Consider the following 168,766-nt stretch of genomic DNA (forward strand, 5'->3'; position numbering starts at 1 on the left):
CACAACCGACGAGCTCGCCGGAACCAGAAGACGGACGCCTTCCATGCCGATCGGTCACGTCCGCCTCCCCCCAAGAGTCCCGGATCGAAACTGTGTCTGAATAATCTCACACAGCGTGACCGCTTGACTACAGGAAGTCGAACATAATCTCGATCCATTCGCCGCCGGGAATATCCCGAAAAATCGCTGCCGACGGCGCACCTCTCACGAGCGCATCCACGTATCGGACAGAGTGAGGCCTACTCGTCGTCGTCCGGCGGCGGGTCGGGCTGCCGCCAGCCCGCAATGAGGAGCGGGATCGTGCAATGGGTCGCCACCAACGTCAGTGCCAGCGGCGCGAGCAGCGCGAGCGGGATCTCGATCGTCAGCGCACCTTCCTGGTAGCTCACCACGTTGGCCAGCACGAACAGCAGGCAGAGCACCAGCGTGGTCGCCCGGTGCGCCGATGAGTAGGCCTGACGCCGATAGGTCAGCTGGCGTTCGTCGAGGAAGCCCTCGGGCAGATACAACGCGCCCCGGGTCGCCGCGTGCAGCCACCGGGTGACCGGCAGCCCGATCAGTACGCCGACGAGGAACATCGACAGGTAGACGTTGCGTGCCAGGTCGCTCGGCGCATACTGGGCGATCACCACGAGCCCGGCCCAGAGCAGCACCAGCGCTCCCACGCCGACCAGCACCAGGCGGCGGCGCGCCGGCCGGGTCGCCCAGATCCGGCTCTCCGGCATGCTTTCCAGCCGGTCACGCCGCTCTTCCCACGTACTCATCACGACCCCAGCCTGGCGAACGGGTGGAGCGAGAAGACGACCTCCACCGGCACCTCGAAATATTCGGCGATCTTCAGCGCGAGGAAGAGCGACGGGCTGTACTCGCCGCGTTCCAGATAGCCCACCGTCTGGTAGTGCACGCCCAGCGCCGCGGCCAGGTCCTTGCGGGAGATCCCGCGCTCGGCCCTGAGCATCGGAATCCTGTTGTAGACGATTTCGTTCGACACCGGGAGTCCTCACGTCCGGATGGCCCTGCGCAGCAGCCGGGGTGCCAGCACCATACCGGCGACCGCCCAGGCGCCCATCACCGCAGCGGCAGTGCCCAGCTGCCACACCCCGCCCGGCTCGGCCGCCGCGGAGGGGAGGAACGCCGCCCGCAGCCCGTGGCCCTGCCAGTAGAGGGGGAAGACCTGGGCGAACCACCGCACCGGCTCCGGCATCATCGTCATCGGCACCATCACCCCCGAGGCGATCATCAGCAGCATCGTTGGCAGGCTCACCACCGCCGCCGCGGTCTTCGCGCTGGGCAGCAGCGCTCCGATCATCGCGCCCACCGGTACGACCGCGAGCGTGCCGAGGAGCAGCACCCAGGTCAGCGTGGCCCAGCCGTACAGGCTGGAGGGCAGGGCGAGGCCGCCGGCCAGGTTTCCGATCGCCAGGATGAGCACCGAATTGAGGGCGATGTGCGCGACCAGTGACGTCGCCCTTCCCGTGAGGTAGACCGGCAGGCCGCGCGGGAGCGTGCGCAGCCGCCGCAGCGCGCCCTCCTCCTGGTCGGCCGCGATGAGCATGGGCAGCGTCGTGATGCCCGCGGAGAACACGGTGAAGGCGATGAACCCCACCGTGATGAATGCGGTCATCCCGATGCCGCCGCCCGCCGGGTTGCCCCCGATCCACAGGATGAGCATCAGGTAGATGACCAGGCCGGCGACGTTGGCGCCGAGCTCCTTGCCGTCGCGCAGGATGGACCCCTGTTCGATCAGGCCCCGCCTGATCCCCAACGCCAACGTGTTCACGCCGCACTCCTTTCGACCAGGTTGAGGTAGCTCTCCTCGAGGGTCGGCCGCCGGATCTCGAGGTCCGGGACCGGCCCGTCGTACTTCTGGTGCAGCTTCCAGGCCAGCTCCGACGGGTCGTCGGTCTGCTCGGCCCCGTCGCGCCAGCGCACCAGGCACGGCGCCTGTACGGCTGCCGCCAGCTCACGCGACGTGCCGAACACCTCGATCCGGCCCCGCACGAGCACGGCGACCCGGTCGGCCAGCCGTTCCGCCTCGGCCAGGTCGTGCGTGGTGAGCAGGATCGTCATGTCCAGCGTTTCGACGAGCTCGTGGAACTCCTTGCGTGCCTCGGGGTCGAAGCCGGTGGTGGGCTCGTCGAGGAACAGCACCTCCGGACGGCCGACCATGCCGAGTGCGACGTCGAGCCTGCGCCGCTGCCCACCCGACAGGTCGCGCACCCGCGAGTTCGCACGGCCGCCCAGGCCCAGCGCCTCCAGGAGTTCGCCGGTTTCCCAGGGGTCGGGGTAGTGGGCGGCGACGTGGGCGAGCAGCGTGCCGACCTGCCAGCGCGGGTGGTCGTGGCAGTTCTGCAGCACCGTGCCGAGCCTGGCCCGCCATGCGTCGCCGCCGCGCGCGGGGTCTTCGTCCAGCACCCGCACCTCGCCGGCGGTGCGCCGCCGCAGGCCCTGAAGGATCTCGATCGTGGTCGTCTTCCCTGCGCCGTTCGGTCCGAGCAGCGCGACGGTCTCGCCGCGCCGCATGTCGAGGTCGACCCCGCGGAGCACCTGGCGCTCGCCGTACGACATCCGCAGGCCGCTGACGCTCATCACCGTATCCATGTGATGGAATGTAGTACACCTACTACATTCGAAACAAGGTGTATGACGAGGGCTGTGCGCGGTAATCCGGGCTCAAGAAGTCGCCAGGGAAATCGGCCTGTGGTCCGGCGGCCTGCTGTGGATGTCCGACCCCGACGACCTGTGCATGATCTCCGGGTACGCGTACTCGGAGGCGTATCCCCCGTCGACAATGTGGCCGTAGCACAACCAGCTCTGTTCGTACGGGGGACAGCAGGTGGACCTCGTGCCCGGGTTCGTCAATCCCGTCCTGTATCTCGCCATCGCGCTGGCGCTGGCCGGCGTGGCCGGCCTGATCGTCACCCAGCGCAGGAAGAGCTGGGGCATGCCGTTCCGCGCCGGCACGTGACGGCCCGGTCCCGCGGGGTTCGCGCGGGACCGTGAGGTTCGCTCAGACCGTCGAGCCGCCGTCGACCACCAGGTCGTGGCCGACGGTGAAGCCCGCCTCGTCCGACGCCAGCCACAGGACGGTGGCGGTGATCTCGTCGAGCGTGCCGACCCGCCCGATCGGAAGCTGCTCCTTCATGCGCGCGGCCCGGTCGGCTTCGGTCTCACCCGGCCGCATCGACATCGGCGTGTCATGCGGGCCGGGGCTGACCACGTTGATGCGGATGCCCTCGCGGATGTACTCCAGCGCCGCCGTACGGCTGAGCGCCGTGACCGCCGCCTTGGCCGCGCCGTACGCGCCAAGGCCGGGCACGCGCTTGTGCGCGCCGACCTGGGAGGCGAAGTTGACGATCACGCCCGCCCCGGTACGGCGCATCGCCGCGATCTCGTTCTTCATGGACAGGAAGACGCCGGTGACGTTGCCGTCGATCGTGCGCGCCCAGTCGTCGTCGGAGATGTCGGCGACCTTCGCCATGGTGAACACGCCGGCGTTGTTGACGGCGACGTCGAGCCTGCCGTGCCGTTCGAGGATCTCGGCGACCATCCGGGCGGCGTCGTCGGGCCGGGTGAGGTCGGCCGTGACGACGGTCGCCTGACCGCCTTCGGCCTCGACCAGCTTCACGGTCTCCTCCAGCGGTTCACGGCGCCGGCCCGCCACCGCGACGACGGCTCCCTCCCGGGCGAAACCCTGGGAGAGCGCCCGGCCGATGCCCGAGCCGCCGCCCGTGACCAAGACGACCTTGCCGGCGAATCGCATCATGTTATTTGACCGTCCATTCTAGATAGAGCCCAAAAAAACACGGTTCAGCCGAGGAGGGACAACGCCTGGGAGGCCGCGTCGCGCAGCCGGGCGGCGTCGGCGGAGCCCTTGCTCACCAGCCGGAGCCCCTGGAGGAACACGAGCAGGAAACGGGCCAGCGCGCGCGGATCCCGGTCGGCGGGCAGGTCGCCCTCGCCCGCCGCCCGGATGAGCGCCGAGGTCAGCGCCCCTTCCAGGGCGGCCCAGTTGGTGTCGATCAGGCGCGAGACCGCGGCGTCGGCCGGAAGCATCTCGGCCGCCGCGTTGACGATCATGCAGCCGCGCCGCCGGGAGTCGGCGATCGCGTCGGCCGCATAGAACTCGACCAGCGCCCGCACCGAGGTCAGCGCCGGCCCCGGTCGCGAGAGGATGTCGATCGGCGCCGGATTCCTGTTCTCCCGGTAACGCTCCAGCGCCTTCATGTAGAGGTCGTGCTTGTTGCCGAAGGTCGCGTACAGGCTGGCCCGGCCGATGTTCAGCCGTTCCACCAGGTCGGCCATCGAGGTCGCCTCATAGCCGCGCTCCCAGAACAGCTCCAGCGCGGCCTGCAGCGCGGCGTCCGGGTCGAACTCCTTCGTCCTCACGCGGACACCATATCAAGAACGATCGGTCTGGAAAGTTACTCCTTCACGCGGCCGGCCAGCCGTTCGTAGCGTTGCCGGGCGGCCTGGGCCGTGCCCAGCCCCAGGCCGAAGGCGATCTCCTGCCAGGTGAGGCCGCGCCCCCGTGCCATCAGCAGCAGAGAGTTCTCCAGCTGGTCCATCTCCGCGCGCGCCAGTGGAATGAGGGTCAGTGCGGCGGTGAGGTCGGCCCGGTCCACCTCCGGTTCGCCGTCGTCGTGCTGTGCCGAACCGGCGGCAAGGAAGGAGACGAGCCGGACGGCCTCGTGCGCGCCCAGCACGTGGGGGTGGACCTGGCGGTCGCGCTGGTCCCGCGTGGCCGCGTGCCGCTCGGCGATGCGGGCGAGTGAGGCGTACACGCGGTGCGCCCGCACCTCATCCGGATTCGGCGGAATGAAGGGATCTTCTGGCATGCCTCCAGAATGCGCGGTCCCACAGCCTGTTGTCAACGAAGTGTTTAAAACGTAGCGTTGAAAAATGCCCCCGATCATGTGCGGGCGTCGCGCATGATCGGGGGCGAAGGTGTCAGAAGAGGATTTCCCTGTCGTCGATGCCGAGGTCGGTGAACCCCCAGGAGGAGCTCTTCGTGAGCCTGCCCTTGGTGGTGCCCAGGTACAACATCAGGGCGTTGCGGTTGACGACGTAGAGGTCGCTCCGGCGGTCACCGTTGAGGTCGCCGATCGCGAAGTATTTCCAGTACTTGGAGAAGTTGTGGCCGAGCAGGGCACGCTTGGCGAAGCGGCCCTTGCCCAGGCCGGGGTACAGCCACAGGTCGCCCTTGGTGTCGCGGGCGATCAGGTCGTCCCTGCCGTCGAGGGTGAGGTCACCCGGGTCGAGGACGGCCGTCACGGAGGTCCACCCGTGGGCGATCCGCTGCCGCTTGCCGAAACTGCCCTTGCCGTTGCCCGGGTAGAGCCACAGGTTGCCGGACTTGTCCCGCCCGACGAGGTCGTTCTTCTTGTCGCCGGTCAGGTCGCCGACGGCGGCCACGGTGGCCATGCCGTTCCAGCCGTGGCCGAGCAGTTTGCGGCTTCCCAGGCGGCCGGCGCTGGTCTGGGGGTAGAGCCACAGGTCGCCCTTGGTGTCGCGGGCGATGATGTCCTCGCGCTTGTCGCCGGTGTAGTCCCCATGCCTGACCACAGCCGTCATGTGGCTGAGCGCGGTGCCGAGATCGGTCGGCTTGGTGCCGTCGCCGGGAAGCACCCACAGGCGCCCCCGGACCGAGCGCGCCAGCACCTGGCTCTGACCGTTCCCGAAGAACGAGCCGAACGGCTTCGGCGTTCCGGCCGGGTCATCCTCCGGCCGGATCCACTCGAGGTACTCCTTGCCGGATTGGCACTCGTGAAAAGTGGGGGCGAGGCGCAGAGAGCCGAAGTGGTGCCGCCATATGGAGGCACCACCCGTGGCGCTGTCACGCGCGAAGCCTGCCGCCCCCTCCGGATCGAGTCCCCACCTCGTGCGCTCGCCGTCAGTTGTGTAGTCCTTGCCGCCGAACAGGCAGGAATACGATTTCGTGCGGTTGGCGAAGGAGGACGCCTGCTTTCCGGCCGAGCCCAGGTCACGCTGGGACGTGCGGTACTTCCAGATCGTTCCCGCGCCGGAAAGGCCGCTGAATAGGCAGAAGTAGCCACGCGGGCATCTGTCGAATCCCGTGGGTGCCGCGCTGGCTGAACCCGTCATAGTCGCGCTCGCCGCGGTGACCAGGGCCGCGACGACGGAAGCGGCGCGGACGAGTCGTCCGCGCTTTGGAGAGTGAGACACGATCGTCCGTTCATCCCGTGCTCCGGCGACCTCGTGTCCACCGGAAAGGTCAATCTATGCCGGGATTTATGGAGAGATCATCCTGTTTATCGTCCCGACGAAAGATCGTCACCTTAATGACGATCTTCATCGGGCGAGCAGCGTGCCGAATGTCAGCTCGAAGAACGTGTCGAACGCGTCACGCGAGCGCTCGGCGCGGGCCATGACGATCGTGCCTTCCCAGGTGCTGAGGATGTAGCGCGCCGTTTGCTCTGGGTCGAGGCCGGCCCGTACGGCTCCCGCCCCCTGGGCCTCGGCGATCGTCGCCGCGATGGTCGCCGCCCACGTTGCGAAGGCTTCCTGTACGGCGTCGCGGATCGCGTCGCTGTGGTCGGCGATCTCGGCGGTGAAGTTGCCGATGAGGCACCCATGGGTGAACCCCTGCTCCACGACCTCGTCCCGGAGGAACTCGAAGTGGCTGCGCAGCCGGGTCAGGGGGTCGGTGCCGGGATCGGTGACCTCCTCCAGGCGACGGCCTTCGCCGTACATCTGCAGGGCCACGATGGCCAGGGCTTCCTTGCTTGCGAAGTGGTTGTAGAACGACCCCTTCGGCACGCCCGCGCGGTCGGTGATGTCCTTGACGCCGGCCGCGTTGTAGCCCCGCTCGTGGAACTGCGCTAATGCCGCGTCGACGATCTCCTTGCGCATGCTCGGTCTGGCCATGCCGCCTCCTTCCGGGTAAATATGTCCGGTCGTCTCACGTCCGTCAAGTTGATCAGTGCCACTTGACGGCGACTGAGACGACCGGTCATATTGAGTGACGTCAACGATGTACAGGAGATGACGATGTCCACCTACCGTGCTTTCCAGGTCACCGGCTCCCGCGGGTTCGTGCTTGTGGAGCGCGAGCTCCAGCCGCCATCCCCCGGCCATGTGCGCATCCGCGTCGAGGCGTGCGGCGTCTGCCACTCGGACACGCTCGCGGTCGAAGGGCTCCGCGCCGACCCGAGCCGGCCGGCCGTACCCGGCCACGAGATCGTCGGCGTGATCGACGCCGTCGGCGCGGGCGTCCGGAGCTGGCAGGTCGGCGAGCGGGTGGGCGTCGGCTTCCTCGGCGGCCACTGCGGAGAGTGCGAGCACTGCCGCCGGGGCGACTTCGTCAACTGCACCGACCAGCCGTACGTCGGCACAGACGTCGAAGGCGGTTACGCGGAGGTGGTGCACGCCAGAACCAGCGGGCTCGTCCGCATCCCCGAGAACCTCAGCTCCGTCGACGCGGCGCCGTTGTTGTGCGCCGGGCTCACGACGTTCATGGCGTTGCGCCAGGCCGACGCGCGCCCCGGAGCACTCGTCGCCGTCCAGGGCATCGGCGGTCTCGGCCACCTCGGGCTGCAGCACGCCGCGAAGCTCGGTTACCGCGTCGCCGCGATCGCCCGGGGAACGGAGAAGGCCGAGCTCGCCCGGAAGCTGGGCGCCGACCACTACATCGACAGCTCCAGCGAGGACCCGGCCGCGGCTCTCCGGGAGCTCGGCGGGGCCGCGGGCATCATCGCGACGGCGGCCAGCGGGGCCTCCATGAGCGGGCTGGTCGCCGGGCTCGCGCCCCGCGGGCGCATGGTGATCGTCGGAGTTGCCTCCGACCCCGTGTCCGTGAGCACCGTCGACATGACCTTCGGAACGCGCACGATCACCGGAAGCCTGACCGGCACGTCCATCGACAACGAGGACAACCTCGCCTTCAGCGAACGCCACGGCATCCGGCCGATGATCGAGACCATGCCGCTGGCCGACGCCCCCAAGGCGTACGAGCGCATGATCTCCGGTGACGCCAGGTTCCGGGTCGTCCTGACCGTCTGACCGGACAGGCGCGTTGCCGCAGGAAAAACGATCTGTTCCGCGGCGGGCGGCGCACGTATAGTCCAAAGCGAAGATCGCAGAACGCGACAGGTCCCCTCGCCCTGGAGGCGCCCAGTGGACGGCTTCTTCACCACCGCCTGGGCGGTGTGGGCTGGACTGTTCGCCGTCTCCTTCGCCGTACTCGAAGGGTGGGCGCTGCTCAACAAGCGCGACGGCGACACCTTGTCGGATCAGATCCGCGCGTGGCTCGGCATCTATCCCGTGAAGCACTGGCGCCTGGCCGGCGCGGGCGCCCTGCTCGGATTCCTGCTTTGGTTCGGATGGCACATCGTCTTCGAGTCACCCTGAACCAGGCGAAATGCCGTGTCTGATTGCCGCCAGCGTTGATTCGGCTGTCGAGATGACACTGGTCGGCATGTCCACAACACTTCCCGCGCACACGTCGATCGAGCCCGGCATCCTCTATTTCGGCACCCCCGTCGTGTTGATCTCCACGCTCAACGAGGACGGGACGCCCAACCTGGCGCCGATGTCGTCGGCCTTCTGGCTCGGCTGGCGGGCCATGCTCGGCCTCGGCGCCCGGTCGAAGACCGCCCAGAACATGCTCAGGACCGGCCAGTGCGTGCTGAACCTGCCGTCGGACGACCTCGCTCCGGCCGTCGACAGGCTGGCGCTGACAACCGGCGCCGATCCCGTGCCGCCGCGCAAGGTGGAACGCGGTTACCGGTTCGTCGGCGACAAGTTCGGCAGGGCCGGTCTCACCCCCGTCGCGTCGGAGACGGTGGACCCGCCACGGGTGGCGGAGTGCCCGGTCGTCATGGAGACGGTCGTCGAGGGAACGCATCCGCTGGCCGACGACGACCCGGCGCAACGTGGCGGGATCGTGGTCTTCGAGGTGCGGGTCCAGCGCGTCCACGTCCACGAGCAGGTCAGGATGGCAGGGACGAGCGACCGCATCGACCCCGACGCATGGCGGCCGCTGATCATGAGCTTTCAGAAGCTGTACGGCCTGGGCCCGCAGGTGCATCCCTCGACGCTCGCGCAGATCCCCGAGCGTCTCTACCGCGGACCCGACATCGAGCGCGCACGGCAGGTGAGCTGAGCCGGCCGCACAGTGCAGGTTGATCAGTGCAGGTTGATCAAGACGATGCCGAGCACGACGACGGCGCTCGCGGCGGCCCGGCTGGAGCCGAAACGTTCGCCCAGGAAGACGGCCCCGATCACGGCGCCGAAGACGATGCTCGTCTCCCTCAAAGCGGCGATCGGCGCGAGCGCGCCACGCGTCTGCGCCCACAACACGAGGCCGTAGGCCGCGAGAGAGGCCACACCGCCGGCGAGCCCGGTCACGAGCGACGGGCGCAGCTGCCCGGGCAGGGCGCGCCCCTTTTTGGCCAGGGCGATCAGAGGCAGCACCGGGCCTTGTAGCAGAAACAGCCAGGCCGCGTAGGTCAGGACAGGGGCGTGATGGACGCCGACCCCGTCGACGAGGGTGTAGCCCGCGATCGCGAGCCCGGTGCCGAACGCGGGCAGCAAGGCGATCGCCTGCGCGCGGCCGGGCCGGCCGCCGATGAAGACCAGGCCCATCAGCCCGAGGGAGATGACCACGACGCCGGCCAACTGGGTCAGGGGGAGTCTCTGGTCGAGCAGCGTGGCGCTCACCAGGGCCACGACCCAGGGGGAGGTGCCGCGCGCCAGCGGGTAGGCCTGGCTGAACTGCCCGAGCTGATAGCTGGCGAGCAAAAGGAGCTGGTAGGCCACTTCGAGGATCGCCGAGACGACGATGTACGGCCAGGCACTCCCAGGAGGAGGGCCGAAGGCCACGACTCCGACGGTGCCGACCGCGGTGTAGGCGATTCCGATGAGGGCGAAACCGTTCAGCCGGTCGGCGGACCCGTGCGCGATCGCGTTCCAGGCGGCGTGAAGCAGGGCGGAGCACAACACGACGACGACCACGGTGGTGCCGGCGCCCTGTGTGGACTGCGCCCCGTCGGCGAGCGGCGGGAAGAGGGCGTGCTGCAGGGCGGGGGCGGCCACCGGTGGGCTCCTCGGAGCTGTTGAGATGCGGGTCTTACGGACGCGGCGGCACACCGGCGTGGCGAGAGCCGTACACCGTGGTCGTGCCGGGAGGCGGGGAGCTCAGGCCGCGTGCCGGTGCCGGGCGAGCGCGGCGTGATGGTCGGTTCCCTCCGGTCCGTCCGGATCGGCGTGCACGGTCGCTCCGCGCAGCCGGGACAGCCGGTGAATGAGCCGGTGCTCCGTCTCCACGGCCACGGCGTGCGCGTCGACCAGGGAAAGTTCGTGGCCGACCATGATCTCCACCTCGGCGTGGAGGGCGTGCCCGATCCAGCGCAACCGTATCGAACCCACCCCAAGAACCCCGGGGGTGCTCGCGACGATGTGCTCCGCCTCGTCGATCAGGTCGGGGTCGACCGCGTCCATCAGCCTCCGGCCGATCTCGCGGGCGGCGTCGCGCAGCACGTACAGGATTGCGACGGTGATGAGCAGGCCGACGATCGGGTCCGCGATGGGGAAGCCGAGCGCGGAGCCCGCCGCGCCGAGCAACACGGCGAGAGACGTGAAGCCGTCGGCCCGGGCGTGCAGTCCGTCGGCCACGAGCGCGGCCGATCCGATCTCGCGGCCCACCTTGATGCGGTAGCGGGCGACCCACTCGTTGGCCAGGAAACCGACCATGGCCGCCACGGCCACCCAGCCCAGCGCCCGCACATCCTGGGGGTGAACCAGCCGGGTGATCGCCGCATATCCAGCCAGAGCCGCTGATATCGCGATGATGGCCACAATGAGGATTCCGGCGAGGTCCTCGGCCCTGCCGTACCCGTAGGTGAAGCGGCGGGTCGCGCGGCGGCGGCCCACGGAGAAGGCGATGGCCAGCGGGACGGCCGTCAGCGCGTCGGCGACGTTGTGCAGCGAGTCGCCGAGCAGGGCCACCGATCCCGACATCGCGACGATGACCGCCTGCACGGCGGCGGCCGCGACGAGCACGCCGAACGAGACGCCGAGCACACGCAGGCCACGGGAGCTCGACTCGAACGCCGAGTCGGTCCTGTCCGCGCTGTCGTGGCTGTGGGGCGTGAACGCGTGCCGGACGGCCGAGACCACCCGATTGCCATGCCCGTGTCCATGCCCGTCCCCGGGGGTGTGGAAGTGATCGGACATGGTTCCTCGCTTGCGTACGGCGGACCTGTCCGGCGAGTATATGTAGTCATGTACGCACGCGACAACGAATCAGGTGCCAATGCATCGCAGGAGCAACCGACCGCCGATCAGGTGAACGCGGCCGTGGACGCGTTTCGCATGCTCAGTGACGCGACCCGGCTGCGCTTGATGTGGTTGTTGTCGCACGGCGAATACGACGTGGGCTCGCTCGCCGAGACCATCGCCGTGGCCCGGCCGCTGGTCTCCCAGCACTTGGCCAAGCTCCGCCTCGCCGGGCTGGTCGACACCCGCAGGGACGGCCGCCGCGTCGTCTACCGGGCACGGGACGCCCACGTCAGAGCCCTCATCGGTGAGGCGCTCTTCCATGCCGACCACGAGGTCTCAGGAATCCCCCGCCACGACTGACCCCAACCCCCCTTGCCGTGATCATGCAGAAGTTCGGCCGTACCGCGTCCTACCTGCCCCAACCCGCGCCGTGATCATGCAGAAGTTCGCGCCAACGCCGTCCTACCTGCCCCTTCCCTGTGCGTGATCATGCAGAAGTTCGGCCGAACCCTGCCTGACCTGCGGTGACGAGGATCGTGATCATGCAGAAGTTCGGGCGAACCCTTCCTGGCCTGTGGCGCCATGGTTCGTGATCATGCACCGCGCCGTACGGCACCGAGTTTCTGCATGATCACGCAACATGTTGGCGCAGCTCAGGACGCATCTCGGCGAACTTCTGCATGATCACGACTTGCGTTTCGGCAGGTCAGCGACCTCTTTACCGAACTTCTGCATGATCACGCGCGAGGGGTGCATTGGGGATGGGTAGCCCCTTCGGGGGACTTACCCGGCCAAAGGGGGCTGACTATGAAACGGGTCGTCATCGGCGCGGTGAGCCTGGCGGGTACGGCGGCGGCGATCGCCCGCTGGCTGGCCACACGCCATCGTGGGACGGCGCCGATGAAGGACCCGAAGGCACAACGCCGCTGGCTGGCCGTCACGATCAACTGCCTGCCGGAGGACGTGGCGCCCGAGGGCCGGCTGCCCGAGCCTCTCGCCGGCCTCGACGCCGAGGTGCGGATCGCGAAGGCGCCCGGCGACCGCGGCACCGAGCTCTACGCGCGTCCCCGTACCCCTCTGCCGATCGGCCCGTCCGCCATCATGGCCAAGCTTCGCGGCGACGATCCACGTGACATGGTCATGTCGGCCCTGCGGCAGGTGAAGTCCCTCATCGAGACAGGTGAGGTGCTGCAGCCCGACATGCCGTCCGGCGCCATGCGTCCCGCAGTGCCCGGGAGCACGCGGGGCAAGGTCGTCGACATGGCGGCGGTGCGCGCCGCAGGGGAGAGGCGGCTGTGAAGGCGGTCTGCTGGCAGGGCGTCAACGAGCTGACGGTCGAGCGCGTGCCCGACCCCGAGATCCAGAACGACCAGGACGCGATCGTCAAGGTGGTGGCCACCACCACCTGCGGGTCCGACCTGCACCTGCTGAGCGGCCACATCCCCGAGATGCACGCGGGCGACGTCATCGGCCACGAGTTCCTCGGCGAGATCGTCGAGGTCGGGTCCGGTGTGCGGCGGCACAGGCCGGGAGACCGTGTCGTCGTCTGCTCGGTCATCGGGTGCGGGCGCTGCTGGTCCTGCAGGCATGACCTGTGGTCCCTGTGTGAGAACAGCAATCCCAAGCCCGGCTTCACCGACATGGCGTGGGGCGGCTCCACCGCGGGCATCTTCGGCTACTCCCACGCGATGGGCGGCTTCCGGGGAAGCCACGCGGAGTTCGTCCGGGTGCCCTTCGCCGACCAGGGCACGTTCACGGTGCCCGACGGCGTCGAGGACACCAGTGCGCTGTTCACCTCCGACGCCGCCCCCACCGGGTGGATGGGCGCCGACCTCGGTGGAGTGAAGCCCGGAGACGTGGTCGCCGTCTGGGGGTGCGGCGCGGTCGGCCAGATGGCGGCGCGCGCCGCGATGCTGCTCGGCGCGGAACAGGTGATCTCGATCGACAGGTTTCCCGAACGCCTGGCGATGACGGCACGGCACGTCGGCTCCGAGGTCATCGACTACACCACCACCGACGTGCCCGCCGAGCTGCGGGAGCGAACCGGCGGCAGGGGGCCGGACGTCTGCATCGAGGCCGTCGGCATGGAGGCCCACAGCGTGGGTCCCGAGCAGGTGTACGAGCAGGCCAAACATCAGCTGGGCATCGGGCTCGACCGCCCCTTCGCCGTGCGCGAGGCCGTCCACGCCTGCCGTACGGGAGGGTCGGTCTTCATCCTGGGCGTCTTCGCCGGAATGGTGGACCGCTTCCCCCTCGGGGCCATGATGAACAAGGGTCTGACGGTTCGCGGGGCACAGCAGAACGGGCATCGGTACATCCCGATGTTGCTGGACCGGGTCGCCAAGGGAGAGCTGGTGACCTCACACCTGGCCACGCACATGATGTCGCTCGACGACGCACCGAGGGGCTACGACATGTTCAAGACCAAGAAGGACGGCTGCGTGCGCGCGGTCTTCCGCCCCGACATCTAGCCGAGCGCGCGCAGCATGATCAGCGCAGGTCTTCTGCGGTTGATTGTTATCGTGGCGTTATACCGGCCCCGCAGGTGAGGGAGCGGTGGGATGTCAGTTGCCTGGGAGATCAAGAAGCGGCTCTACGCCGCGTTCAACGACCATGACATGCCTCGAGTCGTCGAGTGCTACAGCCCCGATGGCATCCTCGTCTCGCCCGAAGGCATCGCGGAGGGGCGTGAGCAGATCGCGACCTTCTACGAACACCTGATCGTCGGCTTCTCCGACGTGAAGATCACGCCGTGGTACGAGGTCGACTGCGACGATCCAGCGGTCAGCGAATGGATGCTCACCGGCACCCATACCGGGCCGTTTCTTCTCCCGTGCGGCCGCTATGCGGAAGGGAGCGGCAATCACATCGCCGTTCGCGGCTGCTGTGCGGCGCGTGTCGACAACGGGAAGATCACGTCCCACCAGCATTATTACGATCAGTTGGAGCTGTACAGCCAGCTCGGCTTCGCCTTGGCCTGCGCGCCGGCCACCTGACTCTTCCCCGTACGGCGGACGTCTCCACGGCCGTCCCCGCCGGGCGATCCGCCGTACGGCAGGCCTCCGTGCCACCCGCCGTACGGCCGGGCCGCCTGAGAGCGCCTCGGTCGACGCGTGAATGAGTCGATCTTGCCGGTGGTCAGAGGGAGTACGGGCCGAAACGCCCCCAGGCCACCAGGACGACCAGCACCAGCAGCACGAGGTTGACCACGACCAATTGAGACTCTTTGCGGCGGCCGTGGGTGATGGCGGCACCCACCATGACCAGGGCCAGCCCGAGCGCGGCCAGCGGAACCAGCACCGGCGCGATGCCGGTGACGCCCGGCAGGATCAGGCCGAGCGCGCCCAGGATCTCCACGGCGCCGATGCCCTTGATCGCGCCGGCGGAGAAGTCGTCCGTCCATCCCATGCCGGACGCGGCGAGCTTGTCCTTGGGCTTGATGAGCTTCATCAGCCCGCTGCCCAGGAAGGCGAGGGCGAGCAGGCCGGCGAGGGCCCAAAGTGCGACGTTCATCGACTATCCGTTCTGTAAATGACTTGAAGCTTCAACCGCAATCTAGGCAGTGACGACTTGAAGCGTCAAGTCATACAGAAGCCGTGATCACTTGATGGATCAAGTTAGGGTGAGACCATGGACGCACCGCGATGGCTGACCGAAGAGGAGCAGGAGGCCTGGATGGCGCTGGTCAGCGTGCTGGTCAGGCTGCCGGCGGCCCTGGACCGGCAGCTGCAACGCGATGCCGGCATCAGCCACTTCGAGTATCAGGTGCTGGCGATGCTGTCCACGAGCCCCGAGCGCACCATGCGCATGAGTGATCTGGCGGAGACCGCCGACGGGTCGCTGTCGCGCCTGTCGCACGTGGTGAGCCGACTGGAGAAGCGGGGCTGGATCCGCCGCAGCCCCGACCCGGCCGACGGCCGCTACACCCTGGCGACCCTCACCGAGGGCGGCTGGGACAAGGTCGTCGCCAGTGCCCCCGGCCACGTGGAAGCGGTTCGCGACTTCGTGATCGACCCGCTCACCAAACCGCAGGTGCGTCAGCTGCGCGACATCGGGCGCCGCATTCTGAACACCGTGGATCCCGACGGTTCCTGTCCCGGCTCGCCGGCGGGACGATGATCTGGGCGCGCCCACGCGCGTTACGTGGGAATGCCCACAGGCCGTCGCCGGAGTGTTCGGGGAAGTGAGGCCGCAGGGTTCGCCCGCCGCCTTCGCGGAGGAAGACGGCGGGCTTGCGGGGTTCAGCGAACGGCTGGGGCGGCCAGTCGCTCTGCCTCTTCATGAAGGGCTTCGACGAGGAGCAGTTCAAGCCGGAGCTCCTGGTCGACGAGCCCGTCGAGGACGTCCATATCCGGGCCTCCTTGACTAAATAGACGCCTCGGAAGTCACAGCGGTTCACCGGATAAAGGGTTGGATTTCAGTTATCGCGGTAATTTGTGATCTTTGAGTGCCGGGAATCGATCGCATCAAAGCAGTTCAACGGCCTCGCTCGCCGTCGAAAATGGCGCACACGGCATTCCGTCTCCGCCGCGCGCGACGCATTCACTTTGTGTTCAATTCACAACACTCACGGTCAAGCCGGAATGAGCTGAACCTGTGAGACTTCACGTGGACTGCTGTCGCCGGGGAAACAGGGCTATGCTGGAGGACTCGTGTCTATTTTGCAGCTCACTCAACAGATAACCCGTAGGGAGAATATCAAAGAGATGGAGCTTCGTCAATCTATGGCGCGCGCCGAGGCGCTCATCGAAGAGCAGGCGTACATATCCCTGCTGTACGAACGGCTGGACATCGCCCGCACTCGCACGGAGGAGGCACTGCGCGTCGTCCTCGCCCGGGGCGGAACGGGCACCCGGCAGGCCGTCGTCGAGCGTGAGGTGTCGGCCTACGAGCACACGCGACGCCTGACGCAGCTCTCCGCGGTCGAACGCGGGTTGTGCTTCGGCCGAATCGACGACACCGGCGGCGACACGCTCTACATCGGCAGGATCGGCCTGCGCGACGACGACCACGAGTCGCAGCTCGTCGACTGGCGCGCTCCCGCCGCCCGTTCCTTCTACGTCGCAACGCCCGCCGACCCTGGCACGCTCGTACGGCGACGCCACCTCCATCTGCGTGGCCGTACGGTCGTCGACCTCGACGACGAGGTCTTCGACCTGGACGGGCTGAGTGAGCCCGACCGCAGGACCCTCGTCGGCGAGGCGGCCCTCATGGCGGCGCTGCGGCGCGGGCGCACCGGCCGGATGGGCGAGGTCGTGGCCACGATCCAGACCGAGCAGGACCGGGTCATCAGGTCGGGCCTGGCCGGCGTCCTGGTCGTGCAGGGCGGCCCCGGAACGGGCAAGACGGTGGCCGCGCTGCATCGTGCGGCCTACCTGCTCTACGCCCACCGCTCCACGCTCGAGCGGCGCGGCGTCCTCGTCATCGGACCCAACGCCGTCTTCTCCCGTTACATCAGCCAGGTCCTGCCGTCCCTCGGGGAGACCGAGGTGGTGCTGTCCAGCGTCGGCGAGCTGCATCGAGGGGTGCACGCCGTGGCCGAGGACGAGCCGCGGGCCGCGGTCGTGAAGGGCGATCTGCGGATGGCGGACGTCGTCGGAAAGGCCGTGCGCGACCGTCAGCGTGTGCCGTCCGGGGACCTCGAGGTCGCCGTTCCGGTGCGCACGTCGCTGCGTGACGGCGTGGAGGTCGTGGTCGACGAGATGATCGTGCGTATGCCCCACGCTGAGGTGGTGCGCGCCCGCGACCACGCGCGGTCGCTGCTCAAACCGCACAACCTCGCCCGAGCCGCCTTCGTCAACCGGGTGCTCGCCGCGCTCGCCCGCGACGAGGCCGCGCAGCTCGACCGGCCGTCGGACGGCGACGACCTGCGTCACGCGGCGGCCAACCTGTGGCACCACCGCACCGTGCGGAACGCGCTCGACCGGTTGTGGCCCGAACTCACGCCCGAACGGCTGGTCGGGGAGCTCCTCTCCGACGAGGAGCGGCTGCGATCGGCGGCCGGGCCGTACCTCTCGGAGATCGAGCGCGCCGCGCTGCTGCGCGCCCCGGACGCGCCGTGGACGGTCGGGGACGTGCCGTTGCTCGACGAGGCCGCCGAACTGCTCGGCGAGGTCGACAAGGGGGCCGCGGCCAGGCGGAGGCGCGCCGAGGAGGACCGGATGGAAGAGGAGATCTACGCCAGGGAGGTCCTCACGGTCAACGAGCTGACCGAGGTGATGGAGGCATCGGACGTGGCCGATCGCAACCGTGACAGCGGTCAGGAGACGACGACGGCCGACCGGGCCGCCCGCGACCGGAACTGGGCGTACGGCCACGTCATCGTGGACGAGGCGCAGGAGCTGTCGGCGATGGCCTGGCGGACCGTAATGCGCCGGGTGCCGACCCGCTCGCTGACCCTCGTGGGAGACATCGCCCAGACGGGGTCGCCCGCAGGCGCCCGGTCGTGGGGCGAGATGCTCGACCGCTACGTGGAAGGCCGCTGGCGCGAGGAGCGGTTGCTCGTCAACTACCGCACCCCTGCGGAGATCATGGACGTGGCCTCCGACGTGCTGAAGGAGGTCGCCCCGGGCCAGGAGCCGCCCGAGTCCGTCCGGTACGGCGAGGCCCCGCCGCGCGCCTTCTCTGCGCAGAGCATCGATCTGCGCCACCTGGTCGACTCCGAGCTCGGTCACATCGGGGAGGGCCGCCTCGGGGTCGTGACGCCCGACGCCCGCCACGCGGAGATCGCCGCGCTCTTTCCCCCTGCCGACGACCCGCTTGACGCCACGGTGGCCGTGCTCACCGTCTCTCGCTGCAAGGGCCTGGAGTTCGACGCGGTCGTGGTCGTCGACCCCGGGGGCATCATGGCCCAGTCGCCCAACGGGGGCCAGGACCTCTACGTCGCCATCACCCGGGCCACCCGGCGACTCAGCGTGGTCTACGAGGGGAGTCTGCCGCAGGAGCTCAGGAGGCTCGAGCCCGGGCTCGGCTGAGGGCCGGGTCGCGCGCGACGGCCGAAACCAGCGCCGGGCCGTACCTGGCTGCCGGGCTGTGAACGAGGGTACGGCCGGCACCCGGTGCCGGCCGTACCCTCGTCGGACGCGCTCAGGACGTCTTGCCGGAGATGTCGTCGCTCTTCTTGCTCGCCTTGCCGGCGGTCTCCTCGGCCCTGTCCTCGGCCCACCTGGTGGCGTCGGAGACGCCTTCGCCCATGGTGTCCTTCATGGTGTCCGACCAGCGCCGCGAGTTGCTGCGGTACATCATGACGCCGACCGCGCCGATCGCGACACCCGTGAGCAGCGCGAGCACCGGCCAGCGCCGGGCTCGTCTCCTGGGCGTCACGTCGACCCGCCGGGACATTTCGGCGAGGAACGCGCTCACCATCGGCGCGATCTGGTCCTCAACCGAGTGCGCGGCCGAGTCGAGCTTGGGCGCCGCCCATATCCGAGCATCCTCGAACCGATGCGAGGCGACGTCACGGGCCGTCTCCGCCATGGGGCTCATTCTGCGGCCGGCCCTCCTGGCCTGCCCCTTCATCAGCCCGATCCACGCCTGCGGCACCATCACCTCGGCGGGGTTCCTTCTCTTCATTGTCAGGGACACAATCAACCTCCCCTGTCGACGGGGCCCTGTGACGACCCCCTTCCCGGGGGATTGCGGCTCAATCCTGGGCAGGCGCAGCGGGCACCCTGGATACCCTGTTCAACGGACAACTAACACCTGCACATAAAGGGGGCGGCCTTCATGGCTGAAAACCTCATCGCAAATCTGCGCACCAACCGCGGCACCATCCGGGTCAAGCTGTTCCCGAACCAGGCGCCCAAGACCGTGCGCAACTTCGTCGAACTCGCCGAGGGAACCCGCGAGTGGACCCACCCGGAGACGGGCGCCAAGACCACCGACAAGCTGTACGACGGGACGATCTTCCACCGGGTCATTAGCGGCTTCATGATCCAGGGCGGCGACCCGCTCGGCCAGGGCATCGGCGGCCCCGGCTACAGCTTCGACGACGAGATCCACGTCGACAACCAGTTCAACCGGCCCTACCTCCTGGCCATGGCCAACGCCGGCAAGCGGTTCGGCAAGGGCACCAACGGCTCCCAGTTCTTCATCACGGTGGGCCCAACCCCGCACCTCAACCAGGGTCACACGATCTTCGGCGAGGTCGTCGAGGGCTCCGAGGTCGTGGACGCGATCGCCAAGACCGAGACCGACGGCCGTGACCGGCCGCTCGACGACGTGGTGCTCGAAGAGGTCACCATCGAGCGCTCCTGAGCTCGCGCGGCGCCGTAACGGCGCCAGGAGCGTTTCGTGCGCATAGGCTGGGAGTCTGTGGACCTGCGCTTTTCCGGAAGGACTCCATGACCTCCCAGCCCCCGCCGCCCACACCTCAACCTCCGATCCAGCCGGGGCCTGAAGCCGTGCCCACCTGCTTCCGCCACCCCGACCGCGAGACGTACGTGCGCTGCCAGCGCTGCGACCGTTCGATCTGCCCGGACTGCATGCACGTGGCGTCCGTGGGCCATCAGTGCGTCGAGTGCGTCCGCGAGGGCAGCCGGTCCGTACGGCAGGCCAAGGCCCCGTTCGGGGGCGGCGCAGTGATCCAGCCGAGGGTCACCTGGGCGCTGCTCATCATCAACGTCCTGGTCTTCGGCCTGCAGTATCTGATGCCCGGCCGGTTCGAGAACGAGTTCGCGGTATCAGCCCCGTACATCTACTTCGGCGAGTGGTGGCGCCTGATCACCGGGGCGTTTCTCCACTCGGGCACGTTCCACATCCTGTTCAACATGTGGGCGTTGTACGCGGTCGGTCCGGAGATCGAGCGGCGGCTCGGGTCTCTGCGGTTCGGCGCCCTCTACCTGCTGTCGGCGCTCGGCGGCTCGGTGGCGATCTACCTGTTCGGGACGGCGGCGGTGGGCGCGTCGGGGGCGATCTACGGCCTTTTCGGCGCCCTGTTCGTGCTCGCCAAGCGGCTGGGATACGACGTGCGAGGCGTGCTCTGGCTGATCGGCATCAACGTCTTCATCACGTTCGTACTGCCGGGCATCAGCTGGCAGGGACACCTGGGTGGTCTGGTGACCGGGACGCTGGTCGCCGCGGCTTTCGCGTACGCCCCGGCCAAGAACCGGACGGCCATCCAGTTCGCGGCGGCGGCCGCCGTCCTCGTCGTGCTCGTCCTGCTGGTGATGCAGTTGCCGCCGCTCGCGATCTCCGGTGCCTGACGTCCGTGCTGCCCACAGGCTGTGGATAAAGGCTGTGGAAAGAATTCGCCCCTGGTAGGGCAGGGTCAGGCTGGGGTCAGCGCCACCTCGTCGACAGGACCACGCCGAAGATGATGAACCCGAAGCCGATCAGCAGGTTCCAGTTGGAGAGCGCGGAGATGCCCGGTGTGTCGGGGGCGACGTAGAACACCGCGATCCAGATGATGCCGATGAGCCAGCTGGCGACCATGACAGGAGCGAGCCAGCGAGGGCTGACCCTGACCACCTGGGTCTTCTGCGGCGGCGTGTAGACGGCCTTCTTGCGGGTCTTGGGCTTAGGCACGGAAGTCTCTCCTGGTGGGCACCCGCGCTGGCGTGCGGGGTTTTGTCAGTAGCGTAACCGCTGCTCGGGCGGAGTACCGAGCAAGGATAGTCGGCGTGGTCCGCTCAGGGCGATCCCCCAGGCGTATGACCTTGTTGCGCGGGTCCAGCCGCCTCCGCGCTGATTGCCGCCTGAAATATATCTATTGCGCAGTTCGTAGGTATTCAGGCGGCCGAACGGCCAACCAGTCATGTCAAAGTTGTAAATACTCCTCCTTTACGGGATGCGATGCCGGTCTCTAAGCTGAACCGGAAGCGCGATCTTGACCTCGTTCGGAACTTCGCCGGGGCCGGAGGCGCTGGAGCGTTCCCCGGGCGGCCGTCTCCTTGCCAACCGGTCGCCGTGCACGGGGCATTCGGGTGGACGCGTAAAACGTAGGGGGAGTGACAGGCCTGATCGGCGATTCTGCGGTGGCTTCACGCCTGCGTCCGGGGATTTCATCCGTAATGCGATTAGTCCGGCGGCACTGGTTATTCGCCGGTGTCCTGACCCTCGCTGTGGCCGTCCGTGCCGTCACGATGATCGGGTACCCGCAGCCCGTGTGGTTCGAGGACTCCTTCGACTACGTCGGCGTGGCCGAGCGGATGCAGCCGTACCCCATCCGGCCCAGCGGCTACTCCTTCGTGCTCTGGCTGACCCGGCCGCTGCACAGCTTCGCCGCCGTCACGGCCCTGCAGCATCTGATGGGGCTGGCGATGGGGGTGATGCTCTACCTCCTCATCCGCCGCCGTGCGCCCCGGCTGGCGAAGCCGTGGGCGGTTCTGGTGGTCTGTCCTGTGCTCCTCGACGGCTACCAGATCTTCTTCGAGCACACGATCTTGAGTGACGTGCTCTTCTCGTTCCTGGTGACGACCGCGACGACGATCACGCTGTGGACGCCGCGGATCTCGCTCGTGCGTGCCGCGCTGGCGGCACTTTTCATCGCGGCCGCGGTGCTCACGCGCTCCACAGGGCTCGTGCTGCTGCCTCTCCTGGCCGGGTATCTGCTGATCAACCGCGCGGGATGGCGGGCCCTCGGCGCGGCCTCCGCGGTCGCGGCGTTGTGCCTTGGCGGCTATGCCCTCTGGTACGACGCCTGGCACGGCTCCCCCGCGCTCAACGGCGGAAGCGGAGTGTGGCTCTGGGCTCGCACCATGCCGATCGCCGACTGCACGAGAACCGTGCCCCGCGCCGACGAGGCGATCCTGTGCCCGTCGGGACCCCGTGAGGGGCGGCCGAGCTCGCCGGCGTTCATCTGGTCGCCCTGGTCGCCGCTGCGGAAGATCCCCGGGCATGCGATCACCATGCGGCCCGACCTGTTCCACCCGCAGATCGACGATCTCGCCGGCCGCTTCGCCCGCAGGGTCATCCTCAGCCAGCCCCTCGACTATCTGGGCCTGGTCGCCAAAGACGCCGCCCGGACGCTGGCGTGGGGCAGGGGACCGGACCCCGGGCCGATCTTCTACAACCGGTACGCCTTCCCCAACGCCGCCGGCCCGCTGCCCGACGGCGTACGGATCGCCGGGGGAACCATCCAGCACGACCTGCGGGCCTACGAGCAGGGCGCCGTGGCCATCCGGTTCGACGAGCCGATGGCTGGGATCATGCGCGGGTACCTGTCGTACGTCTACCTGCCCGGCACGGTGTTCGGGCTCCTGCTGGGCTACACCGCCGTCCGTGCTGTACGCCGCCGCGGGGAGACCGGAAAGGCGGTGGCGCTGCCGCTGGCCTTCGCAGTCGCGCTCGTGATCGCGCCGGTGGTGGTCGCCGCCTACGACAGCAGGTACTGGCTGCCCGCCGTCCCGCTGCTCGGCATGGCCGCCGCCATCTCGTTCGCCGATCGCCTCCCTGTGAGACCCCTGGTACGGCCGGCAGTGCGTGTGGACGCGTCTATGTCCTAGTCTGATGCTGAATCACGCGTTCTCGTCCCCGGTGGGTGCATGACCGCTTCTCGTGTCCTCGTGGTGGACAACCACGACAGCTTCGTCCACACGATCGTGCAGTATCTCCGTGAGCTGGGCGCCGACTGCGACGTCCGGCCGCGCGACCATGTCACGGTGGACGACGCCGACGGCTTCGACGGTGTGCTGGTCTCCCCCGGGCCGGGCACTCCCGAGGCGGCCGGGGTGAGCGTCCCTCTCGTACGGCACTGCGCGGAGCGTGAGATTCCACTCCTTGGGATCTGTCTCGGCCACCAGGCCATCGCCGTCGCCTACGGTGGCACCGTCACGCGGGCCCCCGAGCTGATGCACGGCCGTACGAGCCCGATCTCCCACGACGGCCGCGGCGTGTTCGCGCAGATCCCCTCACCGGTGACGATGACGCGTTATCACTCGCTGGCGGTCGTGCCGGACACGGTTCCCGAGGTCCTGGAGGTCACGGCGACCACGCCGGACGGCGTCGTCATGGGCCTGCGGCACCACGCCGCGCCCGTCGAAGGAGTGCAGTTCCACCCGGAGTCGGTCGTGTCAGAGCACGGTCACAAATTGCTCGGAAATTGGCTTCGTCAGATCGTGTAACACTTTCCGCCTTCCGGGCGAACTAACAGATGAGGGCCTCCGCCATTGCCCCCGAGTGGCGGAGGCCCTCTTTTATGCCCTGACGGGCCCGTATCCGCCCGGAAACGCGACGAGGGCCCTCCGGTTGACCGGAGAGCCCTCGTGAGACCGAGCTGAGATCAGTGGCCGCCACCACCGCCGATGATCCCGCCGCCGCCGTTACCGGGGTCGTTCGGGTCGCCCGTGCCCGGGTCGTTCGGGTCGCCGGTCGGCGGGGTCTGGGTCGGCGGGGTCTGCGTGGGCGGGGTCTGCGTGGGCGGGGTCTGCGTGGGCGGCGTCTGCACGGGCGGCGGCCCGCTGGAGACCGTGATCGTGATGATCGTGCCCGGCAGCACCTCCGTTCCTTCGCCCGGCGCCTGGTCCATGACGATGCCCTGGGCGACTACGGTGCTCTGCTGCCTGACGACCTTGACCTTGAAGCCGGAGCCGGTCAACTGAGACTTGGCGTCGCTCTCGTTCAGCTGGATGACGCCCGGGACGCTGACCTTCTCCATCGGCACATACAGGCTGACCGTCGTGCCCTTGTCCACGCTGGTGCCCGGCTTGGGGTTGGTGTCGAAGACCTGGTTCTGCGGCCTGCTGGTCTGCCGCGCGACGATGCGTCCGGACAGGCCCAGATCCTCCAGTGCCTGCTGGGCCTCCTCAGGCGACTTGCCGATGAGGTCCTCGGGGATCTTGATCTTTTCCGGTCCCTTGGAGAGCACCAGGGTGACGGTGCTCTGAGGGTCGACCTCGGTGCCGGCTTTAGGGTCGCTGCTGATCACCGCGCCCTTCGGCACTTCGTCGCTGAACTGCTCGTCGCCGTAGGCCACCGTGAGCTTCAGGTCATTCAGAGCCTGTTCGGCGGCGTCCTTGGTCTGGCCCTCCAGCGTCGGCACCGCGACCTTCGTGCTCGCGCCCGAGTCGCCGCCCCCGAAGGCGAGGTAGCCGATGCCGATGAACGCGCCGATGACCAGCAGCGGGATCAGAATCCACGCCGCCGTCTTCAACGCCTTGTTGTCGTCCCCCTGGCGCCGGTGGCCGTCGTAGCGGCCGCCCCGCTCCTCGGGCGCGTAGTTGTAGTCGGGGATGGCCCGGGTGCCCTGCGTGGGCGCTCCGGCGGCCATCGTCCGGGTACGGTCCTGGGCGCCGTGCACGCCGTAGTTGGCCATCGCCATCGTCTGCGGGTCGACCGGCATGCCCGACATCACACGCTGGATGTCGGCACGCATCTCCTCGGCGCCCTGATAGCGGTGCACCGGGTCCTTGGCCATGGCCTTGAGGACGATGGCGTCGGCCCACTTCGGGATCTCCGGGTCGATCCGCGACGGCGGGATCGGCTCCTCCCGGACATGCTGGTAGGCGATGGCGACGGGCGAGTCTCCCGTGAAGGGCGGCTGGCCAGTCAGCAGCTCATAGAGCACGCAGCCGGTCGAGTAGATGTCGCTGCGCGCGTCGACGCGCTCGCCGCGCGCCTGCTCGGGCGACAGGTACTGCGCGGTGCCGATCACCTGGGCGGTCTGCGTCATCGTCGCGGCGGAGTCGGCCATCGCGCGGGCGATGCCGAAGTCCATCACCTTGACCTCGCCGTTGCGGGTCAGCATGATGTTCGCCGGTTTGATGTCCCGGTGGACGATGCCGCCCCTGTGGCTGTAGTCGAGCGCCCTGAGGATGCCGTCGACCAGCTCCATCGCCCGCTCGGGCAGCAGCCGCCGGTCGGCGCGCAGCAGGTCCCGCAGCGTCCGGCCGTCGACGTACTCCATCACGATGTAGGGCACAGGCGTCCCGTCCATCATGTCCTCGCCGGTGTCGTACACGGCGATGATCGACGGGTGGTTCAGCGAGGCGGCCGACTGGGCCTCCCTGCGGAACCTCGCCTGGAAGGTGTGGTCCCTCGCCAGGTCCGAGCGGAGCGTCTTGATCGCGACAATACGGTCCAGCCGGATGTCCCGGGCGCGATACACCTCGGCCATACCGCCACGCCCGACGACGCCGTCGAGCTGATAGCGTCCGCCCAGAAGTCGTGGCTGAGTCATTTCCTGCACTGTCCCTTGCCGTTCATCTTGGGGTGCCACCGCTGTCCATCATCGGCCCCTTTCCCCATCACGTCTCCTCAATCAGAGGTCTTGTGTCTATTGGGGACCCCGTGGGGCCGGGAGTATTACCTGGCGTCGCGGTAGAGGCGGGCATCTTAATGGGGGTAGAGGTCGGGGACGGAGCCGGTGCGGGCGTCCGGGTGGATGGTGCCGACGTGCTTACGATAGCCGACGGCGTTGTGTCAGGCAGTGCCGACATCACACGACCTGCACGAGCGGATACCCGCGCGTGTCGATGGTTGAGAAGCGGTTTCACGAAGGTCACTACTTGAGCACCGCCTGCATGACATCTCGGGCGATCGGGGCGGCGATGGTTCCGCCGGACGCATCGGTTCCGGCGCTCCCCGACTCGACGAAGACGGCCACGGCCACCTTCGGGTTGTCCGCCGGAGCGAAGGAGATGAACCACGCGTGCGACGGCTTGCCGGGTGAGGTCTCGGCGGTGCCGGTCTTGCCGGCGACCGTGATGCCGGGAATCTGGGCGGCGGTGCCGGTGCCCGACCGCACCACGTTGACCATCATCTTCGTCAGTTCTGAGGCCACCTCGGGGCTGACCGCGTCGGTGAACTCCTCCGGGTCGGTGGCGGTGATCTCACTGCCGTCCGGACCCATGATCTTATTGACGAGGTACGGCTGCATGACCACGCCCTTGTTGGCGATTCCCGCGGCCACCATGGCCATCTGCAGGGGCGTCATCTGGTTGCTGCGCTGCCCGATTGCGGTCTGGGCCAGCGCGGCCGGGCCCAGGTCGGCGCCGATGTCGCTGGCGTGCACGCTCAGCGGGATCGACAGCTTCTTGCCGACGCCGAACTTCTCCGCCTGCGCCTTCAGCTTGTCGTAGCCGAGATCGATGCCGATCTTGCCGAAGGCCGTGTTGCACGAGATGGTCAGGGCCGCGATCAGCGTCGACCTGCCGCCGCACGACTCGCCGCCCGCGTTGCGCAACACGACGCTGGTCTGCGGCAGCGGGAGCTCGTCGGGCGCGTCGACCACCGTGTTCTCGTCCCGGGAGCCGTCCTCGCTGAGGAAGGCCGCAGACGTGATCGTCTTGAAGGTGGAGCCGGGCGCGTAGGTCTCGTCGATGGCGCGGTTGATCAGCGGCCTGTTCGAGTCCTTGGCGAGCTTGTTGTACGCCGCGTTGACCTTGCCCTTGTCGACGACGGCCAGCGGGTTGGGATCGTAGGTGGGCACCGAGACCATCGTCAGGATCGCCCCGGTCCGCGGGTCGATCGCCACGACGGCTCCCCGCTTGCCGGTGCTCGCCAGCGCCCTGTAGGCGGCCTGCTGCGCGTCGACGTTCAGCGTCAGGTCGACGGTGGCGCCCTTGGCCGGCTTGTTGGTGAGCAGGTCGATGGCGCGGCGCACGACCAGGTCGGGGTGGCTGCCGTCGAGGTAGTCGTTCTCCGTGCCTTCGATGCCCGTCGCACTCTCGGGGGCGAAGAATCCGACGACCGGCGCGAACGCCTTACCCAGCGGGTATTCCCGTTCGAACCGGAAGGTCGGGTCCCCGGTGTCGACGGTCTTGGCCAGGGTCACCTTGCCGTTCTCGGCGGTGATCCATCCACGGTCGATGGCGTATCGCGCGAAGAAGGACCGGACGTTGCGGTTGTCGTGGCGCAGGCTGTCGGCCTTGATGGTGCCCAAATAGGTCACGTTGGCCATGAGGAGGCCGAACATGAGGAGGCAGGCCACGGCGGCGCGTTTGAGCGTGCCGTTCATCGCTGCATCACCTGCGTGAGTCCTTCGTCCTGGATTGCCTGGGGCGGCGGCCTGCGCGCACCATCCGACATGCGTACCAGCACCGCGATAAGTATCCAGTTAGCCAGCAGCGCCGACCCGCCGGCCGACATGAACGGCGTCACGAGTCCCGTCAGCGGGATCAGTCGGGTAACACCGCCGACGATGATGAACACCTGCCAGGCCAGGATGAACGACACTCCGCCGGCCAGAAGCTTCGAGAACGGGTCCCGGGCGGCGAGCGCCGTGCGCAGACCACGCTGGACGATCAGGGCGTACACCATGAGGATCGCCATCAGGCCGGTGAGGCCGAGCTCCTCGCCGACGGCGTCGAAGATGAAGTCGGAGAAGGCGAACGGGATGATGTTGGGATGGCCCTGGCCGAGCCCGGTGCCGAGGATGCCGCCGGAGCCCAGCGAGAACAGCCCCTGCATGAGCTGGTAGCTGCCGCCGAGCTCGCGGTTGTAGAGCTCGTCGGATTCGGCGTGCAGCCATCCGTCGAAGCGGGCCTCGACGTGGCTGAAGATCTGCCCGGCGAGGATCGCGCCGCCGACGAAGAGCAGGATTCCGATGAGCACCCAGGAGGTGCGCTGGGTCGCGATGTAGAGCATCGCGATGAAGGTGCCGAACAGCAGCAGCGAGGTGCCGAGATCCTTCTCGCCGACCAGTACGGCGATGCTGAGCGCCCAGGTGATGAGCACGGGGCCGAGGTCGCGGGCGCGGGGCAGGTCGATGAACAGCAGGCGGCGGCCGGCCAGCGCCAGCACGTCGCGCTTGGTGACCAGATATCCGGCGAAGAACACGACGAGCGCGAGTTTGGCGAACTCGCCCGGCTGGATGGAGAACCCGACGTTGATCCAGATGCGCGAGCCGTTGATCTCCGTGCCGATGAACGGCAGCAGCGGGAGCACGAGGAGGACGACGCCGACGAAACCCGCGGTGTACGTGAGACGCTGCAGGGTGCGCTGGTCCTTCAACACGATCAAGGTCGCGGAGAACATCACGACGCCCAGCGCAGTCCACATGAGCTGGGATGTGGCGTTGGCGCCCTTCATGTCGGCCTGCTCGAGCCGGTAGATCATGACGAGCCCGAGCCCGTTGACCAGCGTCACCAGCGGCAGGAGCAGCGGATCGGCCCAAGGGGCGAATTTGGCGAGCACGAGGTAGGCGGCGAGCATCACCGCGCCGAGGCCGAGACCGTAGGTGAGCGTGCCCGAAGGGATCTTGCCGTCCAACCCCAGGCCGACGCTGGCGTAGGCGCCCATGACGATCAGCACGGCGAAGCCGAGCATCGCGAGCTGTGCCCCGCGCCTCTTCGCGGTCATCGGGACGGGGGCGCCGTCGGCAGCACTCACTTAGCCGACCTCGTCGGGGTCGGCGTGGTCCTCGGCTGAGTCGCCTTCTGCGGGGTGGTCTCCGCCACCGGGGTGAAGCTCTTGAGCGTCGTGATCCCGGCCTCGAGGGTGTTGACCGGGATCCCGCTGTTGATCTGGTCCTGCTGCACGGCAGGCAGGGACGATAGCTTCACGTGGTCGGTGTAGGCGACCTCGTTGAGGGACAGGGGGCCCAGTTGCGCGTCGACGCCACGGAAGACGACGAGCTCTCCTCCGTGGACGCCGATGTAGAACTGGTCCTGGGTCCACTTGTAGCCGAAGTAGCCGCCTCCGCCGAGCACGGCGGCCGCGACCACGATCAGTGAGGTCACCAGCGGCCATGTCCGGCGTTTGCGCCTGCCCGAGGCGCGCGCCTCGGGCAGGGGTTCGTCGTCGAGATGGTCGTCCACGATCACGGGCTGCGGTGCCGTGACGACGGTCGCGCGGCCTGCCGGCGTGTCCGGCGGCGCCGAGCGCCCCCGCCCCGACCCCGCCGCCCCGACGACCGCCGCGGCCGAAACGGGCACCTGGGCGTCGTCGACCTCGATCACGTCCGCGAGCACGCAGGTGATGTTGTCGGGCCCGCCGCCCCTGTTGGCGAGGTCGATGAGCTGGCGAACGACCTCTTCCGGGTCCTCGACCGTGCTGAGCGTGTGGTGCAGCGTCTCCGCGCTGACCACGGCGGAAAGACCGTCCGAGCACAGCAGATACCGGTCGCCCACCTGGGCCTCCCGGTCCTGCAGGTCGGGGTCGACCTCACCGCTGCCGTCGAGGGCGCGCAACAGGATCGAGCGTTGGGGGTGGTTGGCCGCCTCTTCCTGCGTGATGCGGCCGTCGTCCACCAACGACTGGACGAGGGTGTGGTCGTGCGTGATCTGGTACAGCTCGCCGTTGCGCAGCAGATACGCACGCGAGTCGCCCACATGGATCAGCGCGAACCGGGGCCCGTTCCAGAGCATCGCGGTGAGGGTGGTGCCCATGCCCTTGAGGCTCGGATCCCGGGCCACCATCGCGTGAAGCTGATGGTTGGCGTCGCGAACCGCCGCCTCGATCTCGCTGAGCAGGTCACCCCCGAAGGCGTCCTTGTCGAGGGACGACATGGCGGCGATGGCGACCGAGCTGGCCACCTCGCCGTGAGCATGCCCGCCCATGCCGTCGGCGACGGCGAGCAGGCGGCCGCTGGCGTACGCGGAGTCCTCGTTGCCTTCGCGGAGGAGTCCGACGTCCGAGCGGGCGGCGTAGCGGAGTGCGATTGTCATTTGCGCAATTCGATGACGGTCTTGCCGATGCGGATCGGAACTCCGAGAGGCACCGGGGTCGGGCGGGTCACTTTCGAGCGTTCAAGGTACGTGCCGTTGGTCGAGCCGAGATCTTCCACGATCCACTGGCCGTCCTGGGGAAAGAGCCGGGCGTGCCGGCTCGAAGCGTAGTCATCGCTGAGAACCAGCGTGGCGTCGTTCGCTCGGCCGATGGTGATGGGAGTCTCCGAAAGGTTGATGATGGTCCCTTGCAGGGGGCCACCGGTGACGATCAGCTGACGAGGGTCACCCTTCTTGGGCCTCGACGGGGGTTTGGCCGCTTTCGCCGGTTTACGTGGGGGCGCAGGTGCCGTACGCGGGCCGAACAAGTCTGTCCGGATGACGCCGACCGCGGCAATCACGAAGAACCACAGCGCCGCCAGGAAGGCGAGCCGGATCAGCAGCAGCGTTAGCTCGGACATGGACCGCTTGTCTACCTCTAATCGCGCCGGAACACCAGTGTCGTGCGACCCAGTGTCACCCTCGTGCCGTCCTGCATCTCAACGGTGCGGATCGGCTGGCCATTGATGAACGTGCCGTTCGTGGACCCCAGGTCGACGAGGAGGACATTCTGCCCCTCGACGCGCAGCTCGGCATGGTGCCGGGATACGCCGGGATCCACCAGCCGGAGATCGCAGTCGGTCCCCCGGCCGAGCAGCGTCACCGGAGTTGTCAGCTCGTAGGAGCGCTGCCCCTGCGGATCGTCCTGGGTGGACACGAGGAGCCGGGGACGTCCCGTGAAAGCCCCGGGCCGGCCCGCGGGCAGGTCGCTCACCGGCTGACGGATCTCGTCCTGCTCGACCGTCGCCCCCCGGATGACGCCCGACCTGATCCGGAACAGCCCAACCGCGAGATCGTCGGCGGTCTCGAACCGCATCCGCACCGGCCCGACGAACGAGTAGCCCTGCTCCTTGGCGTACTCCCTGGCCAGGTTCGCCAGCTCGTGGCCGATGCTGTCGGCGTAGACCTCGAGGCGTTCGCTGTCGGTCGTCGAGAGCTCCACCACGAAGTCGTTCGGCACGAGAGTCCGGCCCTGGGCGACGATCGCCGCCCGCTCGTCCATCTCTCTCTGTACGGCGCTGGCAACCTCGACCGGCTGGAGGTCGGACTTGAAGGCCCGCGCAAAGGCACCTTCAACCAAGCCTTCGAGCCTGCGCTCGAAGCGCTGAAGGACTCCCACCGGCTACCTCCCTTCCACTCTGTCTATGGTCGCGACCCGCTCCGGCGCTTCAGCGAGCTCCTTCGCTCCGTCGTCTAGAAGGATCGTATCCGGGTTCGGTAGCACCGGCGGTTGCGTGCTAACCTTTCCAGGCACCCAGCGATGGGAGCTCCCGTAAGGGGCAAGTGGCGGAATGGCAGACGCGCACGGTTCAGGTCCGTGTGTCCGAAAGGACGTGGGGGTTCAACTCCCCCCTTGCCCACAGAGAAATTCGTGGCCTCGGTGGCCGGAAGCATGTGCTTCCCCAACACCGGGGCTTTTTTCATTGCATCCGCCGGTTTCCCCGGTCGCTCAGGCGTTCTGGTCTCGGCGGGGCGGGCCGGGGGCATTCGCCTCACTCCTTTCTCTCGTTGCGCCCTAGGTGGGCGACGCGGTCCGACGAAGATCCTCTTGATCCCTTTCAATCCGCTTTCACCCCGCTTGCGCGCGTCCGTGGGCCAGTGGTGACGGCAGGACTCATTTCCATAAGTCTCATAAAATGAGACGTTTCATCTTGGCATGAGAGACACGTCATAGCATGCCGCCCATGGAAAGACCGAATCGGTGGATCATGCTCGGCCTCGGCGTGGCGGCCCAGGGCGCGGGCTGCGTGTTCATGTACGGCCTGCCGTTCCTGCTCCCCACTCTGGAATCGGACTACGGGCTCTCGCTCGCCCAGGCCGGCGTCATCGTCGGGGCGCCCAGTGCCGGAATGCTCTTCACGCTGATCGCCTGGGGGTGGGCCGCCGACAAGTACGGCGAGCGCCTCACCATGACCGGCGGCCTGGCGCTGGCCACGGCCTTCCTCGGGCTCGCCGCATTCTCCCCTCACCCGGCCGTGCTCGCCGTGGCGCTCGCCCTGGCCGGAGCCTCGGGCGCGTCCGCGAACGCCTCGAGCGGCAGGGTCGTGCTCGGCTGGTTCCCCAGGGAGAAGCGCGGGGTCGCGATGGGCTGGCGGCAGACCGCGCAGCCTCTCGGCGTCGCGCTGGCCGGGGTGATCGCCCCCTTCGCCCTGCACCTCGGCGGCCTGCGCGGCGCCCTTCTCGCCATGACCGCGATCTGCCTGGTCACGACCGTGTGCGTCGGCGTCTTCGTCGTCGATCCGCCCCGCCCCGCCGCCGTCCCCGGAGAACGTACGGCCTCGCCGTACCGGGATCCGGTGTTGTGGCGGGTGCACGCGGCCAGCATGCTGCTGGTCGTCCCCCAGTTCGCCACGGCCGCGTTCGCCCTGACCTTCCTGGTGTCCGAGCGGCACTGGGACGCGGGGACGGCCAGCCAGGTGATCGCGGCCGCCCAGCTCGCGGGCGCGGGCGGGCGTCTGCTCTGCGGCCGCTGGTCCGACTGGGCGGGAAGCCGGGTCGGGCCGATGCGGCAGCTCGCCGTGATCAACGGCGTCGCCATGCTGGCGCTGGCCGCGGGCGCCCAGACGGGGAACGCGCTCGGCTCCGCCCTGCTCATCGCGGCCCTGGTGATCTCGATGAGCGGTAACGGCCTCGCCTTCACCGCCGTCTCCGAGCTTGCCGGCCCCGCGTGGGCGGGCCGGGCGATGGGCGGGCAGAACACGGCGCAGAACCTGGTGGCCGCGGGCACGCCCCCGGTGCTCGGCGCGCTCATCACCGGCACCGGATTCGGTACGGCTTTCGCCCTCGCCGGCGCGCTGGCCCTGGCCGCGTCGGCGGCCACCCCCGGGCGGTCAGGGCTCAGGCGCACGGAGCTCGAAGCGGAGCTCGGGTAGGCGGGTCTCAGGCGGGCAGGAGCTCGCCCACCAGCCTTGACTGGTCGATCACCCCGATCGGCGTGCCGTCCTCGCCGATCACCACGCCGAGCTGGGCGTGGGCCTCCTGGAGCACCCGGAGGGCGTCCGGGATCGTGGTGCCGCTCGGAAGCCGGGGAGCGGGCGTGGCGAGCTCGGCGAGCGGCCTGCCCGGCTGGACCAGCACGTCGCGCACGTGCAGCACGCCGACCACGCCCTGCGGCGAGACGACCAGCATGCGCAGCCGCCCGCTGCGGGCGGCCGTCTCCCGCACGAGCGCGTCGTCGGCGTCGACGGGCACCGAGGGCGCCTGGTCGAGCGGCAGGAGCAGCCGTTCGACCGGTTGCGACTGCACGCGCAGCGCCCGGATGAGCAGGTCGTGTTCGTCGCGGTCGAGCATGCCCATCCGGCCCGACTCCGCGACCAGCATGGACAGCTGGTGCGGGGTGCGCGTCGTGGCGAGCTCGTCGCGCGGCCGCACGTTGAACAGGTGGAGCAGCCCGTTGGTCGCGCCGTTGAGGGCGGCGAGCGCCGGACGGACGACCCAGGTGAAGGCGCGGAACGGCAGGGCCAGCGACATCGCCGCCGTCTCGGGCCGGGTCAGCGCCCACGACTTGGGCGCCATCTCGCCCGCGACCATGTGGAGGAAGGTCACGAGCGCCAGCGCCACCACGTAGGCGATCGGCGTGCGAAGCGCCTCGGGGAGCAGCGTGAGCACCGGTTCGAGCAGGTGCTCGATGGCCGGCTCCGCGACCATGCCGAGGCCCAGCGAGGACAACGTGATGCCGAGCTGGGCCCCCGCGAGCATCAGCGGCAGCTGCCTGCCGCCCCGCACCGCCCCGCGCGCCGCCAGCTTGATCAGGCGGCCGCCGGACAGCGCGGCCTCCTCCAATCGGTGGCGCCTGGCCGAGACCAGGGCGAACTCGGTCGCGACGAAGAAGCCGTTGGCGACGAGCAGGAACACTCCGAGCAGGATCGCGCCGAACTCGTTCACGCGGGCCTCCCCTGGAAGAGCGCCGAGAAGAGTTCGGGCGCGTAATCGACGTCGGCGGTTCGTTCACCGGCCGCTTCATCGGCGGTCTCGTCGCCCGGCCCGTCCTCACGCAGCACGAGGCGCACCCATTCGGGCACGTGCCTGTGCACGCTCAGCACGGTGAGCAGGGCACGCCTGCCGTCCGGCTGCTCCTCGCCGAACGGGTCGGCCTCCTTGCGGACGGGCGTGGAGACCTGGTCGCCCGGTTCGGCGATGCGGCTGAGCGAGGCCAGGACGAGACCGGCGATCGTCTCGTAGTCCTCGCTCTCGGGCAGCCCCACCCCGGTCGCGCGCTCGACCTCGTCGAGGCGGAGTGTGCCCGGGACGTCCCAGGAGCCGTCGGGGTGGCGGACGACGCCCAGCGGCTCGGGGTCGTTCTCGTCGACCAGTTCGCCCACGAGCTCCTCGGCGAGATCCTCGATGGTCAAGACGCCCGCCAGCCCGCCGTACTCGTCGATCACGCAGGCGAACGTCTCCCCCGAGGTGGACATCCGCCGCAGCAGGTCGGGCAGCGGCAGCGTCGTGGGAACGAGCAGAGGCGGGCGGGTGACGGTCTTGATCGAGCCGGTGTCCGGAGACCCGGCCTCCAGGTACTCCCGGACTCCCGTGACGCCGACCACGTCGTCCTCGTCGGCTCCCAGGACGGGATAGCGGGAGTGGCCGTGTTCGCGCAGGGACTGGAGCAGGTCCGCGACGGGACGGTCCGCCCGCAGCGACTCCACCCGAGGCCGGGGGACCATGACGTCCTCGGCGACGTGATCGCCGAAACGCAGGGCCCGGTCGAGCAGCTCGGCCAGCCGTTGCGGCACCTCGCCCGTTGCCGCCGACTCCGACACGATGCGCGACAGCTCCTCGGGGGTGGCCCCGTGCTCCAGCTCCTCGACGGGCTCGATGCCGACGAGCCGGACAAGCCGGGTGGCGGCGCCGTCGAACAGGCGGATCACCGGGCCGGCGACCTTCAGGTAGATCAGCGTCGACCTGGCGAGGAACTTCGCGGCGGTCTCCGGGCGGGCGATCCCCACGTTCTTCGGGGCCAGCTCACCCAAGATCATCTGTATGATCGTCGCGATGGCGACGCCGCCGGCCACGGCGATGCCGTTCACCATGGCCCCCTGCACTCCGACCGCGCGGAGCGGAGCCTCGACGAGGTCTGCCAGCGCGGGCTGGGCGATGAAGCCCACAAGCAGGGTGGTGACGGTGATGCCCAGCTGGGCCCCGGACAACATGAACGACAGGCGACCGGTGACGTCGAGGGCCCGATGGGCGGCCGAGTCGCCGGCGGCGGCCTGCTCACGGAGCACGGAGCGGTCGGCCGCGACGAACGCGAACTCCTGCGCGACGAAGTAACCGGTGGCGAGGGTCAGGATGAGAACGGCCAGCAGGCCGAGGGCGGCGCTCATGACGCGGCCACCATGTGATCATGCGATCCCGTGCTGAGGCACGGGCTGGTACTCCACGGGTCCGAGGCGGACACTGCAATCCTTTCGAGCGGAGGTCTCTAACCGTAACGGCTGCGTCGGCTCAGGTGTTTCCCCTGTCACGGTCGCCATTCGTTAAAACCGGCTCTGGACATGTTTCGGGGCAAAAGCTTGGTAGGGGATCTGCCTTACCGTGAGGATGGCGACGTACCTTTCAAGTCAGGGGCGTCGGGCGCCCAAATCGGGGTCAAGCAGCGAAGGAAACGGGGACGGGCATGGCCGAGGACGACGACGCCACACGCGCGCATCGGCGGCCGGCCGCCGCTCGATGGCCGAGTGAGCGGCAGGCCGACGACGGCTCTCGGCGGGCCGGAGACCAGGCTCAGCCGTACGACTCCCGGCCCGCGTCCGATCCGCGGCGTGAGGGGGGCGGCGGGTGGGGTGCCGAGCCCTCCGGTCACGGCGGTCAGGGCGGCTGGAGCGCCGAGCCGTCCGGTCACGGGCGGCAGGGAGCGTCCTGGCAGGACGCCGATTCCTGGACGTCCGCCGGGCAGCCCGCTTATCCCGTGCCGGGCGCCGGCTCCTTCCCGGCGGACTCCCCCGCCGCGTCCGCCTCCGGCAGGCCCGACGACACGACCCCCAGGGTCACCTCCAAGGTGTACGGCAAGCCGCGTTCCGGCCAGTCCCCCGTGCGACCCCTCGGCGGGCGCCACGGCGGCCCACCCGGAGACGACGGGCCCGGATCGCCGGGCGGCGGCAGAGGCGCCAGGCGGCCCCGGCGTACCGGCAGGACCATCTTCCGCGTGGTGGCGGGCGTGCTCGCCGTACTGATCGTCGCCGCTGTGGGCGGATATTTCTGGATCGGTTCCAAGCTGAACACCGAAGAGGCGTTCACCGACTACAGCGGCAGGCCCGCGGAGACGCCGGGGGAGGACTGGCTGCTCGTCGGCTCCGACAGCCGGGCCGGCCTGTCGGCAGCCCAGCGGAAGAAGCTCGCCACGGGCAAGGCCGTCGGCAAGCGCACCGACACGATGATGTTGCTCCACATCCCCGAGAGCGGGCGGCCCACCCTCGTCAGCCTCCCGCGTGACTCTTACGTGCCGATCGAGGGGCACGGCAGCGACAAGCTGAACGCGGCCTACGCCTTCGGCGGTCCGAAGCTCCTCACCAAGACCGTCGAGCGGGTGACCGGCATCCGGGTCGACCACTACATGGAGATCGGCTTCGGCGGGTTCGTCGGCATCGTCGACGCGGTCGGCGGGGTGAACATCTGCGTGAAGCAGGACATCAAGGACAAGAAGGCCGGCATCAACCTGAAGAAGGGCTGCCAGGACATGGACGGCGGGACCGCGCTCGGATACGTCCGGACGCGCAAGACCGGCGCCATCCCCGACTTCGACCGCACCCAGCGGCAGCGCCAGTTCTTCTCGGCCATCGTGCAGAAGGCGGCCAGCCCCGGCACGCTGCTCAACCCGTTCACCTCCGTCCCGCTGGCGCTGAGCGCCGCCGATTCGGTCGCCGTCGACCCGAGCACGGGCCTGTTCGACCTGCTGTCGGTCGGCCTGGCGATGAAGGGCGGCCCGGTGACGACCGCGGTGCCCATCGGCTCGCTGCCCACGATCAACGGCGCGGCCGTGGTGAAGTGGGACACGGCCAAGGCGAAGCGGATGTTCGAGGCCCTCGCCCAGGACAAGCCCATCCCGAAGGACACCCTCACCCAGTGACGGGTGCTCTCCGACCGACGGCGCCTCCTTCCATCACACGAGGCTTCTTTCCATCACAGACAGACGGGACGGCCAGGTGACCCTCTCAGCGGATCTGCACGCTCTCGGACGGCCGATGCTCGACGCGCAGCTCGCGCATCCCACGGTGCGCGGCATCGCATCGGGCGACCTGCCCGAGCCGGTGTTCCGTTCGTGGCTGGAGCAGGACTATCTCTTCCTGCTCGACTACGTGCGGGTCTTCTCCCGGCTGGCATGGCAGGCGCCGGACGACCACCTCGGCGACCTCGTGGACCTCGCCCACTCGACGTGGCACGACGAGCTGTCGCTGCACCGGTCGATGTCGGCGGGGTTCGGCGCCGATCTGAGGAACGCGCGGAAGGGGCCCGCGTGCGCCGCGTACACGGACTTCCTGCTGCGCTCGGCCGCCGACTACGGCGAGGGCCTCGCCGCGTTGTACCCCTGCATGTGGGGCTACTCGACGCTAGGGCGCATCCTCGCCGAGAACCCACCGGCCGAGCCCCGCTACCGCGCGTGGGTGAACACCTACGCCGACCCCGGGTTCGCCGCACTGGCCGAGCGGATCGCGGGGATGATCGACGAGGCCGCTCCCGACGCCGCCAGGGCCAGGGAACTGTTCGCCGAGGGCATGCGACACGAGCTGGCCTTCTGGGACGTTCCCTGACCGCCGGGCCGCCGTTTACTGTGGGGGCATGCCCGAGCTACCGGAGGTGGAGGCGCTCGCCGAGTTCCTCCGCGAGCGTGCCGTCGGCCATGCCGTCCTCGGCGTTGACGTGGTGGCCTTCCAGGCGTTGAAGACCGTGGACCCGCCGGTGAGCGCGCTCGGCGGGGTCGAGGTCACCGGCGTCGCCAGGCACGGCAAGTTCCTCGACGTCGACTGCGACGGCCTGCACTTCATCACCCATCTGGCCCGCGGCGGCTGGCTGCGCTGGCGTGACGACCTGTCGGGCGCCAAACCGGTGCGCCCCGGCAAGGGTCCGCTGGCCGTGCGCGTACGGCTCTCGCCCGACGAGGACGGCCGGGCGCCCGGCTTCGAGCTGACCGAGGCGGGCACGCAGAAGCGACTGGCCGTCTACGTCGTGCGGGATCCCGCCGAGGTGCCCGGCATCGCCGGTCTCGGCCCCGACCCCCTGGCGGAGAGTTTCACCCCCGAGGTGCTCGCGGGCATCCTCGGCGGGAGCCGTACGCAGATCAAGGGGTTGCTGCGCGACCAGAAGGTGATCGCGGGCATCGGCAACGCCTATTCCGACGAGGTGCTGCACGTCGCGAAGATGTCGCCCTTCAAGATCGCTGCGACGCTGACCGCCGAGCAGGTGGCCGGCCTTCATGAGGCGATCGTGACGACCCTGCGCGACGCGGTCGGGCGAGCCAGGGGTCTCGCGGCCAAGGACCTCAAGGCGGAGAAGAAGTCGGGTCTTCGCGTGCATGGCCGTACGGGGGAGAAGTGCGACGTGTGCGGCGACACGATCCGTGAGGTGTCGTTCGCCGACTCCTCCCTGCAGTACTGCCCGACCTGTCAGACGGGCGGCAAGCCCCTCGCCGACCGCCGCCTGTCCAAGTTGCTCAAGTAGGGCCGAAAGCGCTGCCGGACAAAGATGATCTCGAGTTGTGTGGTCGGCCGATGTCGAGATTGTCGGCGATGAGGGCTTCGAAGAAGCGTTCGGAGCAGCGCGAAAGATCCTGGACATGATGGAGCTCGCCTACCGGGTCGAGGCGATCGGTGAGGGAGCCGACACGCCGGCCCTTCGCCGGAAGCAGGACTTTAAAGGCAGAAAAAGCAGAGGTACTCGGCGGCGGAGGGGGCGGGTGAATACCTCTTCACCCTGGTAGGGGACACCGTCCGCATTCGTGAGGAAGGCGAACGTGAACCTGTCGGAACGGTGCCCTATCCGGAGTTCCGCGACTCGACGGCGAGGTTCCTGCACCAACTCCTTGGTGACCTCTGCGGGCGCTACCCGGAATTGGTGCGGAACCCAGTGATCGTGGATATCCGTCGCCGAGTCGCCGCGCGAGTCTGAAGTGAAGGGAATGCCCTGCTCACTCAGCAGGGCATTCCCTCGACGGCGGCAACGGGGTGGCGGTGAAAAGCGGGCGTCATAGGGACCACGGCGGTGTGATGGTCGTGTCGCCGATGAAGCCCTTCACCCCGGCCGTGGTGCAGCACAGGAACTCCAGCGGTTCGCTGTCCGACGCGTTGCCGATCGTGCCGGGCGTGTGCGCGGGGAAGATCACGGCGTCTCCCGGGCCGGCGACCAGGGGGTGACCGCCGATCGTCGCGGCGAGGGCGCCCTTCACCACGACCAGCACCTCCTCGTGGGTGAGGCTGTGCTCAGTGCCCGACTTCCCGGGGGGCACTTCGGCACGCCAGACGGCCAGTTCGCTCGATCCTCGGGACGGCACGGCGAGCGAGCGGAAGGTGATGCCGTCGAACTCGTGAACCTGAGCGCCGGCCAGCGTGGCCACGGCCATCTTCGCCTCCTGATATGGTCAATTGCATTGACCATAAAGTAAACGCGGTTGACCATTTCGTCAAGGAGGGAACGATGGCGCGCAGACGAGGCGAGATCCCGCTGCTCATCGCGATGGCGTATCGAGCGATGACCGACGAGCTCCACGCCCGGCTCGACGCGCAGGGACGGGAGCCGCTGCGGCCGGCGCACGGGTACACGTTCCGGTTCCTGCTCGGGCATGACGACGCCATGTCGGTGGACCTGGCCGAACACCTCGGCGTCACCAAGCAGGCCGCCTCGAAGATCGTGGCGGAGCTGGAGGGGTGGGGCTACGTCGAGCGGCGCCCGCATCCGCACGACGGACGGGCCCGGGTCGTGGGGTTGACCGCCAAGGGCCTGGCCTACGTCGAGGAGGCCGACCGGATGTGGGGCGAGGCCGAGGACCGGTGGGCGGCGATCATCGGCGAGGAACGGCTCGACCGGCTCCACGACGACCTCCTCGGCTACGTGGAGGCGGCCGGCGACCGGGCGGCGCTTCGCCCGGTCTGGTGAACCCGATTCGGTAGGGGCTCCATCTGGAGGTATTTGGCCAGATAGCCGGTCTTGGCGCGTTCCATTCCGCGTTGTGACATGTCCCTCCTGCCAAGTAAGCCCAAGCGCGTCACCCAAAGCGTCACAATGAACTCATGACGATGCCTGAGGTTGAGGCGAAAGCCGTGCCCGACGACGCGTACCTGCTGGACGTGCGGGAGATCGACGAATGGCGGGCGGGCCACGCTCCCACCGCCGAGCACATCCCGCTGAGCAACCTTCAGCAGCGGGTCGACGAGGTCCCGCAGGGGCAGCCGGTCTACGTGATCTGCCGCGTCGGCGGCCGGTCGGCGCAGGCGACCAACTGGCTCAACCACGTGGGCCGGGAGGCGATCAACGTGGACGGCGGCATGCAGTCGTGGGCGGCCGCGGGCCTGCCGATGGTGAGCGAGACGGGTCAGCCGCCGTACGTCGCCTGAGGCTTTCTTGGACAATTCCTGATCAGATGTCATAATCCCGTTCAACATTTCAATACCGCGGGAGCTCGGGCGAAACCGGGCTGAGAGGGCGGCTCCTCGACGAGGCGCGCCGCCGACCGCCTGAACCTGTCCGGATAATGCCGGCGTAGGGAGAGTGCGATGACGTCTGCGCTTGTCGGTTCCGAGCACGCCGAGGTGCCGCTGACGCTCCAGGAAGAGGCTCCCAAGACTCTGGGTCTGCTCGACCAGGGCGCGTTCTGGGCCAACCTCGGCGTCAGCCTCCTCGGTTTCTCGGGGGCGTTGTTCCTGCTCGATCCCCTCGGGGGCAAGCCGCTCACCTTCACCGGCGCCGTGCTCGCGGCCGTCGTCGGCAGCCTCATCGGGACGGCGATGGTCGGCCTGGCCGCCATCCCCGGCGTGCGCACCGGTAAGCCTGCGATGGTGCTGCTGCGCGGCCTGTTCGGCGCCCGCCTGTCGTATGTGCCGACCGTGCTCAACATCGTGCAGATGCTCGGCTGGGGCGCCTTCGAGCTGTGGGTCATCGCATCGGGAGCCCAGGCCATCTTCGGCACGGCGGCGCCGTACGCGGTGTGGGCCACGCTGGCGGGAGCGGTGACGATCGCGCTCACCATCTGGCCTCTCGGCGCGGTGCGCCTGCTGCGGCGGTACGTCACGGCGGGCGTCGTGATCGCGATGATCTGGTTGTCGGTGGCGTTGTTCAGCCGCGGCCCGTCCTTGGCGGGCGGCTCGTGGGATGCCTTCGCCCCCGCCGTCGACTACGTGATCGCCCTGTCGGTGTCCTGGGTGCCGATGGCCGCCGACTACGCCCGGCACTCCAGGTCGAGCCGCACGGCCTTCGGCGGCGTCGTGGGGGGATACACCATCGCGCAGGTCGCGTGCCTGGCGCTCGGCATCGCGGCGCTGGCGCTGGTCGGCAACGACTCGGACAAGGTGTGGGACCCGTTCGTGGCGGCCCCGCTCGGCGCGCTGTTCTTCGGCATTCTCGTGCTGCGTGAGGCGGACCAGTCGTTCGCCAACGTGTACTCCACGACGGTCTCCCTGCAGAACCTCATGCCGCGGGTGGACCGGCGGGTCATCTCGGTGGTGATCGGCGTGATCACGATCGGCATCGCGTTGTTCGCCGACGTCAACTCCTACGGCGCGTTCCTGAGCGTGATCGGCGCGGTGTTCGTGCCGATGTTCGCCGTGCTCGCGGTCGACTACTTCCTGCTCGGCGGGGCCTCGCGGTGGAACACCTCGGAGGACGCCCCCTCGCGCTGGCTCATGGTGGTCCCGTGGGTGCTCGGCTTCGCCGCCTACTGGGTCGTGAACGCGACGGAGACGGTCGGCTGGTGGGACACCGTCTGGCAGAACGTGCGCTCCGCGATCGGCTTCTCCCACCAGCCGTGGATGAACGCCGCTCTGGCCGCGTTCCTGGTCGCCGGGCTCGTGACGCTGCTCGTCGGCAAGGTCAGCCGGAAGCCGGCCTCCGTGTAGCGAGGGCGACGCCCGAGCCGCTGACCACGAGCCCGAGCACGATCAGCGGGGTCAGCGGCTGGTGGAGCACGATCCAGGACAACACGGCCGTGACCGACGGCGTGAGGAAGAACAGGCTGCTGGCCCGGCTCGCCTGTGACCGGCGCAGCATGACGTAGAGCAGGGTGAACGCGCCGATCGAGTTCACCAGGGCGAGCCACAGGACCGCGGCCGTGAAGGGCCCCCACGCCGTCACGTGGGGGGTCTCCACCGTCAGGGCGAGCACGCCGATGACCGGGACGCTCGCGAGGAGCTGTACGGCCTGCCCGCTGCGCAGGTCCATGTCGGAGGCGAAGCGCTTCTGGTAGAGCGTGCCCAGGCTGAGCCCGAGCAGCCCGGCTGCGCACAGCAGCAGCGCGGGGCCTGTGGACGACAGCTTCTCCGCCACCGCGAGAACGACGCCCACGCCTCCCAGCGCGAAACCGGCCCACTGCCGTGGCGACACGCGTTCGCCCAGCAGCGGCACGGCGAGGATCGCGGTGAGCATCGGATGGAGTCCCTGCACGAGCGCCGCCACGGCCCCGGTGATCCCCAGCGATATCGCCGTGTAGAAGGCGCCGAACTGCACGGCCTGCAGGAGCAGGCCCGCGACCACCACATGGACGAGCGCCTTCCCCCGTGGCCACGGGGCGCGGAAGACCAGCGCCGCTCCCGCGAGCAGCACCCCTGCGAGCGCGAACCGGGCGAGCGTCAGCAGCAGCGGGGGCGCCGCCCCGACTCCGATCACTCCCGCGACGAACGCGCTGCTCCACAACACGACGAATCCCGTCGGGACCGCGGCGCCGGCCAGGGTCCCTGCGGGGGCCTCGGAGCTTCGCGTGGCGACCATGCTCTTTCCTTCCATAACCACTCAAGGTGGTTATTACGATTGCGGGGCCGCCGATAACCTGTCAAGCCGGTTACGATGTGTTGGTGTTCATGTTCTTGAGCGGCAACCTGGCCCTGGACTTCGCGGGCACGGTCGGGCATCGCGACACCGACCGCCAGGAGCTCATGGGCACCCCCGATCTGCTTGCGTCATGGGTGACCGCCGCTGGCCTGCTTGACCGGCCTCCCGTGGTGGGCGACGACGACTACGGCCGTGCCGTACGGCTGCGCGAAGCCGTCTACCGGCTCGCCGTGGCCCCGCTGCGCGGCCGGGGACGAGAGCCGGGGGACGTCGCCCTGGTGAGCGGTCACGCGGCCCTTCCCGCCGTACGGCCGGCGCTCGTCATGGAGGACACAGGTGAGCTGCGGCTGAGCCGTACGGGGGGAATGGACGAGGTGCTGGCCTCTATCGCGCGGTCGGCCGCCGAGCTCCTCGGCGGGCCGGACGCGGCGCGCGTGCGCGAATGCGCGAGCGCGCCGTGCACGCGCCTCTACGTCGACGCCTCGCGCGGCGGGTCACGCCGGTGGTGCGGCATGCGGGAATGCGGCAACAGGGAGAAGGCGGCGAGCTTCCGCGCCCGCCATCGTTCCCTCTGAACCGGTCGTCGCTACGTCGGGCGAGTGTTGAGCGTCAGCCCTGAGCGGCGAGCGAGGGCAGCCCTTCGAGGCGGAGCAGATGCTCCTTGGCCGCCGGTCCTCCCGCGTAGGAGCCGAGCGCCCCGGACGAGTCCACCGCCCTGTGGCACGGGACGAAGACGCACACCGGATTGCCGGTGAGGGCGTTCGCCACGGCGTGCAGCGCCTGCGGCCGTCCGATCCGTTCGGCGATTTCCTGATATGTCGTGACGCTTCCGTACGGCACGGCCAGCATCATCTGCACGACGGTCCGCGTGAAGGACGTGACGAGGTGGAAGTCGACCGGCGTGGTGAACGTGCGGAGCCGTCCGGCGAAATAGGCGTCCAGCTCCCTCTTCACCGGATCCAGACGCCGCGGATCGGGACCGATGAACGACCCGATGGCCCGCGAGATACGGAGGAAGACCGCGTGCTCGTCGTCGTAACTACAGGCCACAACGCCTCGCCCGGTGACCGCCAGCGTCAGGCGACCGACCGGTGTGTCGGTGGTGCCGAATGCGACCTCGGGCGGGCTCTCGCCGACGTACCCGGGTGCGGTCACGCGCAGCAGGGCTTCGAGGTCCCCGGAGGACATGGCCCCACTTCCTCTCATTACGTGAGTGAAGCGTATCGGAGGAGTTCCCACCCAGCCGAAAAGCCCAAGATCACCGTGTGAAAGAAGGCACCATGGGGGCGTGGGTGATACCAGGGCGCAAGACGCGGACGGCGACGAAATCGCCCGTGCCGTGGTCGCGAGTTCTCCTGACGCGATCGTCGCTCTCGACCGGGACCTCGCCGTCCTCAGCTGGAACGCCGCGGCGGAGCGGCTGTTCGGCTGGCCGGCTGAAGAGCTGCTGGGCAGGCGGGCGCCTCTCGTCCCCGCCGAACTGATGGCCGAGCACAACGCCGTGCTCGAGCGGGTGCGCACGGGCGGTTCCGTGTCGTTACGCACGCGGCGCTTCCACCGCGACGGCCGGCTGCTCGACCTGCGGGTGGACACCAGTGCCCTGCGCACCGCCGCCGGCGCGCTGCTCGGATACGTCAACGTCTTCCACTCCACGCAGGACGACGACGTCGCCCGTGGGCGCGTCGTCAGGCGCGCCCGCCTGGTGAACCGCCTGACCGACGTCGTCGGCGACATCAACGCCGAGCTCGACCTGCCCCTCGTGCTCGACCGCATCGCCGCCAGCCTCGCCGAGCTGACCGGGGCGGACGCGGGCGGCTTCGTCTCGATCGAAGGCGAGCATCTGCGGCTCGTCGGCGTTCACGAGCTGCCGGAATCGATGCGGGGGACGACCGCCGACCTGCACACCAGCCTCGTGGGCAAGCTTCTGCGCACCGGCAAGACCGTGTTGCTGGAGACCGGCCCCGAGGGATTACAGGACCTCATCTGGGCCCAGCTGCCCGGCCTGCACACCATCGCCGTCGGCATCGCCGCCGTCGGCGGGCGTCCGTATGGAGCGCTCTACGCCCTTTTCGCCACGCACAAGGCGAGCCATCTGGAACTCGAACTGCTGGAACTGCTCGCCGGTCACGCCGGCATCGCCGTCGGCAACGCCATGGCCTACCAGGACGCCGTACGGCAACGCGCCCACGAGCGTGCCGTGTTCGACGCGAGCGCGGACGGCATCGCCGTACTCGACGAGGCCGGACGGGTGATCCAGTGGAACCCCGCGGCGGCCGAGCTCACCGGGCTGCGAGCCTACGAGCTGATCGGCGGGCCACCGCCCTTCCCGCTGCCCGCTCTCGGGGAGAAGCTGACCATCCAGCTCTCCTCCGGACGCTGGCTTGACGTGCTCAGCGCGGAGATCCAGGAGACCGGTGAGAGCGTCATCGACTTCCGCGACGTGACCAGGGCCAAAGAGCTGGAGGAGGCCAAGGACCTGTTCCTCGCGACGACCAGCCACGAGCTGCGCACCCCCATCACGATCGTGCAGGGCTTCGCCAGCACGCTCGACTCGCGATGGGACAACCTGGCCGACGGAGAACGCCGGGCCGCCGTGCACACCATCGCGGAGCGGGCCAGGTCACTCGGCCAGCTCATGGACCACCTGCTGCTCGGCGCACGTGCGGGCGCCGACGAACTGAAGGTCAAGGTGGAGGCCTTCGACCTGGCCGAACGCGTCCGCGTGGCGACGCTGGGCCTGCCCGTGCTCTCGGACAGGCACCGGGTCGAGGTGGACATCCCCGTCGGGTTGCCGCCCGTCTACGGCGACGCGCTGGCGACCGACATCGTGCTCGGGCAGCTGCTGGAGAACGCGTTCAAGTACTCCCCCGACGGCGGGCTCATCCGGGTCGAGGCGTGGACAGAGGACGATCTCGTGGTGCTCGTCGTCGACGACGAGGGGGTCGGGATCGCGCCCGCCGACCGGGAGCGGGTCTTCGAGCGGTTCGTCCAGGCCGACAGCGGCAACCGGCGGAGATTCGGCGGGGTCGGCCTGGGTCTCTACATCGTGCGGAGCCTGGCCAGGGCCCAGGGGGGAGACGTCTGCGCCCTTCCACGGCCGGGCGGGGGAACCCGGATGAGGGTCGTTCTGGCCGCCGCCGGCTCCTTACCTGATTCGACACACCGGAGGGGTAACGAGGTCGCCACGTAAGAGCTGATCTATTGTCCAATGTGCACAAGCTGTGATCGGAGCCCGGTTTCCTGACCGGGTGAACGGGGCATTTCGGTCCTACTGGGAGACTCGTCTCCTCTGGGGGAAACGGGATATCGGGGAGGATCGGGGAGGTGAGTGCGTCGAGCGTCGTGATGTTGCCCTATGCACTGGCCAGCGTCGCCGCCGCACGTCAACGCCTCAGCGCAGAGTTGCTGGCGGGAGGAATGACCGTCGGCACCGTGGACGATGTGGTTCTCGTGATGAGCGAGCTTTTGAGCAACTCCCTCCGGCATGCGCATCCCCTGCCATCAGGCCAGCTCAAGGTGGCATGGATCTGCTCCGACGACCAGGTCGAGGTGTCGGTGAGCGACGGAGGCGCGGCCACGGAGCCGCGGGCCGCCAGGCCCACCCTCTCGTCCCTCGGCGGGAGAGGGCTCGGGATCGTCGAATACATCGCCGACCGGTGGGGCGTACGTCACGAAGACGAGTCGACCACGGTGTGGGCCGTCGTTCAGGCCTCCTGGCCCGCCCGAAACGGCGAGCCGAGGACGACCGGAACTCCGGCCCTCCGCGAGGTGGGTTAACGGGACATCTTTCCGACCACGGTGATCGCGGCAACCACGCCCGCCGCGATGATCGCGATGATGAGCAGGAACTTCAGGGTCGCGAACAACGCGGGGATCACGAATCCGAAGATCAGCCAGAGTGCGAGGAGGATCCCCACGACGGTCAGTACGGTACGGGCCATATCGACAAGGTACGGCTCCCCGCCCTCCCGTGCGAGCGTGATCCTCGATCTCACCTACGAAGCGGATTCGGTGCCACAAACCAGGCAGAAGAACTCGTGGGTTTCACGTGAATCACCCGTTCCCCCGGCTTTCCCCTGAGCTTTCCCCTTGGGCGTGATCATGCAGAAGTTCGCGGATGTGCCCGCCCACCTGCGCTTTCATCGCGCGTGATCATGCAGAAGTTCGGTCACATGGTCGCCGACCTGTGGCAATGCAATTCGTGATCATGCAGTTCTTCGTTCTCGGCTCGGCTGGCCTGGCCGTACATGTTTCGTGATCATGCAGTGCGGCGAGTCGCCCGTCCTGTACGGAGGATCGCCGAACGTTGCATGATCACGATAGGCGTTGTGGCAGGTCGGGGAGTGTCCGCCCGAGGATCTGCATGATCACGAAAACTGTTCACACAGGTCGCGGGGGTGTGACCGAACTTCTGCATGATCACGGATAGCGAGGCCGCAGGTCGGCGGGCGTGTCGGTGAACTTCTGCATGATCACCACCACGGTATGGATCATCGCGGGGTGAGGGTCACCATGAGGGGCTTACGGTCTGGTGACACGACTCGGGGTTGGCATGAAACGGCCATACCGTGGGGGTATGTCTTCTCGAGGAGTCCGATGACTGGCAATCCCGCACGCGTCCTGGTCGTCGACGACGATCCGACGGTGGCAGAGGTCGTCGCCCGCTACCTTGAGCGCGACGGTCATGAGGTCGAATGCGTCGGAGACGGCGCGGAGGCGCTTCGCCGGGCCCTGGCCGATCCGCCTGACCTGGTGGTTCTCGACCTCATGCTGCCGAAGATGGACGGCCTTCAGGTCTGCAGGAAGCTCCGTGAGCGTTGGCCCGTCCCTGTGATCATGCTGACCGCCCTCGGCGAGGAGATTGACAGGGTCGTGGGCCTGGAGACGGGCGCCGACGACTACGTCACGAAGCCGTTCAGCCCGCGTGAGCTGGCGTTGCGGGTCCGGTCGGTGCTGAGACGCGCCCGGGGTGCGCTGGTGCCGACGGGGACGGGTGTGCTGCGCGACGGCGACCTCGTCGTCGACGTCGGCGCGCACGAGGTCACGGTCGGCGGGAAGGAGATCACCCTGACCGCCCGGGAGTTCGACCTGCTCGCCTATCTGTTGCGCAATCCCCGCCAGGCGTTCAGCCGCATGGCGTTGCTCGACCAGGTCTGGGGCTGGTCCTTCGGCGACACCTCCACGGTGACCGTCCATGTGCGCAGGCTCAGGGAGAAGATCGAGCCCGATCCGACCGATCCCCGGCGCATCGTGACCGTCTGGGGCGTCGGGTACCGATACGAGCCTCTGACATGATCCTCCAGATCATCGCCGTCGCCGGTGGCCTCGGCCTGATCATCGCGGCCCTGGGGCTGGTCGTCATGCGCGGCCTCCGGCGCCGGTCGATCGGCGTGATGCTCGCCGTCGTGGCGGTGGTGACGGTGACCGCCACGCTCGCCGGCGTGGTGGCGATCACCATGGAAATGATCATCGATGGTCGTCCCAAGAACATCGTGCTCACCGTCGTGACCATCGGCGGGCTCGTCGGCCTGGGGGTGGCGCTGATCAACGCGAGACGAGTGGTGATGGCCAGCCGCCGCCTGGTGGAGGCGCTCGACCAGGTGTCGCCCTCCGGACGGTTCCAGCCGCCGGACGGCCCGCTGCCCGCCGAGCTGGAGACCATCAGCCGGGCCCTGGAGCAGGCGTACGAACGGCTGCGGCTGGGCAGAGAACGCGAGCAGGCACTGGAAAGCGCCCGGCGCGAGCTCGTCGCCTGGGTGAGCCACGATCTCCGTACGCCTCTGGCCGGCATGCGGGCCATGGCGGAGGCGCTGGAGGACGGGGTGGCCGACGACCCGGACACCGTGAAGCGCTACCACACCCAGATCAGGGTCGAGGTCGATCGCCTGTCCAGCATGGTGGACGACCTCTTCGAGCTCTCTCGCATCCATGCGGGCACGCTGCGGCTGTCGCGCAACAAGGTCGGCCTGGGAGACCTCGTCGCCGACGCCCTCGCCGGTGTGGAGCCCCTCGCCCGCGCCAAACGGGTCCGCCTGTCGGGCGAGGCCGACGCCGTCCTTCCCGTGAACGCCGACGCGGGCGAGCTCAGCCGTGCCGTACGGAATCTGGTGGTGAACGCGATCCGCCACACTCCGGCCGACGGCACCGTCTCGGTGCGGGCGGTGGCCCGTGGGAACGTCGCCACCGTGTCGGTGCTCGACTGTTGCGGGGGCATCCCTGAAGACGACCTGCCACGGGTGTTCGACGTGGCGTTCCGCGGCGAGGCCGCCCGCACCCCCGGCCCGGACGGCGGCGCCGGGCTCGGCCTCGCCATAGCCCGCGGGATCGTCGAGGCGCACGAGGGCGAGATAGGCGTGATGAACGAAGGGCCAGGCTGCCGATTCGAGATCCGGCTGCCCCTTTCTGCGTGAGCCGGATTCGCACGGCAGGCCTGGCCGTACGCGCTGGACGGCGCGTCAGAGGCCGGACGGTTCCTCGCCCGGCACCGAGGGAGGGCCGGTCTCGTCGGGCGACAGGAAGGCCTCGGTCATCGCGCGGAAGCTGGGACACGGCCAGCGCCACATGCAGCTTCTGCACCGCAGGATCGGGTGGGCCGCGTCGCTCGTGATCCCTCCGGCGTCGCGTGGCTGATGCAGATCGAGCAGGCGGATTCCCAGCTCGGTGAACACCAGCAGCTCTTCCCGCGCATCCGAGAGGAACTCGAGATCCTCCCCGGACAGCCGCGCGCTCACCGGGACGTAACCCTCGCGGTTGATCAGCGGCTTGAGCGGCTCGGCCGTCTCACGCCACGACGACGCCTTGTCGGTGCGGACCTGGATGCCCTCCAGTCGCTCCCTGAGCCTGCGACGCGGAGAATCCTCGGGAAGTTCACTGTTCATCATGCTGTGGGGCCCACAGTGCTCGGCACCCGTCCTCCTTCTCGAAGCGACCACCAAGACGCGGAGGTTCCGGGCCCCCATCCGGCCAAGCCGGCGTCACATACCGTCAAGCTTCGCGCACTACGGGTGTACGCGCTGCCCGAATCGGGGACAAAGCGCGAACGACTCTTCGGTAATCGCTGAGGAACGTGACCCGGGGCCGGTACGGCGCTAATGTGCGCCTCGTGGAGCTCAAAGTCGCGACGCAATCCCACGCCGGTCACGCCGTCATGGCTGTCGCCGGTGAAATCGACCTGTACACCGCTCCCCGGCTGCAGACGGAGTTCACCCGGCTGCTCGAGACCGGGCCGGACCGCGTGGTCATCGACATGTCCGAAGTGGAGTTCTGTGACTCCACCGGCATGAATGTTCTGCTGTCCGCGCTCAAGCGTTTGCGCGAGCGAGGAGGCAGTCTGGAGGTGGCGGCTCCGAGGCCGGCGGTACGGAAGATCCTCCAGGTGACCGGCCTGGACTCGGTCTTCACCGTCCACGACACGGTGCCCGCCGATCTGCTCACGGCCGAACAACAGGGATAGCTGCACATGAGTGAACTGGTGGTGCCACCCCCCGACACCGCTGTCGTCATCCCGGCCAAGGACGAGGCCGACCGGATCGGCGCCACCGTGACCGCTGCCCTGAAGTTGCCCGGAGTCGACCTCGTGGTCGTCGTGGACGACGGCTCGGCCGACGAGACCGGCCGGGTTGCGAAGGCGGCCGGCGCACGGGTCGTACGGCACAGCAGGAACAAAGGCAAGGCCGCCGCGATGGAAAGCGGGGCGGAAGCCGTACGCCTGCTCGATGACGAAATCGCGCGGCACCTGCTGTTCCTCGACGCGGACCTTGGAGAGACGGCTGCGGCGGCGCTTCCGCTGATCACTCCGGTTCGCGCCGGCGAGGCCGACCTGACCATCGCGGTCTTCGCGACGCGGGTCAAGCTCGGCGGGCATGGCATCGTCGTGCGGCTGGCCCGTGACGGGATCAAACGACTGACCGGCTGGGAGGCCACGCAGCCCCTGAACGGGCAGCGGTGCCTGACCCGGGCCGCGTTCGAGGCCGCGCGGCCGCTGGCGCACGGCTTCGGCGTGGAGACCGGGATGACCGTCGATCTGCTCGGCAAGGGATTCCGCGTCGTCGAGGTCGAGGTCGAGATGGCCCACCGGGCGACCGGCACCGATTGGCGGGCGCAGATGCACCGGGCGAAACAGCTCCGGGATGTCGGAAGGGCTCTGGCCGCTCGCGAGCCGGTGGTCAAGCAAGGCCGCGAAGCCATCAAGCACAGCAGAGGCGGACTCCGCCCGCGTTCATGATCCACCCTCCCGCCCCTCCTGGGCGTGATCATGCAGAAGTTCGACGATGGCTGGCGTGAGCAGGCGTTTCCCGGGCCGTGATCATGCAGAAGTTCGTGGATGGGCGGTCTGACCAGCCCATATGCCAACCGTGATCATGCAGAAGTTCGCGCTGGCGTGCTCTGGCCGGCCACGACACCAGTCGTGATCATGCACGGATTCTCCTAGTGTTACGCCCATTGGCGGCGACAGCTGCGGACGATCATGCGGGGAAGGCGTCGTCGTGCATGATCACGAATCCCATCCGCCCAGGTCGCCGGGGGTGGTGGAGAAGATTTGCATGATCACGTTACGAGAAATGCCTGGTCACGATGCATCTAGCCGAACTTCTGCATGATCACGCTCAGTGTTTGGGCTGGTCAGACCGCCCATCCACGAACTTCTGCATGATCACGGCAAGAGTTGAGGGAGCTCACAGCGGGTGCGCGCGAACTTCTGCATGATCACCCCCAAGGGTGGGCTGAATTGATCACGCCCAAGGTGTTGACCAAGTTGATCACTCCCAAGGTTGTTGCCGGCCCCAGAGTGGGGGTGGTGGTCGGCGGGGGGTCGATCGTGGCGACGATCCTCATCGGGTTGCTCGGGCCTTCGGCCATGGTGCCGCCCCTTCGGGGGCCTTCCTGGCAGCCGCCCTATTCGCTCGGCGTGGCACCTGACGGGCACCTTGTCATCGCCCTGGCCGCCGCCGCCATCGTCCTCGGCGCGATCGGCCTCGCGATCGGCCTGCGCCACGCATGCCGCATGCCCCCCGCCAGATGGCTCCTCCTGGCGGGCTGTCTCGCGGCCGTCGTGCTCGCGTTCCTCCCCCCGTCGGGTTCCGCCGACCATCTCAACTACGCGGCTTATGGGCGTATGGTCATGCTCGGCCACAACCCCTATGTGACCGTTCCGGCTGATTTGCCCGGCGATCCAGTCATCGGGGCCGTGGAGGAGTGGGGGACGGTCCCCAGCGTCTACGGGCCGGTGGCGACAGCCGTACAGGCTCTCGCCTCTTTCGTCGGGGGCGACTCGCTCCGGCTGACGATCTTCGTGATGGCGATCGTCAACGCCGCCGCCTTCATCGCGACCGCGCTCGTCCTGCACCGGTTCACCCGGCACGACCCCGTTCGGCAACGCCGCGCCGCGCTCCTGTGGACGGCCAACCCGCTGATCATTTACCACCTCGCGGCGGGCATGCATCTCGACACCCTCGCGATCGCGTTCATGGTCGCCGCTCTCGTCGTCGCCCGCGGCAAAGGCATCCTGCTCGGCCTCGGCATCGCCGTGAAGGTCACCGCCGGCCTCGTCGCGTTAGGCCCGGCCTGGGAGCTGCGGCGCTCGCCGCGACGGCTGGCCGTCGTCGCCGGCTCGGCGCTCCTGACCGTTGTCGTGGCCTACCTGCTCGCGGGGCCCGACTCCCTCGACCAGGTGCGCAGCGCCAGCCAGTCGCTCTCGCTCGCGACGCCGTGGAAGCTCGTCCAACACGCCGCCCAGGCGCTCTTTGGCCCCGGGGCCTACCGCGTGTGGATCCAGCTCGGCTCATATGCCCTGCTCGCCGCCCTGGCCGTCATGGTGCTGCGTGCGCTGCGCGCCGACGGGCCGCTGGACGCCCCGCGGGTGGCCCTCGCCTTCGCCGTCGCCTGGTTGTTCGCCACGCCGTACGTGTTGCCGTGGTACGACGGGCTGGCCTTCGCCCTGCTGGCGCTGGCGGCCTGCCCCGCGCTCGAAGCGTTCATGATCGTACGGCTGGCCGTCTTGTCGCTCGGCTACCTTCCGGCGCGGCAGGCGGACCAGCCGCCCGACCTCGGGTGGCTGGTCAGCGTCGTCCGGTCGCAGGTGGTGCCGTGGTGCCTGCTGGCGCTGACGGTCCTGCTGGGCTGGTGGGCGTGGAAGACGTCGAAAGCTGCAGGGCGCGCACCGACGCGGTCAGCGTGAGGGGCACGGCCACGGTCAGCGCCATCGCGGGGATCGCGATGCCGGAGTCGTTGACGAGGAACCCGGCGAGGGCGGCGGTCAGCGCCCCGAAGAGCCCGGGCCGCAGCGCGGGGGCGTGGCCGTACGCCTGGCTGAGCGCCGGAGCCCCCCACTGCGACGGCCGGTAGAGCACGAGGAACAGGAAGGCCAGGGCGACCAGCGACAGCAGGGTCAGGGGCAGGTTGCCGAGCGTGTGCAGCATGGCCCCGAGCTTGCGGCCGACGACCGAGGCGCCGTCTCCGTCGACGACCTGCTGGACGAACGTGCCGAGGTGGGTGCGCTGGTCGGCCGGGCGCAGCCAGTCGGCGACGGCGATGAGCGCGATCGCGACGAACCCGCCGACGGCGACCAGTGCCAGCTTGATCACGGAGACGCGGCGTCCCGTGACCAGCAGCATGAACACGGCGAAGCCGAGGATGAACGACGGCACGCCACCGAAGTCGGCCCCCCAGCTGGGCCAGCCGTCCGCGAAGATCGTCAGCAGGCCGTAGGCGAGGCACACGCCGACGGCCAGGAGGCGCCGGTTCCTGAGGACGTGGGCGACCCCGGCCAGCAGCAGGATCGTGCCGGTCGAGTAGACGGCGAACGCCATGTTGCCGAAGCCGTAGAACCTCCCGCCGGTCACCGGCTCATATCCCGTGACGGCGTTCACCTGGAGCGCGGAACCGGTCATCACGTCGGCCAGCAGCGCGAGCGAGCTCACACCGGCCACGACCGTCAACGGCCCGAGCACGTGGCCGCGCCACGGCCCGGCGAAGGCGATTCCCGCGATCACTCCCGCGAAGCCCAGGATCGTGACGCACAACGCGGCCATCGGGTGCGGCATGCCCCACCACGGCACCAGCTGTGCCAGGAAGGTCGACACCGGGATGGCGCCGCTGACCACCGCGACGACCTGGGCGGCCGCGAACATCCGCCGGTGCCGCCTGATCACGACCGCGGCCAGGCCGTAGAACAAGAGCTGGATGACCACGAGGGCCAGGAAGAACGGCTCCCTGACGTCCTTGAGCACCTGGCTGGCCAGGTCGTCGTCGGCCAGCCTGCTCACGGCGTCCTTCGCCGTGACGGAGCCCCCGGTGGGCTCCCAGGGCCTTCCGACGACTCCCTCCGGCGTGCCGAGCCCGAGCACGTGGGTGACGGTGGCGGTCACGTCGGTGATGGTGACCAGCGCCTCCTGCCGCGTCGACGACGCGGTCAGCCACCCCGGCTCGTACGGCTCCCGCACGCCTGCGGCGTCCACGCCCGGGCCGGTGGCGATGGCCAGGTGCAGATGGGCGGCCGAGCCCGAGTCGGACAGGCCCGCCACGAGCACGGTCGAACCGGAGGGCACGTGGGCGAGGATCTCGCCGACGGTGCGGTCGGCGGCGGCCGCCGCGCTCTGGCGGTCGGCTCCGCCGCGGTCCCACGCCTGGGCGATCTGCCCGGCCTCCGCGACGACGAGGTTGTACGGCGTCAGGTCGGGCAGCTCACTCGGCGAAGCCGCATATTTCGCGACTTTTCCGCTCTTGTCGGCGGCGGCCAGCGTCGCCCCCGGCCCGATGGCGGCCACCTTCCCGCCCGAGTCGGCGACGGTCTGGCCGAGCAGGCCGATGTCGGCCTTGTAGGAACCGGCCTTCTGGAAGGCCACCAGGTCGGCCCATCCCGGCACCGTCGCCGAGCCGTCCGCACCCACGACGGGCGTCGGCACGGGGCCGCATGCCGTGCCGCCGGCGCCCGCCCGCTGACCCGCCGAGACCGTCAGCCAGCCCCCAGTGGGGCACGTGACCGGCAGGCCCTCCGGCGGGATCGTCCGCGTCGACAACGACGCCACGCCGCCCTTGCCCGCCAGGCTCCACAGATTGGGGGTGCGCGCGGAGTCCAGGTCGTTCCACTGGACTCCGGGGACGCCGATGAGGACCACCCGGCCCGAGGGCGCTCCTTCGACGACAGAGGCGGACGCGGGCGCCGTGATCGTCACCACGCCCACGAACGCGGCCAGCAACGCGAGGACCGCGGCGCCGACCAGTGAGAGGACCCCTGAGAAGCGCTGGGCACCGTGCACGGTTCGCGGTCTCCTGTTACGTGAGCGGGCTGGCGGGTGCGTGATCCCGGCGAACGGGACAGGCGATCGTGCGCCGAAGCGACAGGAACTGGACAGAGTCCACGGTAGCCTCCCTCATCATGACGACTGGCCGGACGACCATGATCACGAGGGCCGTGAGGGTGTGGGCGCCCTACCTGGTCTCGTTGCTGATCATCGCGGCCGCCACCGCGCCGTTGATCGACTATTGGCTGACCAACCCGGCCGACCAGCGTCTCGTCGATCTGGACGTCTACCGTACGGGCGGCTCGGCGCTCCTGCTCGGCGTTCCGGTCTACAGCGTGATCACACCGGCGCCGCAGCTGCTGCCGTTCACCTATCCGCCGTTCGCCGCGATCCTCGCCGTCCCGCTGGCCGAGATGTCGTGGCCCGCCGCGCAGTGGGTGTGGACCGCGGCCATCGTCGTCGTGCTCGCCGCGACCGTCGGGTTCGCCTTCAGGCCGCTGCTGGAGCGCTTTCGGGGGCGTCTGGCCGCGCCGGCGTTGTTCACCGTCTTGACGGTCGCGTGCTTCTACATCATGCCGATCAGAGACCAGATCAGGTTCGGTCAGGTTGACCTGTTCCTCGTGGCGTTGTGCCTGCTCGACTGCGTGGTGCGCAAGCCGTGGTGGCCGCGCGGGATGCTGATCGGCATCGCCACCGCGGTGAAGCTCACACCGGGCGTCTTTCTGATCTACCTCGCGGTCACCGGGCTCTCCCGGCGCGACGGCGACAGGGAGAACAGGAACGCGCTGTTCATGGCCGTGTTCACGGCCGCCCTGCTCACGCTGCTGCCGTTCCTGGTGATCTTCCACGACGCGAAGGACTTCTGGTTCTCGGCCCTGCTCGACTCCGAGCGCCTCGGCGCGAACGCCGCCACGACCAACCAGTCGCTGCGCGGCATGCTGCTCCGGCTGTACATGCCCGGCTGGCTGACCGCGGTGATCTGGCTGGCCGCCGCCGCGGTCGTCGGCTGGTACGGCTTCCGCGCCGCGAGGAGGGCGTTCCTCGACGGCGACGTCATGACGGCGGTGGCGCTGACCGGGCTCATGGCCGTGTTGCTGTCGCCGGTCGCGTGGATCCACCACCTCGCGTGGGTGGTGATCGTGCTCGCGGCGCTGGCCGGATCAGGGAAGGACCCCAGGCGGCTGCTGGTCGCGGCCGGGGCCTGGCTCTATTACGTGCTGCCCATCCCATGGTGGGGGGTCTCCATCAAGGCGCTGGAGATCCCCGTTGTCAGCCCGGTCATCGGCAAGATCGTGCAGAACGGCTTCGGGCTGGGCGCGATCGGCCTGCTGTGGTTGCTCGCGTCCTGGTTGCCCCGGCGGCGGAGCGCCGGACCGGCGGCCTCACCGGTTCGCGGTGCGACACCTTGACCGAGTCGTTACGCTCGGTCACGTGGCGGTTACCGTTGTGCTGATGGTGGGGGTCTTCGCAGGAGCGACCGGAGTGGCGCTCGGCCTGCTCGCGCTCAAGAGCGCACGATCGTCGGTCGAGAAGTGCCTCGACGTGCTCGCCCGGCGCAGCGCCGTCGAGGGCGTCATCGACAGCCGGTCCATCCGCGACGTGGCGGTCTACCGATATGACGCGCTGCAGGAGATGACGGGCCGGTTGTCCTTCTCCGTGGCCCTCATCAACGGATTCGGCGACGGCATCGTGCTCACCTCGATCAACGGCCGGTCCGAGACGCGCACGTACGTGCGGTCGGTGTCGGGAGGCAAGGGCTGCCAGCCGCTGTCGCCCGAGGAGGAGCAGGCGGTCAGGGCCGCCCGGCTCGGTCTCGGCCCCGAGGTGGAGCCCGAACGCCTCCGCGGCCTCAAGACGGTGACGTCCTCCTGACCTCCTCCCGGAAAAAAGGCCGACGGCGGGATCGGTTTGCGAGGTGCGAAAACGGGTGGAATCGGTTGAGTCGTTGGTGCGGCGGCCACCTCGCCAATGCCGCTAACCTGGTCCTATGTCGAAACTCGCCTATCTGGGGCCTCGTGGCACCTTTTGTGAGGCGGCGCTCCGGATTGTGGCTCCCGACGCCGAGGGCTTGCCCTGTGCCAACGTCGGCGCGGCCCTCGACGCCGTGCGGCGCGGCGAGGCCGACGGAGGGGTCGTGCCCCTGGAGAACTCCGTCGAAGGGGCGATCACCCAGACGCTCGACGAGCTCGCCTGGGGACAACCGCTTCTGATCACCGGCGAGGTGCTGCTGCCCGTCGAGTTCTACCTTCTCGCCCGTCCCGGCACCGAGCTGCGGCAGATCAAGCGAGTGATCACCCACCCGGCGGCGCACACCCAGTGCCGCGGGTTCGTCGAGCGTGAGCTCCCCGGCGCCGTGGTGATCGCCGCCTCCTCGACCGCCGCGGCGGCGCAGGAGGTGGCCGCGCCCGGCTCGCCGTACGACGCGGCGATCAGCCCGGCGATCGCGGGCGAATACTACGGCCTGGCCCAGGTGGCCGCCCGGATCGGCGACCGGCCCGACACGGTCACCCGGTTCATCAAGCTCAGCCCGCCCGGGGAGCTGCCCGCGCCGACCGGCGCCGACCGCACCTCCTTGGTCGCCTACCTCAGGAACGACCACCCCGGCGCCCTGCTGGAGATGCTGAGCGAGTTCGCGGTTCGCGGCGTCAACCTGACCCGCATCGAGTCGCGCCCCACCGGAGACGGCATCGGGCACTATTTCTTCCACTTCGACTGTGAAGGCCACATCGCGGACGCCCGGGTGGGTGAGGCGATCTCGGGCCTCCACCGGCTCTCCGACGACGTGCGCTTCCTCGGCAGCTATCCCCGGGCCGACCAGGAGACCACCAAGGTCAAGCCGGGCACGGCCGACGGCGATTTCTCCGAGGCGGCCGACTGGCTGAGCCGGATTCGCGCGGGCCGGGTCGACCAGCGTTCCTGAGCAGGCGGCCTCTTTGCCCGGTCTTGTCGGCTCGGGTGTCCTTGTCGTCGGGTGGGCGGCGTATCGGCTCCGGTAGCCTTTCGTCTGTGATTGACCTGCGTACCCTTCGTGAGAACCCTGACCGGTTCCGGGCGTCGCAGCGCGCCCGGGGCGAGGACGATTCGGTCGTCGACGCGCTGCTCACCCTCGACGAGCGCCGCCGTAGCGCCCTCAGCGGCTTCGAATCGCTGCGCTCCGAGCAGAAGAGCATCGGCAAGTCGGTCTCACGCGCGTCCGGCGACGAGCGAGACGCGCTGCTCGCCCGAGCCAAGGACCTCGCCGCGCAGGTGAAGGCCGCCGAGGCCGAGGCGGACGCGCTCGGAGGCGACCTCGACGAGCTGCTGATGTCGGTGCCCAACGTGGTCGAGGAGGACGCCCCTCCCGGCGGCGAGGACGACTACGTCGTGCTCGAGGAGATCGGGGAGAAGCCGGTCTTCGACTTCGAGCCTCGCGATCACCTGGAGCTCGGCGAGCTGCTCGGCGCCATCGACGTGGAGCGCGGCGCCAAGGTTTCCGGCGCCCGGTTCTACTTCCTGAGGGGCGTCGGCGCGCGGCTCCAGCTCGGGCTGCTGAACATGGCCATGCAGCAGGCGATCGAGGCCGGCTTCACGCCGATGATCACTCCGGTGCTCGTGAAGCCGGAGTCGATGCAGGGCACCGGCTTCCACATCGCCCACGACAAGGAGATCTACCGCCTGCCGGAGGACGACCTCTACCTCGTGGGCACCTCGGAGGTGCCGCTCGCGGCCTACCACTCCGACGAGATCCTCGACTCCGACGCGCTGCCGATCCGCTACGCGGGCTGGTCGTCGTGCTTCCGCCGCGAGGCCGGTTCGTACGGCAAGGACACCCGGGGCATCATCCGCGTCCACCAGTTCGACAAGGTCGAGATGTTCTCCTACTGCCGCCCGGAGGAGGCGCAGGAGGAGCACCGCCGCCTGCTGGCCTGGGAGAAGGAGATGCTCGACAAGGCAGAGCTGCCCTACCGGGTGATCGACACCGCGGCGGGCGACCTCGGCACGTCGGCGGCCCGCAAGTTCGACTGCGAGGCGTGGATCCCGTCGCAGGGGCGCTACCGCGAGCTGACCTCCACTTCGAACTGCACCGACTTCCAGGCCCGCCGCCTGCGGGTGCGCTACCGGGACGCGGACGGCAGGCCGCAGAACGTGGCGACGCTCAACGGCACGCTGGCGACCACCCGGTGGATCGTCGCGATCCTGGAGAATCACCAGCAGGCCGACGGTTCGGTCGTGGTGCCCAAGGCGCTGCGCCCGTACGTGGGCCTGGACGTCATCGAGCCGGCCAAGAAGACCGGTTCACGCTGAGCGCGAACGGCACGATCCCCCGGATCTGGAGCTCCAGGTTCGGGGGATTTTTTGTCCGCTCAACGCGTAATCGCTGAATGTGGAAAAGTGCCGATCTGGGCGAGATGGGGCGGTCCGGAATGTTCGGGTCGCGTTCTTGCCCGATTCACCATGATCGTCCGAGTGCGCGACCACACGATCAGACGAATAGTCTGGTGAAAACACACCAAAGGCGGAGCCCGCAAAGCGGACTCCGCCTTCAGTGAGTCAGTGGATTCAGAGCGCCCGCACGTTGGAGGCCTGCGGACCCTTGGGGCCCGAGGTGACCTCGAACTCCACGCGCTGGCCGTCCTCCAGGTTGCGGTAGCCGGAGCCGGTGATCGCCGAGAAGTGCACGAACACGTCGGGCTCGCCGCCGTCCGGTGCGATGAAGCCGAAGCCCTTCTCAGCGTTGAACCACTTGACGGTTCCCTGAGCCATTAATGCTCTCCCTAAGGAAGTTAATCTTGGGGCACCACACCTCGTGGGCCCCGGTGTGTCGCACAGCTCCCCGGGTGGCTCATACAGTCAAGCTGGTTTTCGCTACGGGAACAGCTAATACAACGCCATCACATCTAACACTATGAAGCGCGTTGGTGTTCCACGTCCGGGTGAGATTTCTCCCTCGGAGATCCCCCGGAGGTGTGCGTCCGCCTAACAGCGTGCAAACTGGATGCCGTCATGACCCGCCCTCTCCTCGTCGCCACGGACCTCGACGGCACCGCTCTGCGCACCGACGGAACCATCTCGGCCCGCACGGCCGCCGCCTTCGCGCGGGTCGAACAGGCTGGTGGCACGCTCGTCTTCGTCACCGGCCGGCCGCCCCGGTGGATGCACGCCGTCGCGGGAGCCGTGCGGCACCGGGGATTGGCGATCTGCGCCAACGGGGCCCTCGTCTACGATCTCCACACCGAGAAGATCGTCGAGGCGCATCTGATCGCCCCGGACATCCTGGAGGAGTCCGTACGGCGGCTGCGCGGGCACGTGCCCGGCCTGACGTTCTCCGTGGAGTACGAGGGGGGCTTCGCCCACGAGTCGGACTTCCCGCTGGGCGGATGGGACGCCACAGCGCTCAATGGGACGCGTGTGGGGGGCTCCACCCTGACATCCCTGCCGTGCGCCAAGCTGCTGGCGCTGCACCCGTCGATGCATCCCGACGAGCTGCACCGCCAGGTGCACGCGATCGTCGGCGACATCGTGACGGCCACCCATTCGAGTGGCCGGGCCCTGATCGAGATGAGTGCGTACGGCGTGACCAAGGCCACTGGACTGGCCGCGCTGGCCGCGGGGAGGGGTATCGAGCCGGGCGACGTGCTGGCCTTCGGGGACATGCCCAACGATCTGCCGATGCTGACCTGGGCCGGCACGTCGTACGCCGTGGCGAACGCCCACCGGGACGTGCTGGCCGCCGTCGATCATGTGACGGCGGCCAACGACGAGGACGGCGTCGCCCGGATTCTGGAAGATCTGTTCTGACCGGGCCGCGGGGCGCCCGGCCGGATCGGGGTTAAAGGTAGGGGCCGCCGCCGCGGTGCGCGGGCTCCTCAGGGCCCTGCTGCGACATGCCGCCGGGGAGTGCGCGGCGCATCTGCTCCAGCTGGGCGCGAGCGGCCATCTGCTGGGCGAACAACGTGGTCTGGATGCCGTGGAAGAGGCCTTCCAGCCAGCCGACGAGCTGGGCGTGCGCGACGCGCAGCTCGGCGTCGCTCGGGGGAGCGCCGTTGTCGTCGGTCAGGGGAAGCGACAGCCGTTCGAGCTCGTCCACGAGCTCGGGGGCGAGGCCGTCCTCAAGCTCCTTGATCGAGCTCTGGTGGATGTCCTTGAGGCGCTTGCGGCTCGCGTCGTCCAGGGGAGCCGCACGCACCTCTTCGAGGAGCTGACGGATCATGCTGCCGATCCGCATGACCTTGGCCGGCTGCTCGACGAGCTCGGCGACGGAGCGCTCCTCCTCGCCTTCCTTACCGCTGGTGCCGGAGACCGAGAGGCCCTCGGGCCCCACGACAACGATCTGTGGGGTGCTCTCGTCTGCGTTCATCGGTCGATTTCCACTCCTGCTTCCTGGATAGATCCGCCCCGCGTCTGCCGGTCGGCGGCCCTGCGCGCTGGGCGGCCAGGGGCGGAGCAGCCGGGCTCACACCATGCTCTTGCGTTCCAACCTAGCTCACCGGACCAACAGGATCTTTCCGATGTGCTCGCCTGATTCGAGCATGCGATGGGCCTGCGCCGCGTCGCTCATGGGGACTTCCGCGTACACGACCGGCTTGATCGCACCGGCGCTGATCAACGGCCAGACGTTCTGCACCACGCCCCGGCAGATGACGCCCTTCTCCTCGACCGGCCGCACGCGCAGACCGGCCGCGGATACCGACGCCCGCTTGCCCATCAGCCTGCCGAGATCGAGCTCGCCGACCGTGCCGCCCTGCATGCCGATGACGACCAGCCGTCCGCCGGTCGCCAGCGCCGCGACGTTCTTGCGGAGGTATTTGGCGCCGATGATGTCCAAAATCACATCGGCCCGGTTCTTGAACTTCTCCGCGAAGTCCTCCTCCCGGTAGTTCACGCCCTCGTCCGCGCCCAGGTCGAGGCAGCGCCGCACCTTCTCGTCCGATCCCGCCGTCACCAGAACGTGCGAGCCGTACGCCTTGGCGAGCTGGATGGCCAGTGTGCCGATGCCGCTCGCGCCGCCGTGGACGAGCAGGGTCTCGCCCTTGCGCAGCCTGGCGGTCATGAAGACGTTCGACCAGACCGTGCAGGCGACCTCGGGCAGCGAGGCGGCGACATCCAGCGGAACGCCCTCGGGGACCGGCATGACCTGTTGCCAGGGAACCGCGACGCGCTCGGCGTATCCGCCGCCCGCGAGCAGCGCGCAGACATGATCGCCGACGGCGAATCCCTCGACCCCCGGGCCGATTTCCGAGATCATTCCGGAGCACTCCAGGCCGGGAATGTCGGAAGCGCCCTTGGGGGGCGGATAGAAGCCCTGACGCTGAAGCAGGTCGGCCCGGTTGACCGCGGACGCTTTCACGTCGATCACGACCTGACCTGCGGCGGGACGAGGATCGGGCACTTCTTCCCAGGCCAGAACGTCAGGTCCGCCCGGCTCGGAAATCACGGTCGCACGCATGCCACCTAAAGTAGCGTGACGGTGAACTCGGCGGTTGCCCGCATTCAGCGTAATACGGGACGCTAATCTCCAATGTGTTTGCTGCCCTTTTAGCCCAGCCCGAGGGGGTACACGGTGGCGAGACATGATCGAGAGGATCCTCATTCACTTGAGGACCAGCTCGCATGGTTGGACGCGATCAAGGAGATGCCTGACGAGGTCGACATCGCGGTGAGCGCGGTCACCTCCGCGACCCTCGCGGCCGCGACATCCTCCGGTGCGTCCGCCGCCGTCTCTCCCCAGGCGGCGCCACCCGCGGAGCGCGAGGCGCCTTCGCCGTACCCGCAGGACCCCTGGAGCCTCGTCCCCTCCGAGCCCGCCTCCGGCGCGCTGTTCCGCAACGCGGTCGACTCGATGTACGGCTCGGCCCCGGCGGACGTGAACGACGACGAGGCGGCGCCCGCCAAGGACTCCGGCACCGATGAGCGCAACGGCTCGGGCGTTTCCGGCGGCTCGAGCGGCTTAGGGGCCTTCGGTGACGGCAAGGGTTTCGGGGCTGACGGTGCCGGAGCCTTCGGCAGCGACGGACCCGGGGCCTTCGGTGGCAACGGGCCCGGTGCTTTCGGTGGTGACGGTCCTGGGGCTTTCGGTGGTGACGGGCCCGGTGCTTTCGGCGCGCAGACGGACGCGGAGGAAGGGCCCGCGACGTCGGAGATCGACCGGTCGGCGGTAGCCGCCGAGGCGGACAAGTCCACGGGCGCCTTCGACGCCTTCGGCACGGCGTTCAGATCGCCGGCTCCCGCCGCGCCTGCGGAGGAAGACGCCGGTGGGCCTGCCGTACGCGATGAGGGGGACAAGGACGGGCCTGTCGCTCCCCCGGCGTTCGGAGGCTTCGGCACGGGGGCCTTCGCCGCCGACTCGCCGTCCGACACGGACTCCTACAACCTGGGCGCCTTCGCCGAGGCGGATACCCGCAAGATCACCGAGGTGCCCGAGCCGGCTGCGGAAGAACCCTTGCGGGGCTGGCTGGAGCCCGCTGTGCCGGTCGAGAAGGACACGCCGGCCGAGCCGCCCGCCGCTTCCGAGCACGACTGGCCGAGCTCGGCCTTCGACACGGCGGCCGCCGCCCCGGAGCGGACGACCGGGGAATACGCGTTTCCGGTGGAGCGTACGGGCGAGAACGCGTTTCCGGCGGAGCGGACGACCGGGGAGCACGCGTTTCCCGTGGAGCGCTCGCTGGAGGACACCGGGCCGGCGGATCCGTTCGGGCTGAACGCCTCAGCTCCCTTCCGTGTCGACCGGACGCCCTCGGCGGCGGACACGACGTTCCGGGTCACCAACCCCGACTCCCCGTTCAACTCCCCGGTCGATGTCCCGGTGCCGGCGGCCGAGCAGAAGCCGGAACCCGCCAAGGACGACCCCTTCAGCGGGTCGCTCCGCGACGACCTGGCCGTCGAGCAGCGTAAGCCGCAGGAGGCGCAGAGCTCCGAAGAGCCCCCGCCGTACCAGCCGCGCCGCCGCCAGAGCATCCCCACGCCGGCGTTCAACACCCCGTCCCGTACGGCAGGCGGGTCCAAGCCGTCCGCCGACAGCCTCGACCCGGTCAGTCTGCTCAAGGGCCGGAGGAACGCCCCCAAGGGCGGTTGGCGCCGGCTCGTCTACAAGGCGTCGGCAGGATGGATCAAGCCGGGCGAGCCGCCGGAGGTGCGGCGGAGGCGCGAGCTGATCAACCGCGCGCGTACGCCCGTGGCGTCGGGACACCACAGGGTCGCCGTCCTCAGCCTCAAGGGAGGCGTCGGCAAGACGACCACCACGGTGGGCCTGGGGGCCACGCTGGCGCAGATTCGCGGCGACCGCGTGATCGCGGTCGACGCCAATCCCGATCGTGGAACGCTCTCGGACAAGGTCGAGCTGGAGACCGCCGCGACCGTCCGCGACCTGCTCAACGAGCGCGGACAGATCAAGCGCTATGTGGACATCAGGGCGTTCACGTCGCAGGCGCCGTCCCGGCTGGAGATCCTGGCGTCCGACCGTGACCCGTCGGTGTCGGAGGCGTTCAGCGCCAAGGACTACCACGCCGTGTCGCAGGTGCTGGAGAACTTCTACTCGATCTGTATCACCGACTGCGGCACCGGCCTGCTCCACTCCGCGATGTCCGGTGTGCTCGGCCTGGCCGACCAGATCGTGCTGATCAGCTCCCCCTCGGTGGACGGCGCCAGGGCGGCCTCGGCGACCCTGGACTGGCTCGAGGCGCACCACTACGAGGACCTCGTGCGCGCCGCGACCGTCGTGCTGTGCAGCGTCCGGCCCCGATCGAAGTCGACGGTCGACCTGGACAGGCTGGAGGCGCACTTCACCGCCCGCTGCCGGGCCGTGATCCGCGTGCCGTACGACCCGCATCTGGAGGAAGGGGCCGAGATCGACCTCGAGCAGCTGCAGGAGGCCACGCGCGACGCGTACCTGAAGCTGGCCGCGAGCGTCGGCGACGGGTTCGCCGGGCCGCAGGCGCTCGGGGAGCGCCGGTTCTCGGAGATCCCGGACCAGCTCTAGTGCTCCGATGGGGAAGATCGTTCCTTATGTGGTCGCGGGCGCTTCGGGTGAGGTGAGAGAGTAAGGTGCACCATGACGCCTTTACCGGGCGTCAATGAGGAGAGCTCGCCTAGTGGACGATGGCGGCGGTCTTGAAAACCGCTAGGCCGGGTGACCGGTCTCGTGGGTTCGAATCCCACGCTCTCCGCTCTGTGATGTCTCGGGACATTGGAAACCCTCGAACCTACGGGTTCGGGGGTTTTTGCTTGTCCTGGGGTTGGTAGTCGCGGCTGGGGTCGATGGTCAGCTCGCGGAGGAGTTCTCCGGTGGTGGCCGCGACGATCCGGACGTCGAGGTCGGTGATGAGCATGATGGCGTGGGTTCGGGCGTGAGCGGATGCAATGAGTTGATCGATGCACCTCGCTACAACGTCCGTTGTTGGCGCGGGCCTGTGTTCGCCTGGGCCCGCTGTGGCGGCTACTGCGGTGTGGTGTCCATCCGGGTGCAGCCGCTGGCCGGGCTTTCGCTGAAGGCGATGACCGCGTCGAGTCGGTCTCTGGCCTGTGTGAGTCGGGTGATCTGTTGGTCTATGCGGCCGCGTTCGGCGCGTATGAGGGCGCGGGACTGCGGGGTGTTGACCTTCGCATCGACGCAGGGAAGCAGGTCGAGGATGGTCCTGCTGGACAGGCCGGCGGCGTACAGCATCTGGATTAGGTGCACCCGGTCGATCGCGCTGTCGGGGTAGTGGCGCTGGCCGCCGCTGCTGCGTACCGGGATCAGGAGTGCCTGTTCCTCGTAGTAACGCAGGGCTCGTACTGACACGCCCGTCTTCGTGGCGAGTTCACCGATTCGCACGGCCCTCTCCCTGGTTTATGACGTTGGCAACACGACTTGTCTCTCACGTCAACGTCAGGTTCTAGCGTAGCCCTGCGTACGGACCTTCACTCAACCTGCCTGGAGGCAATCATGCGGATCTCCGGTTCGATCGCGCTCGTCACCGGCGCCAACCGTGGCATCGGCCAGCACTTCACCCGACAACTGCTGGAGCGAGGCGCGGCGAAGGTATACGCCACGGCCCGCAACCCGGAACGAATCGACACACCCGGCGTCGAGAAACTCCGACTGGACATCACCGAACCGCAGTCGGTCGAGGCCGCGGCGACGGCAGCGTCCGACGTCAACCTGCTGATCAACAACGCTGGGATCTCCACCTGGACCAACCTGATCGCCGGCGACCTGAGCAAGATTCGGTCGGAGATGGACACCCACTTCTACGGCACACTCAGCATGGTCCGGGCCTTCGCGCCAGTGCTCGGCGGTAACGGCGGCGGGACGATCCTCAACGTCCTATCCGCAATGTCGTGGTTCTCCTACGACGGAGCCAACGCCTACGGCGCGGCGAAGGCAGCCGCCTGGAGCCTGACCAACGGAATCCGGATCGAACTGGCCGACCAGGGCACCCTCGTGACCGGCCTGCACCTTGGCAGCGCCGACACCGACATGATGGCCGGCTACGACGGCGACAAGATCGACCCCGCCGAGGTCGTCCGCGCCGCCCTCGACGGTATCGAGGCCGGCAAACTGGAAGTCGTCGCCGACGAGTGGAGCGCCCACGTCAAGGCGTCACTCGCCGCAGACCCGAGCGCCTTCTACTCAACCACCACAGTCGGCTGACGGTCAGATGATCGCGCGACTGCCCGCCGGAACCGGCCACCACGCCCGACTCCCGACGCCCGACCGCAACGGTCACAACAATCCGACCGCATTTCGCCACGGCCCAGGGACCGTCGCCCTCTCATGCCGTTGGTCGCGCGGTCATGCCGGGAGGTGTTCCGCCGGCGGCGCGCGGGGAGACGTTTGATTGGATCGTTCTATGAAGACACGAGGACATGACATCGAGGTCACGCCTGTATCGGATCAGGTCGTGGTGCGGGTCAAGGACGTGGTCGTCGCGACCTCCTCCCGGCCGGTCCTGCTCACCGAGACGGGCTGTCCACCGCGGTACTACCTGCCGCCGGCGGACGTGAAGATGGACCTGCTCAGATCATCGACAACGACGTCGCACTGCCCGTTCAAGGGCGACGCCGTCTACTGGTCGGTTCAGATCGGTGACGGTGTGGCCGAGGACGTGGTCTGGTCCTACCCGGAGCCGTTCTCGAGGGTGGAGGAGATCGCCGGATTGCTTGCTTTCTGGGCCGAGAAGCCAGGCGTCACGCTCGAGGTGAACGGGCAGACCGCGTAAGCGTCGCGGGTTTCGATCGCCGCCACACGCAACAGACTGTCCGCCCTGACGGCGCCGAACATCCGCTTCTGCCGCGAGTCGCGTGGTCTGGCCGGCCGACCGGGTCTGCCGACGACAGCGCGTTGAGAGCAGGACACGTCGCGAACGTTCGAATTCAGGGTCATGGACCGCAGGCCGGAGATGACTTGAGTCAGTCCTGTGGAGTGAGCAGGACGATCGGGATCACGCGGTCGGTCTTCTGCGCGTATTCGGCGTACAGCGGGAAGATGTTCACCATCTGGGCCCAGAGGGGCTCGCGCTCGGCCGGGGACGCGACCCGGGCGCGGGCGGTGAACCGGCGGGTGCCGGCCTGCACGCCGACGCTCAGGTCCGACTGGAGGTTCTTGAACCACTCTGGATCCTCGTCTGCGCCGCCCTTGGAGGCGACGACGACGAAGTCGTCCCCCGAGGTGCCGTAGATCAGGCAAGTGCGACGCGGCTCGCCGGTCCTGCGTCCGGTCGTGGCGAGCACGAGTGTGTACACGCCGTCCGACTCGTGTCCCTCGGTTCCGCCCGAGGCCAGATACGTCCGGGTCTGCTCGGCGACCCAGTCCCACTTCGAGTCGGTGGCACGGTCGAGATCATCAGCGGCGGCCATGGCGGCGGTCCTTTTCGATGCGGATGGTAATGGTCGGTGATCTATCACGCGGACGCACGGAGCGTCGTTCAGCGGAGTTCCTCGACCAGCCCGATGATTACGCCGGCGGGGCCGCGGACGTAGCAGTACCGGCAGTAATCCTCGTACTGCGCCAGCTCGCCCACGAGCTCGGCGCCGTGGCCGCGCAGCCGGTCGAGGACATCCTCGACTGCGTCGACGACGAACGTGAGCCGAGGGATGCCCGGGGTGTTCACCGGCTCCCACGGCGCACTGCTGGTGGCCACCGGCCGATGGAACGTCGACAGCTCGACCCGGCCCTGGCCGTCCGGGGTCCGCACGACAGCAATGTCCGATCGCACGCCCTCCAGCCCGACGAGCTGGTCCACCCAGGCACCCTCGACCGTGGTCTCGCCCTCCAACTCCAGGCCCAATTCGACGAAGAACGCGATCGCCGCCGCGAGATCCTCCACCACGAAGCCGACGTGATCCATCCGGTGAATCGTCACGATTTCCTCCTGTGTCGCACGGCCCCTCGTGGCCGCTCGTGCCCCGGGGACGGAGCCGGCGTCACGTTCTCGACATCCTCGGCCATCGTTTTTCGGCACCACCCCGGCCAACAACAAGGACGGGGCCACCGGACCCGCCGGTCCCGGCACCGGGTCAGCCATGACCCGTACCAATCGCGATGGTCCGAGCGGCAAGCACTGCTGGGGGCCGGCGCCTTGGCCCTCCACGGAGGGACCATCACCACGAGATGGTTGCGTACCCCCGAAAATGCGGGAGAACGGGACCGGCCGACTGACTCTCAAGGTGATGATTTGACGGCCAGAGATATGTAACGCCACGAGGGCGATAGAGCCATGCCATATGAACCCCTCCCGGGCGGTAATCGGAGAGCTGTAGAGGTCATTACCAGGTGTGGACGATTCCGAAGCGCAACTCACCGCGCTGTACAAGGGGCACTACCGCAGCGTGCTCAGCTACGTGCTGCTGCGAGCCGAACAACAGACGGCTGAGGAGATCACCAGCGAGACCTTCCTGATCGCTTGGCGGAAAATCGACCGCGTGCCTGAGCCGCCGCTGCCGTGGCTGCTCGGCGTGGCCCGGAACTTGGTGCGGACGCAACGCCGGTCCCTGTTGCGCAGGCAGACCCTGGTTGAGCGACTCGCCGAAATCGCCCCGGCCGCCGATGTGGCCGAGCAGGTTGCCGAACGGCAGGCGGCGCTGAACGCGCTCGCGGAGCTGTCCGAGCGTGATGCCGAGGCCGTGCTCCTGGCCAGTTGGTATGGCCTCGGACCAGCCGAGGCCGCGAAGATCGCAGGCTGCTCGGCTCGCACGTTCAACGTCCGCCTGCACCGCGCCCGTCGCCGCCTGGCCGAGACGCTCGACCGGACCCGCCCCACCTTCCAGGAGCAGTCATGAACGACCTTGACGACTTGATCGTGTCCCTGCGCCCCGACACCGAGGATGCCTACCAGCGCCGCTTCGAGTCCGACCTCGCCCGCGCCTTCGCCACTCCTCGCCGGCGAGTTTCCTCCCTTCGGCTGCGGTTTGTGGCCATCGCCGTTCCTGTGGTGCTCGCCAGCGTCGTGGCCGCTGTCGTGTTGGCCCTCGCCCCGTCAAACGATCAAAGCGTTAGTGCGGCGAGTCTGCAACAGATGCTTCTGGTAGGCACGGAGGAACCAGTGATCACTGTCTTCCTGTGCAAGCAGGATGACCCGTGGCCCGCGTGCGGAGGCAACACGGAGAATCCGACTGGGGGCGGCACGGCCATCACCGATCAGGAGAAAGAGAACGTCGACAAGACGCTGACCACGATGCCGGGGGTAGAGAGTCTCACGTTCGAGGACAAAGCTGCCCTATATGACAGATTCCGAAAGAATGTCCTGAAGAGTGGCGGGCACTCGGAAATGCTAGGGATGGTCAAGATCGGGGACATGTCTGAATCGTTCCGGATCACCATGAAGCCCGGCGCGGACTGGGGCCCAGTGATCGAAACGGCGAGGCGTATGCCCGGGGTCGCCAACGTCGTCGACCAGAGATGCGGCTCTCCATGCTAAAGACCAGTGAAGACGTGGAACTCCTGGCCCGCACGGATGGCATGGAGCCAACGTTGTTGATGTGCGGGACATGCGCGGGATGATCTTCCCTGTCCGTCCCGCTGATTGAGGTATTTCCGCAGTTCATGACGTGCAAGTTGTTCGGCTGCAGAAACGATCTCTCGCGGAGGTCGACACCCGGCGCTGCACGACGAACGTCGTCTGGGACACTGAAATCGTTGGCGGCAAGCCGCAGTCCGTACTGCTGATTCGCCTTGAGGAAGGGGAGGACGATGTCCTCCAAGACTTCTTCTCCCGCTACTGTCGCCTCCCCGCTCGGTAGCTGGGTGGGTACCGACTACGAGGTCGTAGCCGAGTTCGACGCCCTCATGCCGACTGGCGTGACCATGACCGACGGTGGGCGCCTCTTCGTCTCCTTCCCGAGGTGGGGCGATGACGTGCCCTACACCGTTGCCGAGGTCGTGGATGGGGAACCGGTGCCCTATCCCCACCGTGAGCTCAACGAATGGAGCCCGGAAACCACCGCGGAGACACTGGTGTCGGTGCAAAGCGTCATTACCGACCCGACTGGACATGTGTGGTTGCTCGACACGGGAAGCCTCGCCTTCGAGCCGTGGCTGGAGAATGGGCCGAAGCTGGTCGAGGTCGACCCGGCCACAGACCAAGTCGTCCGTATCCTCCGGCTGGATCCGGCCGTGACCACTCCCACGACCTACCTCAACGACGTACGTTTCGACTTCTCGCGAGGCTCGGGCGGCTACGCGTACATCACCGACTGCCAGTCCGAAGGGGCCTTGATCGTGGTCGACCTGGGCTCCGGGGAAAGCTGGGCGCGGCTTCGGGGCCATGTGACCACCGCGGCATCCAAGGGGTTCCGCGCGATCGTGCAAGGTGTCGTCCGGGAGAACTACCAGGTCGGCGTGGATGGCATCGCTTTCAGTCCGGACGGCGCTCGCCTGTTCTACTGTCCGTTGTCCAGCAGACGTCTGTACAGCGTGGAGACCGACGCCCTGATCGACCGCTCACTGGACGACGAGCAGGTGGCGGCCACGATCGTGGACTGGGGAGACAAAGGCGCGTCGGACGGGCTGGAATCCGACGCCGACGGTGCCCTGTATGCCACCGCCTACGAGCACAGCGCGGTCGTCAAACGAGACGCCGACGGTAGCTGGTCGACGATCCTGCACGCCCCGGCCCTGCTGTGGCCGGACACCCTGGCGCTCGCGAGCGACGGTTTCCTCTATGTCAGCGTGAACCAGCTGCCGCGAAGCCCGCTGTTCAACAACGGGATCGACGCACGGGTGCCGCCGTACCAGGTCATCCGGGTTCACGTCGGCTCCCGCCCGGTCCGCCTGACGGGCGCTGCCTGACCACGCCGACAGGTACATGCCGGTGCGCGGCAGCGCTCAGGCCGTGGCGGCGGCGACCAGCCTGCGCACGTCGGCGAAGATCCGCTCGTGCGCCGCCGCCGCGTCGGCACTGGTCAGATCCATTCCCTGGATGAACCCGTGCACGAGGTGGGGCTCGCAGCGGTGGGTGACCTCGACCCCGGCGTCGGCCAGGCGGGCGGCGTAGGCGTCGCCCTCGTCGCGCAGCGCGTCGTGCTCGGCGGTCACCACCAGAGCGGAGATCAGCCCTGACAGGTCGGGCTGATGCAGCGGGCTGGCCTCCCGCCGCGCCGCCGGGTCGGGCACCCACTGCTCGACGAACCAGGTCAGCACGTCGGCGTCGAGCCCGTGACCGGTCCCCTTCTCGACCACACTCGGCAGCGAGAGCGTCAGGTCGGTGTTGGGGCACAGCAACACCTGTACGGCGGGCGGCCGGCGGCCCTCGTCCCGCAGCCGCAGGCAGGCCATGGTGGCCAGGTAACCTCCCGCGCTGTCGCCCGCCACGGCCACCGGCTCGTACCGGCGCAACACCTCGGCGGCGTCGTCGATCGCGGTGGGGAAGGGATGCTCGGGGGCCAGCCGGTAGTCGACCGCCAGTACCTCGACGTCGCACATCGCGGCCAGCCGCCGGCACGTCCTGTCGTGGGTCTCCAGGTCGCCGAACACCCATCCGCCGCCGTGCAGGAACACCATCAGCGGGCGCGGGTCCTCCGCAGGCCGGTAGTGCCGCAGCCGTATCCCCGAAGGCCCGGCCAAATCCTCCACATGCGGCAGGTCGGGTCCCTTCGGACGGGAGCCGTTGCGGCTCCGCGCGGCCTCGCGGAACTCTTCCGCGGACAAATGCGTCACGGCGCGGAATGTTAGCCTGCTGCGATCTTCAGCCCGAACCGGCCCGTGGAGAACGTCTCGTACACGGTGACATGGATGCCTCAGCCTGGGGGCGATCCCGGCCGGCGGCAGTTCGGGCCGCGGTTTCGCTGAGACCCAGGTCGGAGATTCCTTCCCCGACCTGGGCCCTCTCGGTCTTATTCGGTCTTCTTACTCGCCCGTTTCCCGGGGCGTTCGTGCGTGCGCGAAGCCGTCAGGCGTGTGCTCCTGTGGCAGTCGGGCGCTTGGTGAGCGCTGGATGACTGAAAGCGCGTTGCTTCGCATGATTGACGAAGGTGTCGACGTTCTGCAGCTTCTTGCGGAGCTTGTTCTTGTTGGTCGTGGCGACGATGCCAAGGAAGTTCTCACTCTTACTCCGGACGGTGCCGCCGGAGGTTGAGCTCCGAGTCTTGATCACCTTCACGGGCACGGGCACGGGCTCGGGCGCGGGTCGTGCCCGAACGCCACTCCTTCGGGACCGGCCCCCTTGGGGAAGTAGATGGTCTCGTCGACCTCGTCGTCGGCGACATCGATCACCGACACCGTGTCGCTGTCGTGATTGGCCACGTAGACCTGGGTGCCGCTGGTGTTGATCCACATCCCCCTGGGACCGGCCCCGACGGGGATGGGCTCGTTGACCTCGTCGTCGGCGACGCTGATCTTCGAGACGGAGTTGCTGAGGTTGTTGGTGACGTAGGCGAAGGCGCTGTCCGGCGTGATCGACAACCAGGTCGGACCCTTCCCGACGGGGATGGTCTCGTCGACCTCGTCGTCGGCGACGCTGATCTTCGAGACGGAGTTGCTGAGGTTGTTGGCGACGTAGACGAAGGCGCCGTTCGGCGTGATCTTCACCCCCAAAGGAGCGGCCCCGACGGGGATGATGTCGACGACTCTGTTGGTGGCGACGCTGATCTTCATGACATTGTTGCTGCCGCTGTTGGAGACGTAGGCGAAGGCGCCGTTCGGCGTGACCGCCACCGACCTGGGACCGGTCCCGACGGGGATGGTGGCGACGACCTTGTCGTCGGCGACGCTGATCTTCGAGACGGTGGCGTTGCCCTTGTTGGTGACGTAGATGAAGGCGCTGTCCGGCGTGATCCCCACTCCGTTGGGAGCGGCCTTCTTGGGGAGGCGGATGGTGGCGACGATTCTGTTGGTCACGGTGTTGATCTTCGTGACGTTGTCGATGCCGGCGTTGGCCACGTAGTAGAAGGCGCCGTTCGGCGTGACCTCCGACCCGATCGTATCGGCCTTGGGGGGGAGGTCGATGGTGTCGACGATTCTGTTGGTCACGGTGTTGAGCCTCGACACGGTGCTGTTGCCGTTGTTGTTGACGTAGGCGAACTCTCCAGGCGTCTGGTCGGCCAGAGCGGGCCCGGCCACTCCTGCCATCGGCGCCAGCCCGATCGCCATGGCGGCCGCGGCCATCACTGGCAGGATTCGGAGTCGCCGCCCGCGCTCATGGCGCCCGCCGGGCAGTTCCGGACGGAGATCGTCCGTTAGATTTCTAATCCACCGCGTACGCATTGCAACCCTCCTGATCGACGAATACAGGCCCGGTTCTACGTCTGCGTGGCATCGCGCCCTGAAAGTGGCGCGCCGACCTGGCGTTCTCGTTGCCGGTAGTTTGGTGTGTTCATCGGCTTGATGGCAGTTGGGTCAGCTGGGGCCGAAATGGAGTTGACCAGAACAATGTGAGCGGGGACCACCCGCCGGTCGACGCCGACCGCTGCCGCCCAGATCACTCACCCTGGGTCTGTGGCCTCGCCGGTCCCAGGTGGGTGCGCTCCCCGTTGTGGTCGAGGATGCACAGGATTTCAGCGGCGCCCCCGTGCGCGCCGAACGCGTGCGGCACCATCGTCGAGAACTCCGCGGCCTCGCCGGTCTGAACCAGAATCGTCCGCTCACCGAGCCGAAGTACCACGGTGCCGGACAGTACGGTGAACCAGTCCCGGCCCGGATGCACCCGCAGCTTGGCGGGGACCGGCCGGGTCACCCGCAACTTTGCGACCGTCACGCCCTGCGGTGCGCCCTCTCGTGACAGCAGCCAGGTGGTCATGCCGCGAGCTTCGTCGTGGTGCGGACGGATCACCACGTCGTCGTCGTTGTCCGACTCCACCAGCTGGTCGAGCGTGATACCCAGCGCTCGGGCGATCGGCGTCAGCTGGTCGAGGGCGATTCGCCGATGGCCGGTCTCGATCCGGCTCAGGGTAGACGGACTCAAGTAACTGCGGGCCGCCAGTTCGTCCAGCGACCAGCCGCGCGCCACCCGCAATCCCCGGATGCGCTGCCGTACGAGGGCGTCCAGTTCACCGTCTTGCTTCATACGCAAGATGCTATGTCAGAGGCGCAAGGCTTCGGTACCGTCGACGGCATGGCACATTCCCATCTCGCCGAAATGCTCGACCTCGACGCCGACGTCCTGCACCAGTACCACCACGACCTGATCACCTGGATCAGCTCCCTGACCCCCGATCGGCCGCTCATCATCGACGTGGGCGCGGGCACCGGCACCGGTGCCTTGGCGCTGGCCCGGCGGCTACCGGATGCGCAGGTGGTCGCGGTGGACGTCTCCGAGCCGATGCTCGAGCACCTCCAGCACAAGGCCCACGAGCTCGGCGTCGCCGACCGGATCCGCACCGTCCAAGCCGACCTGGACCAGACGTGGCCGGCCCTCGGCCCCGCCGACCTCGCGTGGGCGTCCGCCTCCCTGCACCACATGGCCGACCCCGACCACACGCTCGCACAGGTTTTCGCTGCGCTCCGCCCGGGCGGCGTGTTCACGGTCATCGAGCTGGACTCGTTCCCGTGTTTCCTTCCGGACGAAGCCGGTGCAGCTCTGGAGGAACGCTGCCATGCCGTCCTTGCCGAGAAGCGGGCCGAGGCAGGAATGCACATCGGTGCAGACTGGGGCCTCCTTCTGGCAAAGGCCGGCTTCACCGTCGAAGCGGAACGGCGTTTCGACATCGCCCTGCAAGCCCCGCTGCCCGCCGCCGCCGGCCGCTATGCCCAGGTCTCGTTTCAGCGCATGCGGGACGGGCTCGAGGGCCGCATCGACGCCGGCGACCTCGCGGCCCTCGACGCGATCTCGGCAGAGATACTCGACCGCGACGACCTCACAGTTCGAGCCACCCGGACGGTCTGGCTGGCCCGGCGTCCCAGGACCCAGTGAGTCAGGCTGCCGCTGCGGGTGGCACGGTACGCGCGGCCGATAGCAGAATGTCGGGGCATGGCTGTCATTCACCACACGACTCTGGCGCCCAGCAAGCTGGAGCTTCTTACCTCATGGCTTCCTGCTCAGCCCTGGCATCTCGGTGATGGGCGGGAACCCGAACTGGCCAAGGTCGGCGGTTTCCGGCTCGACGATCCGGAAGGCGAGGTCGGGATCGAGTTCATGGTGGTGACGGACGGGTCCGGCGACCAACCGGTCACCTATCAGGTACTGCTCAGCTACCGTGGGGCGCCGCTGGATGGAGCCGATCACGCGCTCGTCGGCACCGCTGAGCACGGGGTGCTGGGACGACGGTGGATCTACGACGGAGCCCACGACCTGGTTGTCGTCGGTCAGCTCTTCGCGCTCATCCTGGGCGAGACCAAGGCACAAGCCCAGAGCGTGAGCGACACCCCCGACCCGTCGGTCACCGGTTACTCCGCGGAGGCCGGCCGTACCGCGGCGATCGAGTCCACGACCGTGAACAACGGGCCGCATGGCACCGATCTCCTCGTACAGGTCGCCGAGACACCTGGGCTGCGGACCAGGGAACTGACCATCCAGCTGCGGCGCGTTCTCCAACCTAACCGGGGCCATGAGACGCGAGCCCTTGGACACGTCACCGCCGGCTGGCTTCTGCCGGACGGCACCAAGGCGCAGGACATGTTCGCCGTCCTTCTCGACGCCGCATCCGAGCCGAGATCATGAATTGCGGCGGCCTGCCTTGAATGCGGCGGCGGCTTCGACGGCGCGCCGGGCCTGGTGGCGGGCCGCTTCCAGGGCCACGTCGTCGGGCAGGCCCTCGCCGGCCACGTGGGAGGTGCCGTAGGGATTGCCTGACTTGAACTGGACGGGGTCGGTGTAGCCGGGGGGCACGATGATGCCGCCCCAGTGGTAGAACGTGTTCCCCAGCGCCAGGATGGTGGATTCCTGTCCGCCGTGGGCGGTGCTGCTGGCGGTGAAGGCCGAGTACACCTTGTCGGTGAGCTTGCCCTGTTGCCACAGGCTGCTGGTGGTGTCGATGAACGCCCTGAGCTGGCTGGCCGGGTTGCCGAAGCGGGCGGGGGTGCCGAACAGCACCACGTCGGCCCAGTCCAGGTCGTCGAGGCCGGCCTCGACGACGTCGGCGGTGTCCTGAAGGTGTCGGCCCCAGGCGGGGTTGGCGTCGATCGCCGCCGGTGGGGCCAGTTCGGCCACCTTGCGCAGTCGCACATGTGCGCCGGCCTTCTCCGCCCCCTCGGCGGCGGCTCGCGCCAGGGCGTGCACGGTGCCGGTGGAGCTGTAGTAGATGATTGCGGCGTTTATGGATTCCATGTCGGCTTCCTGCTTTCGCGGGTTCAACCTGTGGTTTCGCCGGAACTGCGGCGTTTGTCAGGAGTACGACGAAACAACCCCTCGAAGTGTGAGGCGAGATCAGACCCTTGCGCCATGCATCGACACCGTCATAATTGGTTTACAGGTGTCGACGACGACGGGATGTTTGCAGTGATCATGAGGACCTGGCGCGGGTGGACGCGGGCCGAAGACGCCGACGCCTACGCGGCCTACTTGATGGAGACGGGCCACCCCGGCTACACCTCGACGCCGGGCAACCGAGGTGTCACCTTCACCCGCCGCGACGACGGCGAACGGGTGGAGTTCCTGCTGACCTCCATCTGGGACTCCTGGGACGCGGTCAGGGCCTTCGCCGGCCCCGATCCCGAGCGCGCCGTCTTCTATCCCCAGGACGACCGCTTCCTGGTCGACCGCGAGCTGACCGTCGGCCACTACGAGGTCTTCGCCGCCGGATAGCGGCGGCCGGGCTGATGACGGTTCGGAGTCAACGGGATCGTTCGGCTTTTCGTCGCCTTTCCGGTATGCCAATCTCCGGTCACGGGCGGAGGTCGGATTATGAGCGGCGGCCGATGGGCTGAACGTCGGGTACTCATCACTGTGGTGTCGTTGGCCGCGCTGGGAACGGCGTCGGTGGTCATCGCGGCGTTCAAGGTGACGAATCCGTGGGCGGTCGGCGGTGCCGCCGTCGCTGCCGCCGTCGTGGTGGCGGTTTCCGGCGTATGGCAGGAGCGCTACAAGCGCATCGCGACCCGACATGACGAGACCGCGATGAAGCTCCAAGACGGCTGCCTGGTCTTGGCCGACGGGCGGCTGCCCAAGGTGTCACAGGTCGACGATCCGATCAGGCTCGGCGTTCATCCGGCGATCGCACTCAGCGACGGCTCCGGTCAGAACACACAGGCACCCGCGTACGTGCCTCGTGACGCGGACGCCGAGGTACGTGAGCGGCTCGCCTCTGGGGGGTTCGTCCTCCTGGTCGGCGACTCCACCGCGGGCAAGTCGCGGACCGCGTTCGAGGCCATGCGTGCGACGCTTCCCGATCACCTTTTGATCGCGCCGCACGACCGCGCCGCGTTGCCGGCCGCCATCGAGCGTGCGGTGCAGGCCGGCCGGGCCGTCGTGTGGCTGTCGGACCTCGAGCATTATCTCGGCACCGGTGGACTGACCCGTGAGCACATCGCACGGATCACCGGAGGCGGCGGCCATCACCGGGTCATCCTGGCGACCCTGCGCAGCGCCGAACAGGCCCGGCTGACACGAGAGCCCTCCGACGGCGACGACGCCGCGAGGCTGGCCGGGCGTGAAGTACGCGAGACCTTGGAGCAGGCACATCCGATCCGGCTCGCCCGCGTGTTCACCGCCGGGGAACTGGAGCGTGCGCGTGCCCGGGACTGGGATGCCCGTATCTCGTCAGCGTTGAATCACGCCGGGAAGTTCGGTATCGCCGAGTACCTCGCCTCTGGGCCTGAACTGCAGCGCGACTATGACGATGCCTGGGACGTGGGCGTGAACCCGAGAGGCGCCGCCCTGGTCGCCGCAGCCGTCGACTGCCGCCGTGCGGGATTCACCAGCCCTGTCCCTCGCGGACTGCTCGAAGAGCTCCACGTCGGCTATCTCGAGGCCAGGGGCGGTCATCGTCTCCGTCCCGAGTCAGAAGACGACGCCTGGGAGTGGGCGACCTCTCCCCGGCGTGCCACGACCGCCTTGCTTTCACGCTCGCCGGACGCGGCCGATGCCGTCACCGTCTTCGACTACCTCGTCGACGCCTGTCAGCAGGCTGAAGGGCCCCTGGCCCACGTCCCCGATCCGGTTTTCCAGCTCGCCGTCGATCACGTCTACCGGGCGAGCGATGCCGAGGGCCTCGGGTCCACTGCCGTCGGTCAAGGCCGCTACCACCTCGCCGAGCCGGCATGGCGCAAAGCCGTCGCCCTCCGTCGCCAGACGTCGGGTGAGGAGCACCCGGACACGTTGACCGGCCGCCACAGGCTCGCGGGTGTGCTGCGGTTGCTCGGGCGGTTGGAGGAGGCCGAAGCCGAGCATCGGGCGGTGCTGCAACTGCGTCGGCGGGTTTTGGGTGAAGACCACCGCAACACACTGAGCAGCCGTAACAATCTCGCGGTCGTGCTGGGCGATATGGGGCGGCTGGAGGAGGCCGAGGCCGAACACCGCGCGGTCCTTCAGGCGCGCCGCCGGGTGCTGGGCGAGGAGTGGGTCGACACGCTGAGCAGCCGAAGCAATCTGGCCGGCGTGCTGAGGCTTCTGGGGCGGTCGGAGGAGGCCGAGGCCGAGCATCGGGCGGTCCTGGAGATCAGCCGCCGGGTGCTGGGTGAGGAGCACCCCAACACGCTGGGCAGCCGCAACAATCTCGCGGTCGTCTTGGGGGATCTGGGGCGGCTGGAGGAGGCCGAGGCCGAACACCGCGCGGTCCTTCAGGTACGCCGCCGGGTGCTGGGTGAGGAGCACCCCAACACACTGGGCAGCCGTAACAATGTCGCGCTCATGCTGGGGCGCCTGGGGCGCTTGGAGGAGGCCGAGGCCGAACACCGCGCGGTCCTGGAGATCAGCCGCCGGGTGCTCGGTGAAGAACACCCGCGTACGTTGACCGGCCGCGACAACCTCGCGAACGTGCTGAGAGAGCTGGGACGGTCAGACGAGAGCGCGTCTCCAGAGCCATAGCGTCAGCGCTTGCTGCTCCGGCGGCCCCACCACGCTTGCGATCTCCCGGCCGGTCGGGAGTCGCGCCCAATGCCTCCCGGGAAGGCCCGCGCCCAGCATCGGAGCCAACCGAACCAGAGAGGCGAATGATGCGAAATCTCATCGACCGGCTGGCCCGCGTGCCGCTCCAGGCCGTGGGCGCGGCGATCACGTTGGGCGCTGTGCTGATGGCGACTCAATCCGTGCTCATCGATTACGTCCACTCGACGGGCCGACCGGAGCCGGAGCAGTGGATCGGAGGGCTCACCGTCAAGTGGTACTTCGAGCTCATCCCCATCGCCTTCATCGCCCTGTGGGCGCGCAGAAGGGACAGAGAGCGCCATCTGGGTCGCGTCGGCGCGGTCATGCTGACGTCGGGGCCCATCATGCACATCGTGGTGACGGTCAGCGCCATCGTCTGGGGCGGCCTGCTCGGCAAGGGCGATTTGCCGGAGGGCGTCATGATGGTCGAGACGCTGATGTACGTCATGTACCTGGGCGCGCTGATAAGCGGCGTGGCCTTCCTGTTCGACAAGGGTGTGCGCTGGTGGGGCGCGGCCGTGGTCGCAGGGATCTTGCTGGACCTCTTCGTGCCGTACGGTGGGGCCGTGATGTTCGCCCTGTTTGGAATCGCCCTGGCACTGTACGGCCTGCGCCGTCCGGTTTCTGTGGACATGCCCGAACCCAGCATCGCACGCTGATCTTGTGAACAGGGCGGCACAGGTTCTGGCGGCGGTGGTGCTCATGGCCACCGCCGTCGGCACCGTCTTCGTGCTCCGGGCGACCGGGATGCAGTGGGCGCTCGCCCAGAACGCCTCCCAGGCCCTCGTGCACACCGTTGCCGGGGTGGCGCTGATCCGCTCGCGCGAGGGCAGCCGGATCGGCCTTGTCCTGCTGTCCATGGGCACGGCCGTGGGCGTGCAGGTCCTGTTGTGGGGGTATGCGGTCAACCACTGGCCCGGGTGGGAGGCCGCCGAGTGGGTGACGGGCTGGATCTGGGCGTTCTTCTTCGTGCCGTTCTTCACCGTGCTGCCCGCGCTGTTCCCCGACGGTCGTCCGGCCACTCCCCGGTGGTGGCCCGTGGTCTGGGCAGGGGTGGTGGCCACGATGCTGGTCGCCGTCTTCGGGACCCCGGACGTGGTCGCCCTGTTCCTGGTCGTCGTCGCGCTGCTCAGCCTCGCGTCCCTGGTCGTCCGGTGGGTCAGGTCGGGCCCGGTCGCCCGGCGGCAGATCATGTTCCTGCTGTACGCCGCCGGCTACGTGCTCCTGGTCGAGGCCGCCGTCGATCTGCTGCCCCACCACGCCCTCCAGGCGGCGTTCCTGCTCATCCCGATCGCACCGACGATCGCGATCGCGCTCGCGGTCCTCAGATATCGGCTGTACGGCATCGACCTCGTCATCCGGCGCACGTTCGTCTACCTCGCCGTCACCGGCCTCGCGTTCTCCGGCTACCTCGCCGCGGTGGCGGCGTTCGGAACGGTCCTCAGTCAGGCCGTCTCGCCGCAGGTGGCACTGGTCGCCGCCGCCGCCGTCGCGGCCCTGATCGAGTCCGGGCGCCGCGTGTTCCAGCACAGGATGAGCGGCATCCTGTACGGCTACCGCGACCGCCCGCTGGATGCCTTGGCGGAGCTCCGGCGGCAGTTGGCCGAGGCGGCGACAGTAGGCGAGATCGCGCGACGGTCCGCTCCTCTGGTGGCGGCCGCTCTGCGCAGTCCGGGCGTCACGGTGGAACTGCTCACCGACGGCGTGCCCGAGGAGGTCGCCCGGTCCGGCGAGCCGGGGCCGGACCCGATCAGCGTGCCACTGGTCGCCCAGAGCGAGCGCCTCGGCGCTCTGATGGTCGCCCCGCGTGCCGGGCGGGAGCCGTACGACGAGAAGGACCTGCGGCTCATCTCCGAGCTCAGCCATCACATCGCGGCCGCCCTCGCGGCGGCGCGTCTGTCGGCCGAGCTCGACCGGGTACGGGAGCGGGCCATCCACTCCACGGCCGAAGAACGGCGACGGTTGCGGCAGGACCTGCACGACGGGCTCGGCCCCCTGCTGTCAGGAGCCGGCCTCGGGCTCGACGGGATCCGCCGCGGGCTCGAGACGGGCAGCCGGGAGGAGAGCGACTTGCAGATCATCAGCGATCAGGTACGGCTGGCCGCACGCGAGGTGCGCCGCATCATTGACGCCATGCAGCCCGGTCCGGTGGCCGACCTCGGCCTGGTCCAGGCCGTCCGGGAACATGTGCGGCGGTGCACGGCGCTCGACGTCGGTTGCACGCTGACCGTCTCCGGAGTCGTCGAGCCGCCGCCCGCCGTGGCCGAGGCCGCCTACCTTGTCGTCCTGGAGGCGGTCACCAACGCGCTCCGCCACGCCGGGGCGCGGACCTGCGCGGTGAGCCTGCGCCAGGCCGGCGGATCACTGACCGTCGAGATCCGCGACGACGGCCGCGGTATCGGCGCGGGCTATGTCGCCGGTGTCGGCATCTCTTCCATGCGCGGGCGCGTGGCCTCCATCGGGGGCAGGTTCGCGATCACGGCTGACCGTGGGACCACCGTCACGGCCGTCTTTCCGCTGGAGTCGCAATGAGAGTCGTGGTGGCCGACGACCATCCGGTGTTCCGCATGGGCTTGTGCCGGCTACTTGAAAGCGTGCCGGACGTGGAGGTCGTCGGAGAGGCCTGGGACACCGACTCCGTCGTCGAGACGGTCCTCGCCACTCAGCCTGACGTCGTCGTGATGGACCTGCACATGCCGGGAGGAGGAGGGGTGGAGGCCACTCAGCAGATCCGGCGGCGCGCGTCGGGCGTCCGCGTGCTCGTCCTCACCATGCACTCAGACGCCGCCCTGGTCAGCAAGGCCCTGCGGGCCGGAGCCCGCGGCTACGTCCTCAAGGACGCCTCTTCCGAGGAAATCCTGCGCGCGCTCGCGGCGGTCCACGCCGACCAGGCGATCCTCGACGCCTCCGTCGCCGACCGCGTCTTCGCTGCGGCCCCCGAACCCGGGCCGTTCCCCCAGCTCACCGAGAGGGAGACGGACATCCTCGAGCGCATGGCCGCGGGGCTCGACAACGAAGCGATCGCGCGGCGGCTGGGCATCAGCGTGAAGACCGTGCAGAACCATGTGTCCAACGTGCTGCTCAAACTGGGCGCGCGGCACCGCGGTGAGGCGATCGCCCGTGCCCGCGACGCCGGGATCGGTAACTGATCACGACGTCCGCACACCCTGCACCCGCCCCTGGAATCCGCGCGCGAGCCGAGCCGCTCGCCGGCCGCGACGTCAGGATCCCAGGACGGCCGGTTTCCCGAGGATGGGATACGTGATGCCGGTCAGCCGTTCGGACTCCCGCCACAGGCGGCGTTGCGCTGCGGTGTCGTGGGAGGCGGCGGTGGACTCTACGCGGGCGGGATAACCGGTGAACTGGGCGCGTCCCGGCGGGCCGTAGTACTCGCCGCCGCGGGCCTCCGGGTCGACCGCGGCGCGCACCGCGGCCAAGGCTCCCTTCTGCGGGCTCTGTATCAGCCACCAGGTGAGCAGCCGGAACTGGGGACGCATCAGGACTCTGACCGGGAGGGGCATCTCGCGACCGAACTCGGTGCGCGCGTTTCCGGGATGGGCGGCCACCGCGATGGTGGACGCGCCGGCCGCTGCCAGTCGCCGGTGCAGTTCGTAGGTGAACACGAGGTTCGCCAGCTTCGACTGGAAGTACGAGTCCGCGTACCGGTACCCGCGCGTGAAGTGCAGGTCGTCGAAGTGGATGGTGCCACGCCGGTGCCCGATGCTGCTGACCGTGACGACCCTCGACCCGGGTACGGCCAGCAGCAGGTCGAGTATCAGCCCGGTGAACGCGAACGGGCCGAGGTGGTTGGTGGCGAAAGTCGACTCGAAGCCATCCTCGGTGACCGCGTACCGTGGCCTGATCCCGCCGGCATTGTTGATCAGTAGGTCGAGTCGCGAGTAGTCGGCTCGGAGTCGTTCGGCGGCGTCCCTGATCGAGGCCGACGACGCGAGGTCGAGTCGCAGTGTGCGTACCGTCGAATCGGGCACGGAGGCGGTGATGCGGGCCGCGGCGTCCGCCGCCTTGTCTGCGTTGCGGCAGGCCAAGATCACGGTCGCACCGTGTTCGGCGAGCAGTTTGGCCGTCTCGAAGCCCAGCCCCGTGTTTGCGCCGGTGATCACGGCCGTGCGTCCTCGCTGGTCGGGTATGTCGGCAGAAGTCCAGCGTTGCCTCGTGCTCAGGGCCATCTGATTGCCTCCGGTCCCGCCTGGATAGAATAGGGATGACTGTCCCGGTTTTGAATATACGGGACGGGCATCCCGGTTGTCGATGCTGAGAGGAGCGCGGCCCGCGATGGCGCACAGGTCCACCGCCGCCGATGCCAACGGCCAGAGCCCCGACAGGGCGTTGCGTGCGGACGCCCAACGTAACCGCGCCCGGGTGCTGGAGGTGGCGGCCGAAATCTTCGCGACCGAGGGACTGTCTGTGCCGGTGCACGAAATCGCCCGCCGCGCCGGCGTGGGCACCGGCACCGTCAGCCGCCATTTCCCCACGAAGGAAGCGCTGTTCGCGGCGATCCTGCTCGACCGCATGAAACAGCTCACCGGCCAAGCGGACGCACTCGCCGAAACCCATGACGCCGCAACAACGTTCTTCACGCTGTTCGCCACGCTGGTCCACGAGGGCGCGGCCCATCGAGGGCTGGCCGAAGCCCTGTGCGGCGGGGGCTACGACCTGGACGCCGCCGCTGCCCGCGCTGGCTACGACGTGTCAGGCCGGCTGCGCACCATGCTCGCCGCTGCGCAGGAGGCGGGAACGATACGGGCCGACATCACGTACGCGGACGTGAAGGCTTTGATGGCCGGCTGCCTCTCGCGTGATGTCGACGATACCGACGACATCGCGCTGAACAGGCTCATCGCGGTGGTGTGCGACGGCCTTCGCACCCGGCCGAGCTGAGCAGAACCTTCAAGGGCTTCACGCCGGGCGCAGGGCCGCTGCACGACGGGCTCGCCGGAGGTCGCGGCCGGGGGCGGAGGTCAGCTCGTTCAGCACGTCCGGCTTGTTGGTGATGACGCCGTCGACGCCGTAGGAGATCATGCGGCTCATGTTGTCGGGGTCGTTCACGGTCCAGGTGAAGATCTTCATGCCGTTGTCGTGGACGCCCTTGACGTAGGAGCGGGTGACGTCGGCGTACGGCGGGTTGATCTCGTCGGCGAACTCGGCGAGGTGGTCGAGATCCTCGGTCTTCGGCGTGCCGAGCAGGCCGATCGGCACCTGGGGCAACTCCTTGTGGAAGGTGCGCATGGAGTCCCAGTCGTACGACTGGACGACGAGCCGGTCCCCGATGAGCCAGGAGGGGTTGCGGCGCAGCTCGTCGGCGACGCGGCTTTCGATGCCCGGGTAGAGGCGCGGGGCTTTGATCTCCAGCAGCAGGCCGAGTCCGCTTGCCTGCATCGCGCTCAGCGCCTCGCCGAGGGTGGGCACCGGTTCGTCTTTGTAGTCGGTGCCGAACCATGAACCGGCGTCGAGCTCGCGGACCTGCGCGAGCGTCAGGTCGCCGACGTCCCAGGGGGCCAACTCGGGAAAGACGTGCTCGGCGTCGGTGGTGCGGTTGAGCGTCGTGTCGTGCATCAGGACCAGTTGGTGGTCCTTGGTCTCCTGGACGTCGAGCTCGAACATGTCCGCATCCTGCGCGGCGGCCAGCGTGAAGGCCGCGATGGTGTTCTCGGGCGCGTACGCCGAAGCTCCCCGGTGGGCGACATTGATCACCGCCCCGGGATCGGCCGCCGCTGGGGTCGCGACCACCGCCATGGCCGCCAGGGCGGTCGTGATGACAAGGCCGACTCGGCGCAATCTGGATCTCCCCCGTGCTTGGTTACGCCCGCTACGAGCTGTCAGCGGAGCGGGAAGAGGTTCGCGGATTTGTTCTGCATGCTTTCTATTCCCCGCTTTGGGGCCCAGGAAGGCTATTTCGGGATAAGCACCAGAATGGCGCTGGAGGAGTTCACCTCTGCCAGGCGTACCTGGATTGTGTTGACGCGGCCCGGCCTGCCAGGGGTCAGCGACAGCTCTCCTTCGTCGTGGCAGCGGCCATTGATGCAGGTGCCATGGACACTGACATCCCTTCCTTCGGCGCTGAGCCCGCCCGTGGAGCCTTCGAGACCCAGCCAGATCTCTTTTCTCCTGAGGGACTTGACGGTGATCACATCCACACCGAACTTGTCATCGATCTTCAGCCGGTCGCCCGATCGGACCTCCACCTCGCAGTCGGCGTCCTTGCAGGCCGCAAGATCGGTTCCGTCGGCCGCTTTCGGCGATGCCGGTGAGGTGGACGTTTGCGGCGACGCCGGTGTGGCCGACGCCGTCCCGGGTGCCGCGGCCGAGTCGCCCGGTGTGGCGGCGGTCCGCTGCGTCGGCGTCTCGCCTGAACTACAGCCGGCGAGCAACGCGACCGCCGCGATGGCGGCGAACCGAAGTCGACCGAAACGGGTAGGCGTAGCCAATCTTGTTCGCATGGCAGCCTTTCGGGGGTTATTGGGAAGAAATCGGCTATTAAAAGAAACAAACCATGCGACAGTGGATCTCTTTTTCGTGTCGCTCTGCCATTTTGGCTGAACGCATGTCGCCGTCGGGCGGTTTTTTTCCTTCTCCTCGACGGCCGAACCTGAGGTAATCGACAGTTGACGAGCGGTCGCCTGCCATGCCGGAGATTTTCCGAGTCCGCGACGGGCACATGGCCGAACTGTGCGGGCGATCGCCGTCGACTCTCGGCGTCCGGTTTGATGGGCCATGGTCAAATCCGTCTCGGCTCGGGATGACCCGGACGCCGTCCGGCCGATGCGCTGATCAAGGTACCGGCAACGACACGCAAGTCGGCGCGTCTGTTTCCGGGGCGCGGCGCCATGCACACGTAGAAGGCGCCTCGTCATCGTGGATCGACAGGGGGAGGTCACCAGTCCTGGCGCGTTGGACGAGAAACCCGATTAATGATGGTCATCCGAAACGTCCTGGTCAGCGCCATGGGCGTGGATGGCGGTCTCGGCGCCGGGCACGCTCAGCCCTTCCACGCGCAGCACCTCGGGGCGGCCGTCGTGGCTGCCGGGGGCGGGCCGGGGCGGGAGAACGTGAAGCAGCGCCATCTCAATAGCCCGCTCATCAAGCGCCCGAAGGTCATGGGACCGGACGCCTGACGGCGCCACGCGCGTACTCCGCGAGAACGGATCGCAAGCAGCCCAGGTCAGGAGGAAGAACCCTGGCCTGGGTTGCGAGGGTGCTCGCCTCGCGGGCCCTTCGAGTCGCCTCGCGGGCCCTTCGAGTCGCCTCGCGGGCCCTTCGAGTCGCCCCGTGGCCGTCGAGCGTCGGAGTCGTCGCGGGATCCGGTCTTGGTACCCGGCTCGTGACGGGAATCGGCGCTCGGCTTGCGGCCTGGTTCGCCGCCATGCGGAGGCTTGCCGGTGGGGTGTTCCTTTGTCGGACCTGGGGTCGGTTCGGCACAGGCGTCGCCCTTGTTCACGCTTCTTGCGGAGTCGCGGGCCGTGCCGGACGCGGAATCGACGGTCACCACGACCTTTCTGACGTCCACGTATCCGCACGCAGGAGTCTTGAACCGCACCTTGAACCGCTGGTCGTACACCGAATCGCCTGACAGGACCACCTGCCGGTCGGAGGTGCGATCCACGGTCCTCGCGCCCACGGTGATCGTCTGGTGGAAGGCGGCCGTCAGCGTGACGGGGTCCGATGTGGCGCTCCTGACCTCGACCGAGAGGGTGGTGCCGTCCCAGGAGGAGATCGACACGGTGGGCGGCGAGCACGGGTCGCCCTTCACCGCGACGACATCGCTCTGCGCCCCGACGGCCCCGTTTGTGGTCGTCGACACCGTGACCTGCCGGTACACGGTCTCTCCGCAACTCGGCGTGGCGAATCCTCCGTCGACGGCCCGCTTGTAGCTGGTGGAGCCCGTGAGGACGAACGTCTTCGACGGGCCGGCTGTGAGCGTGGACGGGGACGCCCCCTGGGCGAAGCTCGCGGTGAGGGTGACGCTCTGCGGCGTCGACGCTTTTGCCCGGATCGTGGCAGTGAGCCCATCGAAGCCGGCGATGGTCAGGTCGCTCACCTTGGCCGCGACGGGGGCCGGCGTGGGGGTACTGCTCGGGGTCGGGGTCGGAGAGCCCTTGTGAGTGCCGTGCGACGGCGACCGCGGCACGGAGGCCTGTGGTGTCGAGGCTTGCGATGCCGGGGCTTGCGGCGCGGAGGCTGGGGAGATGGAGGTGTCCTGCCGGTTTGCGACGAGCGCGACCACGACCACGCCCACCACGAGCGCTCCGGCTCCGGCCAGCACTCCCGGGCCGTACCGCAGTGGTCGCCTTCGCCTGGTCCGCACGGAGATCGTCTGCGTCGGCGGTGCCGACTCGGGAAAGTCCGAGGCTGGAGGGGCGGTCAGCGCCGCGAGGTGACGCCGGCCGCGGCGCTCCCAGTCCGGCCCGTACGCTTCGAGCGCCGTGGACTCCAGTTCGGAGATGAACGCCCTGGCGCTCAAGGGGCGGTCCGCCGGATTCTTGGCCAGCCCACGGGTCACCAGGGTGCGGACCGGCGTGGGCACGGCATCCACCGGGATGGCCGCGCTCTGGTGCAGGTACCTGAGGGCCGCCGGGTGGTCCGCGCCGTACGGCACGCGCCCGGTGAGGCACTCGAAGAAGACACACGTCGCCGCATAAATGTCGGTGGAGGGGTCGGCGGGTGCGCCGTTCCACTGCTCGGGCGACATGTAGGGCGGGGTGCCGAGAACGCCGTCCACGACGGTGGCGATGCCGAAATCGGTGAGTTTGCTGAAGCCGTCGGCCTGGACGAGGACGTTCCCGGGTTTGCAGTCGCGATGGACGATGCCGACGCCGTGCGCGACGGACAACGCGGAAAGCGAGTCCTTCAATATCACCAGCGCCGCCTCCGGGCTGGTGGAACCGTACTCGTCGAGGATCCTGCGAAGCGGCTCGCCGTCCACGAATTCCATGACGACGGCGGCGCCGAACGGGCTCTCGACAAGTCCGTAGACATGCACGATGTGCGGATCGCCGAACTCGGCCATGCGGCGGGCGTGCTCGCGGAACGCGATGCGGAAGCGGGAGTCGGAGCTGAGCTCGTCGCTCAGATATTTGATCGCGACAAGGGCGCCGGTCTCGACATATGTGGCGAGGACGACCTGGCCGCTCCTACCGGACCCGAGTACGCGTTCTTCCCGGTATCCCGGGACGGGCCAGGCGTTCATCGTGTTCCCCTCGGAGTGATGACGCTCCTGAGCCCACAGGGGATGGGTAGATCATCACTGTGATCGTTCGATTACCGTACGTATGGCGACTCAGCATATGTCATGGTTTAAGCCTTAATGTCCGATTATGTGCTGGCAGAGCAGTCGATCAGTCCCACCACATGACCACGGCGAGACCCCGACGGGCAGCCGGCCGTGCCGCCGCCAACCGGTTCGGCGGACGGTACGAAGAAGGCCCGTGACGAGGAGAAACCCCGTCACGGGCCTTGGTGCCTGTGGGGCGTCAGCGCTGGGCTGCGTTCAGCCCGGCGCGGATCGTCTCGGCGTCGGTCGGCACCCCCGGAACCTCGTAGAAGTTCTCGGCGCCCCCGGCGTAGGCGTTGCCGTACACAGGGGTCCCGGGCTGGAAACGCCACCCGTCCGCCAGCGCTCCCGCGTCGACGGCGTCGTAGCCGATCGCGTCGAGGAACGCGGTCGCCTCACTCTTTGCGCCGGCGTCGTCGCCGGCGATCGCCAGAGCGCTGCGGTCGGCCGCGCCCGCGGGGCGGGCCAGCGTCCGCAGGTGCTGGAAGTAGATGTTGTTGAAGACCTTGACGACCTTCGACGTCGGCAAGTGCTGCTGGAGCAGCTCGCTGGACGTGGTCGACGCGTCGTCCAGATCTGGGAACCGCCCGTCGCGCTGGGCGTAGTAGTTGTTGGTGTCGAGGACCACCTTGCCGGCGAGCGGTTCCACCGGAACCTCGAGATAGGCCCGCAGCGGGATGCTGACGACCACCAGGTCGCCGGCCGCCGCGGCCTCCGCCGACGTCCCCGCGCGGGCCTTGGGGCCGAGTTCGTCGACCAATTCCCTCAACGTCTCAGGGCCTCGCGAGTTGCTCAGCACGACGTCATAGCCGGCCGCGACGGAGAGCCGGGCGACGGTGCCGCCGATGTTCCCGCTGCCGATGAATCCGATAGTCGTCATACGCAGCCCAACTCCGACACCCGCCCCGGCATTCCCCGCGCTGACCTGCTGGTTGTCCGCGTCTGAGGGTGCCTCAGATATGGCGATTCACCATCGCCGCGACCACGAACACCAACGCCGCGATCATGCCGACCCTGAACATCGTCCCGACGCCGCCCCACGCCGTGGAGCGGAGCTTGGGGATCGACGCCACCGCCTTACGCCAGTCCCGCCAGGCGTTCAGCATGAGCTGGAACTTACGACCGGCGACGAACAGGGCGATGGCGATGGCGATGTACAGCAGAACCTGACCGTCCGATGAAGGCGCCACTGGCCACTCCTTGCCGTGGGTGACGGAACGCATACTCAGCGTACGCTTCCGTCACTCTCACGGCCAAGGGTCCTTCAAGCGTTTGTCAGGCGAACGGCCAGCCGTACCGGCGGTGCAGGACGGCGGCGACGCGGGCGAAGGTGGCCCCGTCGGCGATGGCGCCCTCCCTGCGGATGTCGTCCTCGTCGAGTTCGAAGACCCGGTCGAGCCGGAGGTAGGAGTCCCGCTTCTCGCGATCCCAGGAGCCGGAGCCGAGCTCCAGCCAGTCGTCCGCGTAATCCGGGTCGGGCTCGCGGCTGGACAACATCATGCCGAGCAGCCGGCGACCATGCCGGCCGACGAGCAGCAGAGGCCGGTCCTTGCCTCGCGAGGGGTCCTCCTCGTACGGCACCCAGGCCCAGACGACCTCGCCGGGGTCGGCCAGGCCGTCCAGGTCCGGGGAGTATTCGAGGGCGGCGGCCCGCTCCACGTCGTACACCTCTCGTACCGCGCCGCGAACGGGGCGCGGATCTTCTCCGAGATCACGCATGTTCCGCAGCCTAGTGGTACGGCTCGCCCGCCTTTTCCACCCATGTCCGGTTGCTCCTCGACGCAGGAGTTCAGCGCAGGGGGACGGCGAATTCGCAGGACGAGCCGGCCGGGCTGTGGAGATAGATCTGGCGCACACCCGCGGCCGGCCGATGGCCGTGCTCGGCGGCCCAGGCGGTCAGGGTGTCGAGAGCGATCATCGGCTGCGTCGCCGTCCCCTGGGCGATGTACGCCTCCTGGTGCGCGTTCTCCGTACGGAGGGTCAGGTCGGGGAACCTCGCGGCGAGCGTGGCGGCCTGCTCCTCCGGCACGGGCCAGCACCATTCGATCGGCCCGTCGCTGTCCTGGCTCACCTCGCCGTGGTGGACGACGAACGGCGCCCCGGCGACGCCCGGCAGCAACGGCAGCGACCCGCCGCGGAATCGGCCGGTGAACTCCCTGGCCACCCCCAGAAGCCCGTCGTTGTGGACGTGACGGATGAGGCTGAGAATGCGGCGGGCGGGGATGTCCCGGAGGGAGACCTCGTGCACGGCGGGCACCTTTCCCTTAAGAAGATCGACGAGGTGGCCGGCCAGTTCCCGGCGCGCGGCGTGCTCGGCCTCGATCTCCGCCCAGAATGCGGCGACGTGCCGCGACGCGGTCTCGGCGTCCAGATCCACGATCACCCTGATTCTGGCCAGGGGGACGCCGATCCGGCGCAGCGACGCCACCAGGCGGGCCTGTTCCAACTGTGCGACCGCATAGCGGCGATATCCCGAGTCCGGGTCGACGCTGGCAGGCACCAGCAGGCCGAGCGCGGCGTACAGCCGCAGTGCCTTCGGGGAGAGCCGCGACAGCCGTGCGAACTCCCCGATGGGCACCAGATTCATGGACGACTCCCTCGTTCCGGACGGGCGTCCGGTGTGACCACGATGGGGCTTTCCCCAGGGTCAGAGTCAACGGGTCATTCGTCGTCCGCGGCGAGGATGCTCAGCAGGGTCAGCGCCTCTTCCGAGGAGGTGCCGGGGTCGGCGCTGCAGACGAAGAGCAGCACATCGGGGGAGCTTTGCATGTTCAGCGTGTCATGCCGGAGGTTCAGGTGGCCGATCTCGGGGTGGTACATGTGCTTGAACTCGCCGGGGTCCATGTCGCCGCGCGACCACAGCTGCCGGAACTCCTTGCTCTCCGAGCAGAGTTGCTCGACCAGGTCGCGCAGGGCAGGGGAGGTGTGCTCGCCGTCGGTCGCGGCGCGCAGGTGGGCCACCTTCGAGCGGGCCTCCTGCTCCCAGTCGGGGAAGAACTGGTGCGCCACGGGTGCGAGGAAGGCGTGGCGCATGAGGTTGTCCGCGTGATCCATGCCCTTGAACAGGGTGCGCGCCAGGCTGTTGGCGGCCAGCACGTCGAGCTGGTGGTTCACGGCGAAGACGGGCGCGTGATACCAGCCTTCGACGGTCCTGACCACCTGCTGGGACACCTGCGGCCGCTCTCGGGGGTGTGCCACGTCGAACATGTGCTCAGAAGCGGCGGCGTCGAGGTCGAAGGCGCGGCTGAGGCCGTGGAGCACCTGATCGCAGGGCTCGGTCTCCCGCCCCTCCTCCAGCCGGGCGTAGTACGCCGGACTGATGCCCGCCATGATGGCCACCTCTTCGCGCCGCAGCTCGGACGGCTGGGGGCCGTGCCGCCTGATCAGGGCGTCGACGGGTGCCGCTCTACGCAGGGCGCGAAGCAAGTCAGCGAATACTTCCACTCCGCCACGTTACGACTCGACCATTTTGTGAGGAATGGGTGTGTTACACCTAGGACCCGTCATCACACGAGGCCGACGAACATCGTGGTGTGGAGGATCTCGACGTGCCTCCTGGCGACGTCGACGGCGGCGCGCGGGTCCTGCGCGACGACGGACGCGACCAGTTCCCGGTGCTCCCCGTTGGACTCGCGCAGGTAGTCGACGGGATAGGGCAGGTAGAACTGGTAGAGCTCCTGGAGCACCTTGCGATATTCCGGTACGGCTCCCGCCAGCCCGGTGGCCTCGGCGACCAGGATGTGGAACCGCTCGTCGAGGGCGTGGAAGTCGGCCCAGTCCTTGGCGGCGTCCATCTGGTGGACGAGATCGGTGAGCTCCTCGATGTGGCCGGCATCGGCGCGCAACGTGGCGAGGTGCGTCACCCCGCACTCCAGCATCACCCGATGGTCGATCAGCCGGTGGACCTCCGCGGCCGACTCCTGATATGCGGCGATCTCCGAGACGACGCCGGTCGCCGGTGAACGCTCCACGAGGGTGCCGCCGGTCCTGCCGCGCACCCGCCGCAGCACCCCGTCGGTGCACAACGAGACGAGGGCCCGCCGCACGGTGATCTCGCTGACGTCGAGGGCGGCGGCGATGTCGGTGGCGGGCGGCAGCCGTTCCCCCGGTTTGAGCAGGCCGAGGTCGACGGCCAGCCCGATGCGCGCACGGACCGTGTCCAGGGCGGAGAGCCTGCGGATCCCTGCGAGAGCTGGGGCGGCAAGATCGACGCGCTTGCCGGACGCGGGGGACATGTGATCACCGTAGCTCACCTGCCGGAATCCGAAAAATAAATCATCTTGAGCACTATTGCGAAAAGTGTTCAAGATGATTTATTTTCGCCGTCATGTCCCGTGCGCTCCCTCTTGCGCTCGTGCAGGAGCCCCCCACCTCGGACGTCGACGGCTTCGCCGACGCCGTACACGCGAGGCTCGCGAGCCTGCCCCAGACGCGCCTGATCGCCTATCCCGAGCTGCACGTCTGCGGCGCGGACGACGTCGAGGCGATGGCGGAGCCGCTGGACGGCCCCCGGGGGAAGCGGCTCGCCGAGCTCGCGGGAGACCTGGGGATCTGGCTGCTGCCGGGCACCGTGGTCGAGCGGGGCGACGACGGGGCGATCTACAACACCGCCGTCGCGTACTCGCCCGAAGGGCGGCTCGCCGCCTCCTACCGCAAGATGTTCCCGTGGCGGCCGTACGAGCCGTATGCGCCGGGCGACCGCTTCGTGGTCTTCGACATACCGGAGGCCGGCAGGCTCGGCTTCGCCGTCTGCTACGACGCGTGGTTTCCCGAGGCCGCCAGGCACCTGGCCTGGATGGGCGCCGAAATCATCGTCAACCCGGTGAAGACCACCACCTGCGACCGGGCTCAGGAGCTGGTGCTCGCCCGGGCCAACGCCATCGTCAACCAGGTGTTCGTGCTCAGCGTCAACGCCGCCGGGCCCCAAGGGGCCGGGGAAAGCATGATCGTCGACCCCGAGGGGCGGGTGCGCGCGGCCGTGAGCCACTCGGGCACCGCCGTGCTCACCGACGTGATCGACCTCGACGACGTCGCCCGTGTCCGGAGGTACGGCACGGCCGGCCTCAACCGGATGTGGTCGCAGTTCCTTCCCGGCGACACCCCCATCGACCTCCCGCTCTACGAGGGCCGCCTGCACCCGGACCGCTGGCGACCCGGCACTCCCCAGTAGAAAGACCCAGGCCCCATGTCGATGCAACCCACCCTCACCAGGTCCCTCGGCCTCAGCTCCGTCGTGTTGTTCGGTCTGGCGTACATGACGCCGTTGATCGTTTTGGGGATCTTCGGCGTCGTCGCCGAGACCACCGGCGGCGCGACCCCCTCGGCCTACCTCATCGCGCTGATCGCGATGCTCTTCACGGCCTACAGCTACGGCCGTATGGCGGCGGCCTTCCCGGTCGCGGGTTCCGCCTACACCTACGTGCGCAAGGCCATCGACTCCCGGGCGGGGTTCATGGTGGGCTGGGCCGTACTGCTCGACTACTTCTTCCTGCCGATGGTCATCTGGCTGATCGGCGGCGCCTACCTGTCGGCCCAGTGGCCCGGCGTGCCCTTCGCCGTATGGATCCTCGGCTTCATCGTGCTCACGACGGTGCTGAACCTGGTGGGCGTCAAGGTGGCCGACAAGGCCAACAGCCTGCTGATGACCTTCCAGATCCTCGTCATCGTCTTCTTCGTCGTCCTGGCGGTCCACCACCTCGTGGCCGGGGCGGGCGCGGGAAGCCTGTTCAGCCTCACGCCGTTCTCGGGGACCACTGCCACGTTCTCCGGCGTCACCGGCGGCGCGGCCATCGCGGCCTACTCCTTCCTCGGCTTCGACGCGGTGACCACCCTGACCGAGGAGGCGCGCGAGCCGCGCACGACCGTTCCCCGGGCGATCCTGCTGGTCGCGCTGATCGGCGGCGGCATCTTCGTCGTCGTCGCGTACGTCGCGCAGCTGCTGCACCCGGGCGGCCAGTTCGCCGACTCCTCCTCGGCCGCGTTCGACCTCGCCAAGCTCATCGGCGGCAGCCTGTTCGGCTCGGTCTTCCTCGCCGGGCTCGTCGTCGCCCAGTTCTCCTCCGGGCTCGCAGCACAGGCCGGCACCGCGCGCCTGCTGTACGCCATGGGCCGTGACTCGGTCCTTCCGCGCAAGCTGTTCGGGTTCGTGCACCCCCGCTACCGCACTCCCGCCTTCGGCATCCTGCTCACCGGCGTGGTCGGCCTCATCGCGCTCACCCTCGACGTGGCGACCTCGACCTCGTTCATCAACTTCGGCGCCTTCGTGGCCTTCACCTGCGTCAACCTCAGCGTGATCGCCTACTGGCTGCGGGAGCGCAGGGCCGGGCGCACGCTCGGCGTCGTCGGGCACGTGGTCGTCCCGGTGATCGGGGCCGCGGTCTGCGTCTGGCTGCTGACCAACCTGGACGCCAAGGCCATCACGCTCGGCCTCGTGTGGCTCGCGGCCGGCCTGGTGTATCTGGCCGTGCTCACCCGTGGCTTCCGCCGCCCGACGCCGGAGATGCAGTTCAGCGAGGGGGAGCCCGCGGCGGCCGGGACGCGCTGATCCGCGTGTGGGCCCGGTCCCGCGACCGGGGCTCACACGAGATGGCTCCTGAGCCGTCCGCTGAGGCGGAGCTGCGGGTGGCCGCCTACACCGCCGCCCACGATTGGTACGGCAGGCCAGAGGAGGCGTCGGCCGTGTTCCTTCTGGCCGTGCCCCACGACTCCGACGGCTCATGGCGGCTGCGGGTCGTGACGGCGAGTGACCCCACCGGCTTCCGCATCGACGCCTCCGCCTTCCGCGGCCCATCGGAGGAGTGGCAGGCCCTGGATAACGCCGGGGAGCCCGGCCACCCTTGACGGTGTGGACCGCACTCAACTGGCCGACTTCCTCCGCCGGGCCCGCACCCGCCTGTCGCCTGGCGACGTCGGGTTGTCCCCCGGCGCGCGCCGCCGTACGCCGGGGCTGCGCCGCGAGGAGGTGGCCCAGCTCACCGGCATGTCCGTCGACTACTACATCCGCCTGGAGCAGGCCCGCGGCCCGCGCCCGTCGCGCCAGATGCTGGGGGCGCTCGCCCGCACGTTGCGGCTCACCGACGACGAGCGCGACCACCTGTTCTACCTGGTGGGAGAGGAGCCGCCGCGTGACAGGCGGACCTCCGGCCACGTACGGCCAGGCATGATGAGCATCCTCGACCGGTTGCACGACCTGCCGGCGCTGGTGCTCAACGACTGGGGCGACGTGCTCGCGCAGAACGCCATGGCGAGCGCGCTCGTGGGCGACGTCGACGCCCGGCCGGCGCCGCAGCGCAACGTCGTCCGCCGTTTCTTCACCGATCCGCGCACGCGTGAGCTGTTCCCGGCCGAAGACCACGAGCACCTCGCACGCAGCCACGTCGCCCAGCTCCGGGCGCTGCTCGCGGCGCGGCCCGACGAGGCAGCCATCGTGGCGCTGGTGGCCGAGTTGCGCGCCGTCAGCGAGGAGTTCGCCGCGTTGTGGGAGGACCACGACGTGGCCGTACGGCGGGCCGACGTCAAACGGTTCCTGCATCCGGTGGTCGGGCCGCTGGAGCTCGAATGCGAGGTGATGGTCAGCGCCGAGCACGGCCAGCACCTGATCGTCTACACCGCCCGTCCCGGCACCGAGTCCGCTGAGCGGCTGGAACTGCTGCGCGTCGTCGGCCTCCAGGACCTCACGACCTCCCGGTAACCGGGCTCCGCCCACCCGGTGGGCCGCTGACGCAGGATGGGCGGCATGGAGATCTATCACGGCACGGGGCCGGGGGCCATCACGCCGGACGGCTGCGCCGTCGACTTCTACGCGATGCTGACGGCGGACGGCGAGCCCGAGCTCGTCCACTCCGCCGTCCCGCAGGGGGCGCGCATCCTCGAGCTGGGCTCGGGAACGGGCCGCATCACGCACCCGCTGCTCGCGCTGGGGCACGAGGTGGTCGCCGTCGACGAGTCGCCCGAGATGCTCGCACACATCAAGGGAGCCGAGACGGTCTGCTCCCCCATCCAGTCGCTGTCGCTCGACCGCACGTTCGACGTCGTCCTCCTCATGTCGTTCGTGATCGAGACGGCCGACGAGGCGTTGAGGCGGGCGTTCCTGCGGACGTGCCGCAGGCATGTCGCCGACGACGGCTGTGTGATCCTGCAGCGCAAGCCGCCCGAGTGGTACGACACGATCCAGCCGTCCGAACGAGTGGCCGAGGGAATCCGCCGCCGCATGAAGGACATCCACCGGCCGGGCCCCGATCTGCTCTCGGCCACCATGGAATACACGGTCGGCGACCGGATCTGGACGCACACGTTCGTCAGCAGGCGCCTCGATGACGATTTCCTCGCCTCGTCGCTGGAGGAGGCGGGTCTCACGATGGCCGGCTTCATCGACGGCGACCGCGGGTGGGTGCGTGCCGTGCCGCACATTCAGACCGAGAGCGAATAGACCTAACCGGTTTAACTCCGGACGATGCAGGATCGTTTGTCGGTAGACCCCCGAATCCGGAGGACCAATGCCTGAACCGAGCGAGGCCGAACTCGTCGTGACCGGGGTGGACACCCATGACTGGGGGGCGACCGAGGACGACGAGGAGCAGGTGCTGCGCGATCTCGGTTACGTTCTCAACCCGCTGACCGGCATCTACGAGGGTGACGGTCATCCGGACCCCGACGCGCGCGAGGACGGTGGAGCGTGAGCGCGCGCGCCATGCTGGAGGCCGCCCGGGCGACCCTCGGGATGAAGGGGCGGCCGAACACCATCACGCGTGACTACGCGCGCAGGAACGGAGACGAATTCCTGTCGGCGGCGTGGTGCGACCAGGCGGTCACCTATTGGGCGAGGCAGAGCGACAACGTCGCGGCGGTCCTGCCGAAAGGGGACCGGGCCTACACCGTCTGGCACGCGCAGGACGGTCAGAAGCTGGGCCGCTGGTTCGCCGGGACGGCGGCGAACCTGAAGGCACACGCGAAACCCGGCGCCATCGTGTTCTTCGACTGGAAGGGCGGCGACGCGATCGGCGCCGTCGACCACGTCGGCGTCGTGGAGCGCAACCTGGGCGACGGACGCGTCCAGACCATCGAGGGCAACACCGGGGACGCCTGCAAGCGCCGCGTGCGCTCCGCATCGGTGATCGCCGGCTTCTGGAATCCCGAATACGGCTTGGAGGACGACGTGCCCGAGGTGGTTTCGCTGGGCGCCGGCCAGGACCAGAAGGTCGCCGCCGGCGCGGAGATGGTGGTGCGGTGGCACACCGAGTTCACCGACGACCCCAAGGCTCACGGGGACGACGGCGTCGCCGTCAGGGCCTCGGGTACGCGCTGGTGCGTCTGCGACGCCCTGGTGAAGATCGGCGGTTTGCAGCCGGGGGACGAGCTGGACGTCGCGTGGTCACGCTACGACCGGGACGGTGAGAAGTTCCTCGACGACGCGTGGCGGCTCACCTGCCACGCCGACTCGACCGGGCGTGTGGAGGTCAGCCTCGGCGGCCAGTTGTCGCTGAGCACGACCAACCAACTGCGTCTCCGGGTTCTCAACTCCAGCCCGCGGCCCGCGACCGTCGAGAAGGTGACGACGGCAAGGATCGCGCTGTTCAAGCGCTGATACCGGGCCTCTCCGAAACGATCATCGTTGTGTCGGTGCGGTGACGTAGCGTGTCGGTGTCGTCGCCCGATCGGCCGATGGAGGCCCCCTTGATCATCGTTTCCGGGAAGCTCTACGTCGATCCGGCGGCCCGCCAGGACTACCTGGCGGGCTGCCGTGCCGTCATCGAGCAGGCGCGGACCACCCCCGGCTGTCTCGACTTCGCCCTGTCGCCCGACTCCATCGAGCCGGGGCGGATCAACGTGTACGAGCACTGGGAGTCGGCCGTGCATCTTGAGCGCTTCCGCGGCTCCGGTCCCGAGCCGGACCAGGTGGCGGCGATCCGCGACGCGCAGGTGGCGGAGTATCGCGTATCCCTCTGATCTCACTCAGGCCCGACTTTTTGTGATTTAGCGGGCTCCCGCGGCGTCTCCGTAGAGAGACCACGCTCTGTGCAGAGGGCGTTGTCTCGTCATGGCGTCATGGTCAGAGGCCGAATTGATTCGGCTTTTGAGGAGATCCAATGCGTTCGCTCGCGGTTCCCGCCCGTCGCCGACCGATCATGCCGCCGGTGCGCCGGGCGAGCTGATCATGTCCCCAATCGCCGCGCGCCGGTGCCCTCGCTCCGCCGGGCGGCCGTCCATAAGTGCAGACGTCCGACCATTTAGGCGCATAAAGATGTGCGTATGTACTTGGGCGGGTTTTAAGTCCGTTTTAACCTGGGGCGAGGCCCCTGGGTCTCACCTCCCAGATCCGGCCCTAATGAGAGGGGCTGACATGAGAGCGGCCACGATCGGCGTACCGATCCTTGCGGTGATCACCGCGGTGCTCGTCACGCGATGCGTCGCCGCAGGGCCCCCCAGTCATTCGGCCGCGCACCACCTGTCCGCCCAGGCCCAGGCCCCGATCCCCGGCGGCGTGAACGGCGCGTCCGCGCCTGCCGCCGCCCCGTCCGGCTCCTTCAACGCGACCGACGTCGCCTGGTTGCAGCTCATGATCCCCATGACGGAACAGGCCGTGTTGCTGCTCGACATGGCGCCGGCGAAGACCTCCGACCCCAAGATCGCAGTGCTGTCCAAGAGCCTCGGCGCCGGCAACCGCGCGGAGCTCCAGCGCCTGCACGAGCTGCTCGACCGGTCGGGCGTGCCGTACGTCAACGAGCATGAGGGGCACAACCTGCCGGGCATGGTCACGACGGACGAGCTCGGCCTGATCAGCGCGGCCGACGGCGCGGCCTTCGACCGGCTCTTCGCCCAGCACACGCGCGAGTTCCTCATGCAGTCCGTGCTGGTGGCGAAGGGCGAGCAGGGGGCAGGGGGCGATGCGGACACCAAGGCGTTCGCCGCGTCCATGGCCGAGGCGCACGAGAGTGAGCTCACCCAGCTCGAAGGCATCGGGGAGTGAGGTCCGCCGCGAACGTGCGCCCCACGCGCGGCGGCCACGCCGTGCCCACTACGCACACCGCTTCCACCGCGCGCACCGCCTCCACCCCGCCCAGGCGGCGCGGCATGCCGGAACCGGCCCCCGTGCCGCAGGCGCATCCGCTCGTCGTGCTCACGCTGATCGCCGCGGGTGCGGTCGCCGCCACCTCGGGATGCTGGTCGGGGCCGGCCCCCGGCCTCCACGGCTGGTCCGCGTGGGCCGGCCGGCTCACCGGTCTGCTCGCCGGATACGCCTGCGCGATCCTCGTGGCGCTGGTGTCGCGGATGCCGTTGCTGGACCGCGGGATCGGCTCCGACCGGCTGGCCCGCTGGCACGCCGTGATCGGCCGGTACACCGTCGTGCTGTCGCTCGCCCACGCGGTCTTCGCGTCGGCCGCGTACGGCACGGGCCCCGGGAAGGGCGTGGTGGAAGGCGTCACAACGCTGATCATGGACGGGCCCGGCCTGCTGGAGGCGACCGTCGGCCTGGCCTTTCTGATCGGCGTCGGGATCGTCTCCGTGCGGAAGCTGCGGGGGCGGCTGCCGTACGAGCTGTGGCATTACCTCCACTTCGTCACCTACGCTGCGATCTTCCTGGCCTTCAGCCACCAGCTCCTGGGGCCGGACTTCCTCGAAAACCAGGCGGCCAGCGCCCTTTGGCTGGCGCTTTACGTGTCCGCCGCCTTCCTGCTGATCTGGTACCGCTTCGTCACGCCCCTGCGCCGGGCCCTGCGCCACCGTCTCAAGGTGGCGGAGGTTCGCAGGGAGTCGCCGGGCGTGGTGTCGGTCTACCTGGTCGGGGAGCGTCTCCACGAACTGGGCGCCGAGCCCGGCCAGTTCTTCCGCTGGCGTTTCCTGGCTCGGGGCATGTGGTGGACCGCGAACCCCTACTCCCTGTCGGCCCCGCCCAACGCCCGCTTCCTGCGGATCACCGTCAAGGGGGTGGGCGGCCACAGCCGCGCGCTGGCCGGTCTGCGGCCCGGCGTGCGGGTGTGGGCGGAGGGCCCGTACGGCGCGCTGACCGCGGCCCGCCGGCGACGTCCGCAGGTGCTGCTGGTCGGCGGGGGCGTGGGCATCAGCCCGCTGCGGGCGCTCTTCGAGACGTTGCCCGGACAGGTGACGCTGGTCTACCTGGCCCGGCGGGACGAGGACCTGATCTTGCGAAACGAACTGGACGCCATCGCCGCCGCGCGGGGCGCCAGGGTCCACTACACGGTGGACGAGACCCCCGGGTCGCGGCGCGGCCGTGCCGTGCCTCTGACCGGGCGGGCCCTGAGGTCCCTGATCCCGGGCCTGGCCGTGCACGACGTGTACCTGTGCGGCCCGGCCGGCATGACGACCGCGGCCCGGCGGGCCCTGAGGCGCGCGGGTGTGCCCAATCGGCGCATCCACCTGGAGCAGTTCGACTTCTGATCGACCCCCATATGGGCGATTTGTCCAGGTATGCGTAGCCTGAAATTGGGGAGAGGGGGATCAGCATGCGCGATCGAACGGATGCGAGCGTCTTCTTCATCGGAAACGCGACCACGATCATTCGCTGCGGCGGGTTCACGGTCCTGACCGACCCGAACTTCCTGCACCGCGGCCAGCGGGCCCATCTCGGCTGGGGCCTGTCCACGCGGCGCCGCACCGAACCGGCGATGGACGTCTACGAGCTGCCACCGCTGGACGCGGTCGTGCTCTCGCACATGCACGGCGACCACTGGGACCGGATCGCCCGGCGCGGCCTCGACAAAGACCTTCCGATCGTCACCACGCACCACGCGGCCCACAAGCTCAAGCGGCAGGGGTTCCGCAACGCCGCCGGGCTCGACGACTGGGACGTGCACCGCATCGTCAGGGGCGATCACACCCTGACGATCACGGCCACTCCCGCCAGGCACGGGCCGGGTCCGACCCAGATGCTGATGCCGCCCTGCATGGGCAGCGTGCTCGACTTCAGCCAGCACGGTGAGATGGATCTCCGCCTGCACATCAGCGGGGACACCGTCATGGACCCCTGCCTGACGGAGATCCCGCAGCGCTTCCCGGACATCGACGCCGGCATCGTCCACCTGGGCGGCACCAAGATCCTTGGCGTGCTCGTGACCATGGACGGCTGGCAGGGCGCCGAGTGGATCCAGCTGATCAAGCCGGCGTCCGTGCTCCCGGTGCACTTCGACGACTACGAGATGTTCAGCTCGGGGATCGACGACTTCCAGCAGCAGGTCAACCGGGCACGGCTCGGCCACCTCGTCCACTACATCGGGCGCGGTGAGACCTACCACCTGCCCGTACGGCGGGCCGGCACGCGGCCGGAGTCGCCGTGGCCGGGCGGCTGACGGAGATCATCGGCGCACCAGCACGGCGACCACCAGGTACGGCACGGCCGCCACGGTGAAGATCAGCCATGGATCGGCCCAGAGCGAGCCCGTGCCGTACCCGGCGAAGACGAGCACCGCGACCGCCTCGATGCCCAGGCCGGACATCGAGGTGACGGTGGCGCGGGAGCGGTCGGAGATGCCGTCCTGCAGCCGCGCCTCCATCGCGGCGGTGGCCCACTGGAAGACGCCGAACGCGACGGCGACGAGCACGAAACCCGCCGGCCGTGCCGTGGCCGCGCCGACGCCGAGGCAGAGCGCGGCCACGGCCAGGGCGGGAGCCAGGGCGCGCGGCGCCCGCCCGGCCAGCCATCCGCCGGCGGCGGCCCCGGCATACACCGTCACCATGAGCACGGGCACGGCCGCTGTTGAGACGCCTGTCCCCTTGGCGAGCAGCGGGAGATACTCGTCCAGCGCCCCCGCCCCCGAGATCACCGCGAGGAGCAGGAACAGCTTGCGGACGGGGGGAGAGCGGCGCACTTCGGCGAGGCCGTCGCGGAGCACGTCCATGAAGGTCGCCTCATCGCGCTCCTCCGCGGGCGCGCGCGACTCGGGGAAGGACCACCCGATGAGGGCGACGGCCAGGGTCGTCCCCACGCTGATCAGCCCCACGGCAAGGTAGCCGCCCGCCGCGAGCACGGGGCCCGTGAGTCCGGCGGCGACCATCACCGCCGTCGTGCCGACCGCCTCGGAGCGTCCGGTCAGCCGGGCGTAGCTCGCGGCGGCGCCGAGCCGGGCGAGCTCCTCGTAGACGAGGGCCTGCAAGGTGCCCGAACGCAGGGATCCGCCCGCACCCCACAACACGAAGCCGATCGCGAACCCGGGATAGGAGGGCGCGAACGTCCACAGGGAAAAGCCCGCGGCGGTGAGGAGCGGGCCGATGATCAGCAGCCGGCGCCGGGAGAACACGTCGGCCCACAGGCCGGACGGCACCTCGACAACGACACTGGCGACCGACCAGATCACGAAAAGGGACGAGATCTCACCGGGGGACAGCCCGTGCTCGGCGAACAGGACCGCGTACACCGCGTAGAAGAGCACGCAGTGCTCGAAGAAGGAGTAGGCGTAGAGCCGGGCCGCGAGGGCCCGTTCAGGTGAAGATCAATGTCGTCGGCTCATGTCCCGGACTCTAATCGACGGACCGCGCCCGCGCGCGATTTCACCGGCCGAGCTGGCCGCGCGCGGTTTCACCGGCCGCGCGCGATTTCACCGGCCGAGTTGGTCGAGCAGCCAGCGCGGGCCGGCGACCAGGCCGCCCAGCGCGGCCACGCGCTCACGCAGGCCGCGGTCGGCCGTGACCACCAGCACCTTCTCGTACGGCATGGCCGCCCGGACGACCTCGACGATCGCGTCGTCTCCGCTGCCCGGGGCCACCACGACGTCGACGCCGCCCGGGGCCGTGGCGGCGGCGCCGGAGGCCGCCCCCTCCAGGACGGCGACGACCCGGGGGAACCACGGGGTCAGCGCGGGGAGCACCTCGGCCGGCCCCGCGAGCCCCGTGGAGGCGAGCGGGACCAGTTCGTCCAGCAGGCGGCGGGCGGCTCCCGCACGGTCCTTCCACCAGCCGTGCTCGGCCCGCGCACCGACGATGTTGGCCATGTCGAGCACGAGGGTCACCGGGCTGAGCGCGAGGCTGATCCACGGCCACGTCTCGGCGAAGCCCGGGTGCAGCTTCTTGATCGCGACCTCGTCGGCGGCCACCCAGCGCATGTCCTCGGTCTCGCCGTTGGCCGGCTTGGCGTCCAGCATGCCCGTGGCCTGCGCGATCACCGTGCGGAACGTCCACCCGCCGTGGTCGTCGACGAACACGCCCCCGACGCGCAGCAGCTCGGCGGTGATCGCCGCCTCCTCCCATGCCTCGCGCAGCGCGCCCGTGATCGCGTCCTCGTGGCTGTCGAGCGCGCCGCCGGGCAGCCCCCACGTGCCGCCGTGATGGCTCCACCAGGCCCGCTTCTGCATCAGCACGTACGGCATGCCGTCCTGCGTGTAGTGCACAGCGAGCAGGCCGGCCGCGCCGTACAGGCCCCAGTGATCGTGGCCTCGGTCGCAATGCGCCCAGCCGTCGCCGTCCCTCGCCGCCATGGCCTCATCCTGCCGCAGAACGTGTTGTGAACGATGATCCCGTGCCCGCGATCACCAGGTCTCCGGAGGCGCCTCCACTCCGACGGCGAGGTCGAACAGGACGACGCCGTCGTCGAGCCTGATGACCTGGATCTGTGTCGCGATCTGTGCCTCTCTCATCCGCGCGACAGCCTCCTGCGCGAGCGGCGCGAAGGCGTAACGTTCCGCGGACCTGAAGTCGGGGATCGGCCGGGCGGAGCGGACCTCGAATCGGTCGGGCGGCCAGATGGGGGACACGGGACCTGATTGCTGCCAGCCGGACATCCTTCTCCTGTCATGCCACCCGGGGGCGGGTCGTGACCTGGGTGCGGGACCTCCGGGTCGTGATGTGACGGGCCCGATGGCCGATCGTTATGAACCGGTAAGCGATCCTTCCCGACCCGTTCCCGCAGTTCTACTAACGTGTAACACCTCACTCGTGATTCCCCACATTTCAGGAGAATCAGGAGATTTCATATCAGAGTACAGAAGGCGCCCGCTTCCTTTCAGCTGGAGGAGCGGGCGTTGCTCTTTCCCGGCCCCGTCGGGTCGTCGGGAGGAGCACGGACCCCCAGTAAGCCTTCCGCCGGAAATGATCGGCAGGCGTTTCTCGACCGCCGTTCGTGATGCGTGAAGAGCTCGTGCGGCGCCCGCTTGGAAGACATTCAGGAGACATGCAGAATGTGTTCTGAGCTGGCCTGATGGCGTCAGATCGGGTTTTCGGCGTCGTGTGATCGCATTTTCGCCCAAGCCGGTTCGGGCTGTCGCCGCGCGCGGAGACGGAGGGGTGGGCGCCAGCACGCGTTCGCAAATTTGGTCGCTTATGCCTATTCGGGACGGCGTAGATCATTTTGCCCGGCGCAAGCGGTTGTCGATCTTTGTCGGGCTTCCGGTGTCAAGATCCGTGTGCATGGGCGCCGGCTTTCCAATGATCGCCGGACGGAGATTCAGTGTCCGTTATCCGAGAAGTGCTGGTGGTCCGTGATGACCAAGGAAGTCGTTAGGTCTGAGCCGAGCCAACACTCCTCAGTCCTCTGCCGGGGCACATCCAGGGCACTCGGGAGCAGACCATGTGCCCCGAGGGTACTGTCTACGGCCCTTCGAGTGCGGTCCTCACTCGAAGGCATGAGATGGGTGCAGGTCTACAGTGTGAAGCCCGGATCATGGTGTCCGAGGTACTCGCTCAGCTCCTTGATGCTCTCGCCGCCGTCAAGCAGAACTGAAGCGTAGAAGTGCCGCAGGGCATGCATCCCGTTCTCTCTGTACGACCGCCGTTGCTCATCCTCGGCAGGAGGGACCTCGATGCCGGCTCGCTCAAGGGCCAGTCGCCACTGACGTTCGTACAGATACTCCCGATGCGCCGCCCGCCTGTTGGGTGTCGCGAAAACGAGCGTGTGGCACACGGGCTTGCCGGCCAGCTCTACCCAGGGGAGAGTCGTGACCGGCTGGGGAGCCATGAGCAAGAGCGAAGACGAGGCCCGCGACCTGATCGCGACCATGAAGGAGCAGGAGAGCGCCGACCTTGGATGAAGTCTGCGAGGTTGTGATCACTGCGCCAGATCCTGATTGGTTGGTCGAGTTCGCTCGGCGGCTGGTCGAAGATCGACTATGCGCGGCGGGGCACAACTTCCAGACCATCCGCTCCATCTATCGATGGCAGGGTGAGATCTACGACCGCAGCGAGGGACGCGTTGCACTCCATACGCGCCTGGCTCTTGTGCCGCAGATCATCGAACGGACCACGCGCGAGCACCCGTATGAGGTGCCGTGCGTGGTCGCCCTGCCGATCGCGGATGGGAACCCGGAGTATCTGTCCTGGGTCCGGTCCGAGACGGTGAGCTCGCCTAGGAGGTAATTGCTCGCTTTCGCGAGAGGGAAAGTCGGCGTCTGTCCACGTCGATTTCGGTAACGACAACGGTGACTTGGTCACCGAGTTGGACGACTTCCTCGGGGGCTTCGATGGGCTCCCAGTCGAGCTCGCGAAGATGGACCAGGCCCTCGATGTCGGCGTCTACGCGGACGAAGGCACCGAAGGGGACGAGCTTGGAGACCGTGCCCTGCAGTACTTGCCCTACGTGAAGGTTCGAGAAGACCTCCTGGAACGGGTCCGGCTGTGTCGCCCGCAGGGATAGTCGGGCCTCTCCATTCCAGGTGTCGAACTGGAGCATCTCGCATGTGACCCGCTGCCCCACCTGGACAACGTCGGAAGGATCGTCGAAACGCCGCCAAGACAGCTCGGGAAACGAGATGAAGCCCACCCCGGGGAAGACTGGGTGGTCGGGGCCATCGTCCAAAGCGACGAACACCCCGAAGGACTCGATCGCGGCCACCACGCCGGAAAGGATCTCGCCAGGGCGCAGGGACTCGAGGAACGCCCAGAGTTCCGGACTCTCTGTCGAGCCAAGGGCTGGCCGGACCTCGCCATGGTCGCCCTGCTCGTGCTCCGCCCTACTCATTTCGTCCACCCTGCCACGAGGATCAAGGTGGCCACGACGGGAGTGATCTGTCAAGCATGTCCCGGGACAGGACATGACCGCACTCACCGACGCTGTTACGACTTCGCTTATGTCTTCAAGCCGCCTTCGGCGGAGCATCGGTACGGGGAGGAGAGGGAGCGGTGACGTTGGAGGGGGCAGGCTCGACGATCCGATGGAAGGCGGCCCGCAAAGGGGACGGGCACGCCGGGAGATGGATCGGTGCAGGAGCTGTTTGGTGAGCTGCTTCCGGTGGCACCGCGGAGGGTCGAGTGAGGGGCACAGCGCTGACGAGCTTGTCATCACGGCCCGCACTCACGAGATGGGCACGGACACAAGGTCTACCTGTTGGCCGCGCGCCCGCCCACCGGCGGGCTGCGGCTCTTCGCCCGGTCCCGCTGGCGGCGGCGCGCACCACGCCGACAAGCGGCGTGAGCCTCAGATTGACGCCGTTACGGCTTGTGCGGATGAAGGTCTCCCGATGGGTGGACGGTCATGGCCATGGGTACGCGCAGGGCCGATGAGACCCGGAAACCGACGAGCGCCGATTCAGCACCACCGCAACGATTCGTCAAACCCTCACGCGCATGCCACAAGCGTGCGAGACGTGGTCGAATTGGAGCATGGAGACGTCGGGTGCCGGTGGCTATGACAAATTCGTGCCGTATGTTCGGGAGCGCGTGGAGAAGTATCTGAGGGCGCTTGACGGCGTTCGGGCCACCCATCGGGGCCGCCCTGTCAGCGAGGTGCGCAGCGCGCTTGACAAGGCATTCGAGGCTGAAGACCTGGAAGTCTGGAACGAAGTTCGAGACGACGCAGCTCGAGTGATCTCTGAGGAAACAGAGCAGGCGCAAGCCGACCTGACCTGAAACCCTGCCCAACGTCCGGGAACTGGTCCTCGCCTGAGTGGGCAACTGCGTGACAACGCCAGTGGATGAGCACGGACACTCGCGAACGGCAGCAGCCCGTTTCCGTAGATGGAGACCCCATAAGGCCAGCGCAACCCATCGGTGCCGTTACCTGATAAGGAAAGGTCCCAGGTCAAGCACCGTCACAGGTCAAGGCCGTTGGTCGATCACTGAAGACCTGGCGATGTCAGCCGGCGAAGGGAACAGGCGTGTACCCCAGCCCCCTGATCCCCGCGTCGTCGAGCGACGCTTTCACCGCGCTCCCGACGAACAGGTCCGTGTAGGAACCGGGGATCCTGAAGACGCGCGAGCGCACTTCGCTTTCTGTGCTGTGGCGGAATGCTGAAAACTCCACCACTTGATAAGACCCGTAGTCACGAATGATTGACGAGCTTCGATCAACGATGTCCAGCATTGCGATCACTTGGACGACATGCATCCGCCTGTCTCCTAGGCCCCCGTTTCCGATAAGTTTCACGTCGGATCGCGCCGCCCCGGAAAGCACAGACCATGCCGCATCGTCACAGATCCAGTCACGAATCTCCGGATGCCGGAATATCCACTCTGACAGGCGAGCCGCAAGCCGATCCCAGGGCTTAGGGCACAACGAGGGCACACGAGGGCGTGAGACGCCCGGAAACATTGAGAAGCGATGAGGGGTCGAATCGCAGGTCAGAGGGTCACCCGCGATATCGCCACTGGTCTCAGCGTCCGTTCTCTGAGAAGTGCTGGTAGTCCTTGTCGCCGGACCACAATCCGCCCCAGCCCCAGCCGACCGACGCGAACGCCCGGACCACCCTGTCGCCCGCGTTGATCACGCCTGGCTTCTTGAGCGGGCGGCGCACGAACGCGTCGGCGTTCCTGTGCTGGTTGCTGCCGTCGGCGTAGACGTAGGGGTTCTCGCGCGGGTTCACGTCGATCGCCATGCCGTAGGCGTGCTCGGACCAGGAGTTCGACCCCGTGGCGCTCCTGCAGTTGAAGCCCGAGGTGTTGTCGGCGTCGATCGAGTCGTCGTCGCTGCCCTTGTAGGCGTCCACCGGCTGCATGCGGCGGATGGGGAAGCGGTAGCCGTACAGCTTGGAGAAGACGGAGATCACGTCCTTCGTGACGGACTGGTTCGTCACGAGCTTTCCCGTGTGCGCTTTCCCGTCGAAGCCCCAGTAGGTCATGGTGATCTCGCGGAGCTGGCTCGTTAACACCGGGCAGCCCGAATGCCACGAGTACGGCAGGTCCGCCTTGGTGACCTCCCGGACGGTCGCGGAGAACTTCGGCGGGCCCGTACGGGTGGGCGAGGGTGCCGGGGTGGGCTCCGGAGCAGGTGTGGCGGAGGGCGAGGGCGCGGGTGTCACCGCCGCCTCCGCCTGGAAGGCGCCCGACGTGGACGTGGCGACGCTCGTCCCGCCGCAGGCGGTCAACCCGAGGACGGCGGCCGCCGCCACCGCTGACCTGGGGTTCCATCTGGATGGCATACGCGCAGAGTACCTGTGCGCCGCAAGCCGTGAGGCAGACTCACGTGTTGGAGCTCCGGCTTCGTGACGGCCTTTGCCGGGGCTTTTTCCGGAAAGCCTCGCGCACATGTTCGATGGGGCGCTACAGTCTTCGCCATCGGATCGAACAAGGGTTCGGTCGGAGTCTCGGCACGTGGAAGGGTGTGTGATGACGCTTCTCGCCCCGGAGCCATGCGCGAATCCCCTTCCCGCGACGGGTGACGTCGTCGTTCCCGCCCGGCTTGTCCGCCCGCGGGCGACACGCCGTAGCACTTTCTACGGAAATCTACGACGGCCGCTATATCCCGTCATAAAGTCCGAGAGCGTGGACCCCGTGCGCAATCCCTATGCCCCCGGTGCGGGTCAGCGCCCTCCGGAGCTCGCCGGGCGCGACCGTGAGCTGCAGCAGTTCGAAGTCGTGCTGGAACGGGTGGCCAGGGGCCGTCCGGAGCGAAGCATGGTCCTCACGGGCCTGCGGGGCGTGGGCAAGACCGTGCTGCTCAACACGTTCAAGTCGATGGCCATGCAGCGGTTGTGGGGCACGGGCAAGATCGAGGCCCGGCCCGACCAGTCCATCCGCCGGCCCGTCGCCGCCGCCCTGCACATGGCGATCCGCGAGCTCGCCCCCCGCCACCGGGCGCCGGAGCGCATCGAGGAGTTCCTCGGCGTGCTGAAGGCCTTCGCCATGCGCGACCCCGCGGCGGCGAAAGGCACCTCTCACTGGTCGCCCGGCATCGACGTGCCGGCCTCGCGCGGCCGGGCCGACTCCGGCGACCTGGAGATCGACCTGACCGAGCTGTTCGTCGACGCGGCCGGGGTCGCGACCGACCTCGGCGTCGGGATCGCCCTGTTCATCGACGAGATGCAGGACGTGCAGGCGCCCGACATCTCCGCACTGTGCGCCGCCTGTCACGAGCTCTCCCAGTCGGGCGGGCCGCTGATCGTGGTCGGTGCGGGCCTGCCCCATCTGCCCAGCGTGTTGTCGGCCAGCAAGAGCTACTCCGAGCGCCTGTTCCGCTATGCCAGGATCGACCGGCTCGACCGGGACGCTGCCGACCTCGCGCTGATCGCGCCGGCCGAGCGGGAGGACGTCGAGTTCACCCCCGACGCCCTCGACGCGCTCTACGAGGCCGCCGACGGATACCCCTACTTCGTCCAGGCGTACGGCAAGGTCGCCTGGGATCTCGCGCCTCGCAGCCCGATCACCGTCGACGACATCAAGGTCTCGGCCCCGGAGGCGGAGGAGGAGCTGGCCGTCGGCTTCTTCGGCAGCCGCTACGAACGGGCCACTCCCGCCGAGCGCGACTACATGCACGCGATGGCCCAACTCGGGGACGACCCGGTGCCGACGGCGGAGGTGGCCGACGTGCTCGGCCGCAAGCCGTCCAGCCTGTCCCCGGCGCGCGACAGCCTCATCAAGAAAGGCCTGATCTACAGCGCCGAGCGCGGGGTGATCGGCTTCACGGTTCCCCACTTCGGGAGGTTCCTGCGTGCCCAGCCGCTGTGATCTCCCGCCCCATTGACCTCTCTACGGCTTTCTAGAGGGGAAGCTAGAGAGCCGTAGAGAGCTTAATCGCGGCCGCTTCATGCGGGAATCTATGCCTGTATTGGCTAGACGCTATACATGCATAGATTCCCGCAGAGGCGGGACCGGCCTGCCGTCGGGGCTGACGACCGCGGCCTTCACCGCAGGCCTGCGACCGCTCAGATAGACCGCGAAGACCACGTCGGTGCCGTTTTGCGCAGGGAAGACGAAGAAGCGCCAGCACAACTCGCGCCACATGTCGGCGGGTTCGTCGGACGTCAGCGTCGGAGCGTGGGACCGCCACGCCGCACTCGCCTGGAGGCGGGACAGGGCCCGCCCGGCGGGAAGCGGGCGCTGCTCGCACGGCGCACGGTAACGCAGACGGGCGAAGCTCTCCCCGACCTCAGGCGACAAGGCCAGCAGCAGGGCGACGCCGCCGCCCAGCCAGACGGTCGTCGTCCACGACCAGGCGGCCAGCGTGGTGGACACGCCGGTTCCCTCGACGGCCACGAGCACCGCCATCGCGGCCAGGACCATCGCGCGTGTAATCGACCGCAGGCCGATCGGAGCCGAGCTGACCTCGCCGAAACAGCCGCATCCCGCATCAGGCCGTCGGCGCCGAAGGTCCAACAAGACGTAGGTCGAGACGGCGAAGAACGCCACGGGTAGCCAGCGGATCACGCCGGCGTCGACCAGCAGTAAGACTCCGACCAGCATGAACTCCCCGAACGCACACACGATCATTGCGGGTGTGCGGAACCGTTCGGGAACGAGCACCGCTGGGCCGAGGCGGACGAGCCCGCCCGGCTCGGCGTCGCTCCTCGCCGTGAACAGCTTCGCCAGGCCTCCGAGGAGCAACATCACCACAAGGATGGGCAGCGAGGCCGCCGCGATGGTCGAAAGCACGATTCACCCCAGTCCGACACGAGCGTTGAAGCAGCCTTTGACCAGGTCTCCACCCAGTTCGACGTAGGCCGTGGCGGACAACTCCACCAGCCTGCCGCGCGGCGAGGTGCCGCACTCCAGGCACCGGTCGCAGAAGCGTCCGGCGATGCAGCCGCAGCCGACGATGGGCAGAGCGTTCGCCCGGCCGTCGCACACGTTGCGCACGAACAACGTTGAGCCGATCGCCAGGTACGGCAGGCCGGCGCACGAGACGCCCGTCATGCCGCAACCCGCGTCGGCCTCTTCGAGCATGGGATAGGTGACGCCGTGCTCGGGGAAATCCGCCCACGCGGCGGCGCCCGAGATCTTCGACTGCACACCCCGGTACGCCGGGGGCGACGGCGGCACGGCCTTCGCGCGATACGGCGGCTGGGAGGTCGCGGGGATGCAGGCCGTCGCGGCTCCCCCGTCCATCAGGCCGATGGCGTCGAAGAGGTAGCCGGGCTCGAGTTGCGGGTGCCGAACCCGAATGCGCCCGGACGAGCGATAGGGGATGACGATGGTGCGGCGGCCCCGGTGGGGGCCCGCGTCCAGTTCGACCGTGAGGTCCTGCCTCCCGGTGACGCTGAGGATGATCCCGGTCATCCGGGTGATGTTCGCCCAGATGCGCTCCACCACCGTGCCCGCGCGCAATGCCCGGATCACCACATGAGCCCCGATGGGAAGGTCGGCCGGGGGGACGGGCTCCCCATGCCACGCGGTCGCCCACGGGGCGATGACCAGTCGCCGCTCCACACCCTCGTCGTCCTCGACGATGATCAGGTGCGGGCTCACGTCGAGGATCTCGCCGCTCACGGCGTGCAGCGTCATGCCGTCGTCCGCGGTCAGCCGCGCGGGCTCCGCGTCGCGGCCGAGCGCCGCCGCCGCGAGCATGCGCCGACGTTCAACAGCAGTCCGGTACGGCATGGCCCCTCCCCACTTCGCGTCTAGCGTCACATGCCGCGTATCCGGACAGAGGATGAATTGCAGCCCAAGGCATAACGCGGGAGCAATAATCCCATCCCGGGTGCAACGCGTTTCGCCCCGCTCCGGGCAAATCACTGCCTGGCGGCGGCTGTACGGATGAGGCTCGGGCGAGGGCTCCGCCACCGAGCTTGCGCGATCTTTGCGCCTGGCTGCACGAAACCTGGATTCCGGTTCAGCCGGATTCTGGAGTGAGGCTGCCATTCTGGCACGAGATGCCTATCCGGCCAGGTTGGTGATCGCATGATCGTGAACCACGAGGAGTTTCATACATATGTGGTGTCCCGGGGGGCGGCCCTGCTGCGGGTCGCCCATCAGCTGACCGGGAACGCCTGCGACGCCGAGGACCTGCTTCAGGCCGCCCTCGCCAAGACCTATCTCGCGTGGGACCGGATCCAGGACCGGTCCTCGCTGGACAGTTACGTACGCAGGGCGATGGTGAACATCAACATTTCGTGGTGGCGGCGGCGCAAACTCGAGGAGTATCCGTCGGACGACATTCCCGAGGTCCCCGTACAACCTGATCATCGGCACGGATACGACGAGCTCGAGCAGGCCCTCGATCGGCTGCCCGCCCGGCAGCGTACGGCGATCGTGCTCCGCTACTACGAGGACATGAGCGAGTCGGAGATCGCCAAGACGCTCGGCATCAGCGTCGGCACGGTCAAGAGCACTGTCTCGCGCGGAATGGCGAAACTGCGCGGCGACCTGGTGCCGGCCGGGCGCGAAGCCCTCAACTGACCTTCTCCCCCTCGCACTGCTCGCTGGAAGCGCGCTCCACGCCTACGGTGGCGCATGGTCGTACGACGTCGCGGATGATGCGAAGGGCGTCCAGGAAGTCGGACAGCTGCTGCGGTGTGAGCAGGCCGGTGAAATATGTCTCAATATCGTTGAGATGCTGTGGCATGACGGCTTTGAGCCGCTCCGCGCCCGCCTCGGTGAGGACGGCGTAGGAGGCTCGGCGGTCGGTGCTGCACGCCTCCCGCATGACCAGGCCCTCGCGCTCGAGCCTGTCGACGACCCTGGTGATGCCGCTGGTGGACAATGACGTCTGGGCCGCGAGGTCGCTCATGCGCAGCCTTTGCCGGGGAGATCGGGCCAGGCGGATCAACGTTTCGAAGTCGACGTCGGACAGGCCTACTGCGGTGAAGGACTGATGGGCCTTGACGGTCAGTCCGGTCGCAACCTCTACGAGCAGGCCCATCGCGGTGAGCCGGGGGTCGTCAAAAGGGTCCATGTGCAAAGTCTACGCGACGATAGTTGACGCGCGGAATAATCCTCCTGTAGAAAGTTGTTCGCGCAATCATCGACGGAGCAACTACCCCAGGAGTCCACAATGAGTGTCCGCGAGTGGGAAGGCCTCACCATCCCGACGGCCGGAGAGTTCGTCCTGGACAAGACCCACACGCGCGTGGGTTTTGTCGCCAAGCACATGATGGTGACCAAGGTCCGCGGTCACTTCGCCGACTTCGACGCCAAGATCGTGATCGCGGAGAACCCGCTTGACTCGACCGCCGAGGTCGTCCTCAAGAGCGGCAGCGTCGACACCGGTGTCGCCGACCGTGACGGGCACCTGAAGAGCGACGACTTCCTCGCGGCCGAGCAGCACGAGGAGATCACCTTCCGCAGCACCGGCGTGAAGGACCACGCAGGGGACGAGTTCACCCTCGTCGGCGACCTGACGATCCGCGGCGTCACCCAGGAGGTTGCGCTCAAGGTGGAGTTCGGCGGCGCCGGCACGAGCCCCTACGGCAACGAAGTCTTCGGCTTCTCCGCCGTGACCGAGATCAACCGCGAGGACTTCGGCCTCACCTGGAACGTGGCCATCGAGGCCGGCGGCGTCCTCGTGAGCAAGAAGATCAAGATTGAGATCGAGGGCGAGGCCGTACGGGTCTGACCTCGGGGATCCGCGTATTCAGCCCTTGTCCACACCCTGTGGATAAGGGCTGTGTATCGTCCTGGGGAAAACCCGCGTGTCTGGCTTGCGCTGTCTCAGCCCATCTGGGCATATAGTCACCGGGCACCCGCCGCCGGACGGGTGCATGGTCGGCAGCGCCGGGACTGCCTCGTAACGAGGATTCCGCTTTGCCGCCCCACGCTTTCGCCGGTACTCTGTCCTGAGCCACTCGGCAACCAGGAGGCTTCGCCTAGTCAGGTCTATGGCGCCGCACTGCTAATGCGGTTTGGGTTCGCGCCCATCGGGAGTTCAAATCTCCCAGCCTCCGCCAGATCAAAGCCCCTTTCCCGTTGATCAGGGAAGGGGCTTTTCTGATCTTCAAACGCGCTCTAGTTGCAGTTGTCACTCATCGCCCCAGAGAGCGGCCCCCATGCGCTCGCTCGCGTCCTTCACCTGGAGGGTCGCCACGTGGGTGTAGCGCTCGGTCGTGGTGACACGGGCGTGGCCGAGGATCTCTTGGACTACCCGGATGTGGACGCCCTGCTCGACGAGGAGCGTCCCTGCCGTGTGGCGGGCGTCGTGGAGCCTGGCCTCTCTGACTCCAGCCCGCCTTAGGAGCGCTTTCCACATCTTGTAGTCCTCGCTGCGCTCCATTGGCCGGCCCCGCCGGGTGGGGAACAGGAGATCGTGGTCCTCCCAGAGTTCGCCGGCCTCCGCGCGTTCGGCATCCTGGATCTTCCTGTGTTCACGGAGGACGGGCAGCAATTCGGAAGGGCACTGGAGGGTCAGCCTGCTGCGGCCTTTGCGTTGCCGGAAGATGATGCCGTCGTCCGTGCGCCTTGGGCAGCGGTCCGCGTGGCCGGTGCAGTCCTTCGGGCACGTCCGGGTCGGGCAGACATGCCCGCGTTTCTTGCAGTCGTGCGGACAGTCGGGGTCGTGCTTGTGGTCTTTGCACCGCGGCTTACACGGGAACCGGTGCCACTCCGCGCCGCACCCGTGAGGGTTGTCGCAGCGTTGCATGCTGTCCAGGAGCGTTCAGGGAAGACAGCACACAGCCACTGACCTGCATTGAACCGTGACCCCGCCCTTGGTGGGGCCACGGTGGCGCGATTGTGGTTAAGCCTTGATTGGTGCGGCCGCCCTGGCGGCCAGTTCGATCTTCGCGCAGTAGGCTGCACGGGCTTCCTTGTCGATCTGCTTCTCGTGTTCGGCGCGCAACCCGGTCCGGCCGTCGAGGCCCTCGCGCAGGATATCGGCGTGCCCGGCGTGCCGGATGGACTCGCCGAGGACATGGACCATGATGGCGAACAGGTTTGTGTCGGCATAAGGCTCCGGCCACCACGGCACGTGGCCGGGGGCGTCGAGGGGAAGCTCGTTGATCGTCGCGTCCGAGTGTTCCCACGTGCGCCGATAGAACCCGATGATCTGATCGCGGGTCTCGTCCGCGGTCGCCCACAGATCGCTGCCGTTGGAGTCCTGCCACCGGGGCAGCGGTTCCGGGGAAGGGCGGTCGAAGACCTCGCCGAAGTACCTGGCCTCGACGCTGGCCACGTGTTTGACCAGGCCGAGGAGGTTGGTCCCGGTCGCTGTCAAAGGTCGGCGGGCGTCGTATTCGGACAAGCCGTCGAGTTTCCAGAGCAGCGCCTTGCGGTCCCGCCGCAGTCTCCCGTGCAGGTTGTCTTTCGCGAAATCGTCGATCATGGGTCACGATTCTGTCAGGCTGCGCCGGTGGGCTCAGGTTGCGAGCTGCCTGGCGTCGGCTCCGCCAACTATCGCTCACAGCCACACTGCTTGCCGAGGTCCTCGCAGCGATCGTCGCAGAGGACGGGATCACGCTCCCCGCGCTGCCGGAGATTCGTGATCAGTGAAGATCACTGCCCGGACTTAGGGTCCCGCAGGGCAGGAGGCCCAGGGTTTCGGGGTGTTAGGACCTCTTAGGCGCGTCTTTCATGATCCGGAATATGCGCGGAACGATCTATGGGAGCGGCGCCCTGCCGTCTGGCTGCGCCGCAGGTCAGGGGTCGTAGCGAACTGGAACGGGCGACTCCCTGTAAAACCGTCGGCAGTTGAGGGACGGCATGCGATGGGTTGCAGTTTGGGTTGCAGTTCACCGCCGTCCCAGGCCGTTCCAGGGGGCTCACAACGTGGCGTTGGTCCAGGTGGGACTGGTCGGGACGGTCATGATCCGAGCTGCTAATGCGGTTTGGGTTCGCGCCCATCGGGAGTTCAAATCTCCCAGCCTCCGCCAGATCAAAGCCCTTTCCCGATCAGGGAAGGGGCTTTTCTGATCTTCAAAGGCGCTCCAGTTGCAGTTGCCAGGCGTCGCGCATCCTTGCCGAGCTGGTCATCCGCGCTGAGACATCTCAGGAGGAGCAGGCGAGCCGACCACGGCTGAGCGCGGTGTGTGCAGCCTGCCAGTCGATGACGGCGAGCATCAGGCTTTGTCGGTCAGAGTGCGGATTGCGGCCTTGTCACTGCCGAGCAGGCTCGTCCGGCTTGGAAGGTGTGCGCGGGGTTGGGTGGCCTGCGTCCTGGTCCTGCCGGTCGGTGGACAACCGTTTATGTACCTCCAGGTCAAGAATATGGTAGCGTCGTCCATATGGGAAGGCCCAAGCAGTTCGATCCGGATGTGGCCGTCGAGCAGGCCATGGAGGTGTTCTGGCGCAAGGGGTACAGCGCCACCACACCACAGGACCTCGTGGACGCGCTCGGCATCGGCAAGGGCAGTCTCTACCATGCCTTCGGCAGTAAGCATCGCCTGTTCCAGGCCGCGCTGGAGCGCTATCGCGACAGCCAGGTGGTGGACGTCGTTGCCATGCTGGAGAAGCCAGGTCCGGCGAAGGACCGGCTGCGCCGGGTGCTGACCTGCCTGGCGGAGATGGACCTGGCGGACCCGGATCGCCGGGGCTGCCTGGCGGTGAACACCGCCGCCGAGCTCAGCAAGTCGGACGAGAGTGCCGTCGGTTTGGTTCGCCGCATGTTCGACCAGACCGAGGAGGCGTTCCGCGCCGTGATCGAGGAGGGGCAGCGTGCGGGCGAGATCGGCCCAGAACGTGACGCCCGGGCGATCGGGAGCCTGCTGCTGAACACCGTCGTGGGGTTGCGCTTGCTCGCCAGGGTCGCCGACGGGCCGGAGCGCCTCTCCCGCGTGATCGACGCGGTGATCGACTCTCTCTGAATACTTGGCCGTCCCGTGCGCGGGAGGGGTCGACCCATGCCCGAATTTTGTACCTACAGTTCAAGAAAAAGGTGTGATCATGCAGCTCAACCTCGACTCCAAGACGGCCGTCGTCACCGGCGCCAGCCGCGGCATCGGACTGGCCACCGTTCAAACCTTGATCAGTGAGGGGGTGCGGGTCGTCGGTGCCGCCCGCACCATCACGCCGGAACTCAAGGACAGCGGAGCCGTCCCGGTCGCGGCAGACCTCGCCACCGCCGAAGGGGTCACCGCCCTCATCGACACCGCCCTCGCCGAACTGGGCGGCATCGACCTGCTCGTGAACAACGTCGGAGGCGTGGACGAGCCCCTCCGCTTCCTCGAAGCCGACGATGAGCAGTGGACTGCTGTCTTCGACCTCAACCTCTTCAGCACGGTCCGCGCCACCCGGGCCGCCCTGCCCAGCCTGATCGAGCGAAGGGGGTCGGTGGTGAACGTCTCGTCCATCAACTCCAGGCTTCCTGCCGCGGGCCCTGTCGTCTTCAGCGCGGCCAAGGCGGCCCTGGCCGCGCTCGGCAAGTCCCTCGCCGAGGAGTTCGGCCCCCAGGGCGTGCGGGTCAACACCGTCTCACCCGGCGTCGTTCGTACCGCCATCTGGGAGGACCCGCACGGGTTCGGCGGCAAGGTGGCCGCGAGCGCCGGAGCGGAGCACGCCGCGTTCCTCCCGCAGATCCCCCAAGCGTTCAGCATCACCACCGGTCGGATCACCGAGCCCCAGGAGGTGGCCGCCCTGATCGCCTTCCTTCTCTCCGACATCGCCGGCAACATCACGGGCGCCGACTACGTCATCGACGGCGGCACCATCAAGGCGATCTGACACCTCGTCGCCACTACCGCAGGTCCGTGGCCGCGAGCGAGGAGACGGGCCTACGTCGCAGTGTGCGACCGACAGTGATCGTTTACGCCTGGGTCGTGGTGTGCTTGAGGCGTTCGTAGGGAGTCTGGCCGCCGAGGCCGCCGTGGGGCCGATGGCAGTTGTAGTAGTCCTCCCATTTTCGGAGTTGGTCGTTGAAGACCTCGGCGTCGTCGATGATGACGCCTTCCAGCATCCGGTAGAACTCTTCGCCGTAGGTGGCTGAGGTGTAGCCCCGCGCATCCCTTCTGCCATCGACCCCGACGAAGCCAGCAGACCGGATCCTCCGGCTCAAGCCCGTCTGTGTCCATTGGTATCCAATGGCCGAGGAACCGCGGCTGGCTGACATACACGCAGATCATGAGCCTGCTCTAGTTGCAGTTTTAGTTGCAGTTCTGCGTCGTGCCAGGCCGTTCAATGAGGGCCGCCGAGCCGTGTTGGTCCAGGTTGGACTGATCGGGACGACAATGATCCGAGCTGCTAATGCGGTTTGGGTTCGCGCCCATCGGGAGTTCAAATCTCCCAGCCTCCGCCAGATCAAAGCCCTTTCCCGATCAGGGAAGGGGCTTTTCTGATCTTCAAAGCCGCTCTCGTTGCAGTTGCCGGGCGTTGCCCCAGAGAGCGGCCCCTATCCGCTCGCTCGCGTCCTTCACCTGAAGGCTCGCCAGTGGGTAGAGCGCTCGGTCGTGGTCGCCGCACGGCCCGCCGCCCGCCCGCCGTCCGGGCGTGCGGCGTGGACGCCGGTCGCGGCTGGCGGCGGGAACACGGGCCGCCGGCCGTTCACAGCCTCCACCGCGCCAATGCGCCGTCTCCCACTCTGGGCACGCCTGCCGGACTACTCCCGGCGTCGTAGAGCGACCCGGCAGTTGATCCCCATGTGGTAGCGCGGAAGACGCCCGCAGTTGGACGCACCTGCCGACTGGCTGGACGACGATGGGGACGACATGAAACCGGTGGTGAATTACCCAGCTTGGATCATCTAGTTCGAGATCCAGGCCGTCCTCCAGAAGCGACTCGACCCGGACGGGCTACCGCACACCCGAGCCAAATCTCCCGCTGTGCGCAGCGACCGCCTGACCCTGAGGTGAAGCCACATGTCAACAGCCCAGGCAACAAGCAACAAGGCGACGTTCAGCCGCTTCCATGACGCCATCAACAGTGGCGATGCGGAGGTCATCTCAAAGACCATCGACGAGGTCGTTGAGCCGGGCGTGCTGTTCCACACGCCAGTGCCGATTGATGCGACGGGGCCGCAGGCACTCAAGTACGTGTGGGAGGCGCTCCTTCGCGCGTTCCCCGACATTCAGGTTGCGGTCGAGGATGTGATCACGGAAGGGGACAAGGTCGTCTGCCGGAACACAGTTACCGGGACGCACCAGGGCGAGTACAGGGGTCTCCCACCGACCGGCAAATCCGTCGCGTACCACGAGATCTTCATCTTCCGCTTCGCAGGCGGCCGAATCGTTGAGATCTGGGGGGTCGTCGACGTCGCCTCGCAGATGCGTCAACTGGGCGTGATTCCCGGAGGCTTTCATGACCACAGCAATGGAGAGCCTGGTGGCGGCAAATCGGAATGACTTCTTAGAAACCGACATCAATGAGCCTTTGAATAAGCCTCTTTGTGTCGTCGTACTGCTGAGACCAACACCGATGACCGCAGGAGAGACCCCTCGATGAATGTGTTCTTGTGGATCGTGCAGGCGATCCTGGCCGCCCTGTTCGCCATGTCCGGCCTGGTGAAATTCCAGCCGAAGGACAAGCTGACCGGCAGATATCCATGGATGCAGGACTTCTCCCAGGCGACTGTGCGGTTCATCGGTGTGATGGAGTTGCTCGGCGCAATCGGGCTGATCGTACCGGCAGCGACCGGGATCGCAGCCGTCCTGACGCCGATCGCCGCGACCGGGCTGGCCGTCATGATGGTCTTGGCGGCGGCCACGCACATCCGCCGCAAAGAGCCGTCCGGAGTGGCGGTCAGCGTCATCCTGTTCGTGCTCACCGCGCTCCTCGCCTGGGGTCGATTCGGCCCCTACGGCTGGTGACCGCCCAAGGTGCGCACTACGCCCTTACAGGCGGACCGCCGAACTCTTCTTGCTCTCGGAGGATCGGCAGCAGTTCCGGCGGGGATTGGAGGGCGAGCCTCGCTTCGCTAGTACCCCTGCCGTTCGGTCCTGCGCTCGATGAATGCGGCGACGCCGTCCAGGAACAGGCCCAGCCCGAACTCCCCCTCGACCTCCTCGTCGTAGCGGACCTCGCCCTCGAAGATGCCGGCCGCGATCACCTTGCTCAGCGCGGGAAACCGCTGCGCGTCCACCACCTGCGTGAGCGCCATGCCGTACTGGCGGCTGAAGGCCTCAGGGTTCTCCACGTAGCCCTTGGACAGTTCGGTGCTCAGCCGGAGCTCGCCGTGCACGAAGGTCAACAGGCCCATCACGACGCCGACCTTGTCCTCCTCGTCGAGACCGGTGTCGCCCAACGCGCGAAGCGCGCGGTCGAACCACCAGAGGTTGTTGGGTCCCACCGGCGGCCCGCTGATCGGGATCTGCGCGGTCCACGGGTGCCGTCGCAGCATCTTCAGCAAGCCCTGCGCCCACAGCGTCAGCCCGGTCCGCCAGTCCTGGCCGTCCGGCAGGTTCGGTGGTCCGTCCAGGGCCGCGTCCGACATCAGCAGGAGCAGTTCGTCCTTGCTCTTCACGTAGCGGTACAGCGCCATCGTGGAGTTGCCGAGTTGGGCGGCGACCCTGGCCATCGATACCGCGGCCAGTCCTTCCGCGTCCGCCACCTCGACCGCGGCCCGCGTGATGTCGGCGACCGTGAGGGACGGTTTGCGCCCCCGCCGGACAGTCTCGCGCAACCCCCAGAGCAGGGTCACCTCGTCGGGCAGTTCGATCTCGTCGGCCATCCGGTCTCTCTCATCGCGAGTACGGACACAGTCTAAAACAGCCTCTCCGACTCCGATGCGTATGGGTTACGCTCTTAAGCGTAGCTCGTACGCAATTATTCCGCCTCATCCAAGGAGCGAGGATGATCGTCGAGGCAACCGGCCTGCACAAGGCCTTCGGATCCACCAAGGTTCTGGACGGAGTGGACCTGCGCGTCGCGGAAGGCACGGTCTTCGCGCTGCTGGGCCCGAACGGCGCCGGGAAGACCACCACCATCCGCATCCTGACCACGCTATTGCGCCCTAACCTCGGCAGTGTGCGGATCGCCGGGTACGACGTCGTGCGCGAAGCGACCAAGGTGCGCGGCGTGATCAGCCTGACCGGTCAGTCCGTAGCGCTGGACGATCAGCAGACCGGCCGGGAGAACCTGGTCATGATCGGACGCCTGATGCACCTGGGCAGACCTGCCGCCCGCCGCCGTGCCACGGACCTCCTAGAACGCTTCGACCTGGTGGACGCCATGAATAGGCGAGTGAAGACCTACTCCGGCGGCATGCGCCGACGGCTGGACCTGGCGATGAGCCTGGTCTCGCAACCGAGGGTGATCTTCCTGGACGAGCCGACCACCGGCCTCGACCCGTCCAGCCGGACGACGATGTGGGACGCCATCAAGGACCTGGTCTCGTCGGGAACGACGATCGTCCTCACCACACAGTACCTGGAGGAGGCGGACCGGCTGGCCGACCGGATCGTGCTTATCAACGGGGGCAGGGTCGCCGCGTCCGGCACGACCGACGCGCTGAAGTCCCAGGTGGGCGGGGATCGACTCGACCTGCGGTTCGCGGTGGAGGCTGACGTGGCCCGTGCCGCCGCGCTGTTCGACGCACCGCGCGGCACCGACCCGCTCGTGCTGGGCATCCCGTCCGACGGCAGCGCGAAGCACCTGCACCGAGTGCTGGACGACCTGCGGACCGCGGGCGTGCCGGTGGTCAAGGTGTCGTCGCACCGGCCGACGCTGGACGACGTGTTCTTGTCCCTGACCACCACCGACCGGACCTCCGTCCAGGTCTGACGTGGCTCTCGAAAGGACCACGACCATGACCACCACCGCTGTGCACGGCGGCGCCCGCAACGCCGTAAGCGATTCCCTCACCATGATCGGCCGCAGCATCCGGCTCAGCCGCCGCAACGTGGACACGCTGGTCATGTCGATCGTCCTGCCGCTGCTCATGATGTCGCTGTTCGTCTATGTCTTCGGCGGGGCCATCAACACCGGCACCCAATACATCAACTACGTGGTGCCCGGCATCATCCTGCTGTGCACCGGCTACGGCGCCGCATCCACCGCGATGTCCGTCGCGGACGACATGACCAGCGGCATGATCGACCGGCTGCGCTCGTTGCCGATCCGCAGTTCCGCCGTCCTCACCGGACACGTCGTCGCAAGCATCGCCCGGAATCTGCTGTCCACCACCGTCGTCATCGGCGCAGCCATCGCGATGGGATTCCGTCCTGACGCGACGGTCACCGACTGGGTGCTCGCGGCCGTTCTGCTTCTGATTTACGTGCTCGCTCTGTCCTGGCTGGCGGCCGGGCTCGGCGTGATCGCGAAGTCCGTGGAGTCGGCCAGCACGCTGAGCTTCCTCATGCTGTTCCTGCCCTACCTCAGCAGTGCTTTCGTGCCGACGAACACCATGCCATCGTTCCTGCACGCGGTGAGCGAGAACCAGCCCATCACACCGGTGATCGAGACCGTCCGGGGCCTGCTGACCGGGACCCCCACCGGCAACACCGGCTGGATCGCACTCGCCTGGTGTGTCGGCCTGCTGACCTGCTCGTTCACCTTTGCCACCTGGTTGTTCCGTCGTCGTACCCACGGCTGAAAGCGCCACGCCCGTTGCGATGCCGACCGTATCGCCGGTTACGGGCCGAGTGTCGTGGACTCGAGGGCCTTCCGCTGGGTTCGCGGCTTCAGCCTTTCCCCGGCGGACTGGAGGGTCAGTCGGCTGCGGCCCTTGCATTGCCGAAGGATGATCCCGCCTCCGGGGGGTGATGTCACTCACAAAAAGAGGAATCTCAGAGTCCTGTTAAATAGGGTCGCGCTGTGTACCTCAACCGCTCCACGGACATCAGCCTCCGCATCCTCATGCTCGGCGCGACCCGCGACGACCTGCTCACCATCGACGAGCTGGCCGAATCCCTCGTCGTACCCCGGCACCACCTGGCCAAGGTGGTTCAGCGGCTGCAGCACCTGGGGCTACTGGAGACCGTCCGTGGTCGTCGTGGCGGTGTACGCCTCGCTGCCACGGCCCAAACCGCTTCGATCGGCGGCATCGTTCGCGAACTGGAGGGCGGGACCGAGGTCGTCGACTGCGACGGCGACCCGATCTGCCCGGTGAGCCGAGGGTGCCTGCTGCGCGGAGCCCTACGCCGTGCACAAGAGGCGTTCTACGCCAGCCTCGACCCACTCACCGTGGGGGACCTGACCGCGCCGCCGGCCCGGCAGGTGCTGCTGAGCCTCGGCCGCCGCTGATCCGTCACCATCCCCGTACCTGGAGGGACAAGTGCTTTCCGCAACAAGTGCGCCTATCGTCGAGGCGACTCTCCCCGTCGTGGGCGAGCATCTCGGCACCATCTCGGGCGTCTTCTATGACACGATGCTCGGCGAAAACCCTGACCTGCTCAACCTCTTCAGCCGCAGCGCGCAGGCGACCGGCGAGCAGAAGAGCGCGCTGGCCGGTGCGGTTGCCGCGTTCGCCGGGCACCTGATCGGCCTCGGCCCGGACGCCCCGGCCTTCGACCGCATCGTGGAGCGCATCGCACAGCGACACTGCGCCCTGGGCATCCGCCCGGAGCAGTACACGGTGGTGGGCAAGTACCTTCTGGGCGCGGTCGGCACCGTGCTCGGTGATGCGGTCACCCCGGCGGTGGCCGCTGCCTGGGACGAGGTGTACTGGCTGTTCGCCACCCGGCTGATCGGCCGCGAGGCGCGCCTCTACGCCGAGGCGGGCGTGAACGGTGCCACCCCATGGCGGGAATACGTCGTGGCGAACAAGATCGCTGAGGCGCACGACACGATGTCGTTCATCCTCACGCCGGCCGACGGCTACCCCGCTCCCGGCTTCCTGCCCGGCCAGTACGTCACCGTCGCCGCCGACCTGCCGGATGGCACCAGTCAGTTGCGGCAGTACTCCCTCTCGCAGGCGGCCGCCGCCGGCATGTTGCGGATCACCGTACGGCGGGTGCGCGGCGCCGACGGCACCCCGGACGGTGTGGTCTCCGGCTTCCTGCACGACCATGTGGGCATAGGCGACCGGCTGCGGCTGAGCCACCCGTACGGTCAACTCACCCTGCGCGCCGGCGAGGCACCACTGCTCCTCGTCAGCGCGGGCGTCGGCATCACCCCGATGGCCGCCATCCTGGACCATGTCTCGCGCACCCAGCCGACCCGCGACGTCACAGCGGTGCACGCCGACCGAAGCGTAGAACGCCACCCGCTACGCGCCGACATGAGCACCAACGGCTCCCGGCTACGTTCCTTCCGCAACCTCGTCTGGTACGAGCAGACTGCCCTGGACGCCCCGGATGCGTTCACCGGCTTCGTCGACACCGACGCGATCCCACTGCACCCCGACGCGGATGTCTACCTGTGCGGTCCGGTCCCGTTCATGCAGATGGTCCGGGCCGGTCTACACCGCCGTGGCGTGCCGGACGAGCGGATCCACTACGAGGTCTTCGGCTCCGAACAGTGGCGCCCGGTCCCCGTGCCGACGCCGGCCTGATCATGCGGGGGCGGCGCGGAGAACCGTTGTGGCCCGCCTGGACGCGCTCAGCCGGTGCGGCCGGGGAGATCCTGCGCGATCTCGTTGATGAGATCGGCGAGCTCACGCGGCCGGGACAAGAAGGGAGAGTGGCCGCCCGGCAGGTGCCGGACCAGGTTGGCGACGCCCTCCCCCTGCTTCTGGAAGAACTCGGGGATGACCTGGTCCTCGTCACACAAAACCAGAGCAGAAGGAATCGTCTGCCACGCCGCGCGCGTCTGCCTGTCGTAGAGCACGCGGCGGCTCTGCGGCTGCAGCCGGGTCACCGCCTCGTCGGCCCAGTCTGCCCGCACATCAAAGTAGAAGACCTCCCGTGCGTTTCCGAAGACCGGCCAGAGGTCCGGCGGCTCCGGCGGGTCCGACGGCTCGCCCGGCAGCGCCGAGGCCGCCGACTCGCCCACCTCCAGCATGTGTGCCGCGAGGTAGATGAGCCGCGTGACGTTGGGGGCGGTGCCGGCGATTTCGCTCACAGGTATGCCGGCGTACGAGTGAGCGAGCACGGTGACCGGGCCGTCGATGCCGTCCAAGTGGTCACGGATCGCCTGCGCGTCGTCGTACATGCTGACGTTGGGATCCCCGTTCACGCTCGGCAGGTCGACCGTCGAGACTGTCCAGCCCTCGTCCAACTCCGGAATCAGGTGCTCCCAGCACCACGACCCATGCCAGCCGCCGTGCACAAGCATCAGAGCACCGCGTCGCTCGACCTCAGTCATTGATCTTCCCCCCGTGCTAGGTCATTTGGCGCCGCGACCAGACAGTCGCTGCAGGTCATTAGGCTATGAATGGCGTCTGGCGCGGGTCCATCCGTCAACGTCCGTCGTCCTTTCGCGATCGTCCGGGGGAGCTGTGGAGCCGCTGGAGCATGTCCTTTCGCTACTGAATGTGGGCTCGCTGTCCACCACACCACTGCAGGCCGGCGGACAGTGGGCGCTCGCGTTCGACGGCCGGCTTGACCTGCGGATCGAGAAGGTCGTCACGGGCGGGTGCTGGGTCCTCGTCGAGGGCCGGGACGAGCCCCTGCGCGTCGAGCAGGGGGACTGCTACGTGGTGGTCGGTCGGCGACGCTACCGGCTGGCCAGCGACCTTGACGCCGATCCCGTCCCCGCGTATCCGGTCTACCGGACCCCGGACGGCGCGCCGCGAAAGGTGGCGCAGGTCGGCGAAGGCTGGGACACCACCATCACCGGAGCCGGTTTCGTCTTCGACCCGGACCCCGCGCCGCTGCTGTTCGATGTGCTGCCGCCGCTCATCCACGTGCCCGCCGCCGTCGAGCGGGCCCCGGTTCTGCGCACCACTCTCTGCCTGCTGGCGCACGAGTCACAGGGCGAGTGGCTGGGTCAGCCGGCGATGATGAACCGACTCGCCCACATGCTGCTGCTGCAAGCGCTGCGCGAGTACACCGGGAGGGCCGAGGGGTCCGGGGGATTGCTGGCGGCGTCGTTGCACCCGCAGCTCGGTGCCGCGCTGCGGGCCCTGCACGCTGATATCACGCAGCCCTGGTCGGTCGCCGAGCTGGCCGGGATCGCCCGCATGTCCCGCTCCACGTTCTCGCTCAAGTTTCGGACTACCGTCGGTCTACCCCCAGTGGACTACCTCCTTCGCGTACGGATGCACACAGCGGCCCGTGCGCTGCGCGGGACCGACCACACGGTCGCGGTCATCGCGGCGAGCGTGGGCTACGGCACCGAAAGCGCCTTCAGCGTCGCTTTCAAACGCGTTTACGGCCTTTCCCCAAGCGAATACCGCCTCCACCCCCCGGTCCGCCGCATCGAACTGGGCCAGGCGTCGTAATACGTCGCTTTCATGGCCGTGTCCCCGAACAACGGCCGTGTCCTTTGCTTCGCCTGGGAGCCACCGGGCTCAGGCTCGGGCACGTGGTCAGGCTGCGGTGCATACGATGATCACGCTGCAGCGCCGAGGATGGGAGCCGCCACGGGACACGTGCTGGTGACCGGAGCCACCGGAGGGATTGGGGTGGCGCTGGTCGGCGCGCTGGTAGAGGCCGGGCATCGGGTGACCGCCGTGGGGCGTGACGTCAAGCGGCTGAACGTGCAGGGGATCGAGGTGGATCTCGCCGAGCCGGGGACGCTGGCCGGTGCGGTGGGAGCCTGGAGAATGCGGGGGCGTTAGAGGATCTGCAAGTGCTGGTGCATTGCGCGGGGATCTCCCCTGTCGCAGCCGTCGCCGATGCCGACCCCGAAACGTGGCAACGGACGCTGGCGGTGAATGTGGCCTCCGCCGCCGAACTGACACGGTTGACGTTGCCCGCCCTGCGGCGCTCCCAGGGTCACGTGATCTTCGTCAACGCCGCCCCCAGAACGACCGGGGTCCCCCGCTGGTCGGCCTTCGCGGCCAGTAAGGCGGCGCTGCGCGAGCTGGCCGATTCGCTACGCGAGGAAGAGGGGGCCTTCGGCGTACGCGTTACCACGGTCTATCCCGGCGCGACGGCGACCGACCTGCTGGGCGAGGTCAGAACCGCCTTCGGCCGCCCGCACGATCCCGAGCTGTGCATCCGGCCCCAGACGCTCGCTGCAATGATCGTCTGGGTGCTGAGCGCACCCGCCGACGCCTACACCTCAGAATTGTCCGTACTGCCGTCGCCGCGCTGACCTTTTATCGACCAGCGTGTGACTCGACGGGCTGACGGAGCGAGTGGCGCACCCAGACGTTGGGTTCGACGTACACCGCGTGGCCGTGGTCCGCGTCGCAGTGGACGGGCACCAGCGCCCCCGGAACCTCCACGTCACCCGTCCCGTGGAATGGAAGGCCGGTCCAGCCTCGCCACTCCTCAAGGGTGCCCGCCACCACCATGGATCGCGAGGCGATCTTGTCGATCACCCCGCCGGCCCGAGCGTGCACGCGCAACCAGGGGTCGGCTGGCAGGCCGTCCTCTCGGCGGAGTGCGGCGTAGTCGGCCATCGGTGTGCGGGGCTGAAGGTGCTTGCCGTTGGGGCGTACGGGGGCGAGTAGTTCGCCGAAGCCGAGCCGGGCGGCCTGGGTGCGCAGAGCGCCGAGCATGACGGCGGACAAGCCCTTACCCAGCATGTCGGGCCTGATCGTGATCTCCAGCGCCGAGATCGCGTCGGGGGATTCGCCGCGTCGCCGCATCGCCGTGGCGCGCCAGAGCACGCCGTCCCAGCCGTCGTCGGGGAGCTCGTCGCCTCCGAGCACGAAGGGCACCGAGAAGGCGCGCGCCACGAGGTCCTCAGGAGCGTCGCGATCCACGGCGACCAGCGTGAACTCCGCGTACTGGGTGCCCGCCACCGGATAGAACAGGTTGGCTGCCGGATCCTGCTTCATGAAGACCGGCCAGCTGTCGGGCATGCTCAACAGCTGCGCCTCGAGTTCGGGACGCTCAGCCAGCGTGGTGATCTGCAGATCCATGGCTGGATCTTCGCAATGAGGCCTTGCCTCCATCAAAGCGTTTTCGCCCGGCTGATCGCGGTTCTCGATCTTTAGCATCGCGCTGGAAGCCGAAGGTCACAAGCCCTTACCGCTACTGGGAATCGAGCGGTCATGAACGACCGGCGCCGGGCAGCCGCACCATGTAGACGTCGATCGGGTCCTGAGACTCAACGGTGAACCCGTGGCGCTCGTACAGCCGCCGGGCGGCACTGCCCTGCAGGACGTTCAGGCGGACGAGCACGCCGTCGGCATCGATCCGCTTCAGCAATGTCCGCAGCACAGCCGTTCCGAGCCCTCGGCCCTGGAGGCCCGGAGCGAGATAGAAATGCTCCAGCAACCGCCCGTCCTCCGCCGGGCGTACGGTGACGGAGCCCGCGAAGGCGCCGTCTGCCACGATGACCGACGTGTGCTGTGGGGAGAAGGAATCCCGCAGTCGCTGCCGGACCCGATGCTCATCGAACCGCCCCAACCGCTCCAGGTCCGGACGTAACACCGTCGCCCGCAGTTCCGCGATCATTTCGACATCCGGCGGCTCTGCGGAACGCAGAGCCCATTCCGTGAGATGGCTCGGCTCGCTCCTGGACGTCGCCTGACCTGGCTGTATACCGTCCGCCCTCGCGCTCGTATTCATGGCCGAAGTATCCCAGCGACGTGCTGTGCACACGCACGCAGCGAGATCGTTTATGGACCGCACTGGGCGGGGGATCAGCCGATCGGTGGATCGGCTCAGCCGTCCGGTTGGTCCGCCCGATTCAGCCATGGCCTCATGAGTTCGGTCGATGCGCAGCCTGCGGTGATATTGCGACGCTGAAGCCCGTCCAGACAACGGAAAGGGCTCATCATGAACACCCGCCCCGCAGCTCCCGCCACGATCTCCGACGACGCCCTGAACCACCCGCGCAGCCGGACGGCGTTCCGCACGATGAAGCTCGCCGTCAGCGGCTACGTCGCCCTCAGCGTGCTCACTTTGGTGGCCGTCTACCTGCTGCGCCACAACCCCGGACTGGTCAACGACACGGCCTGGGTACGCGGCGGCATCGTCGCGCTCACCTCCCTGCTGATGCTCTCCTTCGTTGCCGGCACCACCCGTGGCCGCCGCCGGGCATACCTGCGCTTACGGATCGCCTCGGGCGTCATGGTCGTGTCCATCGCGGCCCTCGTCGTGCTCCCCGGACTCCTGCCGGCGTGGATGAGGATCGAGCAGAGCGTCTGCGGGCTGCTCCTCGCGGGCGTCGTCGTGATCGCGAACGGCAAGCACCTGCGCTCGTTGTTCGCCACCAGGTAGAACGCCCTGATATGGCTAAATTGTCCGGCGGGAAGAGGGCAACGGAGGAAGGCTCGCATGAGTAGTCCGGGACCGCGCCGGTTCGTCGCGGTAGCCGTCGTTCCGTACGTGCTGCTGGCCATCCTGATCGTCGTCACGGTGGTCGGCAAGCGATCGGCGGGCGCGTCCCTGTTCATCGATCTGGCTCTGTGTGCGCTGGCCGCGGCGTGGATGTTGTGGGTCTTCACGCTGCACCCCGCCTGGCGGGAGCGCGTGCCGGTCATGGCGGTGTTCTTCACCGTGCTGATCGCGATCATGGCGATCCTGGTGATCAGGGACCCGTGGTTCGGGGTTCTTCACGGCCGCCGGATACATCTACGCGTTCAGGGTCCTGCGCTGGCCGTGGCAGCCTGTCGGCGTCGCCGCGGTGGCGATCGTGTCGGGCACGGCGCAGGCGTACGGAGTGGAGAAGACGACCCTCTTCGGCGTGCTCACGTATGCCGCCGTCGTGGCCGCGAACGTGATTCCCATGGTCGGTTTCGCCTGGTTCGCCCGGCGCAGTGCCCAGCAGAACGACGAGCGTAATCGCGCGCTCGAAGAGACACGTGAGGCGAACCGCAGGCTGGAAGCGACCCTGGCGGAAAACGCGGCCCTGCACGAGCAACTACTGGCCCAGGCGCGCGAGGCCGGTGTGCACGATGAGCGTGAGCGAATGGCACGGGAGATCCACGACACCCTGGCACAGGGGCTCACCGGCATCATCACCCAACTCCACGCAGCCGAACACGCCGCCGACGACCCCGCGGCATGGCGCAGACACATCGAAGCCGCAACCACCCTGGCCAAAGAAAGCCTTACGGAAGCACGACGATCGGTGCACGCACTCCGTCCGGAACCCCTGCAAACCGCGCGGCTGAGCGAAGCGCTGGTGAACGTGGCCGAACGCTGGTCATCACTCCACGAAGTCCCGGTCCAGGTCACCACGACCGGCGCAGCACGACCGATGCGACCAGAAGTGGAAGTCGCCCTTCTCCGAACAGCACAGGAAGCGTTGACCAACGTGGCCAAACACGCACGGGCGACCAGAGTCGGCGTGACACTGTCCTACATGGAACACCAGGTCGCCCTCGACGTACGCGACGACGGCACCGGTTTCGACCCGGCCAGGATCCACGACAACGTCACCAACGATCCGTCTGAAGACCGCGGCGGGTTCGGCCTGATCGCGATGCGGCAACGCATCGAAGGCCTATCGGGAACCCTGCAGGTCGAATCCGAACCGGGCGCAGGCACCGGAATCTCCGCCTGCGTCCCAGCCGAACCGGCGGAGGTCCCCGCATGAGCCGCCCCACCACCACGATCAAACTGCTGATCGTCGACGACCACCCCGTAGTCAGAGACGGCCTGAGCAGCATGTTCGCACGCGAACCAGAATTCGAAGTGATCGGCCAGGCCGCCGACGGAGCCGAAGCGGTCCGCCTCGCCGAAACCCTCCAACCAGACGTCATACTCATGGACCTGCGCATGCCCGGCATGGACGGAGTAAGCGCGACCAAAGAACTCGCCGAACGCGGAAGCAACGCACGCGTCCTGGTGCTGACCACCTACGACACCGACAGCCACGTACTGCCCGCGATCGAAGCCGGCGCCACCGGCTACCTGCTCAAAGACGCCCCCCGCGACGAACTCCTCCGCGCGGTCCAAGCCACGGCACGAGGCGAAGCAGTCCTGGCCCCCTCAGCGGCGGCCCTACTCATGAGCCGAGTACGGTCCTCCACCCCGCGAACGCCCAACTCCACCCCCGGGCCGCTCAGCCAACGAGAACTCGAAGTCCTCCAATTGGTAGCCGCCGGGGCCACCAACCGGGAAGCGGCGACCAAACTGTTCATCACCGAAGCCACCATCAAATCCCACATGCTGAACATCTATACAAAACTCGGCGTAAGCGACCGCGCCGCCGCCGTCACCGAGGCATTCAACCGCGGACTGCTCATCCCGAAACAAAGGTGATTCCGCCGCCCGCGCGCGGCTTCCGTCTTCGGACTGACGACAGCCTGCTGGGCGACGTTGAGGGGGAATGACCTAGTGGTGGTCGGTCCTGTTTGAGTCGATCTCCTCGTAGGAGTCCAAGAGTGTTTCGTGTTCGCGTAGGGCGCCGGTTCGTGCGGCGCTGAAGAGGACGGTCTCCTTTGCGTCTCCAAGAGAGCCCCCTCCGGGACGGAGAAGTTCGAAGGTGAGAAGGATCGACTCCAGTACTGAGACGTCGCGGTCGCGCAATAGCTGCTGAATCGACTCCATGTCTTCACTACGCGCCAAAAGCGACTGACACTCTTCGAAGACGGCGGTGAGCCGCTCGCGGCGGTCGGGAGAGAGTCCATGGACGTGCTCAAACACCGGTCATCTTCCTTAATCGGCGGGAGTCGGTATGCCGCGCCGGCGTCGTGGACGTCACGGGCCTGGATTAATCAGCGGCTTCGTCAGCGAGGAAACTGAATACCAAGAGGTCGTGCAGCTCGTCATCTTCGCGCTGTGCCTGGCGCAACCTGCCTTCATAGGTGAATCCGGCCTTGGCCGCCACACGCTGTGACGCCTCGTTCTCCGGAGTGGTGCGTATTTCCACCCGATGGAGACCGAGAGAGAAGCCCCAGCGCGTGACCGCGCGAACCGCCTCAGGTGCGATGCCCTGTCCACGAAACTTCGGAGACACTCCGTAGCCCACTTCAGTGATCCCCGTTTCCCAATCAGTCCCATGCAGGTTGATCCCGCCGACCAGTTCGCCGTCCTTTGTGAAGATCGCCAGGTGCACGCCTTTGCCGGAGCGCCGCAAACCGTGAACGCCGTCGGTCAGCCACTCCTTGATTTCCTCAACGGCAGAAGGACGGCCCGGTGGAAGGGCGGTAGACGCATCACCATTCATGACGAGCGTGGCTACCTGGTCGTAATCGGCTAGCCCATGTGGCCGTAATACAAGGCGCCCGGTCTCCAGCCGAACGGGAATGTCGAAGGTGGTCACACGTACTCCTCAAGGGGCAAACGGGCCTCGTGACGCTCTTGCCGCATGACCATACACGGGGTCAAATCATCTACGGCAAGGTCTTTATCCCCGCATCGCCGCCCACTATCCAAGGCAGACAGAGCCGTACGGCAGGCCAGTCGGGAAGCAGCAGTCCCGCCGAGTCACGGGCGCCTAATTCAGTCGACGGCGGGGGGAACGCTGCGCCAGCATGGGTCTTGATGTCCCGAGCGTAGTAACACATCGATCACCAGCAGGGGATGGCCCCCGGAGCTACAGGCCCGGCGTGGAGACCATCGCCCTATTTAAGGCTGTACGTCGTCGGCAGCGCCCCGGCATAACTGCGCGCTGCCCACCCATCTGGACGACAAGGATCCGCCGCCGGATCCGGCTGTGATCGATGTGCAGGCGTCGAGGACGCCGAGAACAGGACTTCGACATGCAATTCCACGAGTATGCGCGGTACGACGCCGTCGGACTTCGTGACCTGATCAGGGCGGGCGAGGTCACCGCCGACGAAGTCGAGCGCGTCGCTCGGCAGGCCTTGGCCGTGACCGACGCGAAGCTCAACGGCCTGGCGTTGCCGGTGTTCTCGCCGGCACTCGACCACGCCGACGACGGGCCGTTCACCGGGGTACCTTTCCTGATCAAGGACCATGGGCCGGTGGCGAAGGAGGTCCCGTTCTTCCTTGGGAGCCGAAGCCTGCCGGGCATCGTCCCCCAGCACGACAGCGATCTGATGGCGCGCTTCCGCGCAGCGGGCCTGGTGACTCTTGGTCTGACCACCGTGCCGGAGATGGCGATCAGCTTCTCGACCGAATCGCTCAAGTACGGACCGACCCGCAACCCATGGGATCTGGATCGGGGTGTGGGCGGGTCGAGCGGCGGCGCCGCCGCTCTCGTCGCCGCCGGCGCCGTGCCCGTCGCACATGGCAGCGACGGAGCCGGGTCCATCCGGGTCCCGGCTTCCTGCTGCGGGCTCGTCGGGCTCAAGCCGAGCCGAGGCCGCGTCCCATGCGGACCTGATCAGGGGGAACCGATGCTCGGCATGGCGTCCGAGTTCGCGCTGACGCGCACCGTCCGCGACGCCGCCCACCTCCTGGACGCCGTCCAGGGGCCTGGTGTCGGCGACAAGTACACCGCGCCGCCCCCGCGCGGCAGGTATGCCGACGACGTGGGGGCCGATCCTGGCTCCCTGCGAGTGGCCGTGACCACCCAGGCCTGGTCGGGCGCAGTGGTGGACGGCGAGGCGGCCACGGCGGCGGTCCAGGCCGGCCGTGTGTTGGAGCAGATGGGCCACACCATCGCCGACGCGAGCCCGATCATCGATTGGGACGCCGTCATGCGATGCGCGGTGGCCGAAGCGGTCGCGCTCGCGTCTCCGCTGCTCATGGCCCCCAGGCAACCGGACCCGGCGAGGCTGGAAGCCGTATCGAGGCAACTCTTGCGGGTTGCCGCGGACTACAGCGCGCTGGACATGATGGCCGCCTTCGGCGCGCAGAATCGGCTGACCCGGTCGGTGGGCGCGTTCTTCACCGAGTACGACCTGCTCATCACCCCGACCTTGGGTCGGCTCCCGGCTCCTCATGGCACCCTGCGCTACGACGATCCCTCCCACACCGTGACGAGCTGGCTGCAGTCGATCTTCGACTATGGCCCGTTCACCATGGTGTTCAACATCTCCGGCCAGCCCGCCATCAGTCTGCCGCTGGGCAGAAGTGAGGGCGGTCTGCCGATCGGGGTGCAGATCATCGCCTCGTACGGTCGGGAAGATGTGCTGTTCCGGATCGCCGCTCAGCTGGAACTGGCCATGCCCTGGAAGGAGCGGAGCCCCCGGTTCTCCCTGGCGGGTGGCACTCCGGTTCCGGGATGCTCGCCATGAGGAACCAGTCCTCCTAGCGAGAAGGCCGACAGGAGCACGAACGCGTGGGAACGAGCAAAGGACGAGCAAGGGGTGGCCTTGCGGGCCCCGCTCTGGTGAACCTCGCACTCGGTGTGCCCGCGATAGTGCCGCTCTATCTGGGGCGGTGGCTGCTGGCCGAGTACATGCCGATGGACTGCAGAAGCGTGGAAGACCTTGCCAAGCCGGGTCTCACCAACTGCAACTACACGACCCTCGACCACGCGTCTATTGTGATGTTTCTCCTGGTGGTGACCGGCCTGTTCACCTTGGCACTGGTGGTCGTGATCGACGTGGCCCTCCCGTTCGGGCGCGGACGGAGGCTCGCGGCATGGCTTGGCACGGCTGTGCTCATTCCTGTCCCGTTCGCGGTGCTCCTGGCGTTGGCCTGAGCACCGCCTGAGGACCGGCGGGCGTCCGCGTTCACCCGGCCGGGGACGTCGCGGTCGCGGCTGCCGCTCGCTCCATGAGAAGCGTGCGTTCACGTGTTGTCGGCGCCAGTCCGGCGGCCCGTTCCAGCTCTTCGGCCGCCTCGATGTGCCGGCCCAGACGCAGCAGGACGTCGCCGCGTACGGCTCCGAGCAGGTGGTAGCGGGCCATCCGGGGATCGTCGCGGATGGCGTCGAGCGCCTCCAGCGCCGCCTGGGGGCCGTCCGCGTGAAGCAGCGCGACCGCGCGGTTGAGCTCCACGATGGGTGAGGGCGCGAGCTGGGCGAGGGCGTCGTACAACGCGACGATCGCCTCCCAGTCGGTGTCCTCGAACCGTTGGGCGCGCGTGTGGCAGGCGGCGATGGCCGCCTGCACGGTGTACGGCCCCAGCGGCCTGCCTGTTGATTTGGCACGCGCGAGGGAGGCCAGCCCATGCGTCACCAGCGTGCGGTCCCAGCGGGATCGGTCCTGGTCCTGAAGCAGGACGGGTTCGCCGTTGGGGCCGGTGCGTGCACGGAAGCGGGACGCCTGCAACTCCATCAGCGCCACGAGCCCGTGCACCTCTGGCTCTCGGGGCATCAGGCCGGCCAGGATGCGGCCGAGGCGCATGGCGTCCTCCGCGAGCTCCCGGCGGATCCAGTCATCGCTCGACGTGCCCGAGTAACCCTCGTTGAAGACGAGGTAGACGACCTCCAGCACCGCGGACAGTCGGGTGGGCAGCTCCTCGTCGCCGGGCACCTCGAACGGCACCTGCGCCTCGGCCAATGTGCGCTTGGCCCGAGTGATCCGCTGCCCCATGGTGGCGGCGGGCACCAGGAACGCACGGGCGATCTCCTCGGTGCCGAGCCCGCCGACCAGGCGCAGCGCCAGCGCCGCGCGTGACTCACGGGACAGAACCGGGTGGCAGGCGACGAAGATCAGCGACAACAGCTCCGCGTCCGTGCCGCCGCCCTCCGGCCCCGGTGCCTGGAGGTCGGCGGCGAACTGGGCGTACTTCTGGTCCCGTACATGCTCGCGCCGGATCAGATCGATCGCCCGGCGCTTGGCCGTGGTGGTCAGCCACGCGCCGGGGTTGTTCGGGACGCCTTGCTGCGGCCACTGTTCCAGGGCGCACACGAAAGTTTCCTGCGCGATCTCCTCGGCGAGCCCGACATCCTGGATCACCCGGGCCAGGAAAGCCACCAGGCGCGCGGACTCGATCCGCCACACCGCTTCGACCGTGCGCCGCGCGTCCATCGGGACCCCTCCTCAGACTCCGGGGATTCTCAGGCCTGCGCACCCAGGTTCTCGAAGTCCTCCTCCTCGTAGTACGGGCGCACCTCCAGGACCTCCTGCCGCCCGCCGGCAGGGTCGCTCGGGCACTGCCGGGCCCACTCGACGGCCTCCTCCAGGGAGCTGACCTGCCAGACCCAGTAGCCGGCGATGATCTCCTTGGACTCGGTGAACGGCCCGTCGACGACCGATGTGGTTCCGCCCTCGAAGACGACCTGCGCCCCTGCGGAGCTCGGCTTGAGACCCCCGCCGTCGAGCAGGATGCCCGCCTTCACCAGCTTCTCGTTGTAGGCCCCCATCGCCGCCATCATCTCCGGCGTCGGAGCGATCTTGTCCTCGTCCGCGCCGTCGACCTTGATCGCAACCATGACCTTCATGACGTCTCCTCCTTGGGCGATTGCCGCCTGATCATTCTGTCGAGCGGCTTCTTCACCTGGACGTCGAATAAGCAAGCAGCCGTTTCGACATCGCCTGCATTCGTCGAACCGAGGCGTGACCGGAAGGCGCGGGCAGGGCACCCGACACGGTGATCAGTCGGTACGGCAGGGCAAGAGCCTGACGGTCATCCGTCCCCGGCTCTACGGGCGGCCCACACGATCAACGTGACGCCGAGAGCCCAGACGACCCCAGCCCCGGCGGCGCGACCGGCGATCTGCACCAGAGTCAGTTCTTGACGGCCACTGATCAAGTAGTCGCCGAGCAGATTCCACAGGAACCCTCCGGTGCTGAAAAGGCTCCAGCCCATCACGTATCTGCGGGCCTTACGACCCCGTTGCCGCCCGAGCGCCATCGAACGCCCTTCCGAGATGCGGACAAACAAGACCTAAGCCGACCGGGCCACCTTAGAGACCCTCGGCGCGGTCGTGTGGCCGCATCGTTCAGGGGCGGAAGCCCTTCTTGTCGCATCGTTGGCCGAGCCCGATCATGAACATTCCGACCGCCGCGCCTGCGAGCTGGACGTTCGGCTCCCGGCTCGGGTCGGCCGCCAATTTGTCCAGCTCTTCCCGGTAGCTCTGGGCGCCGCTCTTGAGGTTGGCGAAACTGGTCTGAAGATCCTTGTCATCGGTCTCCAAGGCGGCGACCTTCTCGATCGCCTCGGCCTTCTGCCTGCCGTCCGGGATCGAGAGGGGGGCTCCGCGGTTGAAGGCCCACTGCTGGGGGTCGATCTTCGCCTCGGCCAGCACGCGGAATGCCTCACCGCAGGTGTCGGCGGCACTCGGGCCGCCGCAGGCCGTCACGGAGGCCATGGCGGCGGCCAGCGAAGCGACGGTGGCAATCAGGCGCACACGCATGGCGTCAGCGTGATCGTCGGTGTTGCACTCGTCAAGAGAAGGCGAACCGCGGGTCACAGGCGGGCGGGCGGACGGCGCCATCGGCACGCTGAAGCCCTCAGTGCCGCCGTTGGAACGGTTCGACCTCTATCGCCGACATTCTCCGCGTAGATGACATGTGTATTGACCAGAACTGACCCATGTGGCTGTGATAGCTTTTGCGACCGGCAGGGTCAGAGTCGCCGAGAACCGCTTCCCTGGCGCATGACCCTGATCTTGATCGGGAGTTTCTTGTGCGTATTCCCTCCAAGTGGGACGGCCCAGTTCGTGCTGTCTCCGTGCGTCGCCTGGCAGGCGGCAGACGCGGTCGCAGGATAGGCGTTCTTCTGGCGGCTGGGATGCTGGCCGCCGGTTGCGGGTCGTCGACCACTGACCCCTCCGTGAAGCCGGCAGCCGCGAAGCAGCCCGAGGTGAAGCTGCCCGAAGCCACGACCTTTACGAATCTCAAAGGCATCCCACAGGACACCGGACCGGTCACGGCCGGCGGCGGCACCGTGGTTCACCCCAAGGAATCGGTGACGGTGTCCGCCACGCCCGGCGGCGACCCGGTGGCGCTGCTGCCCAGCACCCAGCTGGGTTCCCCGACCTGGGTGCCGGTCGTGGAGAGAAAGCCGGGATGGCTCCGGGTGCTACTGCCCAGTCGGCCGACCAAGGCGACGGGCTGGATCGCCGACGGCACCGGCAAGCTCGAGACCGCCCACACCTCGTACGTGATCAAGGTTGACCTCTCGGCGCGGCGTCTCGCCCTGCTGAAGGCCGGCCAGGTGCTCGGGACGTGGACCGTCGCGGTCGGTGCCGCCAAGACGCCCACCCCCACTGGGCGTACCTTCATGCTCGCCTCCTTGGCCCCAACCAAGAAGACCTACAGCCCGCTCATTCTGCCTGTCGGCACGCATTCCGAGACGCTGGACACGTACGGCGGTGGCCCCGGTACGGTCGCCTTCCACGGATGGCCGGACGCGAGCGTCTTCGGACAGGCCGTGACGCATGGTTGTGTCCGCGTTCCCTCGGACGCGCTGAACCAGCTGGCCAAAGTTCCGCTCGGCAGCATGGTCCTCGTCATGAACTAGACCCCCAGGCGGGTGGAGTGGCGATGCGCGCAGCCTCGTCGGAGGCGGCGCCGCGCATTCAGCCCGCCGGTTCCCCAAGGGAAGACACCCGGGACCCGCTCGTAGCAGGTCCCGTCTTCCCCACCAGACAATCCATTTCTCCCCGAGGTCTGAAAATTGCTCACCACTAAGTCACGCAAGTTCACGGCCCGAGCGTTCGCGGCGACCCTGCTCACCGCGTCGGCCTTCTTCGCGTTCACCGGTCTCAACTCCGCCCCGGCCAGCGCCACGACGGGCCACTCGGGCCACTCGCAGCATGGCGACAACGGCACGGTCAAGATCCATGGGGCCACGACGTCGGAGCACAACCAGTGCGACCAGGCGAAGGTCTGCACCTTCTACGTCGTCGGCTGGAACTTCGACGCCAAGCAGCAGGTGTCGTGGAGCATCGTTTCGCTGTCGGACAACAAAGAGGTTCTGCACGGGACGCTGACCCTCGACCAGTCCGGCCACGGCCGCACCGAGGACCTGAGCCTCCCCGACGGGCGGTACAAGCTGACCTGGTCCTTCCAAGGCCAGAACGGCTCCGGCAAGTACAAGGTCTTCACCGTGGACTGCCCGAACCAGCCCACGACTCCGCCCACCACCCCGAAGCCGACCCCGTCTGAGACGCCCACCACCCCGGCTGAGACGCCCACCACTCCGGCTCCGACCCCGTCTGAGACGCCCACCACCCCGGCGCCGACTCCCTCTGAGACGCCCAGCACCCCGGCGACGCCGACCCCCACCCCCACTGCTTCGACCCCTGGTGAGGCACCCGCCCCGACTCCGGTGGCGTCCGACCTCGCGGTCACCGGCTGACCGATCTATCACAGATCTCAGAAAGGCTCCGTGAATACGGCCGAATTCACGGGGCCTTTGCCGTACGCGCGCCCGCCAGGCGGCAAGACTGCGGACTGAACGCGCACGAGCCGTACGGTGATCAGGAATCCCGGCCGCCGGGGGAGTGCCATGACGGTGATCCTGCACGCGGAACCGACGGCGTCCGCGCCGGCGTTGTGGTTGCGCCCTTGGCGGCCGGACGACGCCGACGCCCTTCTGGCGGCCCATCGTGACCCGCTTCTCCGGCATCGCCTGACCACCCCGCTCGCCACCGGCGCGCAGGCCCGCCGATGGATCGACGCGCAAAGCGCGGGTTGGGAGACCGGCAGCCGGTTCAGCTTCGCCGTACTGGGGCATGACGCAGGCACTCCGATCGGCCACGTCGTGGTCAAGGTGACCGGCCTCGAAGACCCGTCATGCTCCAGTACGGCGGAGGTCGGTTACTGGACGTCCGCGGGCGTTCGAGGCCGGGGCGTCGCCGGCCGGGCGCTCGAGACGGTGTCGCGGTGGGCGCTCGGCTCCCAGCGGATCGTGCCGCTGGTCCGCCTCGACTTGCTGCATGCCGTCGACAATCATGCATCGTGCCGCGTGGCGGACAAGTGTGGATATGTCCTTCAATCCGTCCTGCCTGCCCAGCCGCCCGTCTTCCCGCATGAGGGACATCTGCACGTCCGGGCGGCGTGACTCATTCCGGTTCGTTGTCGGCTGTGCCGCCCACCGTGAAGGGCGTGGTGACCCCCTCGTACATCAGGTGCGCGACGAGCCCCTCGGCCGCGTGCGGCAGGTTGTGGCAGTGGTCCATCCAGACGCCCGGGTTGTCGGCGACGAACGCGATTTCGTACGTCTCGCCGTTGCCGACCTCGAGCGAATCCACCCACCACGGACTACCGGTGGCGCGCACACCGTCGCGGCTCAGCACCACGGCGTGGTGCCCGTGCAGGTGCATGGGGTGCGTCTCGCCGCTGTTGTTGGAGACGCGCATCCGCACCACGTCGCCCTCGGCGACGACGAACATCGGCACGTCGGGGAACATGTGGCCGTTGACGGTCCACCAGATGCCGGGACGCCCGTCGAGGAAGCCGGGCCGGCGCCCGATGTCGTAGTCGAACCGCCGGGAGGCCGCCTCAGGATCGAACCCGAGCGGGGCGGGCCTGCCGTACGCCAGCAGGTCCAGCGTCTTCGTGGGCCGCCGGACCGCAGGCGCGTCGTACGTCCGCGAGCCGAGCACGACGCCGCCGGGGCCGCCGATGTGCACCCGGACCGCGGAGCCGTCGGCGGGCATGGTCACCTCGAGGTCGGCCCTGCCTCCGGCGGTGAGCAGCACGGCGGTGTCGCGGACGGGAGCGGGTTCGTGGAGGTCGGTGCCGTCGACCGCGACCAGCCGGAAGGGCGAGCCGCCGACCCACACCGGCGTCTGGCCGTTCTCCGTGTTGACCACGCGCACGCGCACCCGTTCGCCCGGTCGCGCCTGGACCCGCACGTCACCCTCCCGCCCGTTGACCGTGCGGGCTCCGCCGTACAGGTGCAGCAGTGCAACGACGTCGACGGTGCCCGGACGCGGGCCTGACGCGGGGGCCACCACCAGGGCGCCGAGCAGGCCCCGGCGCACCTGCTCGTGCGACACCTGGTGGGAGTGGTACCAGAAGGTGCCCACCTGGTCGGCGACGAAGCGGTAGGTGAACGACTTCCCCACGCCGACCGCGTCCTGGGTCACGCCGGCGACCCCGTCCATGGCGTTGGGCACGTCGAGGCCGTGCCAGTGGAGCGTGATGCCGTCGGGCACGGACTCGTTGACGAGTGTGACCTGCACGAGTTGCCCGGCGGTCGCGTGGATGACCGGGCCGGGCGACGTGCCGTTCAGCGTGTAGCCGTCGACGGAGCGACCCGTCGGCAGGCGGAACCGCTGCTTGCGCGCGATCAGGTTGACCGCGACGTCGGCCGTGCGATCCGGGTCGGCGGTCAACGCCGTGACGCTCCGGCCCCCCGGCATGTGGTGAGCCCCGTGGTGGGGCGCCGCGCCGCCGTAGTCCGCGTACCCCATGTCCATCACGGAGTACGACTCCGGCATCAGGCTGTCGTACCAGAACCACGTCAGCGGACCGAGTAAGGCGATGGTCGCGGCGCCCGCGATTGCGAGACGGATGCGGGCGCCGCGTCGATGAGCCCCGTTCATGTGGTGTGCCGTCAGCCGACGGTCCTGATCGACTGCGGCTGGGAGACCGCATCCGCACCCGCGCCGCGGCCGCGGAACGCGGCGTAGACGGCCGCGCTGAACAGCAGCAGAGCATTGAGGCCGTGCAGGGCGCCCACGGCGGGGATCTCGTGGCCGGCGAGCCCCAGGGAGACCTGGATCGCGACGAGCACGACCACCAGGGCGGCCGCCTTCACCGCTCCCGGGATCTTCGTGAAGAACGAGGAGATCAGCAGAAGCAGCGCGATCAACGGGATGACCATCATCCCGTTGATGCCATGGATCATGAAGCCGATGACCTCGGGGAACGGCGATTCATCGCTCTCCATGACCGCCTTGTCGAGCACGCCGCCCTGCTCGACCCACTTGCCCATGCCGGCGTCGGCGAAGACCACGGCCATCGCCTGCACGGCGACCTCGATGGCGACGAGGTACGCCAGAACCTTGTAGACGGTCCTCATGATGTTCTCCCCGGCCGTGACGCGAGGAGCCCTCTCGTGTGACAGGGCATCTGTTCTTTCCTCCTGTGTGGGCGGCGTCCCCCGCACCGCATGCTGGTCGCTTACACAGGTGAAGATAAGAAATCCGGCTTGGTAACCACTTGTCGCTGAGTTGCAGCTGATCGCCCGCCCAGGCCTCCGAATCAGGGACGCTGGTCGGCCGGTGTCTCGCGAATGACGGTGTCCATCTCGTGCGGCGTCAGCGGCGGGTGGCGCAAGGGCTGCGCTCCCGGGGCGAGCCCGGCCAGCAGGATTTCCACGTGCCGATGCCACGCGTCGACCGGCAGCCCGCGCGTCGTGTCCAGGACGCCCTGCAGCGACCAGGCGGTCACCGCGACATCCTCGGCCGTCAGCTCGGCGCGGGCCAGCCCGTGGCGCTGTGCGTCGGCCAGCAACCGACCTTGCAGGTCACGTGAGCGGGCGACGATCGGGGCCGCGCCCGGCATGTTCCACATGTGGGACACCAGCCCCCGGTGGGTGGCCAGGAGTTCGCCGATCCCCCAGAAGTACCCGGCCAGTCCCGTGCCGTCCGGGTCTTCCAGGTGCCGTTCCGCAACGGCCACAACGTCGGTCAGCAGCCGCCTGGCCAGCTCGTCCAACAGCGCTTGTTTGTTGGCGAAGCGACGATAGATCGTGCCCAGGCCTACTCCGGCGCGCTGTGCGACGACTTCGATGCTGGTGTCCATTCCCTGCTCGGCGAACACGGTCACGGCGACGGCCAGGATGCGTTCGAGGTTCGCCTCGGCGTCTCGTCGCAGCCGTCGCGGTGCGTCCGCCATGTCCGAGCCCTCTCGTCGGATGAGGGGCCCCGCCGCGGTCAGACGTAGGCCCCTGGCTTGTGCGTGCTGTCGGGGAAGTCCGCACCGCGTGCAACGTCCTCCCAGGCCCGGATTTGAGCCAGCATGGTTTCGAGCTTCGCGGTGACTTGATCGAACCCGAGGCTACCCAACACGAGATGGTGCGGCGGATCGTCCGAGGCGACAGCCTGGACGACGGCACGGGCCGCTCGCCGAGGGTCGCCTGGCTGCTTGCCGTTCATGGCGACCAGCGCTTCGCTCAGTGCGCCTACGGTGTGCGCGTAGTCGTCCAGCACGCGAGTGGTGCCCGCGGAGTAGCCGGCGCTGTCGGCCTTGGTGCGGAAAGCTCCGGGTTCGACCACCAGGACCTTGATCCCCAGGGGCTCCACCTCCTGCCGCAATGATTCGGAGATGCCTTCGACGGCGAACTTGGCCGCGTTGTAGTAACCCACGCCGGGAAACGCGCGCACCCCGCCCACGGAGGAGATGTTCACGATGCAACCGCTGCGGCGGGCCCGCATCCTGGGGAGCACCGCCCGGATCATCGCGACGGTGCCGAAGAAGTTGACCTCGAAGGTGCTTCTGATCACGGCCTCGCCGGTGTCCTCGACCGCGCCGTGCGAGCCGCCGCCGGCATTGTTGACCAGGACGTCGATCGCGCCGAACCGGTTCTGGGCGGCGTCGACCGCGGAGGCGACCTGTGCGGGGTCGGTGACATCCAGGGGCAGAACCAGGACGGTCTTCTCGCGGTCCCGCGCCCAGGTCTCGAGCCGTTCGACGTTCCGAGCGGTCAGGACCACCTGGTCACCCTGTTCCAGGGCGGCTTCGGCATAGGCCTGCCCGAAACCGGAAGTACCGCCTGTGATCAACCATGTCTTCATCGTTTCGCCTTCCCGGGTTGCTGTTCGGTCATCACTCTACCCATAACCGGAAATAGATTTCCGGTTACGGAGTTGCCGATGGTGGGGTCTTCATGGCGGGCGTGATCGCTGGCATTGTGGATCTACGGTCTGCGCGCTGACCGGGGATAGGCGCCGGCACCGGTCTGCTGTTCGTCGTCTGCAGGATGAGGCAACCCATGACCGTTCCGAGCAACGCCACCCTTTCCGTCGCCGCGATCCTCAAGGAGCGCGCCGAGCGTTCACCTGGCGCGACGGCCGTCGTCGTCGGCGCCTCCGAGATCACCTACGCCGAGCTGTGGGACCAGACGCGTCGCTACGCGGGCGCGCTCAGGCGGCAGGGCGTGACGTCCGGCGACGCGGTCGCGATGCTGATTCCCAACGTTGCCGACTTTCCGCGGGTGTACTACGCCATCCTCAGCCTGGGCGGCATCGTCGTCCCCGTCCACGCGCTGCTCAAAGCCGACGAGATCGAGTACGTGCTCAGGGATTCCGGAGCCACCCTGCTGGTGTGCGCGGCCCCGCTGCTCGGTGAGGGCGCGAAGGGCGCGGAGCAGGCCGGCGTCCCCGTGATCTCCGTGCTGTCGCCGGAGCCGATCGACGACGTCCCGCAGCTGGAAAAGCTCGCCGCCGACGCCGAGCCGATCGTGACGTACGAGCCGTGCCGGCCGGACGCCACGGCGACGATCCTTTACACCAGCGGCACGACGGGCAAGCCCAAGGGCGCGATGGGCACGCACTTCTCCCTTGTCGAGCAGGCCAACACCCTGCTGGTGGGTACCTTCGACATGGGACCGGACGACGTCGTGTTCGGCGCCCTTCCGCTCTTCCACACGTTCGGCCAGACCTGCACGCTCAACACCGCGTTCAGGGCGGGCGCGAAGATCGTCATGCTGCCCAGGTTCGACGGCGAGACGGCGCTGCGCAGCCTCATCGACAACCAGTGCACGATCATGATGGGCGTTCCCACGATGTATGTCGCGCTGCTCGAAGCCGCGAGGACCATCCCGGAACGGCCGCCGCTGCGCTACGCGATCTCAGGCGGGGCGTCCATTCCGCTCGCCGTCATCGAGCGTTTCCGCAAGGAGTTCGGGGTCGAGATCTACGAGGGCTACGGCCTGACCGAGACCTCGCCGGTGGCGACCTTCAACCACCGTGGCAGCACCCCCCGGGCGGGCAGCGTCGGCACGCCGATCTGGGGCGTCGACGTGGAGATCGCCAGGCCGGACGTCGAGGAGCGCATCGAGCTGCTCGCGACCGACGAACTGGGCGAGATCGTCATCCGCGGGCACAACCTCATGAAGGGTTACCTCCACCTGCCGGAGGAGACCGCCAAGGCCATCGTCGACGGATGGTTCCGTACGGGCGATCTCGGGAGGAAGGACGCCGACGGGTACGTCTGGATCGTCGACCGCAAGAAGGACATGATCATTCGCAACGGATACAACGTGTACCCGCGCGAGGTGGAAGAGCTGCTGACCGCGCATCCCACCGTCTCCGCCGCCGCCGTGTTCGGGGTGCCGGACGACGTGCACGGCGAGGAGATCATCGCCTGCGTCGTGCTCGCACCCGGCGCAGACGCGGACGCCTCGACGCTGTTCGAGTACGCGAAGGACAAGCTGGCCGCCCACAAGTACCCCCGTCGTGTGGAGATCGTGGAGGCCCTCCCGGTGGGGCCGAGCGGCAAGGTGCTCAAGCGTGCGCTCGTCGCCGCCTACAAAACGGAGCCGGCCGGCGGCGTCTGACGGGGGCTCTGTCGACTGGGGGCTCAGCCGAAGATCTTGATGACCGCCCAGATGATGAGCGCCCAGGACGCGATGCCCACGAGGGTCACGGCGAGGAGACCGCGAAGGCGGTACCGCTTGCCGGGTGGGTCGGGCTCGATGCTCACGCGTACTCCCACGGCGGCCTCGGGCGATCCTGGTGAGTGCCTGATACCCCTCCGTAACCGTCAGCGTCGCGCCACGGGACAAGGGTATGGAGGTGTATCCGTCGCGTCTGCTCCGCGCCGTCTAGGTGGCTGGACCTGCGAGAACGTCGCTCACGACGGTCCCGTCAGGACCCCCTGAAACGAGGCCGTCGGGCGCTCCCGCGGATGGCGGGGGCGCCCGAGGGCGGTTACGGAGCGTCTATAGAGATGTCGGTTCGCGGGTGCCTAGATGAACGCGCGACGGTCGGCGTGCAGGCGCTGCGAGAGCCGTACGGTGATGAACTCGTCGTTGTCCGCCTGACCCGGCGTGCGGCCGGAGGAGAACGGGAAGTTGTTGTCGTTCAGGACGGCCACGGTCTGGTCGTCGAGGAGCGTGACGTCCTCGATGGTCTGGAACGGGAACCGGAAGGTCGTGTCGAAACCGCCCAGGCGCTTGGGGTTGGCCAGGTCCAGCAGGTCGGCGACCAGGGTCTTGTCCATGACGCCGTCGCGGTTGCGGTCACGGGTGTCGGCGAGGTAGAGACGCTTGAGCTTGGCGGCATCGCCCTGCTCGTTGTCGCGCTCGATGATCAGGAAACGGTTCTTGTCGATGGCGATGGCGTCACCGATCGAGTTGCCCGGGGCCTCGAGGCGGTAGACGAAGCGCTTGCCGGTGTACTTGCCCGTGCGCAGGTCGAACTGGTTCATCCGCAGGTCGCCCGGGGTGTCGCCCGCCACGGTGCCCTCGAGGAGCGGGTAGAGGTAGCGGCCGTCGATCCCGCGGGCCATGCCCTCGTAGCCCTTGCTGCTGTTGAGGTTGGGCTGCCCGCCGTTCAGGTACGGGTTCTCCGGGGCCTTCACGCCCTCAAGGGCGATCGGGGCCTGGAGCAGCTTGCCGGACGGCGAGAAGTGCAGAAGCCACGGGCCGAACTCGTCGCCGATCCAGTACGTGCCGTCGTAGGCGCGCACGATCGACTCGACGTCGAAGTCGGAACCGGTCAGAACACGGTCGGAGCGGGTGAGCGCGAACGGCACCTTGCGGTAGGGGTCGCTCAGGTAGAAGCCGCCGAGCACCGAGACCTTGCCGGTCTTGGTGTTGGGCTTGATGTGGTGGACGCGGAGGAGGAAGTCCCCGCTGTTGGCCTTGTTGCCGTAGCCGTTGTCCGACAGCACGTTGTACGTGCCGTCGTGGTTGTTGATGACGCCGCTGAAGCCCTGGATGGGCTGCCCGGGGAACGGCACAGGGACGCCGTTGATCGGGCCCGCTCCCGCGGCTGCACCGGAGGGTAGGCTCCCGGGCACGTAAGACTGTGCCGGTAGAGAGGCGAAACCGGTCAGCGTGGCCCGGCCAAACGTCGAGTGGCCATTCGAGTGGCCCTTCGTCGTGTGGCCATTCGCGTGGCCGGAGTCGGCCAGGGCGGGGGTGGCGAGGCCGGCGGTCAGCGCAAGGGCGCCAAACATGATCGAGATTCGTTTCATGTGGCGCACGTTAGAAAGGCAGGGTGACGGGCGCTCCAACGTGAGGCGACGGGAGACGAAACCGATCAGGTGGAGCCGCCGGATCTCCGACGAGCGGCTGGTGCTGACGCGCCTCCTGGGGTTGCCGTAGGGCAAAGTTAATGGCTCTAGCAGGGGTACGAGGTCTGGTAGAGTTCTTGTCGTCGCACCGGCCGAGGGGTTGGTGCACCAAGACAAGCGGCCGTAGCTCAATGGATAGAGCATCTGACTACGGATCAGAAGGTTGGGGTTTCGAGTACCTCCGGCCGCACACAACAGAGAAGGCCCCTGAACAGGCAATATGCCATCAGGGGCCTTCTTGTTTTACTGATGATCTAGCTGTTTGCTAACGCCCTTGCTAACACGGGTGGCTCCCAGGTGGCTCCGCCCGCTATTCCCCGATCGCTTTGGCGAAGATCTCGGCGGCCGAGGCTTCCGCCGCTCTAATCACGTGGGCGTACACCCGAAGCGTGATCGACGGGTCGACGTGGCCGAGTCGGGCCGCGACCACATGCACCGGCACACCGGCGAGGAGGAGTGTGGTTGCGTGGACGTGCCGGAGGTCATGAAGGCGCGCATGGGGGAGCGGCTTCCCGGGTTTCGGGCCGTCCTTCGGATCGTTGTATCTCTTGATCAAAATCGGCATGAGAGATGAGACCGTGTCAGGGTGGATCGGGTCGCCCCATCCAGTCGCGAACACATGATCACCGGTGCCGCGCCAATCCTCCCCCGCAAGGAGTTTGTCGGCCACCTGCTGCCTCCGGTGCTCCCTCAGAACCCGGACGGTGCTCTCGTCGATGGACACCACCCGCCTTCGGCCAGTCTTGGTGGTCCCCTCGATGCGCTCTCCATCGATGAAGGCCGCCGAGCCGGTGATCGTCATCTCGCAGCCGTCGAGATCGATCGAGGACCACCGCAGGTTGAGCAGCTCGCCGCGGCGCGCACCGGTGTACGAGGCGAGGTGGAAGAAGGCGAACAGCCGATGTTGCCGGGCCACCACGAGGAAGCCTCGCAGCTGTTCGGTGGACCACACGCTGCCGGGTTCGGTCACCGTACGGCGAGGCCGCTTGGCGCGTTCGACGGGGTTCGAGGGGAGCACCTGGTCAACCTCGACCGCATCCCGGAACGCCTTCCGGAGCACCGCATGCACGTAATCGATGGTCCTGGGCGAAAGCGTGCGCCCGCTCTTGCCGCCGCCCGCCATCAGATCCCGGTAGAGCTTCGTGATCGTCGCCGGACGAACCGCTTGCAGCTTCTGACCGCCGATGTGCGGCTTGACGTATCGGTTGATGATGTCGCGGTAGTCCTTGAGCGTCTTGGGCTTGATCTCGACGGCGTGGGCCTCAATCCACTCGTCGAGGTACTCCCCTACGGTGATCTCGTTCCGGTCGATGTACTCGCCCCGTCGTGCCTTGACGCGAGCCTCGTCGCGGGCAGCTTTGGCGTCGTCCTCGGTGGCGAAGCCGCTCACCCATTTCGGTTTGCTCTCGCCGGTTTGTGGATCCTTCACGCGGATCACGTAAGACCAGGTGCTCCCGCGCTTCATGACCCCGTCGCGGAGCTTGGGCGCGCTCTTCTTGCCGGGCTTGTCGCTCGTGCCGAGTTGCTTGGTCATGCTGCGCGCTCCTGCTCAGTTAGACGGTCGATGTAGTCGTTGAGGGCGGAGACCGGTACTCGCCGGGAGCCGTCGATGCGGACGGAGACGACCGCGCCGGAGTTGATCAGCTCGTAGAGCTTGGACCGTGAGATGGCCAAAAGGTCGGCGGCCTGGGGGACGGTGACAAGGAGTCGCGTCATGATGCGCCTCCTGCGTAGCCGGAGGTGGGGATCCCGGTGATGGTGGCGGCGAGGAGGGCGTCTCCGGCTGAGTAGCCCTTGCCGGCGTACTCCCATCGGCTGATGACGAGGAAGGTGTCTTCGTCAAAGAGGGGCAGACGACCGGTTGAGACAGCTTCGGTGCGGGCGTGTTCGGCGCGGTCGGCGCGGATGTCTCCGAGGGTGGTGGAGAAGCGGCGGCTTCGGGTGGAGAAATGGCCGCCGAAGCCGAGCATGTGGGCCCAGTGGGAGAGCCGAAGGCTGGCCAGCTTGCCGATGGCGCCCAGGCGGAGGCATTCGGCAATGAGCTGGCGGGCGTGGTCACGGACGGGCAGCAGGGCGATGTCTTCGGTGGGGATGATGCGCCGGTCGAGGGTGCCGACGCATTCGGCTGCTTTGGTGGCGTACTTGGCGATGTAGCCGGCCACGGCCTGTTCCGTCAGGTCGCCCCGCAGGGTGATAGGCCTGACGTCGATCTCGCTTCCCCACCGCAGAACTCGCGCTGAAGTACCGGGAGTCGCCGGAGCGGTCGCGGTGACGGCGCCTGCGGCGTGCTGGACGGCTTGCGCCAGGATCTCGGCCGTAGCCCAGTCGGGAGGGGCGAGGCCGGGGCCGCCGGGACCGTCGAGGCGGATGACGGCGTGGAAGTGGACGACACCGCGGCGTTGGTATTCAGCCACCTTGGCGAAGGAGACGACGAGCTGTTCGCGCATATCGCGCAAGGTGAGTTCGCCCCTCTTGGCGAGGTGGCGGCGCAGAGCATCAGTGAAGCGTTTCCACAGCAGCGGCGTGAGGGCGTTGAACAGCACGGAGCCGGTGTAGTCGTAGCAGCCGGGGCAGAGTGGTTCGCCGAGACATTCAGCGTCGGGTTGGTGCCGTGCTGTACAGGACATGGCGGCCCCGTGTTCGCATGCCTGGGCGTCGCGGCGAGGGTGGCAGGGGAGGACCTTGCCGTTTCGCTCTCGGCGGGTGTGGACCGGGCCGAAGGAGGGCGCGGTGAGGGTGACGAACAGGCACGGGTGTTTGGTCACCGTCTGGGGGACGCCTTTGCCGCCGACGAGCCCGGCGCGGATGAGGTGGTAGGTGTCGGCGCGGTAGACCTCGGCGCAGGACGGGCAGCGCGAGGCGCGCCGGGTCTTGCAGGGGACGCGCAGGACGCCGTCCGGTTCGAGGCGGGTGCTGTAGCGGTGGAGCAGGGTGCCGGTGGCGGTGTCCCAGTGTTCGACTTTGCCGCGCAGGTGGATCGGCTGTCGGCAGCCTCCCGCGCGCCGGATCTGGGATGCCCAGCGGGTGTAGTGGGGGTCGTTCAAGCGGGAGATGGCGCCGTGGATTGCGTGCGCATTGGTGGTGGATGCGGGCAAGATGGTGTCCTCCTTTCACTCGTTGAGGGTGGAGGGATAGGCCCCCGACCTGGCGTGTGTCTTGGCGGATGTGCGGCCAGGCCGGGGGCGCTCACGGAATCAGCACAGGCCGAGCCCGTTGCAGTGACGGCAGGTCTCGCCGTAGGAGTCCAGGCCGCCTCCGCCGCAGTGGCAGCACTGCCACCGCAGAGGTACGGCCGGCGGGGTTTCCAGGGCGGGGCCCTGCTCGGTGTCGTTCACGGCGGTTCACCTCCTTTCTCGGGTTGTGGTGGTGACGAAGACCCGCCAATGGTGCTTCTTGGCGCGGTCGGGGTAGGCGCGGGAGACGCCGGCCACGGTGAAGGTCTGGCGTAGCCGGAACAGGGCGTCGATGAGCTCGGCCGGTGTGCCATCGAGGCGGATTCTCAAGGTCAGGGCTCCTCTCGTTAGGTGGGTTCCGAGGCTGCGGCACGGACGGTGCGAAGGAGGTCGGAGGCGAGTTGGTTGGACACGCCGAGCCGGGAGCGGAGCAGGTCGCGGGTAATGGGCTTGCCGTGTTTGGCGTGGTGGTCGTCGGCGACACGGCGGGCGTAGTCGACGAGCGCCGCGGATAGTCCGGCCCGTTCCGTCCTGCCGTCCTCACCTGCTGGGACGGGCGCGGGGACGGAGGACGGCACCAACACGGGTGAGGACGAAGCTGGCGCATTGATCTCGGCGGGTGCCGGAATCGCGACGGTTGCCGGTTCTGGTGACGGTTCGGTGGCGTGTGCGGCGCGGCGTTCGAGCATGGAGACGGCGATGAGGAAGGCGCCGGCGGGGACGGCGGCGGTGAGGCGTCCCCAGATGGTGGGTTCGGCTTGCTGGAGGTTGGCGGCCAGGGACAGGACGATCCCCGCGACGAGGACGAGGGTGGGCCAGGACACCCAGCCGGTTCGCTTGCGGCCGGTCTTCTTGTCGCGTTGGCGTTCGCGGGCGGCCATGACGCAGGTGAGATCGACGCAGACGGCGACCGCCCAGGACATCCAGCCCGTTTGCCCGTGGTCGGTGGCGGTGTCGCGGATGTGGGTGAACGATCCGGCCCCCGCGATAGCGGCCAGGATGAGGACCGGCCCGGTGTCGAGCAACCATGAGGCGAGGCGTCGCATCGTTCCCTCCCTTCTGTCGGTCAGGCGGTGAGGAGTTCAGACAGGTCGGTCCCGGTCACCTCGGAGGACCGTCCTGGACGAGTGATCTCGTCCCAGGACGGAGCGAGGTGCGCCCAGGTGGTGGCGGCGTGTTCGGCGGTTTGCTCGGAGACGTAGAAGGACCGGGCGCGGTACCACTGGCCGTCCTGGGAGGCGACGATCGCGACCCCGGGAGTTTCGGCGGGGATGGCGCGGGCGGAGACGAGGGCGGCGGGATCGAGGTCGCCGAGGGTCATGGTCGCGGTTTCGGGGTCGTTGACCCGGTGGCAGATGCGTCCCGAGCACTGAGCGCGGAGCGCGGTGACGCCGGGGCCGAGGTCGGACCCGATGCGCTGGCCGGAGCAGAACAGGTAGATGCCGAACGCCCGCCCGAGCTGGGCCACCCGCAGGAGCGCGGTGGACGTGCGTGCGATCTCGTCTTTCTCGGACTTGTCCGCCATCAGGTAGAGCTCGGCCAGTTCGTCGACTAGCACCACCACGGGCACCGGGCGGAGGGTGTCGGGGAGTTGCCAGATGTTGCGGGCGCCAGCCGTACGGCACTGACCCATACGGTCGACCATCAGCGCGACCAGGTCATCGAGCAAGCCCACAGACTCGCCGCGTGTGGTGGCCAGCGCGGACAGGCGCGGCGCGTAGGGGGTGAACTCGACTCCGCCCTTGAGGTCGAAGCCCACCAGGGCGACCGGTTGGGGGGCGAGGCCGACGATGAGCGCGTTTGCGAGGTTGGATTTGCCGGATTGGGTGGCGCCGGCGTTGAGCCAGTGCGGGATGGTGCGGAAGTCGATGGCCCACGGTCCGCCGGTCTCCAGGCGGCCGATGGTGACTTTGAGGAGTTCGCCGGAGGTGGGGAGGTGGTCGAGGCGGATGAGAGGGTCTCGCATGGTCGCGGCCAGGACGACGCGGCCGGGGCGTGGTGAGGAGACGCGGACGGCGTGCACGCCCCAGGAGTGCGCGAGCCGTTCAGCGACCTGGGCGTAGTCGGCGGGGATCTGCCCTTCCAGGGTGTGGACGGTGACGCGCCACCCGTGCCGGGTCGGCCGTGGTAGCCACATGAAGGGTTTGGTGTCGACGGCGACCCGTTGGAAGCGTCGCCGTACTTTGACGAGGCCGGTCGAGGCGATCAGGCGCGGGACGGTGGTGAACCAGAAGCGTTGGCGTTTCTTGGTCAGTCCGCAGCCGAGGGCGACGGTGCGCCAGGTGGCGCGAATGGTGATGGTCATCAGCGGGAAGCCGATGGCCAGCCAGAACGAGGGGTAGTGGTAGCGGTGCCAGGCCCACAGCCCGGCCGCCAGGGCGGCCAGGGCTGCGAGGGCGATCCACAGGGTGTCAGGCAAGGGCGTTCACCCCGGCGGGGACGAGCGAGCTGGCGCGGTAGCTGATCCCCCATCGAGTGTCGCCGGCGCGGGAGATCTCCCAGACGTAGCCGAGCAGGCCGATCGGGGTGATGTCCTGGCCAGTGGCGATCTGGGGTTCGCCGGAGGTGCCGACCTTGACGAGTTCGATCCGGCCGAGATCGTCCTCCACCGACAGGACGGTCTCGTAGACGGTCTGGCCGTTCTTGTCGGTCTTGATCTCGCCGGTGTCCTGGTTGAGGACGCGCGGGCGGGGCGCGCGGACGCAGACGAACTGCAGTTTGGTGACGTCGACGGGGATCGGGATGGTGCGCATGTGGTGACCTCCTTAGGATTTGAAGTGAACAACATAGTTAACCTAGTTGGCATAGCTGTCAAGCAGCTTGGTTGGCTTGGTTGGCCGCCCGTGGTGAGATAGGCCAGCAGAGCTGTGTAAGTGAGAGATGCTCGTCGCGACTCTGGAGGGTGATGGTCAAGAAGACGGGGCAGCCCGCCTATCTCCAGATCGCCGACGATCTGCGTAAGCAGGTCCACGGCGGATCCCTAGCGCCCGGAAGCCTGCTGCCGTCGACCGCGCAGCTTGCCGAGCAGTACGACGCGTCGCTGAGCGTGGTGAAGATGGCGGTCGGCATCCTGCGGAACGAAGGCCTGCTCATCGGCCAGCAAGGCAAGGGCGTCTTCGTCCAGGACCAGGAGCCCAGCGAGTCGGAGCAGCTGCCGGCGATGGATCTGGTCAGCGAGGTCATGGAGCTACGCACCGCCGTACAGGACCTGTCGGAACGCCTCGCCCGGGTCGAGTCGACGCTTTCGGAGCGATCCGACCGGTAGGGCCGCCACCGCGAACGTGTAGCCCGGTGACATGACGGGCCAGCCGAACCGACTGGCCGTCCGGAGCGGAAGTCAGGCTCATCGCCTTGTCCTCCCGCTTGATGCCGACCAGCACCGCGATGTAGCCGACGAGCACGGTGCCGGCGAGCACGAGGGCGATGATCAGGGGAAGCCAGCTCATGCCCAGCTCACCCCTCTCGCAGCAGCGGTATGGGGGTCACGCGGGGGACGCCGGGTCGCGCCGCGGCGGTGCTGCGCTCGCAGGCGGGCGGCCTGACGGCGGGCCCAGCGGTCACGGGCGAGGCATTTGTGGCAGCGGGTCTGCCCGTCGTCGAGGAGGGCGCCGCATTCGCAGCCGGGGGTTTCGGCGGGTGGGGTGACGGTCGTGTCTGTCATGATCACCTGTCCTTTCGTCGCAGTCGGTGGGGCGTGCGATACCGAGAGTGCGGCGAGGAGGCAGGACGAGATCACTACAGGACGGGACATGTGCAAGACGTCCCGTCTACGATTGCCACGTCCCTGGACGTCCCCGAACGTGGCAGGTGAGATGGCGAACGAGCGACTACGCGCGGTACTGCTGGAACGCGGCGTGACCATCGCCGAGCTGGCCGAGGCCATCCAGGTCGACCCAAAAACGGTCGAGCGGTGGATCACCAAAGGCCGCGCACCGTACCGAAAGCACAGGTACGCCGTCGCCGCCCACCTGGGGACCGACGAGAGCTACCTCTGGCCGGAGGCGTTGACGCGAGACCAGGTGGCGTCCGCTTCCGAGAGCGAGATCGTCACCGTCTACCCGCACCGCTGGGCCGTCCCCAGGGACGCATGGGGACGTCTGTTCGCCCAAGCCACTGAGGAGATCGGGATCCTCGTCTACAGCGGTCTGTTCCTCGCCGACGACGCCGGCATCGTGCGCATGCTCGGAGAGAAAGCCGCCGCTGGCGCCCGGGTGCGGATCCTGCTCGGCGACCCCGAAAGCCCTGAGGTCGCCCAGCGCGGCGCGGACGAGGGCATCGACGACGGCATGGCCGCCAAGATCCGCAACGTCCTTGTGCTCTACAAGCCGATCCGAGGACGGAAGAACGTCGAGATCCGGCTACACAGCACCGTGCTCTACAACTCGATCTACCGCGGGGACGACCAGCTGCTCGTCAACACCCACGTGTACGGCACGCCCGCAGGCAATGCCCCCGTCCTGCACCTGCGGAAAGTCGTCGGCGGCGACATGGTCACCACCTACGTCGACAGCTTCGAAAAGGTCTGGGACAAGGCCACCCCGATAGAGTCCTGATCTATGGCACGCCGGATCGACTACTACGACGACCCCCAAGCCCCGAAGCCCAACAGCCTCGTCCCGTCCGTCAACGTCGTCGTCACCAACGACGCTGGCGACATCCTCATGATCCGCCGTAGCGACAACGACAACTGGGCCGTCCCTGGCGGCGCCATCGACCTCGGCGAATCCCTCCCCGCGGCAGCCGTCCGCGAGACCCTTGAAGAGACCGGCATCACCTGCGAGATCACCGGAATCGTCGGCACTTACACCGATCCCAAGCACGTGATTTTCTACACCAGCAACGGCGAAGCCAGGCAAGAGTTCTCTATCGTCCTCACCGCCCGCGCCGTCAGTGGCGAACCGACCCCGAGCAGCGAGTCGACCGAGGTCCGGTGGGTGCCCCGCGACCAGGTCGAGGCTCTGCCGATGGACAGGTCGATGCGCCTGCGGATCGGTCACTACCTCACCGGCATGGTCGCGCCCTACATCGGTTGAGCGCTTGCAGAGCACGAAGGCGAATCAATGATCTTGCTTATCCACCACACGCCGCCAACCAACCAAGGTTGAAATCGCGCGGGCTATGAGAAATCCAGGTCCTGATGAGCATAGCCGGTGAGCCTTGGACCGGAAACGATCGCAGCCACAATGACGAGTGCCACGCGCGCTGGATGTCATCGCTGAATCGATCCACCGGCGGTCCCGACTACCCCGATGAGTGGTACCACGAGCAATGCGGTGGGTGCCGCTTTTGGATTGCCCTCGAAGGCGAGATGGGGCTCGACTATGGCGCTTGCACAAATGCTCGATCGGCCTTTGATGGAAGGGTCCGCTTCGAGCATGACGGGTGCGACACCTTCACCGTCCGCGAGGACGGATCATTCGGGTAAGCGATCTCCCCTTCGCGTCATCTGGCCGCGCGCGCGAGCGCTTCCTCCACAGCCCGCACTGACGCCACAATGCAAGCGGTCGAGAGCGTGATCGAGCGGCTCACCAGATGATCGGGACCGTAACGGGAATGGATCTCGGCCAGGCGGTCGGCGACGTCGAGGTGCGTCCCATCTGGGCCGGTGGTCATGTCGCAGTAGGTCAGCGCTTCGACGAGTTCGGGGCGTTCCTCGTCGAACTCGATAGTGAGCACGTCGTAGAGGTGGCGTTCTGTGGCCTCATTGACGGCGCAGGAGTGGTAGGCCACTAGGCGGCAGAGCGTGTCATCGGCTTTCACCACGTCGCGCAGGTACCGCGCGCCATCCAGGGGATGGAATCCGGTGTCGACCAGCTTAGGTGAGTACCCGATGTCATGCAGGTAGGCCGCCGCGACGAGCTTGTCCGTCTCCTCGCCGAGGACCGGGGCGAGCGACATGGCACGCGCGGCGACCCCTTGCGTGTGTGCCCACCGCCGCGGAAGCGGCTCCGCCAGGAGTTGTTTGGCCAGGTCGTGCGCCCACTCAGCTTGCCCCACGCCATAGACAATAGGCACCCACGCCGTGAACCGACCTAGAGCACACGAAAGGACGTCCCAGGACGTCTCACTCCCGTGAGCGTACGAACCGCCTCTTGCCTGGCCTCGACATGATCAATCCCGCCTGTTGTAACTCGGCGAGCGCTTGCCGGACTGCATTGCCTGACGTGTCGTACAGCCGGCGAAGGTCGGCCACGCTGGGCACCGTGTCTCCGGGCGCGAGGTCGCCTTCGCCGAGCAGCGAGTCGGCGGAGGTTCGCTGGGTGCCCCGCGGAAACGTCGACGAGCTGCCGATGGCCCCCCAATGGCCCTGGAATCGGCCGCTACCTCGCTGGCAACGGCTTGTCGTACATCGGGTGATTCACGACTAGACGGGAAGGTAGGCCGACCGCTGGTGAGGTGCTCACACGACTGTCAGGTCGTACTTTGCTGAGACCCAGAATCCTCCCGGGCGTATCTCGCCCTGGAACGTCAGAACATAGGTGCCCGGATCCAATGGTTCGAGGTAGCCCCACAGTCCCCATGCTTTGACGGTGACGTCGCCCTTGAAGTGGAGCGGTGATTCGGGAACCGCGTTGATGGTGAACTTTTTCTGGTTGCTCACCTCGTATACCGGAAGCGAAACGCCGTTCAGCTCTGCGCTGCCCGACGCTTGGGGGCAGACGGGCGCAGGGGTGCCGCGGAACAGGAGTGTGCGCCGAAAACCCCGAACGATGTTGAACATCGGGAAGAAGATTGGCTGGTCCGACGGGATGGAGCATTGGCGTTTGACGGCGCCACCCATCGTGCCCGCCAGGAACCACACGTCGTCAGGCTGCCCTTCCGCAGCGAACTCGCCTGTTTCGTCGGTCAGCGGATTACGGGGAGTAGGAATGGAAGCCGCCCACTGCCACCAACGTTCAGCAAGGCTGCGGTAAGTCTGGATGTTTGTCATGATGCGGCAGTGTAAAGGACGACAGACTTCTGTTCAGTTTCGTGCTATTTGTTCCTGAATCGTTCGAACGGCGGTCAGGATGCAGGGGGTAGAAGCAGCGATCGAGCGGCTGACGACGTGGCCGTAGCGGGAGCGGATCTCAGCCGGCCACCAGGCGGCAGAGTGCGTCACCGGCTTTCACCATGTTGCGCAGGTGGCGCGCCGTCCATGGGATGGAATCCGGTGTCGACCAGCTCAGGTGGGTACCCGATGTCGTGCAGGTAGGCCGCAGCGACAAGGACGTCTCACTCTCGTGAGCGCACGAACCGCCGCTTGCCTGGCCTCGACATGATCAATCCCTCCTGCTGTAACTCGGCGAGCGCTTGCCGTACGGTGTTCCGGGAGGTGTCGTACAGCCAGCGAAGTTCAGCGACGCTAGGCACCGTGTCTCCGGGTGCGAGGTCACCTCTCTCGATCTGCCGGCGGAGATCGCCCGCGATCACCTGGTACCGGTAGACGGCCGTGACCTCTTGTCCCTCGGTTTTCACGATCCGCCCCTTGGATGGTGCCGTCACGATGAGTCCGTCCGCTTCCAACGTGCGCAGGGCACGGCGCACCGTGTTGCGAGCCACCCGAAACTCCGCCGACAGGGCAGCTTCCGAGGGCAAGGAGGTCCCAGCGGCATACAGGCCCGTGAGAATGCGTTCCCGAACACGGTCGGCGATCTGCGTATAGACCCGCCATCCCGTGAGGTGCCCCTCACGCACGTTACGAGCGGTGCGCATCGAGGATCTTGGTCAGGTCGATACCGAGTTCGCCCTGCTCTCCTTCGCGCCAGCCCTCACGCGCGGCAGCCTCGATCCGATCAGCGGCGGCCAGCAGGCGCAGACACGACACACGCTCGTCGCGCTCATCGCCCCAGTAGAACCACAAGAACGCGAGATGGACGAAGACGCGACGCATCCGGCACCGGCTGTCCATAACTTCCAGCGCCGGCCGCCCGTACTGATCAGCGATCAGGACCGTCGTGATCTCACGCGACCGGAGCATGTCTTGTAGGTCCGTCAGGAGGTCCTGTTGATAGGCCCGCTGCTGTTCACGAATGGCATCCATCGGAGGCGCTCCTTCGACTCGATGAGCTGGGCATTTCTGTTGACCCGCCCGATTGAGCCTCTGATGCGGAGCGGTACCTCTACACCACAACTTAGGGACGTCTAGGGACGTCTTGTGCTAGCGTCGCCAACAGAGCCGACGCCCCCCGGGAGGCCCCGTGAGCGAGAACCTCCGGCACGCCCTTGCCACAGCCCGACTCCAAGCCGTCGACATCGCCGCCACCCTCGCCGTGGATCCCAAGACCGTGAACCGCTGGCTCAAGGGCCGCATCCCCTACCCTCGCCACCGCTGGGCCATCGCCGACCTCCTTCAGGTCGACGAAGCCGACCTCTGGCCCGACATCCCCCAGCACCGCCGAGCCATCTCCAAGGACGTGCATGCCGTGTACGCGCACCGTTGGGCCGTCCCGCACAACATCTGGCGCCGGCTGTTCGAGGGCGGAGTTCGTGAGATCGGCATCCTCACCTACAGCGGCCTGTTTCTCGCCGAGGACACCGGCATGATCCACCTCTTGGCAGCACGCGCACGAGCCGGCGCGAAGGTTCGCATCCTTCTTGGCGATCCGGACAGTTCCGAGGTCGCAACACGAGGGGCCGAGGAAGGCATCGGCCCGGATGTCATGGCCGCGCGGATCAAAAACGCACTCACTCTCTACCGCCCTCTGCAGGAGGTCGAGGGAGTCGAGGTCCGCCTCCATAGGACCGTGCTCTACAACTCGCTCTATCGCGCCGACGATGAGCTTCTCGTCAACGTCCACGCGTACGGCACACCAGCAGCCCAAGCGCCGGTCATCCACCTACGTGCCGATGAGGAAGGCGCCGCAGGCACCTATCTGGCCAGCTTCGAGCGCATCTGGGCGACCGCTTCGCATGTAGCCTCATCGGCGATGAGGTAGTCCGCACCGGCCGCCATGCCGACCGGCGACACTTCCGCTCATGCCGAGATGAGCACATTCTCGCCTAACGACTGTGGTCACCAGAGCGTCTCGGTGCAGGCGACAACCGAATCCAGATACCGCGATTCTCCTCGCTGGGGCACTGCATTCCGCGTCACCCGGTCGCCTATTCTTCGGCTAGCGGATAGCGAGCGGCGAGGGCCATGGCGTCATCGCCGCGTCCAGTCGTCGCATAAGCCAGTATGAGCGTGGCACACAGATTCCGCATGTCATCGTGATCGGCACCGAGCACGGTGTGCACATCGCTGATGATGCGCTCGCCCAGGGCGATCGCCGCGGCAGTGTTGTGGTTGCCCTCGAAGTACCTGGAGGCGAGATGGACCTGCGCGTGCAGCGTGCGGGGATGGGTCGGGCTCAGCAGGCGCTCGTGGTCGGCGGCGATTCGCTCGACGAGTGACACCTCGTCCTTGCTGCGGCCTACCCACCGGTGGCAGTACGCGTGATGTTCACGGGCGTCCACGGTTTCCGGGTGCACCGGGCCGAGCCGCCGCTCTCGCGCGGCCGCGAGCCGCCCCCACGACGCGATGACGCGCTCCAGCACTGTCCGCTCGTCGTTCGTTCGTCCAAGGTTGCCGTATGCGGAGGCGAGCCTGATTCGGCTGAATTGCGTGTCCGGTTCGTCGGGGCCGAGCCGCTGCTCCCGCTCCGCCACGACCCGCTCCCAGCCGGCGGCTATCCGCTCCCGCAACGCCCGGGCCTCGTCGTATCGCTGCACCTGGCCGTACAGGAGGTCAAGGCTCGCCCAGCTTGCCAAGGTGTCGGGATGAGCCGGCCCGAGCACACGAACCCGGCCCTCCGCGACGCGCTCCATCGTTGCGATCGCGTCGGGCAACCTCGCGTCGTCGTTACCGATGCTCAAATGGAAGTACGTCAGCGCGAGTTCATGCTGGGCTGACAGCGTGTCCGGATGTTCGGGGGCGAGGATGCGGTCGCGGACTGCCGCTACCTGCTCCAGCTCCGCTAAGGCATTCTCGTTGCGTCCGTGGTTCCGGTACTCCAGGGCAAGGCGCACCCGCGCCTCGAGCGTCGCTGGATGGTCGGCGCCGACCTGCCGTTCGCTGGCGGCGACCGCGACCTCCAGTTCGGTAATCTGTTCTCGGCTCATGCGGCTCTCCACGTGTTGCGTCGTCAGCCCCGGATTCCTCGCATGGGTGCGCCGCTACCGGAACACCGCGGCAGCCTACCCGCGCTGCGGTGACGAGCCCGAACGGCCAGCGGTTCCCACTCCTGCAGCGTGCACTCATCTGCCGCGAGTCGCGCGGTCTGGCTCGCCGACCGGATCTGCCGATGAGCGGAAGTTCTGGCTGGCGGTGGTGTCGCGCCGACCGCGATAGTGAGATGGTGCCGAACCTCGACTTTTACGCTGCAGACGACGATTGGATATCGGTCATCGAGACGGTGTTCGATCTCGGCTTGTTCCGTGTCTTCGAATCCGACTCGGAACCTGACTGCGAGCTGCGGGAGTTTCAAGCCGTCCCAGATGTTCCCGACGGTCCACGGGGACGACACCTGGCGTTGTTCGTCGTCGGGTCGGGGCCGGATCCCATGGCCAGGCGAATCGACCTGCTTCCGGGTGCGTTTGGAGATGCGACCTTCCGGTACTGCTGCGAAGGCTGGGGCCTCATTCAGCTCTACTACGGCGGATCGATCGGGACACAGGAACTGCGATGGAGTCATACGAACCACAACACGGAGAAGCGTGCCTCGGCGTGGGCGACAACCCTGCAGCGACTCGGTGATCCCGCTGAGTGGAATTGGGCAGCGGTCACAAGCGCCTCCGGCAGACTCAATCGGGTCATTCGCCGGATGGCAGTGAGCAAGATCGGCTCGCACCCCGTACTGCCGCACGCTGCGCGGGTCATCGCACACGCCAGCTTGCAATACGAGTACGGCGTGGGTATCCACGCGACTCCGTCGTATGGCTTGAACCGTCGGTGACGGTGCACGTTCGTGCCGCGAGCACGACTCCGGTTGATCAGGTTGACCAACAACCAGGGCCGCCGTGTCAAGCATCAGCCCATGTAGGACACTGTCGCGCGATCTTGCACGATCTCTGTCAGACCTCGGTTGATGCTTGACGCTTCGGCCCCGCCTGATGCTTTACATGATCACGGCTAGGCCGGCGACACTTCCTCTTCTGCCGAATTGAGTGCGTGTCGCGACCGTGATGGACGTGGTCTCGAGGAGCCGCATCTGAGCGATCGGATGGTGCCTGCGAGGGGCAACGTCAGCGACACTCCACACGTTCCCGAGCGCGCCACCTGACGACGATCTTGGCCCGACTTAGGCCACCAACTCCTCGCTGAGGGCCCATAGACGCGCGGCGGCCTCGGGGTCACGGGCCAGGGAGCTCGGCTCAATCTGCTTGCTGCGGAAGAAGTAGCCTCCGGTGACCTCGGCCGCCTCTGGGGCGCTGGCCAGGTAGACCGGGGTGGCCGCGCCGGTCTGGACGGTACCCATGAAAGGCTTCGCGGCCGCGATGAGCAGCTTGGCGACGCCGTGGGCCTCACGGCCCAGCTGGGTACGGATGAGGCCCGGGTGCAGGCAGTTGGCGACCACACCGGTGCCGGTCAGGCGCTTGGCCAACTCGACTGTGAACAAAATGTTCGCCAGTTTCGATAGCGGGTAGCTCGGCTCGCCGCGGGCCAGTTCGTTCCACGGGATCCGCTTGACAGAACTATGCACATTGGACGACACCGAGATCACGCGGGCCGGTGCACTGCCTACCAGCCGTTCCCGCAGCAGGCTGGTCAGCAGGAACGGCGCCAGATGGTTGACGGCGAACATAGTCTCGTAGCCGTCGACCGTGAACTGCCGCTTGAGCACGATCACACCGGCGTTGTTGTCGAGCACGTCGAGCCGGTGGTACTTCTCCAGCACCTCGGCGGCCAGCCGGCGCACTTCGGCCAGGCTCGACATGTCGGCCGTTAGGAGGTCCACCTCGGCACTGGGCGCCCGATGCCGGATCTCCTTGACGGCCGCTCGCCCTCGCTCGGCGTCGCGCCCGACGACGACCAGGGTGGCCCCCAGCTCGGCCAGCCGGGCCGCCGTCTCCCGGCCAATCCCGCTGGTCCCGCCGGTCACCAGGCACACTTTGCCGGACATTGTGGTCATTGACCCTCCCGGATGTACTTGCCGTGGCGCCATTTTCTCCACGGCGACGCCTCGGGTACCAGGTGTGGCGCGACGCCGCCAGCTGACGTGCCCGGTCAGCACCGTTCTCCTGGCGATCCTCGATGCCGCCGTCAGCCGCCGCAACGTCCAGATCGCTGCCGTTACGCCGACCCACACACCACCATGCGCTACGACCGAACCGGTAACAACCTGGGCCGCCGTACCAATCACCACACCGAACGGCGCGCCTGGAGGTGGGCCGGCCACCACGCCGAGCCTCGGAGATCCGGCTCGCTGGGACTGAACGGCGGTGACCAGCGCCCCGGCCAGACCGAACCGTGCGCTGGACGGGCCGTGAGCTGATCTTGCTCACGGCCCGTCCTGAACGGCGCCGCGCAACTCATTGCGGACGTCGGTCTGCGGTACGAGTACGGCCAGGGAATCCACGCAACCCCGGCATCCGGAATGTGGCCCGAACGGCCAGCGTCATCATCGGCCGTCGTCGGGACTCGGGCCTCATGCCGCTACGACCTCTCAATCGGGTGCACGGACATGCCGCGAGTCGCGCGGTCTGGCCGGCCGACCGGATCTGGCTCCCCTCTGTGTCAACAGGGCGGGCGTTCCCGCCTGTTGATCATGCGCCGGTCCTCGCCGTCGTCAAGCAGAGAGCGCTTGACGACGTCTGCGGGACGGCGCTGGGACAGGGCGCCGGGAACGGCCAGAAGGATGGTCGGCATCAGAGGTTGAACCGGTTGTAGCGTTGAGTTCGGCGGGTCCGGGAAGTGACTTCTCCGAAGTGCCGGTGTCGGGGTGTGAGCCGGCCGCGCTGGAGTCAGTAGCCGCCCCCGAGTGTCCTCCCGGGCCCGCCGCTGCGGGCGTGGCGGCGTCGGCGAGCAGCTGTCGGTAAACGATGTCGGAGAGGCGCCGCTTGAGGGCGCGCATGGCTTCCATCGAGGTCTTACCCTCGGCTTTCCTGCGGTCGTAGTAGGTGCGGCCCCGGCCCGGGTTGCGGAGCTGGACGGTGGCCATGATGTGCAGGACCCGGTTGATCTGGCGGTTGCCGCCGCGCGAGAGCCGGTGGCGGACCTGGTCACCGGAGGAGGCGTCGATGGGGGCAGTGCCGGTCCAGGACGCGAAGTGTGCCTTGCTGGGGAAGCGGGTGATGTCGCCGACCTCGATCAGCAGCCTGGCCGCTCCGGAGGGGCGGATGCCGTCCAGATCCATGAGCGTGGTCCCGGTGGCTTTCAGGAGCTCGGTGAGTTCCTTGTTCGCGGCCTTCTTCCGGGTGTAGATCCGCTCGAGGTCACCGATGAGTTCCGCGGCAACCCGGCGGCGGGTCTTGCCTGCGGCATCACGTGGACGAACCCGGGAGAGAAGGGTTTTCGCCTGTGCGGCGGATAAATCCTTCTTCGCGCCGCCGGGGATGAGTTCCAGCAGTAGGTGATGCAGCTGGGCCACTATTCGGGTGTGATCCTCGCCCAGGGCCCGGCGCCGGTCGGCGAGGATCCGCAGCACGGTGAGTTGCTCGTCGTCCACGACCGGGTGCAGTCCGCTCATCCTCGTGCCGACGAGGGCGATCGAATGTGCGTCGGTGGCGTCGGTCTTGCGGCCCTGACCGGTGGCGAAGATCCGGGCCCGGGCTGACAGCTTGGGCGGGATGTCCACGACCTGTTCGCCATCGGCCAGCAGCCGGTTCGCGATATGCCGGCCGATACCGCGGCAGCCCTCAACCGCCCAGACCCGTTCGGGAAATTGCCGACCGTAGCCGAGCATCGCCCCGTATCCATCAATGTCGGTGGCGTATCGGCCGCCACCCACAATGGTTTCGTCGCTGGTCATCACCTCGATCGTCGCGGACCGCTTGTGCGGGTCCATCCCGATCACCACTGCACCCATTGCTACCTCCCCGGACTCGACCCGTCGACGGTCTTGAGCTGGGAGGGCACCGCTACTTCGAGCTCGGACAATCCCCTCTTGAGCCTCTCCCGCCCGTTGGGCGACGCCCGGCTCACGCAGGCCAAATGAGAGCCACACAGCGAACTGTGGGCAGCCGATGTGAGAGCGACGAGCCGGGCGCCTGGACCGAGCCTCGCCAGACACCGGTCCTGAGGCAAGTTAACAAGTAGCCGATGAGCGGGTACCCGTGTGGCGTCTGACACCATGGCCCCGTGCGGCGATATCCGACCGAGCCACCGACCTCCGTGCTGGCGGGCACCGACGTGGCGCTCGTGGGCCTGTTCTCGGCGAAGGATAAGGAGTTCGGCGCAAAGCTTGACGTGCTGGCGGCCTCCGTGGAGGCCCATGGCGGGCGGGTAGTGAGCCGACACGTCCAGCGGCGGGGTGTCTCGCACGGCGGTGCGGCCAAAATGGCTGTGCCGTTCTCGCGGCGGACACTGCTTAGCCCGGGCAAAGCGCGCGAGATTGCGCAGGCGTGCCGGGCCGCAGAGGTCGGTGTTGCGGTGTTCGTAAACCCGCTCACGGAACACCAACGAGCTGTCCTCGGCGACATGTTCGGGTGCTTCGTGATCAGCGGCGAGGACCTCTTTACCCCCGGTCGGTGAGCGCCCGCACATGCCGCAGGGCGAGCGCGGCGCGGTACGACTGTGAGGATCTAAGGGCGCCGCCTCGAGTCATGGTCTGACCCGCGATACGACTGACCAGGGTGTCCTGAGTTTGATCTGTCGACCACGGTTCGGGGCGGGGCTTGCTATCGCCGACCGATGGAATGTGTCCCGATAGGGGCCTTGCCCGCCGGCACCATCACAGTCCTGACCGCTCCTTTGGTCCGGCGACGGCCAACTCCGTTCCCGTCCTGACCAGGAGCTGCCGTGCCGCAGACGTCTCCCGCCCCCTCAGAGCGCGCCACCGATGAGCGGATCGAGGTGATTGTCGGAGTCGATACCCACAAAGACTTCCACGTCGCCGCCGTCATCACTGCCCTGGGTGCGCTACTGGGAACCAAACGGTTTCCCACAACCGTGGCCGGCTATCTCGATCTGCTGGAGTGGGCGCGCTCGTTCGGGCGCGTGCATCGCGCCGGCGTGGAGTGCACCGGCTCTTATGGCGCGGCACTCGCCCGCCACCTGAGCGCTTCGGGAATCGAGGTCTTGGAGGTCAATCAGCCCGACAAAGCCGCGCGTCGGCGTCGCGGTAAGACCGACGCATTGGATGCCGAGGCGGCAGCTCGGGCGGTATTGTCCGGCAGCGCCACGGCCGTGGCCAAGGCAGGCGACGGGCCGGTGGAGATGCTCAGGCTGTTCAGATTGGCCAAGACGTCAGCAATCAAGTCGAGGTCCCAGGCGATTAACCAGCTCAAGGCCGTTCTGGTCGCTACCGAACCTGAGCTTCGCGACTCGCTGACCGGCCTGAGCAACCCCAAACTGATCCGCCGATGCGCCGCGCTTGAGGCCGGATCACCCACCAGCATCACCTCGGCCGCTGTCTACACCCTGCGGCTGTTGGCGCAACGTATCAGCCAACTCACCCAGGAAATCGTCGACCTCGAGACACAGATCACCGCCGCGATCTCCGCTCACGCTCCCGGCCTGCTCGACGCCTACGGTGTCGGCCCGGACACCGCCTCAGCCCTGCTCATCACGGCCGGAGACAATCCCGAGCGGCTTGGCACCGAAGCGTCCTTCGCAGCACTGTGCGGCGTCAGCCCGATCGAGGCCTCCTCGGGCAAGGTCCAGCGCCACCGTCTCAACCGAGGCGGCGACCGACAAGCCAACTCCGCCCTGCACACCATCGTCCTGGCGCGCCTGCGCTGGGACCCCCGGACCCGCGATTACCTCGAACGACGAATCGCCGACGGCAAAACCCGCCGCGAAGCGATCCGCTGCCTCAAACGCTACATCGCCCGCGACATCTACCGGATCATCCGGAACCCACAGCGTCCCAAGACCGCGGCCTCAGCGGCTTGACATCCATAGGGGCATCATACTGATCTGCCGCCGTGCGCGCGAACGCGCGACGATGCCGCGGAGGACGCGGACGCTCCATCATGCTGCTGTTTCGATGCCCTCGCTGCTGTCGGTGCCGTCTGGCAGACTGCCGCCATGCTTGATCACTTGTCGATTCAGTGCGGAGATCTCGTTAAGAGCGCGGCCTTCTACGACGCTGTTCTGGCGCCGCTCGGCGGCCGACGGATCATGGAATTCGGTCCAGTCATCGGATACGGCGTTGACCGCCCCACGTTCTGGATTGGTCAGCAGTCGACCGGCGACGGTTTCCGCGAGTCGCACATCGCTTTCACGGCAACCGACCGCCAGTTCGTCGATGCCTTCTTCGCCGCGGCCATCGGCGCCGGCGCGGAGGTCCTGCATGAGCCGCGAGTCTGGCCGGAGTACCACCCGGACTACTACGGCGCCTTCGTACGCGATCCCGATGGCAACAACGTCGAGGCAGTCTGCCACCAATCCTGCTGAACTCACCGCTTCATCCACGCTCCCGAGCACGCATGCGCGTCCCACCGAACATGCCCTCTTCTGCCGCTGTCCGTGCTCGCTCTTGCCGATGAGCGCGCGTGAACCGGCCTGGTTATCGCTGGCTACGGCCGATCTGGGCGTCGGCTAGTCTCGTCGAGCATGGTGGCAAGCGATCTTCCGAGCCCTCCCTCCTTCAATGCGCTTGAGGCGTGGGCCGGAGTGGGGCGAGTCATACGTGCCGCCGCGGATATGGCCCCGTGGCGGCTCCCGGAACAGCAGAAGGCGGCGCTGGTCTCCTGCGGCGTGCCGCTGCTGAACGGCGTTGTTGACGTGGTGTCGTTCAGGGCGGAGCCGACGATGTACCGGCTTGCGGGATACAGCCTCGACCGGCAGCAGCCGCGTTGGATATACGCTGCCGCGCCGGAGACCGGGCGTGTGCTGGAGATGTCGGTCGGCAGCGCCAGATTCGTCAACTCGTCAATCAACCACTGGCTGTGCTCGCTGCACCTGGTCGGCACATGGCTGGCGGGCTCGACGGCAATCCAGCACTGGGACGAGGACGAAGCGATGGAAGAGCTGGCACTTGCCGAGCTCACCGATCTGCTGGAGCAGATCGCACGCCTCGACCCGGCCGCATACGGCGATGTCGGCGATCACCGAACCCACTTCTGGCCCGCGGTCCTCGACCGGTGGCTGTACTGACGCGTCCTGCGGCATCCTCTTTTGCCGCGAGTCGTACGCCCGGCACGACTCCGAATTGATCATGTCAATCATCAACCGAAGCAGGACATGATTTCGCACATGATCGAAAGCAACTTTTCTTCTCGTAATCAAGGCGGCCCTAACCGGGCCGCACGCGCCGCCGTCACGGCGCACGCCGCCGCCTCCCGCTAGCGCTCCCAGCGGACAGCGCGCAAACAACGCCGGACGGCTGGCGCGGACGAGTCGATGGGCCGCCAGGCGACAGTACATCTCACTTCGAACAGGTCAACGCCACTCCGACCGTTACTGGCTGAGCTGGAAGGTGCAGGGTCCCCCGGCCCCCGCTGCCCAAGTATTCGCGGCACCCTGAACCTGTCAACCGGCGCTGTGTAGGTCGGACAACCAGCGCGCGTGGAAGGTCACCGGGAACATGTACACGCGAAGCACCGGTTGACAGAACCCGGGCGGCAGTCGCGAATGTCGGCAGCTATTGGGAGCCGGGGGAAAGTGGGGCATGTGCCTCCGTCATCGGCCCACTGCCGCTCACCACTGGTGCCAGACCAGTGTGTAGCTCCTCGTGGGTCGCAAACGATCTATGAAGGATCTCCCCCGCAAACACGGCAGTCTCTTTCGAGATACATACGCTTAAGGGATTGTTCGCCGTTTGGGCGGGTTGGGCAGGTGGTGGGTAAGGGGGAACCGCCATGACAGCCAGCGACAACCTGGAGGACTGGGCGGGATAT

Annotated in this window: 192 protein-coding genes, 4 tRNA genes and 1 riboswitch; of the genes, 102 read left to right on the forward strand and 94 right to left on the reverse strand. The window is 68.0% G+C overall.

The window, feature by feature from the left end:
- Positions 1-239: 239 nt before the first annotated feature.
- From Pth03_RS22355 to Pth03_RS22370, 4 genes are read right to left on the reverse strand one after another with little or no spacing between them, the layout of a single operon-like run.
- Positions 240-764, reverse strand: a complete 525-nt coding sequence (locus Pth03_RS22355) for a hypothetical protein (protein WP_203946308.1) — start codon at positions 762-764, stop codon at positions 240-242.
- Positions 764-958 carry a helix-turn-helix transcriptional regulator gene (locus Pth03_RS22360; protein WP_203946469.1) on the reverse strand — a complete coding sequence of 65 codons (195 nt, stop codon included), beginning with the start codon at positions 956-958 and terminating at the stop codon, positions 764-766. The genes Pth03_RS22355 and Pth03_RS22360 overlap by 1 nt, the downstream gene beginning before the upstream one ends.
- A gap of 42 nt (positions 959-1,000) precedes the next feature.
- The gene (locus tag Pth03_RS22365) at positions 1,001-1,780 is read right to left on the reverse strand and encodes an ABC transporter permease (RefSeq protein WP_203946309.1); all 780 of its coding nucleotides are present in this window, start codon (positions 1,778-1,780) and stop codon (positions 1,001-1,003) included.
- Positions 1,777-2,601 (reverse strand): ABC transporter ATP-binding protein, encoded by an 825-nt coding sequence (locus Pth03_RS22370; RefSeq protein WP_203946310.1) that lies wholly within the window; start codon positions 2,599-2,601, stop codon positions 1,777-1,779. Before Pth03_RS22370 ends, Pth03_RS22365 begins: the two co-directional genes overlap by 4 nt.
- Positions 2,602-2,836: 235 nt before the next feature.
- Between Pth03_RS22370 and Pth03_RS42190 the strand changes: the two genes are divergently transcribed.
- Positions 2,837-2,968 carry a hypothetical protein gene (locus Pth03_RS42190; protein ID WP_275413168.1) on the forward strand — a complete coding sequence of 44 codons (132 nt, stop codon included), beginning with the start codon at positions 2,837-2,839 and terminating at the stop codon, positions 2,966-2,968.
- 42 nt (positions 2,969-3,010) lie between these two features.
- Here the strand turns inward: Pth03_RS42190 and Pth03_RS22375 are convergent, their stop codons facing one another.
- The 5 genes from Pth03_RS22375 to Pth03_RS22395 all read right to left on the reverse strand — a co-directional run bounded on the left by Pth03_RS22375 (position 3,011) and on the right by Pth03_RS22395 (position 6,888).
- Positions 3,011-3,766 (reverse strand): SDR family NAD(P)-dependent oxidoreductase, encoded by a 756-nt coding sequence (locus Pth03_RS22375; protein ID WP_308442368.1) that lies wholly within the window; start codon positions 3,764-3,766, stop codon positions 3,011-3,013.
- A gap of 44 nt (positions 3,767-3,810) precedes the next feature.
- Entirely contained in the window at positions 3,811-4,389 is a 579-nt protein-coding gene (locus Pth03_RS22380; protein ID WP_203946311.1) for a TetR/AcrR family transcriptional regulator, read from the reverse strand.
- Between the two features lie 35 nt (positions 4,390-4,424).
- Entirely contained in the window at positions 4,425-4,838 is a 414-nt protein-coding gene (locus Pth03_RS22385; RefSeq protein WP_203946312.1) for a DNA-binding protein, read from the reverse strand.
- A 112-nt stretch (positions 4,839-4,950) separates the two neighbouring features.
- Complete coding sequence (locus Pth03_RS22390; protein WP_203946313.1) at positions 4,951-6,105, reverse strand: FG-GAP-like repeat-containing protein; 1,155 nt, start codon at positions 6,103-6,105, stop codon at positions 4,951-4,953.
- Between the two features lie 207 nt (positions 6,106-6,312).
- Positions 6,313-6,888: a TetR/AcrR family transcriptional regulator gene (locus Pth03_RS22395; RefSeq protein WP_203946314.1), complete on the reverse strand. Its 576-nt coding sequence runs from the start codon at positions 6,886-6,888 to the stop codon at positions 6,313-6,315.
- 123 nt (positions 6,889-7,011) lie between these two features.
- On the opposite strand from Pth03_RS22395, the gene Pth03_RS22400 reads away from it, so the two are divergent.
- From Pth03_RS22400 to Pth03_RS22410, 3 genes are all read left to right on the forward strand, one after another.
- Complete coding sequence (locus Pth03_RS22400; protein ID WP_203946315.1) at positions 7,012-8,022, forward strand: alcohol dehydrogenase catalytic domain-containing protein; 1,011 nt, start codon at positions 7,012-7,014, stop codon at positions 8,020-8,022.
- A 114-nt stretch (positions 8,023-8,136) separates the two neighbouring features.
- Positions 8,137-8,370 carry a hypothetical protein gene (locus tag Pth03_RS22405; RefSeq protein ID WP_203946316.1) on the forward strand — a complete coding sequence of 78 codons (234 nt, stop codon included), beginning with the start codon at positions 8,137-8,139 and terminating at the stop codon, positions 8,368-8,370.
- Between the two features lie 67 nt (positions 8,371-8,437).
- Positions 8,438-9,124: a flavin reductase family protein gene (locus tag Pth03_RS22410; protein ID WP_239119269.1), complete on the forward strand. Its 687-nt coding sequence runs from the start codon at positions 8,438-8,440 to the stop codon at positions 9,122-9,124.
- Between the two features lie 23 nt (positions 9,125-9,147).
- Here the strand turns inward: Pth03_RS22410 and Pth03_RS22415 are convergent, their stop codons facing one another.
- The gene (locus tag Pth03_RS22415) at positions 9,148-9,963 is read right to left on the reverse strand and encodes a DMT family transporter (protein ID WP_203946471.1); all 816 of its coding nucleotides are present in this window, start codon (positions 9,961-9,963) and stop codon (positions 9,148-9,150) included.
- Between the two features lie 195 nt (positions 9,964-10,158).
- Positions 10,159-11,196, reverse strand: coding sequence for a cation diffusion facilitator family transporter (locus Pth03_RS22420; RefSeq protein WP_203946318.1), 1,038 nt, complete (start codon positions 11,194-11,196; stop codon positions 10,159-10,161).
- A 123-nt stretch (positions 11,197-11,319) separates the two neighbouring features.
- Here Pth03_RS22420 and Pth03_RS22425 point away from each other — a divergent pair, with 123 nt between their 5' ends.
- The 4 genes from Pth03_RS22425 to Pth03_RS22440 all read left to right on the forward strand — a co-directional run bounded on the left by Pth03_RS22425 (position 11,320) and on the right by Pth03_RS22440 (position 14,237).
- Positions 11,320-11,601 (forward strand): ArsR/SmtB family transcription factor, encoded by a 282-nt coding sequence (locus tag Pth03_RS22425; protein WP_239119270.1) that lies wholly within the window; start codon positions 11,320-11,322, stop codon positions 11,599-11,601.
- 447 nt (positions 11,602-12,048) lie between these two features.
- Positions 12,049-12,540, forward strand: a complete 492-nt coding sequence (locus tag Pth03_RS22430; protein ID WP_203946320.1) for a hypothetical protein — start codon at positions 12,049-12,051, stop codon at positions 12,538-12,540.
- Positions 12,537-13,712, forward strand: coding sequence for a zinc-dependent alcohol dehydrogenase (locus tag Pth03_RS22435; RefSeq protein WP_203946321.1), 1,176 nt, complete (start codon positions 12,537-12,539; stop codon positions 13,710-13,712). The genes Pth03_RS22430 and Pth03_RS22435 overlap by 4 nt, the downstream gene beginning before the upstream one ends.
- A 90-nt stretch (positions 13,713-13,802) precedes the next feature.
- Positions 13,803-14,237 carry an ester cyclase gene (locus Pth03_RS22440; RefSeq protein ID WP_203946322.1) on the forward strand — a complete coding sequence of 145 codons (435 nt, stop codon included), beginning with the start codon at positions 13,803-13,805 and terminating at the stop codon, positions 14,235-14,237.
- Between the two features lie 142 nt (positions 14,238-14,379).
- Here Pth03_RS22440 and Pth03_RS22445 read toward each other — a convergent pair whose 3' ends face one another.
- Positions 14,380-14,754 (reverse strand): DoxX family protein, encoded by a 375-nt coding sequence (locus Pth03_RS22445; RefSeq protein ID WP_203946323.1) that lies wholly within the window; start codon positions 14,752-14,754, stop codon positions 14,380-14,382.
- 117 nt (positions 14,755-14,871) lie between these two features.
- On the opposite strand from Pth03_RS22445, the gene Pth03_RS22450 reads away from it, so the two are divergent.
- The 3 genes from Pth03_RS22450 to Pth03_RS22460 all read left to right on the forward strand — a co-directional run bounded on the left by Pth03_RS22450 (position 14,872) and on the right by Pth03_RS22460 (position 18,215).
- Complete coding sequence (locus tag Pth03_RS22450; RefSeq protein ID WP_203946324.1) at positions 14,872-15,360, forward strand: MarR family winged helix-turn-helix transcriptional regulator; 489 nt, start codon at positions 14,872-14,874, stop codon at positions 15,358-15,360.
- 113 nt (positions 15,361-15,473) lie between these two features.
- Entirely contained in the window at positions 15,474-15,614 is a 141-nt protein-coding gene (locus Pth03_RS22455; RefSeq protein ID WP_203946325.1) for a hypothetical protein, read from the forward strand.
- Positions 15,615-15,965: 351 nt separating this feature from the next.
- Complete coding sequence (locus tag Pth03_RS22460) at positions 15,966-18,215, forward strand: HelD family protein (protein WP_239119271.1); 2,250 nt, start codon at positions 15,966-15,968, stop codon at positions 18,213-18,215.
- Positions 18,216-18,327: 112 nt separating this feature from the next.
- On the opposite strand, the gene Pth03_RS22465 is transcribed toward Pth03_RS22460, so the two are convergent.
- Positions 18,328-18,813, reverse strand: a complete 486-nt coding sequence (locus Pth03_RS22465; RefSeq protein ID WP_203946327.1) for a hypothetical protein — start codon at positions 18,811-18,813, stop codon at positions 18,328-18,330.
- Between the two features lie 153 nt (positions 18,814-18,966).
- On the opposite strand from Pth03_RS22465, the gene Pth03_RS22470 reads away from it, so the two are divergent.
- The gene (locus Pth03_RS22470; RefSeq protein WP_203946328.1) at positions 18,967-19,497 is read left to right on the forward strand and encodes a peptidylprolyl isomerase; all 531 of its coding nucleotides are present in this window, start codon (positions 18,967-18,969) and stop codon (positions 19,495-19,497) included.
- Between the two features lie 86 nt (positions 19,498-19,583).
- Positions 19,584-20,444, forward strand: coding sequence for a rhomboid family intramembrane serine protease (locus tag Pth03_RS22475; RefSeq protein WP_203946329.1), 861 nt, complete (start codon positions 19,584-19,586; stop codon positions 20,442-20,444).
- 76 nt (positions 20,445-20,520) lie between these two features.
- On the opposite strand, the gene Pth03_RS22480 is transcribed toward Pth03_RS22475, so the two are convergent.
- Entirely contained in the window at positions 20,521-20,766 is a 246-nt protein-coding gene (locus Pth03_RS22480) for a cell division protein CrgA (RefSeq protein WP_203946330.1), read from the reverse strand.
- Positions 20,767-21,251: 485 nt separating this feature from the next.
- On the opposite strand from Pth03_RS22480, the gene Pth03_RS22485 reads away from it, so the two are divergent.
- Entirely contained in the window at positions 21,252-22,685 is a 1,434-nt protein-coding gene (locus Pth03_RS22485) for a hypothetical protein (protein WP_203946331.1), read from the forward strand.
- A gap of 39 nt (positions 22,686-22,724) precedes the next feature.
- A complete protein-coding gene (locus tag Pth03_RS22490; RefSeq protein ID WP_203946332.1) occupies positions 22,725-23,303 on the forward strand; it encodes an anthranilate synthase component II in 579 nt (192 codons plus the stop codon).
- 158 nt (positions 23,304-23,461) lie between these two features.
- Here Pth03_RS22490 and pknB read toward each other — a convergent pair whose 3' ends face one another.
- The 6 genes from pknB to Pth03_RS22520 form a co-directional block, all read right to left on the reverse strand.
- A complete protein-coding gene (pknB, locus tag Pth03_RS22495) occupies positions 23,462-25,357 on the reverse strand; it encodes a Stk1 family PASTA domain-containing Ser/Thr kinase (protein WP_203946333.1) in 1,896 nt (631 codons plus the stop codon).
- Between the two features lie 324 nt (positions 25,358-25,681).
- Complete coding sequence (locus tag Pth03_RS22500; RefSeq protein ID WP_203946334.1) at positions 25,682-27,136, reverse strand: peptidoglycan D,D-transpeptidase FtsI family protein; 1,455 nt, start codon at positions 27,134-27,136, stop codon at positions 25,682-25,684.
- Positions 27,133-28,479 carry an FtsW/RodA/SpoVE family cell cycle protein gene (locus tag Pth03_RS22505; protein WP_203946472.1) on the reverse strand — a complete coding sequence of 449 codons (1,347 nt, stop codon included), beginning with the start codon at positions 28,477-28,479 and terminating at the stop codon, positions 27,133-27,135. The genes Pth03_RS22500 and Pth03_RS22505 overlap by 4 nt, the downstream gene beginning before the upstream one ends.
- A gap of 26 nt (positions 28,480-28,505) precedes the next feature.
- Positions 28,506-29,786: a Stp1/IreP family PP2C-type Ser/Thr phosphatase gene (locus Pth03_RS22510; RefSeq protein WP_203946335.1), complete on the reverse strand. Its 1,281-nt coding sequence runs from the start codon at positions 29,784-29,786 to the stop codon at positions 28,506-28,508.
- On the reverse strand, positions 29,783-30,247 hold the full coding sequence (locus Pth03_RS22515; protein ID WP_203946336.1) for an FHA domain-containing protein FhaB/FipA: 465 nt from the start codon (positions 30,245-30,247) through the stop codon (positions 29,783-29,785). The genes Pth03_RS22510 and Pth03_RS22515 overlap by 4 nt, the downstream gene beginning before the upstream one ends.
- A 17-nt stretch (positions 30,248-30,264) precedes the next feature.
- Positions 30,265-31,005, reverse strand: a complete 741-nt coding sequence (locus tag Pth03_RS22520) for an FHA domain-containing protein (protein ID WP_203946337.1) — start codon at positions 31,003-31,005, stop codon at positions 30,265-30,267.
- 158 nt (positions 31,006-31,163) lie between these two features.
- On the opposite strand from Pth03_RS22520, the gene Pth03_RS22525 reads away from it, so the two are divergent.
- Positions 31,164-31,246 (forward strand) — tRNA-Leu (locus tag Pth03_RS22525).
- A 324-nt stretch (positions 31,247-31,570) separates the two neighbouring features.
- The gene (locus tag Pth03_RS22530; protein ID WP_203946338.1) at positions 31,571-32,758 is read left to right on the forward strand and encodes an MFS transporter; all 1,188 of its coding nucleotides are present in this window, start codon (positions 31,571-31,573) and stop codon (positions 32,756-32,758) included.
- 7 nt (positions 32,759-32,765) lie between these two features.
- Here the strand turns inward: Pth03_RS22530 and Pth03_RS22535 are convergent, their stop codons facing one another.
- Positions 32,766-33,770: a hemolysin family protein gene (locus Pth03_RS22535; RefSeq protein WP_203946339.1), complete on the reverse strand. Its 1,005-nt coding sequence runs from the start codon at positions 33,768-33,770 to the stop codon at positions 32,766-32,768.
- Complete coding sequence (locus Pth03_RS22540; RefSeq protein ID WP_203946340.1) at positions 33,767-35,209, reverse strand: hemolysin family protein; 1,443 nt, start codon at positions 35,207-35,209, stop codon at positions 33,767-33,769. Before Pth03_RS22540 ends, Pth03_RS22535 begins: the two co-directional genes overlap by 4 nt.
- A 293-nt stretch (positions 35,210-35,502) precedes the next feature.
- On the opposite strand from Pth03_RS22540, the gene Pth03_RS22545 reads away from it, so the two are divergent.
- The 3 genes from Pth03_RS22545 to Pth03_RS22555 all read left to right on the forward strand — a co-directional run bounded on the left by Pth03_RS22545 (position 35,503) and on the right by Pth03_RS22555 (position 38,540).
- Positions 35,503-36,951 carry an LCP family protein gene (locus tag Pth03_RS22545; RefSeq protein WP_203946341.1) on the forward strand — a complete coding sequence of 483 codons (1,449 nt, stop codon included), beginning with the start codon at positions 35,503-35,505 and terminating at the stop codon, positions 36,949-36,951.
- Between the two features lie 76 nt (positions 36,952-37,027).
- The gene (locus tag Pth03_RS22550; protein WP_239119272.1) at positions 37,028-37,633 is read left to right on the forward strand and encodes a TenA family protein; all 606 of its coding nucleotides are present in this window, start codon (positions 37,028-37,030) and stop codon (positions 37,631-37,633) included.
- A gap of 28 nt (positions 37,634-37,661) precedes the next feature.
- Positions 37,662-38,540: an Fpg/Nei family DNA glycosylase gene (locus Pth03_RS22555; protein WP_203946342.1), complete on the forward strand. Its 879-nt coding sequence runs from the start codon at positions 37,662-37,664 to the stop codon at positions 38,538-38,540.
- 523 nt (positions 38,541-39,063) lie between these two features.
- On the opposite strand, the gene Pth03_RS22560 is transcribed toward Pth03_RS22555, so the two are convergent.
- Positions 39,064-39,438: a cupin domain-containing protein gene (locus tag Pth03_RS22560; protein WP_203946343.1), complete on the reverse strand. Its 375-nt coding sequence runs from the start codon at positions 39,436-39,438 to the stop codon at positions 39,064-39,066.
- 74 nt (positions 39,439-39,512) lie between these two features.
- Between Pth03_RS22560 and Pth03_RS22565 the strand changes: the two genes are divergently transcribed.
- The 3 genes from Pth03_RS22565 to Pth03_RS22575 all read left to right on the forward strand — a co-directional run bounded on the left by Pth03_RS22565 (position 39,513) and on the right by Pth03_RS22575 (position 41,926).
- On the forward strand, positions 39,513-39,971 hold the full coding sequence (locus tag Pth03_RS22565; RefSeq protein ID WP_203946344.1) for a MarR family winged helix-turn-helix transcriptional regulator: 459 nt from the start codon (positions 39,513-39,515) through the stop codon (positions 39,969-39,971).
- Positions 39,972-40,105: 134 nt separating this feature from the next.
- Positions 40,106-40,429, forward strand: coding sequence for a rhodanese-like domain-containing protein (locus Pth03_RS22570; protein ID WP_203946345.1), 324 nt, complete (start codon positions 40,106-40,108; stop codon positions 40,427-40,429).
- 47 nt (positions 40,430-40,476) lie between these two features.
- Positions 40,477-40,599, forward strand: a riboswitch (TPP riboswitch).
- Positions 40,589-41,926, forward strand: a complete 1,338-nt coding sequence (locus Pth03_RS22575) for a purine-cytosine permease family protein (RefSeq protein WP_203946346.1) — start codon at positions 40,589-40,591, stop codon at positions 41,924-41,926. It overlaps the preceding riboswitch by 11 nt.
- Here Pth03_RS22575 and Pth03_RS22580 read toward each other — a convergent pair.
- A complete protein-coding gene (locus tag Pth03_RS22580; RefSeq protein ID WP_203946347.1) occupies positions 41,901-42,794 on the reverse strand; it encodes a DMT family transporter in 894 nt (297 codons plus the stop codon). The genes Pth03_RS22575 and Pth03_RS22580 overlap by 26 nt on opposite strands.
- Positions 42,795-42,883: 89 nt before the next feature.
- Here Pth03_RS22580 and Pth03_RS22585 point away from each other — a divergent pair, with 89 nt between their 5' ends.
- The gene (locus tag Pth03_RS22585; RefSeq protein WP_239119300.1) at positions 42,884-43,429 is read left to right on the forward strand and encodes a CGNR zinc finger domain-containing protein; all 546 of its coding nucleotides are present in this window, start codon (positions 42,884-42,886) and stop codon (positions 43,427-43,429) included.
- Positions 43,430-43,463: 34 nt separating this feature from the next.
- On the opposite strand, the gene Pth03_RS22590 is transcribed toward Pth03_RS22585, so the two are convergent.
- Positions 43,464-44,042 carry a methylated-DNA--[protein]-cysteine S-methyltransferase gene (locus tag Pth03_RS22590; protein WP_203946348.1) on the reverse strand — a complete coding sequence of 193 codons (579 nt, stop codon included), beginning with the start codon at positions 44,040-44,042 and terminating at the stop codon, positions 43,464-43,466.
- A gap of 100 nt (positions 44,043-44,142) precedes the next feature.
- On the opposite strand from Pth03_RS22590, the gene Pth03_RS22595 reads away from it, so the two are divergent.
- Positions 44,143-46,044, forward strand: a complete 1,902-nt coding sequence (locus tag Pth03_RS22595) for a PAS domain S-box protein (RefSeq protein ID WP_239119273.1) — start codon at positions 44,143-44,145, stop codon at positions 46,042-46,044.
- A 134-nt stretch (positions 46,045-46,178) separates the two neighbouring features.
- Positions 46,179-46,631, forward strand: a complete 453-nt coding sequence (locus Pth03_RS22600; RefSeq protein WP_203946349.1) for an ATP-binding protein — start codon at positions 46,179-46,181, stop codon at positions 46,629-46,631.
- On the opposite strand, the gene Pth03_RS22605 is transcribed toward Pth03_RS22600, so the two are convergent.
- A complete protein-coding gene (locus tag Pth03_RS22605) occupies positions 46,628-46,795 on the reverse strand; it encodes a hypothetical protein (RefSeq protein WP_203946350.1) in 168 nt (55 codons plus the stop codon). The genes Pth03_RS22600 and Pth03_RS22605 overlap by 4 nt on opposite strands.
- 655 nt (positions 46,796-47,450) lie before the next feature.
- Here Pth03_RS22605 and Pth03_RS22610 point away from each other — a divergent pair.
- Together Pth03_RS22610 and Pth03_RS22615 are read left to right on the forward strand one after the other, a co-directional pair.
- Entirely contained in the window at positions 47,451-48,149 is a 699-nt protein-coding gene (locus Pth03_RS22610; protein WP_203946351.1) for a response regulator transcription factor, read from the forward strand.
- Entirely contained in the window at positions 48,146-49,264 is a 1,119-nt protein-coding gene (locus tag Pth03_RS22615; protein WP_203946352.1) for a sensor histidine kinase, read from the forward strand. Before Pth03_RS22610 ends, Pth03_RS22615 begins: the two co-directional genes overlap by 4 nt.
- A gap of 45 nt (positions 49,265-49,309) precedes the next feature.
- On the opposite strand, the gene Pth03_RS22620 is transcribed toward Pth03_RS22615, so the two are convergent.
- On the reverse strand, positions 49,310-49,735 hold the full coding sequence (locus tag Pth03_RS22620; protein ID WP_239119274.1) for a hypothetical protein: 426 nt from the start codon (positions 49,733-49,735) through the stop codon (positions 49,310-49,312).
- 221 nt (positions 49,736-49,956) lie between these two features.
- Here Pth03_RS22620 and Pth03_RS22625 point away from each other — a divergent pair, with 221 nt between their 5' ends.
- From Pth03_RS22625 to mptB, 3 genes are all read left to right on the forward strand, one after another.
- Positions 49,957-50,307, forward strand: a complete 351-nt coding sequence (locus Pth03_RS22625) for an STAS domain-containing protein (protein ID WP_203884330.1) — start codon at positions 49,957-49,959, stop codon at positions 50,305-50,307.
- 6 nt (positions 50,308-50,313) lie between these two features.
- Complete coding sequence (locus Pth03_RS22630) at positions 50,314-51,078, forward strand: glycosyltransferase (protein WP_203946353.1); 765 nt, start codon at positions 50,314-50,316, stop codon at positions 51,076-51,078.
- 522 nt (positions 51,079-51,600) lie between these two features.
- Entirely contained in the window at positions 51,601-53,031 is a 1,431-nt protein-coding gene (gene mptB / locus Pth03_RS22635) for a polyprenol phosphomannose-dependent alpha 1,6 mannosyltransferase MptB (protein ID WP_239119275.1), read from the forward strand.
- Here mptB and Pth03_RS22640 read toward each other — a convergent pair.
- A complete protein-coding gene (locus Pth03_RS22640) occupies positions 52,913-55,111 on the reverse strand; it encodes a hypothetical protein (RefSeq protein WP_239119276.1) in 2,199 nt (732 codons plus the stop codon). The two genes, mptB and Pth03_RS22640, sit on opposite strands and share 119 nt — an antisense overlap.
- Before the next feature lie 119 nt (positions 55,112-55,230).
- On the opposite strand from Pth03_RS22640, the gene Pth03_RS22645 reads away from it, so the two are divergent.
- The 4 genes from Pth03_RS22645 (at position 55,231) to serS (ending at position 59,380) form a co-directional block, all read left to right on the forward strand.
- On the forward strand, positions 55,231-56,505 hold the full coding sequence (locus Pth03_RS22645) for a glycosyltransferase 87 family protein (protein ID WP_239119277.1): 1,275 nt from the start codon (positions 55,231-55,233) through the stop codon (positions 56,503-56,505).
- A 22-nt stretch (positions 56,506-56,527) separates the two neighbouring features.
- Entirely contained in the window at positions 56,528-56,968 is a 441-nt protein-coding gene (locus Pth03_RS22650; protein WP_239119278.1) for a DUF4446 family protein, read from the forward strand.
- Between the two features lie 115 nt (positions 56,969-57,083).
- Positions 57,084-58,016: a prephenate dehydratase gene (gene pheA, locus Pth03_RS22655; RefSeq protein WP_203946354.1), complete on the forward strand. Its 933-nt coding sequence runs from the start codon at positions 57,084-57,086 to the stop codon at positions 58,014-58,016.
- Between the two features lie 86 nt (positions 58,017-58,102).
- On the forward strand, positions 58,103-59,380 hold the full coding sequence (serS, locus tag Pth03_RS22660; RefSeq protein WP_203946355.1) for a serine--tRNA ligase: 1,278 nt from the start codon (positions 58,103-58,105) through the stop codon (positions 59,378-59,380).
- 255 nt (positions 59,381-59,635) lie between these two features.
- Here the strand turns inward: serS and Pth03_RS22665 are convergent, their stop codons facing one another.
- Complete coding sequence (locus tag Pth03_RS22665) at positions 59,636-59,839, reverse strand: cold-shock protein (RefSeq protein WP_067138340.1); 204 nt, start codon at positions 59,837-59,839, stop codon at positions 59,636-59,638.
- 240 nt (positions 59,840-60,079) lie between these two features.
- Between Pth03_RS22665 and Pth03_RS22670 the strand changes: the two genes are divergently transcribed.
- On the forward strand, positions 60,080-60,874 hold the full coding sequence (locus Pth03_RS22670; protein ID WP_203946356.1) for an HAD family hydrolase: 795 nt from the start codon (positions 60,080-60,082) through the stop codon (positions 60,872-60,874).
- Between the two features lie 31 nt (positions 60,875-60,905).
- Here the strand turns inward: Pth03_RS22670 and Pth03_RS22675 are convergent, their stop codons facing one another.
- Together Pth03_RS22675 and Pth03_RS22680 are read right to left on the reverse strand one after the other, a co-directional pair.
- On the reverse strand, positions 60,906-61,433 hold the full coding sequence (locus Pth03_RS22675; RefSeq protein ID WP_203946357.1) for a bacterial proteasome activator family protein: 528 nt from the start codon (positions 61,431-61,433) through the stop codon (positions 60,906-60,908).
- A gap of 126 nt (positions 61,434-61,559) precedes the next feature.
- A complete protein-coding gene (locus Pth03_RS22680) occupies positions 61,560-62,522 on the reverse strand; it encodes an NAD(P)H-quinone oxidoreductase (RefSeq protein WP_203946358.1) in 963 nt (320 codons plus the stop codon).
- Between the two features lie 186 nt (positions 62,523-62,708).
- On the opposite strand from Pth03_RS22680, the gene Pth03_RS42565 reads away from it, so the two are divergent.
- Together Pth03_RS42565 and Pth03_RS22690 are read left to right on the forward strand one after the other, a co-directional pair.
- Positions 62,709-65,051 carry a nucleotide-binding protein gene (locus Pth03_RS42565; RefSeq protein WP_373318577.1) on the forward strand — a complete coding sequence of 781 codons (2,343 nt, stop codon included), beginning with the start codon at positions 62,709-62,711 and terminating at the stop codon, positions 65,049-65,051.
- Positions 65,052-65,149: 98 nt separating this feature from the next.
- Positions 65,150-65,238, forward strand: a tRNA-Ser gene (locus tag Pth03_RS22690).
- Positions 65,239-65,274: 36 nt separating this feature from the next.
- On the opposite strand, the gene Pth03_RS42195 is transcribed toward Pth03_RS22690, so the two are convergent.
- Together Pth03_RS42195 and Pth03_RS22695 are read right to left on the reverse strand one after the other, a co-directional pair.
- Positions 65,275-65,400, reverse strand: a complete 126-nt coding sequence (locus Pth03_RS42195) for a hypothetical protein (protein ID WP_275413173.1) — start codon at positions 65,398-65,400, stop codon at positions 65,275-65,277.
- A 107-nt stretch (positions 65,401-65,507) separates the two neighbouring features.
- Positions 65,508-65,885: a MerR family transcriptional regulator gene (locus tag Pth03_RS22695; protein ID WP_203946359.1), complete on the reverse strand. Its 378-nt coding sequence runs from the start codon at positions 65,883-65,885 to the stop codon at positions 65,508-65,510.
- 111 nt (positions 65,886-65,996) lie between these two features.
- Here Pth03_RS22695 and Pth03_RS22700 point away from each other — a divergent pair, with 111 nt between their 5' ends.
- Both Pth03_RS22700 and Pth03_RS22705 read left to right on the forward strand, forming a co-directional pair.
- Positions 65,997-66,704, forward strand: coding sequence for an SDR family oxidoreductase (locus Pth03_RS22700; protein ID WP_203946360.1), 708 nt, complete (start codon positions 65,997-65,999; stop codon positions 66,702-66,704).
- A 199-nt stretch (positions 66,705-66,903) separates the two neighbouring features.
- Positions 66,904-67,272, forward strand: coding sequence for a DUF427 domain-containing protein (locus Pth03_RS22705; protein ID WP_203946361.1), 369 nt, complete (start codon positions 66,904-66,906; stop codon positions 67,270-67,272).
- A 190-nt stretch (positions 67,273-67,462) separates the two neighbouring features.
- Here the strand turns inward: Pth03_RS22705 and Pth03_RS22710 are convergent, their stop codons facing one another.
- The gene (locus tag Pth03_RS22710) at positions 67,463-67,909 is read right to left on the reverse strand and encodes a nitroreductase family deazaflavin-dependent oxidoreductase (protein ID WP_203946362.1); all 447 of its coding nucleotides are present in this window, start codon (positions 67,907-67,909) and stop codon (positions 67,463-67,465) included.
- A 68-nt stretch (positions 67,910-67,977) separates the two neighbouring features.
- Positions 67,978-68,415, reverse strand: coding sequence for a VOC family protein (locus Pth03_RS22715; protein WP_308442369.1), 438 nt, complete (start codon positions 68,413-68,415; stop codon positions 67,978-67,980).
- A 412-nt stretch (positions 68,416-68,827) separates the two neighbouring features.
- On the opposite strand from Pth03_RS22715, the gene Pth03_RS22720 reads away from it, so the two are divergent.
- The 3 genes from Pth03_RS22720 (at position 68,828) to Pth03_RS22730 (ending at position 71,339) form a co-directional block, all read left to right on the forward strand.
- On the forward strand, positions 68,828-69,331 hold the full coding sequence (locus tag Pth03_RS22720) for an RNA polymerase sigma factor (protein ID WP_203946363.1): 504 nt from the start codon (positions 68,828-68,830) through the stop codon (positions 69,329-69,331).
- Positions 69,328-69,969: a permease-like cell division protein FtsX gene (locus Pth03_RS22725; protein WP_203946364.1), complete on the forward strand. Its 642-nt coding sequence runs from the start codon at positions 69,328-69,330 to the stop codon at positions 69,967-69,969. Before Pth03_RS22720 ends, Pth03_RS22725 begins: the two co-directional genes overlap by 4 nt.
- Positions 69,970-70,241: 272 nt before the next feature.
- Entirely contained in the window at positions 70,242-71,339 is a 1,098-nt protein-coding gene (locus tag Pth03_RS22730) for an L-dopachrome tautomerase-related protein (protein WP_203946365.1), read from the forward strand.
- Between the two features lie 36 nt (positions 71,340-71,375).
- On the opposite strand, the gene Pth03_RS22735 is transcribed toward Pth03_RS22730, so the two are convergent.
- Positions 71,376-72,206 carry an alpha/beta hydrolase gene (locus tag Pth03_RS22735; protein WP_203946366.1) on the reverse strand — a complete coding sequence of 277 codons (831 nt, stop codon included), beginning with the start codon at positions 72,204-72,206 and terminating at the stop codon, positions 71,376-71,378.
- A gap of 277 nt (positions 72,207-72,483) precedes the next feature.
- Between Pth03_RS22735 and Pth03_RS22740 the strand changes: the two genes are divergently transcribed.
- Entirely contained in the window at positions 72,484-72,624 is a 141-nt protein-coding gene (locus Pth03_RS22740; protein ID WP_203946367.1) for a hypothetical protein, read from the forward strand.
- Between the two features lie 20 nt (positions 72,625-72,644).
- Here the strand turns inward: Pth03_RS22740 and Pth03_RS22745 are convergent, their stop codons facing one another.
- Together Pth03_RS22745 and Pth03_RS22750 are read right to left on the reverse strand one after the other, a co-directional pair.
- The gene (locus Pth03_RS22745; protein WP_203946368.1) at positions 72,645-73,652 is read right to left on the reverse strand and encodes a beta-propeller fold lactonase family protein; all 1,008 of its coding nucleotides are present in this window, start codon (positions 73,650-73,652) and stop codon (positions 72,645-72,647) included.
- Between the two features lie 313 nt (positions 73,653-73,965).
- On the reverse strand, positions 73,966-74,550 hold the full coding sequence (locus tag Pth03_RS22750) for a helix-turn-helix domain-containing protein (RefSeq protein WP_203946369.1): 585 nt from the start codon (positions 74,548-74,550) through the stop codon (positions 73,966-73,968).
- 48 nt (positions 74,551-74,598) lie between these two features.
- Here Pth03_RS22750 and Pth03_RS22755 point away from each other — a divergent pair, with 48 nt between their 5' ends.
- Both Pth03_RS22755 and Pth03_RS22760 read left to right on the forward strand, forming a co-directional pair.
- Entirely contained in the window at positions 74,599-75,396 is a 798-nt protein-coding gene (locus Pth03_RS22755) for a class I SAM-dependent methyltransferase (RefSeq protein WP_203946370.1), read from the forward strand.
- 57 nt (positions 75,397-75,453) lie between these two features.
- On the forward strand, positions 75,454-76,143 hold the full coding sequence (locus Pth03_RS22760; RefSeq protein ID WP_203946371.1) for a maltokinase N-terminal cap-like domain-containing protein: 690 nt from the start codon (positions 75,454-75,456) through the stop codon (positions 76,141-76,143).
- On the opposite strand, the gene wrbA is transcribed toward Pth03_RS22760, so the two are convergent.
- Positions 76,138-76,749: an NAD(P)H:quinone oxidoreductase gene (gene wrbA, locus Pth03_RS22765; protein ID WP_203946372.1), complete on the reverse strand. Its 612-nt coding sequence runs from the start codon at positions 76,747-76,749 to the stop codon at positions 76,138-76,140. The two genes, Pth03_RS22760 and wrbA, sit on opposite strands and share 6 nt — an antisense overlap.
- A 177-nt stretch (positions 76,750-76,926) precedes the next feature.
- Here wrbA and Pth03_RS22770 point away from each other — a divergent pair, with 177 nt between their 5' ends.
- The 5 genes from Pth03_RS22770 to Pth03_RS22790 all read left to right on the forward strand — a co-directional run bounded on the left by Pth03_RS22770 (position 76,927) and on the right by Pth03_RS22790 (position 82,655).
- Positions 76,927-77,226 carry a hypothetical protein gene (locus Pth03_RS22770; RefSeq protein ID WP_203946373.1) on the forward strand — a complete coding sequence of 100 codons (300 nt, stop codon included), beginning with the start codon at positions 76,927-76,929 and terminating at the stop codon, positions 77,224-77,226.
- Positions 77,227-77,376: 150 nt separating this feature from the next.
- Positions 77,377-79,446 (forward strand): tetratricopeptide repeat protein, encoded by a 2,070-nt coding sequence (locus Pth03_RS22775; protein ID WP_203946374.1) that lies wholly within the window; start codon positions 77,377-77,379, stop codon positions 79,444-79,446.
- A gap of 125 nt (positions 79,447-79,571) precedes the next feature.
- Complete coding sequence (locus tag Pth03_RS22780; protein WP_203946375.1) at positions 79,572-80,165, forward strand: hypothetical protein; 594 nt, start codon at positions 79,572-79,574, stop codon at positions 80,163-80,165.
- 4 nt (positions 80,166-80,169) lie between these two features.
- Positions 80,170-82,038 (forward strand): sensor histidine kinase, encoded by a 1,869-nt coding sequence (locus Pth03_RS22785; RefSeq protein WP_203946376.1) that lies wholly within the window; start codon positions 80,170-80,172, stop codon positions 82,036-82,038.
- On the forward strand, positions 82,035-82,655 hold the full coding sequence (locus Pth03_RS22790; protein ID WP_203946377.1) for a response regulator transcription factor: 621 nt from the start codon (positions 82,035-82,037) through the stop codon (positions 82,653-82,655). The genes Pth03_RS22785 and Pth03_RS22790 overlap by 4 nt, the downstream gene beginning before the upstream one ends.
- A gap of 72 nt (positions 82,656-82,727) precedes the next feature.
- On the opposite strand, the gene Pth03_RS22795 is transcribed toward Pth03_RS22790, so the two are convergent.
- Positions 82,728-83,693, reverse strand: a complete 966-nt coding sequence (locus Pth03_RS22795; protein ID WP_203946378.1) for an oxidoreductase — start codon at positions 83,691-83,693, stop codon at positions 82,728-82,730.
- 106 nt (positions 83,694-83,799) lie between these two features.
- On the opposite strand from Pth03_RS22795, the gene Pth03_RS22800 reads away from it, so the two are divergent.
- A complete protein-coding gene (locus Pth03_RS22800) occupies positions 83,800-84,405 on the forward strand; it encodes a TetR/AcrR family transcriptional regulator (RefSeq protein ID WP_203946379.1) in 606 nt (201 codons plus the stop codon).
- Between the two features lie 18 nt (positions 84,406-84,423).
- Here Pth03_RS22800 and Pth03_RS22805 read toward each other — a convergent pair whose 3' ends face one another.
- Complete coding sequence (locus Pth03_RS22805; protein WP_239119280.1) at positions 84,424-85,302, reverse strand: glycerophosphodiester phosphodiesterase; 879 nt, start codon at positions 85,300-85,302, stop codon at positions 84,424-84,426.
- A 113-nt stretch (positions 85,303-85,415) separates the two neighbouring features.
- Positions 85,416-86,240, reverse strand: a complete 825-nt coding sequence (locus Pth03_RS22810; protein ID WP_203946380.1) for a hypothetical protein — start codon at positions 86,238-86,240, stop codon at positions 85,416-85,418.
- 195 nt (positions 86,241-86,435) lie between these two features.
- On the opposite strand from Pth03_RS22810, the gene Pth03_RS22815 reads away from it, so the two are divergent.
- Positions 86,436-86,639, forward strand: a complete 204-nt coding sequence (locus tag Pth03_RS22815) for a hypothetical protein (protein WP_203946381.1) — start codon at positions 86,436-86,438, stop codon at positions 86,637-86,639.
- Between the two features lie 47 nt (positions 86,640-86,686).
- On the opposite strand, the gene Pth03_RS22820 is transcribed toward Pth03_RS22815, so the two are convergent.
- From Pth03_RS22820 to Pth03_RS22850, 7 genes are all read right to left on the reverse strand, one after another.
- Complete coding sequence (locus Pth03_RS22820; protein ID WP_203946382.1) at positions 86,687-88,711, reverse strand: serine/threonine-protein kinase; 2,025 nt, start codon at positions 88,709-88,711, stop codon at positions 86,687-86,689.
- 283 nt (positions 88,712-88,994) lie between these two features.
- On the reverse strand, positions 88,995-89,675 hold the full coding sequence (locus Pth03_RS22825) for an NADPH-dependent F420 reductase (protein ID WP_203946383.1): 681 nt from the start codon (positions 89,673-89,675) through the stop codon (positions 88,995-88,997).
- A gap of 73 nt (positions 89,676-89,748) precedes the next feature.
- On the reverse strand, positions 89,749-89,985 hold the full coding sequence (locus tag Pth03_RS22830; protein WP_203946384.1) for a hypothetical protein: 237 nt from the start codon (positions 89,983-89,985) through the stop codon (positions 89,749-89,751).
- A gap of 85 nt (positions 89,986-90,070) precedes the next feature.
- Complete coding sequence (locus Pth03_RS22835; protein WP_203946385.1) at positions 90,071-90,514, reverse strand: type II toxin-antitoxin system PemK/MazF family toxin; 444 nt, start codon at positions 90,512-90,514, stop codon at positions 90,071-90,073.
- A gap of 70 nt (positions 90,515-90,584) precedes the next feature.
- Complete coding sequence (locus Pth03_RS22840) at positions 90,585-91,382, reverse strand: MerR family transcriptional regulator (RefSeq protein ID WP_203946386.1); 798 nt, start codon at positions 91,380-91,382, stop codon at positions 90,585-90,587.
- Between the two features lie 74 nt (positions 91,383-91,456).
- The gene (locus Pth03_RS22845) at positions 91,457-92,239 is read right to left on the reverse strand and encodes a helix-turn-helix domain-containing protein (protein ID WP_203946387.1); all 783 of its coding nucleotides are present in this window, start codon (positions 92,237-92,239) and stop codon (positions 91,457-91,459) included.
- 62 nt (positions 92,240-92,301) lie between these two features.
- Positions 92,302-93,030: a FadR/GntR family transcriptional regulator gene (locus Pth03_RS22850; RefSeq protein ID WP_203946388.1), complete on the reverse strand. Its 729-nt coding sequence runs from the start codon at positions 93,028-93,030 to the stop codon at positions 92,302-92,304.
- 92 nt (positions 93,031-93,122) lie between these two features.
- On the opposite strand from Pth03_RS22850, the gene Pth03_RS22855 reads away from it, so the two are divergent.
- From Pth03_RS22855 to Pth03_RS22905, 11 genes are all read left to right on the forward strand, one after another.
- Positions 93,123-93,965 carry a carbon-nitrogen hydrolase family protein gene (locus Pth03_RS22855; RefSeq protein WP_203946389.1) on the forward strand — a complete coding sequence of 281 codons (843 nt, stop codon included), beginning with the start codon at positions 93,123-93,125 and terminating at the stop codon, positions 93,963-93,965.
- A 15-nt stretch (positions 93,966-93,980) separates the two neighbouring features.
- On the forward strand, positions 93,981-95,339 hold the full coding sequence (locus tag Pth03_RS22860) for an APC family permease (protein ID WP_203946390.1): 1,359 nt from the start codon (positions 93,981-93,983) through the stop codon (positions 95,337-95,339).
- 41 nt (positions 95,340-95,380) lie between these two features.
- The gene (locus Pth03_RS22865) at positions 95,381-95,635 is read left to right on the forward strand and encodes a hypothetical protein (protein WP_203946391.1); all 255 of its coding nucleotides are present in this window, start codon (positions 95,381-95,383) and stop codon (positions 95,633-95,635) included.
- Positions 95,636-95,639: 4 nt separating this feature from the next.
- Complete coding sequence (locus Pth03_RS22870; protein ID WP_203946392.1) at positions 95,640-96,485, forward strand: helix-turn-helix transcriptional regulator; 846 nt, start codon at positions 95,640-95,642, stop codon at positions 96,483-96,485.
- Positions 96,486-96,530: 45 nt separating this feature from the next.
- The gene (locus tag Pth03_RS22875) at positions 96,531-97,223 is read left to right on the forward strand and encodes a class I SAM-dependent methyltransferase (RefSeq protein WP_203946393.1); all 693 of its coding nucleotides are present in this window, start codon (positions 96,531-96,533) and stop codon (positions 97,221-97,223) included.
- A 67-nt stretch (positions 97,224-97,290) separates the two neighbouring features.
- Positions 97,291-97,473 (forward strand): hypothetical protein, encoded by a 183-nt coding sequence (locus Pth03_RS22880; RefSeq protein ID WP_203946394.1) that lies wholly within the window; start codon positions 97,291-97,293, stop codon positions 97,471-97,473.
- Entirely contained in the window at positions 97,470-98,378 is a 909-nt protein-coding gene (locus tag Pth03_RS22885; RefSeq protein ID WP_239119281.1) for a CHAP domain-containing protein, read from the forward strand. Before Pth03_RS22880 ends, Pth03_RS22885 begins: the two co-directional genes overlap by 4 nt.
- 89 nt (positions 98,379-98,467) lie before the next feature.
- Positions 98,468-98,740: a putative quinol monooxygenase gene (locus Pth03_RS22890; protein WP_203946395.1), complete on the forward strand. Its 273-nt coding sequence runs from the start codon at positions 98,468-98,470 to the stop codon at positions 98,738-98,740.
- 394 nt (positions 98,741-99,134) lie between these two features.
- Positions 99,135-99,761 carry a DUF305 domain-containing protein gene (locus Pth03_RS22895; RefSeq protein WP_203946396.1) on the forward strand — a complete coding sequence of 209 codons (627 nt, stop codon included), beginning with the start codon at positions 99,135-99,137 and terminating at the stop codon, positions 99,759-99,761.
- The gene (locus tag Pth03_RS22900) at positions 99,758-101,191 is read left to right on the forward strand and encodes a ferredoxin reductase family protein (protein ID WP_239119282.1); all 1,434 of its coding nucleotides are present in this window, start codon (positions 99,758-99,760) and stop codon (positions 101,189-101,191) included. The genes Pth03_RS22895 and Pth03_RS22900 overlap by 4 nt, the downstream gene beginning before the upstream one ends.
- Before the next feature lie 65 nt (positions 101,192-101,256).
- Complete coding sequence (locus Pth03_RS22905; protein ID WP_203946397.1) at positions 101,257-102,099, forward strand: MBL fold metallo-hydrolase; 843 nt, start codon at positions 101,257-101,259, stop codon at positions 102,097-102,099.
- A 6-nt stretch (positions 102,100-102,105) separates the two neighbouring features.
- On the opposite strand, the gene Pth03_RS22910 is transcribed toward Pth03_RS22905, so the two are convergent.
- From Pth03_RS22910 to Pth03_RS22920, 3 genes are all read right to left on the reverse strand, one after another.
- Complete coding sequence (locus Pth03_RS22910; RefSeq protein WP_239119283.1) at positions 102,106-103,179, reverse strand: MFS transporter; 1,074 nt, start codon at positions 103,177-103,179, stop codon at positions 102,106-102,108.
- 165 nt (positions 103,180-103,344) lie between these two features.
- Positions 103,345-104,220: an NUDIX hydrolase gene (locus Pth03_RS22915; RefSeq protein WP_203946398.1), complete on the reverse strand. Its 876-nt coding sequence runs from the start codon at positions 104,218-104,220 to the stop codon at positions 103,345-103,347.
- Positions 104,221-104,271: 51 nt separating this feature from the next.
- Positions 104,272-104,496 (reverse strand): hypothetical protein, encoded by a 225-nt coding sequence (locus Pth03_RS22920; protein WP_203946399.1) that lies wholly within the window; start codon positions 104,494-104,496, stop codon positions 104,272-104,274.
- Positions 104,497-105,781: 1,285 nt separating this feature from the next.
- Here Pth03_RS22920 and cutA point away from each other — a divergent pair.
- Positions 105,782-106,093 (forward strand): divalent-cation tolerance protein CutA, encoded by a 312-nt coding sequence (gene cutA, locus Pth03_RS22925; protein ID WP_275413179.1) that lies wholly within the window; start codon positions 105,782-105,784, stop codon positions 106,091-106,093.
- Here the strand turns inward: cutA and Pth03_RS22930 are convergent.
- Positions 106,083-106,694, reverse strand: coding sequence for a S1 RNA-binding domain-containing protein (locus Pth03_RS22930; RefSeq protein WP_239119284.1), 612 nt, complete (start codon positions 106,692-106,694; stop codon positions 106,083-106,085). The two genes, cutA and Pth03_RS22930, sit on opposite strands and share 11 nt — an antisense overlap.
- A gap of 641 nt (positions 106,695-107,335) precedes the next feature.
- Here Pth03_RS22930 and Pth03_RS22935 point away from each other — a divergent pair.
- On the forward strand, positions 107,336-107,581 hold the full coding sequence (locus tag Pth03_RS22935) for a hypothetical protein (protein WP_203946402.1): 246 nt from the start codon (positions 107,336-107,338) through the stop codon (positions 107,579-107,581).
- A 226-nt stretch (positions 107,582-107,807) separates the two neighbouring features.
- Here Pth03_RS22935 and Pth03_RS22940 read toward each other — a convergent pair whose 3' ends face one another.
- A complete protein-coding gene (locus Pth03_RS22940) occupies positions 107,808-108,059 on the reverse strand; it encodes a hypothetical protein (protein WP_203946403.1) in 252 nt (83 codons plus the stop codon).
- A gap of 265 nt (positions 108,060-108,324) precedes the next feature.
- Positions 108,325-109,089 carry a M15 family metallopeptidase gene (locus Pth03_RS22945; protein WP_203946404.1) on the reverse strand — a complete coding sequence of 255 codons (765 nt, stop codon included), beginning with the start codon at positions 109,087-109,089 and terminating at the stop codon, positions 108,325-108,327.
- 343 nt (positions 109,090-109,432) lie between these two features.
- Between Pth03_RS22945 and Pth03_RS22950 the strand changes: the two genes are divergently transcribed.
- Positions 109,433-110,614 (forward strand): ATP-binding protein, encoded by a 1,182-nt coding sequence (locus Pth03_RS22950; protein WP_203946405.1) that lies wholly within the window; start codon positions 109,433-109,435, stop codon positions 110,612-110,614.
- Between the two features lie 111 nt (positions 110,615-110,725).
- On the opposite strand, the gene Pth03_RS22955 is transcribed toward Pth03_RS22950, so the two are convergent.
- Both Pth03_RS22955 and Pth03_RS22960 read right to left on the reverse strand, forming a co-directional pair.
- Positions 110,726-111,538 (reverse strand): MauE/DoxX family redox-associated membrane protein, encoded by an 813-nt coding sequence (locus Pth03_RS22955; RefSeq protein WP_203946406.1) that lies wholly within the window; start codon positions 111,536-111,538, stop codon positions 110,726-110,728.
- A gap of 3 nt (positions 111,539-111,541) precedes the next feature.
- Positions 111,542-112,450, reverse strand: a complete 909-nt coding sequence (locus Pth03_RS22960; RefSeq protein WP_239119285.1) for a hypothetical protein — start codon at positions 112,448-112,450, stop codon at positions 111,542-111,544.
- Positions 112,451-112,783: 333 nt separating this feature from the next.
- Here Pth03_RS22960 and Pth03_RS22965 point away from each other — a divergent pair, with 333 nt between their 5' ends.
- Positions 112,784-113,281 carry a SigE family RNA polymerase sigma factor gene (locus Pth03_RS22965; protein WP_203946408.1) on the forward strand — a complete coding sequence of 166 codons (498 nt, stop codon included), beginning with the start codon at positions 112,784-112,786 and terminating at the stop codon, positions 113,279-113,281.
- Here Pth03_RS22965 and Pth03_RS22970 read toward each other — a convergent pair.
- Positions 113,274-113,777: a MarR family winged helix-turn-helix transcriptional regulator gene (locus Pth03_RS22970; RefSeq protein WP_239119286.1), complete on the reverse strand. Its 504-nt coding sequence runs from the start codon at positions 113,775-113,777 to the stop codon at positions 113,274-113,276. The two genes, Pth03_RS22965 and Pth03_RS22970, sit on opposite strands and share 8 nt — an antisense overlap.
- A gap of 99 nt (positions 113,778-113,876) precedes the next feature.
- On the opposite strand from Pth03_RS22970, the gene Pth03_RS22975 reads away from it, so the two are divergent.
- Together Pth03_RS22975 and Pth03_RS22980 are read left to right on the forward strand one after the other, a co-directional pair.
- The gene (locus tag Pth03_RS22975; protein WP_203946410.1) at positions 113,877-114,437 is read left to right on the forward strand and encodes a YceI family protein; all 561 of its coding nucleotides are present in this window, start codon (positions 113,877-113,879) and stop codon (positions 114,435-114,437) included.
- A 239-nt stretch (positions 114,438-114,676) separates the two neighbouring features.
- Positions 114,677-114,768, forward strand: a tRNA-Ser gene (locus tag Pth03_RS22980).
- A 71-nt stretch (positions 114,769-114,839) separates the two neighbouring features.
- Here the strand turns inward: Pth03_RS22980 and Pth03_RS42200 are convergent.
- A complete protein-coding gene (locus Pth03_RS42200) occupies positions 114,840-115,457 on the reverse strand; it encodes a tyrosine-type recombinase/integrase (RefSeq protein WP_203946411.1) in 618 nt (205 codons plus the stop codon).
- Positions 115,458-115,553: 96 nt separating this feature from the next.
- The gene (locus tag Pth03_RS22990) at positions 115,554-116,138 is read right to left on the reverse strand and encodes a DinB family protein (protein WP_203946412.1); all 585 of its coding nucleotides are present in this window, start codon (positions 116,136-116,138) and stop codon (positions 115,554-115,556) included.
- 898 nt (positions 116,139-117,036) lie between these two features.
- Between Pth03_RS22990 and Pth03_RS22995 the strand changes: the two genes are divergently transcribed.
- Both Pth03_RS22995 and Pth03_RS23000 read left to right on the forward strand, forming a co-directional pair.
- Complete coding sequence (locus Pth03_RS22995) at positions 117,037-117,615, forward strand: TetR/AcrR family transcriptional regulator (protein ID WP_203946413.1); 579 nt, start codon at positions 117,037-117,039, stop codon at positions 117,613-117,615.
- A gap of 79 nt (positions 117,616-117,694) precedes the next feature.
- Positions 117,695-118,471: an oxidoreductase gene (locus Pth03_RS23000; protein WP_203946414.1), complete on the forward strand. Its 777-nt coding sequence runs from the start codon at positions 117,695-117,697 to the stop codon at positions 118,469-118,471.
- Positions 118,472-118,553: 82 nt separating this feature from the next.
- Here the strand turns inward: Pth03_RS23000 and Pth03_RS23005 are convergent, their stop codons facing one another.
- Positions 118,554-118,802 (reverse strand): integrase core domain-containing protein, encoded by a 249-nt coding sequence (locus tag Pth03_RS23005; protein WP_203946415.1) that lies wholly within the window; start codon positions 118,800-118,802, stop codon positions 118,554-118,556.
- A gap of 799 nt (positions 118,803-119,601) precedes the next feature.
- Between Pth03_RS23005 and Pth03_RS23010 the strand changes: the two genes are divergently transcribed.
- Together Pth03_RS23010 and Pth03_RS23015 are read left to right on the forward strand one after the other, a co-directional pair.
- Positions 119,602-120,084, forward strand: a complete 483-nt coding sequence (locus tag Pth03_RS23010) for an ester cyclase (protein ID WP_203946416.1) — start codon at positions 119,602-119,604, stop codon at positions 120,082-120,084.
- 96 nt (positions 120,085-120,180) lie between these two features.
- The gene (locus Pth03_RS23015) at positions 120,181-120,549 is read left to right on the forward strand and encodes a DoxX family protein (protein ID WP_203946417.1); all 369 of its coding nucleotides are present in this window, start codon (positions 120,181-120,183) and stop codon (positions 120,547-120,549) included.
- 107 nt (positions 120,550-120,656) lie between these two features.
- Here the strand turns inward: Pth03_RS23015 and Pth03_RS23020 are convergent, their stop codons facing one another.
- The gene (locus tag Pth03_RS23020; protein WP_203946418.1) at positions 120,657-121,409 is read right to left on the reverse strand and encodes a TetR/AcrR family transcriptional regulator; all 753 of its coding nucleotides are present in this window, start codon (positions 121,407-121,409) and stop codon (positions 120,657-120,659) included.
- 122 nt (positions 121,410-121,531) lie between these two features.
- Between Pth03_RS23020 and Pth03_RS23025 the strand changes: the two genes are divergently transcribed.
- The 4 genes from Pth03_RS23025 (at position 121,532) to Pth03_RS23040 (ending at position 125,171) form a co-directional block, all read left to right on the forward strand.
- Positions 121,532-122,461 carry an ATP-binding cassette domain-containing protein gene (locus Pth03_RS23025; protein WP_203946419.1) on the forward strand — a complete coding sequence of 310 codons (930 nt, stop codon included), beginning with the start codon at positions 121,532-121,534 and terminating at the stop codon, positions 122,459-122,461.
- A gap of 25 nt (positions 122,462-122,486) precedes the next feature.
- On the forward strand, positions 122,487-123,272 hold the full coding sequence (locus tag Pth03_RS23030) for an ABC transporter permease (protein WP_203946420.1): 786 nt from the start codon (positions 122,487-122,489) through the stop codon (positions 123,270-123,272).
- Between the two features lie 221 nt (positions 123,273-123,493).
- Complete coding sequence (locus tag Pth03_RS23035; protein WP_203946421.1) at positions 123,494-123,922, forward strand: RrF2 family transcriptional regulator; 429 nt, start codon at positions 123,494-123,496, stop codon at positions 123,920-123,922.
- 79 nt (positions 123,923-124,001) lie between these two features.
- Positions 124,002-125,171 (forward strand): globin domain-containing protein, encoded by a 1,170-nt coding sequence (locus tag Pth03_RS23040; protein WP_239119288.1) that lies wholly within the window; start codon positions 124,002-124,004, stop codon positions 125,169-125,171.
- Between the two features lie 47 nt (positions 125,172-125,218).
- On the opposite strand, the gene Pth03_RS23045 is transcribed toward Pth03_RS23040, so the two are convergent.
- Positions 125,219-125,923, reverse strand: coding sequence for an alpha/beta hydrolase (locus Pth03_RS23045; RefSeq protein ID WP_203946423.1), 705 nt, complete (start codon positions 125,921-125,923; stop codon positions 125,219-125,221).
- Between the two features lie 133 nt (positions 125,924-126,056).
- On the opposite strand from Pth03_RS23045, the gene Pth03_RS23050 reads away from it, so the two are divergent.
- The 3 genes from Pth03_RS23050 (at position 126,057) to Pth03_RS23055 (ending at position 127,819) form a co-directional block, all read left to right on the forward strand.
- A complete protein-coding gene (locus tag Pth03_RS23050) occupies positions 126,057-127,001 on the forward strand; it encodes an AraC family transcriptional regulator (RefSeq protein ID WP_275413176.1) in 945 nt (314 codons plus the stop codon).
- Positions 127,002-127,130: 129 nt separating this feature from the next.
- Positions 127,131-127,340, forward strand: coding sequence for an SDR family NAD(P)-dependent oxidoreductase (locus Pth03_RS41665; protein ID WP_239119289.1), 210 nt, complete (start codon positions 127,131-127,133; stop codon positions 127,338-127,340).
- 11 nt (positions 127,341-127,351) lie between these two features.
- Entirely contained in the window at positions 127,352-127,819 is a 468-nt protein-coding gene (locus tag Pth03_RS23055) for an SDR family NAD(P)-dependent oxidoreductase (RefSeq protein WP_239119290.1), read from the forward strand.
- 4 nt (positions 127,820-127,823) lie between these two features.
- Here the strand turns inward: Pth03_RS23055 and Pth03_RS23060 are convergent, their stop codons facing one another.
- On the reverse strand, positions 127,824-128,594 hold the full coding sequence (locus Pth03_RS23060; RefSeq protein WP_203946425.1) for an N-acetyltransferase: 771 nt from the start codon (positions 128,592-128,594) through the stop codon (positions 127,824-127,826).
- Positions 128,595-128,724: 130 nt separating this feature from the next.
- Positions 128,725-129,132 carry a GNAT family N-acetyltransferase gene (locus Pth03_RS23065; RefSeq protein ID WP_239119291.1) on the reverse strand — a complete coding sequence of 136 codons (408 nt, stop codon included), beginning with the start codon at positions 129,130-129,132 and terminating at the stop codon, positions 128,725-128,727.
- Between the two features lie 324 nt (positions 129,133-129,456).
- Between Pth03_RS23065 and Pth03_RS23070 the strand changes: the two genes are divergently transcribed.
- Genes Pth03_RS23070 through Pth03_RS23080 form a run of 4 tightly spaced genes read left to right on the forward strand, consistent with a single transcriptional unit; the run spans position 129,457 to position 131,889 of the window.
- Positions 129,457-129,900, forward strand: a complete 444-nt coding sequence (locus Pth03_RS23070) for a hypothetical protein (RefSeq protein ID WP_203946427.1) — start codon at positions 129,457-129,459, stop codon at positions 129,898-129,900.
- A gap of 57 nt (positions 129,901-129,957) precedes the next feature.
- A complete protein-coding gene (locus Pth03_RS41670) occupies positions 129,958-130,464 on the forward strand; it encodes a hypothetical protein (protein ID WP_239119292.1) in 507 nt (168 codons plus the stop codon).
- On the forward strand, positions 130,388-131,221 hold the full coding sequence (locus Pth03_RS23075) for a sensor histidine kinase (protein ID WP_239119293.1): 834 nt from the start codon (positions 130,388-130,390) through the stop codon (positions 131,219-131,221). The genes Pth03_RS41670 and Pth03_RS23075 overlap by 77 nt, the downstream gene beginning before the upstream one ends.
- On the forward strand, positions 131,218-131,889 hold the full coding sequence (locus Pth03_RS23080) for a response regulator (protein ID WP_203946428.1): 672 nt from the start codon (positions 131,218-131,220) through the stop codon (positions 131,887-131,889). Before Pth03_RS23075 ends, Pth03_RS23080 begins: the two co-directional genes overlap by 4 nt.
- A 72-nt stretch (positions 131,890-131,961) precedes the next feature.
- Here Pth03_RS23080 and Pth03_RS23085 read toward each other — a convergent pair whose 3' ends face one another.
- Both Pth03_RS23085 and Pth03_RS23090 read right to left on the reverse strand, forming a co-directional pair.
- The gene (locus Pth03_RS23085) at positions 131,962-132,273 is read right to left on the reverse strand and encodes a hypothetical protein (RefSeq protein WP_203946429.1); all 312 of its coding nucleotides are present in this window, start codon (positions 132,271-132,273) and stop codon (positions 131,962-131,964) included.
- 67 nt (positions 132,274-132,340) lie between these two features.
- Positions 132,341-132,892, reverse strand: coding sequence for a GNAT family N-acetyltransferase (locus tag Pth03_RS23090; protein WP_203946430.1), 552 nt, complete (start codon positions 132,890-132,892; stop codon positions 132,341-132,343).
- A gap of 439 nt (positions 132,893-133,331) precedes the next feature.
- On the opposite strand from Pth03_RS23090, the gene Pth03_RS23095 reads away from it, so the two are divergent.
- Both Pth03_RS23095 and Pth03_RS23100 read left to right on the forward strand, forming a co-directional pair.
- Positions 133,332-134,774 (forward strand): amidase, encoded by a 1,443-nt coding sequence (locus Pth03_RS23095; RefSeq protein ID WP_203946431.1) that lies wholly within the window; start codon positions 133,332-133,334, stop codon positions 134,772-134,774.
- Between the two features lie 44 nt (positions 134,775-134,818).
- Complete coding sequence (locus Pth03_RS23100; RefSeq protein WP_203946432.1) at positions 134,819-135,184, forward strand: hypothetical protein; 366 nt, start codon at positions 134,819-134,821, stop codon at positions 135,182-135,184.
- 31 nt (positions 135,185-135,215) lie between these two features.
- On the opposite strand, the gene Pth03_RS23105 is transcribed toward Pth03_RS23100, so the two are convergent.
- From Pth03_RS23105 to Pth03_RS23120, 4 genes are all read right to left on the reverse strand, one after another.
- Positions 135,216-136,457 carry an RNA polymerase sigma factor gene (locus Pth03_RS23105; RefSeq protein WP_203946433.1) on the reverse strand — a complete coding sequence of 414 codons (1,242 nt, stop codon included), beginning with the start codon at positions 136,455-136,457 and terminating at the stop codon, positions 135,216-135,218.
- Positions 136,458-136,486: 29 nt separating this feature from the next.
- Complete coding sequence (locus tag Pth03_RS23110) at positions 136,487-136,870, reverse strand: YciI family protein (RefSeq protein ID WP_203946434.1); 384 nt, start codon at positions 136,868-136,870, stop codon at positions 136,487-136,489.
- Positions 136,871-137,055: 185 nt separating this feature from the next.
- Positions 137,056-137,283, reverse strand: a complete 228-nt coding sequence (locus tag Pth03_RS23115) for a hypothetical protein (RefSeq protein WP_203946435.1) — start codon at positions 137,281-137,283, stop codon at positions 137,056-137,058.
- 88 nt (positions 137,284-137,371) lie between these two features.
- Positions 137,372-137,785 (reverse strand): hypothetical protein, encoded by a 414-nt coding sequence (locus Pth03_RS23120; RefSeq protein ID WP_203946436.1) that lies wholly within the window; start codon positions 137,783-137,785, stop codon positions 137,372-137,374.
- 377 nt (positions 137,786-138,162) lie between these two features.
- Here Pth03_RS23120 and ldt-CoaP point away from each other — a divergent pair, with 377 nt between their 5' ends.
- The 3 genes from ldt-CoaP (at position 138,163) to Pth03_RS23135 (ending at position 140,439) form a co-directional block, all read left to right on the forward strand.
- Positions 138,163-138,894 carry a L,D-transpeptidase gene (gene ldt-CoaP, locus Pth03_RS23125; protein WP_203946437.1) on the forward strand — a complete coding sequence of 244 codons (732 nt, stop codon included), beginning with the start codon at positions 138,163-138,165 and terminating at the stop codon, positions 138,892-138,894.
- Positions 138,895-139,050: 156 nt separating this feature from the next.
- Positions 139,051-139,734, forward strand: coding sequence for a hypothetical protein (locus Pth03_RS23130; protein ID WP_203946438.1), 684 nt, complete (start codon positions 139,051-139,053; stop codon positions 139,732-139,734).
- Positions 139,735-139,884: 150 nt separating this feature from the next.
- The gene (locus Pth03_RS23135; RefSeq protein WP_203946439.1) at positions 139,885-140,439 is read left to right on the forward strand and encodes a GNAT family N-acetyltransferase; all 555 of its coding nucleotides are present in this window, start codon (positions 139,885-139,887) and stop codon (positions 140,437-140,439) included.
- A gap of 1 nt (position 140,440) precedes the next feature.
- Here the strand turns inward: Pth03_RS23135 and Pth03_RS23140 are convergent, their stop codons facing one another.
- The 4 genes from Pth03_RS23140 to Pth03_RS23155 all read right to left on the reverse strand — a co-directional run bounded on the left by Pth03_RS23140 (position 140,441) and on the right by Pth03_RS23155 (position 144,124).
- Positions 140,441-141,928: a multicopper oxidase family protein gene (locus Pth03_RS23140; RefSeq protein WP_203946440.1), complete on the reverse strand. Its 1,488-nt coding sequence runs from the start codon at positions 141,926-141,928 to the stop codon at positions 140,441-140,443.
- A gap of 11 nt (positions 141,929-141,939) precedes the next feature.
- On the reverse strand, positions 141,940-142,407 hold the full coding sequence (locus Pth03_RS23145) for a hypothetical protein (RefSeq protein WP_203946441.1): 468 nt from the start codon (positions 142,405-142,407) through the stop codon (positions 141,940-141,942).
- 182 nt (positions 142,408-142,589) lie between these two features.
- The gene (locus Pth03_RS23150; protein ID WP_203946442.1) at positions 142,590-143,225 is read right to left on the reverse strand and encodes a TetR/AcrR family transcriptional regulator; all 636 of its coding nucleotides are present in this window, start codon (positions 143,223-143,225) and stop codon (positions 142,590-142,592) included.
- A gap of 38 nt (positions 143,226-143,263) precedes the next feature.
- Positions 143,264-144,124: an oxidoreductase gene (locus Pth03_RS23155; protein WP_239119295.1), complete on the reverse strand. Its 861-nt coding sequence runs from the start codon at positions 144,122-144,124 to the stop codon at positions 143,264-143,266.
- A 197-nt stretch (positions 144,125-144,321) separates the two neighbouring features.
- Between Pth03_RS23155 and Pth03_RS23160 the strand changes: the two genes are divergently transcribed.
- Positions 144,322-145,887 (forward strand): long-chain-fatty-acid--CoA ligase, encoded by a 1,566-nt coding sequence (locus Pth03_RS23160; protein WP_203946443.1) that lies wholly within the window; start codon positions 144,322-144,324, stop codon positions 145,885-145,887.
- 23 nt (positions 145,888-145,910) lie between these two features.
- Here Pth03_RS23160 and Pth03_RS42205 read toward each other — a convergent pair whose 3' ends face one another.
- Together Pth03_RS42205 and Pth03_RS23165 are read right to left on the reverse strand one after the other, a co-directional pair.
- Positions 145,911-146,033, reverse strand: coding sequence for a hypothetical protein (locus Pth03_RS42205; RefSeq protein ID WP_275413177.1), 123 nt, complete (start codon positions 146,031-146,033; stop codon positions 145,911-145,913).
- Positions 146,034-146,297: 264 nt separating this feature from the next.
- Complete coding sequence (locus Pth03_RS23165) at positions 146,298-147,530, reverse strand: esterase-like activity of phytase family protein (RefSeq protein WP_203946444.1); 1,233 nt, start codon at positions 147,528-147,530, stop codon at positions 146,298-146,300.
- A gap of 216 nt (positions 147,531-147,746) precedes the next feature.
- Here Pth03_RS23165 and Pth03_RS23170 point away from each other — a divergent pair.
- Positions 147,747-147,819: transfer RNA gene (locus tag Pth03_RS23170), tRNA-Arg, on the forward strand.
- 120 nt (positions 147,820-147,939) lie between these two features.
- On the opposite strand, the gene Pth03_RS23175 is transcribed toward Pth03_RS23170, so the two are convergent.
- The 8 genes from Pth03_RS23175 to Pth03_RS23210 all read right to left on the reverse strand — a co-directional run bounded on the left by Pth03_RS23175 (position 147,940) and on the right by Pth03_RS23210 (position 153,555).
- Positions 147,940-149,163 (reverse strand): site-specific integrase, encoded by a 1,224-nt coding sequence (locus tag Pth03_RS23175; protein ID WP_239119296.1) that lies wholly within the window; start codon positions 149,161-149,163, stop codon positions 147,940-147,942.
- Positions 149,160-149,345 carry a helix-turn-helix domain-containing protein gene (locus tag Pth03_RS23180; RefSeq protein ID WP_203946445.1) on the reverse strand — a complete coding sequence of 62 codons (186 nt, stop codon included), beginning with the start codon at positions 149,343-149,345 and terminating at the stop codon, positions 149,160-149,162. Before Pth03_RS23180 ends, Pth03_RS23175 begins: the two co-directional genes overlap by 4 nt.
- Complete coding sequence (locus Pth03_RS23185) at positions 149,342-150,724, reverse strand: replication initiator (protein ID WP_203946446.1); 1,383 nt, start codon at positions 150,722-150,724, stop codon at positions 149,342-149,344. The genes Pth03_RS23180 and Pth03_RS23185 overlap by 4 nt, the downstream gene beginning before the upstream one ends.
- A gap of 99 nt (positions 150,725-150,823) precedes the next feature.
- The gene (locus Pth03_RS23190) at positions 150,824-150,964 is read right to left on the reverse strand and encodes a hypothetical protein (RefSeq protein WP_203946447.1); all 141 of its coding nucleotides are present in this window, start codon (positions 150,962-150,964) and stop codon (positions 150,824-150,826) included.
- A gap of 6 nt (positions 150,965-150,970) precedes the next feature.
- On the reverse strand, positions 150,971-151,132 hold the full coding sequence (locus tag Pth03_RS23195) for a hypothetical protein (protein WP_203946448.1): 162 nt from the start codon (positions 151,130-151,132) through the stop codon (positions 150,971-150,973).
- A gap of 17 nt (positions 151,133-151,149) precedes the next feature.
- The gene (locus Pth03_RS23200) at positions 151,150-151,848 is read right to left on the reverse strand and encodes a DUF2637 domain-containing protein (RefSeq protein ID WP_203946449.1); all 699 of its coding nucleotides are present in this window, start codon (positions 151,846-151,848) and stop codon (positions 151,150-151,152) included.
- A 20-nt stretch (positions 151,849-151,868) separates the two neighbouring features.
- A complete protein-coding gene (locus Pth03_RS23205; protein WP_203946450.1) occupies positions 151,869-153,221 on the reverse strand; it encodes an FtsK/SpoIIIE domain-containing protein in 1,353 nt (450 codons plus the stop codon).
- On the reverse strand, positions 153,214-153,555 hold the full coding sequence (locus Pth03_RS23210) for an SCO3933 family regulatory protein (protein WP_203946451.1): 342 nt from the start codon (positions 153,553-153,555) through the stop codon (positions 153,214-153,216). Before Pth03_RS23210 ends, Pth03_RS23205 begins: the two co-directional genes overlap by 8 nt.
- 152 nt (positions 153,556-153,707) lie before the next feature.
- Between Pth03_RS23210 and Pth03_RS23215 the strand changes: the two genes are divergently transcribed.
- The gene (locus Pth03_RS23215) at positions 153,708-154,067 is read left to right on the forward strand and encodes a GntR family transcriptional regulator (protein WP_203946452.1); all 360 of its coding nucleotides are present in this window, start codon (positions 153,708-153,710) and stop codon (positions 154,065-154,067) included.
- Positions 154,068-154,244: 177 nt separating this feature from the next.
- Here the strand turns inward: Pth03_RS23215 and Pth03_RS23220 are convergent, their stop codons facing one another.
- On the reverse strand, positions 154,245-154,463 hold the full coding sequence (locus Pth03_RS23220) for a hypothetical protein (RefSeq protein WP_203946453.1): 219 nt from the start codon (positions 154,461-154,463) through the stop codon (positions 154,245-154,247).
- 151 nt (positions 154,464-154,614) lie between these two features.
- On the opposite strand from Pth03_RS23220, the gene Pth03_RS23225 reads away from it, so the two are divergent.
- From Pth03_RS23225 to Pth03_RS42570, 3 genes are all read left to right on the forward strand, one after another.
- Entirely contained in the window at positions 154,615-155,355 is a 741-nt protein-coding gene (locus Pth03_RS23225) for a helix-turn-helix domain-containing protein (RefSeq protein WP_203946454.1), read from the forward strand.
- Between the two features lie 3 nt (positions 155,356-155,358).
- Complete coding sequence (locus Pth03_RS23230) at positions 155,359-155,835, forward strand: NUDIX hydrolase (RefSeq protein ID WP_203946455.1); 477 nt, start codon at positions 155,359-155,361, stop codon at positions 155,833-155,835.
- Between the two features lie 104 nt (positions 155,836-155,939).
- A complete protein-coding gene (locus tag Pth03_RS42570; RefSeq protein ID WP_203946456.1) occupies positions 155,940-156,227 on the forward strand; it encodes a DUF3027 domain-containing protein in 288 nt (95 codons plus the stop codon).
- 17 nt (positions 156,228-156,244) lie between these two features.
- On the opposite strand, the gene Pth03_RS23240 is transcribed toward Pth03_RS42570, so the two are convergent.
- From Pth03_RS23240 to Pth03_RS23260, 5 genes are all read right to left on the reverse strand, one after another.
- Complete coding sequence (locus Pth03_RS23240) at positions 156,245-156,799, reverse strand: HD domain-containing protein (RefSeq protein ID WP_239119297.1); 555 nt, start codon at positions 156,797-156,799, stop codon at positions 156,245-156,247.
- Between the two features lie 67 nt (positions 156,800-156,866).
- Complete coding sequence (locus Pth03_RS42575) at positions 156,867-157,160, reverse strand: GntR family transcriptional regulator (protein ID WP_373318581.1); 294 nt, start codon at positions 157,158-157,160, stop codon at positions 156,867-156,869.
- A 42-nt stretch (positions 157,161-157,202) separates the two neighbouring features.
- Positions 157,203-157,733 carry a hypothetical protein gene (locus Pth03_RS23250; protein ID WP_203946458.1) on the reverse strand — a complete coding sequence of 177 codons (531 nt, stop codon included), beginning with the start codon at positions 157,731-157,733 and terminating at the stop codon, positions 157,203-157,205.
- Between the two features lie 284 nt (positions 157,734-158,017).
- Positions 158,018-158,497 carry a winged helix-turn-helix domain-containing protein gene (locus Pth03_RS23255; protein ID WP_203946459.1) on the reverse strand — a complete coding sequence of 160 codons (480 nt, stop codon included), beginning with the start codon at positions 158,495-158,497 and terminating at the stop codon, positions 158,018-158,020.
- The gene (locus Pth03_RS23260; protein ID WP_203946460.1) at positions 158,481-158,825 is read right to left on the reverse strand and encodes a hypothetical protein; all 345 of its coding nucleotides are present in this window, start codon (positions 158,823-158,825) and stop codon (positions 158,481-158,483) included. Before Pth03_RS23260 ends, Pth03_RS23255 begins: the two co-directional genes overlap by 17 nt.
- A 229-nt stretch (positions 158,826-159,054) precedes the next feature.
- On the opposite strand from Pth03_RS23260, the gene Pth03_RS23265 reads away from it, so the two are divergent.
- Positions 159,055-159,720 (forward strand): XRE family transcriptional regulator, encoded by a 666-nt coding sequence (locus tag Pth03_RS23265; protein ID WP_239119298.1) that lies wholly within the window; start codon positions 159,055-159,057, stop codon positions 159,718-159,720.
- 166 nt (positions 159,721-159,886) lie between these two features.
- Here the strand turns inward: Pth03_RS23265 and Pth03_RS23270 are convergent, their stop codons facing one another.
- The gene (locus Pth03_RS23270; protein WP_203946462.1) at positions 159,887-160,885 is read right to left on the reverse strand and encodes a tetratricopeptide repeat protein; all 999 of its coding nucleotides are present in this window, start codon (positions 160,883-160,885) and stop codon (positions 159,887-159,889) included.
- A 233-nt stretch (positions 160,886-161,118) separates the two neighbouring features.
- On the opposite strand from Pth03_RS23270, the gene Pth03_RS23275 reads away from it, so the two are divergent.
- On the forward strand, positions 161,119-161,718 hold the full coding sequence (locus Pth03_RS23275) for a hypothetical protein (RefSeq protein WP_203946463.1): 600 nt from the start codon (positions 161,119-161,121) through the stop codon (positions 161,716-161,718).
- Positions 161,719-162,063: 345 nt separating this feature from the next.
- Here the strand turns inward: Pth03_RS23275 and Pth03_RS23280 are convergent, their stop codons facing one another.
- Together Pth03_RS23280 and Pth03_RS23285 are read right to left on the reverse strand one after the other, a co-directional pair.
- On the reverse strand, positions 162,064-162,894 hold the full coding sequence (locus Pth03_RS23280; protein ID WP_203946464.1) for an SDR family oxidoreductase: 831 nt from the start codon (positions 162,892-162,894) through the stop codon (positions 162,064-162,066).
- Between the two features lie 657 nt (positions 162,895-163,551).
- Positions 163,552-164,790 carry an IS110 family RNA-guided transposase gene (locus Pth03_RS23285; RefSeq protein ID WP_203946465.1) on the reverse strand — a complete coding sequence of 413 codons (1,239 nt, stop codon included), beginning with the start codon at positions 164,788-164,790 and terminating at the stop codon, positions 163,552-163,554.
- A 272-nt stretch (positions 164,791-165,062) separates the two neighbouring features.
- Between Pth03_RS23285 and Pth03_RS23290 the strand changes: the two genes are divergently transcribed.
- From Pth03_RS23290 to Pth03_RS23305, 4 genes are all read left to right on the forward strand, one after another.
- Positions 165,063-165,455, forward strand: coding sequence for an HflX GTPase family protein (locus Pth03_RS23290; RefSeq protein ID WP_239119299.1), 393 nt, complete (start codon positions 165,063-165,065; stop codon positions 165,453-165,455).
- Positions 165,456-165,722: 267 nt separating this feature from the next.
- The gene (locus tag Pth03_RS23295; RefSeq protein ID WP_203946466.1) at positions 165,723-166,817 is read left to right on the forward strand and encodes an IS110 family RNA-guided transposase; all 1,095 of its coding nucleotides are present in this window, start codon (positions 165,723-165,725) and stop codon (positions 166,815-166,817) included.
- 135 nt (positions 166,818-166,952) lie between these two features.
- The gene (locus Pth03_RS23300; protein ID WP_203946467.1) at positions 166,953-167,321 is read left to right on the forward strand and encodes a VOC family protein; all 369 of its coding nucleotides are present in this window, start codon (positions 166,953-166,955) and stop codon (positions 167,319-167,321) included.
- 159 nt (positions 167,322-167,480) lie between these two features.
- Positions 167,481-168,023: an SUKH-4 family immunity protein gene (locus Pth03_RS23305; protein ID WP_203946468.1), complete on the forward strand. Its 543-nt coding sequence runs from the start codon at positions 167,481-167,483 to the stop codon at positions 168,021-168,023.
- Positions 168,024-168,766: the final 743 nt, after the last annotated feature.

Source organism: Planotetraspora thailandica, assembly GCF_016863335.1.
Lineage (GTDB): Bacteria > Actinomycetota > Actinomycetes > Streptosporangiales > Streptosporangiaceae > Planotetraspora > Planotetraspora thailandica.

Coding starts and splice junctions, on each gene's coding strand:
- Pth03_RS22355 (WP_203946308.1), bottom strand. CDS start 764: ATGAGTACGTGGGAAGAGCGGCGTGACCGGCTGGAAAGCATGCCGGAG.
- Pth03_RS22360 (WP_203946469.1), bottom strand. CDS start 958: ATGCTCAGGGCCGAGCGCGGGATCTCCCGCAAGGACCTGGCCGCGGCG.
- Pth03_RS22370 (WP_203946310.1), bottom strand. CDS start 2,601: ATGGATACGGTGATGAGCGTCAGCGGCCTGCGGATGTCGTACGGCGAG.
- Pth03_RS22375 (WP_308442368.1), bottom strand. CDS start 3,766: ATGATGCGATTCGCCGGCAAGGTCGTCTTGGTCACGGGCGGCGGCTCG.
- Pth03_RS22385 (WP_203946312.1), bottom strand. CDS start 4,838: ATGCCAGAAGATCCCTTCATTCCGCCGAATCCGGATGAGGTGCGGGCG.
- Pth03_RS22390 (WP_203946313.1), bottom strand. CDS start 6,105: ATGACGGGTTCAGCCAGCGCGGCACCCACGGGATTCGACAGATGCCCG.
- Pth03_RS22395 (WP_203946314.1), bottom strand. CDS start 6,888: ATGGCCAGACCGAGCATGCGCAAGGAGATCGTCGACGCGGCATTAGCG.
- Pth03_RS22400 (WP_203946315.1), top strand. CDS start 7,012: ATGTCCACCTACCGTGCTTTCCAGGTCACCGGCTCCCGCGGGTTCGTG.
- Pth03_RS22410 (WP_239119269.1), top strand. CDS start 8,438: ATGTCCACAACACTTCCCGCGCACACGTCGATCGAGCCCGGCATCCTC.
- Pth03_RS22420 (WP_203946318.1), bottom strand. CDS start 11,196: ATGTCCGATCACTTCCACACCCCCGGGGACGGGCATGGACACGGGCAT.
- Pth03_RS22430 (WP_203946320.1), top strand. CDS start 12,049: ATGAAACGGGTCGTCATCGGCGCGGTGAGCCTGGCGGGTACGGCGGCG.
- Pth03_RS22440 (WP_203946322.1), top strand. CDS start 13,803: ATGTCAGTTGCCTGGGAGATCAAGAAGCGGCTCTACGCCGCGTTCAAC.
- Pth03_RS22445 (WP_203946323.1), bottom strand. CDS start 14,754: ATGAACGTCGCACTTTGGGCCCTCGCCGGCCTGCTCGCCCTCGCCTTC.
- Pth03_RS22450 (WP_203946324.1), top strand. CDS start 14,872: ATGGACGCACCGCGATGGCTGACCGAAGAGGAGCAGGAGGCCTGGATG.
- Pth03_RS22460 (WP_239119271.1), top strand. CDS start 15,966: ATGGCGCGCGCCGAGGCGCTCATCGAAGAGCAGGCGTACATATCCCTG.
- Pth03_RS22465 (WP_203946327.1), bottom strand. CDS start 18,813: ATGAAGAGAAGGAACCCCGCCGAGGTGATGGTGCCGCAGGCGTGGATC.
- Pth03_RS22470 (WP_203946328.1), top strand. CDS start 18,967: ATGGCTGAAAACCTCATCGCAAATCTGCGCACCAACCGCGGCACCATC.
- Pth03_RS22475 (WP_203946329.1), top strand. CDS start 19,584: ATGACCTCCCAGCCCCCGCCGCCCACACCTCAACCTCCGATCCAGCCG.
- Pth03_RS22485 (WP_203946331.1), top strand. CDS start 21,252: ATGCGATTAGTCCGGCGGCACTGGTTATTCGCCGGTGTCCTGACCCTC.
- Pth03_RS22490 (WP_203946332.1), top strand. CDS start 22,725: ATGACCGCTTCTCGTGTCCTCGTGGTGGACAACCACGACAGCTTCGTC.
- pknB (WP_203946333.1), bottom strand. CDS start 25,357: ATGACTCAGCCACGACTTCTGGGCGGACGCTATCAGCTCGACGGCGTC.
- Pth03_RS22500 (WP_203946334.1), bottom strand. CDS start 27,136: ATGAACGGCACGCTCAAACGCGCCGCCGTGGCCTGCCTCCTCATGTTC.
- Pth03_RS22505 (WP_203946472.1), bottom strand. CDS start 28,479: ATGACCGCGAAGAGGCGCGGGGCACAGCTCGCGATGCTCGGCTTCGCC.
- Pth03_RS22510 (WP_203946335.1), bottom strand. CDS start 29,786: ATGACAATCGCACTCCGCTACGCCGCCCGCTCGGACGTCGGACTCCTC.
- Pth03_RS22515 (WP_203946336.1), bottom strand. CDS start 30,247: ATGTCCGAGCTAACGCTGCTGCTGATCCGGCTCGCCTTCCTGGCGGCG.
- Pth03_RS22530 (WP_203946338.1), top strand. CDS start 31,571: ATGGAAAGACCGAATCGGTGGATCATGCTCGGCCTCGGCGTGGCGGCC.
- Pth03_RS22540 (WP_203946340.1), bottom strand. CDS start 35,209: ATGAGCGCCGCCCTCGGCCTGCTGGCCGTTCTCATCCTGACCCTCGCC.
- Pth03_RS22545 (WP_203946341.1), top strand. CDS start 35,503: ATGGCCGAGGACGACGACGCCACACGCGCGCATCGGCGGCCGGCCGCC.
- Pth03_RS22555 (WP_203946342.1), top strand. CDS start 37,662: ATGCCCGAGCTACCGGAGGTGGAGGCGCTCGCCGAGTTCCTCCGCGAG.
- Pth03_RS22560 (WP_203946343.1), bottom strand. CDS start 39,438: ATGGCCGTGGCCACGCTGGCCGGCGCTCAGGTTCACGAGTTCGACGGC.
- Pth03_RS22565 (WP_203946344.1), top strand. CDS start 39,513: ATGGCGCGCAGACGAGGCGAGATCCCGCTGCTCATCGCGATGGCGTAT.
- Pth03_RS22570 (WP_203946345.1), top strand. CDS start 40,106: ATGACGATGCCTGAGGTTGAGGCGAAAGCCGTGCCCGACGACGCGTAC.
- Pth03_RS22575 (WP_203946346.1), top strand. CDS start 40,589: ATGACGTCTGCGCTTGTCGGTTCCGAGCACGCCGAGGTGCCGCTGACG.
- Pth03_RS22580 (WP_203946347.1), bottom strand. CDS start 42,794: ATGGTCGCCACGCGAAGCTCCGAGGCCCCCGCAGGGACCCTGGCCGGC.
- Pth03_RS22585 (WP_239119300.1), top strand. CDS start 42,884: ATGTTCTTGAGCGGCAACCTGGCCCTGGACTTCGCGGGCACGGTCGGG.
- Pth03_RS22590 (WP_203946348.1), bottom strand. CDS start 44,042: ATGTCCTCCGGGGACCTCGAAGCCCTGCTGCGCGTGACCGCACCCGGG.
- Pth03_RS22605 (WP_203946350.1), bottom strand. CDS start 46,795: ATGGCCCGTACCGTACTGACCGTCGTGGGGATCCTCCTCGCACTCTGG.
- Pth03_RS22610 (WP_203946351.1), top strand. CDS start 47,451: ATGACTGGCAATCCCGCACGCGTCCTGGTCGTCGACGACGATCCGACG.
- Pth03_RS22615 (WP_203946352.1), top strand. CDS start 48,146: ATGATCCTCCAGATCATCGCCGTCGCCGGTGGCCTCGGCCTGATCATC.
- Pth03_RS22620 (WP_239119274.1), bottom strand. CDS start 49,735: ATGATGAACAGTGAACTTCCCGAGGATTCTCCGCGTCGCAGGCTCAGG.
- Pth03_RS22630 (WP_203946353.1), top strand. CDS start 50,314: ATGAGTGAACTGGTGGTGCCACCCCCCGACACCGCTGTCGTCATCCCG.
- Pth03_RS22645 (WP_239119277.1), top strand. CDS start 55,231: ATGACGACTGGCCGGACGACCATGATCACGAGGGCCGTGAGGGTGTGG.
- pheA (WP_203946354.1), top strand. CDS start 57,084: ATGTCGAAACTCGCCTATCTGGGGCCTCGTGGCACCTTTTGTGAGGCG.
- Pth03_RS22665 (WP_067138340.1), bottom strand. CDS start 59,839: ATGGCTCAGGGAACCGTCAAGTGGTTCAACGCTGAGAAGGGCTTCGGC.
- Pth03_RS22670 (WP_203946356.1), top strand. CDS start 60,080: ATGACCCGCCCTCTCCTCGTCGCCACGGACCTCGACGGCACCGCTCTG.
- Pth03_RS22675 (WP_203946357.1), bottom strand. CDS start 61,433: ATGAACGCAGACGAGAGCACCCCACAGATCGTTGTCGTGGGGCCCGAG.
- Pth03_RS22680 (WP_203946358.1), bottom strand. CDS start 62,522: ATGCGTGCGACCGTGATTTCCGAGCCGGGCGGACCTGACGTTCTGGCC.
- Pth03_RS42565 (WP_373318577.1), top strand. CDS start 62,709: ATGCCTGACGAGGTCGACATCGCGGTGAGCGCGGTCACCTCCGCGACC.
- Pth03_RS42195 (WP_275413173.1), bottom strand. CDS start 65,400: ATGCTCATCACCGACCTCGACGTCCGGATCGTCGCGGCCACCACCGGA.
- Pth03_RS22700 (WP_203946360.1), top strand. CDS start 65,997: ATGCGGATCTCCGGTTCGATCGCGCTCGTCACCGGCGCCAACCGTGGC.
- Pth03_RS22705 (WP_203946361.1), top strand. CDS start 66,904: ATGAAGACACGAGGACATGACATCGAGGTCACGCCTGTATCGGATCAG.
- Pth03_RS22710 (WP_203946362.1), bottom strand. CDS start 67,909: ATGGCCGCCGCTGATGATCTCGACCGTGCCACCGACTCGAAGTGGGAC.
- Pth03_RS22725 (WP_203946364.1), top strand. CDS start 69,328: ATGAACGACCTTGACGACTTGATCGTGTCCCTGCGCCCCGACACCGAG.
- Pth03_RS22730 (WP_203946365.1), top strand. CDS start 70,242: ATGTCCTCCAAGACTTCTTCTCCCGCTACTGTCGCCTCCCCGCTCGGT.
- Pth03_RS22740 (WP_203946367.1), top strand. CDS start 72,484: ATGACTGAAAGCGCGTTGCTTCGCATGATTGACGAAGGTGTCGACGTT.
- Pth03_RS22745 (WP_203946368.1), bottom strand. CDS start 73,652: ATGGCCGCGGCCGCCATGGCGATCGGGCTGGCGCCGATGGCAGGAGTG.
- Pth03_RS22750 (WP_203946369.1), bottom strand. CDS start 74,550: ATGAAGCAAGACGGTGAACTGGACGCCCTCGTACGGCAGCGCATCCGG.
- Pth03_RS22755 (WP_203946370.1), top strand. CDS start 74,599: ATGGCACATTCCCATCTCGCCGAAATGCTCGACCTCGACGCCGACGTC.
- Pth03_RS22760 (WP_203946371.1), top strand. CDS start 75,454: ATGGCTGTCATTCACCACACGACTCTGGCGCCCAGCAAGCTGGAGCTT.
- wrbA (WP_203946372.1), bottom strand. CDS start 76,749: ATGGAATCCATAAACGCCGCAATCATCTACTACAGCTCCACCGGCACC.
- Pth03_RS22770 (WP_203946373.1), top strand. CDS start 76,927: ATGAGGACCTGGCGCGGGTGGACGCGGGCCGAAGACGCCGACGCCTAC.
- Pth03_RS22780 (WP_203946375.1), top strand. CDS start 79,572: ATGATGCGAAATCTCATCGACCGGCTGGCCCGCGTGCCGCTCCAGGCC.
- Pth03_RS22790 (WP_203946377.1), top strand. CDS start 82,035: ATGAGAGTCGTGGTGGCCGACGACCATCCGGTGTTCCGCATGGGCTTG.
- Pth03_RS22795 (WP_203946378.1), bottom strand. CDS start 83,693: ATGGCCCTGAGCACGAGGCAACGCTGGACTTCTGCCGACATACCCGAC.
- Pth03_RS22800 (WP_203946379.1), top strand. CDS start 83,800: ATGGCGCACAGGTCCACCGCCGCCGATGCCAACGGCCAGAGCCCCGAC.
- Pth03_RS22810 (WP_203946380.1), bottom strand. CDS start 86,240: ATGGCCCATCAAACCGGACGCCGAGAGTCGACGGCGATCGCCCGCACA.
- Pth03_RS22815 (WP_203946381.1), top strand. CDS start 86,436: ATGATGGTCATCCGAAACGTCCTGGTCAGCGCCATGGGCGTGGATGGC.
- Pth03_RS22820 (WP_203946382.1), bottom strand. CDS start 88,711: ATGAACGCCTGGCCCGTCCCGGGATACCGGGAAGAACGCGTACTCGGG.
- Pth03_RS22825 (WP_203946383.1), bottom strand. CDS start 89,675: ATGACGACTATCGGATTCATCGGCAGCGGGAACATCGGCGGCACCGTC.
- Pth03_RS22835 (WP_203946385.1), bottom strand. CDS start 90,514: ATGCGTGATCTCGGAGAAGATCCGCGCCCCGTTCGCGGCGCGGTACGA.
- Pth03_RS22840 (WP_203946386.1), bottom strand. CDS start 91,382: ATGAATCTGGTGCCCATCGGGGAGTTCGCACGGCTGTCGCGGCTCTCC.
- Pth03_RS22850 (WP_203946388.1), bottom strand. CDS start 93,030: ATGTCCCCCGCGTCCGGCAAGCGCGTCGATCTTGCCGCCCCAGCTCTC.
- Pth03_RS22855 (WP_203946389.1), top strand. CDS start 93,123: ATGTCCCGTGCGCTCCCTCTTGCGCTCGTGCAGGAGCCCCCCACCTCG.
- Pth03_RS22860 (WP_203946390.1), top strand. CDS start 93,981: ATGTCGATGCAACCCACCCTCACCAGGTCCCTCGGCCTCAGCTCCGTC.
- Pth03_RS22865 (WP_203946391.1), top strand. CDS start 95,381: ATGGCTCCTGAGCCGTCCGCTGAGGCGGAGCTGCGGGTGGCCGCCTAC.
- Pth03_RS22875 (WP_203946393.1), top strand. CDS start 96,531: ATGGAGATCTATCACGGCACGGGGCCGGGGGCCATCACGCCGGACGGC.
- Pth03_RS22880 (WP_203946394.1), top strand. CDS start 97,291: ATGCCTGAACCGAGCGAGGCCGAACTCGTCGTGACCGGGGTGGACACC.
- Pth03_RS22895 (WP_203946396.1), top strand. CDS start 99,135: ATGAGAGCGGCCACGATCGGCGTACCGATCCTTGCGGTGATCACCGCG.
- Pth03_RS22905 (WP_203946397.1), top strand. CDS start 101,257: ATGCGCGATCGAACGGATGCGAGCGTCTTCTTCATCGGAAACGCGACC.
- Pth03_RS22915 (WP_203946398.1), bottom strand. CDS start 104,220: ATGGCGGCGAGGGACGGCGACGGCTGGGCGCATTGCGACCGAGGCCAC.
- Pth03_RS22930 (WP_239119284.1), bottom strand. CDS start 106,694: ATGAGTAGGGCGGAGCACGAGCAGGGCGACCATGGCGAGGTCCGGCCA.
- Pth03_RS22935 (WP_203946402.1), top strand. CDS start 107,336: ATGGAGACGTCGGGTGCCGGTGGCTATGACAAATTCGTGCCGTATGTT.
- Pth03_RS22940 (WP_203946403.1), bottom strand. CDS start 108,059: ATGCATGTCGTCCAAGTGATCGCAATGCTGGACATCGTTGATCGAAGC.
- Pth03_RS22945 (WP_203946404.1), bottom strand. CDS start 109,089: ATGCCATCCAGATGGAACCCCAGGTCAGCGGTGGCGGCGGCCGCCGTC.
- Pth03_RS22960 (WP_239119285.1), bottom strand. CDS start 112,450: ATGCTCGCGGCGGCGGCGCTCGGCCGCGACGCGGAGCCCGCGCGGCTG.
- Pth03_RS22965 (WP_203946408.1), top strand. CDS start 112,784: ATGATCGTGAACCACGAGGAGTTTCATACATATGTGGTGTCCCGGGGG.
- Pth03_RS22970 (WP_239119286.1), bottom strand. CDS start 113,777: ATGGACCCTTTTGACGACCCCCGGCTCACCGCGATGGGCCTGCTCGTA.
- Pth03_RS22975 (WP_203946410.1), top strand. CDS start 113,877: ATGAGTGTCCGCGAGTGGGAAGGCCTCACCATCCCGACGGCCGGAGAG.
- Pth03_RS42200 (WP_203946411.1), bottom strand. CDS start 115,457: ATGCAACGCTGCGACAACCCTCACGGGTGCGGCGCGGAGTGGCACCGG.
- Pth03_RS22990 (WP_203946412.1), bottom strand. CDS start 116,138: ATGATCGACGATTTCGCGAAAGACAACCTGCACGGGAGACTGCGGCGG.
- Pth03_RS22995 (WP_203946413.1), top strand. CDS start 117,037: ATGGGAAGGCCCAAGCAGTTCGATCCGGATGTGGCCGTCGAGCAGGCC.
- Pth03_RS23000 (WP_203946414.1), top strand. CDS start 117,695: ATGCAGCTCAACCTCGACTCCAAGACGGCCGTCGTCACCGGCGCCAGC.
- Pth03_RS23010 (WP_203946416.1), top strand. CDS start 119,602: ATGTCAACAGCCCAGGCAACAAGCAACAAGGCGACGTTCAGCCGCTTC.
- Pth03_RS23015 (WP_203946417.1), top strand. CDS start 120,181: ATGAATGTGTTCTTGTGGATCGTGCAGGCGATCCTGGCCGCCCTGTTC.
- Pth03_RS23020 (WP_203946418.1), bottom strand. CDS start 121,409: ATGGCCGACGAGATCGAACTGCCCGACGAGGTGACCCTGCTCTGGGGG.
- Pth03_RS23025 (WP_203946419.1), top strand. CDS start 121,532: ATGATCGTCGAGGCAACCGGCCTGCACAAGGCCTTCGGATCCACCAAG.
- Pth03_RS23030 (WP_203946420.1), top strand. CDS start 122,487: ATGACCACCACCGCTGTGCACGGCGGCGCCCGCAACGCCGTAAGCGAT.
- Pth03_RS23045 (WP_203946423.1), bottom strand. CDS start 125,923: ATGACTGAGGTCGAGCGACGCGGTGCTCTGATGCTTGTGCACGGCGGC.
- Pth03_RS41665 (WP_239119289.1), top strand. CDS start 127,131: ATGGGAGCCGCCACGGGACACGTGCTGGTGACCGGAGCCACCGGAGGG.
- Pth03_RS23060 (WP_203946425.1), bottom strand. CDS start 128,594: ATGGATCTGCAGATCACCACGCTGGCTGAGCGTCCCGAACTCGAGGCG.
- Pth03_RS23065 (WP_239119291.1), bottom strand. CDS start 129,132: ATGATCGCGGAACTGCGGGCGACGGTGTTACGTCCGGACCTGGAGCGG.
- Pth03_RS23070 (WP_203946427.1), top strand. CDS start 129,457: ATGAACACCCGCCCCGCAGCTCCCGCCACGATCTCCGACGACGCCCTG.
- Pth03_RS41670 (WP_239119292.1), top strand. CDS start 129,958: ATGAGTAGTCCGGGACCGCGCCGGTTCGTCGCGGTAGCCGTCGTTCCG.
- Pth03_RS23080 (WP_203946428.1), top strand. CDS start 131,218: ATGAGCCGCCCCACCACCACGATCAAACTGCTGATCGTCGACGACCAC.
- Pth03_RS23095 (WP_203946431.1), top strand. CDS start 133,332: ATGCAATTCCACGAGTATGCGCGGTACGACGCCGTCGGACTTCGTGAC.
- Pth03_RS23105 (WP_203946433.1), bottom strand. CDS start 136,457: ATGGACGCGCGGCGCACGGTCGAAGCGGTGTGGCGGATCGAGTCCGCG.
- Pth03_RS23110 (WP_203946434.1), bottom strand. CDS start 136,870: ATGAAGGTCATGGTTGCGATCAAGGTCGACGGCGCGGACGAGGACAAG.
- Pth03_RS23115 (WP_203946435.1), bottom strand. CDS start 137,283: ATGGCGCTCGGGCGGCAACGGGGTCGTAAGGCCCGCAGATACGTGATG.
- Pth03_RS23120 (WP_203946436.1), bottom strand. CDS start 137,785: ATGCGTGTGCGCCTGATTGCCACCGTCGCTTCGCTGGCCGCCGCCATG.
- ldt-CoaP (WP_203946437.1), top strand. CDS start 138,163: ATGCTGGCCGCCGGTTGCGGGTCGTCGACCACTGACCCCTCCGTGAAG.
- Pth03_RS23135 (WP_203946439.1), top strand. CDS start 139,885: ATGACGGTGATCCTGCACGCGGAACCGACGGCGTCCGCGCCGGCGTTG.
- Pth03_RS23140 (WP_203946440.1), bottom strand. CDS start 141,928: ATGAACGGGGCTCATCGACGCGGCGCCCGCATCCGTCTCGCAATCGCG.
- Pth03_RS23145 (WP_203946441.1), bottom strand. CDS start 142,407: ATGAGGACCGTCTACAAGGTTCTGGCGTACCTCGTCGCCATCGAGGTC.
- Pth03_RS23150 (WP_203946442.1), bottom strand. CDS start 143,225: ATGGCGGACGCACCGCGACGGCTGCGACGAGACGCCGAGGCGAACCTC.
- Pth03_RS23155 (WP_239119295.1), bottom strand. CDS start 144,124: ATGAAGACATGGTTGATCACAGGCGGTACTTCCGGTTTCGGGCAGGCC.
- Pth03_RS23160 (WP_203946443.1), top strand. CDS start 144,322: ATGACCGTTCCGAGCAACGCCACCCTTTCCGTCGCCGCGATCCTCAAG.
- Pth03_RS23165 (WP_203946444.1), bottom strand. CDS start 147,530: ATGAAACGAATCTCGATCATGTTTGGCGCCCTTGCGCTGACCGCCGGC.
- Pth03_RS23175 (WP_239119296.1), bottom strand. CDS start 149,163: ATGACCAAGCAACTCGGCACGAGCGACAAGCCCGGCAAGAAGAGCGCG.
- Pth03_RS23180 (WP_203946445.1), bottom strand. CDS start 149,345: ATGACGCGACTCCTTGTCACCGTCCCCCAGGCCGCCGACCTTTTGGCC.
- Pth03_RS23200 (WP_203946449.1), bottom strand. CDS start 151,848: ATGCGACGCCTCGCCTCATGGTTGCTCGACACCGGGCCGGTCCTCATC.
- Pth03_RS23210 (WP_203946451.1), bottom strand. CDS start 153,555: ATGCGCACCATCCCGATCCCCGTCGACGTCACCAAACTGCAGTTCGTC.
- Pth03_RS23215 (WP_203946452.1), top strand. CDS start 153,708: ATGGTCAAGAAGACGGGGCAGCCCGCCTATCTCCAGATCGCCGACGAT.
- Pth03_RS23220 (WP_203946453.1), bottom strand. CDS start 154,463: ATGACAGACACGACCGTCACCCCACCCGCCGAAACCCCCGGCTGCGAA.
- Pth03_RS23225 (WP_203946454.1), top strand. CDS start 154,615: ATGGCGAACGAGCGACTACGCGCGGTACTGCTGGAACGCGGCGTGACC.
- Pth03_RS23230 (WP_203946455.1), top strand. CDS start 155,359: ATGGCACGCCGGATCGACTACTACGACGACCCCCAAGCCCCGAAGCCC.
- Pth03_RS42570 (WP_203946456.1), top strand. CDS start 155,940: ATGAGCATAGCCGGTGAGCCTTGGACCGGAAACGATCGCAGCCACAAT.
- Pth03_RS23250 (WP_203946458.1), bottom strand. CDS start 157,733: ATGACAAACATCCAGACTTACCGCAGCCTTGCTGAACGTTGGTGGCAG.
- Pth03_RS23255 (WP_203946459.1), bottom strand. CDS start 158,497: ATGCGCACCGCTCGTAACGTGCGTGAGGGGCACCTCACGGGATGGCGG.
- Pth03_RS23260 (WP_203946460.1), bottom strand. CDS start 158,825: ATGGATGCCATTCGTGAACAGCAGCGGGCCTATCAACAGGACCTCCTG.
- Pth03_RS23270 (WP_203946462.1), bottom strand. CDS start 160,885: ATGAGCCGAGAACAGATTACCGAACTGGAGGTCGCGGTCGCCGCCAGC.
- Pth03_RS23275 (WP_203946463.1), top strand. CDS start 161,119: ATGGTGCCGAACCTCGACTTTTACGCTGCAGACGACGATTGGATATCG.
- Pth03_RS23280 (WP_203946464.1), bottom strand. CDS start 162,894: ATGACCACAATGTCCGGCAAAGTGTGCCTGGTGACCGGCGGGACCAGC.
- Pth03_RS23285 (WP_203946465.1), bottom strand. CDS start 164,790: ATGGGTGCAGTGGTGATCGGGATGGACCCGCACAAGCGGTCCGCGACG.
- Pth03_RS23300 (WP_203946467.1), top strand. CDS start 166,953: ATGCTTGATCACTTGTCGATTCAGTGCGGAGATCTCGTTAAGAGCGCG.
- Pth03_RS23305 (WP_203946468.1), top strand. CDS start 167,481: ATGGTGGCAAGCGATCTTCCGAGCCCTCCCTCCTTCAATGCGCTTGAG.